Genomic DNA, 230,686 nt, shown 5'->3' on the forward strand with positions numbered 1-230,686 from the left:
GTACAGCTTCTTCCTATAATGTTATAAGCGGAAAAGGAAGGCTTAACAATTATCTGCAATTAAACATTCAAAATACCAGTGCTGGTGGAAACGCAAGTTCTGATATTGTAGCAAGTAATAATACAGCAACCGAATCCGTCAATTATGTAGATTTAGGCATTAACTCGAGTGGAAACACCAGTACAGGTGTAATAGGGGGCGCAAGTACGGCTTATTTATATGGCACAGGCAATGATTTTGCAATAGGTAATGGCACATCGGGTAAAAACCTTCTTTTTTTTACCGGAGGTACGGGGTCTAATGAAAGAATGCGCATTGATGGCAGTGGCAATGTAGGTATCGGTACTACCCCTTCCCAAAAGTTAGATGTTAACGGAAATATCAACGCAGCCAGTTCAATATTTCTTGATGGCACCAATAGCAATACTGGAACTAAAACGCCCGGATTGTATTTTGGAGGATCGGGCAGCGGTGAAGTTATTGCTTCAAAACGTACTACAGGAACTGATCAATATGGCATTGACTTTTATACATCAAGTAACTTGCGCATGTCGGTTACTAATAATGGCAATGTTGGTATAGGTACTATTACGCCTGGTTCTAAATTAACCGTTGCCGGTGATATTGCCCCTGCCACTGATGCTGGTAGTAATTTAGGTACTTCTTCAGCACGTTGGAGTAACATTTATGCAGCAAATGGCACTATAAATACTTCTGACAAAAGGTTAAAAACCAATATTAAAAACCTGAATTATGGGTTGAAAGAAATTTTAGCACTACAACCTGTAAGCTATAATTGGAAGAAAACGCCTCAAACAGATAAACAACTTGGTTTAATAGCACAGGATGTTAGAAAAATAGTACCGGAAGTAGTAGTTGGTGATGAGGCTAAAGAGAACCTGGGAATGAAGTATGCTGAATTAGTACCTGTTTTAATCAATGCAATAAAAGAGCAGCAAAAGGAGATTGATGATTTAAAGAAGGCCGTTCAAAAACTTCAGAAGTAACAATTTTATCTTTTGATATCCTAATATTATGAGAATTGGTAAACTGGTAAATCGTGGAAATATATTACTCTTCCTCTGCATCATGCTTCTTTTATCAACCTTTTCTTCCGCTCAGGGTTTGATTAATAATGGCGCAAATATTGTCATGAACGGTACTTCTACCACTACCGCTAATGTTTATATGAATATTTCCGGAGGTACAACCGGAAATTACACCAGTACCGGAACCGGAATCATCAGCTGTACAAATATCGGTTATGATAGTAATGCCGACGGAAGTGCCAGCAGCAGTATCACTTTAAGCGGCAACTGGTATAACAACGCTGCAACCGCAGGTATAACCGGTAATGGGTTAACGGTAGTTTTTAACAATGCTTCAACTACACAAAGTATCGGCGGAAGTTCCGTCACTTCATTTTTCAACCTTTACTGCTCTGGTTCAGCCAAAACGTTTAACGCATCTTCTCCAGTTGCATTAATATTCCGCTTAAATTATAGTGTAAACTGCCCTGTAAACTATAGTAATATTACCTCCATTAACATCAATAAGTTATTTTTGGGTAGTAATCCTATTAATTCCGGAAGTATGCCGGTAACTATTGGTGATGACTATAACAACACTTCATCCGGTTATGCCGTAACTGGTGATTGGACTTATAACGGGTTAAACGGCGGCACTTTATCACTGGGTGCCTTAAATTATAATAACTTAATAATTTCATCTATCGATGGGGGTAATAAAACAGCACCTTTTAACGGAACCGCAACTGTTGCCGGCACTTTAACGGTAAATAATAAATGTACTATGCAAACGAACGGAAACCTAACCTTGCTTTCTACCGCAAGCGCAACCGCAAGTGTGGCAGCCTTAACCGGAACGGCCAGCATAACGGGCAACGTAAATGTACAGCGTTTTGTAGTTGGAAGTTACGGCCGGAGTTACCGGTTGATCTCCTCCCCTGTTTATAACAGTACTGGTTTTTATAACATTGCATCACTAATAGGTTATACGCCGATTACCGGTCCGAATCCCGGAACAGGGAATTTTGATGCTTCCAATACCAATAATGCTTCGGTTTGGATGTACCGCGAAGGCGATCCTTTTCCGGCAAACACGGTTATTAAGGACAGTGATTATAAAGGCATTTATTCCTTGTCAGAAAACATACCTGTTGGCACTGGTTTGCTTTTTTTTAATCGCGGCAGCCGCACCAATTTAAATACTAAATTAAGAGGGCCGGTTTTTCCCACACCTGATGATAATGCTATCGTTTTTACGGGTACACTTAATCAGGGAAATATCAGTGTAAAAGTACCTCAAAACAATATCAACAACTTCACTGTCAGCAGCCCTTATGCCAAAGAAAGCCCTGGCTCTTCCCTGCAAAGTGCTTATTACTACAAATACAACGCTTCCTATGCACCAGCTGCTAGTTTACAGCGCACCAATTGGTACGGTACAACCGGAGCGGCGGGCGACCAGGCCACAGATGGTTTTAACCTGATCGGGAACCCTTATGCCTCAACAATTGATTTGGATGCGGTAACTTTTGGCAGCGATGTAAACAACCTGGTTTATGTTTATAACCCGATAAACAAGCAATTTTCGTATTATACCAAAGGCAGTGCCACCAGCGGTCCTGTAGTTACAGATGGCAATGGTGCCAGCCGATATATTGCCAGCGGACAAGGTTTTTTTGCCAGATGCAACACGGTTGGTTCTGTTAATGCCGGGGTTACATTTTCAGAATCCAACAAAGTTTCTACCCAACTTACTGCGTCAACTTCTCCTGTATTGCTGATGAACGCGCGGCCAAAAGGCGGTTTAGAACTGCCGGTAAACATTATGGGCGCACCAACTGCTGGCATTTTCAGCACAAACCAGTCGTCTGGCATCAGCTCTGCCTTAATGCTGCAACTCAAAACAGACAGCAATAATTACGACGGGATTGGCTTGTTTTTCAACAAAAACTGGTCGGCAAAATTTGATCAGGAAGATGGTTCTGATATGGATGGCCTGTCTCCAAATGTTTATCTATCCAGTTATGGTACGGACAAAACCCGGTTGGCCATCAATAAAATGCCAAACATCAGCCCAAACATGCGTATTAAACTTTATGTTGATGCCGCCACAACTGCCAGCCAGCAATTGCTTGTTGCCAGCATGGCCAATGTTGCACCTAAATATACGATTTACGTTATTGATCATTATAAAAAAGATTCAGTGCAAATCGGTTTAAACAACGGTTATAATTTTAACATAAACCGTGCAGATACTTCTTCGCTTGGCGGAAACCGTTTAGAATTGGTGTTTAAGTTAAATCCGCAGGGAGCATATAAACTGCTCAGCTTTAGCGGCAAAATCAGCAGCAGGAACATCAGCTTAAACTGGACAACTAAAAACGAAGCTGCCTATACTGTTTTTACCATACAAAAAAGCACCGATGTCGGCAAAACGTTTACTAATATCGGCACGTTAAATGCCGATGGCAGCGGAAACTATAGTTTTACAGATACCGGTGCTGATAACGGCCTGATTTATTATCGCTTAAAACAAACCGTATTAGAAAACGAGGTAAATTATTCTGATCTGGTGACTTTTAGTTTTAAAGCTGTAAATGCCAATAGTTTTTATGTTTATCCTAACCCGGCAATCAACAGCATCCGGATAAATTTGCCCAAAAATTATAAAGGTAAATCAGATATCCGGATCATCAACCTGGCAGGCATAACTTTGCAAAAAGCTTCCGTAAGCAACAACTCACCGCAGTTTGATATCAGTGCTTTAAAGCCGGGCATTTATGTTATTGAGGCAAAAGATGCCAATCAGAATGTGATCGGACAGACAAAATTTATCAAATTATGATTCTGAAGATCAATAAAATCACTAAAATTTATCCCCTAAAAGAAGCATTAAAAACGAGTTTATTTTTAGATTTGTGCAGATGAAGTTAAAAAAGATGTCCCTGCTATGTTTACCGGTAATATTTTTATTGCTGATAAACGCAGCACCTTTAAAAGCCCAGGGTTTACCTTGCGGAGACCCGGACGTGGATTGCCCGATAGACGGACCGATCATTGTTTTTGCAATTGTAATGCTGTTTTTATCGGTAAAAAAACTGACTGCGGTTTACAAAACCAATGACAGGAAATTAAAACCGGGTAAAATCAGCCTCGTTTGAGGAGAAAATCCGTCAAATCATGTATCGGATGATTCATCATTTTCCCTATTTTAACCTGATACTGACCGCAAACTTCCTGCAGTTCTTCCTTAAAATTCCAGGCAATAGACCCTACAAAATGACATTTCAGGTTTTTATAATCCGGATAACTGATCACGTTGGTTTTTACAAATTCTGTAAGCCCGTTTTTAATCAGGTTTTTACCGTAATCGCTGCTTTTGACATCGCTTAAAAACATGGCAAAAGAAGCCAGGTAATAGTTAGCGCGCAGTTTGTGATATACATTTCCGATTACCGTTTCCTTATCAACCATAAACTTTTGTGCAAACAAGTTACTTTCGGTTTCAGGCATGTTGCCGTACAAATAATCGGTGATCAGCATTTTCCCGAAAAAACTTCCGGAGCCTTCATCGCCCAGGATATAACCTAAACCGTGTTTGCCGTCCCGGATGTTCTCCCCGTCAAAATAAGAAACGTTAGACCCAGTGCCCAAAATACAGCACAAACCAGACTCTTTGCCACAGGTGGCATAAGCAGAGCCCAACAAATCACTATCTACGCTGATATAAGCTTTTTTAAATACCTGACTAAGCACATTGGAAACCATTTCGCGCTTATCCGGACTGGAGCAACCGGCACCAAAATAATATATTTCTGTAGCGTCTTCTGCCTGGGCTGTCAAATCTTCCTGTTTGGTAATCAGCCGGAAGATTTCTTTTTCTGATAAAAAAAACGGGTTGATGCCGGCAGTTTTAAATTCTAAAACAGGCTTTCCGGGTGTAGTTAATATCCAGTCTGTTTTGGTAGAGCCGCTATCTGCAACTAAAATCATAAATTAATTTCTTCCAGCTTTCTGTGCGTAAGGGGTTTATATAAAAACTGGGTCACATACGGGCTTTCCATCACTTTACGATGATCAAAAGGATCAAGCGAGGAAGTTAAAATATAAATCATCGGTTTAAATTGAATGTCCAGCTTCAACTTTTCGTATTCCTTTAAAAATTCAAAAGCGTTCATTTGAGGCATCCGCACGTCTAAAAAAATCACATCCGGCTGATACTGGCCATTTTTTAATTCCATCAAAGCTTCTTCCGCAGACTCTTTTACAACCACTTTATCAGCAAAAAATTCATTTTCGATGATTTTTCGGTTAATCATGTTATCAATGTAATTATCATCGATTAATAAACACAATTGATATTTTGCATTTGACATAAGGTTACTTCAATTTAATACACGTTTACTATCATGCAATAACAATTCCAAATATCCTACAAACTCAGTTCAGAGAAATTGTACCGGTAATTTCTTTCAAACCTACCTCTGCAAGTTTGGTTTGGTATTGATTATTAAAAAAGCGGGTTTGCGCATCCAGATAGTTTCTCTGCGCCTCCCGTACTTCTAAAGGTGTTATATTGCCCAGCCGGTATTTTTCTAAAGAAATATCCAGGTTTTGTTTGGCTATTTCTACATTTGATTTTTCCAACCGGATCAAATCCAAACCTGATAAATAATCAATATACAACGAGTTAATCTGGGCTTCTACCTGCTGCTTTACACGCTCAAGCTGTATATCGGCACCGCTGACCTGCAATTTGGCCACGCGTTCCCGGCGTGTTTGGTTAAACCCGTCAAATATATTCACACTTGCGGTCAATCCATAATTTAAACCTTTAGTATTTTGAGTTCTGGTAAAACCGGCCGGGGTTTTACTGTTGCTGAAATTATAACCCGAGTTTACGCCCAGTACCGGATACCGTGTAGAACGTACCTGCCGCAGGGATATTTCAGATAGCCGTTTATTTATTTGTGAAATCAGGATGGCGGGGTTTTCCGTTTGCGCTTTGCTTAAAATATCGCCCAAAACTAATTGATCCTGGTTCCGAATAGTATCCGGAACAGAAAAATCGGTGGTTAAAGTGCGCACCAGCAAACGGTTCAGGCTGATTTTTGTGGTTTTGAAGGATTGTACCTGAACCAGGAAATTGGCCGTATCGGTATTAAAATTAACCTGCGCATTTAACACATCCAATTTTGAAGCACGGCCAACGCCGTATTTATCAGAAGCATAACGCAACTGCAGGCGCGAAATAGCTATTGCTTCTTTTAGCGATATAATTTGCTGATTTTGATTGACCAGATTGTAATAAGTGGTAATTACCGAAGCCAGCGTGCTTTGTACGGTGTCCCGCTCCTGCACCTGGCCTAATCTGTTCAGGGTTTTAAGCTGATCGTAATTGGCAAACATGGCAAAACCGTCAAAAAGCGTCCAGTTGATCACCGGCCCGTAACTGTTGCTGGAGTTGTGCAGGTTGTTCAGTTTATTCACTGTGCCATCTGATCTGGTTTGGTCAATATTCAAAACACTGTTTGTTGCAGAAACATTTGCGCTCAAAACAGGCAAATATCCGGCATTGCCTATTGTAACATTGGTGGCCGAGATTACGCTGTTGTTTTTGGCCAGCAGGATGTTGTAATTATTTTTAAGGGCGATGCTTACCGCTTCTTCCAAAGTAAGCAAAGGCGGTTTTTGTGCGAAGTTGTTTTCAGCCCAAAAAAACATCGATAAAAGAAGCATCAGGATAAATTTCATCAATTGCATCAGTATTAAAGTTGGTGCTCGGGCAGCAGTAATTGTTGGTGTTTTCCTTCGGGCTGAGCGGTTTCCGGTTCATCGTCCGGGTTGCGTTTTACTTTTGCAGAGAACACTACAAACATCACCGGGATAATATACAACGTAAGCACCAGCGAAAACAGCATCCCGCCCATAATCACAATCCCCAGTGAAACACGGCTTTTTGCACCGGCACCCAGCGCAAAAGCAATAGGCACGGCACCCAAAACCACCGCCAGACTGGTCATTAAAATGGGGCGCAAACGGGCAGTTGCTGCCTCAACCACAGCATCAAATTTGTTCAGTTTGGCATGTTCCATGCGCTGGTTGGCAAATTCTACAATTAAAATGCCGTTTTTGGTCACCAGGCCAACTAAAGTAATCATCCCGATTTCGCTGAAAATATTTAAGGTTTGGTTGAACAGCCAAAGTGACAAAAATGCACCGGCAATGGCCAGCGGAACGGTCAGCATTACCACAAAAGGATCAATAAAACTTTCAAATTGTGCTGCCAGAACCATATAAATCAGCAATAACGCAAATGCAAAAGCATATAAAATATTGGATGAACCTTCGGCAAAATCCCTTGACGGGCCAGCCAGATCAGAACTGAAACTGTCATCCAGCTTACTGGCTTTGGCAATACGCTGCATCTCTGCAATACCCTCACCGATAGTATAGCCAGGGGCCAAACCGGCTTGTACCGTAGCTGATTTGAACCGGTTATAATGATATATTGATGGCGGCGTAGAACTTTCTGTAACTTTAACCACATTATCCAACTGGATTAAAGCACCGTTGCTGCTGCGTACATAAATAGATTTTAAATCCAGCGGCTGGTCTCGGTTTGCACGATCTACCTGCGCAATAACCTGATATTGTTTACCGCTCATTAAAAAATAATCCAACCTGCCGGCACTATAATAAAGCTGGAGTGTTTGGGCAATATCGGCAACAGAAACACCTAAATCACGCGCGCGGTCGCGGTCTGTAGTGATTGAAAGCTGCGGTTTAGTAAATTTGAGGTTAACATCTACTATTTGAAAAACCTGGCTTTTGTTTGCTTCTGCCATAAAATCCGGAAGCACTTTCCTAAGCTTTTCAAAATCCTGGTTCTGTATCACATATTGCACAGGCAAAGAAGTCCTGGAACCGCTGCCGCCGCCGCTAATGGTTTGTTCCTGAATTACAAAAGCACGTGCATCCGGAAAACGCGCCAGGTTTTTGGTCATGTAATCTGCAATTTCCTGCTGGGAACGTACCCGCTTGTCTGGGTTGACCAAAGCAATCCTTCCATATCCGCCATTGATGGAAGAACCCGGCGAAACGATCGATAAATTGATTATTCTTTCAGGAATAGAATCTTCTACAAACTGGGAAACTTTGTTCATGTAACGCTCCATGAACTCATAAGATGCGCCCTCCGGGCCAGTTACGGTATAACGCAACATGCTACGGTCGTCCAGCGGTGCCAATTCCGAAGGCAGGGTTTTATAAATAATACCTACAATAATTATTGAAGCAACTAAAATTACGCCTGATATCCATTTATGCTTCATAAAGTTGAGCAATGAACTGGTGTAAGAGCTGGTCATGTTCTGAAAAAAAGGCTCCGTTTGCTCATAAAATTTAGATTTCTTTTGATTTTTACGGATCAGTTTTACATTGAGCATCGGTGTAAGCGACAAGGAAACGAAGGCAGAAATCAGTACCGCACCGGCAACCACAACTGCAAATTCCCTGAACAACCTTCCTGTAAACCCGGGCAAAAAAACAATCGGTAAAAACACTGCCGCCAATGTAACTGATGTAGAAATCACGGCAAAAAATATCTCTTCAGAACCTTCAAAAGCGGCTTTGCGGATATCCATTCCTTCCTCTACTTTTTTATAAATATTTTCGGTTACTACAATGCCATCATCCACCACTAAACCTGTGGCCAGCACAATCCCCAGCAGGGTGAGGATATTGATGGAAAACCCAAAAAGGTACATTAGAAAGAATGCACCGATCAGCGATACCGGAATATCTATCAATGGGCGAAAAGCAATAAGCCAATCGCGGAAAAACAAATAAATAATAATAACAACCAATACAAAAGAAATGAGCAAAGTTTCCTCCACTTCTTCTATCGATTGATCGATAAAACGGGTACTGTCCTGCCCGATTTCTACTTTTATATCTGCCGGCAAATCTTTTTTGACCTGTTCAAGTCTTTTATAAAAACTTTTGGCGATCTGTACATAATTGGCACCCGGTTGCGGCACAATACCCAGCCCTACTTCCGGAATGCCGGATTCACGGAGTGAAGTTTCTTCGTTTGCCGCACCCAAAATAGCATAACCTACATCGCTTAAATGGATCACGCGGTTACTGTCCGAACGAATAATAAGGTCGTTAAAATCTTTCTCCGTAGATAACTTTCCCAATGCACGTACCACGAGTTCTGTATTATTACCTTCAATTTTACCGGCAGGTAATTCTATGTTTTCTTTGGCTAAAGCAGCTTGTATATCAGTAGCCGCAAGGTGGTAGGCCGTAAGTTTATTGGGGTCAATCCACAGGCGCATGGCGTATTGGTGCGAACCGAGTACGTTTACCGCACTTACGCCCGGGATGGTTTGCAAAGCCTCCAGTAACACATTTTCGGCATAATCATCAATCTGCAAAATATTCCGCTTGGTACTGCTTACCGTAAGGATGATAATGTTATCAGCATTGGCATCAGCCTTGGTTACCACCGGCGGCGCATCGATATCCTGCGGCAGCTGGCGTTGTGCCTGCGAAACTTTATCGCGCACATCATTGGCGGCAGTTTCCAAGTCAGCGTCCAGATCAAACTCTACAGTGATATTACTTTGCCCAACAGAACTGGTGGAAGAGATATTACGGATGCCTTGAATACCATTGATTACTTTTTCCAATGGTTCGGTAATCTGCGATTCAATCACGTCAGAATTAGCACCGGAATAACTTGTACGTACAGAGATTATCGGCGGATCAACGGAAGGAAAATCCCGCGTCCCCAGAAATTTATAGCCGATAACCCCGAACACGACAATGGCAACAGACAGCACTGTGGTCAAAACCGGCCGTTTTATACTCGTTGAGGATAAACTCATATAAGTTTTTACTTAATAATCTTCACTATTTTCAATGGTACTTTCGGCTTCAACTGGATAATGCCGGAAACAATCACGCTGTCGCCGGGTTTTAAGCCATCGGTAATTTGGATACCTGTTGCCGTACGTACATCCGTTTTTACCTCACGCGGCTCTGCAACTCCGTTGGAAACCACAAAAACTTTATTTGATTTAATATCTGGTATCACAGATTCGGTTGGTACAAATATGGTTTTTGGGATTTGTTCCAGTGTTAAATTAATTTTGGCAAAACTGCCCGCCCTTAACAAACCTTTCGGATTTGCCGATTTTGCCCGCACGGTAATCGTGCGCGAAGTTTGATTGATGTTTGGCTCGATTGCATAAACCGTTCCGACAAAGTTTTGCGGAGAACTTTCGATATTGAAATGGATTTTACTGCCGGTTTTTATCAGCGGAAGATAACGCTCGGGCACAGAAAACGTAATTTTTGCCGGATCCATATTCACCAATGTGGCAATAGAACTGCTTGGCGAAAGATATCCGCCCGGACTTATGTTCCGCAAACCGATAATGCCCGAAAACGGCGCACGCACTTCGGTTTTTGCTATTTGTGCGCGGATCAGGTCGGCCTGTGATTTCAGCACATTTAAGGATGAAAGTGAAGTATCATATTCCTCCTTGCTTACCGCTTCTTTTTGCAGCAAAACCCGGTTGCGGTATTCTACTATTTCCGCCAGTTTTATCTGCACCTGAACCGATCTCAGCGAAGCATATTGATCCTGGTTATAAACTTTTACCAGCAGCTGCCCTTTGTTCACGTGCGTTCCTTCCTTAAAATAAATCCCGGTAATGTTGCCTGCCGTTTCGCTGCGCAGGTCCACCTGCTCGTTGGCATCAATCGTCCCGGTTATATCAATGGCGTTGCTAAAAGCAGTGTCTTTTACCAGCATCACATTTACCGGAACAGTTTTGTCCGGTTTTTTTCCGCCTTTGCGTGAAGCCGGTTCTATCTTTTTTTCTTTCGCACCGGCACCATAAAATTTATTGTAAACGAGGTAGGCAATCAGTAAAACAAGCAGTGGATAAACAATATATTTTAATTTCATTGATCGGTTTTGTCCCTTTTTTTCAAAAGGAAGGTTTAGGTGTAAATGTAATAAGCCGACAGTTTACGCTTTAAACCAAAATGCTATTTTTATACGATAAAAACAGTATCGCAACAGCAAACACTGATAATCTGTTTTCCGGCCGATCTTCACACTTTCAGGTTAACAAAACTATCAGATTCATGCACAATAGCTTTGCCTGTATCAACCATTTTACAACTTTGCCGCTTAATAATTTAAGTTGATCGAGCTTATTTAAAAACCGGATACTGTTTTTAGCATTATAATTATTTATACAGTTATGAGCCAGCCCAACATTCACTTCGATGTTTCTTTTACCGAGCCACAAGCACATTATATTGATGTGCGGATGGAAATTTCGGGCTTAAACCAGCATGAAATTGAACTGATCATGCCCGTTTGGACGCCCGGCTCATACCTTGTCCGGGAGTTTTCTAAAAACATGGAAGCGTTTAAAGTTACTTCCAACGGAAAACAAATTGCGTATCAGAAACTACGAAAAAACAGTTGGCTTATCTCTACCCAAAACCTGGAAAACCTGTTGGTATTTTATCGCATTTATGCTTTTGAAGTTTCGGTAAGAACCTGTTTTGCAGATCGTTCGCACGCGTTTTTATCACCAACGGGTTTGTTTTTGTATCCCGAAGGAATGCTGGGTTTGCCTTCCACCATCCGCATAAACCTGCCGGATTACTGGCAAAAAATATCTACCGGATTGGAAAATCATCAAAACGATCCATGCTGTTTTTATGCACCAAATTTCGACACGCTGTACGATTCGCCGATTGAAGCAGGCAACCAGCATGTATTTTCTTTCACCGCTTCCGGCGTTTTGCACGAGGTGGCCATGTACGGCGGCGGCATGTATCACGAAGAAAAACTGATTGCTGATTTTACGCGGATCATTGAAGAAGAAACCGGTATTTTTGGCGAAAACCCAAACAAGCGTTACGTTTTCATCATTCATAATTTTAATGCGGGCGGCGGCGGCCTGGAGCATTGCAATTCTACAGTTTTAGCAGTGCCGAGGGCGGCTTATGCGGCCGAAAAAACATATCAGGATTTTTTAGGGTTGGTTTCGCACGAGTATTTCCATTTATGGAACGTAAAGCGTTTGCGCCCCGAAGCTTTAGGCCCGTTTGATTATCAGCAGGAAAACTACACCACCAGTTTGTGGATTGCCGAAGGTTTTACCGCTTATTACGATAACCTGGTTTTGCGCCGCTCGGGTTTGATTTCCGCAGAAAACTATTTAAAACTATTGGCCGCGGATATTTCCAACGTGGAAAACTTGCCCGGCCGGAAAATCCAGACCGTTACCGAAGCCAGTTTTGACACCTGGATCAAGTTTTACCGCCCCAATGAAAACACGCCGAACGCTACCATTTCTTATTACGTAAAAGGCTCATTGATTGCACTTTGCATTGATTTGCTGATTATCCGCCAAACCAATTGCCAGTTTTCTCTGGATGAAGTGATGAAGCGCATGTACCAGCAGTTTTACAAGACCGAAAACCGCGGTTATACCGAACATGAATTTCGGGCTGCGCTGGAACAAATTGCCGGTTGCGGCCTAAACCACATTTATGAGCAATACATTAACGGTTTGGAAGATATGGACTACAATCATTACCTCGGTTACGCCGGTTTGCGGTTGCGCGTTTGTGCGCCGGAAACAAAGGTTTTGCCCGCAACAGGTCTTACAGCAGCGATAAACAACGGCAAACTGATGGTTACATTTGTAGAGCGCAACGCGGCTGCCTGGCACGCCGGCATCAGCGTAAATGATGAATTGCTGGCCATTAACGGCAACCGGATTGCAGATTTAGAAAAACCGTTACAGTTTTTGTTGCCCGGGGATACAATTGAATGCACTTTGGTGCGCGACGGGCGGTTGCTGCAGATACCTTTAACACTGCAACATCAGCATAAAATAAAATATGCGATAGAAGAAGCACCAGAAGCGGAAGAATGGCAAATGGCCGTACGCAACAAATGGTTAAAACTGTAAATCAAAAGTTTAACTTTGCTGATGCTTCTTTTACAAGGTAATTTTTGCACAAATAAAACTTTTTTGCCATTCTGTACTTTATGTGATGTTATAATTTAATCCTTAAATCAATTTAAAAATTATCATTATGAGATCATTATTGTACATCGTGGCCGTTATCCTGGTTATTGGCTGGGCTTTAGGCGTTTTTGCTTTCCACGTAACCGGCGGCATTATCCACATATTATTGGTGATTGCGGTTATCGCTTTAATTTTAGGCGTGATCAGAAGGGCTTAGGCAAGGCAAACCATATTTAGCGGTATAAAAGAAGCATTAACTACTTCTTTTATACCGCTTTTTTTGTGCATTCAAATTTTAAAAATAACGTTAAGCTTCGAAACTGTAAAGTTTGTACCAGCAAATGTACAATGCTTCTTTTAGCACTATAAATTTGCTGCTTTATATCACATTTTAACAAACAGCAAATTATGCTTCAGCATTTTTTAGGTGATAAAAGAAGCATTGTAAACCCGTTGAACAAAACTTATAATTGCCTATATTTCAACCTCTTGCCAATCATTAAACTTGATAATGAAACAATTTGGTTTTAAAGTACAGCTTAAAGGTTATATTATTGCACGATGAAAAACTATTTTTTAACTGTTGTTTTAGTATCGATATCTGCAATAGCTGCCGCACAAAACAAACCGATGAAGTGGCTTAACGAGCCAAAAAAATGGTCGGGCAATCCGCAAAAATTAACCATGACGGTTGACCCGAACACTGATTTCTGGCGCATCACCCATTATGGTTTCATCCGTGATTCCGGCCCGTTTTACTATCAGGAAGCACAGGGAAATTTTGAAGCAACCGTAAAAATGACAGGCAGTTATCAGGAACTTTTCCACCAGGCTGGACTAATGATCCGCACGGACAACAAAAACTGGATTAAAACCGGTATTGAGTTTGTAGATGGCGTACAAAATGTAAGTGCGGTTGTTACCCGGGAAGTTTCGGACTGGTCTGTTGTGCCGCGCAACGACAGCCCTAAATCCATCTGGCTAAAGTTGCTGCGCAAAGGTGATTATGTGCAGATAGAATATTCTTTTGACGATAAAGATTTCAAGGTACTTCGCCTGGCATATTTTCCGCCAAAAGCAAAAGTAGTGCAAATCGGCATGGTGGCCGCCGCGCCGGGCAAAAAAAGCTTCCCGGTGGTTTTTGAGGGTTTTGCCGTAAAAGCTGTTAAATAAAGTTATCGTGCAGCAAAAACCTGAAAAGGAATATTTTTAGCCGATCGTAAAAAGCCGGAAACACGCAATTACTTCTTTTCCGAATGGCCTAAATTTTTCTGCGGATCAACCTGGTCCCGAACCAGTTGCTTCAGCTCTTTAATTTCCGGGAAACGGCCTTCCCGCTTGCGGTCAAATAGAATATTTTGGTTGATAAAAACAGTATATCGGCCGGCAATTTCACTTGGCTGCAGCAATACGCCGTGCAATTCATCTTCAAAAGTAGTGAGTAGTTCCTGCGCCATGTAAGCAGCGCGCAACAGCCAGCGGCATTTCGGGCAATATTCTATAGTTATGGTTGGTTTTTGTGTAATAAAAAAAGCATCGGTTTCCATAAACAAAACTTACTTTTTATATTCCGTCCACTCGTAAACATGCTTGTTGGCATCGCCGGTAATTTTCTGGCAGTTGCAGTTTCCGCCCCATTCTTTGGTTCCATCTTTAAAATATTCGCATTTCCAGATCGGTGATTCGTGTTTGATCCGGTCAATAATATATCGGTTGGCCGAATAAGCTTCTGCCCGGTGCGGCGAAGCGGTAATCACCACTACGGCAGATTCCATCACGCCAACTTTCCCGGTGCGATGCTGCGCCAATGCTATTTTTAGCGGGAATTTTTTGCAGGCATCCTCCAAAATCTGTTTGATGGATTTGGCGGCCATGGCTTCCTGCGCTTCGTATTCCAGGTAATCCACATCCGTTTGCGGGTCATTATCACGTACTTCCCCGCTGAAAAGCACTACGGCACCGGCTTCCGGATGATGTGATTTTGTCAGCAATCCAACCAAATCCAAAGGCTCGACAGACAAAAAAGGAAAATCATCCGCCACTGCTGGGCGGGATAACGGAGATGCTATCATTTGGATTGATGGTAAAGTTTTGGTCAACAAATTCGTCGTGCACGGCAAAACGGCAGAGTTCCAACACGTTTTTGGCTTCCGGGTTTTGCAAAACCAGTTGTTGTTTCAGTTCAGAAATATTTTTCGCGCTGCTTAGGAGTTGAAATTCTTTATCAAAATAATCTTTCAACACAGCAAAAACTTCAATAGTCATAATTTTAGGTGATAAAAACAGCATTAGCCGCCAATTTGCAACATACTCAGTTCGCTGCCCACAAAATGATGCAACTGTTTCTGGCTCATGGCCAGTTGTAATTTTTCCTTTAAAGTAAAATCGTTATCAGCCGGGTTAAGTTTGATCGGATGGTTACTGCTCAAACAACCGTACATATTTCCCTCGGCATCCAAACGCAAACGGCTGCAATCGCTGCAAAAAGGTTCGCTGTTGTTGGCAATAATGCCGAAAGTATTCCCTTCGGTTGTTTGCCAGTAATTTGATGTTGCAGAAGCGGCCCGCGGCAATCTTTTAAACTGATATTTTCTGGCAATCGTATCCAATAATTGCTGCTGAGAGAATAAATACCGATCAGCATCTTGATGCAAATGGCCCATCGACATGACTTCCAGAAACCGTATCGGGATGTTTTTACCAAACGCATAATGCACCAGCGGAAGGATCTGGTCTTGGTTCATTCCCTTCATAATCACGGCATTGAGTTTTACTTCGATACCGCAATCTAAAGCAGCATCAATTCCGCTTAAAATCCGATCTAAATGCTTTCGCTTGGCCATTTTATAAAACGAAACTTCATCCATCGCATCCAAAGAAATATTGATAGATTTTAAACCGGCTTGTTGCAAAGCAACTGCCTGACGACCAAGCAAATAACCATTACTGGTCATACTGATTTTAGAAATTCCAATTGCTTTTAAGTTTCGGATCAGTTCCGGAAGTTCCCGGTAAAGCAATGGTTCGCCGCCGGTTAAACGAATGGTTTCCAAATCCAAATTCTCGTGCAACCGGGAAATAATCTGCGAGAAAAAAGCTGCCGGTTTTTGCGGACGATGGTCAAAATTGATGTCTTCTTCGGATCCCATCGTGCAATAAAAACAGTTGAGGTTGCATGTGTTCAACAGGCTCACCCGCAGCGTTTTAAATTTTCTTCCGTATGGATCGTTTAATTTCATCAATTTTTACCCGGTAAAAGAAGCATCGGTTTTTTAATAGTTTTAAGCCGGTGCATCTTTTATTATATAATCAAATATACAACGAAATGTTGGTTTACATCCGCAGAAAAGCGATCGGGTCTCCGGCCTTCAAATCCTGAGTTTCTGCCGGATGGAGGGCAATCGCGTTGGCTTTTAAAGCGGCTTTTACATCTCCGGAAGTATTGAACAAAATTGGCTTAACCTGCTGATTTACAATTGCTGGGAAGAATTCATCAAAAGGTGTTGTCTTCGGTTTTTCTGCCGATAAAAGAAGCATCGGCCATTCGGTTTCCGGCAAACCAAAACAGGTTTTCAGATAAGGTTCGATAAACAATTTGAAGGTAACATGACAGGAAAACGGGTTTCCAGGCAACGCAAAGACCAGTCCGCCGGAAGGAAGTTGTCCGCACCAGATCGGTTTTCCCGGTTTGATTTTCACTTTATAAAACAGCTTTTTAACGCCCAGATTTTCCAGAATTTCCGGCACAAAATCCGCATCACCGGCAGAAACACCTCCGCATAAAATAATCATGTCCGAATTTAGAGCAGCACTAATTTCCTGCTTTAAAGCTGCTTTATCATCTAAAATATGTTTGCAAATTGTTGGTTTGATTTGCCATTCCTGCAACAAACTATTCAGCAAATACTGATTACTGTTCCGGATTTGGATATTAGAAATCGGTTCAGTTATTTCTACCAACTCGTCGCCAGTGGTAAACAAAGCAACATTTGGCAATTTTTCAACGTTAATTTCTGCTTTTCCAACCGAAGCGAGCAGCGCAATTACGGGAGGTGTGCAATTCGTGTTTTGATCGATAATGCAAGCATCAGCCTGAATATCTTCACCTTTTCGGGCAATGTTCAAATAAGGTTTTACGCTTTCGATTTCAAAAGAAACCTGTCCGTTTTCTTCGATTGCTTTTTCCCGCTGGACCACCGCATTGGCATTTGGCGGAACAGCAGCGCCGGTCATAATCTTATAACATTCGCCCGAAGAAACTTCCTGCTGATAATGCTGCCCCGCGAACACTACTTCTTTTACCGTATAATTTTTGGTGCCGCTTTGCCAATCTTTTAGGTTGATGGCATAACCATCCATTGTGGCGCGGTTAAAAGGCGGATAATCACGGTCAGCGTAAATTTTTTCGGCTAGAATCCGTTCAAATGCTTCGTTTAAATTTACCATTTCAGTGCCGAAAGATTTGGCCTGGGCAGTAATTATTTGTTGTGCTTCTTTATAATTGAGCATGGAAAATGTAGCTTATATCGATAAGCAAATATGAATGATTAACGTGGGAAAGCTTTAGCTAATCCATAATAAAACGCGATTTATGCTTATAAATAGCGTTAATTAGAATTAATTTTTACAAGTGAAGGAATTTCTTTATTATCCTACCCATAAAAAATAATTGATTGAAAACAATCGGTTTAAGTTTTATTCCTTAAAAGACAGTTTTTTATTAGATTACTTAGTGTATTGTAACTTAGTTGCCCGGGAAGGTTAACCATGCAGTTTATAAAAATTGTTATTAAAAAACGTTCCTTTTTTGACAAATTGGACACTATCGCTCTGGTTATTAAATCTCTCGTAATTTGGAGAGTTTCCCTTAACTCAATTTTTGTTTATTCCACTGGCGTTTATTGTCTTTTACTTGTAGTCATTGGCTTATATTGAATATGGTAATATTTCAGGTAATCTTCCAGCGGTTGTAAACCAACTACGGCTCTTCGTTTATTAACATTGGGTTCGTCTTCAATTGGGAAAAGAATGTTTTTTTGGATTTTCAGATCGTAACGCAACTGGGAGCCATAAATTTGTTTCTGCCCTTTCCTGATAGCGATCCTATCTTCCAAAATGGCAAGATCTTCTGGTGCCAGATTTTGTTTTTCCACAGCATCTTTTACCATCGGCAAATATTTCTCCTGTATATTCAGGTTAGCATGCTGGATGACTAAAAAAATAGCCATAATGGCTTTATTCCCAACTGTGGCATAATCAGGCCACCCATATTTATCTAAAATTCGCGTTACTTTTATAACATTTATGGAATCAGTTTGATTTGTTTTAGCAGTCAATGCCGCGAATTCATGTGATTTTATCCCGTACATCTTAATAGTTGTATCAATTAAAACGCGATATTTTTGATCATCGACCAGTATACTGTCCAAGGTCGCCTGTAAGGGAAGGTTAAGTTGCGATTGATATTTTTCTTTACAATTCTCAATAAAAGGCTTCCATCTTTTATCCGAGTGAATATTATTGAAATCAATATCTCCTACTAAATGGTCATAAGGGAGTACGCGAAAAAAACGTTGCCCAGCATTTTTCGCCCAGGTTTCGAGTTCCAAGAATGCTGAATCTGCATTATTTGCCAACGACCAGGAACAAGCTGCGTTATATCGATCCCAACCCTTCACAAGTTGAGGGAAATTTTTGAATGCAGAATTATAGGTTAAAGCAGATTTTGTGAATTGCTTGTTCTTATAAAGATCATGCGCATGAAAGACCAGTGTATCATACAAAGTTTGCGCAGAAGCTTTCATAACAGATAATTGTAACATTACTAATAGAAGATACTTTATTTTCGGTTTCATCTCGTTTCGGTTTTAATCAGCTCCAGACGTGCATATATTATGAATCATAGTTACATTTTAAAGGTTTCGCAGATAAATATATCAAAAAAAAGCCTACAATCAGTGCATACATCATTAACATGCAATCCTTGCAAAAATTAATTTTATCTACATGTGTAAGTTTCACTTTTTTTCATACGGGCCATAAGTAGGCTTTTCTACTTTTTAAGCCAATATGCTGTCATAACTTGCCCTTCCGAGAAACGACCGTTAAACGATAATTTTTACTTATCCCAGCTTTAAGGGAGTTACATTAATTGTCAAGATAGAATTGAGGTGTTACTACATTAATCATTAAAAGCTTCCTGTGTTTGTAGAATAGATTTTTCCACCAAAAATCATGAGTTCTGGGATAAATTATCTTATCCATATATTCTCTTTTGCAAAGTCCTTCTAATGCAAGTAATTTCAACATTACAGTTCTGGAATGGTCAACTATTTTATGTGAACGCAGCGTATATCCATATCGTTCGTTGAGCACACGGTTAGTTTTTCCGGAATCAATAACCTGTTCAAATATTTCTATATGTAAAGTTGAAAACTTTCTGGTTTTCAAGTGCGGACGAGTGCTGCTCGTTGGTTTAGGATTATTCATCTTACAGAATAGTAGTAACAGTTAAATGTTTAAAATACGGAGCGCATTAATTTTTATTTTCATTTAATGTTTAATACAAATAACTACATGTAATTAAACTATATTTTCACTTGATTTAATGTTTGGATAATCAATTGAATCTCGTATCATCTACTGCTACTAAGTTTGTATTTGAATCAAGACCTTAATTTTACAATTGGTATTTTATACCAATTTCATCTTTGAATTTATATAGCATAGTTGTTTTTTTGGTAATACTAAGTAGCAGCTATTAGTAAATAACCTCAAAGGACTTATGATGCGTTACTATTGCTTTATTAAACAATAATCAAACCATTAGTACAAACTAATTTACCTTAATGTTGAATTATGATCTGCTTTTTCGTAACCTCTTTTCCTTCTGTAATATGAAGAAAGTAGTTGCCATTTGGAATATCAGCTGTGACTAACTTAACGGCTTCTCCTTTTTTGCTTTTTGCAGATCTTAAGATTTTTCCTTTGTCATTGTACAATACGACATCATAGCTATTAACAACAGACTTTTCAGAGCCAGCATCTGAACTGAAACTCTGCTCGTTATTCGACGATTTTGCCGAATCATCTGCCTGATACTGCACGTTCATTTCTTTGTCCGCTGGGTTGGGGTAAGAAACTATTCTGCTTCCAGTACCACAAGGGCTGTAAATTGTAACACCATTTTGGGTAGAAGTAGTACCACATTGATCTGTATAGGTTACATATATACCTCCACCACCATGCACCGTAACATATGTACTTGGAGAATTCGGATTCTGGAAAGTAAAGGTATTGCCGGATGAAGTATTGTAAGCAGCCCAGTGCCAGTTAGTTGCATTTTGAGCACTTGGTGTCGCTTGTACATACCAATCTTGGTAGCCCCCACTCCGGCAAGAACCACTCATAGTGGCTGTGATGTTAGTTACGGTTGGCTGTGTACCAACACCTACAGGCATTGTAACCACCGTAGCACTGCAGTTGCTGATTGTTACTGTGGCTGAAAGGGTAATTGAACCGTTGCCTGTAGGTGTTAGAGTTGCAACATTATTAGATACGCTTATGCTTACAATATTGAGTGGACTTGCTGTCCAGGTTACTGTTGCACCAGAAGGTAAATTATTGACAGTATAGCCACCTTGTGCGCTACAAATATTAGAGTAGCCGGAAATAGAATATGTAGTATTGCGTACAGGTGGTGGTTGAGGCGAACCATCAATAATTTCCTTTTTGAGCCAGGTAACTGCATCTGGCCATAATGCCACATGATCTCGGTTTAGGTTAAAATCACCATAATAACTATCAAAAGGAGTTTCACCCGTACATACCAGGCTTCTCGTACTGATGTCTTCAGCAAGATCTAAATTGTTTCCGGTAAAGGCTAATGCACTTTTCGTACTGATAAAGCTATGGCTGGGAACTACCGAATAAAATTTGTTTTCAACATTGAAAATACCTGATGTTATAGCGTTAAATAATTTTCCAAGAACTGTATAATTATTCGCTGTTCCGACTATTCCAGACCCCTCATTTTTTAAAATCTGTTGGGTAGGATAAGTGCCACCAGGAGCAGTATCAAATCCGGTTGTATAACTGGGAGAATAAGCCCTTTTAATCGTGTAATTCCATAATGGCTTATTTGCTGTCAAGACATTGATCGTGTTGCCATAAGCCGGTGTAAAATACATTTCAGCGGATGCAACGGTGAGGGTTTTAATTTTTACTTTGAAGAAAAATAACCTTTGTATAAAAGCCTGGCGACTATCAAATGTAAATCCTTTTTGAGCGGGGGAATTAACTTGTATTCCTCCTAAACTTCCATCTACTAAAGCTATTTTTCTAAATGGTTGTCCGGCATCACCAGTAGGAAACCCCATATTATTTAATACACCAGCGAACCTGTCCCTGAAACCAGGTGCTCCACCCGGAATTATTGAATTACTGAGATAATGGTGGACAAGCATTTGCTTGGCAGCAACAGAGGAGATTTTCTCATCCCTATTTTTCTTTGCGGCATCAGTTAGTGAAGCGTAAAAATCTAAGAACCATTGATCGCCAATTGCAATATTAGCTCCCTTGTGCGGAGAATCAAACGATATCCATAACTTTGTTTGATGCGGTTCGTTACGCTGCTCCATAAATTTAAGACCATAACGGCTTATCAAACCTCCCATACTTGGCCCTATCACAATTAACTTTTCGGTTCCCTGTTTATTCGCATTTACATAGTTAATTAATTCTCTAAAAACTAAAGCGTTTCTCTCAATGTAATCAGCACCGCCATCCCGCATTACAGGAACTGAAATTCCACGAATAATGTTACCTCTTACCGGATAAGTTGGAAAATTTAAAATTACAATGTCAAATCCTCGTGCCCGCAAGTCATCTGCTAATAGACCTCCACTCTGAGGATTATTTAAATAAAGATCATAGACATCGTCTCGTTTAGTTTGGTCTCCCGGATCAAAGCCATCCAGAACGATAATTGGTTTCCGAAGTATGTGATCGCAAGCTCCGTTTGTGGCATAAAAAATTTTAACATTCCCTTTACCTGAAGTCGCAGTAGTTTCATCATATCCCTGAAAAGTTAAACTACTCGTAATGTTAAGAGTATCTGTCGGGTTACAAGTGTTAACGCCTTGAGTTGAAACACCTCTCGATTTATCAGCATTATCAACCTTAACCAAAACGGCAGCATAAGTTATCTTTGTGCTGCCATTACTAAATCCGGCACTGAATTTTAAAATTTTATAACCGGAAACGGAATAGTTTATAGAGACATCAGTTGCAGAGCTTATACCAACCGGTTGGTCAGAACCTCCATCACCAAAATTAACACTTAAAGAAGTGATTGGAACATTGGATTTATTGAAGGTAAGTTCCGGGCTGAAATTAAATACAACATTATTGCTGGAAGAACTAATACTATCGATTAATGGGCTGGCAATAAAAGTCTGACGTATGATGTAAGGATTTGAAGTGGAACTGGCATCATAATACATACTGTCGATTTGAAGAATCTGACCGTTACCAATAGCGTTAGTATCAATCAGATTATATTTGTAGTTCGCCAATCCTATGGGTACTTTAGGATTTGCATCTAAATATTTTCCCAGTGCAATGTTCTTGACATCATCTGCCGAAAACCAATTAGACTGGTCATAAGATGCACGGTACATTTCGCTATACGCTTGGATAAAATGTTTATTCGCACTTGTATCTGCTCTAAAAGCGTTAAACTCATGTACGTGAGCCATAGGCATGACACGGTCATATAAAATTCCTGTTGCTATACGGCTTTTATCTAAATGCTGTATAAGCTGTCAATCACATAAGTATAACCAGGATCAGGGCCATTATTTACAACCTGATCAGGGTTGAGAGAAATATCAGTGGTAATATTACCATAATTTGATCCGTACCCTTCTGAAACTATATAATAGGTGCCTGCCGCTACGTGCATAGTAAGGCCAGCTTGCAATGTACCTGCACATACGTTATTATCATCATTGGATGCAATGATATTGCCGGAATTATCTAGTAAATAGATATAGGTATCGAAAGAGGAGGAACATGTCGATAAAGTTAAATTACCTGCGGCGTTTACGGTAACCCTGTAATAAATATCATCACTGGCGTTTCCTATATCGTTGCCGAACCCATTTGAAGGAGCATTATTTTGGGTATTTGAAAAAGATGAACCGGGAAATGCACCTGCACTAATCGGGTTATACATATTTGCACCGGCGCGTTGGCCAAAGGAAATCAAAGTTGAAAACAAAAAAATTAGCAAAAGAGTTACTCGTCTAAAAATATAGAAATGTTTCATAATTTATAAGATTGAGGTAATCGAAATACAAATAAATTTGGTTGAATTGAGCATCAGCTCAATGACAAACTTAGATTAGAATTATAGCTTTTTACTACGTTCGGAAGTTGGTACTATCTTATTAAATTGCTGTTCAGAAAGTAATGGGAACAATTGCTTGTTTTTTTCTTCTATTAATTTGTCCAGTCTTGCCTTTTTGTCTTCTGGTGTTAGGGCTTTATCACTGATAACTATTTTGGCACTTTGCTTGTATTTGTCCATAATAGTTACTACTTGTGCTGCAGAGGTCTCTGACAACGACAAATCTTTACTCAAGTATTTAACTTGTGCTTTTTTTGAGCTATCTAACTGTTGTGAATAAACTTGCGCGCTGAATAAAAAAGCAATTACAAGAATGAAGGAGTAGGTAAAGTTTTTTTTCATAAACAGAATATTTTGAAAAGTGATTGATTTGAAGGTATTAACTCTGTTGTAAGAGTATAGAAGGTTGTTTTTACTTACAAAAATTTAACGTCAAACCTGCCATCTGTAACTTTAATTGTATTGGCCGGGTTGTTTTCATCTTCCGCAGTAAAATCAAATGTGCCTGAAATGATTTTGTTGGTTAGATCTAATTTTGTTATAGTAACCTGTCCTGTGTTTTTTGTTGATGTATAATAGTATGGCCCAGAACCAATCTTAAACAGTCTCCCATAATTTAAATTTTTACTGCTTAAATTATAGGTTCCTACACTTTTTACTGATGAAATAGATAAGGCTATTCTCGATCCAGAATCATGGTCTTCACCTGTTACACCAAAAAAATTTCGATCTTCATAAGAAACTATTAGACCAGTGCCTCCCCCGGTACAGCTTACACAAGCTTTCTTCTGCCACAGCTTTCCATCCACCTTTGCCACCATTGTATTTTCCCCAGTCTGGGTCGCTTTTGGTAAACCGTCTTTTTTGCAGGATGCAGCTAGTAGCAAAGAAAGAAATGGCAGCATTAATAAAATTTTTGCTCTATTTTTCATAATAAGATAGATTCAAAACCATTACACAGTATCGTTCTCGTAAACATTTTTGGATAACTTCAGGTAACAGAAAAAATTAATAAATGGTAGAAGTAGTATAGGCTTCCGGAAGTATCTAAAATTGTCGAACGCTTTATTATAGAATAACTGGTTATTGTAAATGTACAAGCTTACTTTTAAAAAACAAAATTATTTTAGATTATTTGTTGGTTAATATCCTGCCTGAAATTTGATTGGACATAGATGAAAAACTTGACGGGGATGTCATTCCGAGAAACGACCGTTTTTTAAGAAAAATATTGGATACGCAACTACAAAAATCTAAAAACCCGCAAATCCAATTTTACTGGCTTAAAATCGACTTTTCTTTGCTTGATTCTTATAAACTCATTCCATTAATCAAGGGATGTTTTGCAAAATCTGATGATGGGTATTTGATAAAAATGCAACGAAAAAACTGATAAAAATTGGATGTGCTTGGTGAATATTTATGATCAGAATTTTACGTTTCTGGCCGGTTGAAAATATTATGCCTAACTGTTGTTTTACTGAAAATTCAATGTCCGCCGCCTAAAATCATTTTCCTCGCATGAAAAACGGCTGGTAAAATTGCCTGCAAACTTTCGCGTGCGCCGTTTGCGCTTCCGGGCAAAGTAACAATCAAAGTATTGCCGATTGTTCCGGCAACACCGCGGCTCATCATGGCCAAAGGTGTGCGCTGCTGCCCGAAGACGCGCATCGCCTCGGCAATGCCTTCAGCTTTGTTTTCCAGCAATTCTTCCACGGCTGCAACAGTATTATCGCGCGGGCCTAAACCTGTGCCGCCGGTTGTAAAAATAAACGGAACATCTTCCTTCACCCAAGCTAATATTTGCTGCTGAATTTGCTGCTTATCGTCCGGCAAAATTTTAAAATCGCTTACTTCTGCATTAAAACTTTCCAGCATTTCTTTGATGCTCTTTCCGCTTTGATCCACCCGTGTCCCGGCTGCGGTAGAATCGGAACAAACCAAAACCGCGCAAACCGAAACATCTTCATACAATAATTGCCTGTCGCTTTTGCCGCCGCGTTTCTCCAGCAATTTAATGTGGCCGATTTCCAGTTGTTTGTCCACCGGTTTCAGCATGTCGTAAATTTCGAGCGCGGCAACAGAAACTGCGGTCAGCATTTCCATTTCAATTCCGGTTCGGCCGATGGATTTTGCTTCACCTAAAATGATAATCCCGGTGCGGTTTAAAGCTGCTTCTTCTACAAATTCGGCGTGTTTTTCTTTGTCGAGGTAGTCAAATTTGATGCTCATGCCATCAATCGCCACCGGATGGCAATGTGGTAATAATTGCGGCGTTAACTTCGCACCCAAAAAACCTGCCGCCTGTGCCACATCAAATAAATTGCCTTTCGGAAGCTGGTTATTTTTGATTAATTCGATGGTTGCTTCGGTACAAAAAATCACGCTGACTGCCCTTGCCGTGCGCAGCGTAATTTGTTTATGGGTAACGTTTTGCATACTGTTTTTATCGGTGTAAAATTGGTGTCAGACGATAAACTTTTCTGACCTTAAATCTTTGATGATAATTTCATCGCCCAGGCTAATGCTGCCTTCGCCCTGGTGGAGCAGGTTTTGGCCGAAATAAATTTTGTTGTTTTTCTTCCGAAACCCCGCCAGCGTTTTGATGGGTTCTTTATCAGAAACGCCGCTTTCCTGGTCGATATTGATAACCGGGCAGCGCGCACACGGTTTTACACCATAAAACTGCAGCTCATGGATTTGAAAATGCGCCAGCTGATCTTCCTGAAAAGCTTCCCCGCCGGAAAAAACAATGTTCGGCCGGAAACGGTCCATCGGCACCGGTTTTTGCAAACGGTTGTTCAAATCTTGCAGCGATGCATCCCCTACTATCAAAAACGGGTAAGCATCTGCAAAAGAAGTGATCTGCCCCGGGCCTGCATACCGCTGATCTACCAGGCGTTTGCTGTTTTTAGGCATGTAAACCAAGCGGCATTTCAGCTTTAAAACGCGCGAAAACCATTTATCAATTTCGGTATCCACAAATTCGGCCTGACATTCATCATCCCAAATGGTACAAACGGCTTCTTCGTTGGCATCAAACAAAAACGGGACGGAAATAAATTCTTCGGGCATTTTTTTGTGCATCACCAGCAAACCGTTCGGCGTTAATTCTACATAAAGCAAGGCCATTTCCGGGATTTCACGCTGGGATAAAAAGCGGTTATGTTCATCAACCAGCATCCATCGCCTGTCGTGCTCCAAACCGCGGCTGGTTACCTGTGCTTTGTTCAACGAAATACCACCCAAAGATTTGATGGGATAAACAAAAAGTCCGCTGATTTTTAACATGCAATAAAGGTATAAGCAATTTTAGTTTTTAGGGAAATTTTGCCCAAATAACCAAAAATGATTTTTATAGGCCGATAAGCCGCCTTGCAAACTGAAGGAATTTGGGAAGCCCGCCTTCCGGAAAAACCCGGCCGCCTGATGACTGCGCAAACCTTGCTGACAGTAAAAAACCAGGTTTTCATCTGTAGAAAAAGCATCTGAATTAAACCTCGGAATTTTGGAAAGCGGAATATTGATGCCGCCAATGTTAAACGCTTCGTGGTCGTCATCGCTGCGCACATCAATTAGTTTAAAGGTTTTATGCTGAAATTGTTGCTGAAAATTTGCCGGGGCGATGGCAACCGGAGCTTCGGTTTTGCGGAAACGGTTGAAGCTGATCGCTCTGGACGCAGGGTTTTCGTGATAAGCCAAACGTGTGTTTTTCCCGGCCAAAACATCAACATAAATTAATTTACCGGTAAAAACAGCATCCGATTTTAAAATAATCTTGACAACTTCTCCGGCCATCATCGTTCCGATAATCCCGGTTGTGATATTGTAAGCTCCGATTTCTGCACAACTTTGGATGGATTTTCCGGCGGCGGTTCCGGGAACAAACAACGCAGCGTGGGCGAATTTTGGTAGTTAAAAACAGTAACCTGGCCTTCGGTTTGGTAAATGGCACCGTAAACCAGCGGCTTGTGGAGGTAAACGCAGGCATCGTTGAGCAGATAGCGGACCAAAAAGTTATCGGTGCCATCTACAATCACATCATAATTTTGGATGAGTTGCAGCACGTTGGTTTCATCTACCAAAAAATTGTGTTCTATAATTTGGATGTTTGGATTGTGCGCCTGTAACTTATGCGATGCTGTTTTTACCTTACTTTTTTCGAGATCATCAAAAGTATAGAGCGTTTGGCGGTGCAGGTTGGATAAACTTACGGTGTCAAAATCTGCAATTCCGATGGTGCCCACACCGCAAGTGGCCAACTGCAATAAACACGGGCAGCCTAAGCCGCCCGCACCAACCATCAAAACTTTGGCCGTGTTGATTTGCTGCTGGCCGGTTGGCCCGATAAAACTTAATTGCCGGTGGCTTTGATAATAATCTGGCATAATTTGTACTTCGGCCAAAATTATAAAAGTTTTGGCCGGGCAACAAAGCAAATAACTGGCCGTGCTAAAGGTTCAGGCTAAAATTTTACCGGTAAAAACAGTATGTGCATCAGCGTAAACTTTTTTATGCAGCAAATACATTTTGCGTAAAGCAGAAAGTAAAATCCTGCTACATTACGCTATCAATCAACAGGAGATAAAAACCCTAAAAAATATTTTATTAAACAAAACTTAAATCATTACTTTAAACCACAATTAACCCTTTAAAATATGAAATTAAATTACCTGATCCTGGCTTTTGCGGCCTGCATTTTATCTTTTTCGGCTTGTAAAAAAGACAAAACCAACAACATTAACAATTCCGGTTCGGCAGATTTTTCGCGCTACATCGCGGTTGGCAATTCTATAACTTCCGGTTTTGCAGATGGCGGTTTGTACCTGGCCGGGCAACAAATGTCGTTTCCAACTTTGCTGGCCGGACAAATGAAACTGGCAGGAGGCGGTACTTTTACGTCCCCTTATTTTTCTGCGGATCAGGCAAATGGATCTGGTTACCTCAAATTAACCGGTTATAATGCAGACGGAACGCCTGTTATTGTGCCAGTAAGTGATAAACTGGCGGTACGCGGACAAACTTCAGTAGCTGGCGTAAACGTAACTTTGTACACCAAATACACTGGCGAAATAAATAATTATGGTGTGCCGGGGATTAAAATGGCAGACGTTACCAACCCGCTTTATGGCAACTTTAACGGATATTTTGAACGATTGCTATCCGGAAACGCAGGCACAAATACCACTGCTTATCTGGATTTTGTAACCGCAAAACCTTTCACTTTTTTTACCTGCTGGCTGGGCAACAATGATGTTTTGGGTTATGCCACCTCGGATGGTACATCGGCAGCAAATGCATTGACCCCTACAACAAACTTTACAGATATTTACAATACAGCAATTGCAGCCCTTACAAAAAACGGTGCAAAAGGTGTTGTTGCCACCATTCCGGATGTTACGGTTATTCCGTTTTTCCATTATATTACTGTGCCGCTTTTGGTTGCAGCGGCACAAAAAGCCAGCCCTGCTTTTACCAATATCTATATACAAGCCTTGGATGCAAGCGGTGCTTATGTTACGCGTGCCGCAACAACTGCTGATTATATTATGCTTACGTTTGATGCCAAGCAATTGGGCGCAACTGTAAACGGTATGCCTTTATACGGTTTATCTCCTGCAAACCCGTTATTAAGCAAAGAAGTGCTGGATGCTAATGAAGTATCAAAAGTTCAGAATTTCGTAAACAACTATAACGGCATCATCAAAGCTGCTGCAGCTAAGTACAATTTGCCGGTTTTTGATGCTTATACACTGCTCAACCAGCTTAAAGTTGGCATAACACAAAACGGCGTAAACTTAAACACCAACTTTATAACCGGTGGGTTCTTTTCGTTAGATGGCACACATTTTACCCCGCGCGGCAATGCTTATACGGCTGATGAAATCATTAAAGTAATCAATGCCAAGTACCAATCCAAAATCCCGGCACTTGATATTTCGGCTTACAATGGGGTTAAAGTAAATTAAAGTTTTAGCACCTTTTTAAAATCTGTTCAATCGGTTTCAGATGCTTCTTTTATCACCTAAAAAATGGTAAGCGTTTTATTTAAAATTGATGCGGGCACCAAATTTTATAGGGTAAAAGAAGCAGTGTTTTTGCAGATATAAACTTTAAACAGGCAATAAATTTTCCTCAATTTTAACGTTTTGGGCTGATGATTTTACCATCTGCCCAAACCGTTTTTATTTAGATGGAATGCTTCTTTTAGCACCAAAATTTCGGGCTGACAAAAGAAGTATTGAAATTTTTACAAGATAAATCCGGTTTTCGCCCTCGGAAGTGATCTTTTTAAAATCAAATTCAATAATTTTCGTCAATAATTAATTGTTGATGAAAAAGTTTTACTTCTCTTTGCTTTTGCCGATGTTTTGTCTCCCGGTCAAAGCACAAATTTCGGCCTCAAATCCGGCCCCAACAAAAGGAAATTATTTGCTGGCGGCACGTTTCTCCCCCAAAAAACTTCAAAAAATGGTTTTTTCTACTTCGGTAGATGCGCATTGGCTAAAAAACTCCGACCGTTTCTGGTATATGTTTGAAACCAGCGCGGGCAAAAAATGGTTTCTGGTTGATCCGATGGCGCGCAGCAAAAAGCCGTTGTTTGATAATGCCAAAGTTGCGGCGGCGGTTACGCTGATTGTGAAAGACCCGTTTGATGCGCAACATCTGCCCATCGAAAACCTGAAGTTTACCAAAGATGAAAAAAGTATCCAATTCGATTTAAAAAGTACAATCGACATCGTAAAAAAAGATCGGAAAGATAAAAAAGCTGCTGATTCATTGGAGAAAAAAACCTTTTACTTTCAATACAATCTGCAAACCGGCCAAACCAAAGAACTGGCCAATTACGAAAAAGTAAAACCAAAACCAATCTGGGCTTCGATTGCGCCGGATAGTTCGGCCATCATTTTTGCACGTAACTATAATTTATATTGGATGGACAAAGCCAACTATAAAAAAGCGTTGAAAAATGAAGAAGACAGCACGATTACAGAGCATCAGCTAACCAAAGATGGCGTAAAAGATAATGCGTACGGCGGCAGTTTTACAAATGAAACCAACATTGACGAAGAAAAAAACAAGAAGAAACGCAAGCCAACACAGGTTCTATGGTCGCCGGACGCCAAACATTTTGCCCTGATCCGAAGTGATAACCGCAAGCTGAAAGATTTTTGGGTGATCAACAGTATTGCAGAGCCGCGGCCAACTTTAGAAACTTACAAGTATCAGCTTCCGGGCGAAAAAGAAAACCCGATCAAGGAAATGCTGCTGTTTGATTTCCCGGCCAAAACATCTAAAAAGTTAAACGTGGCTTTGTTTAAAGATCAGGAACTTTCGATGTGGCCGGCCCCAACTTTGCAAAAAAACCGCGACGATGAATTCAGGCCAAACCTGTGGCTGGGCAACAACAATCAGTTTTACTTTTACCGCACGGGCCGGGATTTAAAAAAGATCGATGTATGCAAAGTTGACATCCAAACCAGCAAAGTTGATTTGCTGATCCAGGAAAGATTAAACACTTATATCGAAATAAACCGGCCGGGTTTGGTAAATGACGGCAAAGAAATTATTGAATGGAGCGAGCGCGATGGATGGGCACATTTTTACTTGTATGACGGAAACGGAAAGCTAAAAAACCAGATCACTTCCGGCTCTTTTCATTGCGATGAGATTGTAAATATTGACGCCAAAACACGCACGTTGTATTTTACAGCTTCCGGGCGCGAAGCCAACGAAAACCCGTATTACACACATTTATACAGCATAAAATTAGACGGCAGCAAAATGCAATTGCTGGATCCCGGAAACTTTGACCATGCCTCGAGTTTGAATGACGACAGCAGGTTTTTTGTCAATACTTTTTCTCGTGTAAATACCATTCCAAAAGCTGTTTTGTATGATTTTACCGGACGCAAGCTGATGGATTTGGAAACGGCAGATTTATCTAACTTAATGGCTGCAGGTTACAAGTTTCCAGAACCGATCAAATTAAAAGCGGACGATGGCATTACCGATTTGTACGGCGTGATGTACAAACCTTATGATTTTGATGCACAAAAGAAGTATCCGCTGATTGAATATGTGTATCCCGGCCCGCAAACAGAAGCAGTAAATACGACCTTCAGCAAAAGCATGGATTACAATGAAAGACTGGCGCAATTCGGGTTTATTGTAGTTACCGTTGGCAACCGCGGCGGCAATCCGGCACGTTCAAAATGGTATCATAATTATGGCTACGGCAACCTGCGCGATTATGGTTTGGCAGATAAAAAAGCGGCCGCAGAACAACTGGCCGATAAATATCCGTTTATTGATATTAACAAAGTTGGTATTACCGGGCACTCGGGCGGCGGTTTTATGAGTGCGGCGGCGATGCTGGTTTATCCTGATTTTTTTAAAGTTGCAGTTTCAGAATCCGGCAACCACGACAACAGTATTTACAACCGCTGGTGGAGCGAAAAACACAATGGTTTAAAAGAAACCATTACCCCGAAAGGCGATACAACTTTCCAATATTCGATTGATAAAAACCAGGACCTGGCCAAAAATCTAAAAGGACATTTGCTGCTTTCCACCGGGGATATCGACAACAATGTCAGCCCGTCAAACACGATCCGTTTGGTCAATGCTTTGATCCGGGCCAACAAAAGGTTTGATTATGTTTTGCTGCCCGGCCAGCGACATGCTTATGGCGATATGACCGAATATTTTTTCTGGCAGAAAGGGGATTACTTTTGCAAATACCTGCTGGGTGATTTTTCGCAGCCGGTAGATATGATGGAAATGGACAGGGATGTGGAAATGAACGGCAAAAAAACAACTTCCAACTAAATTATACCGGTAAAAGAAGCATCCAAGTTAATAAGGGGTTTTGGGCAGGCTATACAAGCGCATCTTTGAGTTAGAAATATTATTTAAATTTATTTTTTTGTTAACAGAAACAAAGTCAATCACTTGCCGTTACCTTAACAAAAACAAAACAGAATTATTTAATTATCCAATTCAAAGCAAAACCCTTTTTTAATCCAAAATCTAAACTACATTTGTATATGGCAAACATAACCGAAAAAGACATCATTGTTTATCTTAAAGAAAAGATAAAAAGTATTCAAGCTGAAGCAAAAAAGTATGAAGACATGCTTAATGCATTTAACGGCGCATCTGCTGCATCCAAACCGGCTAAGCAGAGTAAAGACAATTTAATGGAAGCCGTTTTGGAACAGGCAGAAGAAACCTCCGCGGCAAAATTTTCAAAAAAGAAAGCTGAACCAAAATCAGCAAAAGCACAAAAAACAACAACTAAAATGTTGGAAGTCCCGGCAGAATATACGCCCGAATTAGGCCTGAGTTCTAAAATTGCATTTGCGATCAAAGAAATTGGCGGTTCAGGTTTCGGCCAGGATATTGCCAATGCAATGGCACAATACGAACCGCAAAGCGATGCCGATAAACTTTTTAAACAGATTGCAAGTGTGCTTTCCAACTTAAAAGCAAAAGGTGCTTTAACCACCGTAAAAGAAGGCCGTAAAGACAAGTATTCTTTGGCTAAGTAATTGTTTCAAAGCGTTTTAGAGGCTTTGTTAAAAGTTTTTATATGCTTCTTTTATCACCTAAAATTTGGTGGTTTTGGATAATTTTTTTTCATCAGCAACAATTACAAAAGCAAAAAATTAGGTGATAAAAGAAGCATCAGAAATTTATCAACAGAAACTTTAATTACGCTTTTACTGTTTTTACCTGCTTAAAAACAGTATCTGTTATAAAAGCCCGGCCTCAATATTGCAGCCGGGCTTTTTTGGTTTTCACAAAACTATAATGATAATTTTTAAAAGTTTTGATGGTTTGTTTAGAAGTTGAAATCAAAACTTAAACCAAAAGCCTGCAAGTATTAAACCTGCAGGCTTTTGGTTTTTGCAACTCTTGGCTTCTTTCAAAGATGGAGTTTTAACCCAACTTCAAAATCACCGTTGGTATAAGTTTTCAGCGGCGTATTTTCGGTGGTATAAAAAAGCATCAGTTGTACAGCTTTGCTAATGTTGGCACCAAAACCAAAACTTTCACTCTGCGAGCTGTGGTACATGGTATAAAAATGCATCAAATTATTTTTAATATTGAAATTGATGCCGGCGTCCAGCACGCTTTTGTAACCATCTACACCCCGGTAAACTAATTTTGGCTCGATCACAGAACCATCCAGAACACTGACCGGAAACTTGTAACTTACCGAAGCCAGGAACACCGAACGATCCACGCCCAGAATGGTATTGGCACTTTTAAAAAGATGGTTTAGGTTTGGCAGTGCGCCTTGCACCGTCAGGCTGTTGCTGGTGTAGGAAATCCCGAAATCACCATCCGGATAAGCACGGTTTTGATTATTGTACCGATCTACCTGCACATCGCCCTCGTCGCCGTTTACTTCATTGTAGTTGATGTGCTGGCTGCTTACGCCGGCCGAAAGCCCGAAGTTTAACCGCTGGTTATCTCCGCCCAAAATCACATGGTAGGCGTATGTTGCCACGGCACGCGTTTGGCGCAGCAGGCCGGTTTGGTCATTGCTGATGCTTAAACCCAAACCCACGTGTTTGCCCGCATTGTAATCGCCGGAAATAAATTGTGCTTTCGGACTGCCGGGCAACGTTGCCCATTGCTGGCGTATGGCCAGGTTCAGGTTTAAACCTTCATCCAAACCTGCCATTGCCGGGTTAGATAGGTATTGGTTTTGGAAGTACATCGATGCAAAAGGGTTAAGCTGCGCCGATACTGTTTTTACCTGCATAAAAACAGCAAGTAAAGCCATGGCCAGTTTTATATTGAAATTTACCGTTGCGGCTATAAATTTATATGTTGATGTTTTCATTGTTTTTGTTTTTGGGGATCTTTCAGTTTGGGTTTCTGTCCGGGTGATTATCTGTTTCTCAAAATCGTAATGAAACCTTTTAATGGAGCTAAGCCCGGTCCAAAATCAATCACATAATAATAAGTACCCTCGGCCAGCGGCGAACCGCGATAAGAACCGTCCCAATCATTATTATAGCCTTTTACTTCCATCAGTTTTCTTCCGCCTTTATCAAAAACAGAAACAGTATTGTTGGGGTACAGGTCTATATTTTTAATTACCCATGTATCGTTCTTACCATCACCATTGGGCGTTAAAATATTGGCCGGATGAAGAGCGGCATAATCATCCGCAACGTTGATGGTAATACTTGCGGTGCTGCTGCAGCCTGAAGCATTATTTGTGGTAACGTGATAAGTGGTGGTTTGGGCGGGGCGGACACTAATGACAGCCGAATTGCTTGTGCCGCTAACGTTTGGCGTGATATCCCAACGGTAATTACTGCCCCCGGCTGCTGTTAAAGTTACGGTTTGGCCTTTGGATATTTGTGTGCCTTTGTCTGATGAAACTGCTGCTACGGGAAGTTCATTTGCCGTAATTGTAAAGGTTTGGTTAAAACTGTTGATTCCGCCATTAGCAGTTCCTCCGTTGTCTTTTACGGTTACAGTAACTACGGCTGTTCCTGTTCCTGCTAATTGGTAGGATAAAGTAGCCGCACTGCCCGATACGGAAGAAACGTTTAAATTGCTGAACAAAGCCGGGTTAGAAGAACTGACGTTTAAATCAGTGGTTTGTGCTGTTTCCGGGCCGGGTGTAATTCCGCTTAAAGCAATAGCTTGGTTTGCAGGTGCAGCACAAACCTGTTGATCTGCTACAGCTGCCAATGTTGGTGCTTCGTTTACATCATTAATTTGGAGGGTTAAAGTTTGATCAAGATACAACCCATACTGGTTGGTTGCACGGATGGCAACAGAATAAGTGGCTTTTTGCTCGTAATCTAAGCTCTTCGCGGTAAGCAGTTGGTTTCCCCGGATACTGAATGATGCATTATCGGTGCTTCCGGCACCTGCCACTAAGGTATAGGTATAAATTTCATTCGGATCAGCAGAGGCGGCACTTAACGTTCCCGCAAGTGTTCCTGCCGGTTGGTTTTCAAAAATAGTTGCCTGGGCCAGGCTAACACTGCTAACTGCTGAGTTGGTTACCGTAAAAGTGCCGGAAACGTAAGTAATGTTATAATTAGCTGATGCCGCCCCGCTTACATTAATTGTATAAGTGCCTGTGGCCGAAGTGCTGGTAGCCGTAGTGCTTACGGTAGGCGGTGTAGCAAGGCCAGAAGCATTATCGCCGTTTATAAAACCACTGTAACTTACGGTAAACACTGGGTTTGCCAGTCCATAAACTCGGGTTTGGTCGTCGGCAGTAATAGTTAAGGTAGCTGGTGTTATGGTTAAAGTCCCGGCAGAATAAGCAATGTTATAATTAGGTGCTGTGGCGGCTGTTATAGTAATCGGATAAGTACCGGCCGGAGATGCAGCAGTTGCCGTGGTGGTTACGGTTGGCTGTGCGGATAATACAGCTGCAGTCTCTCCATTTACAAAACCGGTGTAATTAAGGGTTAAAGTTGGATTTACTGATCCGTAAGTTTTTGTTTGGTTAACTGCTGTAAGTGTTAAAAGTACCTGATTAACGGTTAGCATTTGCTGCACATCTGCCGCTGGTTGATAGTTGCTGTTTCCTGCTTGCGAAACTGTGATCATTGTTGTTCCGACAGCAAGGATATGTACCCTTCCTGCAGCATCTACCGTTGCTATCGTTGGATCGCTGCTGCTGTAAACAACAGCCGAACCGGATGAAGCTGATGCGGATAAATTAAAATCTGCATCACCATAAGTTTTGGCAGGTATGGACGCGAGCGTTAACGTCTGATTGTTTGGTGCAATTGTAAAGGTGCCTGGCTGATAAGTAAAGATATAACTTGAACTTACAGCACCTGCTACCGTTATCGGGTAAGTGCCAGCCGCTGAAGCAACAGTTGCCGTAGTGCCTGCCGTAGCTGGTATGGTTAAACTGGTTTCGGTATCACCATTAACAAATCCAGTGTAACTTACCGTTAAGGCAGGAATGGCCGATCCGTAAGCATTGGTTTGGTTATCTGCCGTAATGGTAAGGACAGCTTTGTTAATGGTTAATTGCTGACTAATGTTGGTTGTGGCAATATAATTACCATTCCCTGGCTGCGAAGCGGTAATGGTTACATTTCCGGCGGAAACAATATGGACTATACCTTGTGCATCCACCGTTGCAATGGCTGTGTTACTGCTACTGTAGGTAACAGGTAACCCGGATGAAGCACTTGCACTTAACGCAAAATCAGTATCGCCATAAGTTTTAGGCGGAACATTAAAAGAAATAGTCTGGATACCGGGATAAACTGAAAATGTTCCGCTTACATAAGCAATGGTATAATTGGCAGACGCTGCACCTGATGCCGTAATTGGATAAGTGCCAACTGGTGAAGAAGCTGTTGCCGTGGTGCTTACAGTAGGTGCTGTGGTTAAACTGGACTGGGTATCACCGTTAACAAAACCACTGTAACTTACTGTTAACACAGGGTTAGCAGTTCCGTAAGTTTTAGTTTGATTATTTGTCGCTATGGTTAAAGCTGTCTGGTTTACGGTTAAAGTTTGCTGAACAGGTGTAGCAGCATTGTAATTGGCGTTGCCTGCCTGTGAAGCTGTGATAACAACAGTACCTGCACCAACAATATGGATATTACCGTTTACAATGGTGACAACACTGGTATTGTTGCTTGCATAAGTAACCGGAACAGTACCATTGCTGCTGGTTGCATTCAGATTAAAATCGGCATTGCCATAAGTAGTTGTTGCTAAAGTATTAAAAGTGATTATTGATGATGCTTTGTTTACCGATAAAATTCTTACAACCGGAGCAGCAGCAGCATAATTTCCGTTGCCTGGTTGTGTAGCCGTGATATTAGTTGTGCCAACGGTCAGGATATGGATTAGCCCGGCAGCATCAACTGTTGCAACCGCAGGATTGCTGCTGGTATAAGCAACGGCCAAACCGGATGAAGCAGTAGCACTGACATTAAAATCGGCATCGCCGTAAGCTTTTGCAGGTAAAGCAGCAAAGGTAATGATTTGTGTCCCTGTTATGGTTACGTTTACATCGCTTGTTAAAGTTGTGCAACTATTAGTAATCGCCCAACGGAAAACATAAGTACCTGGATTGAGATTACTTACGCTATTATTAAAAAGCGAAGCATTAGTAAATGTAGCCGTTGAAGGGCCGGATACCTGAGACCAAACGCCCGTTCCAACTGTAGGCAAATTGCCATTTAAAGTTGCGGTTGCGGGCGTAGCAGCAGTTATGCTTTGATTAGTCCCTGCATTGGCTGTTGTGGGCTGCGGGTTGATTGTAACAGTTACCGGATTAATAACTGAACAACCGTTTGCACCAACTGCTTTAATATAATACGTACCGGAAGTTGCGATTGCAACTGGATTACTTAACACTGTTGTTGCAGCCGAATTTGTATAATAAGAAAATGTAAGGTTTGCATCGCTTCCGGCCGTAACAGCAGCAGCCGTAAGATCGACCGTTGCAGGTGCACATAACGCAGCAGGATTGGTAATTACCAAATTTGGTGCAGCATTAATTGTTGCCGTTACGGTTGCGGTATTGGAAGTGGCGCCATAATTATCGGCAACAGTAAAATTGCAGGAAGCAGTACCACTGACCGTATTATTTAAAGGGGCAAAAGTAATATTTCCGCTGCCGTTAGAAGTAAATGTCCCTTTTGAAGCAACGGTATAAGTAGTCTGAATGCCGGTTGTAGCCGGGTCTAAATCCACACTTGCCGTATTGATGGCACCATTTGGAGAATTGGTTGTACTGAAACCACCGGAAATATTTACACTTCCGGTAGCGTTGGAACAGGTTGTAATGGTTTGGTTAGTTTGTATTGGCGTGGTTAAAGCAGTACCGGCCGGGAGGCTAACACCTGTGTTACGTATTTCATGATAATTATTAGAGCCTCCGGTAGAAGCGGCATAGCCAAATTTTAAATTTGCGGGGGAAGCGTAATTGTAATAATAGTTATTAATAACCGTAACCGGAGTTGAAACGGCATCATGCTGAATTTTTACGGTTATATCAAAACCACCACCCGCATGAGGAATTATATCAATATATGCTTTTCTATAACCTGTTGTCCCGGCAGCGGCACGTGCAGTTCCGCTTCCGATTGGAAAACCATAATTGGTTTGCACGGGAACTGTTGTAAGCATGTAATAAGCACCACGTGAATCGTTATAAGCACCTCTTATCGTTACAGAATTTTGAACCCTGCCTGTTCCTCCGCTGCCGCCTGCACTTCCGTCAGAAAAATTTCCGAATTCATCCAGCCCGATACCTAAATAAGCCCTTGAAAGGCCGGTAGCGGTAACATTTGTGTAGCCTAAGCCACCGCCAAAAGACCCAACGTTAAAATTTCCATCAGCTACGGCGGCATCAAAAAGAAAAAAACAAATACCGTCAGCACCGTTTCCTCCATAAGTATAGTACTCAAAATTTACTGAAATACCTTTAGATGCAGGGAAGCTGTTGGAACTAAAAGCATAGCCTCTTTGTCCTCCTGCATTCGATGTAAGCCGCAGGTAACCGTTGCCGCTTGGATCTGGATTACCGCTGGTAAGGTAGGCTGCAGGCGTTCCTCCAAAGTTCAATCCCGGTGCGGTTGAATTCATAAAGCTTTCACTATATGGAAATTGGGCAAATACTTTAATCGGGAAAACTGCTGCTAAAAACAGCATCAGCATAAAAATTTGTAATTGTTTTAACATAAAAAGAATCTGGGTAAATATTTTAAAAAGCAGGCGCACAATGTTTTAATCCGGGCAGGTAGATTTTTAATCTGGAGTTATACGACTTGTACAGGAACAGGTTTCAAAAGGCAGTAGCTAAATACATGTATTTCTTTAACAGAAATTCTTGGCTAAAAGAAGCATATTGCCGTAACTTCCGTAGAAACCGCTGTTCGCTTTTTCAATCTGCATTTTTATTTTTTAGCTTTATTTCATGATAGACCCCGCCCCTCGTTCCAACTTAAAAAAGTTAGGGATACTGCCTTTGATCGCCATTATCTTTCTCACTGTTTCCGGCGGCCCGTATGGTTTGGAGCCACTGCTGGCTTATGGCGGCAAAAACGGCGCGCTGCTGCTGCTCATCGTTACGCCCATTTTGTGGGACATCCCAACCATTTTTACTGTGCTCGAACTCAACAGCATGATGCCAATCACCGGCGGCTATTATCAATGGGTAAAAAAAGCATTAGGCCTGCGCTGGGCTTTGTACGAAGGCTGGTGGACCTGGCTTTACACTTTTGTGGATTTGGCCATTTATCCGGTACTGTTTACAGAATATGCCGCTTTCTTTTTCCCAGAGGTTACAGCCTTTAAAATCCCCATTTGTTTGTTCATCATCTGGTCGTCAGCGGGGTTAAACATTCTGGGGATTGTGCCCGTTGGCAAGGTTTCCGTTTTTCTGGGCGCGCTGGTGCTTGCTCCTTTTATCATACTTTTTTTGGTGTATTTCGGCAAACATGCGGGCAGTTTCAGCTTTCCGCATTTGTCTTTGAAAGGTATTGGCTTTTCGTCTTTAGGACTGGGTTTATATACGGTTATGTGGAATTTTATTGGCTGGGACAACGTAACCACTTACGCAGAAGAAGTAGAAAAGCCCGTTCGCACATACCTTATTTCGGTTTTTACTGCTTTTGTCCTGATATTTTCGGTGTATTTTCTGGCCGTTTTGGTGGCGCAGCAATCCGGCATTGATCCGGAGAAACTGCAAAAAGAAGGTTTCCCGGTCCTGGGCGTTCTGCTTGGCGGCCACTGGCTGGGCGCGCTGCTTAGTTTTGGCGGCATGGCCAGTGCTTTGGGTTTGTATTCGGCCGTGCTGCTTTCGGTTTCGCGCGTGCCCAAAGTGATGGCCGACGACGGTTTGCTTCCGCAGAAACTCAACCAGCTTCACCCCAGATTTAAAACGCCTTGTGTTTCGATATTGATCTGTTCGGCCGTTGTCAGTTTGATGATTTTATGGAGTTTTGGCGATCTGCTCATCATCGACGTAACGGTTTACGGTGCCGCTCTATTTTTAGAATTTGTTGCGCTGATTGTTTTCAGGTTAAAATCGCCAAACCTGCACCGGCCCTTCAAAATCCCGTTAAACGTTTATGGTTTAGGGTTGATGGCCATGCTGCCATTACTGGTTTACGTTGTTGCCCTGGCCGGTGCGTTTTCAGCTTCGGGCGAAACCTGGCGGCCCGCAGCTTTTGCCATCGGCACTTTGCTTTCCGGCGAATTGCTTTGGCAGGTGATCAAGTGGCGGAGAAAAGCCAACGCATTATAAACACTTTCAGAGCCTGTTCAAAATTGTGTATGATAACTTTTGATGCTTCTTTTACGCCCATAAATTTGTATTGTGGTTTTTGCCGATAGAAAACTTTATAAAAATCCACCAAATTTAGGTGGTAAAAGAAGTATGGAAAAATACTTTGAATCAACTTTTAACATGCTTTTATATGTTTAATTTCTTGCTGCAAAACCGAAAAAATATCTTAAAATTCAGCTTAAGTTTTTTACTAATTGTTGGGATATTTGAGTATTTGGGAAGTTTGATCAACGGCACTGATTTCAAAAATCATTCAATCCATACAGAAACTTCTTCAGAAATGGTTGTAACCATTTCTTTTAATCTGTTTGGGACAATTTTGGCAATCTGGCTACTTTCAAGTTCAGTGCGCAAATCTTTTAAATCCAGGTTAGGTCTTTATCCGCCGCAATCCAAATCATTATTGATCGGATTTATGACGGGTTTTTTGGTTATGGCTTCTGGCCTGTTGATTTTGCTTTCCGGGCACCAGATTTATATTCGCAGCCTGCAGTTTAGTTTTTATGATCTGTTGCTAAGCATTTACATCTTTTTTGTTATTGCGCTGACAGAAGAATTGTTGATGAGAGGTTTTATATTGATAAAACTTCTGGCAAATGTTGATCGCTGGCCTGCGTTAATTTTTTCTGCTTTGATATTTAGTGCCCTGCATTTATTTAATGCACATATCGGTGCTGTTGCAATATTAAATTTGTTTTTGGCCGGTTTGCTGCTGGGGCTGCCGGTTATATACACCGGTAATATTTGGTATTCGGTAGCATTACATTTCAGTTGGAATTTTTTTCAAAGCCTGTTAGGGTTTAACGTTAGCGGAAAAGATTTATATTCTGTAATCATTCAATACCAACCATCTTTAAACATATGGAACGGCGGTTTATTTGGTTACGAGGCATCAATTTATTGCTTAATATCACAAATAATTGCAATTCTATTTTTTTGTAAGATATTCAGAGCCTGTTTAAATTTTGTTCAATAATAATTTTATAGCTGATATTTTGACCATTTTTTCGGAGGTTTCCAACAATAGTTCATAGTTTCTGCACAACCTTCTGTCGTTCTCGGACCAGGAAAAAGCCCGTTCGACTATCCATCTTTTGTGTGTTGGTTCAAACCCTGTCCTTTTATCGTCTGAACGCATCACTATTTGTAAAATATATCCGAAACGTTTTTTACCTGTTCTATGATTTCCCCACGGTAACCGCCATCCCAGGCAATTGTCCTGATGCCGCACAGCAGTTGTTTTAAAACCCGGGTCAGCAGCAAGGCGGCCTTACTGTGGTGTACATGGGCAGCCGTTACAACCGCATGCTTTTAGAAGTGTGTGAACTGGCCAGGAGTGGCAGGAGTAAGATTTGTAAAGAGGCGGCATACGCACAGCCCGACAGAGGTTATTGTGCTTCCCAAAAGTTGCATTATTACGGTTATAAACTGCATGCCGTATGTACGGCTAAAGGTATTTTCCAAAGTTTGGACTTCAGTCCTGCATCTGTGCATGATGTCCAGTACCTAAAGGATATCAAAACACAGCTTCGGCACTGTGTGCTTTTAGGGGACAAGGGCTATCTATCAGCCGCTTATCAACTGGATTTATTTAAAAGCGGGCAAATTAAACTTGAAGTACCTATGCGTAAAAATCAGGACAACTATAAAAAACAACCTTTTATATTCCAAAAATCACGAAAACGGATTGAAACTTTATTCTCCCAGTTATGCGACCAGTTTATGATCAGAAGAAATTATGCAAAAAGCTTTGCCGGTTATAAAACAAGAATCCTATCGAAAATAACCACACTTACCATTATTCAATTCATTAACAACAGCTTAGACCGTAATATTAATAACCTCAAAATTAATATCACCTAAATGCACTACGGGTGCAGTTAGTGTTATTCAATAAGTTTGGCAATTTGGATCACATACAACAATAATAATATTCCTATAAGCATAAAATAGATCGTAATATACCAGTAAAAACCTTGAAGCGAAATAAACCAGTTCGCAAATACCAATAAGAGCAAACTCCCGATTACAAATACCAACGAAAGCGCAAAACTTCGGATTGTCATTGCCTTGATGGTGTCGTAACTTTTTTGGTTGCTCCGAAGGTTACTGAGATCGTATTTATTTAAGATTTCATTTAGATTATTATTCAAAATCGATTGCTCCAGCAAATCAATACCCGCCTCGTTGCGATCATAGATTTTTTCTAACCGATGATAATTTTCATCGGCAATAAATTCGCTTAAAGACGTGAGTCCATCCATTTTTCTGTTCAAAACAAGATCCTTAAGCATTGTTATTTCAACATCAATATTTTGCAGTCGAAAAGTTGAGAAAACGCCAAGCAATCCCGTCAGTGTTGCTATGATGGTTGCCGTGGCAGAAAAGAGAAAATATAGAATATCGGCGGTAGGCATACTATAGTTTTTTTGGCATAACAAAATGAGATTTGTAACGATAAAACTTATCGCCACAAATCTCATTAATAATCATACTTTGAAAAAGTAAAAAAAAGTTTTTAAAGGATTTTACCGATAAAACCTGTCGGCCCGTTATTGTTCAACAGTTTTGAAGCAAGTTTTATTTTATCGTCATTATTGTACTTCGATAAAACTGCTTCCGCCTTTTTTTGATCATCCCAAAGCGTATTCACCATCAAATGGTTTGGATCTTTTACATCCTGCACAACCTCGTGAGATACGTAACCATCAAGCGGCGGCATATCGTTGCCGATACCTTTTGCAAGAGTTAGTCCCTCCTCAATAGTGTCATCAGAAAACTTGAATTCGAACAAAGATTTAACTTTCATAATACATATTTTTAGTTAAAACAATATTACAAAACTCGTTAGCTATTATATACGGTCATTTTATCACTTTTAGGGTACGATTCAAGGTTCTTTGCACGAAACGCTGATGGTGTAATTTCAATATGCTTTTTAAACAACTTCGAAAAATAGGCAGCATCATCAAAGCCGATCGATTGTGCAATTTCATTAACGTTTAAATCGGTGTGATTGAGCAACCGCTTTGCTTCCATTAAAATTTCACTCGTGATCCAATAACTTACCGAAAAACCGGTATGCTTTTTCACCCTTTCGTTAAGATAATTTGGCGTAATATTCAATTTTTGAGCATAATCAGACGTGGTTTTAAGGGTCCGAAAGTCTTTCGACACCAAGGTTTTGAAATCATTGATAATCTGTGAAGTATTTTGATTTTTGGTAATAAAATTATCCTGTTCGCTGTAAGCACCGGCAACAATTGCGATAAAAGATTGCAAAAGCGCATTGGTAGCCTGCACATCAAAATAATTTTTTCCTCCGCACTTGGTTCGAATATTTATTAAATTTAAAATAGAAAGGCACTGACGCAAAATATCTTTATCTAAATTTAAAGGAATTTGTGAGCCGACAGGCGAATTAAAAACATTTCTGTATTGCGCAGAAACTAACGAACTGTCAACTGCCAAATACCAACCCGCCATACAATTTTCATAAATCGGGTGGGCAATCTGTCCCGGAATGGAAAAATAAACAGTGCCTGAAAATAAACTGTGATTTTTATAATCAACCTTCAAGTTTGCATTTCCTTCTTCACAAAGAAGAAATACATAATGATCGTTGCGCTGGATGTTTGCCTCATCATAATAACACGGTGCATCCTGCAATGAAAACCGCATAATGTCAATCTTCAAATCGGCCTGTTCCGGTAATTTATCTATTGGGATGTGGTTCATCTGCTCAAAATGCTCTTCAAATTGAGGTTAACGCTTAATCTCTTTTTCTGCTTGTGAAGATACCATTTTATTGAACATGTTTAATGGCAGCAACCAGCGGAAAAAGAAGGCAGATTTTGCCTGCGAAGTTGCTGGATACCGCAGTTTAGAACTGTTGTCCGTTGCGGCTTTGTAAACCACTTTCGCCACAGATTCGGGTGTTGCCGCATCTTTGTAACTGTCCAAAGTATTTTGTTGAACTTTCTGCGCATAGTGGTCATAATCTACATTTGAAACAAAAGAAATATTGTTTACAAACTCACTTTTCACGGTGCCGGGCTCAATGTTTTTAATCACGATTTTAAACTGTCTTACTTCATATTGCAGTGCTTCCATAAATCCTTCCAGTGCCCATTTTGAACTATTGTAAACGCTGTAAAGTGGAAACGTAAGCACGCCGCCGGAAGATGTGGTATTTAAAATTATTCCCGCTTTTCTTTCCCGAAAATGTGGCAAAACTGCCCGCGTTACATTCATTACGCCAAACAGGTTGGTGTCAAACTGTTTTCTGATCTGCTCATCCGTAGAGGCTTCAAATGCGCCGGCCAGCGAATAACCTGCGTTATTGAACAAGACATCAATCCCTGAAAATTTCTGAATTACGTCTGAAACTGCTTTTTTGATGCTTTCATTATCCTTCACATCAAGATTGAAAATGCTGATTGACGGATATTTTTCAAAATCCGGCATAGCGGTATCTTCTTTCAATCGCATTGTTGCGGCAACATTCCAGCCTTTTTGGGCAAAATAAATTGCCGTTGCTTTTCCGATTCCTGAAGATGCTCCTGTGATAAGAATTGTTTTCTTTGCCATAATTTCTATTTTTTTATTGAACAAATTTCGTCATTAAAACAGTCGCGGAAAAGGACATTTGTCCGAAAATGAGATTAATGAAATTACACTTTGAATTTTCTTCGTAGCCGGCTCAAGTGTCGTGGTGTAATTCCTAACATTGAGGCCGTGTACATTACCGCCACTTTTTGGATAAAGTGCAGTTGATTTTTCGCCATCCATTCAAAACGTTCCTCTGCCGATTTTTCTATCAAACTAAAGACCCGGTCTTCTATGGTGATGTAATTATATTCCAGGGCTTTGATGTAAAAATCTTTGAATCCGATATTTTTTTCAATTAAAATGTCAAAGGCTTTTCTGTCAATTACCACCAGTTCGCAATCGGTAAGCACCTGCAAATTTTCGATGCTTGGGATCTGCAGGATAAAACTGCGCAAGGAAGTTACAAAATCGTTTTCAAAAGAAATCCAACGGGTGACGTCATTTTCTTTTGCTCTATAAAAATGTCTTATCTCTCCTGAATTTAAAAAGCCGATATTTTTGCAAACTTGTCCTTCTTTGAGGAAAAAACCATCTTTTTTAAGAGGAATAATTTTGAAGTAAGACGCGATTTCTTCCATTTCCTTCCCGCTTGGTTTGCAGAAATTGTTGATGGCGCCGATTATTCCGCTGAATGCATCGCTGTTCATTGTATTTTAGTTAAAGATTTCTTTACCTAACAAAGGTCAGAATTTCTAATTGCCTGAAATTTGTTCGCACATCGTCCACAACCTTTTCCCTATTGCAGCATCAAATTTTTCGTGAAAAGGTACAATTTCCCTGTCTTTATCAAAGAATCTACCCGAAACATTTTGCACTTCATCGGATGTAGAAAGCCAGGTTGATACATCACAAATGTCTTTTTCAAATGGTTTATACAGTACACCCAAAAGTTTGAGATACCACGCGGATCCGGCCAAAAGTTTAGATTTAATAACACCCGGATTAAATGCATTGGCGGTGACTTTAGTTTCCTCCAATCTTCTCGCCAACTCAAAAGTAAAGAACAAGCGGGCAAACATCGCATTTGAGGTTGCCGTTAATCCGTTAAACTTCTCTACGCTCTGTAAATCATCAAAATTCAATTTTGCGTTTTTAAAAAAGTGGGATTGCCAGCAACCGTAATGATTCTTGATTCTCCACTTTTCCTTCAAAATATCGAGCAGGTTTGTTGTCAGCCAGAAATTGCTCATATAATTCACGGTGAAAGTCCGCTCTATTCCTTCCGCGGTCATTTTTTTCTCACCAAAAATTGTTCCCGCACAGTTTGCCAAAACGTGCAGGTTGTCGTATTTTTCTCTTAAATTCCTCCGCCAGTTTTTTAACGGATGATTGAAGGGAAAGGTCTGCTATTAGGTATTCACCTTTGTCATTTCCTGTGCGTTGCGCTATTTCTTGCAACGTCTTCGTACTCGCTTCTGCATCACGACTGACAATTATGATCTTAGCCCCTTTTTGAGCCAGCCCGATTGCGGTTGCTTTTCCCACGCCCGAACTTCCGCCGGTGATCAGAAATTTTTTTTCTTTAAGTTGGTTCACCATATTTATTTTATGCCGCCAATTTTGCTTTTTATATATTGCCAACTTCACTATTCTTATCCATAAAAGTTCTGATTTTTTCTATGATTTTAACGCCATCTTCTTCTAATGCAAAGTGTCCGGTATCAAAAATATTGTAGTCAATTTCTTTAAGGTCTTTTTTAAATGCCTGTGCGCCACTCTCAGGAAAATATTCATCATTTTTCCCCCATACAATAAGCATTGGTGGTTGGTTTTCTCTAAGATACTTTTGCCATACAGGATATTGTTTGATATTATTTTGGTAGTCAAACCACAAATCTAAATTAACCTTTTGCGCATTGGGTCTGCACATATTCAGGTAATCCAAATGCCAGGAATCGGGGTTGATGTTTTCTTCATTCCTCGTTCCATGCGTATATTGCCATTTTAAACCTTCCAAGGTAAAAGCGGGTAACAACGAAGTTTCTGTTTGTTCATTTCTATTGGCCCACAACGCTCTGATTGGCTCCCACCCTTTTCCAAGCCCTTCCTCATAAGCATTCCCATTTTGCGTGATGATGGCAGTTACTCTTTCAGGATGTGCAACAGCAATTCTAAAACCAATAGGCGCCCCGTAATCCTGCATCATAATGGCGTATGATTTTAATTCTTTTTTCTCCAGAAAGGAATCCATTGTTTTAGCCAGATTATCAAAAGTATACTCATATTCGTCAGGCGAAGGGAAATCGCTGTTTCCAAAACCCGGATAATCAGGCGCAATCAGATAATAATCATCAGACAATCCCTCCAGCACATTCCGGTATTGATGAGAGGAAGCGGGGTATCCGTGTAACAGAACGATGGCAGGATTTTGCGGATTTCCAGCCTCCCTGTACGCTATGTTTACACCATCTGCGTTAAGTATTTTAAATTTTGTTGCTTTCATTTTAGATATTTTTGTGATTTGCTATGCGATTAAATTGTAATTATTTTATTCATTATGATGATTGAAACCATCAAAAAATAAGTAGTTGATTAATTGTATATATTTAATTTTAAGTCAATTAAAAGGGCAAAACTATGGCACCCTATTACCGAACATTCGGTGCCGATTTTTCATAATTTTTTATGAATACCTATTTTCTATTTTTTTCAATGTGCTTTCAAAAATTGTAGCATTGTCTAAAGTCTTACTTAAAATAAGACTTCCCTGTATATCGATGAGTGTTTGTATTGCTTTTTCTTCTGCCATTTGTTTCGTAAATTCCATCGATAAACCAAGATTTATAAAAGCCGCAACCCATTCTTTCATCCCTTTGCTAATACTCTGATGAAATAATTCCATTCCATTTTGTGTAGATAAAGCCTTAAGAATACAAGGATTTTTTCCACCCTCATACAATTTTCTTATTTGAAACATCCCGTTTTTAAGTCTTGTCTTATAAGTGTCTGCTTCGTTCGTAAATGCGTGGAAAATATTGTCCGCCACCCATTTACCAATGTATTCAAGGACAGATGCGGCCATTTCCTGCTTTCCATTTGGAAATCTATGATAGAGGCTTGCTTTTTTTAAACCGGTTAAGTCAGACAATTCTTTTATGCTTGTACCTTCATAACCTCGTTCCCTGAATACTTTAGTTAGGGAAATCAATAATTCTTCGTCATTTACTTTTTGAGGTCTCATTCGTCAAAGATAGGAAAATTTGTTTACCGAACGATTGGTAAGATTGCCGTGAGTTTCTATTTCTTTATTTTATGTGCAAGTTAAATAAGTTCCCGCTAACTATTCGCCAACTCAAAAGTAAAGAACAAGCGGGCAAACATCGCATTTGACGTTGCCGTTAATCCATTAAATTTATTTGTTGTCTGCAAGTCTTCAAAATTCAGTTTTGAATTTTTTAAAAAAAGTCGGATTGCCAGCAACCGTTGTAATTCTTGACGTTCCGCTTTCCTCTAAAATATCGAACAGGTTTGTTGTCAGCCCGAAAATATCGGACTTATCCAAACGATCATTTATACCAAACTGAAAAGAATAAAAGATATAAAATCATTTATTTATATTTCGCGGTAGGATTTCAGCACCATTATTTTTTTATCAGATTTAATAACAATGTGTGGCCGGGCGTAAAATCTAAACGGTCTTTTGGGGTTAACTTCCGCTTTCATTTTTCACATCATCCATAGTAATTGTCTTTCCGCTAACGCCCCAATTGCAGAAATCTACATCCCGGAAAATAATGTAAACCGGCACTTCGTCATCATTTACATTGGTCGCATAAAACCGGATTCTTTCCGTAAATTTTTGAATGAATTCTAATTTTTGTTCCTCGTCAAGTCCACCTTTAAACGCATTTACTTCCAAACTTAAAATATTTTCATTAATAATTTTCCCACCCCGAAAAACATTGGTTTTAGGAAATTCATTGAAATAGATCCAGCATTTATTTTTTGCTTCTTCTGTATGCGGTATTCCTTCTATTCGGTGCGCGAGTTCTGTAAGTTCCATTGCCATGGTATTTTTGGCTTTTTCGGTAAATGTTTTTTCGGGACAATTAAAATAGATTAAAGGCATATTTTTATTTTTTAGTTTAAAAAAGGCAGATTGAAAAATTTCGTACCCGCCTGTGATTATTTCATTTTTAATCGTTTCTACAGATCAACAATAGCGGTTATTTCCTGTTAAGGCGATCAAATAAAAACTGCGATCCGCTTTGTTGAATTAACGAAAATTATTTTTCTTCCTTGTAAAAAATATATCCACCGTGATGCAATGTTTTTTCATCTGCAAATTCCCCATCTGCTGAAAATCCGGTGTCATCCACGTATTCGATATGATTGCCCGAAACCTTAAATTTTCCCTGATAAGCACTTTTGCGGTTTCCACGTGCTTCATCGTAACGATTATTTGGTAATAATTCCTGACGAATATGGCCGTCTTTTGTAACCCACATTCCTAAATAGCCTTTAGTTTGTTCTATTGTTTCCTGCATTGCTGTTTCCTTTTGTTTTAAGTTGAGAAGTGAAGCCAATTCATACGTATCTAAAAAGGCAACTCCTGCGATTATTTTTCTATTCTTAAATTCCATCTTCCAGAGATAGGTGTTTTCATAGGAATTGCCATTTTTTGCAAATGCTTTTGCTTTAAAATGTAACCATACATATTGACGATCTGAAGTAAGACTTATGAGTTGTGGCTGCAGAGGCGAAGCGAGTTGTGCTAAAACAGGCTGCACGGCTCTTTTCATAAAATCATCTTTTCCATAATATATACCGGAAACGGGCGATCGTCCGGCTACGGTCCAAATTGCATTTTCATCCAAAAGATCAAAAAAACTCTTACCTTCATTTTTCCATCTGTCAAAATATCGGGCGGTTAGTTCTTTTGATTCGTCAGAATATTGATCGTCTTTTTCATTTTTTCCCGTCGCTGCACAGGAAAGAAGAAGAATCGACAAACAAATTAGCGCATAATTACCAAGTGGTTTAATTTCCATAGCAAAATAGTTTTTGGGCCCGTTAATCGAACATTGATTTATTCTTATAGGTTAAAGCTTAAAACAAAATTGGATAAAAATGATGTGTACAATCTATCGTTAGTTCTTTTGTACTCGTTTCGTAAATTGAATTTCGCTGCCAAATTTTAGGTTTTTCCCCGTCTAATTAAACGACTGCCTAAACGCCAACGGACTTTGATTCGTCTTGGTTTTAAACAATTTACTGAAAGATTGTGGATGCTCAAATCCTAGTTCGTAGGCTATTTCGCTTACAGACAGATTTGTGGCGGATAGTTTTTCCTTTGCTTTTTCAATTAATTTTTCGTGGATGTGTTGCTGCGTGGTTTGTCCGGTCAAAGATTTAAGTAAACTTCCCAAATAATTTGGTGATATGTTTAGTGTTAGTGCAATGTGCTGTGCAGTGGGCAAACCTTTGCTAATGATATCTTCACTGTTGAAATATTGATTGAGGATATTTTCCAGTCTGTCCAGTATTTGATGACTTCCCTTTTTTCGGGTAATGAATTGCCGTTGATAAAATCGTTCGCAATAATTTAAAACTACCTCGATCTGTGAAATGATGATGTTTTGTGTAAATTGGTCAATGCCAACTTGATATTCTTTTTCAATTCCTTTAAAAATTCCTAAAAGCGTTTCCTCTTCTTTTTCCGAAAGAAACAGGGCTTCATTTACATCATAACCAAAAAATTTGTAGTTGTTTATTGTTTTCGCCAAAACTGTATTCCAGATAAAATCGGGGTGAATGATTAACAGAAATCCGGAAGGTTTTTTTTCAGATTTGCTGATGTTCAATTTTACAACCTGATTAGGCGCAACAAAAGACATCAGGCCTTCATCAAAGTCATACTTACTTTGCCCATAATTGAGTTTTCCCTGCATATCCCGTTTTAATCCAATGCAATAAAGATCCTGAACCCAACTAATTTCGGATTCTTCAATTTGATATTCTACCAAACCATAATCAACCAGGCTTATCAGCGGATGTTGTGGTTTTGGCAATCCTGCAATTCGGTGGAACTCTGAAACTGTATTTATGGTATATAATTTCCTGTTATTCATAAGCTAAAAATTAAGGGCAACAGCTAAAAACCATTGCCCTTGTAAATTAATAATCAGTAGATATACTTAAACTTTCGTTGGCAGAAAATTCATCCTGAAGTGCGGTCAACTTTTCGCCAGCGATACGGAAAGCATCAGAACCTAAAGTCAAATGTACAGGCGGCTTTTCCATTTTTGCCAATTCTATCAACGCTGAGGCGGCTTTTTCGGGATTTCCCGGTTGGTTTCCGTCAATGTCTTTTTGGTGTGTCGCCTGAATTTCTCTTGCTACGGTATAGGAATCAAGTTCGATTTTTGACGCCCGAAGTGAACTACCTTTAAGAAAATCAGTTCTAAAATATCCCGGGTAAACAACGGTGGCGTTCACTCCGAATTCTTTAATTTCAGCGGCTAAAGCTTCTGTAAAACCCACAACAGCAAATTTTGTTGCGCAGTAAATTCCCCAACCCGCAAAATCTCCTGCCAGTCCACCAATGGATGCGATGTTGATGATGGAACCACTTTTTTGCGCTCTTAAATAAGGCATTACTTTTCGGATGACATTTAAGGAACCGAAAACGTTGGTGTCGAAATTCTGACGGCTTTCCAGATCAGTAACTTCTTCCAAAGTACCCATCTGTCCGTAACCGGCATTGTTTACTATAACATCTAATTTTCCGAATTTTTCAAGTGTTTTTGAAACAGCGTTTTCAACTGAATTTTCATCGGTCAAATCTACTTCCAAAGGCAGAAATGTTGCAGAATTTTGGTCAACAGCTGTTTGCAGGTCAGCAAAATTCCGTGAAGTTGCTGCTACCGGATAACCTTCGGCCAATAATTTTTTTACCAAGGCCAAACCTAAACCCTTTGAAGCACCTGTGACAAACCATACTTTTTTTGTATCCATTTTTCTGTTTTTTTAATTAATTGTTTTTTGATACTGCAAAGATGGCGAGCTCAAAGTTTGCTTACCTAATCAAATCAAGGCTTGTTGTAGGCAAATCAATGATGGGCAAATTGGATTAAAAAATTCAGCGAGGTGGGTTTTTAACAAACCTTAATTCTTCTCCGCCAACTCTTTCAGCACTTCGTTCATCAGTTCAAAACCTTTTTTGGTATTGACTTCCAGTTTAGTTTTTAATAATGGAACCAACATTCCTGTGAAATTTTCGTATTGTTTAAAAGCAGTAGTTCCATTTCCATTATCATTTAGGACAAGGTGATGTTCACCATTAAAAATATCGTTGAAAAGCAAAATACCCAACCAACTGATCTGTTCGTCTTTGTCAACTATTAAAACTTTTGGGTTAAAACTGTTCTTACTTGAGTTGGGTGGTGAGATGGTAACTGCCAGACATTTGCCCACCTCTAGGTCGCCTGAAATACTCGTAATAAAGGGATTCCAATTTGGAAAATCCTTGAAATTCTTCAGGATTGAATAAATTTTTTGAGGTGTTGCATTGATGAGAATTTCACTTAAAACTTTGATTGCGATAGTTTTTTTAATTAATTTTTTAAGAATTTTAGTTGATCAGATCAAAGATAAAGTTTAATTAAGCATTTCCTTTTCTATCAATTTAAAATCTTTTTCGCCCATTTCAAAAAATCCATATCTAAAATTGAATCCCATTTTTCTTTATTTTTAATAGACTCTAAATTTGGAATGAGTAGTAAAATCGAAACATCTCTCTGATCCATCAATTTTACCCTTTTGCGGAAGGGTTTAAAGTTCTCGGAAACGGTTTGCTGATAAATTTCTCCATCCGTTACTTCGCTCAATGCCGTAAACTCCTGACATTTTTCCTGTCCTTCCAATGTTTTTTTACCGGAATAATAAATGACAAAATCTCCTTTGTGCATTCTTTTTAGGGGTGCTTCCTTTCCGTGCCCTACCTGTGCAATGCTTCAGAAATTCAATTTTTTTACGTAGTCTTTCGAGGCAACGATGATTCAGTACTTGGTTTCTCTATTTTTCATCAAAGTATTTTGTGATGGTAAAATCTTTTTTTAAGTTTTCATTTTTGGTAAATACAACTGCTTGTTATTATTTGCAACATGGGTTATACCTTTGTCTAGATAATAATTATTGTTTACTTTGAATTTTAGTCAGACGAGATTAAATATTCCGAAGTATCATTCCTGAGCGTATGGACAGCCTTTTGATCTCAACCACTATTGCTGTCAATTAGTTGCAGCATATTTTTATTAAACGACGGCAGTTTGTTGTTCAACGCGGAAAAAAATCCAGGTCAGCATTTTCAATCTCAATGAGTGCTTTTTTGTAAAATCTTTTTGCCATTCGAAGTCATTGTAATTGTTTTTGCCCTGGTATCTGTTTCGTGTTCTTGTCTGGTTATAAAACTTTTTTCTTCCAAGTTCCGCAATACTTTAGATACCATCATTCTACCCGCATTGCTTTGATTGGCAATGTCAACCTGCATTACAGATTTACTTTTTTTTGAAAGCCAACCTAATGCCGCAAGCAATACAAATTGCGTTTGTGTCAAATTTAAAGGATCTAAAACCTTTTTCTGTTTGCGTTGCCACAACATGGTTAGTTGTCCAAGCAAATAACCTGGGCTATCCGTTGGATATTTAAAATGAAATTCAATTTCTTTAGGCATAATCTTGTTGAAGCATTTGTGACGAAATTAATTCAAAATCGTGTTGGTTGATTTCAAAGAAGCCAAACCGAAACGGATAACCCCAACTTTTTTTGTTTGGAATAAAATCTAAATCATTAATCAAAGGAAGAATGAATAGGTCTTTACACTTAAAAAATTCAATATTTCGTCTTGAAGGACAAAAATCTTCCGAAACATGAAATTCATAGGTTTCATCGTCAATTACCTTTCCTAATGCAGTAAATTCTTGACATTTTTCAGGTTTATCCATCGTTTGCTTTCCCGAATAATAAACAACAAAGTCTCCTTTTTTCATTCTTTTTAGTGGCGATGATTTTCCATGTCAGGCTTGCGCAATTTCTGCTTCGATGACATTTTTTACGTGGTCTTTTGATGCCACAATTACCCAATATTTTGTTTCTCTGTTAATCATTGTTGATAATCGTATTTTGTTTCCAAAAATGTAATGATATAACCGTCTGGGTCTTTTACCATCAATGTTTTTCCAAAAGGCGTATTGTTGATTGTTCCTAAAATTGTAACTCCTTTTTCTGAAAGTTGGCTTTGTAATTCTTCAATATTTTCATCAATAGCAAACCAATGCGAAGCACCAACGCCTAACTCTTTTCCGTCTAAATTTTCAATCGGTTTTCTAATGGCAAAACTTGCCTCGCCTTTGTTGTATTTTAAAATACAGGCTTCAGGATTGCTAATTTCTGATAACTCAAATCCTAATTTGTCTCTGTAAAAGGCTTTGATACTTTTAAATCTCTTACTTGTATAGATGCAAAATCTAATTTTCTCATTTTTAATTAATATGTTGTCAAAAACATAATATACACAACAACAATAATCTAATTTTTTTAGAAATTTATTTAGTTCAATAAAAAATAATAATTCTTTTTGTTGTTAGGGTACGTTTTGTGTAGCATTACAGGCAACGGAAAAGGCTTGGCGAAGGACTGGTATTTGAAGCCCGTCGGCCAAAACCAAAGTTAAATTAATAAACAAATGCTGATGCTTCTTTTACCGGCTAAATTTTATTTCTTCTGCCGAAACTGAAGCAAAATAGCAAATAAAAGTTCAATAACTTCCTTCGGCCAGTTTTTTGCCAAACCAATGTTGTGCGTTCGCCTTATTCTATTAAACTTAATCCGTCAATCCGTTCGAAATGCTTTTTGTTTAATGTTGATAGTGTCAAATTGTGAGAAATAGATGTTGCTGCAATAAATAAGTCTGCCATTCCAATTTGCTTCCGTTTACTTTTTAAAGCCGAGTTGAGGTTTATGGCAATTTGCGAAACGGCCTCGTCAAATGGCAGAACTTTTGTCCTATTCAATAAACCAGTCCAAAACGGCATTTGATGGACGGTTGCACCCGAATAGATTTCGTAATGTGTTATTGCGGAAATAGAAAAATCGTAACCTTGGTCAAATAAAGCGATAAGTACCGAATTTGATTTATCACTTTTTCGAAAATAGTCTATCAAGATAGAAGTATCTGCTAAAATTAGATTGTCCGCCATTCATCAATTTTTTTTCGTGTATCTGCAATTGTATCCAACTGCTTTTTTGAAAATGTAGGGCCATTCAACAAGAAATTCCTAAAATCCTCCCTTTCCTGGTCAACAACGGGTGGCATTTCCACTTCTTGTTTAAGTTTTGTCCACTGTGTTTGTGGAAGTCTTTTAACCAATTGAACTAATTGATCAAAACCGATTTCTACCTGTGCTTGCATGTACCAAATTTAAGAAGTTTTTGTCGAACGGCGAGTGGTCGGTAGGTGACGCACAACGGAAAGGGCTTGGCGAAGAACTGGAATTTGAAACCCGTCAGCCCCAAAACCAAAGTTAAATTTATAATTAAATGTTGATGCTTCTTTTATCGGCTAAATTTATGTTCCTTCTGCTGAAACTGAAGCAAAATAACAAAATAAAAGTTGATGTTTAATCCGTCGGCCAGTTTTTTGCCAAACCAATGTTAGGTGTAGTGGTTTTAGTTCGCAATTCTATTAATTATTGTTGTAAATTTTACTGGAAAGTCATTCATAATGAAAGCATAATCATCTGCAGGTTGTCCATAATTTTTAAATTGTGATTCTTTGAATAATAAATTTTTTCTCTTATTCCTGCAAATTAGAATCCCATCTTTATATACATAATAATCAACAATAGAATTTATTGATAATTCTTCCGAAATGTTTTTCTGTTTTCCAACAAATATTATTCTCTTATTTGTAATGAATAATCTTCCAAAATCTTGCGGAAGCCAATCTTTGATGTCATTTGTTGAATATGTTACATTTCCCATTCGTAAAGGTCCATTATTCCATCTTACACCTGAATAATTGACATTTCTCTTGATGGTTTTTTCTTGAAACATATAAATGTTGTTAAATTGATAATGTAATATTTCATTGTCTTTCAAAGCAACCTTGAATTTTGAAAAAGCATCTTTAATTGTTGGAAGCTCACTTGTTGCAAGTCTATTTCTTTCAGAAATATCTAAACTCATAACGTTGAATAAATCTTTTGAAATATCTTTTTTAAACCCTAAATATGAATTTATCAAATTTGAATTTTTTGAATAAGCAATCTCGTGTGGAACTCCACTTTTGTATAATAAATCTAAATAGTTATAACTTTCTCCATCGTCAAAAACTTTCTTTATATTGATTAAGGATTTCTTTCCATTTTCAGAAGTTTCATTTTGAATAACTGAACTAAAGAAACTTTCATTCTTTGATCTTTCATTTTGTTCAAGAGTTGAAATTTCGTCAGTTTTAGATTTTTGTCTTGAAAGGAAATAACCAATTATGATTATTACAACAAATAAAATTGCATAAGTCATTTTTCAAAGCTTTTAATTTTTCGGTATTCGTTTTCCACCATTACAGCCAACTCTCTTATTGGCGCACTTTATCCATTTGCAAACGGTTACAAACGATAATACGCATTTATAACCGCTTATTATCCGACTAAGATAACCAACCTGCCGCATCTTTGTACCATCAGTTCAAAACAAAAAATAAAACGATGAGCACTTTAAAAAACAGCGTACGCCTGGTAGGAAACCTGGGCACTAACCCGGAAGTGAAAAACTTTGACCAAAACAAAAAGATGGCAAAACTGGCCCTGGCCACCAACGAAACGTACCACAACCAAAAAGGCGAAAAAGTGACCGAAACGCAATGGCACAACCTTGTGCTGTGGGGCAAGCAAGCCGAAATTGCGGAAAGCTACCTGAAAAAAGGCGACGAGATCAGCATTGAAGGTAAACTCGCTTCCCGAAATTATACCGATAAACAAGGCACCAAACGCTACATAACCGAAATTGTGGTGAACGAAATTTTGATGCTGGGCGGCAAAAAGTCAGCATAATTTTAAGGCGGTAAAAGAAGCATCTGGGGTTTGCAGATGCTTCTTTTATGCACTAAAATTTAGGGTGTGCTCAACGCAACGGGCAACACTTTTCCGTTAAAAAATTGATGGCCGGACAGTGCAAAATCGGCTACGTATTTTCCCATTTCAAAAGCCGGAACCGGCGATTCGTAGCCCGGAAAAGCGCGTTCCAGCATTTCGGTTTGTGCTGATCCTAAAGCCAAACAGTTTACTTTGATTTGCTGTGGGGCGAGTTCTTGGGCCAAACATTCGGTCAAGGTGTGCAGGGCAGATTTGCTGGCCGAATAAGCCGATAAGCCTACAAACTTTGCGCTTCCCTGGAAGCCGCCCATGCTGCCGATATTTAAAATATGCGAGTTTTTTGCCAGTAAAAACAGCATCGCCCGGATGATGCGCACATGGCCGAGGTAATTGCTTTGCAGCATTTCCACAAAATCGGCCTCGCCCAGCTCTGCAAAAGGTTTGTTGATGAGTGCGCCGGCGTTATTGATCAAAATATCAATTTTTCCGTCCAGCCGGCTTTGCACAAAAGCCTGCAAATCCTGGTAGTCATCGTGCACAATATCAAACGCAACAGGGTACAAAACGCAATCCGGGTTGAGGCTTTGGGCAATTTCGTGCAGGTGTGCCAGCTTGTCTTCGGACCGGGCCAGGGCGATAATTTTGTGCCCGCTTTGCTGTGCCAGTTCAATCACGGCTTCAAAGCCAATGCCGCTGCTGGCCCCGCTGATGATAATGTTCATGGTTGATCGATGCTGTTTTTATCGGGTAAAATTTCAGTTTCTACTGGTTTGGGCAAGCCTTCGTTTAAGCGTTTGGTGTTGAAAACGTAATAAATCCCCAGCAAAGAAACCACCGCCGAAGTAAGATAAAACAGCAAACTAACCACTACGGCCAAATTTGGGTCCATATTGAAAAATGGCGCAAAGTGCACAAATATGTATTCCCTCAACCCCAAACCGCCAACCGAAAATGGCACAACTGCCGACAGCGAAGCCACCAGAAAAGTAAATAAATAAGGCGAAAACTTGCCGTTGTAATGCAATGCCAGCAGCACAAAAAGTACCGTGATTACCTGCATGGACTGCACCACAATAGCTTTGGCGTGTGCTTCAAAAAAGAAGTGTGTGTATTCTTTAAAAAAATATTTCGCCACAAAATAATAAGCTGTGGTACCAACTAAAAAAACACTGAGCGGAATGGCCAGGTGAATCTGGATTTGGGGCAGAAAACCGATCAGTGCGACCACAATCAACCCAATGGCCCAAAGCCCGCTTAACCGGTCGAAAAATATCGCCCAAAAAACGCTTTTTGCGGGCAATTTATAGTTTTTGTTGAGCAGCCAGATTTTGTAACCATCGCCGCCAATACCGCCCGGCAAAAATAAATTGTAAAACAAACCAAGCATGTACAAACGCAGGTTGAACACGTAGCCCAGCCGCAAATGGATCGACTTAAAAAAACTAAGCAGCCGCGATGAGGCAACCATTTGCGATGCAAAAAACGTAAGAACGGCCAGCAGCAAATACAGCGGATTGGCTGCAGAAAGCGTGTATTTTACTTTTTGAAAATCAATTTTGCTCAACACTAAATAAAGCAGCAGACTTGTAAAACCCACTTTCAGGATTGTTTTTACAACATCCCAGAAAACCTGTTTGCTGGTTTTTGGTGTGAGTACTTCCGTTTCGGCCATCAACGGCAAAAATAACAAAATAGAGAATTAGTTGAAAGTGAATAGTTGCTGGTTGAATATCGGGTAATTTTAGGTTGATAAAAACAGTATGCGGTTAATGGTTGATGGTTCATAGCTGATAGTTCACACCTCAAACCTCTATTGCGCCGCTTTGATCTTAATCTTATTTTTGTGGCCGGATAAAACAAGTTATGGCGAAAGTTAATGTTGGATTAGTGCAGATGACCTGCACGGCAGATAAAGAAGCGAATCTGCAAAAAGCAATTGGAAAGGTGCGTGAAGCGGCCGGAAAAGGCGCGCAGATTGTGTGTTTGCAGGAACTTTTTACGTCGCTTTATTTTTGTGACGAGGAAAATTATGAAAATTTTAAGTTGGCAGAACCCATTCCCGGCCCGTCAACCGACGGACTTTCCAAAGTTGCCGCCGAGTTGAATGTGGTGATTATTGCTTCTTTGTTTGAAAAACGTGCGCAGGGTTTGTACCATAATACAACCGCTGTAATTGATGCCGACGGAAAATATCTGGGCAAATACCGCAAAATGCACATCCCGGACGATCCTGGTTTTTACGAAAAATTCTACTTTACGCCAGGCGATTTGGGCTATAAAGTCTGGAAAACCAAATATGCAACTTTTGGCGTGTTGATTTGCTGGGATCAATGGTATCCGGAAGCTGCGCGGATTACGGCTTTGATGGGCGCGGAAATTTTGTTTTATCCAACAGCAATCGGTTGGTCAATCGAGCAGGACCTGCCAACAAATACTGAACAATACAATGCCTGGCAAACCATCCAGCGATCGCACGGCGTAGCCAACGGCGTGCATGTGGTAAGTGTGAACCGCGTAGGAGAGGAAGCCGGTGTAAAATTTTGGGGCGGATCGTTCGTCTCCAATCCGTTCGGAACGGTGATTTACCAGGCTTCGCACGATGACGAGGAAGTGATTGTGCAAGAACTGGATTTAGCAGAAACGGATCGTTACCGTACACATTGGCCGTTTTTGCGTGATCGCCGGATCGATTCTTATCAACCAATAACTAAAAGATTGATTGATGAAGACTAATTTGCAAGAACAAGGCTATTACTTCCCCGCCGAATGGAAAAAACACGAAGCAACCTGGTTAAGCTGGCCGCATAAAAACGATTCCTGGCCGGGGAAAATAGAGTTGATATATAAACCATATTGCGAATTTATAAAGATCATTGCAGCGGGAGAATTGGTTAGGATTAATGTTGCCAATGCCGAAATGGAAGCTTTTGCAAAAGCGGAATTACAGAAAGTTGGGGCTGATTTAAGTCAGGTCGAATTCTATCATTTCCCTACCAACGACGCATGGTGCCGCGATCATGGCCCGGCGTTTTTGGTAAACCGCGATGCTTCTTTTATGCCACAAAAATTGGTGTTGGATTGGAATTATAATGCTTGGGGAAATAAATATCCGCCTTTTAATCTGGATGATATTATTCCAACTCGAATTGCGGAATGCTTTGATCTTCCTCTTTACGAACCTGGAATTATCATGGAAGGCGGTTCTGTGGAGTTTAACGGAAAAGGCACGGTTTTGACTACCACGGCCTGTCTGCTCAACAAAAACCGTAACCCGCACCTCGACCAAAATCAAATTGAAGATTACCTCAAAAAATATTATGGCGTACAGCAGGTTTTGTGGCTCGGCGACGGTATTGTGGGCGATGATACCGACGGCCATATTGACGACATCACGCGTTTTGTAAATGAAGACACGGTGGTAACGGTTGTGGAGGAAAACCCGGAAGACGAAAACTATCACATCTTACAGCAAAATCTCCAAAAACTGAAAGAAATGAAACTTTTGGATGGCCGTAAACTCCAAGTTATCGAACTGCCGATGCCATCACCTGTAATTTGGGAAGGTACAAGGTTACCAGCAAGTTACGCCAACTTTTATATTGCAAACAAAGCAGTCATCGTGCCAACTTATCGCGATAAAAACGACGAAAAAGCTTTGCAGATTTTACAAGAATGCTTTCCTGGCCGTAAAGTTGCAGGCATAGATTCCACGGATATTATCTGGGGCTTGGGCAGCTTCCATTGTTTGAGCCAGCAGGAACCGGCGGTCTGATTTATGACCGATGCTGTTTTTATCGATTAAAAAACTGAAAGTTTCCATGCTTCTTTTATCGGTATAAATAACGAAAACGTCTTTTTAACTAAACAAAAAAGCATTTTGGCTAAATACTTCTTTAACTTGTTACCGAACTTCGATTCATCAAAAAAATGATAAACATTTTATTATGAAAGCAATAAGAGTTCATGAATTCGGCGGACCGGAAGTAATGCAATTAGAGGACGTGGAACGGCCCGTTCCTAAAGCCGATGAAATTTTGGTAAAAGTTTATGCCAGCAGCGTCAATCCTGCCGATTATATTGTCCGCCAGGGCGGAAACGAGATTTTACGATCTTACCTAAAACTTCCCCTGGGCCTGGGTTTGGATGCAGCAGGCATTGTGGAAGAAACCGGGCTTGAAGTGACTAATTTTAAGAAAGGTGACAAGGTTTATGGCGTTCCGAATTTTCCTGGCAATGGCAGTTATGCCGAATATATTGCAGCAAAGGCAAGTCAGTTTTCTTCAATGCCGCAGCATATCACTTTTAATGAAGCAGGTGCTCTTCCCTCATGCGCACTTATTGCCTGGAATGGCATTGTCGATTTGGGCAAGGTAAAACCGGGGCAGCGTGTGCTGATTCATGGGGCGGCAGGCGGCGTTGGCAATTTGGCTGTGCAATTTGCCAAAGCTAAAGGCGCTTATGTAATCGGGACGGCATCTGCCTACAACTTTGATTTTTTGAAAGATCTGGGTGCCGATGAGGTGATCGATTACAACAACCAGCATTTTGAAGAACTGCTGAAAGATATAGATTTAGTATTCAATGCTTCGCCCGTTCGGGATAAAAGTATCAGGATGAAGTCTGTTGACGTGATTAAAGAAGGCGGTATTTTTGTATGCACACATCTGGATCAACCCCTTCCGGATGATTTCCTGAAAGCACTCGCAAAAAAGAACGCCACCGGAACCTTGGTTGGAGGAGGTGCAGTAACCACTTATACTTCATCACTAACTGGTACAACCCAATTGATTAATGAGGGCAAAGTAAGAGCTGTAGTGAGCAAAGTGTACCCGCTGGAACAGGTGGCAGACGCGCACCGGGAAAGTGAAACCAAACACGTACGCGGCAAGATTGTATTGGAAATAAGAAAGGAAGACTAACAATTGCAGCGTTTTAAAACCATTAGCGAGTTTCTGCGGTTCAGAGGACTGCCTAAATCAGAACATCCATTAATCAATGTATTTAAGGTTGAGTCCGTTGAAAGTTTAAAATTGACCGAGCCTGCTTCCTGGTGTTATGATTTTTATTGTATTGGTTTGAAAAGGGTAGTCAACTCCAATGAAGTAAAATTAAAGTATGGGCAGCAAATGTATGACCATAATGAAGGCATCCTGTCATTTGTATCGCCCAGCCAGATTTTAAGCCTGGCAATCGATAAAAACGTAGTACAACTTAAGCAATCAGGGTGGATGCTGCTCATTCATCCTGATTTTTTGTGGAACACATCTTTGGCCAAGACCATAAAACGATATGATTTTTGGGATTACTCGGTAAACGAAGCCTTGTTTCTTTCAGAAAAAGAAGAGGCAACCATCAATAACATCATTCAAAACATCCAGCAGGAATATCAGTCCAACATTGACAAGTTCAGCAAACAAATCATTATTTCACAAATTGAAAGTTTGCTCAATTATGCCGAAAGGTTTTACAACCGGCAGTTCATCACCCGGGAAAAAGCTAACCATCAGATACTTGACCGTTTGGAAAAATTACTCAGCGATTATTTTAATAGTGATGATTTAATTAAAAGAGGACTGCCAACAGTTGGACATATTGCAGGACAACTCCATCTTTCGCCTCAATATTTAAGTGGTTTATTACGGACGGTAACCGGACAAAACACGCAGCAGCACATTCACGACAAACTGATCGAAAAGGCCAAAGAAAAATTATCGACCACCAACTTGTCTGTAAGTGAAATTGCTTACGATTTGGGTTTCGGGCATCTGCAGTCGTTCAGCAAACTGTTCAAAACAAAAACAAGCCTTTCACCGGTAGAATTCAGACAGTCTTTTAACTGACAACAACTGGTTTACATAATCAACATGCTGTTTTTATCGACTAAAAATTGGAAAAGTTTCCATACTTCTTTTATCGTTATAAAATAGTTGATTCAGGCTTTTATTTTTTAGTTTTAAAGTGATGCCTACACTTACTTACAATCAGCAGGTTCCGGTTTATGAAGAGTTTTTGTCTTTTCAGGGAAACGCTTCGTTACATTATTTGAAACACTAATCTTACAAAGCTTTATGTTGATTTATTTCGTCGGCCAAAACCGCTTATAGGTTTTGGCTGACGGAATTTATACCGGTAAAAACAGTATGCCCGGTTTTATTTAAACTTTATCCTGAGTTTTAAATATACTTCTTTGCCACCTAAAATTTGGTGGTTTTGTGGATTTTTCACATCGGCATTAATTAAAAAAAAGCAAAATTTTAGGTGGTAAAAGAAGCATTATAATTTGTTGCCATAAATTTAAACTGGCCCTTATAAGAAATTTATCAATCAGCAGGATTTAACAGCGTTAAATTTTTTTATTGAGAGCCTGTTTAAAAATTAAAAAAGGGAAATGTTATAGGTTTAGATAAACCGGTCTGGGTTGTTTTTTTGTGGTGGCTAAACAACAAAAAGATGTACCCTACCGATCTATCAGAAACCCAGTGGCAATTTATAAAGAAAACCTTACAGAGTTAGGTGAAAGAAAACGTAAACATAGCCTCCGCTCTGTTTGGAATGCCTTGTTGTACGTTGTAAAGACGGGCTGCCAATGGCGGATGCTCCCTGTAAACTTTGCCAAATGGCAATTGGTTTATTACTATTACAAGAAATGGTCAGGGCTGGACTGCTTTGATTTGTTGTTGGCGAAACTGAGGGAAAAAGTACGGTCCGGGATGGGGCAAAACAGGCAGGCAAGCCTGGGCATTATGGACAGCCAAAGTGTACGTTGGGGGAACAACCGGGCATTAAGCGGTTATGACGGCAACAAAAAGGTAAAAGGCATTAAGCGGCATGTGGCAACAGACAAGAACGGTTTTCTGTTGGCTGTAATGGTAACGGCCGCCCATGTACACCACAGTAAGGCCGCCTTGCTGCTGGCCCGGGTTTTAAAACAACTGCTGTGCGGCATCAGGACAATTGCCTGCGATGGCGGTTACCGTGGGGAAATCATAGAACAGGTAAAAAACGTTTCGGATATATTTTACAAATAGTGATGCGTTCAGACGATAAAAGGACAGGGTTTGAACCAACACACAAAAGATGGATAGTCGAACGGACTTTTTCCTGGTCCGACAACGACAGAAGGTTGTGCAGAAACTATGAACTATTGTTGGAAACCTCCGAAAAAATGGTCAAAATCTCAGCTATAAAATTATTGGTTGTGTTCTCAAATGTATGATAGTTACAATAGTCAGTAATATTTCTTCAAAGTAGCAGCTCAGTTTAACTGTAAAAATCGAAATCATTTGTTCGAAGTTATCTGTTTTCTTAACCAAAAGAAATCCATCATACATTTGAGAACACAACCAAATTATTATTGAACAAAATTTAAACAGGCTCTTACATAATTTGTTTAATAATTATCATAAAAAAATAATATGAAAAAGATATTGATTACCGGAGCCAACAAAAGTATTGGCTTTGAAGCTGCAAAGCAACTCTTACAAAAAGGCTATTACGTTTATTTGGGAAGCCGAAATTTAGAAAATGGTCTGGAAGCCGTAAAAAAGCTCAAAGCCGAAGGGCTGACAAACGTAGAAGCCATTCAAATTGATGTGACTGATGATGATTCTGTAAAAACAGCAAGAACCGAAATCGGAAAGAAAACAGATACATTGGACGTTTTGATAAACAACGCAGGAATCAGCGGCATAAAATTTGACACCAACGGAAATCCTATTTTGCAAACCATCACAGCAATAGATGGAAGCATTGACACATTTAAAGAAGTGTATGAAACCAATGTTTACGGCGTTATAAGGGTTACACAGGCGTTTTTGGATTTATTAAAAAAAGCGCCGGAGCCAAGAATTGTGATGGTAAGTTCCACGGTTGGCTCTCTTTCGCTTCAGAGTGACCCGGACTGGCCCTTTTACAACTATGCAAAATTCGCGGTGTATGGTTCTTCAAAATCAGCTTTGAATATGTACACGGTTCATTTGGCGTATGAACTCCGTGATACCGCTTTCAAGGTAAATGCTATAGACCCTGGCTATACAAAATCCGATTTTAATTACCATCAGGGAACGGGCACGGTTGAAGAGGCTGCAAGCCGTGTAATAAAGTATGCTTTGATTGGTAATGACGGACCAACCGGGAAATTTTTTAGTGAAGAAACAAATCCTGAAACAGGAGAGATTCCCTGGTAATGATCAACTTTGTATAAAATTAACCAATTTAAAGAAGTTGGGAAATTGTAAACTAAAATTTTGTAATTAAACTTAAACGATTATGGAACGAGACAGTTCAAACCCTCAAAACAGCGACAATCATTCATCTTCAGGCAATAATCAGGACAAGACATTTTTATCTGCTCCTACAGCTTCAGAAAGTCCGGAATTTAATATTGCTTTGCGCAATGTAGTCCGCTATCACCCCGCCGACATTAAGGCGCCTAACCACAACGACGTCATATCTTTCATTCATTCCTGGTTCGCTGGCTTTGACCACATTGAATCTGCCGAATTTTTCCTTGCTCATTTTGATGATGCAGATATGACTTTCAATTTGGATGGGCAGGTGCTTGCAAGTGATCATCAGTCATTTAAAAACTGGTTTGCCGAGGCGCTCAAACATATTCCCTGGGATTATCATAATATTATAGACATTACGGTGACCGGTACTTTTAAAACCAGTTGGACGACAGAGTTTTTTATACATCACGTTGGCGAATGGCACGATATACCTCTAAATGAAAGCAATACAGGACCCGGCCGTCCCTTTAGTAGAATTATACAGGCCAACTGGCAAATAGAACATACCGGCGAAAAATTTATCATACGACGATATGAACTATCTATGGTACAGAATATTATTCCGCAATAAATGATGATCCGAAAGTTTTGGCCGTAACATTTTTGAAAGCGGAAAATGTAATGAAGGGCCAAAACAAAAATATAGTAAACCCATAGTTACAATAATTTGCAGCACATCGATGTTTTGTGGCTGCATATTTACCCATCTTAATTAAATAAAAATTTATGACTACAATCAACCCAAACAAAAAAATGTGCACACTGATCAACGTATTCACGGCAGAACCTTCAAAACAAAAGGAATTGTTTGACAGTCTCGTGCAGGCGAGCGAAAAACTAATGAGCAAAATGGAAGGCTATATCTCGGCGAAAATCCATCTTGGCAACGATGGAAAAACCGTAACCAACTATGCGCAGTTGGCTTCACAGGAGCATTATCAGAAAGTCCTCAAATTGCCCGAAATTATGGAGCATTTAAAAACATCTGCTGCACTAGCAATTAATTTTAAGCCGGTTACGTACACTACTATCTGGACGGATGGCGAATAATTTGTGCTCGTAAACTTATAAAGCGAAAACATTGCAGATAAGATCTAATTAGCATGCAGTTAAAACCAATCACCTTATTTGTGAACTTGCAACAAATAAGTGGACAATGAGTTAAGCTGCGATAATTTGTTTGTTTAGTTGTTTTTCAAAGTCCTGCGGGGACATGTAACCAAGGGCAGAATGTAACCGTTTACGGTTGTACCAGATTTCGATGTATTCAAAAATCATCAGTGCTGCCTGTTCTTTGCAAGTAAATTTGTGCTGATAAACGCATTCTGCTTTTAAGGTTTTGAAGAAGCTTTCTGCCACTGCGTTGTCCCAGCAGTTTCCTTTTCTGCTCATACTTCTGGTAATTAAGGCATTCTTTCCCAACAAATCCCTGAATTCGTTACAGGCATACTGCACGCCACGGTCAGAATGAAAAAGTAGGTCATTCGTGATGGGCCTGTTCTTTTGTGCCATTTTAAAAGTCGGAATCACTGTTTCTGTTGCCTTCATACCAGAACTCAATGCCCAGCCGATTACTTTACGGTCACCCAGATCAATTACGGTAGTCAGATACAGCCAGCCTTGCCCCGTTTTGATGTAAGTAATGTCCGATACCCAAACCGTACCGGTCGTGCCGGGCTTGAAATTCCGCTCCAACATGTTTTCCGGTATAGTATACTGGTGTTCAGAATCCGTAGTGGCCTTAAACTTTTTCTTAATAAGGCTCCTGATGTTTTCTTTTTTCATCAGCCGGGCCACCTTTTGCCTGGATAATATAATATTGCGTTGACCAAGTGCGCGGGATATTCTTGGGCCTCCATATGTTCGTTTGCTCTAGTGATAAACCAGCTTGATTTCTGACAGTAATTTCATATCCGACTGTGACCTTTTAGATTGAGTGCACTTTAACCAGCTATAAAAACCACTTCTGCTCACTTTAAACATTTTACACATCTTCCCGATATTAAATATTGTCCTGTTGTCTTTTAGGAACCGGAATATTTGCCATCGCCCCTGGAGAAGATGCCATGGCCTTTTTTAAGATGTCGCGCCCCTGTTGCATGTCGAGCAGCTCTTTTTTTAGCCGGTGTATTTCCGCCTGCTCCGGTGTATAAAGTACTTTGCCCTGTCCCGGAAAACTCGTTCCTGCCTTCGTTTCCAGTTCCTTGCGCCAACGGTACAACAAAGACGGTTTAATTTCCAGTTCTTTTGATAGCACGCCCAGGTCGGAACGCCCCTTGCTCAATTCTACAGCCATCACCTTAAATTCACGGTCATATCGTTTTCTCGTTTTTGACATATCTTAAAGTTAAGTTTTTCCCTTAACCTTTTGTCCACTTATTTGTTGCAAGTCCAGTTTGGCAAAAAACTGGCGGAAGGAAGTTATTGAACTTTTGTTTTGTTATTAGCTTCAGTTTCAGCGGACGGAACAAAATTTAGCTGGTAAAAGAAGCATCAACAATTGAACTTTTATTTAACTTTGGTTTCAGCAGAAGGATTTCAAATTCCAGTTCTTCGCCAAGCCCCGAACGTTGGTGACAATTTCGGACACTCCAAAAATTTAAAATGTTTTAAATAATTCATCATATGAAATATCTATTGACAATATTTTTTGTAATTATGTTTGCACTTAATTCTTTTAGTCAAATTAAAGATAAAGATGAGTTAAAAAAAGTATCTAATGAGATACTGACATACATTAACAAATACTCAATAGTAACTGACTCTATAAATTGGAAAGAATTCAATGAGGACATTTTAACGAAAATTGCACAATTGAATGACATAGATTCAAATAGAATTATTTTTTCTTCAATTTTTAATAAGTTACGACATTATGGGGATTTTCATTCATTTTATTATGATAAGTCTAAATCAAAAAAATTGGTATTAAACGATACAACTTTAAAATACCCATCATCAAAAATTATTGACAATTCAATTGGTTACCTTTTTTTACCTACACATCTGTCAATGAATGAAAAAGATAATTTTATTTATACCGATACATTAAGAAAACAAATTGAATTATTAGATGAAAGCTATTCCATAAAAGGCTGGGTTGTAGATTTAAGAGAAAATAGAGGTGGAAATATGTGGCCAATGTTAGCAGGATTAAACCCAATTATTGAAGATGGAACTGTTGGGTATTTTATATCTAAAGGTAAAGCAATAAAATGGACAAGCAATTCTAAAAATACTTATAAATGTAAAAACTCAAATAACAAGATAGCAATATTAATTGATACATTAACTGCAAGTAGTGGCGAAATGACAGCAATATCATTATTAGGCAGGAAAAATTCAAAATCTTTTGGTAAAAGAACAAGTGGTTATACTACAGCAAACCAAAACTTTAAATTATCAAACGGAGCAATGCTTTTTCAGCGACTGCCTATTGTGAAGATAGAACAAAGAAAAAATATATAGGAAAAATAATTCCTGACGTTGAAGTTTTAGATAATGCAGAAACCATAATTGAATCTAAAAAATGGTTACTTGAAAAAGAATAAACTGCCACCAACATTGGTTTGGCAAAAAACTCGCTAACGAATTAAACATCAAATTTTGTTTTGCTATTTTGCTTCAGTTTCGGCTGACGGAGCATTTTTTAGCTGGTAAAAGAAGCATCAGAATTTGAATATTAATTTAACTTTGGTTCTGGCGGAAGGGTTTCAAATTCCCCCACTTCGCCAAGCCTTTTCTGTTAGCGGCAACCTTAACAGACATGAACTCAGACATCGTTTCATATTATAAAGACAGAGCAAAAGAGTATGAAAAAATTTACAGTAAGCCTGAACGACAAAATGATTTATTACTTGCTGGACAAATTTTAAAAGACATACTTGCCGACAAAGATGTTTTTGAAATTGCTTGCGGTACTGGTTATTGGACACAAAAAATATCTGCAACTGCTAAAAATATTTTAGCTACTGATATTAATGACACAGTCATTGAAGTCGCAAAATCTAAAAATTATTCGCCAGCAAAAGTTGTCTTTCAGACAGCAGACATCTTTGACCTGATAAACACCAATAAACATGAAAGTTTGTTTGGTGGTTTTATTTGGAGCCATATTAAATTACAGGACTTAAATAATTTTATAGACACAGTTAATAATCTTGTGAGCGATTGCGGGACAATTGTTTTTATGGACAATAATTATGTTGAAGGAAGTAATATTGCTGTAACTGATAAAGATGACTTTGGCAATACTTATCAAACAAGAGTACTTGAAAATGGAACAACACATAAAGTTTTAAAAAACTTTCCGGCAGAAATATTTGTGCGGCAACTATTGACAGATAGAGCGACCGAGATAGACTTTATAAACTTGCAGTACTACTGGATTTTGAAATACAAAAAGATTTGAGCGACAAAAGATATGCTGCTAACATGCGGTTTGGCGTTATGGCGGGCGACGAACAAGTCATCAACATTTGTTCATTATTTAGCAGCAGTTCCAACGTGACCAGCATCGCTCAACAATAGAATTTGTTTTGTACTTTATTTCTTTATTCGGCTTCAGTTGTCGGCTGACGTTTTTTAAGTATCCCAACAACGCCAGCCTTTTCCGTTAGCGGCAATAACAAAGAACCACCACACAACAAACATAGTAAACTATGACAAGTATCGGAGAAGATATAACAAGAAAACTAATTGAAATTGCTGACATTAGGCCAGGATCAAAAGTGCTGGACTTAGGTTGCGGAGACGGGAATGTGACATTTCTACTTTCTGATTATATTGGTGCTGACGGAATAGTTGTTGGCATAGACAGCAACGAAAATGCAATTGACCGTGCAAAAAAGAAATCAAAAGAACTTGGATTGTCTAACATATATTTCTATGTTGTAGATTTAACAAAAGATGTTAAAATCAAACACTTCAATTTTGACGCAATTATTGTAAGAAGGGTTTTAATGTATTTGCCAAACCCTCAAAAGACGATTGCCACTGCAATAGAACTTTTAGTACCTGGCGGATTGTTTTTAGTACAGGAAAATAATATTTCATCAACACCAATTGGTTTGAAATCATTGCCTCTGCATAGAAAAGTAAATAACCTGATAAAGAAAACACTCGAAAAAGAAAATGTAAATTTCAATATAGGATTTGAGTTAAACACAATTCTGATAAATACTGGATTGAATGTAGAAACAGCATGGGCAGAAGCTGTATTAAGTACAGTAAACCAGCAAACATCTTGGGCTTTTTTAGCGCATGTTATGAAAGAAAGAATGTTGGTTCACAAGGTAATAAACAATGTTTCTGAATTAGAACTTGAAACTTTAGGAGAAAGACTGACTAAGGAAAGAATGGAAAATAATACAACATTTATTACTGATCTGGTTTTTTGTGCGGTTGCAAGAAAAGTCTGAACCAAAGGAGGAAATTCTTATTTTTATCTGGAAAAAAGCCATTAAAGCTATAATATTGGTTTGGCAATCAACGGCAGCAGTAAGTGCTTTTACGAAACAGTTATAACAACTTCAATATTAATAATTTTAATGAGTTTTAGTACTAAAAATTTCGCCAAACTTAAAAGCCGCAATAATTACCTTCAAATTCAAAAAATAGCCCTAAAAACAGCATGGCCAACAAAATTGAACTTAAGGAACCAAAAATCAACATAAAAAAATACCTACAAGCATCAACTTTGGAATTGGCAGGGATTTGCATCTTATTTAAAGTAAAATTTATCGCTATATTTGGTTTTAACAAGCCATTTTAAACCTAAATGCCCACAACACTACGCCAATGCCTTGATTGCGGCGAAACCATACACGGCCGCGCCGATAAAAAGTTTTGCAACGATCAGTGCCGCAGTAATTTTAACAATCAGCTAAACAGCGACAGTCATAACCTGGTGCGCAACATCAACAATACTTTGCGGCGCAACCGGCGCATTTTGCAACAGCTTAGTCCAACCGGAAAAATCAAAACTTCCCGCAAAAAGCTGAACATGCTGGGTTTTAACTTTGATCATTTTACAGGGGTTTATCAAACCCAAACCGGCAATGTTTATAATTTTTGTTACGATTACGGCTACCTGGTTTTAAACGAAGAAGAAGTTTTGATCGTAAAACGCGAAAATCCGTAATCCGCCAAAATTTCCCGCCGAAAATTAAAGGCCGTTTACCGAATATTTGCAAAGCTTTGCCCACAAGCAGTTTTTCCTGTTGATCCGTTCCGATACATTTGTGCCTATAATCACAACTCAAAAAATGAACGTCCATCATAATCCTTCTAAATATTCCGGCAAAATCATCGCCGGTTTTATTCTTACCGCCATTGGTTTGGGTTTACTGTTCCAGCAGTTAAACTGGTTCTTTTTTCCGGGGTGGCTGTTCAGCTGGCCCATGATTTTAATTATCTTCGGCCTCGTAAAACGGGCAAATAACCCAAACAACAGTTCCTGGCTGGTTTTGATCGTAATCGGCTGTTTGTTTTTGGTAGAAAAGATTTTCCCCGGCGAAAACGTGATCCGTTTGGGCTGGCCAGTTATCATCATTGCTGCCGGTTTATGGATAATTTTCCGCAGGAATTATGACTTTGGCACCAAAAATACACCGCCAAAAGAAGCATTTGCAAATGATGGTTTCCTGAACCCGGAACCTGCTGAACCGCAACCCATCAACCAAAGCCAAAACTCAACAGGTGAGGATTATCTCAATTCTTTTTCCGTGTTTGGCGATGTGAAAAAAAACATCTTTTCCAAAACATTTAAAGGCGGCGAAGTAGTAAATATTTTTGCCGGCACACATCTCGATTTCAGTCATGCTGATATTAGCGGACGCGTAGTTATCGATATCATACAACTGTTTGGCGGCACCAAACTTATCGTTCCGCCGCACTGGCAAGTGGTTTCTGATATTGCACCGATTTTTGGCGGCGTTAGTGATAAACGTACGCCCAATGCCGAACTGGCCGCCAGCGGAAAAGTGCTGGTTTTAAAAGGGGTTTCCATGTTCGGCGGCGTGGATATTAAAAGTTTTTGATGCTTTTTTTAGCATACATTTTTGAAAGCCATGCCCCAGCCCTCTCCAAAGTAGAGGGAGTTAGCTGCGCAGGTTCTTTAAGTCCCTCTCTTTTAGAGGGATTTAGTTTGAAGCGAAAAAAACACCGGTAAAAACAGTATCGACCAAAAGCAAAAAATAAAAAATTGGAAACTTCCGCTTCGTTGTTCAACAGGTTCCGTTTTATTGTGGGCGGCGGTTTGCTGGCCTGGTTTGCGCTGCAAAGTTACCTGCTGTTTGATTTTGGTTTTAGCTGGAAAATTGCCAGTACCGATGCCGCTGCCACCAGCACATTGCTTGCCGGTGCCTGTTTCCTGATCAGCAACAACCTTAAATATTACCAGCCCGAAAAAGGCCGTTCGATGTTTATTCTGGTGCTGTGTTTGGTGTTGAGCGCGGGCTGGCTCGGTGCCTGCCGCTGGCTGTTGCCGCAACTGATCCCGGATGCGGCTTACAAAGTTTTCCTGATCCAGTCTTTGCCCGTCCGTTTTTGCGTTTCGTTTTTGATTATTGGTTCGATGGCCATGCTGAGTGCCTTGCGCTACATGCAAAAAGACCAGAAAGCTTATGAAGCCCGGAAACTGGCCGCCGAAAACCTGGCCCGCGATGCCGAATTGTACAAGCTGCGCCAGCAGTTGCAGCCGCATTTTCTGTTCAACAGTTTAAATTCTATTGCTGCGCTGATTGGTTTTAAGCCGGACGAAGCGCGGAAAATGATCCATCAACTGTCCGATTTTTTGCGCGGAACTTTAAAAGAAGAGCAGCAATGGGTTTTATTACAAGCGGAACTGCAGCATCTGCAACTCTATCTTGATATTGAAAAAGTGCGTTTCGGCCACCGCCTGTCAACCGTTTTGCGTCATAACGATCAAGCTGATGCCATGATGATCCCGCCGATGCTGCTGCAGCCGCTGGTAGAAAACGCCATCAAATTTGGCTTGTACGATACCATTGGCGATGTCATCATCAGTTTGGAGGCTTTGGTGGTAAACCGGCAATTGCAAATCACGATCACTAACCCTTACGACCCGGAAACGGCACACCCGCAGCACGGCACCGGTTTTGGGCTGAGCGGTGTAAAACGGCGGTTATATCTGCTTTTTGCGCGTCACGATCTGGTGGAGGTCCAAACCCGAAACGAGATTTTCAGTATCACTTTAAAAATCCCGCAAACGGCTGATCTGCAGCAACATTTAAAACCAGTACCCTAAATTTATGTCGATAAAAACAGTATTGATTATTGATGACGAACCGCTGGCACGCTCCATCGTGCAGGAATATCTGATGCAATATCCGCAGATAACCGTTGTGCAGGAATGTGGCGATGGTTTTGAAGGCGTTAAAGCGATTATACAGCACAAACCTGATCTGATTTTTCTGGATGTACAGATGCCCAAAATCAATGGTTTTGAAATGCTGGAACTGGTGGATCAATCTCCTTCCGTAATTTTTACCACTGCTTTCGATGAATATGCCCTGAAAGCTTTTGAAGCGCACGCCGTGGATTATCTGCTGAAACCTTTCAGCAAAGAGCGGTTTAACAAAGCGGTGGACAAGTTTCTGGAAAATCAACCAAAAAAACCGGAAACAACAACCGCTTTGCTGGAAACGGCGGCAAGTTCGCCGGCACAGCATGACCGGATTGTGGTGAAAACCGGAACGAAAATTAAAGTTATCCCGATCCAGGAAGTGATTTATCTGGAAGCGGCGGACGATTACGTAAACATCCACACGGCTGGCGGCGCATTCCTCAAAAATAAAACGATGAGTTTTTTTGAGCAGATATTGGACTCAAAATTGTTTACGCGCGTGCACCGCTCCTACATCGTGCGCGTGGAGCAGATTGTGCGGATCGATCCGTACGAAAAAGAAACGCATATTCTGATCCTGAAATCCGGTGCAAAAATCCCGGTGAGCAAAGCCGGTTATGCCAAATTGAAGCTGGTTTTGGGGATTTGAGTTTTCTGTCATGCCGAATTTGTTTCGGCATCTCTCACGATTTTAAGCTTTTCACGAAGGATCCTGAAACAAGTTCAGGATGACAGCTTCTAATTTTTACCCGATAAAAACAGCATCTAAACATTGCCATTTCAGCTCAAAGGAGAAATTTTTATCGCATAATAAAAATCAAATCGCTGTAAAGAAGATTCCTCTCTCCGTTTGGAATGACAACACCAATTTTACCCGATAAAAACAGCATCTAAAATCAGTTTGAAATGGCGAGTCGGCTAAATCACAAAAAACCGTTTCTATTTGCACAGCTTACTTGGTTGTGGTACTTTAGCCAATACTGTTTTTAGGTCGGTAAAAACAGCATCATCCTAAAAAAAATGAAAAAAAACATACTCTTTTTAGCCCTGTTTTTTTGTGCAACGCCGCTTTTTGCGCAGCCGGACCGCTGGCAGCAGCACGTTAATTATACCATGGATGTGGACATGAACGTGCAAACCAACCGTTTCAGCGGTACGCAAAAACTGGAATACACCAACAACTCGCCGGATACGCTGAAGCGCGTTTTTTATCATTTGTACTGGAACGCTTTTCAGCCGAACAGCATGATGGACACGCGCAGCCGCGAACTGGGCAAAACCATCATCAACAAAAGGCAGGATTGGGACGCAAGGGTAAAAGACCGTATCCAAAAGCTTTCTGCGGAGGAAATTGGCTATCAAAAAGTGCTTTCGCTAAAAATGAACGGTATCGCCCAAAAATATAAAGCCGAAGAAACGATTCTGGTGGTGGAACTGGGCAAACCAATTTTACCGCACAGCAAAGTAGTTTTTGAGATGAATTTTGAAGCGCAGGTTCCGCTGCAAATCCGCCGCAGCGGCCGCGATAACCCGCAAACCGGCGTGCGTTATTCCATGAGCCAGTGGTACCCGAAAATGTGCGAATATGACTACGAAGGCTGGCACCCGACACCTTATGTGGCGCGTGAATTTTATGGTGTTTGGGGCGATTACGATGTTAAAATCAGGATCGACAAGAGTTATCTGATCGGCGGAACGGGTTATCTGCAAAACCCGCAGCAAATTGGTTTTGGTTACGAAGCACCGGGCATAAAAGTAACACAGCCGGCCGGCAACACTTTAACTTGGCATTTTCTGGCCCCGAACGTGCACGATTTTATGTGGGCGGCCGATCCGGATTATCGGCATTTATCGGCTTTAACTACGGATGGAAAAACCATCAACGTAATTTATAACCGCGATTTGAAGAAATTGCAGCAGGAATACGACGTGCTGAAACCGGCTCAAAAAGCCAATTATCCAACAGCTGAAAATTATATTAAAAACTGGGATGCCCGCTGGCAGGAGGTTTTAACGGCCGCCGTGCAGGAATTTCCTTATATCCAGAAAACTTTTGGCCCGTACGGCTGGAAACAATATTCTTTTGTGCAGGGTGGCGATGGCGGCATGGAATATCCGATGGCTACGCTGATTAACGGACCGAGTTTGGGCACGGTTTTCCATGAGTGGATGCATAGCTGGTACCAGGGCATGATGGCCACCAACGAGAGCGAGTATCCGTGGATGGACGAGGGTTTTACCAGTTATGCTGAGGATTTGGTCAACCGTGATTATACTGCATTTAGGTATAAAAAAATGCTGGCCGAAAACCCGGACGAGCCCAGATTAAAAGTCCTGGATTCTGTTTTGAAATCGCAGCCACATGCCGCAGCTTATAATGGTTATTACAATCTGGTGAAACTGGGTTTGCAGGAACCGCTGACCACACACGCCGATCATTACGAAACCAATGCCGCGTACAGCACTTCTTCCTATTCAAAAGGGGAAATTTTTATGGAGCAGCTGGGTTACATCACCGGCGCAAAAACACGCGATCAGATTTTGCTGCAATATTACCGCGAGTGGCATTTTAAACATCCAAACGCAAATGATTTTATGGTGGTAGCGCAAAAAGTGAGCGGAATGCAGCTGGATTGGTATAAAGAATACTGGATCAATACTACCAAAACGATTGATTACGGCATTGACAGCGTCTGGCAGGAAGGCAGCAAAACTAAAATCCGGCTGATTAATCATGGTAAAATGCCTATGCCGATTGATTTGCAGCTGACTTTTCAAAATGGCAGAAAAGTAAATTATTATGTGCCGATGTATTTGATGTTTGGCGAAAAACCGGCAGAAGCCAACCAGGAAAACCGTGTGGTAGAACAACCCTGGAAGTGGACGCACCCAACTTACACGATTGAATTTAACGGCAAATTAACAGATTTGGCTTGGATGGAAATCGATCCGACGCACCGTTTAGCGGATATAAACTGGGAAGATAATGTTTGGCGGGCAAGGTGATAATCCTTTTTAATTTTAGTATTCAGGCTGATGACCGGATGAGCTTGTTAAAGTTTGGGTAACCTGAAATGCTTCTTTTATCAGCCAAAAATCAAAAATAAATGAACTAAATTTAAGTAAGTTTTAACCGGCAAACTAACTGGCATTCTGGCTGTTTAACCTCAAATTAAAACCATGAACAACAAGAAAATCATTGCAAAGGCAATCGGGATGGGCGCAGCAGCCGGATTACGCGGTGTGGTTGCCCCAACATTGATTGGCTATTTTTTAGATAAAGGACCGGAAAGCTTTTTAAACAAGCCAAAAGTCAGTGGCAAAAAATCTTTGGCAAACACGGTCATCACCAAAGTTTTGTCTCCTTCCGGTGCTAAAAACCCTAAATTGCCGCTCAACCCAAACGGCAGGTTACTTTCGAGGAATTCTTTCGGCAAAATTGCTTCCGGGGCGATGGCCGGTGCCGGGATTTACCGTGCCAACAAAGGCGGTGCTTTTAAAGGTTTGATTTTAGGCGGGGCTTCTGCCCTTGCAGTTACCGTTGCCGGCCATTATCTGCAAAAATATCTGCATAAAAAAAGCACACCCGGCGATCGGATGCTAAAAACGGTTGGATTATTGGTTACGGTGGGCCAGCATTTATTGAAGAAAAAGTAGAAACAGGTAAGCCTCACCCTAAATCCTTCTCTTTTGAAGATGGATTTATGGTGAGGCTTTTTTAAGAATTATAATTGACTAAAAAATACCCTGTAAAAGAAGCGTGCTTCTTTTACAGGGTAAAACTTAACAATCAGCTTATTTCCACAAATTGCTTGGATAAGTGCCGTTTTGTACCAGTTCTGATATTTTTTGCTGAACGACCGGTTTATCTTCTTTGTAAGTTACGCCAAACCATTGTGCCGAAGTGGGGATCACTTTAAAAGATGCCTGTCCGGATTTGATCAATTCATCTGCTGCTTTTGGCAACAAAAATTCTGATTTCGGATCAGCCGAATTAGCTTCCACAAACTTTTTGAACAGGGGTTCCATCAAACCGTAAATCGCCGGAGAAAATCCCCAGAAATTCATCGAAGCGCGCGGATCTTCATGCAAAGGCGTTTCTACACCATTTTCTTCATACACGATCTGGCCGTCTTTTTCGTAAACTTTCAAACGCTCATTAATTTCGATCAGGTTATTATTTTCGTCAACCTTACAAACACCGCGGGAAACCGAACCGTTTTCTGATAAAGTTTTGTCCATCCGGTAACCCATCAGCGAAAAATGATTATCGGAAACTTCGCCGGTCAAAAACGCAGCCATTTTTTCAAAAGCTTCGGCGCCATAAAAATCATCCGCATTGATCACACAAAAAGGCTCCTGAACCTGGTTTTTCGCTTCTAAAACCGCATGTGCCGTTCCCCATGGTTTTGCACGTTCAATTTCCTGATCGATGCCATAAGGTTTTAGGTTGAAAGTTTGAAAAACGTATTCGGTTTCGATTTTACCGTTCAGTTTAGGTTCAAATTTCGATTTAAAACTGTCCAAAAATTCTTCGCGGATGATGAAACTGATCTTGCCAAAACCGGCCTTGATCGCATCATAAATAGAATAATCGATAATGGTTTCGCCGTTCGGGCCAAAGCCGTCCACTTGTTTCATGCTGCCGTAACGGCTGGCCATTCCGGCTGCCAGTATTAAGAGTGTAGGTTTCATTTTTTTATGTTGAATTGAATTTTTTAGTTTGAAATTTATAGGGATAAAAACAGCATCATACTGTTTTTATCCCCTAAAAGTTATGGTTTTATGTTGAAATATTTAAAATCCTGACCGTCCTGAATGTTCAGTAAAGTTTGATAGATCAGGCTGATCACGTTGTCCACATCTTCTTTATGTACCATTTCCACCGTAGTGTGCATGTAGCGCAGCGGCAACGAAATCAAAGCCGAAGGAACGCCCGTGTTGGAGTACGCAAACGCATCGGTATCCGTGCCGGTTGACCGCGAAGAAGCCTGCCGCTGGAACGGAATATTGTTTTTTTCGGCAGTTTCGACCAGTAATTTATTTACGTTCCGCTGCACCGCAGGCGCGTACGAAACCACCGGGCCGCGGCCGCAAGCCAGATCGCCTTGCGTAACTTTGTTGATCATCGGCGTTTGTGTATCGTGCGTAACATCAGTGATGATGGCCACGTCCGGCTCAATATATTCGGCAATCATGGCGGCACCTTCCAGCCCGATTTCTTCCTGAACGGCGTTTACGATGTACAATCCGAAAGGCAATTTTACGTTGTTTTCTTTTAATAAACGGGCAACTTCTGCAATCATAAAACCACCGATGCGGTTATCCAGCGCACGGCCAACATAGTAGCGATCGTTCAGTACCATAAACTCATCTTCATACGTGATCACACAGCCAACGTGTACGCCCAGTTTTTCCACTTCTTCTTTGGAAGTGCAACCGCAATCCAGCGAAATATTTTTTAGTGTCGGTGCTTCTTCCTTTTCACCGCCGCGCGTATGGATCGCCGGCCAGCCGAATACTGCTTTTACCACACCTTTTTCGGTATAAATATTTACACGTTTGGATGGCGCAATCTGATGATCGGAACCACCATTGCGGATCACGTAGATCAAACCATCACTGGTGATATAATTTACAAACCACGAAATTTCATCTGCATGTGCCTCAATTACAACACGATACGCTGCATCCGGGTTGATGATGCCCACCGCTGTACCGTAATTATCCACGTATTGTGTATCAATATAAGGCTTTAAATATTCCAGCCAAATTTGCTGCCCTTCTGCTTCAAAACCGGTTGGCGATGAGTTGTTAATGTATTTTTCTAAAAAAGTAAGTGATTCTGGCGTAACCACCGGAACGTGTACTTTTTCGGGCTTTTCTGTATTTTCAGACATATAATTTATAAAATCCTTTTTATGCTTTGTGTTGAAAAGCAAATATAGCAATCCAATCAAAAAACGGGGAATATGTTTGAAAGCGGTGGGATCAGAGGCTTGATTTAAAAAAAACTTTAGGTAGGGCTTAAACCAAATGCTTCTTTTATCTAACTAAAATTTGCTTTCACTATTATAAACTGGTGTGAGTTGTGCTGGCGGGTTTTATGTTAAATTTTTAATTCGAGGTTTCCTTCCCACAAAAAACCGAAACGACAAAAACCAATTTTATACCGGTAAAAACAGCATCCGTTTTTAGGCCGAATATCCTTTTAACAACTCGCGGTACTGGTTTAAAACAGTGGATTTGGAGATAAAACCGATAAACTTTTCATCCTGCAAAACCGGCAAATTCCAGGTATTGGTATCATCAAACTTGCGGATCACGTTGCGCATATCTTCCGCAATTTCTACGGTGGCGGGCGGTGCTTTCATTACGTGCTGCACATCCATTTCGCTGTACAATTCGTGGTTGAACATCACTGGGCGAATATCGTCCAAAGTGATGATCCCTACCAGTTCTTCCTTATTTTCGAGTACGCCGATGATGTTGCGGTGGCCTTTTTTGATCAGTTCCAGCAGTTCTTCAAAAGAAGCATTTACATCGATGGTCTGGATATCGGTTTCAATCAAATCAGGCGCATGAAGCAGCGAAAGCAGGTTGCGGTCATGCTCGGTCGTAAAAATCTCACCATCATCTGCCAGTTGTTTTAAATCCGGGGAAATAGGTGAAAAATACTTGGCAATTACAAAAGCGATCACCGAGACCAGCATCAGCGGGATAAACAAATCATAGCCGGAACTGGATTCGGCAATTAAAAAAATGGCGGTCAGCGGTGCGTACATCACGCCGCTCATTACACCGGCCATCCCCACCAGCAGCAAATTATTGACCGGTACATTCGGGAAACCCAGCTGCACATAAACCGAAGCAATAAAAAAGCCCAGCGTACCGCCGCAAACTAATGAAGGCGCAAAGTTTCCGCCTGTACCGCCGCTATAAATGGTAATTGAAGTGGCAAACGCTTTGAACACACAAATACAGCCCAGAAACAACAGTACAAACCATTGATGATAAGCAAAATACTGCAAAAAGCTGGTAGAAACCACCGCCTCAACCCGGCCGCTTGCCAGATTTTTGACAGACTGATAACCTTCGCCAAAAAGCGGCGGCAGCAAAATACAAAGCAGGGAGAGCATTAAACCACCCAGGATTGCTTTTTGAAGCCGGCTTCGTTGCAGATGCTTAAAGAAATGCTCTACCCACTGCGAAACGATTACAAAATAACGGGCATATAAACCGCAAATAATGCCTAAAATAATGTAGTAAGCAATATTGGTATAATCAAAAGCATGGCGCGCGCGAAACTGAAAAAGTATAGCTTCGTTCAAAATGATCTTGGAGAGCAAACTCCCGATCACAGCGGCCACTACCAGCGGTACGAAATCTGTAAAAACCACACCGGTAAGCAAGATTTCAAAAGCAAACATAATACCGGCTATCGGTGCATTAAAAGCTGACGCAATACCGGCCGAAGCACCGGCGGCCAGCAGCAAGGTACGTTCGCGGTAATCTAATTTATAAGTGCGCGCAAAGTTTGAACCAATGGCCGCACCGGTTACAGCAATCGGGCTTTCTAATCCGGCCGAACCGCCAAAACCTACCGTAAGCGCGCTTTGCACAATCTGCGAATACATTTTAGTGCCGGAAACTACGCTGGAATTCTGGGCAATTTCGTACAAAATAGCCGGTACACCTTTCCTTTTTTCGGTACTAAAAAAAACAATCGAACTTAACGTGGCCAGGAAAATACCCAGCACCGGCAAAACCAGGTAGTAAATAATCTGTACTTCAAAATGCACCTTATCATGCACCAGATATTCGATATAATGCACCAGCAGTTTGAGGAAAACGCCTGCCAGACCGGATGTTAAGCCAACCAAAATACCCGAGAGTAACAAAAACTGGCTCCGGGTTACGTTGTTGCGTATCCAGAGCAAAATTATTTCGTAGCTTTTGGCTTTAAGAATGCTGCTTTTTCTGAAACCTTTTAGCAGTTGAATGAATTGAGCATACTTCTTTTTCCGACTAAATTCTGTCATTCAATTAGTTTACGTTGGCAAATGGAGTTTGCACCGAAGGAATTATCATTATTATTTTACAAAAGTAATAATTGTTGCAATCTTAAAAAATCTATTCAGAACCAACAGCTATAAAAACCCGGTTAAATATCACCATATAATAGTTAAGCAGGGGAAATACTGTTTTTATCCTACTTTTTTTTGCCGGGAACCATTCTTCGAAACAGAAATTATGAAAACATAATTATATTTGTGGCAGTTAAAACATGATTATGAAAATTTTAGGTCTTCTTATTGCGTTGGGTGGTATTGTGATACTGGGTTGTACTTTAGTTTTAACGCCTTCCCATTCTTATAATGCTGTTGATTCTACTAATGGTATCTCGGCTAATGCAGCAATATTTTTTGGGGGATTGATTGTTTTCGGTGCAGGTATTGTGATCTATGCCAATAACATTGCTAAAAACCCTAATAATACGAAGTAATATCTGGCCGAATAATCTTTTGGCCGATCATTCAAGTGCCCCAACAAATTTTATTAATTGAGATTGATCTCAGCAATCAATCAAAACTATTTTTTTCCGGTTGCCGCCCAAAATATTCCGGCATACAAATGATTTAGAAAAGCAGGTTCGCTAAAATTGGTTGGCAAATGGCCCAAAGCGGTGTAAAACGCGCGGCCGCCATCGTAATTGTGGTACCAAGCCAGCGGATGCAACGCGCCCATTCCCTGCCCTTTTCCTCTGGCGCCCCAATCTGTTTTCGGGTTGTAGGTGGTTTCATCTACGCCTAAAATGTAATTTAAGCCGGTTGTTTTTTCCGGACCAAATTCATACCATTCTTCGGTCCATAATTTACCGTTTGCAAAACCTTGTAAACCTGGAAACTTCGCATCCAAAACTTTCATTTTTGCCGTTTGCACAGTTGGATGAATATGGAACATGCGGCCAACCAGTTTGGTGTACCAATCCCAATCGTATTCTGTATCCGAAGCACTGTGGATGCCTACAAAACCTTTCCCGGATTGAATAAAACGCTCCATTACTTTTTGTTGTTTTTCGTCGAAAATATCACCCGTTGTATTCAAAAAAATCACCGCCTGAAACTGCTCCAGATATTTATCTGTAAAACCGTTCGGATCTTCCCACAAAACCACATCAAAAAAATTGCGCACGCCCATTTGCTGCAAAGCCAGCACGCCGGCATGGATAGATTCGTGGTGCCAGCCGCGCGTAGTGGTAACCAGCAACACTTTAAACTGCTTTTGTGCATTGGCTGCCGTAAAACAGCATTGCAGGCTTATAAAAATCAAAAATATTTTGAGGTTTTTCATCAGGATCAGGTTTAGGTTGATGAATTTATGCCGATAAAAACAGCATCGGTTTTACAGTTTTTTCAGAAAATCAAAATCATACTGCATGGCTTGCAAGGCCGGGACCGTATATTCTTCCTGCTCTACAAAGTAATTTTTCATGCCGGCTGCTTTGGCCTGGGCAAGCAATGCTTTCAAATCAATATCTCCTTTGCCAAACTCGGTGCTGTGCCTGGCCGTTTTGCTCATGTCTTTTAAATGCCACAGCGGGAAACGGCCCGGATATTTCTTAAAATACACCGCCGGATCACTTCCCGCCAAAATCAGCCAGCCCAGATCCATCTCAAATTTCACTTTTGCCGGGTCGGTTTCGTTCAGCAAAACATCGTACAAAACCTGTCCATTTTCTTTTTCAAATTCTGATTCGTGGTTGTGATAACCAAAAACCAGGTTGGATTTGGCCGCAATTTCTGCAGATTTATTAAAAACTGCTGCCGCCCGTTTGTAATTGCTTACCGTTTGGCCTTCGCTCGGCATTACCGAGCAGATCAGATAAGTCTGACCGGATTCTGCAGCTTCGTCCACTGTTTTCTGCCAGTTTTTTGGGTCGATGTGTACATGTCCGCTCAGTAATTTCATCCCCAAATCCGAAGCAATTTTTTTAAATTCTTTTGGCTGTAAACCATAATAACTGCCTTTTTCGCTTCCGGCAGATTCCAGGTTTTTAAACCCAATGGCCGCCAGTTTTTTCAGCGTTCCGGGCGCGTCGGCCAGCATATCGTTACGAACAGAATAGAGTTGGATGCCCACATTTTGTACCGGCGCGGCAGTTAAAAAACCAGGCATAAAAGCAGCACCGGCGGTTAGCGCAGCGGCATTTCTGATAAAATCTTTTCTGGTTTGCAGCTTCATCATCGTTTAATTGGTAGGCTAAGATGCTGTTTTTATGCCGATAAAAACAGCATCGGCCTTTTTATTTTGCATTAATTTTTCCAGGATTTATACGGATGCAAAACCAGGTTAGAATTGTAATAACGGGCATCATCGCTGATTTCCTGCAATAAAAAACCCGGTTTTTCAAAAGTGTCGTTTTCGTTTTCCAGTTCGATTTCGGCCACCAGCAAACCTTCGTTTTCGCCCGAAAAAACATCAATTTCCCAAACTTTTCCGCCCAGCGGAACGCGGTATCGTGTTTTTTCAATCCCTTTCAAACCAAAACTTTCCAGCAGTTCCAGGGCATCTTCCTGCGGGATTTCGTACTCAAATTCCTTCCGCGTAAAACCTTTTGTTGCACCTTTTATGGTGATAAATGCCTGATTTCCAGCCGTCCGGATTCTCACCGTTTTATCTTTTTCGTTTACCAGATAACCCTGGCGATAAGGCTTTCCTTCCGGTTTTTCAAATTTTTCCCATTGCTGCGGATCAACCAAAAACTTTCTTTCTGTTTCTACACCCATTTTGCCGGTTTATTTGCGATGAACAAACCAAAAGCCGGTTTTGATTTGATGAAATTATACCGATAAAAGAAGCATTGCGGCAAATCCAAACAAACAACCTGCAAAAATAAGTTTTTGAAATCCCGGCAGATCGTTTTACCTTCCGCCAACCTTTTCGCCTCATGGTTTTCTTCATCCTATTCCTCAGCATTGCCGGCCTGATCGTGCTCATCAGCATCGCAAAAGTGCATCCGTTCCTGGCTTTTTTGCTGATCTCGATTTTTGCCGGGATTTCCCTCGGCCTGCCTTTAAATAAAATCGCCGCCTCGATGGAAAAAGGCATCGGCGATATTTTGTCTTCTCTCGTAATCCTGATTACATTGGGCGCGATGTTTGGCAAACTGGTGGCCGTAAGCGGTGCAGCGCAGCGCATTGCCACAATTATTGTAAACGCGGCCGGACAAAAAAACATTCCCTGGGCCATGATGACGATCGGATTCATCATCGGTATCCCGCTTTTTTACGGTATCGGTTTTGTGCTGATGGTGCCGCTGATCTTCTCGGTGGTTTACAAATATAAATTGCCCGCAGTGGCCGTTGGTTTGCCCATGCTGGCCGCGCTTTCGGTTACGCACGGTTTTTTGCCGCCGCACCCTTCGCCCTCCGCGCTGGTTACGCAGTTTCATGCCAATATGGGTTTAACACTGCTGTATGGCGTTGCACTGGCGGTCCCGTCAATCATTATAGCCGGGCCGGTTTTTTCTTCAACTTTAAAAAAAATCCCTTCCAGTCCGCTTAAGTCTTTTGTGGCCGAAGAACTGCCCGAAAGCCAGCTGCCCGGCACGTTCAACGCTTTTTTTACCGCTGTTTTACCGGTTTTATTGCTGATCGGAACCACCGTTGCCACGCTGTTTTTACCGCAGCAATCTCCGTTTCATCCTTTGGTCAGCTTTTTGGCTGCACCTTCTGTTGTACTGATCATCGCCCTAAGTTACGCTACGTTTTCGCTGGGTATTTTTCAGCATAATAGCATGACCAAAGTGATGGGTTTTTACACGGATGCCGTAAAAGATATTGCTTCTATCCTGCTTATTATTGCCGGTTCGGGCGCGCTGAAACAGGTTTTAACGGATACGGGCATCAACAACCAATTTGCCGCCGTTTTGCAAAACCTGCACATCCAGCCGCTTATTTTAGGCTGGATTATTGCCGCCACCATTCGCGCTTGCATTGGTTCGGCCACAATTGCAGGCTTAACCACGGTTGGTTTTATTTTGCCGATCATGCTTAGTTCGCACACCAACCCCAACCTGATGGTGCTTTCTGTTGGTGCAGGAAGTCTGGCTTTTTCGCACGTTAACGATTCCGGTTTCTGGCTTTTTAAAGAATATTTTAACCTCAGCATCAAAAACACTTTTTTGTCCTGGTCGCTCATGGAAATTATTGTTTCCGTGGTTGGCTTAATGGGCGTAATCATTTTAAACAGCATTTTATAACGATAAAAACAGCATGGAAAATTTAACTGCCGACGAGCGTTTTGCACCTCTCAACTTAACTTTGCCACCGGCACCAAAACCTCTGGGCGTGTACAAACCTTTTTTAATCGATGGAAAATATTTATATCTCTCCGGCCATGGCCCGGTTCGGGAAGATAAAAGTCTGATCATTGGCCGCATCGGAGACACGATCAGCATGGAAGATGGCAAACTGGCCGCTCGGCAGGTTGGTTTAACGATGCTTTCAACCATTAAAACAAATTTAGGAAGTTTGGATAAAGTTAAGCGCGTTATCAAGGTTTTGGGCATGGTCAACTGTACGCCGGATTTTGAAAAACATCCGTACATTATCAACGGCTGCAGCGAACTTTTTGCGCAGGTTTGGGGCGATGAAAACGGCATCGGCACACGCAGCGCAGTAGGTTTTGGTTCGCTTCCAGATAACATTCCGGTGGAAATTGAAGCGCTGATGGAATTATGGTGATTCTGAATATTGATGATTTTTACCTGATAAAAACAGTATCAGCCAGCAACAATATTTTATTAAATTTGAGATATGGAAAAGCTCATCATCAACGTACCAGAAGAAAAAAGTCAATTGGTAAAGCAATTGTTAAAAGAATTAGGCGTAACCATCGAACAGGAAAAAATGGACATGGAAGCTTATCGAAAAGATTTAGCTCAAGTTTCAACCTGGAGTGAGGAAGAAGTGAAAATCTTTGAAGAAACAATCGAGCATTTAAACAAGACTGAGCTACAAGAATGATAATTGATACCAGTATCATTATTCAATATATAAGAACTAAAAATAAGTCTGCAACGATATTATATAATATTCCAAATCAAGAGAAATTATTTATTTCTACGGTTTCTTTGTATGAGCTATACATAGGTGCAAACTCAATAGACAAAAAGCTTGACATACAATTAGTTACGCGTAATTTAGTTGTTCTTCCATTTACTTATCCGGCTTCACTTAAAGCAGCTGAAATTTATCTTCAGCTAAAAGCCAAAAACCAACTCATTGAATTTAGAGATATTTTTATTGCAGCTACTTGCATCACACATAATTTGCCCATCTCAACTTTAAACAAAAAGCATTTTGAGCGGATTGAAGGATTAAAAGTTGCTTAGACAAAAGATGATTTTATACCGATAAAAACAGCATGTCCGAATCTTCCTGGTACCAAATCAGCCACACCGAAAACCTGCAAACGCCCGCATTGGCAATCTACCCAAACCGCGTTCGGCAAAACATTGATTTATTGATTAGCAAAATCGACCATGTCAGCCGTTTGCGGCCGCACATCAAAACCTGCAAAGCCATTGAGCCTGTTTTGATGATGCTTTCTGCCGGAATCCGTAAGTTTAAATGTGCCACAATTGCCGAAGCGGAAATGCTGGGCATGGCGAAAGTGCCGGACGTTTTATTGGCATATCAGCCGGTTGGTGCCAATGTGGAACGGTTTTTAAACTTGATGCAAAAGTTTCCCGAAACCAGTTTTTCCTGTTTGGCGGACAATCAATTTTCCGCAGAAAAACTGAACGAAGCGGCGCGGCAAAGTTCAACCCAAATCAAGGTTTATGTTGATCTGAACGTTGGCATGGACCGCACTGGCATCGACCCAAAACACGCCGCCGCATTTTACGGTTTTTGTGCCATAAAAGAAGCATTGATCCCGGTTGGTTTGCACGCTTACGATGGCCACATCCATGAACCGGACGTTGAAATCCGCAGAAAAGAATGGCATACTGTTTTTATGCAGGTAAAAACAGTATCGGCAGAAATTATGGAAAAAGGTTTTGACAAGCCCAAAATTATCGCCGGAGGAACGCCAACTTTCCCGTTTTATGCTGAAGAAACTGATGTAGAATGCAGCCCGGGGACGTTTGTTTACTGGGACGATGGCTATCAGTCCCACTTCGCCGAACAGCCTTTTTTGCCGGCCGCTTTGGTGGTTTGCCGGGTGATTTCGCTGCCGGACGAAACAAAAATTTGCCTGGATCTTGGTCACAAATCCATCTCCGCAGAAAACGGCCTGCAGCAACGTGTCCGTTTTTTGAACGCGCCGGAATTGAAACTTATTTCCCAAAGCGAAGAACATTTGGTGGCCGAAGCAGGTGAAAACCATCGATATCAAATCGGCGATGTTTTGTACGGCCTGCCTTACCACATTTGCCCAACGGTCGCGCTGCATCAGTTTGGCGTAACGATCGAAAACCATGAAATAACCGGAAGCTGGGAAACTTTGGCCCGGAACCGAAAAATTACCTTATAAAAACAGCATGTTTATTGTTGATGCACACCTCGATTTGAGTATGAACGCGATGGAATGGAACCGCGATCTCACAAAATCTGTAGCCGAAATCAATGCGCGCGAACAAGGTTTGACCGATAAACCTGATCGCGGAAAAGCCACCGTTTCGCTGCCGGAACTGCGCAAAGGGAACGTTGGTTTGGTTGTGGCCACGCAAATTGCGCGTTATGTTGCGTCGGGCAATCCGCTTCCGGGCTGGCACTCGCCGGAGCAGGCCTGGGCGCAAACGCAAGGGCAGTTGGCATTTTACAAAGCCATGGAATTTGCGGGCGAAATGGTGCAGATCAATGATTTGGAAACGCTGGACAGGCATTTGGTTTTGTGGGAAAATGCATCCCTCTCCGCAGAAAAGAAACCAATTGGTTATATTTTGAGTTTGGAAGGCGCGGATTCCATCATTTCCATGGCGCATTTGGAAAAGGCTTATGTTGATGGTTTGCGCGCGGTCGGCCCGGCGCATTACGGGCCCGGCAGATACGCGCAAGGTACGGATGCAACCGGTTTTATGGGCGAAAAAGGCCATGAACTGTTGCGGAAAATGGAAGAACTGAACATCATTTTGGATGCCACGCATTTGTGCGATGACAGTTTTTGGGAAGCTTTAGACCATTTTAACGGCCCGGTTTGGGCGAGCCACAACAATGTCCGCGCACTGGTGGACCACAACCGGCAATTCAGCGATGAACAAATTAAAGCGTTGATCGATCGTGGTGCCGTGATTGGCGGCGCGCTGGATGCGTGGATGATGGTGCCCGGCTGGGTCCGCGGGCAATCAGACCCAAAAGCGATGAACTGTAATTTGGAGGTGATGATCGATCATCTGGACCATATTTGCCAACTTGCGGGAAATTGTTTGCATGTGGGCATCGGGTCTGATCTTGACGGCGCTTTTGGCCGCGAACAATGCCCGTACGATTTGGAAACGATTGCCGATCTGCAGAAAATGGAGGATTTATTGATCAAAAGAGGCTTTTCCACAGAAGATGTCAAAAATATTTTATCTGGTAATTGGATCCGGTTTTTGAGGAAGGCTTGGGGATGAATTGATATGAAAGGTCTTAGGATTTTTAGGTTACTGCCCGGGGGTTTGCAAACCTGGACAGCAAGTGTAACTGCCTTAAAGCCTCTTCAAAAGTTATATCAGAAAAAATGTAATGCTTCTTTTATCGCCTAAAAACTGGAAATCCACATGCTTCTTTTATCGGCCTAAATTTGGAAAACAAACTTTACGGGCATAAAAGAAGCACAATGCTTTTTTCAAAATGAATTGAAACAGGCTATTAAAGTTTAAATCAATTTTTAAATAAAATACACACCATTTTTTAGGTGATAAAAGAAGCTTATCAAACAGGTTGTTGAAATATTTTATAAAAGGACTATCCTGAGCATAGTGTTTGATAAAATTCCCGGCCCGTTGTTTTAAAGCATTATTTTGTATAAATATCCAGTCCTTTACCTTTACGCATATCATCGTAATCAACAAACCATCCTTTAAGGGGAGCTCCGCCGATCGTGATTTTGTCAATATTTTTGCCTCCTCCTTTTTTGGTGATGGTAAATTTCTTATCACCGCCAAGCTGCATTTCAATTTTATCAAAAACGGGTACCGACACAATATATTCCGGGTCTGCAGGCGAATACGGATATATTCCCATGGCAGCAAATACATAAAATCCTGTAAGCGAGCCGTGGTCGTCCATTCCAGCCAGTGCCAGGCCTTCAGGGCCCATGCCAAAGTATTTTGACATCAGCGTGTTGAGCACGGCTTGTGATTTTGCTGGTTTGTTCACGAAATAATAAAGGTATGGGTAGTTGATATCAGGTTGATTGCCCATACAGAACTGCCCAAGGAAGCAGGAAAGATTATCCTTTGCATATCCGCCCCAAGGAATAGAAAAAAGCGAATCTACTTTAAGCTCGAAATCTTTAGGGCTTTTGTACAATGCTATAAGTCCGTGCGGATCCTGCGGTACAAAGAATGATGCCTGCCAGGCATTTGCCTCTCGGTACATAAATTCATAGTAAGGATACTGAGGGTCGAATGGTGCGTACCATTTTCCATCCGCCAGGCGGCCCCGCATCAATTCGGTTTGAGGGTCAAATACGTTTTTGTAGTTCTTGCTACGCTTCATCATCGTGTTGTAGGTGCCTTTGTCGCCCAGGGCTTTAGCCATTAGTGCTATTGAATAATCTGAGTAAGCGAATTCAAGCGTTTTTGTGGTCCCTGCGGTAGATACGGTTTCGGTAGTAGGATGCGGAATATTTGCTTCGGGAACATAACCTAATCGGAGGTATTCACCGTTGTGCGGCCTTGCACCTCTTACACTGCTGCTGGTAGGTGTATTAGCGTTGTTAAGCATCAAATGGTATGCTTTCTGCACATCGTAGCCCCTTATGCCACGCAGATAGGAACCAGCTATGTAAGATGAAGCGAAATCGCCATGGAAAGAAGTGGGCAAAAATCCGCCGGAATGCTCTCCGGTAAAAATAAGAGACTTAATGATATTGTTGCTTACTTCGGGCTGCAGCATATCTACAACAACAAGTTGCGTACGGAAAACGTCCCAAAACCCCGGGCTTTGATAAGTTTCAAACCCAGGTATCGTATCCTTTAAGGTATGCGTGGCTGCCGGAGACACAATTTCGCCCGGAACGTGCTTCCTTCTTTCATAAATAGCTACTTTACCATCCACATCGCTGGTGACACACGGGTACCAGAACTGCCTGTACAGGCAGGAATAGAACATTACTTTTTGCTTTTGTGTCCCGCCGGTAACTTTAACCTGGTTAAGGAGCTTTTCCCAGCTTTCGTCAGCTTCTTTATAAACCTGATTAAAGTTCTTGTTGGCTATTTCTGTAGTACAGTTAAGTTTTGCACCATCGGGACTAACGCTTGACAGGCCAATTTTAACTTCCAATGGCTTGTCAGATTTTTCAAAACTGATAACAGGCATATCTATGTTGCCGGTAAGCTTTCGCTGGCCACCTGCACCCTGGCCACTGCGCGGTATATCAGGTTGGTTTGGATTGCGTTTGCTGATGTCGATACTTTTGATCTTATGGTTCATCACGGCATAGAAATAAAGGCTGCCTTGTCTTCCCACAACAATATTGTCGCCTGCCTTGTTTATTTCCCAGGTACTGCTACCGCCGCCTGCATGTACAAGGTCAAATGCAAGTTTTTTGTCTTGACCACCTTTATAGGTAAATTTATAGTACGCAGCCCTCTTGGTCGCGGTAAGTTCTGCGTTGATGTTGTAGCGGTCCAACAGCACCTGGTAGTATCCGGGGCGTGCAGTTTCTTTTGCGTGCGTGTATGTTGAGGCAAAATCATCGGCCGTAAAATTTTTACCTTCCAGAGGCATAATTGGGATGTTCTCTCCTTCCCAATCGGTACCGCTGGTTTGAGCGAAAGCTTTGATTGTGTTTACTTCGTACTCATAGCCGCTACCGCTGCCATAGGTAGTGATCGGGACCGCCTCTACCATGCCGAACGGTACACAGGCCGCCGGGCCCACAAGGCCATTCCAGGTGCGCCAGGGCGGATTATAGCCAAGCTCGGCAGAATCCGTCAAAACTGTCGTACCGATCAATGGGTTTACGTAATTCGTGAGACGGACCTTAGCTTGCCCAAGTGTTAGGGCAGGCAAAATGACCCCAGCCAAAACAAGCCTCGTTATTTTTTTCATTATATGATTTAACTAAAGATTTAATATTTATAAGCCTGTTAAATTTATATTAAAAAAATCTATGATGCTTCTTTTATCCTATAAATTTTGTATTTCAATTTTATACCGATAAAAGAAGCATGGTTTTTCCTCATTTTTTTATGTGGTAAAAGAAGCATGGAAAATAGATTGGATAAATTTAAACAGGCTCTAAAACTAATAAAAAGAAAAGACAGGCAATAATGCAGTAACAGGATTACTACGCAGCCAACAATGTGCAAATAATGCCTTTGTCCCGAAAACAAACAAATTAATTTTAAACTGACTCTTATATTTGTAACGTTAGTTATAATACTTATGCCCAAATTTGAATTGTTTAACAAAGAAACAGCCCTGGAAAATGCCCTGAACCTGTTTTGGGAAAAAGGGTACAACGGCACGTCTATCCGCGACCTGGAAAAAGTGATGGGGCTGGGCAAATCCAGTATCTATAATTCCTTTGGGGATAAGGAAACATTGTTTTTTGCCGCGCTTAAACATTATATGAACTTCGAACAAGCGCGCATCAGCGAAAGTATCATCGGAGCCGGTAATGCCCTGGCCGCGATCCGTGCATTATTTGGTTGTGTAATGCAGCCGCCACAGTTCCAGGAAAAAAAACTATCGGGTTGCCTGCTCGTCGATTCATTTACCGAACTGGCACAAACTAACCCCGCTGTCCGTCAGTTTGCAGATGATGCCAAAACATCCACCTTGCAGCTATTAAAAGTGCTGGTAATCAAAGGGCAGCAGCAGGGCGATATCCCTTCTGAAAAAAACCCGGCAGAACTGGCCTTATACCTGTTTTCCAACATGCAGGGTTTAAAAGTAACCAATATACTGGTCAAAAACCCAAAAGAACTGGTGCCGATTGTAGAAACTATCCTGAAAAGCCTGACCGCTATTTGACAATTATTATTTGTAACAGTTGTATCAAATGATTTGCTTTGACAAAATGTAATTCAGATGAAAAAATTAGAAAACAAGGTAGCGGTTATTACCGGGGCTACTTCAGGTATGGCTTTGGCCACAGCAAAATTATTTGTACAGGAAGGTGCTTATGTGTTTATCACCGGACGCAGGCAAAAAGAACTCGACGAAGCGGTTGCAGCTATCGGTAGCAATGTAAGCGGCGTATTAGGCGACTCGGCTGTCATGAGCGACCTTGACCGATTATTCGAGACGATTAAAAATGAAAAGGGTCACATTGATGTCCTGTTTGCCAGTGCCGGAACAGCGGAATATGCGCCGCTTGGGTCTGTAACAGAAGAATCATTTGACAACACGTTTAACCTTAACGCCAAAGGAACTTTCTTCACGGTGCAAAAAGCATTGCCTTTATTAAGTAACAATGCTTCTATCATCATGACGGGCACTATTGCTACAATTAAGGGCATGGAAAACCTCAGCGTTTATGGTGCGAGCAAAGCCGGTTTGCTAACCTTTGCAAAAGTTTGGACAAATGAACTAAAGTCAAGGGGTATCCGTGTAAATGTATTGAGCCCCGGTCCGATAGACACGTCGGTATTTCAAGGACGTGGAGATATGAAGGCACAAATGGCTTCAATGGTCCCGATGGGCAGGATTGGAAAACCGGAGGAAATTGCCACTACAGCATTATTCCTGGCTTCTGCTGATTCAGGCTTTATTACCGGCAGTGAGATTTGTGTTGACGGAGGACTGGCACAGGTATAGCAAAAGAACACCAAAAATACGATAAAAAGAATGTCGGGCCTTTGTTGGGTCCGCTTCTTTGCTATTTCTGCCAAATGGCCGGGAATGAAAAATTTACCGGATAAAAGAAGATTTTCTTAGGAAGATGTCAGGAATGTTTTGTCTGGTAATTGTTGAGGTTTAATTAAAGGCTTAAAAGTTTTCAACCCTATAATTTGATTTGCAAATCCGGATTATAAAGTTTGCTTTGGCAATTCCCGCCGACGCGCTCAATCGAAGGATCAACATTTCAAAATATTTTTTTTGTGTTACCTTCGATGCGACGAAACGTTTTTAGCCAGTTAGTTTTCTAAGTTTCAATTTTAATGAAAAAGTACATTTTCCTGATTTTTATCGCGCTGTCTTGTAAAATTTCCTTTGCGCAAAGTGAGTCGCCTTTGGCAACTTTTAAAAGCTTAAAAAACCAAGTAAAATCAAGCGGGGAAGAGTTGCTAAAAAACGGTTTTAGGGCCGGAGACGGCTATGGGGAAGTATGGATCAGGGATTTTAACACCTTCATGGAACTATCCTGTAAGGTAAACGACAAAGCCGTCATCAAACAACACCTGATCACCTTTTTCCAATTTCAACAGCCCGATGGCGACATTTTAGATGGATATGTTCCCAAACCTAAAGGAGGCGCGTCCGATTATTACCGATATCAGACCGCTTTGGCCCCAGCGTATGTTGGGTACAAAAACACCGTAGAAACCGATCAGGAAAGCTCGCTTGTTCAGGCAGTTTCAAAATACATTGAATACACTGGCGATACATCTATATTGATGGATACAGTAGGCAGCATTACCATCTTAAAAGGGATGGAAAACGCCATGCAATTTCTTCTGAATAAACGCTTTAGCAAAAAATATGGTTTGCTTTGGGGCGCAACCACGGCCGATTGGGGCGATGTACAACCGGAACATACTTGGGGCGTAGAGATGAACGGCAATACCCATAAGGCAATAGATATTTACGACAATGCCATGTTTGTGATCGCCCTTAACAATCTATTGGATTTCGCGGGTTTGCCAAAAAATGCTGTTAAACGCTGGTCGGTCATCAGGGATCAGTTTAAACGAAATATCAGAAAATACCTTTGGGACGAAGTTCACCAGAAGTTTGTCCCGCATATTTACTTAGATGGATCGCCTTTTCCAGCGTCCTTTGACGAAGCTAAAATTTACTATCATGGCGGCACGTCCGTGGCCATCGAAGCCGGACTACTAAGCAAAGCTGAAGTTTTGGCCGCTTATTTAAAGATGCAGGATGATGTGAAAAAAGCACATGCAGCAAGCATTGGCTTAACGCTGTATCCTACTTATCCCGCAGGCTATTTCGAGAATAAAGGCATGGGGCCATATTCCTATCAAAATGGCGGCGATTGGACATGGTTTGGGGCGCGCATGGTTACGCAACTGGTAGATTACGGCTTTACTGACGAAGCCTTAGCTGCGATACAGCCCATGCTGCAGCGTGTAGTTAAAAACAAGGGGTTCTTTGAATGGTACACGCCAGACAATCAGCCAAAAGGCTCTTCAAGTTTTCGGGGTTCTGCTGGTGTGCTGTGGACCGCAATAACTAAATTAGAGGATAAATTGAAGCAATAGCCTTGAGCCTGTTTAAATTTTCTTCTAAAGTTTTTATATGCTTCTTTTACCACCTGAAATCTGGCGGTTTTTTATGGGTTTTTTCTATCGGCAGCAAACATAAAAGCTAAATTTATACGCATAAAAGAAGCATTGTAAACTGATCAAAAACAGTTTAAACAGGCTCTTAATCCCAATCAATCTTAATTTATAATCCGCACTGCTAAACATAGGATTTACAAATTTTAATCTCCATTTAAACAGAAAGGATTAAAACCCTTAACTAAAAGGTTAGGTTTTCCTGACCCCGACCAGCATATAAGTGATTATTAAACCAACAAGGTTTTAGAAACCTAGTTGGTTTTTTTGTACCTCTATTTTAAAGAAACTGAAAACGGCTCATCTTCCTGCTTAATACCACGATTTTTATTCGGCTGTGCAGACATGTTGAAATTAATAGTTTCCCCCTGCATCAAAGCCGAATGACTTAACCAGTTTTTATCATATGGTTTGCCGTTTACCGTCATTGTATTGATGTATTTATTTTCTGCGGAATTGGATGCTGCGTTTATCAATACTTTTTTGCCGTTCTCCAGGTTCAGCGTGATCTTTTTAAACAGCGGCGCGCCCAAAGCATACTGATCTGAAGCGGGCGTAACCGGATAAAAACCCATCGCCGAAAACAAATACCAGGCCGAAGTTTGTCCGTTGTCTTCATCTCCGCAATAACCGTCTGGTGTGGCTTTGTACAATTTGTTCATTGTTTCGCGCACCCAATATTGCGTTTTCCAAGGCTGATCGGCATAATCGTACAGATAGATCATGTGCTGGATCGGTTGGTTGCCATGCGCATATTGCCCCATATCGGCAATTTGCATTTCACGGATTTCGTGGATCACGCCGCCGTAATAACTATCATCAAAAATTGGTGGCAGCGTAAATACAGAATCCAGCTTGGCTGCAAACCGTTTTTTTCCGCCCATCAAATTCATCAAACCGTTGATGTCATGAAAAACAGACCATGTATAATGCCAGCTGTTGCCTTCCGTAAAAGCATCGCCCCATTTAAAAGGGTTGAAAGGTGACTGAAACTTGCCGTCCTGGTTTTTGCCGCGCATCATGTTGGTTTCCTTGTCGAACAGGTTTTTATAGTTCATGCTTCTTTTAGCGTATAAATCTGTTTCTGCTTTCGGTCTGCCCAACGCTTTTCCTAATTGTGAAATCGCAAAGTCATCATAAGCATATTCCAGCGTGCGGGCCGCGTTTTCGTTGATTTTTACATCATAAGGTACATAACCCAGCGCGTTGTAATATTTTACGCCGGTGCGGCCGGTGCCTTCCGGGCCTTCGCCGTTTGCACCATGGAGCAATGCTTCATACAAAGTGTTGATGTCGTATCCGCGCAAACCTTTTAAATAAGCTTCTGCCACAACCGAAGCAGAATTATTGCCTACCATTACATTAGAATATCCCGGACTGCTCCACTCCGGCAGCCAGCCGCCTTCTTTGTAATCGCTGATCAAACCCTGCTGCATTTCTTTGCTGATGGATGGATAAACTAAGTTCAAAAATGGATATAAAGCGCGAAAAGTGTCCCAGAAACCGGTTCCGGCAAACATATACCCAGGCATAATTTTACCGTTGTAAGGGCTCCAGTGCACAATTTTGTTATTGGCATCCAGCTCATATAATTTGTTCGGGAAGAACAGCGCGCGGTAAAAACAAGAATAAAAAGTCCGCATCTGATCTACCGTTCCGCCTTCTACCTGGATATGGTTTAAGGTTTTGTTCCAAACTGCTTTGGCTTTTGCTTTGGTTTGATCGAAGCTGTCATCGGCAAGTTCGCGTTTCAGGTTCAGTTCGGCCTGATCGAAACTGATAAAAGACGATGCTACTTTTAGCCCTACTTTTTCGCCTTTCTGCGTTTTAAAACCGATGACCGCACCTGCATGATCGGCCGTAATCTCCAACGAATCCTGCGCCAGTGTTTTGCCGTGCCAGGCTTTGGCAACAGTAAAAGGTTTATCAAAAATCAGCACAAAATAATTTTTAAAATTTTGCAGTTTACCGCTGGCGTAGCGTTTGGTATAACCGATTACCTTGTTTTCCTTCGGGATGATTTTAATGTACGAACCTTTGTCCAGCGCATCAATAACCACAAAAGAACTGTCGTTTTTTGGGAAAGTAAACCGGAATTGCGCGGCGCGTTCTGTGGGCGTAATTTCCGTTGTTACATCATGATCGGCCAGATAAACGCTGTAATAATAAGGTTTGGAGATTTCTGCTTTGTGCGAAAACCAGCTGGCGCGTTCGTCTTGCGTAAATTTTAAATGACCGGTAACCGGCATGATCGCAAATTGCCCGTAATCGTTCATCCAGGGCGAAGGCTGATGTGTTTGCTTAAAATCACGGATTTTATCAGCAGCATATTGGTATTGCCAGCCGCTGCCCATCGGTCCGGTTTGCGGCGTCCAGAAATTCATCCCCCAGGGCACTGCAATAGCCGGATAAGTATTTCCGTTAGATAAACTCGGCTTAGAATCAGTGCCCATTAAAGGGTTGATCCATTCTACCGGATCTGAAATCTGGTTGACCTGCTGGGCAAAAACCGACAAGTGGAAACCTGCAAAAAATATAATTAAAAACTTTTTCATGGTGGTGTATTTGCTATGGATCAATAACAGAAACCGGTCTTCTGCCGCGGCCTAAGTTATTAAAAATACAGAACTTGAACCTTGATTATTTTTTACAGATTGACATTGAAACTTGACGAAAACCATTGCGGCTTATTCTGATCGTTTCCCGTTAGATTTCCATATTTTACCAATTAGATTTAGCAGTTTTATGCTGAAAAAACCCTGATAAAAACAGCATTATAATACAAGAGACAAAAATTTACCAGATAAAAACAGCATTAGGCAGATTATAACCTAATGCTGTTTTTGATTGAATTTTACGGACGGTCAGCCATCGAAACGCCCCAGGTTGCACTTGGTTTGCTGCCCATTTCCAGCACCAGATCCCCACCGTTAACCAGCTCCTGATAAGTAATGTAGGAATGGCTGAATTTTTTGCCATTAAAAGAAGCACTCTGGATATACATATTTTGTGCACTGTTGTTTTTAGCGATAACATGCAGCTTTTTGCCGGCCGCCAATTGTAAGGTGGCTTCGTTAAAGAGCGGACTGCCGAACACGAAAACCCCGCTGAACGGATTTACCTGATAAAAACCTATCGACGATAAAATATACCAGGACGACATTTGGCCAACATCTTCATTTCCAATAATCCCGTCCGGCTTGTCCGTATAAAAATTATTCATGATGTAGCGTACTATTTTGGCTGTTTTCCAGGGCTGGCCAACATACGGATACAAATAAGCGATGTGGTGCGAAGGTTCGTTCCCGTGCGCATATTGCCCGATCAAACCGGAAATATCCGGTGATTTTTCTTTGCCCATATCACCTTTTACAACAAAAAGCGAATCTAATTTTCGGATAAACGGTTTATCGCCGCCTTGCAAGGCAATCATGCCTTTCACATCCTGCGGCACCAACCATGTGTACTGCCAGGCGTTTCCTTCGGTATAATCACCAACGGCGTGGCGTGATTGAAACGGACTAAAAGGCATACGAAACTGGTCTTTGTTTAATCTTGCACGCATAAAATGCGTTTTTGAATCAAAGTAGTTCCTGTAATTCTGTCCTCTCTTTTCAAAATAATCATAATCGGCCGTTTTGCCCATTTTTTTAGCCATCGCTGCAATTGCAGCATCAGAAATGGCATATTCCAAACCCATTGACACAGATTCTACCGTGCTGTCTGCAGGGATGTAACCCAGTTTTTGCACATAATGCAGGCCGCGGGCGGTGTCCATTGCGCTGGCTTTTACGGCTTTGTACGCCAGTGCTGCATCAAAGCCTTTATACCCTTTTAAATAAGCGTCAACAATAACAGGCACAGCACTATAGCCAACCATGGTATTGGTTTCGTTGCCCATTAAATGCCAAACCGGCAATTTGCCCTGCTGCTGATAAATGGCCAGCATCGTGTTTACAATATCGCTGATTTTTTCGGGCTGGATTAAAGTATAAAGCGGGTTTAAAGCGCGGTAAGTGTCCCACAAAGAAAACGTGGTCAGATTGGTAAATGCTGCTTTTGGATATACTTTTTTGTCTGTGCCGAGGTAATCGCCGTTATGATCGTTAAAAATTGAGGGCGCGATCATGCTGTGGAACATGGCCGTGTAAAAAATCTTTTTTTGCTGCTCATCAGGGGTTTTGATGATTACTTTTTCCAAAGCTTTGTTCCATTTATGATCGGCTTCGGCCACTGCCTGGTTAAAGTTCCATCCAGGGATTTCTGCCCGGATATTCATCAAAGCATTTTCTTCGCTCACCGGCGAAATACCTACTTTTATCAGTACTTTTTCGCCAGCGGTTGTAGCAAATGTTAGAACACCTTTTGCTTTTACAGCGGTTAAAGCTGTGCCGGTTTTCAGCGTTAAATTATCGTAAACAGAGAAATTTTTGATCGGTTTGGAAAACACTGCGGCAAAGTAAATCCGCTGATCTTTGGCCCACCCGGTAGAAAAACGATAACCAGTTATGGTGTTTGCATTGATTTGCCGGATAGACGTTTTTGTTGACCGGTCCCAGTTTAAACCTTCGTGCAAATCGATAATGATATGCGATTGATCGTCTTTTGGGAAGGTATATTCGTGAAAACCAACCCGTTCGCTGGCCGTTAGCCGCACTCCGATGTTGTAACGCTTTAATTTAACGGCGTAATAACCCGGACGAACGGTTTCATCTTTGTGACTGAAAAGCGAAGTATAACCGCTGTAAATATCTTTCTGCGTGCCTTTGGTCAGTTTGATCGGTCCGGTTGTGGGCATAAAAGTCAGATCACCCAGATCACCAATTCCGGTTCCGCTTAAATGCGTGTGCTGAAAGCCAATAATGGTAGAATCTGCAATGTTATAACCCGAGCACCAATCCCAGCCCTGCGCAATATTGGTAGGCCCCAATTGTACTGCCCCGAAAGGAACATTTGCCCCAACAAAAACGTGGCCGTGGCCGCCCGAGCCAATGTATTGATCTACATATTTGGTAAGGTTCTGGTTTTGCTGCGCCACGGCGGCCCGACAAAAAAATATCGATAAAAGAAGCATGCACACTTTAACCCCCTGAAGGGCTGAAAAACCCAAATTGTACAACTTAGTTTTGTTAATGTATTTTCTGTAATTCATGGTTAATCTTATTTTTGAATGCTTGTTTTTATTAATTTTAAAAGTTCAACTTACTTTTTCTAAGGCTCAGGGAGTTTAAACCGCAAAATTTCAACAGATTCTTTTTGTCTGGAAACAACCACATACATCCGGCCATCTTTGATCATCGTGTCGGGATAACCATATTGGCCTTCTTTATACAAACCCTCGTGCTTTAAACGGTATATTTCATCTGCAATGATATAATTGTGGTTAAATAGTTTGGCATCGTCGGAAATGCTCAAAACCAGCGGGTTGCGGTTGTTACGGTGCAGTGTATCCGGGATGCCGACGTAGTAAACGCGCCCATCCGGCAAATGCCCGAAATGAAACTTGCTGTCGTTATCGCTAAACAATGTTTCTTGTGGTTTGCTCCAGGTTTGGGCATTATCGGCACTTTCCGTGAGCCACAAACGTCCTTTCCATTCTTTACCGGTTACCCGTAACAGCATGTGGATTACGTTGTTTTTTGTCTGATAAAAAGAGCCTTCGCAAAGTGCTGGAAAGCCATTTTTTGCTGCCGGGGCGTAAAAAGCGGAAGAATTATCCTGTGTGTACAAAGAATCTGCATAAAAACTACTGGTTTTCCAGCCGGAAATCCCATAAGGGTCATCGGTATAAGGAAACAAAAAATTACCTGAAATCAGCAGGCGGCCACTATTTAATTGCTGCGGGCCATAGTTTGGGATCAGCGGTACGTTTAAATCAATTTCCTGCCCCCAATGTTCGCCGTCTTCTGTAACAACCGCGTACAATCTGGTGTTTTGCCGGTGCTTGGTATATTCACCAAAATAAGCAACCAAAGTGCCTTTATACTGATAAAAACCCGCTGCCGTAAGTATGTTTAAAGTATCGTTGGTTTTGGTAGGATTAGCCAGCACTTTAGGTTCACTCCAATGAAAAAAATCCGAAGAAACCGCATAAACCACCCGCTGGCCGGGCGAATCTTCATCCTTAATTCCGTTAGACCACATCGCATAAAACTTGTTTTTAAAGCTGATGATGGCCGGATGATGGTTGTACAAACCCGTATTTCCGGGCGTAAAAACCATACTGCGCTCAATTATGAGGTGGGGCAATCCTGTTGAATCTGCATAGTTGTTGCGGATTTCCGAAGCCTGAGCCCAAATTTTAGTCGATAAAAACAGTATCAAAATTAAAACACCTGCTTTCATGCTTTCTGAAACGGGATTTTTGCAGAAGCTGTTTTCAACGCTTCCAAATGCCCGTCCGTAACATTACCAAACAACGAAACCCCGGCCGCACCGTTGGACAAAGCGTTGACCACACCTTGTTCTACTTCCGTATCATTCTTAAAATCAGGCATATACAAACCGGCATACAACGGAAATTTGCCGTGTAAAGCGGTTACGCCTTCGTTTACTGCCGAACCGATCCAGGAAACATTTTCCTTATAAAAACCATGGTAGATCATCGGGCAAACGCCGCTGATGTTCCAGTTCGCCCAATCCTGTTTCACGTTTCGGTGCGCAATATCAGGCGTAGGGAAAACGGCTGCAGTGATTGACTTTTTGTAAGAATCGGCCACCTTTGTCAACCGTTCAACCACTTGGTTTACACGCTGATACCGAAACAAACGCCACGACGGGCTTGCCTCCGGATACTGCACCAAATCTATATCTTCACCGGTTTCTTTTTTGTAGGCCGCTTTACAAACCGGGCAATAGCAGTAATCATATTCGGGCAGTTCGCTGGTTTGTACAATATTGTAGTTCTTCCACAGGTTCACCGGCAAAATCACGTCGCAAAAACGCACATAATCCAGGTGGATACCATCTACATAATCTTTTTTTAACGCTGTTTCATAATCCCTGGCCAGGTAATCTTTTACTTCCTCGCGGGAAGGACAAAGCCAGCGGTAATAATTTACATAAGGCGGATGCGTGGCGCAGGATTCGCCTTTTCGGTTCCAGGCGTACCATTCGGGATGCGATTCCAGTAACGATTTTTCGCCGCGGTTCATCGTCCAGATCCAGCGGTGCGCTTCAATTTTATGCGCTTTTGCCACGCGGAAATGCTTTTCGCTGTCGTTTTCAAAAAATATCCCACGGATACCGGCCTCATAATATTTTCGGTAGCGTTCGGCCAGCTGCGCATCGGTATCTTTCAAATCAGGGTTCGTCCAAACCCAGTGTTTCCAGCCTTTTTGTTTTTTGCTGAAGTTATTTTCCGCTTCGGAAACTGCGGGCAAAAGTGTTGCAGATAAACCTGCAACCAAACTGCTTTTTACAAATTTTCTGCGATTTGTCATGATTTTGATTTTAATATTTGGATTAGTCCTTCGTCGTTTATGCTGATGGCCGCACTGCCTTCCGCTTTAATGGTGGCCGTAAACTGTTTGGCCGAGGCATCCATTTGCAAAATATTTTCCCGTTCCCCAACCCTTGCCCCCCGCTCCATTTTCAACTCAGCCAGGTTTTGTGCATACGTTCCGTTTTTTTGCAGATACTGTTTTTGCCGGTAATAAATCAGCCATAAATATTTTTTCTGTTCTTCCGAAAAAGGCATGGTAAAAACAGCATCGGTTTTACGTGTAAACTGCAGATAGCCAAAGCGTTCGGGGTAGTGCATGTTGATTACGCCCTGCGGAGACCAAACCCAGTTATGTTCCGGCAAATCCCGGCCTGATGCATCTTTTAGCTTGATGTTTTTATCACCTGCAACCCTGGTGCCCCACTCCACCCGCGAAAAATTGATACGCCAGATTGCACCTTCTTCCGGTACTTTTACCGGAAAACCCATGCGCAAGTCTTTCAGCGGAATGGCCATTTCTACCGTCCAGCCTTTGTCTGTATCTTTTGGGTTGTTCAGCGTGCCGATGATTTCCACACCGCTTTTTAAACCTGCCGCATCCCAGCTTATCAGCGCATCGCCACCGTTTCGGTAAGGTTTTGGCATAAAAAGGTCGAATATTTTGTTGATCGCATTAATTTCGATTTCAAAATACTGGTGCGTGTTGTTGTCGGGATCGATAAAAATCTCAAAATCATTATCCTTATAAATAATATCATCGTGGTGCATTTGCGTTGCCCAGATTTGCGGTTCCTTCAGCTCCGCGGCAATAAACAATGTCGAATCGTTCCACAACATTTTTACGCGGGTCTGCAGCTTTGGCAGCGGTTTTAAACTGCCTTCAATATCCACAAAATCAGTTGTCCACGCAGCTTTTTGCCAGGCGTTTTCTGTTAAATTTCCGTTGATTTTGAGAACCTGATCTGTATGATGCACCACATAATTTTTTGGGATGGAAAACAAGTTTTCAAAACCCTCAAAACTGTTTTGGGCTTTCAGTTTTAAACCGTTGGCCATCAGCAGGAAAAGTAAAATGAAAATGCTTCTTTTAGGCACTAAAATTTGGTGTTTAATGTTGATTATAAACTTAATTCAATTATTTTTTGGGGCGATGCTGCTGATTTCTTGCACTGTAATTCCGTTGCCGCTTTTTTCGGCTGACCGTGCAATGCGTTGTTCCTGTTCCGGGGAAAGCAAAACAAACCCAGCCGCTTTTTCATAGCTCAATGTTTGAGCCAGGCTGAGGGCACATCTGCAATTGGCGAACCGTTTACACTGTATTTTAACTTCAGCGTATAACCGCCGCCGCCTTCCACAAAATCCAGCGCAATGGGCTGCAAACCGGCTTTCAGGGCAACTTGTCCGGATTTTTCAACCGGTGCGTGCCAGCCGTCGTTGTTTACCACTTCATGGCCGGCAATGTTTAAAATCCCACCATCATCACAAGTCAGGTAAAAGCTGTAAATCCCATCTGCGGGTATCTGCAAAAAGCCAAAATACTTCAACCCAAAAGCTGGTGCCGATGCTTCTTTTGGCACCATAATTTCATCCGCTTTTACGGCCAGTTTTGGTTGTCCGGCCATCAGCTTTGAACTTTTGTATATCCCCGGATAATAATTGCAGATCAAACCGCTGGCAATTCCGGCCGGTTTTGCAGGTTCGGCCAGGATTTGCTTCGTATAATGTAAATTGTAAATATCGCCGCGGATGCCGCTTTGTGTAAATGCGGCCAGGCGGATGTACATCGGGTTTTTAATGGTAAAAGAAGCATTCAATGGTGTAGAATTTTCGCTGGGCAGGCTGCCATCGGTAGTGTAGCGCAGCGTTAAATCCGGCAATGGTTTCTGCGGATTGAAAACGGCAGAATCCAGAAAAACATTTTGCTCTACCAAACCGGTAATATCAGGCAAACGGTAATGTACGTGCAGCGCATCCAACCGCGGATAGTTCATGATCAAACGTTGCTGATAGCTATTGTATTCGTCTTTATTTGTCCATAAACGTTCTGCCAAAGCCGTCATCCGCGGAAAAACCATGTAGTCGGCGCGGTTTTCTGTCGGGATTTTTTCCGACCACACATTGGCCTGTGCACCGATGATATTTTTGGCTTCTTTGTCTGTTAAGCCTTTTGGTATCGGGTTGAAATGATATACATTTGAGACTGAATTCTGATCCGGTTCGGCATCAAAATAAAGCGGGTTCCCCGGCGACATAATCACCAGGTTTCCATTTTTTGCAGCTTTGACCGGCGCACTTGGCACCCAGGTTCTCCAGTACATTACCATCGCTGTCGGGCTGATGCCGTCTTCCAGGATCTCGTCCCAGCCAATCAGTTTTCTGCCTTTGGAATTGAAGAATTTTTCCATCCGGTTGATAAAATAACTTTGCAGTTCGCCCGAAGTTTTCAAACCGTTTTTAGCCATGAAAGCTTTAGCCGATTCGGATTGTTCCCAGCTTGTACGGTCCACTTCATCACCTCCGATATGGATATATTCGCTCGGGAAAATCTGCATAATTTCCGTAAAAACATTCTCGGCAAATGTGTAAGTGCTTTCGTTGCTCGGGCAAATTGGCGTGGTAAAATCTTTGCCAAATTTGCTTTCGCCGGTGCAACTTAAAAACGGATAGCTGGTAATTGCCGCCATCATGTGGCCGGGCATATCAATTTCGGGGATCATATCAATGTGGCGCGCCAGTGCGTAGGCCACCACATCTTTCATCTGTTCCTGTGTGTAAAAACCGCCATAAAGTGTTTTGCCGTTGCGCCGGACGATGTGTTTCGGGTCCAAAGCAAAATCCGGGTTGTCTTTGGATTTGGCAATTACCGCCGAATCCTGATTATTGAACGTACGCCAGGCACCTTCTTCCGTTAGTTTCGGGTATTTTTTGATTTCGATGCGCCAGCCCTGATCGTCTGTTAAATGGATATGAAATTTGTTGAACTTATATAAAGCCAGCAGATCAATGTATTTTTTGAGATAATCCACCGAAAAAAAATGCCGCGAAACATCCAAATGCATTCCGCGCCAGGCATACGCCGGATAATCAGCAATAATCACGGCCGGAACTTCCAGTTTTTTAAGCTGATTTTCGGGCTTTTCGTCCGCCGGCAACAGTTGACGGATGGTTTCTACCGCCCTGAACATGCCTGCAGGTTCACGCGCTACCAAAATCAAGGCATTTTGCGTGATGTTGAGTTGATAACCTTCCGGTTCTTTAACCGCATCGTCATAACGCAGGGAAATATTGCGTGCCGAACTGCCGCTGCCCATATTTAACGGTTTGCCCAGATATTGCCCGATCAGGTTATTAAGCTGTTCCGCTTCGTTTTGAAAGCGCGGATCTGTAGAAATTATTTTCGTACCTGCAGTGATATTGAACGTACCTTTACCGGCCGTTAACGCTGTCGGGTATGGGATTAATGGAAATTTAGGGTTAACCTCCTGCGCTTTTACATCACCATAAAAAATAGTGCATAAAAACAGTATCCTGCTGATTTTCAAGATTTTATTTTTTTTCATAAAGGATTATTTTGTTGCAGCCAACTGATCCAGGACCGGATGATTTAATGCTGATAGTTGTGTATGACCGGATTTCAGTTCATCAAAAATTACTACTACGTTTTGTCCTTTTTTTAACCAAACCGAAGGCACATAAATGGTTTGCTGCGGCCCGATCTGCCAGTATTTACCTAAATTATGTCCGTTCAAAAACACAAAGCCTTTACCAAAATTGTGCATGTCCAGATAGGTATCGCCGGTGTCGTCCAAATTAAAAGTACCTTTATAAAGTGCCGGTTTGCCGATACTGTTTTTAGCGGTAAATTTCCATCCTGCCAGATTTTCAAACGGAAACCGGTACATTTTCCAATTCTGCAGTTCGGTTCCGTTCAGTGTAACGCTTTCGGTAATGCCCTGGCGGTTATCGTTCAAAAACGGACCATAATTGATGCGGCCGTTATTTTCCACTAAAATATCCAAAACCGAATTTGGGGCGACATTTTGCAACATCAGCGAATCTTGTTTCAACCTTCTGTCCAACGTGTTCACCATTTTTCCATTGATAAAAACAGTAGCATAATCACGCATTTCCTTAATTTTCAGCAAACCGTCAGCTTTATTTTTCAATATCGTTCGATACAAAACAAAGCCGTAACCCTGGTTTAGATCTTCAAAACAAACCGGCATTTTCGCTTCAATCGGTTTTGGCAACTGAGCAAACAACCCTGCAAAAGCATTTAACTTAATAGTTGGGATGGAGATTGTTTTTTGTTTCTGCGGAATTTCCGGCAATTTTTCTCCTGCGGGAAGATGTTTGGCGATCACCCCGCGAAACTGCATAAACTTTTCGGTCGGGTTTCCGGCTTCGTCCAGCGGTGCGTCGTAATCATAACTGGAAACCTGCGGCGAATAGGGGTTTTGCCTATTCATGTTTGCGCCGTTCATAAAACCGCGCGTGGTGCCGCCATGAAACATGTACATATTGATGGAAATACCTGCCGAAAGGATTTTGTCCAGCTTTTCCGCCGCTTCTTTTCCGGAAACATCGGCGTGTTTTTTGCCCCAGTCATCAAACCAGCCGGGATACCATTCGGCCACATAATACGGGCCTTTTCCGTTGTGGTATTTATTGATCAAGGCTTTCACTTCGGCCGGGTTTTCCAGTCCGTTTACCGCAGGCAAAAAGCCGGGCAGATAACCGCGCGGCATTTGCCCGGGGCCATCGCAGGTAAACAAAATGCCATCAAAACCGGCATCACGAAATAGTTTGGCATTGGTAGCGAGGTAAGCCTTGTCATCACCGTAAGAACCGTATTCATTTTCAAACTGAACCATCAGAATATTGCCGCCATGCGTTACCTGCAGCGGTGCCAACTGTTTGGCCACCTGATCGATATAGTTTTTATAAGCGGTTAAAAACTTAGGGTCTTCGCTGCGCACTTTCATGGTTTTATCTTTTAAAAGCCACCACGGATAGCCGCCAAATTCCCACTCGGCGCACACGTACGGACTTGGCCGAAGCACCACAAACAAACCTTCTTCACCGGCAATTTTTACAAATTCGGCAATATCGTTATTTCCTTTAAAATCGTATTTGCCCGGCATTGGCTCGTGCGCATTCCAGAAAACGTAAGTTCCAATGGTATTCAAGCCCATTGCTTTAGCCATTTTCATGCGCGCGCGCCAGTATTCGCGCGGGATACGCGGCGCGTGCATCTCACCCGAAATCATTTGGAAAGGTTTGCCATCGAGCAGGAAAACGCTGTCGGCAAGCGCAAAAGTATGGGTTTGAGGTTTGAGTGATGAGGCTTGAGCGGAGAGCGGGGAACGATCGGCAATCAGCAAGAAAACAGTCGATAAAAACAGTATCAAAATCTTTTTCATCTTTGATTTATCCATTTAACAAAGCCGGGTTTTTTTGATAGGTTTCCCACAAAAACTCGCCAAAAATGGTGTTGGCCCAGGCAAACCAGCTGCGGGTAAAATCGGCCGGGTTGTCCTTGTTAAAAGATTCGTGCATGAAACCGGTTCCGGCATGGGTGGTTTTAAGCATCTGAACACAATGCTTGATCTCTGCATCATTGTTACTGGTCAGTCCGCGGGCGATAATGCTGAGCGGCCAAATCATGCCGTCTTTGCCAACGTGCGGGCCGCCGATACCTTCTGCTGCTTTTCCTTTGTAGAAATAAGGATTGCTACCGGACAAAACAAACTTCCTGGTGTTTTGATAGATTGGGTCAGAAACCGAAACGGCATCCAGATAAGGCAACGCCAGCAAACTTGGGATGTTGGCATCGTCCATCAGGTTGTGGTTGCCAAAACCATCTACTTCAAAAGCGTAAATTTTGCCAAATTCCGGGTGTTGTACGATAGCATGTTTTTGTAAAGCCTGCCCCACTTCGGTTGCCAGCGCAGTTAATTCCGACGCTAATTTTTGATCGGTAAAAACAGCATTCACCATTTCGGCGGCTTGTTTTAAACTGATGACGGCAAAAAAGTTGGACGGCACCAGGTACGGATAAATGGTTGCGTCATCACTCGGGCGGAACATTGAACAGATCAGCCCGTTGGGTTTTACCGGAAAACCGTAACCGCCCATCGGCAGCGTATCGGTAGGCGAAGTGGTGCGCCGCTGGAAATGGTACGGACCGCGGTCGGTTTTGCGCTGCTGCTGTTTAAAAGTTTGCAGGATCAGTTCGATGGATTTCTTCCACTGCGCATCAAAAGGGGATTTGTCGCCGGTTTCTTTCCAGTAACGGTGCGCCAGACGGATCGGGTAACAAAGCGAATCAATTTCGTATTTGCGCTCGTGGATACCCGGCTTCATGTCCGTATGGTCGGTTTTCCATTCGCTCACTTTGTTGTCATCTTTATAAAACGCATTGGCATACGGGTCTTCCAGCACGCAATGCGCCTGGCGGTTAATCACACCGGCGATCAGGTGCCGCAGCTTTTCGTCTTTTTTCAAGAAAGGCAAATAAGGCCAAACCTGCGCGCAGCTATCGCGGAGCCACATGGCATCAATATCGCCCGTGATCACGTATGTATCAGGCCGTGCTTCTTTTAGGGCATAAAAAACAGTGGTGTCCAGCGTGTTGGGGAAACAGTTTTCAAAAAGCCAGGCCAACTCCGGGTCTTTCACTTTAGCTTTAAATTGCGTGATCGCATCTTCTACCGCTTTGCTTGTGAAGTTGCGTTTGGCCAAAGGCGGACGATGGCTTTCATAGGGTACAAAATCTGCAAAAACAGATTTATTGATCAGTAAACCGGCAGAAAGTAAACCGGTTTGTTGTAAAAATGTGCTTCTTTTCATAAAAGTTAAAATAATAGGTAATCAGCTTTGGGCAATCAGCCAAAAACCCTGGACAATTTATTAAACTACTCTGCTATTGGAAAAGTATTTTTAACTTTTAAATTTCCGTTTAAGCCAATGGTATGGCCTTTTATCCCGTAATATAAGATAAAAAGATAACATGGCACCAGCAGCCAGTATGCATGCGTTGGTGTAAAAGCATCTGCCAAACGGCCGTAAGCAAGCGGGATGAGTGCACCGCCGCCAATCGCCATAATCATAAATGAGGAACCGATTTTGGTAAACCTGCCCAAACCTGCAATTGCCAGCGGCCAGATGGCCGGCCACAATAACGAGTTGGCCAAACCCAGCAAAGCGATAAACAGGACGGAAACATATCCGCTGGTAAAAACAGCACCGAGCGAGAAAACCACCCCTAAAACTGCGGATACTTTTAACGCCTGCTCCTGTTTAAAATATTTGGGGATACAGATGATGCCGGTGATGTAACCGATAATCATCCCCAACAAAGTACAAGTTGTGAAAAATTTTGCGGTAGATAAAGGAATGCCCTGACTTGCGCCATAACTAATGATCGAATCTCCGGCCAAAACCTCTACCCCAACGTATAAAAATAAAGTAAAAACGCCCAGCAGCAAATGCGGGAACTGGAAAATACTGGTTTTGTTGGTGTTGGCGGCGGCAACGGTCTCGTCTTCGTGGTCGGTATCAATCTCGGGCAAAGTGGAAAAAGAGACCAGGATGGCCAAAATCATCAAAATAACAACAATAACAATATAAGGCGTGATTACACGGTGCGCAAGCTGGTTCAGTTCGTTTACTTTTTCTGCGGATGGCATGGTTGTTAACCGGGCTTTTAAACCGTCGGCATCTTTCAAAGCAATAGCACCTAAAATAATTGGCGCAATGGCACCGGCCACTTTATTGCAGATGCCCATAATGCTGATGCGTTTGGCCGCACTTTCTGCCGGCCCCAAAATGGTAATGTACGGGTTGGAGGCCGTTTGCAAAACCGCCAAACCGGTGCCCTGCACAAATAAACCTAGTAAAAACAGTACGTAAGTCCTGCTTAACGCTGCCGGGATAAAAATGAGCGCGCCAACTGCCATAATGCCCAGCCCGACCGACATGCCGTTTTTAAAACCCGTTTTTTTGAGCAGCCAGGCTGACGGAATGGCCATTACCAGATAGGAAATGTAAAAGGCAAAAGCTACCAGATAGGATTCAAAATTATTCAGTTCGCAGGCCAGTTTTAAATACGGGATCAATACCGAATTCATCCAAGTTACAAAACCGAAAATGAAGAACAGGGCACCAATAATCAGGATTGCTTTGGAACTTTTGTCCGAATTTGGATTGCCTGATGAAGTTGCCGTACCGGGGATATTTGCCATTTGAATTAAGGTTTAAGGTTCACTGATTTTTAGGTGTTAAAAGAAGCATCAATTAAATTTATATCTGACAAAAGCTTCCATCGCTTCATATTCTGCCATACCAAGTTTATCATAAGCAGCAGCAGTTTCGCGGTTGCGGTCTTCTGCCCTCACCCAAAATTCGCGCGCATCATCACCCGGGAAAACCGGTAAATCTTTTTGCGACTGGTGCTTGTAGATGGCCAAACGTTTGCGGATCACTTCCTGCGGCGAAAGCGGTACGGCCATCTCGATCTCATGCGTTTCAAATTCGTGCCACGCGCCGCGGTACAGCCAAACCCAGCAATCTTTTGTCCATGCTTCGTTTGCCAGTCTTTTTAAAGCTTCAACTATAATGTCAAAACAAATTTTATGTGTGCCATGCGGATCGGCAAAATCCCCGGCAGCAAAAACCTGATGCGGCCGCACGGCTTGCAGTAATTTCATGGTTTGCTGTATGTCATCCTCAAAATTCACGTTTTTCTGCACTTTGGCGCGGTCGTAAAACGGTAAATCCATAAAGTGGATATGATCGTCTGGCACGCCTGCAAAACGGGCACCGGCAATCGCTTCGCCTTTTCGGATCAAACCTTTTACCGTTTTCATTTCCTGCGGATCTTCCTGGTTGGGGTGTTTGTCATGGGAAAAATCACGCATCGAGTTATATAACGAATCCAGTTGGGAGACATCCTGGTGCTGGCTTTTTGCAAAATCAATGGCAAATTCTAAATAACGCAGTGCGTCATCGTCCCAAACAGCATTGTTGCCGGATGTTTGATAGGCCACATGCACATCATGGCCCTGATCTACCAAACGGATAAACGTGCCGCCAACGGAAATCACGTCGTCGTCCGGGTGCGGCGAAAACACGATCACACGCTTTTTGGCAGGCTCGGCGCGCTCCGGCCGCTGGCTGTCGTCTGCATTTGGTTTGCCGCCCGGCCAGCCGGTAATGGTGTGCTGCACCTGGTTAAAAATATCAATGTTGATGTTGTAAACCGGGCCTTTTTCGGTGGCCAGCTGCGCCATACCGTGGTTGTTGTAATCTTCTTCGGTTAGTTTTAAAACCGGTTTATTTAGGGTTGAAGCCAGCCAGATCACTGCTTTTTTAATCAGTTTTTCTGTCCACACACAATCCTTCACCAGCCAGGGCGTGTTAAAACGGGTCAACTGCTCCGCTGCACCTTCATCCAGTACAAACTCTACATTATCAGACAATTGCAGATAAGTTGCCGGCACATCCGAAGAAATCTCGCCTTCAACCGCTTTTTTAATGATGGAAGCTTTTTTAGAGTTCCAGGCCATCAAAATAATTTCGCGTGCTTTAAAAATCGTTCCGATGCCCATCGTAATGGCTTTTACGGGCACGTTTTCTTTCCCGCCAAAATCGTGGGAAGCATCACGGCGCGTCAGGTCATCCAAAGTAACCAAACGTGTGCCCGAATTTGGTGCCGAACCCGGCTCGTTAAAACCGATGTGGCCCGTACGGCCGATGCCCAGAATTTGCAAATCCAAACCGCCGTAACCGCTGATTTTTTTCTCATATTCCAGGCAAAAAGCGGCTACTTCTTCCTGCTCCAGCGTACCGTCCGGAATGTGGATATTTTCCTTCGGGACATCAATATGGTCAAACAGGTTTTCGTTCATGAAGGTAACATAGCTTTGCGGCGCAGTTGGTTTCATCGGGAAATATTCGTCCAGGTTAAACGTAATTACACTGGCAAAGCTCAACCCTTCTTCCCGGTGCATCCGTACCAGTTCGGCATATACTTTTACCGGCGTGGCACCGGTGGCCAAACCTAAAATCGTTTTTTCGCCTTTTTCGTTTTTGGCTTTAATGAGGTTTGCGATTCTTTTTGCCACTTTTTTAGCGGCAAAAGAAGCATCAGGATATACCGTGACCGGCAACTTTTCGTAACGGGTTTCTTCCAGCAAATTTAAACGGGCCATAGTTTTTGTATTTTGGTTTATGGTGAAAAAAATTATTTAAGGTTGATAAATTGTTCGGCCAAGTTCCAGCCGCTTACCGCAAGCTGCAGATTGCTTGTTTTGGATGCGTTTTCTATCGTTACTTTTTTGGTTTCACCAGGAAGTACCGAAACGTAATTATCATCATAAAAAACCGGCAGAACGCGTTTGCGGGTTGAAGCATCCACCAAAGATAAACGGTTAAAAAACGCCAGCGGTGCTTTTGCCGGATTGCTCAGCGTAACTTCGATTTTGCCGTTGCTTAATTTTTGTGCAGAAGTTTGCAGCTGCGATCTGGCCATTTGCTGCAAGCCCGAGTAATTGCCCAATGCATCTTTTATCCAGTAAATATTTTCGCTGAGTTTATTTTTGTTTTTATCAAAAATCTGCAGGCATAAAAAAACGCCTTTGCTTTGCGCGCGCCTTTCAACTACTGTTTTTACCGGCAAAAAACCTTTGACTGATGATGGCTGCACTTCTCCAAAAACCTGCGTGATCAAACCTTCTTCACCATTCATGCCAATGGTTTTGACCGTAAGCATCAGGTCGCGTTTTGTTTCAAAGGTATTGTTCACCACCGAAACCATGCCCGTAACCGGATTGTACATGGCGTGCAAAGGCTCACTTCCGTTGTGCAAACCGTACAAACAGGCGTTCGGGTCGAGGTAATAATCGTACATCTGCCCGCGCATCGCTGTCCATGGGTTTTGCGTTTTCCAGATGATCGTGCCCGTGTACCAGCTCCACATGTGCGAACTGAAACCTTCCATCAAAGCGCGGTACTGATCGTAGTTGACCAATTGTGCTTTGGCAGCAAAATCTTCGGCATCTTTCACTTTTCCGTAAGGCTCGATAAACGCATCGTAGGCAATATATTTATGGTAATCCCAAACGGAATCAACGGTGCTTTTTTTGGTTTCCGGATTGTATTTAGGGGCGATCAGGTTCTTTTCGGGGATGAACCGCTGCAAGGATTCGTAATCACCTACGCCAACAGACCCGATTTCAGAATTGAAAGGGTACGTGCGCTCTTCCCAGAAAGCGGAAAGCGGCTGGATGCCATAAGGGCCATCGCCGTTGCCGCCCAGCGTGTTTAACGACATTTTATCTGAGTTGGAGTAATCCACAAACCAGCGCGTGCCATCCAGTTTTGGCATGATCGTATCGCGAACGGCCAGCAAAATATCTTCCGGCGGCGTGATTTCGTTTCCGCCGCACCAAATGGCCAGCGAAGCATGGTTTCTGACTAATTTTATCTGATCTGCAACTGATTTCAGGTACAACGCATGATCGTCCGGGTATTTGCGGCGCGTCCACTGGTCGTCCGCTTTTGCCGGGTCCTGCCATTTACCGTTTGCATCGCCGGAAATCCAGAAATCCTGAAAAACCAGCAAACCATATTTATCGCAGGCTGCATAAAATTCCGGCCGTTCTACCAGCGCGCCGCCCCAAACCCGGATCAGGTTCAGGTTCATATCGCGGTGAAAACGGACTTCGGCATCATAACGCGCGTCCGAAAACCGCAGCATTGCATCAGAAATAATCCAGTTGCCGCCTTTGATAAATACTTTTTGTCCGTTGATATTGATTTGCCTGCTGTGCGTTTCTGCGTTCCATTCCGAAGAAATCTGCCGCACGCCAACCGAAACATTTTCCTGATCAGAAACGGTTCCGTTCACCGTAAAACTCATTTTTAAGTTATATAGGTTTTGCGGGCCATATCCGTTTGGCCACCAGAGTTTTGGGTTTTTCAAGCTGAAATCCTGCAACGACACTTCTGTGGTTTTGTTAGGCTGAAGGGTTACTGGTTTAGAAACCGTATTTCCGTCCAGCACATATTGCAATACTCCTTTTACGGCATGATTTGTTGGATTTTCAAGTTCTGCGGAAGCTTTGACAATCGCGGGCTGCTGCATTCCCGCAACATTTCTTACGCCCGGCACAACCGTAATTATGTGCGGGTTTTTTAAGTTGATTTCGCCGGTTTTTTCGATCGTAACTTTGTCCCAGATGCCGGTATTCCGGTCGCGCATGGGCACAATCCAATCCCAGCCAGCCGTGTATTGCAGGCCAACGCCTTTGGCAATCCGGCCGTCGCCGCCCTGGCCGCCGTTCGGGTTGCCCACCGGGTCTGGCGGATAAACCAGCACGGCCAACCGGTTTTTTCCGTTTTTGTTCAGCAGGGAAGTAATGTTGTATGATTCCCGCAAAAACATGCCCACATGGGTTTTCGGGTTTACTTTTTTGCCATTCAGGTAGATTTCTGCGGAGTAATTGATCCCGCGGAAATTCAGGTAAACCTGGTGGCCGCCGGTTGGTGCCGCTTCCTCAAAATCCTTTACAAACCAATACGTATAATAATCCCGGCCGGTGTTATAAATATCTTTAATGTGCTCGTTGTTCATCCCGTAAAAAGGGTCGGGCACTTTTTTATTGTTTAAAAGTGAAGTCAAAACCGTGCCCGGAACAGTTGCCGGAAGCCAATTTTGCGTGGATGAACTGGCTTGAGAAAGCGTATTTCCATCAGCTTTAACTTCGGAAACCGGCGCACATTTCCAACCGGAATTTAACTGGTAAACCGTTTGCGCTTTGGCCATCGGCACCAAAAAAACACCTATAAAAACAGCATATAAAATTGTTTTGAAAAACTTATCAAAAGGTTTTTCTGCGGAAGGAGTATTAGTTTGATTTTGCAAAATAAGCTGTTAAAAAATTAATATTCGGTTTTTGGGCCTGTTTAAATTGATGTCGAAAAATACACCGTGCTTCTTTTATGCCCATAAATTTTGTTTTTCAATTTTATGCCGGTAAAAGAAGCATGGATATTTCTGTTTTTTATAGGATAAAAGAAGCATTGAATATAGATTGGATAAAATTTAAAACAAACCCTTAAAACACAATGCTTCTTTTATCGGTATATTTTTGGTCAGTAACCGCGGAAATCACCGCAATATCATCAGCATTCATTTTCCGTTCCGGCTTTTCCTTGCTTCCTTGTAAAGTTACGTTTTTAAGTTTTTCAAACTGATTTAAAATGCTTCCCGGCAAAAGCAGTAAAAACCAAGTTGCTGTTTTGTTGAGCTGTTCAAAACCGATCTTATTCATGCGTAAGGGTTCAATCATTTAAGCGGATATTTTTTCTTCAATTTCATTTAGTTTACTTTCCAGGATTTTACCAAAATGCTCCACCACCAAAGCTGCACCGCCAAGCAGCTGCGCTTTAACGTTGAGGTCGGAGATAATAAATTCGGTATAATGGGTAAGCCTCGGGATGCAATGCTCGTTGATGGCCTGCTGGATTGGTGCCAGCCAGAGCTTGCCCACAATGCTTCCTTTACCGCTTAAAACGATGGCTGCCGGGTTCATCAAATGGATCAGGATTGCCAAACCTTCGCCCACGTGATAAGCTGCTTCGGATATCAGTTTGACCGAGAACACATCACCTTTAATAGCTTCTGCAATGATCGTGTCTGCGTCGAGCTCTTTATAAGCAGATAAACTGGTGGTTTCGCCTTTGCGGATGCCTTCTTTGGCGGTTGCGGTCACGGCAATCAGCGAAGCTTCGGTTTCCAGACAACCATGTTTGCCGCAGTTGCACAATTTCCCGTTTTTAAATAGCGGGATATGACTGAACTCTCCTGCCAGACCATTGTTGCCCCGGAAAATTTGCCCGTTTAAAATCATGCCCAAACCAATCCCCCAGCCTAAATTGAGCACCATTACGTTTTTGACAGCTTCGGCCAAACCAAACTTTTGCTCGGCCAGGGCAATGGCGGTAGAATCGTTATCCAAAAAAACAGGGATAAAAACAGCATTTTGTATATACTCGACGAGCGTTTGGCCGGCAATTTTTAAGTAACTGTGGTTAATGCCTTTCAGGGTATCCACAAAACCGGGCATGGTTATACCAACGCCAATAATTGCGTTTTTTGATATGCCGGAACTGTCTATAAAATCGTTTAGCTGTTTAACAAAAATCTGAGGTTGTAAGAAATGCAGATCAGATTCGTAATGCTTGGTTTCTGTTACAAAGCTATTGTTCATATCAACAATAACCATCCGTACCGAAAACTGATCCATTGCTACCGATACAATAAAATGCGTATCGGGCACCAGCGAATAGTTTAAAGGTTTGCGCCCGCCGCTGGAAATGGCAAAACCTTTTTCGGCCACATAACCTGCCTTGATCAGCTCGTTCAATACTTTTATCACATGCGGGATGCTCCTGCCGGTATAGCTGCTGATGTCTGCACTGGTCAACACCTTATTATAGTACAGGCATTTAACGGTTTCGCTATGACCAACTAAAAATCCGATCTTATCAATAAACATTATTTAGGTTGAATATTTTACATATTTAGAAATTTTATCTGAAAAATAAAAAACTTTTTAAAAATTTAAAAAAGAAGTTGGAAGTTTTAAATTTGATCTATTATTTAGGAAAAAGTTTATTAAAATATAATTTTATATTTATAAATCAGTTACATAAACATTAAAAAGTATCAGTATAAAAACTGGTATTTTAAGCCCAGATGGCAAGCTGAATAGTTGTAAATTTATACCGATAAAAACAGTATAAATTATATATAAAAACAGTTAGCCAGATAAGCTTTAAATCAAACAAATCAATTATTGATATATCCTTTACTTAAATTATTTTATGAAAAAAGAAAAATACTCAAAAACCCTTTAAGCCACAATTAGTTGTCCGGCTTTGTAAAAATCATCCTGAATATTAAACAAGGTTTGCGTTTTCAGTGCAAATCCGATCGTTAAACTTTAACCCTGTACAAGTATGAAAATTAGTAAACACCTCTCAGGTGGATCGGTTAAACGTAGTTTGCCAAAGCTATCTTTAACAGCAAAACTTGCATTTGCGTCTGTGCTGCTCCTTAACCTGGAAGCTTCCGCCGGAACCAATGCAAACAAAACCATTTTAAGTTCGGCTGTGTTCAAATCAGCCCATTTATCCAACAATAATTTTGTGGATATTAGCATCAGCGGTAAAGTTTTGGATGAGAAAGGCCAGCCGTTGATTGGTGTTTCTGTGAAGGTAAAAGGCGGAAATACCGGCATATCAACAGATGTTAATGGCAGGTTTGCTATTACTGCGCCAGAAAATGCGGTACTGGTTTTGTCCTATATCGGTTATCAAACCCAGGAAGTACCGGTTGCAGGAAAAACCACGCTTACCATCAGCCTTGTACCTGCTGCAAATAGCCTGAACGAAGTTGTGGTAACAGCTTTGGGTATCAAAAGGGAATCAAGATCATTAACGTATGGCGTACAAACAGTTAGCGGCAGCGAACTGACCAACGTACCGGATGCCAGTTTGGTCAACAGCCTGTCGGGCAAAGTGGCCGGTGCCCAGATTACCCGGAGTTCTTCCGGTGTTGGCGGTTCGACCAAGGTTGTTTTGCGTGGTAATAAATCCATTGCCGGTGATAATAACGCGCTTTATGTAATTGACGGTATCCCGATGCCGCGCAACAACAGCGGACAGATTGGAGGGGTTTTTGGCGGACAGGACAGAGGTGATGGTATTGAAAATCTTAACCCGGATGACGTTGAAAGTATTACCATACTTCCCGGATCGTCTTCGGCAGCATTATACGGCAGCCAGGGCGCAAATGGTGTAATTTTGATTACTACGAAAAAAGGGCTGGCAGGTAAAACAACAGTTAACTTTTCGTCCAATACAACTTTTGAAAACCCGTTTCTGCTCCCTAAGCAGCAAAATACTTATGGCGAAACAACAGTAGATGAAAATGGCAAGCCTGTGGTCAATTCCCCTTTTAGCTGGGGCAGTAAGCTGGCTTCGCCAAGCACGTTCGACCCTAAATCGTTTTATAATACCGGCAGGACTTTGATCAATGCTTTATCGGTACAAACCGGTACAGAAACCAATCAAACCTACTTTTCTTTTGAAAACACCAACTCTACCGGTGTTATCCCTAACAATAAACTTGATAAATATAATTTTACTGTACGCAACTCGAGCCAGTTTTTTAAAAATAAACTGTCCCTGGACGTTTCTGCCAACTACATTTCACAAAATGTAAACAACAGGCCGTATCAGGGTTTTTACTACAACCCAATTGTTCCTTTGTATCTTTTTCCAAGAGGGGTTGATTTTGACCAGTACAAAAACAACTACGAGGTTTATAATCCTGCAAGACAATTAAATACACAAAACTGGCCATATGCAATCAGCGATATTGCCACCCAAAACCCTTATTGGATTGTAAACCGCAACAATAATCAGGACCGATTGAACCGCTTGCTTGGAACCATCAGTGCAAAATACACCATTACAGACTGGCTCAACATACAGGGAAGGTTGAAAGTTGACCGTACCAATGATGTTTATGAAGCCGAACGCTATGCTTCAACTATTACTACACTTACCGGAGCCAAAGGCGGTTATACTTTTAACCCGAGCAGTATAACGCAAACGTATGCTGACGTAATCGCGAGTTTAGATAAAAAGCTGTCTGATAAATTTACACTGACTGCCAATTTAGGCGGAAGTTTCCAGAATAACCAATCGGAAGGCTCTGTTACAGATGGTAATTTATTAAACTTTGCCAATGTGTTTTCTATATCCAATATTGATTATACACGCGTGCATCCCACCCAATACGCAGACAGGCGTCAGATACAATCTGCATTTGGTACAGCTACCTTAGGCTATGACAATAAAATATTTTTGGATATTACCGGCCGTAATGATTGGGATTCGAGCTTAGCGTTTACAAGCAAAGATCATTTCTTCTATCCTGCTGTTGGATTGAACGTTGTATTAAGCCAGCTGTTAAAATTACCGGAATTGATATCATTCGCTAAAATCAGGGCAAACATTACCAATGTGGGCAACGGTAGTTCAATTCCTTATGCCACAAACCCTACTTATGGCATTAACAACGGAACAACCAATGCTATAGGCGCCGCACCGTTTGCTACATTAAAACCAGAAAAAACGAGATCTTACGAAATTGGGTTAGACAGCCGTTTTTTGAATGACAATTTAAACCTGACCGTAAACTTGTACAAGTCTTTTAGTACCAATCAGATTTATCAAATCAGCGTAAGTCCTTCAACCGGTTACAGCAGTTACTATTTTAATGGTGGCAGTTTAATGAACAAAGGTATTGAAGCCACTTTGGGTTATAACGCCAAATTTGGTGCCTTTAGCTGGAAGCCAAGTATCAATTTCTCTCTCAACAGAAACAAAGTTTTGGATGTATTGGAGTACACCGATCCTTATACTGGTGCTAATACTTCTTTAGATTATGTAAACCTATCTTCGGATGTGTTTAACCTGCGTGTACAAAAAGGTGGTTCTTTCGGTGATATGTATGCCAATGCTGCACAAAAAGACGCTAACGGAAATTATATTACTGATGCCAACGGTTTACCTGTTAAGTCATCAAACTTTACTAAAATAGGAAATTACAACCCTAACTTTTTGGCCGGTTTCCAAAACGAGTTTAATTACAAAAGTTTCAGGTTGAGCTTTTTGGTAGATGGCCGTTTTGGTGGCCAGGTAGTTTCTTTAACCCAGGCAGTGCTTGATCAGTACGGCGTTTCTGAAGCTTCCGGTAAAGCACGCGATAATGGTGGCGTTGTGGTTAACGGTAAAAAAGTAGATTCGCAATTGTATTATACAACTGTTGGCGGCCGTAATGCCATTGCATCAGAATATGTTTACAGTGCTACCAATATCCGTTTGCGCGAACTGGTTTTTGGCTATACTTTGCCGGCGACCTATTTAAACAATAAAATTAAAAACGTTGGCCTTTCTGTAATCGGCAGGAATTTGTGGATGATTAAGAACAATGCTCCTTTTGACCCGGATGTTGCCTTATCTACCGCCAATGGCTTGCAAGGGCTTGATGTGTTTAATCTTCCTACTATCAGGAGTATTGGTTTTAAAATAAGTGCCCGTTTTTAACCTTCAAATTAAAATAACATGAAAACAAAAAAAACACCCATAAAACACTGGTTATTGTTATCAGTAATTGGTATTGTTTTATTTCAAACATCCTGCACCAAGGATTTTGAAAAATACAACACCAACAGGTATAATGCTACAGATTCTTTGCTTAAAATTGATGGTGAGGGCTTAGGAACATTTATGCTGCCCATGCAGCTTTCTATTTTCAGCACAACTAACTATTTGTACCAGTTACAGCAGAATTTGAATGCAGATATTTATTCCGGTTATATGATGTCCGGCGATCCGTTTAATGGCGGGGTAAACAATACCAATTACGGACTTGTGACCGGGTGGAACACTGCACCTTTCAACATTGGCTTTCAAAATATTATGGCTAACTGGCTGCAAGTAAGCAAAAGGGCGGCCGTTAGCTCACCGGATTATCTGGCAATTGCCAACATCTTAAAAGTTGAAGCCATGCACCGTGTTACAGATGTTTATGGCCCAATGCCTTATACCTCTTTTGGAAAAGGCGGGTTTACAACACCTTACGACAGCCAGGAAGTAATTTACAATACTTTTTTTACCGAACTTGATTTTGCCATAAAAACCTTGACGCAATACATTAAAACCAATCCCGGGGCAAAACCATTTCAACCTTATGATTTAGTTTACAATGGTGATTACAGGCAATGGCTTAAATTTGCCAATTCTTTGAAACTCCGTTTGGCTATCCGTATTGCCATGGTTAACCCAACGCTGGCAAAAACCAAAGCAGAAGAAGCCGTGAACGACCCGAATGGTTTATTTACAACAAATGGCGATAACGCCTTCGTTCACGCAGTTAACGGGGTTACTTTCACCAATTCCCTATGGTCAATCACTTATGAATACGGAGACATTAATATGGGCGCACCGATGGAATGCTACCTCAAAGGTTTTAATGACCCAAGGCTTCCGGTTTATTTCAAACCTAATAGTGCCAACCAGTATCGGGGTATCCGTAACGGTGTTGCCATTACTTCTACCAAACAATACGCAGATGCCAGTTTATTAAATTTCGGCACAACCAACGCAACTACCCCAATCCAGTTGATGGCAGCTTCTGAAGTGTCTTTTTTAAAGGCTGAAGGTGCCCTGCGCGGCTGGAATATGGGTGGTGGCACGCCTTCCAGTTTTTATAACGACGGAATAGCCCTTTCATTTGATCTTAACGGGGTTAGCGGCAACTTAAGCAATTATGCAAATGATGCAACCAGCACAGAGGCACCTTATACCGACCTTGCCAGCGCAACCAACAACCTGCCTGCCGGTTCTCCTTATTTAAGCACAATTACCATAAAATGGGACGAAGGTGCCACTTATCAGAAAAAACTGGAGCGTATCATCACCCAAAAATGGCTGGGGTTGTGGCCAGATGGCGAAGAAGCTTGGGCCGAATTCAGAAGGACTAACTACCCTGTTTTGATGCCGGTTGTAGTTAACAATAGCCAGGGCACCATCAGTACCACCGATTTTATCCGCAGGATTCCTTTCTCTCAGGATGAATACAACAACAACAAAGCTGAAGTTACAAAAGCCGTTACTTTATTAAACGGCCCGGACAATGGCGGAACCAGGTTATGGTGGGATTTAAAAGTGAAAAATTAAAATCAAAATACAGAAAAGCAAAAAGCTCCCGGTGTAAAATCCGGGAGCTTTTTGCTTTTTTAACCGTTTTGATCATGTGCTTATCCGCAATAATCCAATGCTTCTTTTACCGGGTAAAAATTGGTGTAAACTTTAACGGCGTACTGTTTTTATACCGGTAAAAACAGTATCTAAGTTATACTTCCCGCAATCTTGACCAATGCTTTAACCACAGCAATATCGGTTTGCTCCAAAAAAAATTCTTCTTCAAAAGTTCCGGTTTTAATTTCCCGAAAAAGCATTTTACTTTTAATTTTACCTTTCGCGGTAGAATGAAATTCTGTCGCACCGGTTTGATTGATAAGTTCTTTCAGGTTTTCCGGGCGGATACCGGCACCGGGCATAATCGAAATCCTTCCGGCGGCCTGTTTGGTCAATTCTGAAATCAGCGATGCTCCTTTTACCGCAGTATTTTCCATGCCGGAAGTCAGTATCCGTTCAAAACCCATTTCAATGATTTCTTCCAACGCTTTAAAAGGGTTTTTGCAGCGGTCAAAAGCTCGATGAAAAGTGGTTTCCATATTTCCGGCAATTTTTTTTAGTTCGAGGCAACGTTCGATGTCAATTTCGCCATCAGATTTTAAAATGCCGAAAACTACGCCATCGCAGCCCAATTCCCGGCATTGGATAACATCTGCTTTCATCACTTCAAATTCCAAATCAGAGTACAAAAAATCACCGCCGCGCGGCCGGATAATCGGGAAAAGGTTTATACTGAGGTTTTTACGTGCTAAAAGAAGCATTCCGTAGGATGGCGTGGTGCCGCCTTCTTTCAAATTATCACACAATTCTATACGGTATGCGCCGCCTTGCTCAGCTACCAAAGCCGATGTGACGGAACCGGCGCAAATTTCAATTTTAATCATTTTGGGCGATTAAAAAATGCTTTTCCCTTTAATCAGCAAATCCTGCTTTTCGGCATTGCAAACCGCAAACGAAAAGCCTTTTTGAATGGCGTAAGCACCATATTCGCCTTTTTTGTTGATCGCCAGAAAACCAACCTGCAGTGTTTTGGCCAGTTCGGGTTTCTTTTTGATGATCCGGTTTACCGCTTCTTTGCAAGCATCTTCCGGTTTGTAGCCTTGGCGCATTAATTCTACTACCAAAAAACTGCCCACATTACGGATTACTTCCTCGCCTACACCCGTAGAAGTTGCGCCGCCAACTTCATTGTCCACAAACAAACCGGCACCAATAATCGGACTGTCGCCCACGCGGCCGTGCATTTTCCAGGCCATGCCGCTGGTGGTGCAGGCTCCGGAAATATTTCCCGCAACATCCAGGGCCAACATGCCAATTGTATCATGGTTGTACTGATTTCCGGGCAGTTTTTTGGGCGAATAAAGTTTGTTTTCGATATTGATTTCCGGTTTATAATCTGCCGTTTTCAACCATTCTTTCCAGGCTTTTTCAGATGCTGCCGTAAGTAAAATCTTCTTTTTGAAACCGTTTTCTACCGCAAACTGCGTGGCACCTTCGCCAACCAGCAGCACGTGCGGGGTTTTTTCCATCACCATCCGGGCCACCGAAATCGGGTGATCGATGTATTCCATCGCTGCCACCGCGCCGCAATTGCCTTTTTCATCCATAATGCAGGCATCCAAACTAACATGCCCGTCGCGGTCGGGATAACCGGCGGCACCAACCGTATGGTTATTTGGGTCGGCTTCCGGGATTTTTACGCCAGCTTCCACTGCGTCCAGCGCGCGGCCGCCTTTGGAAAGCGTTTTCCAGGCTTCCTGATTGGCCGGGATACCAAAATCCCAGGTAGAAATAACGATGGGAAAGTTTGGGGCCGATGCTTCTTTTACCACACTTTTTCCGAAAACTTTTGAACCCAGGACCAGGCCCGAAGCACCCAAAGTACCGGTGGCCAAAAATTTGCGGCGGTTAAGTTTATTCAAATCTATCTTCATAACAAAAAACCTAAAATTGAAGCTGGAAGGTAGTGTTTTTGCGGAGAAATTAAAGCAACAGGCAAATTTATACCGATAAAAGAAGCATCCCTGCAACAGCTTATTTTAAATGCTTCTTTTAGCAGCATAAATTACAAATGGCGACGTTAAAAATTACTAACGGCAATCTTTTGTTAAATTTGCTGTTTGTGCTATTGTTCAACTTAAATATCAAATATGTTCAATTCTTCGTTTAAAACCCGCTTTTTGATGATTGCTGCTTTTACCACTGTGATTTCTGCCTGCAACGCAAAACCGGTCATCCGCACAACAAACCCTGCGGATACCGGCAATGCACCGGTAGAAACCCGGAAACCCAACAGTGATTACAAACCTGCTTTTGCCGGACAAACACGTGCACCGGGCGTAAAAACAGTTGTGCCACTGGCAGTTACGGTAATCAACAAAGACTTGCAATCTCCCTGGGGGATTTGTGTTTTGCCGGATGGCCGTTTCCTGATCAGTGAAAAAACCGGTGTTTTGAAAATCCTGAAAAAGGACGGCAGCGCGGATAAAACAATCATCAATCTGCCTGAAGTTTTGGCGGCCGGACAAGGCGGTTTGCTGGACGTGAACATCGACCCGGATTTTAAAACCAACCGTATGGTTTTTTGGGATTATGCAGAAAAAACTTCCGGCGGTTCTTGGCTGGCCATTGCCAAAGGAAAGCTGTCTGCAGATGAAACCAAGCTTGAAAACATCCAGGTAATTTATCGTGCCAAACCCGCCTACAACGGCACATTGCAATATGGCTCGCGGATTTTGTTTGATAAACAAGGCAACCTGTTTGTAAGTACCGGCGAGCGTGCCGGCAACGATATACGTCAAAAAGCGCAGGATTTAAGTGCGGCCATTGGCAAAATTTTGCACCTTACGAAAGAAGGAAAAGCCGTTGCTGGCGGTCCGTTTGCAAATACGCCAAACGCCCTGCCGGAAATTTATGCCTACGGTTTCCGCAACCCCGAAGGCATGGCCTGGAACCCCGAAACCGGTGATTTATGGGAAGACGAATTTGGCCCGCGCGGCGGCGACGAGATCAACCTCATCAAACCTGGTAAAAATTATGGCTGGCCGGTGGTTACCTACGGCATTGAGTACAGCGGTCAGCAGGTGGGCGATGCCATCCAGCAAAAAGAGGGCACAGAGCAACCGGTTTATTACTGGGACCCAAGCATATCCCCTTCTGGCATAACGTTTTACAATAGCAATGTGATACCCGAATGGAAAGGTAATTTATTTGTGGGCGCTTTGGGCGGATCGCATATTGCCAGGCTCGTTATCAAAAACAATAAAGTGGTAGGCGAAGAACGCCTGCTGAAAGAAAAAGGCGAACGTTTCCGCGCACTGACCGAAGGCAAAGACGGCGCACTTTATTCGATTACGGACAACGGGAAATTGTACCGGATCGGGCTGAAATAAATGATGCTTTTTTAAAATTCATTTTAAAATTTGGAATAAATTAAGTTCCGATTAATTTTTACCACCTAAAAGAAGCTGCCTTTTCAATAAGTCAGCTTCTTTTATTTTTATGGAAAGTTTCAGGGCTTGTTTAAACTGTATCCAATCTATCTTCTATGCTTCTTTTATCGGCATAAAATCGAAAAAGTAAAATTTAAGGGCATAAAAGAAGCATTGTCGATTAAAAATCAACCAAAAGTTGTTTCAATTTTAATGTTTTCCTGCTTGTTGCTGCGGAGAAAAAATCATTAAAAATCTAAAAAACCCGGCATTCTGGTTTTCAGGCTTTTTGGCCGGAAATATTAAATGTTTTATCCGGAGAACTGTTCGGTTCGCTTAGCAACAGGTTTTCCAATTTTTAATTTAAAGTATTGACGGACAGGTTCATCAACCCAGATTAAAATGGCATAAGCAAACGCAACCAACAACGGGATACTAATTATGATAACAACAGTCATCTGGTTTAAGGTTGGCTTTGCTGATTCTGCCCAGCTCATAAACAGCCAGATAAAAGGATAATGAACCATGTAAAGCGGGTACGAAACAGCACCGGAAAACCTGCAAACAGATTTAAAAGCCGGTTTAAGCTGCGCACCTGCACCAAACCCAACCAACAACGGAAAAACCAGGATAACGATCAGCGGATCTACAAACGGGCTTGTTTTTTCTGAAAAAGGGACAATAAATGTTAGCAGCAGGAAGCAGCCAATCGTTAAAAAACCAAGTTTTGAGGTAAAAATCCAGTTGGAACGGTAAATCAATATCCCCATCAAAAATGAAAACCCAACCCTGATGGCACCCCCGATAAATGTATTGCCACCCCAGCCAACAGCCAGGTAACCAGCCCTGTATGCTTCTAAACATAAGGCAATTGCCGCAAGAATGGTCAAAATCCATAATATTTTTTTACGCAGCTTTACTAAAACCAGCGCATAACCAATATTTGCGATATACTCCCAAAACAGAGACCATGCAGGCGGATTGAGATGGAAAAGATTAAAATAACGTTCGTGCACCAGCGGGTAAGGAACCATCAGGCAGGATGCCAAAAACATCAGGAACGTTTTGCCGGAATATACCTCGAAAAGGTTACTATAAGGATCGAACACAAAGGCCAGCAAACCGATGACCGAACCGATGATCACCAGCGGATGCAAACGGATAAGGCGAAGCTTGAAAAATTTAATTATACCGATTTTTTCCAGTTTCTGATCGTACGCATAGGCAATAACAAAGCCCGACAGGCAAAAAAAGAAATCAACAGCAAGATAGGCGTGCGCAATAAAGCTTTTGCCATAATCCGGAACAGCGATTTCCATAAAGTGAAACAGCACAACGGCTACCGCTGCAATACCTCTAAGGCCATCTAAAATTTCATAATGCTGTTTGGTTTTCAGCAGGTTTGGGGAAATGCTTTTTTCGGCCATGTTACAAAATTGATACAGTTTGCCAAAAGCACAGGTGTTTAATCATAACTGTTTTTAAAAGTATAAATACCAAATAAAAACTTTCCTGTCGTTAAAATTAACTTTCTTGAATAATTTATCTTGTTAGTTACAAATTTTTAAAACAACTCCTGCTGAATAAGCTACTGCGATTTATCTTTGATTTACTTACCAATACAAAACTTGCTGAAAATATTCTCCAGCAGATCATCCGTTGTAACGGCACCGGTAATTTCGCCCAGATAATACAAAGCCTGTTTGATGTCCATCGCCAAAAAATCAGAAGTAACGGGATTTTCCATGCCGTAAAGCACGCGTTTCAAAGCCTCGTTGGTTCGTTTTAATGCTTCCAAATGGCGGATATTGGTGATAACGGTTTCTTCGCCGGTTAGCCTGCCTTGTATGGCGGTATTGTAAATCAGCGTTTTAAGTTCATCGATATGCTGTTTTTCTTTGGCAGAAATTTCTAAAAATTTTATTTCATCCGAAGAATTAAAATGAATACTGTTTTTACCGGCTAAATCTACTTTATTGGCTGCCGCAATAATCGGCATACCTTCGCGCTGCAGTTTTTCCAGATCGGTTTGCAGGTCAGTTTCAGAAAGTTCATTCACATCAAAAACATAAACCAGCAAAGCGGAAGTGCTGATTTTATCCATTGTTTTTTGTACGCCAATCGCTTCAATCGTATCGGTTGCTTCACGGATGCCGGCTGTATCAATCAAACGGAAATTAACGCCGCTGATGTTCAAAATTTCTTCAATCGTATCGCGCGTGGTTCCGGGGATTTCGCTGATGATGGCGCGGTCTTCATTTAGCAAAGCATTTAATAAAGTAGATTTTCCGGCGTTCGGCCTTCCGGCGATGACCGTGTTAACGCCTTGTTTAATTACGTTGCCCAACTCAAAAGAACGGATCAGTTCAAAAATAACTTTGTTGATTTCCAGGATCAAGTTTTTTAGCTGATCGCGGTTGGCAAATTCTACATCTTCTTCCCCGAAATCCAGTTCCAGTTCTATCAGCGAAGCAAAATTGACCAGCTTCTCGCGCAAAACCTGCAACTGACTGCTAAAACCGCCGCGCAATTGCTGCATCGCAATCTGGTGCGAAGCTTTAGAATCCGAAGCAATCAAATCCGCAACTGCTTCAGCCTGAGAAAGATCCAATTGTCCGTTTAAAAAAGCGCGCAGCGTAAACTCGCCGGGTTTGGCCGCGCGTGCCCCAGTTTGCAGCAATAATTTGATAATGGCCTGCACAATATACGGCGAACCATGACAACTTATTTCCACCACATCTTCTTTGGTGTAAGATTTTGGGGCGATAAACAAAGCAACCACTACGTCATCCAAAACTATTTCCCCATCCGCAATTTGTCCGAAATGAAGCGTGTGCGATGCCTGCTTTTCCAAATTTTTACCCCTAAAAACAGCATTGGCAATTTCGATGGCTTGCAGACCGGAAAGCCGGATGACTGCAATGGCACCAAATCCGTTGGCGGTGGACAAGGCAACAATGGTATCTTCGGTTTGGGTTGATGTTGAAATTGATTCGTTTGTCATTGCCGCAAATTTCGCGAAATGATTTGGTTTGCCGTTTTAAAGATCAGGTAAAATCAATATGTGTAGTTTTCTTACCTATGCCCTTTTTATTATATATTCGTGCCAAATGAATTCAAGTTCGCTTTTAAAAGGCACGCTGCAAACCATCATCCTGAAACTGCTGGAAAACAAAGCAGAAATGTACGGCTACGAAATCACCCAAAAAGTAAAAGAAATCACCGGCGATAAAATTGTGCTCACGCAAGGTGCTTTGTACCCGGCTTTACATAAACTGGAGGCAGAAGGTTTGCTGGAAACGCACACGCAAACGGTTGACAATCGTATCAGAAAATATTACCGCTTAACTACAGAAGGCCAAAACGGCGCAAAAACACAGCTAAAAGAAGCACAGGATTTTATCAATCAGCTGCAAATGATTTTAAACTTAAAACCAAATTTCTCATGAAACCAACTTTACAGCAAGGGGAAATTTTAAAAGAGTATCTATCAGATATTTTAAAATACCGGGAAACGATTGACGAGGTTTATGATCATATTTTAAGTGCAGTGGAAGAAAAACCTGAAAAGGAACGGTTTCAAAATACTGTGAATAATATTTTAAATCATGATTTTGGTGGAGGAAAAGGTTTGATGGAATTGGAAAGATCACATCAGAAAAACTCACTTAGCGAACTGTCACATCAACTTTTAAACTATATAAAAGCAAATTTTAAATTTCCAAATATCCTTTCTACCTTCCTGATATTTTTTGCTTGTTACTATTTTACAATACATGTAAATATTATTGGTAACCCAACATTAATCTTAGCATTTCCGCTTGCGGCAACACTATTATTTGCAATAAACTGGGTAAGGACATTTTTCATTGGATTTTATACCGGCGACAAGAGAAAGTCGTTGCGCGATATTAATATCGTGAAAATAATTTCCCCTTGTTATCGGATGGTATTTATATTTTGCTGCTTAATACCTTTGAAACTGAAATTTTATGAAATTATCATTGTAGAATACCCAGTCATTTTTACAACTTTGTTAACAGGATATTTGCTCTACTTTTTAGCAGTAATCAAAATTATTATTGATGAGTTTAAGCTTTACGTAGCCAAGTAAAATTTTTACCACTTACCTTTTCATCGCCCTGATCATTTCGCCATAACTCATTTTTTGGTTGGCGGCATCCAAAGTTGCGGCAATCCTTTTGGCTCGGGTAAAATCTGTTTTGGCTTCGTTTATCCACTTAAAATAATAATGCTGGTGCGATTTGGGCAAGGTTTCAAAATATTGCAAAGATGCCGGTTCGTCGGCGAAACATTCGGCCAGATCATCGGGCATTTCTATTTTAAAATCCGTATCGAGCTCTAATTGCATTTTCACTATTGCGCCTTTTTCTTTTCGGATGGCTTTGCGCAATGCTGTTTTTACAGGCAAAATAAAGTTGCCTTCGCCCATTGGCACTAAAGCTAAACCGCTGATGGCAACCTCGTCCAAAAAGCCTTTCACCCTAAAACTTACTTTGGTATCCGGTTTGATTTCGCGGGCAATTGCAGCAGGAATTTTAAGATAAGTCCAGCCGGTTTTTTCGCCTTTTTCTGCAAACTGTTGTAATGTTGCGGTTAGTTCGACCATATAATTGATGCTTCTTTTACCACATAAATTTAGTTAACGACAGCTTATTTCTTTTCTATTAAAATTATTACATAAACATCAGAAAAAAATTATAATTTTTAGGGCAGGGAAATCAAACAAAAAAATGAAAAGAACGATACTCAATTTATTGCTGCTGCTGGCCGTTTGCAGTGCCAAAGCACAAGACGCAGTTACCTACCAAATGCCGCCAAAAGCCATGGCCGATTTACTTTTGGCCAAACCAACGCCAACGGTAAGTGTAGACAGCAAGGCCGATTGGATGCTGCTGATCGACCGCAACTCCTACCCTTCTGTGGAAGAACTGGCGCGGCCAGAACTGCGCATTGCCGGTTTGCGCATCAACCCAAACAACTTTGCACCAAGCCGACAGTTTTTGGTAGCCAATAATTTTACGCTCAAAAACATTAAAACCGGACAAACTTTCCCGGTTAGCGGCTTGCCTTCGCCCATGCTGGCAAGCGGCCCGGTTTGGAGCCCGGACGAGAAAAAGATTGTTTTTACCCAAACCAATGCGAACGGCGTTGACCTGTATGAAATTGATGTAGCCACGCATAAGGCGGCAAAAATCAACAAAAAACCGCTGAACATCGTTTTAGGCAGCGGCATCACCTGGGAAGACAATAACACCGTAGTTTACCGCACCACGGTTAAACCGGCAAGCGCGGCACCGGCAAAACCGCTGATGCCAAAAGGGCCGACCGTACAACAAAGCCTTGGCAAAACCGCGCCAAGTGCTACGTATGAAGATTTGATCAAATCGCCGTACGATGAGCAACTGTTCGAGTTTTACGCCACCACACAATTGGTGCGCAATAGAAACGGACTGGAAACAACTATTGGCAAACCGGCAATTTATACGTCGGTCAGTATTTCCCCCGATAAAAAGTATTTGATGGAACGCAGCATCCGCAAACCTTTTTCTTATTTAGTTACGGCTGCCGGTTTTCCTTCCACAATAACCATAGCAGATTTGAGCGGAAAAACGTTGAAAGTATTAGCAGAACTGCCTTCCCGGGAAGCAACGCCTTCCGGTTATGACAACACGCAAAACGTGCCGCGCGGTTTTGACTGGCGTGATGACGAACCCGCAACCATCACTTGGGCGCAACCTTTAGACAGCGGTTTGATCAAAAGAAAAGTTGATTTTCATGATGCGGTTTATGCCTTGGATGCACCTTTTACAGGTTCTCCAAAAGAGTTGTTCAAAACACAATTGCGCTTTCGCGGCGTTACCTGGGGCAATGCTACGGTGGCTTTGGTTTCCGAAGGTTTGCGTTCGAAACAAACTGAAAGGATCAGCCGATACAACAGCAGCACGGGAAGCTTGGAAAAACTATTGGAACGCAACCAAACCGATGCCTACAGCGATCCCGGAGACCCGGTTACCGAAAAAAACAAGTTTGGCCGCCAGGTTATCCAAACTATAGACAACGGGACTAAGATTTTGATGAACAATACCATCGGTTCCTCAGCCAAAGGCGATTTGCCTTTTCTGGCCAAATTTGATTTAACAACCAGGCAAAATGAGATTATCTGGCGTTGCGCAGAAGGGACGTACGAGTTTGTGGTAGATGTGATCGACCCCAATAAATTAACTTTGATCACCCGAAAAGAATCGCAAAAAGAAGTACCGAATTATTTTTTGAAAGATTTAATGCTGAGAATTGCCGACCGCCCAATCACCAATTTTACCAACCCATACCCGCAATTGGCTGGCGTGAGCAAGCAAAAAATCACCTATAAAAGAAGCGATGGCGTGGATTTGACCGGCGATCTGTACCTGCCAGCCGGTTATGACAAAGCCAAAGACGGGCCGCTGCCGGTTTTGATCTGGGCTTATCCGCGCGAGTTTAATTCTGCCGCCGATGCGGCCCAGGTCCGCGGTTCTGCCAATCGGTTTACAACGATTGGTGGCGGCAGTCCGGTTTTCTTTGTGACCAATGGTTACGCTGTTTTAGACAACGCAGAAATGCCAATTGTAGCCAAAGACGGCAAAAAGCCGAACGACACTTTTGTACAACAGTTGCAGTTGAATGCCGAAGCAGCGATCAACAAATTAGCCGAAATGGGCGTTGGCGACCGGAACCGCATAGCTGTCGGCGGCCATAGTTACGGTGCATTTATGACGGCCAACTTACTGGCCCACACCAATTTATTTAAAGCCGGACTGGCTGAAAGCGGTGCTTACAACCGCACGTTAACGCCGTTTGGTTTCCAGAATGAAGAACGGACTTACTGGGACGACCCGAAGCTGTATTACGATATGAGCCCGTTTAGTTTTGCAGATAAAATCAAAACGCCGATACTGCTGATCCATGGTGATGCGGATGACAATCCGGGCACTTTCCCTATCAACAGCGAACGCTTGTTTGCGGCCATAAAAGGTTTAGGCGGAACAGTCCGTTTTGTGTATCTGCCTTACGAAGCGCACGGTTATCGCGGCAAAGAAAACCTGCTGCACAAACTTTGGGAGCAAAACCAGTGGCTGGATAAATATGTGAAAAACGCCAAACCGGTATCTGCCGCCATAGCAAAACCAGTTGTAGGCAGCAAATAATTTTCATTAAAAAGGTTGATAAAAGAAGCATTGCTAATTGCAATATGCTTCTTTTATCAACCTTTTTTTAGTTTATCTACTTAAATTTAGCGTGCTGTCATTCCAATGAAAGAGGGATCTTCTTTAAAGGATTACTGGTGTTGGTGAAAGAATATTTTTTCCTGCGGATCGATATGACAAAACGACCAATACTTCTTTTATCAGCCTAAATTTTGAATCCACTTGTTTGTTTTCCCGCTCTTCGCTCCTTCATCTTCCTCTAAAATCGGTCCGTATTCACTTCGATCCAGTTATTGTCCGGGTCTTGGAAATAAATTTGTTTTACGCCGTCCGGCCGCAATTCCGGCGATTTGCTGGTTCCTTTCCAATTGCCGTATTTAATGTTCATTTTATCCAGGTGCGCAGCAAAATCCTCGATCACCGGCACGGTAAAAGCCAGGTGAACATTGATGTCATGCTTCATGATTTCTTTGGCACCTTTTACAATATGCAATTGCGTATGCGGACCGATGCGCAGCCATACATGCCGCTGATCGTGGAAAGGCTCGGGGATTTCTTTCAGCAGCATTACATTTTTGTAGAAATCACTGCTTTTCTGCAAATCCACCACATAAACGGTAATATGGTCAACCGTTGGGCTAACTTGTGCCGAAGCCGGGTTTTTCAACATAAACAAAGAAGCAAACAACAAAAAAACAGGGATAAAAGAAGTATATTTCATCGGTTAAAAATTAGTTGGTTAAAGATAAAAGGAAAATCCGCATCAATCAAAGTCCATTTTTGTAAGGTCGAAACCTTCGCCCCAGCGTTCTTCAATTCCTAAACCAAACAAAGCGAAATCGTATTTTGCCGGATCTTGCGGATCAAATCCACGTAGTTTTGCGGTCAATTCCAAAGCGGTTTGCCAGTCGGTTTGTTTTCGTGTAATCAATTTCAACTTTCGAGCCACGCGGTCCACATGCAAATCGCAGGGACAAATTAAATTTGCTGGTTTTATTTTTTGCCAGATTCCAAAATCAACGCCATTTTGATCTTTCCGAACCATCCAACGCAAAAACATATTTAAGCGTTTGCAAGTCGATTTTTGCTGCGGGGAAGAAACATGTTTGACCGTGCGCCGCGGAAAATCCGGCAACGAAAAAAAATAATTCCGGAAATGGTTCAGCATTTCTTCAGTTGATGAATTTATACCGATAAAAAAAGCATCCTCCAAAGAATTATAGTGTTGATAATGCTGCCGGAAAAACGAAATAAAATATAGTAGATCGGTATCGTTAAATGTCCGGTGCTTAAAACCCAGCAATGCTTTCAAATCGATTTCCTGATGGTTTTGGATGAAATCGAAAGGCGAATTGTCCATCCGTTCGATCAGTTCCTGGCATTTATGGATGATCGTTTTCCGTTGTCCCCAAGCTAAAACCGCTGCAAAAAAACCCATAATTTCAATGTCTTGTCTTTTTTGAAATTGATGCGGAATGACGATTGGATCGTTTTCAATAAAATTTGGTTGGTTGTATTGAATTACTTTGGCATCGAGGAAGAGCTGGAGGTTAGAGAGCATCGAACAAAAGTAGATTTACGTTTTGATTTTAAAAGAAGCGTTTGGCTAATTACTCAATTATTCAAATTGTTTATATTTGAATTTAAACTTTTCAAATATGAGCAAACAAGCGATTATCGAAGAAACCGTAAAAGCTATTAATCAGCTTCCGGAAGACAAAGCCGAGGAAATATCTTCCTTTGCAGCATTTGTTATAAAACGTTATGAAGAACAACAATTAACAGCTGGAATTCAACAACTTACAGCCGGAAGTAAAACTTTTGATTTTTTAAATACGGAAGAAGAACTTTATTCCGCATCAGATTTAAAAGAAATTTATAGCAATGATTAAAGGTGATATTGTATTGATCACCTTTCCATTTACTGATTTAAGCGGAAGTAAATTACGTCCGGCTGTAATTTTAGCAAATACCTATCTTGATTTAATGGTTTGCTTTATCACAACACAAATTCAATGGCAGGAAATTACAGATGTATTGCTATTGCCCAATTTTGCAAATGGGCTCAAAAAACAATCGCTCATTCGGACAAGTAAAATTGCTACGATAGACAAAACATTAGCAAAAGGACTTTTAGAAAGGCTAACCCAACCTGAACTTTTTGATTTGAACAATAAACTGAAAGTATTATTTAAATTAGCCTGAATGACGAAAAACATGCGATAAAAGAAGCATTCATCAACTCAAAACCTGCTTCAAATCCTCCAATAAATCTTCAATATCTTCCACACCAACGCTTAAACGCAGCAAATTATCGGTTACGCCAACTTTGTCCCGCTCTGCTTTTGGAATGGAAGCGTGCGTCATCGTAACCGGATGATTGACCAACGATTCTACACCGCCCAGTGATTCGGCCAAAGTAAAAACTTTAAAAGAAGATGCCACGCGAAAAGTTTCCTGCAGCGATGCTTCTTTTAGGGTGAAAGAAATCATGCCGCCGAAATCGCGCATTTGTTTTTTAGCGATTTCGTGGTTTGGATGATCCGGGAAACCGGGCCAGTAAACTTTATCAACTTTTGGATGATCTTTTAGGAAAGCTGCAATCTGCCTTCCGTTTTCGCAATGCGCTTTCATGCGCAAATGCAGTGTTTTGATGCCGCGTAAAACCAAGAAACTATCCTGCGGACCAGGCGTTGCGCCGGTTGCATTATAGATAAAAAACAAATCTTTATACAGCTTTTCATCGTTCATAATCAGCGCGCCCATCACCACGTCTGAATGGCCGCCCAGATATTTAGTGACCGAATGCATTACGATATCGGCACCTAAATCCAGCGGGTTTTGTAAATATGGTGAAGCAAAAGTATTATCTACCGCTAAAAGCAGTTTATTTTCTTTGGATATTTTGGCAACCGCTGATAGATCAACAATTTGCATTGTTGGATTAGTTGGCGTTTCTACCCAGATCAGTTTTGTATTTTGGTTGATATATGGTTTGATATTTTCCGGATTACCCAAATCAATAAAATGAAATTTGATACCATAAGGCGCGTATAGTTTGGTGAACATGCGGTACGATCCGCCGTAAAGATCGTTCCCGGTAATCACCTCATCGCCCGGACGAAGGATTTTCATAACCGCATCCGTTGCACCCATTCCGCTGGAAAAAGCTAAGCCAAATTTGCCATTTTCCAGCGCAGCCAAACAATCTTCCAAAGCTTTGCGGGTTGGGTTTGTTCCGCGCGAATACTCGTAACCCTTATTATCGCCCGGCGATTTTTGCCAGTAGGTAGAAGTCTGGTAAATCGGCGTCATCACGGCACCGGTTGTTGGGTCAGGTTCCTGGCCTGCATGTATGGCTTTTGTTGCGAATTTCATAATTTTTAAGAGCCTCACCCCAACCCCTCTCCGGTGGAGAGGGGCTTAATGAAGGTTATTTTTTAAATTGATGATTTTATATTGATAAAAGAAGCATTGACTTATGTCAGCTTTGAGTTGTTAGTTGCGGGTTCTGTTACCAATTTTATGCCGATAAAAGAAGCATTGACTGACAACCGGCAACCCACAACCGATCTAATATGCCCTTGCAAATAAAACCCTTTCTTTAGAAGGTTTCCCGCTGAGGATGCAAGCGCCGTCTTCCTGCGGATTATTTAACGGGATGCAGCGGATCGTTGCTTTGGTTTCCTCTTTAATGCGTTGCTCTGTTTCGCTGGTTCCGTCCCAATGCGCTGATAAAAAGCCCGGTTTTTCATCCAGCAAACGTTTAAATTCTTCGTAAGTATCTACTTTGGTGATGTTTTCATCGCGGAATTTCAATGCTTTCTGGTAGATGTTTTGCTGGATTTCTTCCAGTAAAGTTTCAATCCGATCTGCTAAACCTTCCTGCGGAACGGTTTCTTTGATTTTAGTATCGCGGCGGGCCAGTTCAACTGTTCCATTGTTCATATCCCGGCTGCCAATAGCTACACGCAATGGCACACCTTTTAACTCATATTCGGCAAATTTAAAACCAGGACGTTGCGTGTCGCGGTTATCAAATTTGATGCTGATGCTTCTTTTACGCAGGTTTTTTGTGAGTTCTGCCACAAAGGCAGATATATTTTCCAATTCTTCCTGATGTTTATAAATCGGCACAACTACAACCTGTATCGGAGCTAATTTGGGTGGCAAAACCAATCCAGCATCATCAGAATGTGCCATTACCAGCGCGCCCATCAAACGGGTAGAAACGCCCCAGGAAGTTGCCCAAACATAATCCAGTTTGTTTTCTCTGTCCGAAAATTTCACATCAAAAGCTTTAGCAAAATTTTGTCCGAGAAAATGCGATGTTCCGGCTTGCAAGGCTTTCCCATCCTGCATTAACGCTTCGATACAATACGTGTCTAAAGCTCCGGCAAAACGCTCATTTGCTGTTTTTCTTCCTTTTATAACCGGCAAAGCAAGCCAGTTTTCGGCAAAATCAGCATATACATTTAACATTTGTTCGGTTTCGGCAATGGCTTCTTCGGCGGTTGCGTGTGCCGTGTGCCCTTCCTGCCACAAAAATTCTGTGGTGCGTAAAAATAAACGGGTGCGCATTTCCCAACGGACAACGTTTGCCCACTGGTTGATCAGCAGCGGCAGGTCACGATAGGATTGGATCCAGCCGCGATAAGTGTTCCAGATAATTGTTTCGGATGTAGGCCGTACAATCAGCTCTTCTTCCAGCTTGGCATCTTCATCAACCACCACGTTTCCGTCTGCATCGTTTTTAAGACGGTAATGCGTTACAACGGCACATTCTTTGGCAAAACCTTCTACATGACTGGCTTCTTTAGAAAAAAAAGATTTTGGGATAAACAACGGAAAATAAGCGTTACTGTGGCCTGTATCTTTAAACATCTGATCCAGGGCAGCTTGCATTTTTTCCCAGATAGAATAGCCGTAAGGTTTGATCACCATACAGCCCCGAACGGCAGAATGTTCGGCTAAATCAGATTTTATTACTAATTCATTAAACCATTGCGAATAATCTTCGTCTTTACTAATAATACTTTTACTCATAAAATGGAACGAATTTTGACATAAATATTTTGCTTGATTTTGAATCCAAATTTATAAATTTATAGCTATTATAAACTTTTACACTTTAACAAATTGATATAATGAAAACGAAGATCTTAAAAGGGATTGCAATGGCGAGCATGGTGGTGTTAGGAGCTTGTTCAACTAATAAATTTGCCGCTCAGCAGAAAGATTACAATGACGATGTGTATTTCTCAAAAGCGAAAGCAGGTGATGCGGTAGAATATGCCAGCAATGACCGCTCTTACCGTAATGATGGCTATTATGACAATTATGCTTCACGTATCAACCGCTTTGGCAGTTATTCCCCGTTTGCTTACGATGGTTTCTATAACTCGTATTATGGTACAGGTTTAGGCTTGGGATTAGGTTATGGCTTGGGTTCTTTGTATGGTTATTCTCCATATTCAATTTATTCACCATACTCTTATTACTCGCCTTATTCTTATTATGGTGGCGGTTATGGCTACGGTCTTGGCGGTTATGGGTATGGAGGTTTGTATTCTTCTTATGGAACGGTAACCACTAACGGCAGACCTTCCCGAGGAACTGGCAACCCGAATGCTGCTTATGGCAATGTTATGAGAAACGGTAGTTCTGTAACTAATAGAAGGAGTTATATTCCTGGTGTTAGTACTGGCCGCGCCGGAAATATCTATAATAATAACAGTAACCGGACTTATAATCCACAAAACCAGCAACCTACTAGACAAGTTGCCCCCCAAACAGAACGTTCTTTTCCTACTTACAATGCACCTTCATCTATGGGTGGTGGCTTTGGAGGAGGCGGTGGTGGCCGTGTTAGCAGTGGCCGTCCAGGTAGGGGATAAAAATCTCACTCTTCTCTTTTCTAAAAAATAATATGAATTTAAAATATGCCTTAACAGGGGTCGCTATAGTAGCGGCCTCTCAGGTTTCCTATGGCCAATCTGTTTTTAGCAGTGACGCTTTTCGTTTTTCACAAACACAAACTGGTGCTACTTCTCGTATTAAAGCCATTGGTGGTGCTTCTACTGCAGTTGGTGGTGATTTAAGTTCGGTAAGCGGTAACCCGGCTGGTATTGGTTTTTTTACTAAATCAGAATTAAGTGTTACTCCGGAATTTGACAATTCTAAGGTTAATTCGTCCTATTTTGGCCAAAGTAATTACAGTGGTAAAAATCAGGTTAATCTAAATAATGCTTCTGTAGTCTTTTACAACCGTTTGAGCACGCCTCGTGGCCGCGATAAAACACAAGGCTGGCTAAGTTTTAACTTGGGTGCTTCTTATAGCCGTACCAATAACTTTTATAGAAATGAATATTACTCAGGAATAAACCCAAATGGTTCTATCTCTGATTATTATTTGCAGGAAGATATTAGAGAATATAATAAATACGGTAATAGTGCAAGCGGAACATTACAAGATTGGGCAAACACGCAAAAATTAATTGGCACCCCTACTGGTGGTTTCCAGTCTAATGTAACATCTAAAAATAACAACCAAATTAACAATGCAATTTCAAGCGGAGGTCAATCTGAATTTAGTTTAGCTGGTGGTGCTAATTATAGCAATAAATTATATCTTGGTTTTGGTATCGGTATTACAAGTTTAAGGTATAACACCACAAGAACTTTTGGTGAAACAGGCACGGCATTGATTCCAATCAACGGAACAAATACTTACACTGGGTTTGCATCTCAGTTTTATCAAGATCAGGCTACCATAGGCACTGGTTTTAATGCAAAAGTCGGTTTCATTTATAAACCTGTTGAAGCCGTTCGTATCGGTGCTACTTTTACTAGCCCAACATGGATGACAATTCAAGATAATTATGTAGAAGGTCTGCAAACAGCATATGCGCAAGAAAAGACCTACTCAAATGGCAATGATCAACCTTATCAAACAAATTATAATTTACGCACACCATTAAAAGCAAGCGGTGGTGTAGCTGTATTTGTTGGTAAATATGGTTTTATTTCAGGTGATGTAGAATACGTAGATTATAAGGGTATGCACTTAGGCGGAGATTATGATGGTAAAGATCAGGATAATTTCAACCTATCAACCCTTTATAAATCAACTGTAAATGCGCGTGTTGGTGCTGAAGCTAAGTTGGAGGATTTCTTTATCAGAGGTGGTTTCAATTATCAGGGAAACCCACAAGTTGGGATTGGTAGCCCTGTAAAAATTAGTAGTGCAGGTATTGGTTATCGTTTTGGTAAATATTATGTTGATGCTACTTATCAATATGTTACCCATAACACAACGGTTTATCCTTATGAGTTTGATCCGAAAATTGTCAATGAAGTTAGCCCGGCTGCAAATTTGAAAAACACTTACAATAATGCTTTCCTAACTTTGGGGATGCGTTTTTAAGCACTATAAAATTTGAATGTAAAGTCGCTGTAAAAAACAGCGGCTTTTTTTATGCCATAAAAGAAGTATCAGCAATAAACTTCAACTTAGCTGTAAGTACAAAATCATGGCATATAAAAACCTTCAGCACTTTATAGAAACACTTGAAAAAGCCGGGGAATTAATTCGGATCAAAGAAAAAGTTGACCCAAAATTGGAAATCACAGAGATAACAGACCGTGTTTCCAAGCAATACGGCCCGGCTTTACTGTTTGAAAATACAGGGTATGATTTTCCGGTTTTGATCAATTCAATGGGCAACTACAAACGGATGTGCATGGCTCTGGGCGTGGAGTCGATGGATGATATTTCCAAAGAAATTGAAGGTTTGTTTAAAACCCTGACTGGCCCGAAAGACAGTATTTTGGATAAGCTGAAAATGCTGCCAAAGTTAGGTCAGATTTCTTCCTGGATGCCTAAAACCATTTCCGGCAAAGGTGCTTGTCAGGAAGTGGTGATGCAAAACCCGGACATTACCAAACTGCCGGTTTTAACCTGCTGGCCGGAAGATGGCGGTCCGTTTATCACGCTGCCAGTTATTCATACTAAAGATCCGCTCACCGGAATTAGAAATGTGGGCATGTACCGGATGCAGGTTTTTGAGCCAAAATTAACCGGTATGCACTGGCATAAACACAAAGTTTCTGCGCGCCACTTCCAGGAATATAAAAAATTAGGGCAAAAAATGCCGGTTGCTGTGGCTTTAGGCGGCGATCCGGTTTATACTTATGCTGCAACTGCTCCACTTCCGGATGGGATAGACGAATATATGCTGGCCGGTTTTCTGCGGAAGAAAAAAGTAGAACTGGTGCAATGTTTAACACAAGACGTGCAAGTACCGGCGGATGCGGATTTTATCATCGAAGGTTATGTTGACCCGGAAGAAGATTACATTTGGGAAGGCCCTTTCGGCGACCATACCGGTTATTATTCGCTGGCCGACTGGTATCCGAAATTCCATATTACCGCTATTACGCACCGAAAAAACGCGGTCTATCCGGCAACGATTGTGGGCATTCCGCCGCAGGAAGATGCCTGGATTGGTAAAGCTACGGAACGCATTTTCCTCGCCCCGATAAAAATGACCATGGTGCCCGAAATTGTAGATATGGTGCTGCCGATGGAAGGCGTGTTCCATAACCTGGCCATTGTAAAAATCAAAAAAGATTATCCCGGACAAGCCATGAAAGTAATGAACTCGCTTTGGGGTGCCGGGCAAATGATGTTTACCAAAATGATTGTGATTGTGGATGAAGACGTAAATATCCACAACAATGCCGAAGTTGCACGTTACATTTCTGAAAATGTTGACCCGCAGCAGGATTTTATATTCACTTCCGGGCCGATGGATGTGCTCGATCATTCCTGCTCCAAAGCTTCTTTTGGCGGGAAAATGGGCATCGATGCGACTAAAAAATTACCTGAAGAACTGAGGACTGAAGAAAAAGTATCGATAAAAACAGCATCGGCATTAAACAAAGAAGCGATAAAAATTCAAAATCCGGCCATTGCGGATATTAACGATACGCTGTTGCAACTGGGTATTTCGCTGGTATTTATTTCCGTAGAAAAAACTGAACCGGAACAAATAGAAAACCTCAACCGAAACCTGTTTAAACAAGGCTTGCTGGACGAAGTTAAAGTGGTGATTTATTTAGATCATACTATCGATATTTCGGATACCGGAGATGCTGTTTGGCGTTTTTCAAACAACATCGACCCGAAACGTGATGCTTTTATAATCAAATCCAAGAACAACCAAAGCCTTTCCCACATCGGTTTTGATGGCACACGGAAAACCAAGGAACTGGACGGTTTTGAACGTGACTGGCCAAATATCCTGACAAACACTACCGAAGTTATTGAAAAAGTGGACGAAATGTGGCCGCGTCTCGGTTTAGGCGAATTCATCAAATCGCCTTCGCTCAAATACCAAAAACAACTTTATAAAGGCGGCGCAGTGGTTACAGAGTGATACTGTTTTTATCGGTGTAAAATCAAAAACCTCGTTTGCTTATCACAAACGAGGTTTTTTAAAATTGATTTGTTGTAAGATCAGGCCAAAACCTGATGCTTTTAACCTAATACCTGATTAATCCTGATTCAAAAACGAACGCAGCATCCAGGTATTTTTTTCCAGATATTGCATAAACCGGTTTACCATGTCATTGGTCCCGTCATCATTGGCATCATCTGTAACATCTAAAATTTCACGTTCCAATTCAATCAAAATCGCCATATCATCCACCAAAGCTTTCACCATATCGTTGTCGTTCATGCCAATGGTTTGCACTTCTTTGATGCGGGAAGTTTCAATATAATCATGAAAAGTGCTGAACGGCGGTTTGCCCAAAGTCAATATGCGTTCCGCCAATTCGTCAATTGTAGTCAAGGCAACGGTGTAAAGTTCTTCAAATTTTACGTGTAAAGTAAAAAACTGGCGGCCTTTTACGTTCCAGTGGCAACCGCGGATTTTTTGGTAATGGATATGATAATTGGCCAGCAGATCATTCAAATGATCTACGACCGGACGGATTTCTTTTTCTTCTAAACTTATTGCTTCTGCTTTCATAATTTAATTTTTACCATAAACCCGCCGCTTTTAAGATTGTTTTTAAGGCAGGGGAAATCAAAATTTATCAGCTATTTTGCGGTTATGCCAATGGATTTTGTACCGGTTGTCAACCATCAGTTTTCCGGCCTGGTCTGGAAGCTGGAGGTTGATGCAGCGCGGGAACTTATTTTTGTTGAAACCAGGGATCAGGAAAACCAAACGGCCGCATTTTCTTCCTTCAGCCTAAAAACTGGCGAAAATTATTTTACGGATTTGGTTTTGGAGGAAAAATGGCTGATCGGGATGGAAGGCGCACGCAGCGGAATGCTGTTTTTACATGGTTATTTTTCGGCACAAAGCCCGGAACATAAAGCGCTGATTGCGTTAGATGCTTTTTCAGGGAAGCAGGTTTGGGCGGATTATAATTTATCGGCAGAAGCATTTACCAAAGCCGGTTTGCTGGCTGCCGATCAGCGGTTTCAAACCAAAAAAACGGTTTTGCTGGATTATCAAACCGGCCGGGTTTTGCAAAAACCAGATCAGTTGCAGAAAGATATCCAGCAAATACAAAATCCGCTAATGCTTCTTTTAGCACCTAAAATTTTGTCTGAAATAATTTTGGGTGAAATTGCAGGGGAAATTAGCTGTTTAAACCATAACCCGTACTTAATTATATCTTTGCACACGCAAAAAAACGGCGTTTTGCAACAGCTGCTTTTCATCCTGGAAAACGAAGAAATTGTTTATCAGGATTTATTGAACGGGCAGATACAAAAGTTGCAGCCCGAAGCGTTTATGATAGTCAATAATTATTTGATCTACCTGAAAAACAAAAATATCCTGAAAGTTTTAACCCTCAATTAGGAATTAAAAAATGATAAAAATCAAATATCTGTGTGTTGTGCTTGTTTTTACGGTTTCAACATCAGTTTTTGCAAAACCGCTGGCAGATTCTGTAGGCATAGAAAACCAGAACGGCAAGATGATCATCCTGCACAAACTCGACCCAAAAGACAATTATTACTCGATCGCGAGGCGTTATAATGTGCGGCCGAAAGACATTATTGACTTTAACAACAATGCCAAAATGCAAATCGGTGCGATCATAAAAGTGCCGACCGATCGTCCGTTCAACACCAATTCTTCACCGGTAAAAACAGCATCAACACCAAACCCTTCTCCGCAAAAAACCAGTACAACGGTTGCAGATAATTTGCCAGCAAACAGCACTTCGCCGGAATATACACAGTACAAGGTTTCGGCCGGGGAAACGCTTTATGCCATTTCGCGCCGTTTTCAGGTTAAGGTGGATGATATCATCAGCTACAATAATTTAAAAAGCAGCAACCTTTCTGCCGGACAGATTCTACGCATCAAACGGGAAGAACCCCCGGCACCTGCACCGGTAATTGCGTCGCCCCCGATAGAAAACACTACTGTGGCACGGGACAATACGTTGCGGAAAGATTCTGTGCGTATGACTAATTCATCTGACAGTTCTAACCGCCGCTTGCCTAATAACCGTTACGGCCTTACCGAAAAAAACGAAAAAGGGGCTGCTGTTTGGGTTGACGACCCGAATTTAGACCCGAAAAAGAAGTATGTGCTGCACCGCACGGCCCCGATTGGTACAATTATCCGCATTACCAACCCAAACACCAATAAAACTACTTTTGCCAAAGTGGTGGGCAGTTTTACCGAGAACGAGACCAACAAAGATGCAATTGTGGTGATGACGAAAGACGTAGCGCAATCGTTAGGGGCGATAGACAAACGGTTTTATGTAACAATGAGTTACGGCAGCCCGAACCCAAATGAATAAACCTTATGTAATTGGTATTGCGGGCGGAAGCGGATCTGGCAAAACCTTTTTTTTGAACTGTTTTTTAAAGCATTTTTCTGCGGAGGAGGTCTGTTTGATTTCGCAGGATGATTATTATATCCCGGTTGCAGAAGGGATGACGGCCGAAGAAAATAAACTGTACAATTTTGATCTGCCAAAAACCATTGATGCCGAAGCATTTATGGCCGATGCGCAAAAGCTTTTGAACCATCAAACCGTTTACAAAAAGGAATATACATTTAACAATGCGGCTGCTGTGCCCAAGATGCTGGAGATCAAATCTGCCCCGGTGATTATTATCGAAGGTTTGTTTATCTTACATTTTAGGGAGCTGGCCGAAATACTGGACATGAGGATTTTCATCGACAGTGAAGAAGAAATTGCACTGCACCGCCGTTTAAAACGCGATTTGCTGGAACGCGGATATTCTGAAGAAGATGTGCGCTACAAATGGAGCAACCACGTAATGCCTGCTTACAAGGAATATTTGCTGCCATATAAACTGGTTTGCGATAAGGTTGTAGTCAACAATACGCAAATTGCAGAAGACATTGTTAAAGTTACGCAGGAAATTTCTAAAGAAGTCCGGGGCAGGGTTTTAATTTAGACAGATGCTTCTTTTACCGCTATAAAACCGGCAAACCAGGCTCTCAAAACAAACTTTGCGGATAAATAGCTGCTTCTTCATTACATCAGCATAAGCACAAACAGATAAAAATTAGTGTGGCCCGGGCTGCGCTTAATGCTGTTTATGGCAAAACTGCTTTAGGATTTAACCTTTCGTTTTAAAAGCTAAAGGATTGGCATATTTTGCACAACCGGCATTTTTTTGGCAAACTGGTTTTACTGGTTTTTTATGGAAAGAACATAAAATATCCTTCAGTTTAATAACAAAATTTAGGGCATAAAAGAAGCATTTGGATAACTTTGCGGCTTGCTGCTGCGCCATCTTCCGGGATGATTTATGTGTGATCAAATCATCGGTTTTTTGTTTTTATGACTAAAAAATACACCTTTCTTCTTGTTGGTTTATTAAGCTTCCGGTTCGTTTCGGCACAAAAAACCGATACTTTAAAAAATCTGCCAGAAGTAACCATCAAAGCTTATCTCAGTCAGCAGCCTTTGCTAACCGTGCCGGCGGCAGTTGGCACCATAAATTTTCAGCAACTACAAATGCAGCCCGATTTTTCACTCGTTCCGGCCGTCAATACCATTCCGGGTGTGCGGATGGAAGAGCGTTCGCCGGGCAGTTACCGCCTGTCAATCCGTGGCAGTTTGCTGCGTTCGCCGTTTGGGGTGAGGAATGTAAAGGTTTATATGGATGAATTTCCGCTCACGGATGCTGGTGGAAACACCTATTTGAACTTGCTGGTCCTGAATTCGATCCAAAACATCAACATTTTGCGCGGGCCGGACGGAAGTTTGTACGGTGCCAATTCCAACGGTGTGGTTTTGATTGACCCTTTTGGCAACCGGCAGCAGCAAAGTTCGGCTTCGGTTGGTTTTGATGCCGGTTCGTACAACAGTTACCACGAAAATATAGCGGTAAAAGAAGTATCGAAAAACAACCAGCTTAATATCAACCAAAGCTGGCAACAGGCAGACGGTTATCGGCAAAACAGTGCTTTAAAACGAAATTTTGTACAAGCTTCCGACAGCTGGACGTACGCGCCGAACGGACAGTTGAAAGCTTTGTTTTTTTATTCAGATCTGAAATACCAGACGCCGGGCGGTTTAACGCTGGCGCAATATCTGGCCAACCCAAAATCTGCACGACCGGCAACGGCCACTTTGCCCGGCGCGGCAGATCAGCAGGCAGCCGTTTATAACAAAACGATTTTTGGCGGGATTTCCAACGAAACCTATTATCTGCCAAACTTAAAACATGTTTTTGCAGTTTACGGAACGCACACCAACTTTGATAACCCTTTTATCACCAATGAGGAAGTCCGGCTGGAAAACACCATCGGTTTGCGCACTTATTTTGAATTGAGCAGCAGGGAAAAACAAGCGGATAATTTTAGCTGGAATTTGGATTTAGGCACGGAAATGCAGCAAACCCGGTCCAACATCAACAATTACGACAACAATCGTGGTAACCGCGGTAACTTGCAGGCAGCCAGCAATATCCTGACGAAACAATCTTTTTATTTTACACGTTTTGCTGCTACTTTAATCAAAAAAATACACATAGAAACAGCATTAAGTTTGAACAATTATCAATATGATTTTACGGATGTAAGTTCTGCAGCCGGAAACAATCGCTTTAAACCGGTGCTGATGCCGCGTGTGGCTTTATCTTATCAGTTAACCCGGGATTTTGCCTGGCGTGCAACCATTAGTCGCGGTTATTCTACACCGGCCACTGCAGAAGTTCGGCCGAGTAGTAACATCATCAACACCAGTTTGCAGGCAGAAAAAGGTTGGAATTACGAAATCGGCCTGCGCAAACAAAGTGCAAATGCCCGTTTTAACCTGGATGCGGCATTATTTTATTACCGTTTGAACCAAGCAATTGTGCGAAGATTGAATGATGACGGAACCGAATTTTACCTGAATGCCGGCGGCACCAATCAGGCCGGATTAGAAACTTCGGCCAGTTTAAAAATCATCCAAAACAATACTACTGGTTTTTTAAGAAGCTTAACTGTTAGCAACAGCCTGACTTTAAGCAAGTTCCGTTTCCGGGATTATTTTAATGCCGCTTCAAATTATTCGGGCAATAAACTTACAGGCGTTCCGGCAACGGTTTCTGTAAGCCAGTTAAACGTGACTTTCCCGGCACGCTTGTACTTCTTTTTGCAGCATAATTATACTTCCAAAATTCCGCTTGATGATGGCAACAGGGCTTTTGCAAAGACTTACAACCTTGTTCAAACCAAAATTGGCTGGAACAAAAAACTCGGCAGAAAAACTATTTTAAATGTTTTTACCGGAATTGATAACCTGCTGAACCAGCATTACAGTTTAGGAAATGATTTGAACGCGGTTGGCTTGCGTTACTATAATGCCGCACCGTTGCGTAATTGGTTTGCGGGCGTGCGGGTTCAGTTTTAAACAAAAAAGCGATACTGTTTTTATCGGTATAAAAACAGTATCGCCCTCAAAAAAAAATATTTTAACTTATTGCTTCGCGAAATTATAAACCACGTAACCCGTTTTGCCGCCATAGTTAACAGGCGATTTTAACGTCATGGTGTTGCCGGTTTGTGCTGTAACCAACAAGCGGTAACCTTCTTCTACATTCTTCGGTTTATCTTTGTCGTACAGCTTTTTAAACTGAAATTCCGGTCCGCTTGTACCATTTAAAAACGACCAGTAAATATTTTGCGTAGTGCCAACCGGGCAGCCAGAACCAGGATTATTGATCGTAAAAGAACCATTTCCGCTGTTGGTTAGTTTCCAGATACTGTTTTCAAAGCATGTGTACGGAGCCGTGTTAAAAACTGATTGCACGCTGCCATCAAGCAAACCTTCCAAACTGACTTTTGTAATGCCCCAGTTACCAGAAATTTTTCCGCGTGAAATGGTTGAACCGCCTTTCATGGACGAACAAGCAGAAAATAATGCTGCGATCATCAGTACAGCTACTGTTTTTAAGATTGTTTTTTTCATATTGATTTAAGTTTATTGTTTAAGATGAATTATTTTTTTAGTTCAGAAATTAAACGGACAAACCAATTTTTTGTTGGTAAAAGAAGCATCCCGCTTTTTCTCAAGTTTTGTTCCGCTCGATCCAGGATTGATAAATTTCCTGAAAAACAGTTTCCAATGGTTTGGTAATTTGCCAGTTGGGATAATGCGCTTTCATTTTCCGCAAGTCACTGTAATAGCAAATATGATCACCAATGCGGTTGATTTCGCTGTAACTATACTTCATTTCTTTTCCGCTGATGTTGGAAATCAGGTCAAAAGCTTCCCAAATTGAGCAGGTGTTATCTTTTCCACCGCCCAGATTATAAACTTCTGCCACACGCGGCGCGGCAATAAATTCTTCAATAAAACGTGCCACGTCGTAAGAATGGATATTGTCGCGGACTTGTTTCCCTTTGTAACCAAAAACGGTATATGGTTTTTCTTCCAGATTACATTTGATGAGATAACTTAAAAAGCCATGCAATTCTACGCCAGTATGGTTTGGCCCGGTGAGGCAACCACCGCGCAAACAAGCAGTTGGCATATTAAAATACCGGCCGTATTCTTGCACAGAAATATCCGCAGAAACTTTGGAAGCCCCAAAAAGCGAATGTTTGGTTTGATCGATGCGGAAGTTTTCGGGGATGCCATATTCAAATTTCGGATCAGCATAATCCCAGCGTTTTTCCAGTTCTTTCATTTCGATTTCGTTTGGCGCATCACCATAAACTTTATTGGTTGACATGTGAACGAACGGAATTTCGGTACTGTATTGCCGCGTCGCCTGCAGCAGATTAAACGTGCCAACCGCATTCGTATCAAAATCATCAAAAGGAATATCGGCCGCGCGATCATGGCTTGGTTGCGCCGCTGTATGCACGATGGCGTTTGGTTGGATTTGGGCCACCAGATCGATCACGCCTTTGCGGTCGCGAATATCCAGTTCGTGATGGAAAAAAGATTTAATGCGGGATTTTAACCGGCTTTCGTTCCAGCGCGTATCACCATTCGCCCCAAAAAAAACCGCACGCTGGTTATTATCGATTCCGTGGATTTCCCAGCCCAGATCAGCAAAATGAATGCAAACTTCGGAACCGATCAAACCGGATGAGCCGGTTACCAATAATTTTTTCATATATGAAGTATCATCAGTTTTTATGCAATTAAAACTAAAAAGTTTCAGCAAAAACGTTGTATTTACAATCTGCCATCGGTTAAACCGGCAGGCAATACTCCTTTTACATCATAAATTACGGCATTGTTACTTTTTAAATTTTTCAAATCCCAATCTTTAAATTCCTGATGTGCAACAGCAAGCACAATGGCATCATAATTATTTTTTAATTGTTCAGGCTGATTAAAAGTGGCAAAACCATATTCCTGTTGCACTTCTTCCGGATCGGCCCAAGGATCATAAACCGCTAAATCAGTTTCAAACTCTTGGAAAACACGGATAATATCGATCACGCGCGTATTGCGTACATCAGGGCAATTTTCCTTAAAAGTGAAACCCAAAATCAGGATTTTAGCACGTTTAACGGCAATATCTTTTTTCACCATCAGCTTGATCACTTCCGAAGCAATGTACGCGCCCATGCCATCGTTTAAGCGGCGGCCGGCCAATATAATTTCCGGATGATAACCAACTTCCTGCGCTTTTTGTGCCAGATAATACGGGTCGATACCAGTACAATGGCCGCCGACCAAACCGGGCTTAAATTTCAAAAAATTCCATTTGGTACTGGCCGCTTCCAAAACTTGGCCGGTATCAATGCCCATCAAATTAAAAATTTTGGCCAGTTCGTTCACAAAAGCAATGTTGATATCGCGCTGCGAATTTTCAATCACTTTTGCCGCTTCCGCCACTTTAATACTTGGCGCGAGGTGTGTTCCGGCTACAACAATTGATCGATATAACTCATCTACAAAAACCGCAGTTTCAATGGTAGAACCGGAAGTTATTTTTTTGATGTTGGTTAAAGTATGTTCTTTATCGCCTGGATTAATTCTTTCGGGAGAATATCCTGCAAAAAAATCTTTGTTGAAGATCAAGCCGGAAGTTTTGGCCAGGATCGGCACACATTCATCTTCGGTAACGCCGGGATAAACAGTGGATTCATAAATCACCAAACCGCCTGGTTTCAACGCCTCACCAACCAGCACAGATGCTTCTTTTATCAGCCTTAAATCAGGGCGATTGTGCTTATCTGTCGGCGTAGGCACGGCCACGATAAAAACGTTACAATCTTTTAATTTTTCTGCTTCTGAAGTGCACAAAAGTTTTCCATGCGGAAGCAAAACTTCCTGTAAATGTGCAGGTTCCACTTCCCGGGTGCGATCAAAACCGGTCAATAAACCATCAATTCTTTTGCTGCTGATATCAAACCCGATTACTTCAAATTTTTCCGCAAAAGCAACGGCCAGCGGCAAACCAACGTAACCCAAACCAATTATGGCAATTTTAATTTGCACAGGTTTTTGATAGATAAAAGAAGTATCGTTTTCGCTTGAACCGGGCATTTTAGAGTCGGATTTGGCAAATATATTAATTTTAGGTAAGCAAAAAATTACCTGCTAAAAACAGTATTGGTTTGCAGCCATCAGGAATTATAAATTTGATATACTCCTTTTACGATATTTTTTTCGGCATCGCCCACCAAAACCGTTGCTATTTTTTTCTGGATCATCAGGGTTTCGGCTTCACTAATAAACTCATTATCAGCAATAATAATGGGTTTGGGGTTGAAAATATCCTGAATTTTTATTTGTGAAGTATCCGGGAACCGAACCAATCCGCGCCGCAAATCGCCATCGGTAACAATTCCTTCCGCATGGTTTTCATCGCCCACAATCACCAAACCCAAACGCCCTGCCGACATGGTCAAAATTAGGTCGGTAAAAGAAGCATCAGGTTTGATAAAAGGCAGATTGTCTGTCCGCATCAAATCTTTTACGCGCGTGATCAACTTCCGGCCCAAACTTCCGCCGGGATGAAAGCGGGCAAAATCCTCCTGTAAAAAATTCCGGGCTTCCATCAAAGCAATGGCCAGCGCATCGCCCAAAACCAGCATCGCCGTGGTAGAAGAAGTTGGTGCCAGTTGCAGCGGACAAGCTTCCTGCGTAATCATCAGTTTTAAACAACAATCCGCGTTTTTGGCCAATGTTGATGCGGGGTTTCCGGTGATGGCAATCAACTTATTTTGATGCCATTTTAAAAACGGGACCAGTTTCAGCACTTCATCGGTTTCTCCGGAGAAAGAAATTAAAATCAATACATCCGAATGGCTGATGATGCCCAGATCGCCATGGAAAGCTTCGCTTGGGTGCAAAAAATAAGCAGGCGTACCGGTACTATTTAAGGTGGCCACAATTTTTTTGCCGATCAAACCGGATTTGCCGATCCCGGAAACGATTATTTTGCCTGCGGAATTTAAAATGAGTTCTGTTGCGTAGTCAAATTGTTCATCCAGCTGATGGGCAACCTGTTGCAACGATTCTATTTCGACCTGAAAAACCCTACGGGCAATGCTCAACCGGCTATTTTCCATGCGCAAGTTCGCTGATCAAATCTTCCAAATCACTTAAATACAACATGTTTGGCCCATCACTTAAAGCATGGTCAGGATCAGGATGCGTTTCGATAAAATAACCGTTTGCGCCAAAAGCTTTGGCCGCCCGCGCCATCAAAGGCACAAATTTGCGGTCGCCGCCGGTTTTGTCGCCCGCGCCGCCCGGCCGCTGTACAGAATGCGTGCAATCCATACAAACCGGATAGCCAAACGCTTTCATATCATCCAAATTCCGGAAATCTACCGCCAAGTTGTTGTAACCAAAACTGTTACCGCGTTCGGTCAAAATCACCTGGTTGTTGCCTGCTTCGGCTACTTTTTGAGCCGGATAAAACATATCATGACCGGACAAAAACTGCGCTTTTTTGATGTTGACAATTTTACCGGTTTCGGCAGCAGCCACCAACAAATCGGTTTGCCGGCACAAAAAAGCCGGGATTTGCAAAACATCAACAACTTCAGCAGCAATTTTGGCCTGAAAAGGTTCATGAATATCGGTAGTAACCGGCAAACCAAAAGTATCTTTTACAGCTTGCAGCATTTCCATTCCTTTTTCCAGACCCGGCCCGCGGTAAGATTTAATTGAAGTACGGTTAGCTTTATCAAAAGAAGATTTAAAAATAATGGTTACACCTAACTTTTCGCGGATTTCAACCAGTTTTTCTGCCACTAAAAACAGTAGTTCGCGGTTTTCCATCACGCAGGGGCCGACAATGAAAAAGGGTTTGGTTTGGAGGAGGTTGTAATCCATCAGCTTAAATTAATAAAAACCAAAGATAGATTAATGAGTGAAATTATGTCCGGAAAAATCTATTATGATGTTTCAACAATACTTCTTTTACCGGTTAAATTATCTGCTGTACGGATATTCGTTAACCCAATGAAAACCACGGCTCATTAATGGAAAAGAAGCAGTGTTATTTTTGCGCAAGTTAACAAGCAGCAATTTATGGCTGGAAAGATTTATGCTGGACAAAACAAGCTGATCGGGCATTTTATATTCATAAGTAAATTCGTATTGAAGATTATTATTACCGGAACTAAACAGAATTATCTTTTTATTAACACGATCAACATTGCATAAAAATATTAAAGTTTTGTTGTTGGACAACTCAACTTTTACAGAATCAAATAGGATATCAACCTTCTTCCAAGTTACAGAATCAGTATTGTTGATTTGGGTATTTAAGTCAGTTTGTTTAATACTTTCTACCTGAAACTTGCCATAAATTTTGAAATCGTTTCTATGGGTAAAGTAATTGGCACATACCGGGATTACGAGATAGATGATCAGCCCATATTTGCAAATAGTTAGCCAAATACTGTGTTTTTTGCCATTGAACGAACCAAGATTGACCGGTTGGGTTGCTTTGTTGAGCAGAAAAAAATTGAGAAAACGTTTTGCATCTTTCAAAATCAGAAAGAAGCTCATTGACAATAATATAGTAGAAAATATTTTCACCGGCACATCAAAAAAATAATTGACTGCCACAATGTTTGCTGTTACCGTAAGCGTAATTATCGCACCTAAAGCAACCGTTCTACGAAAAAGCAATAACAAACCGCCCAAAGCTTCTGCCATTCCCATAAAATACTTATAACCAGTTGAATAGGAAAAAAATGCCCAGGCAAGTCCCATTGGGGAAGATTCGCCGTAAGTTTTTTTTAAACTGTACTCTGAAAGATCGCCAAATTGCATGTTGAAAAGCTTCATTAAGCCGTAAGAGATCATCCAAAAACCCAGATAAAACCGGATTAACACACTTAAAAAATAAAAGAGCTTTTGATAATTTGATCGGTTTCTATCCAATACCGACCAGATAATTGCACCGATCACAGCCGCCAAAACAACACCAAACAGTGTGATATAATTGAATGTTGTATCTCCACTTCCGGTACTGAGTGGTTGGGCTACTTCTTTTCCGTTTAATAATAATTTTCCCAACCACAATACAGAAAAGTTTAGTGGTTTTAGGAGAATACCATAGATAGAATTTACTAAAGGCATTGAACCGTTCCGGAAAACAAAGATTATCAAAACGTATAATAGGAAAAATAACCTGAACAGTATTTTTTGAAAAAACGACCAATCAGAAACTGCTAAATTTTCTTCTTTCATCATACTGATGTTTACAAATTTATCTTTGTAATATTACAAATTAACGTCAATAAAAAGCCCTCCGGAATAAATCCGGAAGGCTGAAACCTGTACGATAAAAACAGCATTTATATTACCCAAAAAACAAGTAATTGCGTGTAAAAAACCTGAATCGTTTGCTCAGTTTTTTTGAATTTAAAAGCTTTTTATTTTTACTACATCTGTTTTACAATGCTTCTTTTACCACCTATAAATTGGTGAAGTATAATTTGCTTTTGTAAGCAGGTAGCACAACGCACCAAATTTATAGTGCTAAAAGAAGCATCAGTTTTTTTTCAGAAACAAATTTGGACAGGCTCTTAAAAATCGAACTTAAAAACATCGTTCATATTGTTGCTGGAGGTGGTGCTCACCTTTAAATCGGTGATAAAACCGGTGCTCAGTTCGTAAACCCAGCCGTGCACGCTTAGTGTTTTGTTGTTTTCCCAGGCATTCTGGATGATGGAGGTTTTGCACAGGTTGTTTACGCCTTCCATTACATTGTATTCTACCAATCGGTTGGCGCGCTCTTTTTCATCGCTGATCAAATCCAGCTCGAAGGCGTGCAAACGGTAAATATCTTTGATATGCCGAAGCCAGCTGTAAATAATACCATAAGTCAACACTATTTCGTTCAAACATTCCAACTAACTCAAGGAAAGGGAACTGTTTAATATACCCACTAATCAGTCGGAGCACTAAAGGCTCATCATCTATGGTTATGCATTTAATCCTCATACTTTATTGTTTAGTGTTAGTTCAACAGTAAAAAAATTACCAGTACGGTCAATATTCAGTTTGTAATTTTTGCAATAAAGCTGATCAAGCCGCTGTATCGTATTTTGAATACCGATACCATTACGTACTTCAATCCGGATGTTATTGTAAACAGGGTTACTGCAAAATAACTTGATATGATCGGCAGCAATGGTAATTTTGATGATCAACTTGCTGTTTTCCTGTTTACTGATGCCATATTTGAAAATATTCTCGATAAAAGTCATGAATATAAGCGGCGTGATTTCTTTTCCATTGGCATCTCCGCTAAAGATGTAATCAATTTTAGTCATTTCACCTATTCGAAACCGTTGCAGGTCAATGTAGTTATCGATACATTCAAGTCCGTTTTCTAAAGGGACGAAATCTGCTAAGACCTCATCGGTTACATACCGCATAATATTCAATAGTTTCATTATGCTTTCAGCCGTGTTGATGTCGCCCTCGACTGCAAGTGAGTAGATATTATTTAGCGGGTTGAGTAAAAAGTGCGGGTTGATTTGCGCTTTTAAAAAAGATAGTTCCGCATTTGCTTTCCCAATTTCAGCATAAGCCGCTCGCCGTTCGGATGTTTGCCATTCCTTAGTTATGGCCAGGGAAGTACTTAAACCTATAATAACGACAAATAGGAAAAGGCTTGTCGTATTCCCGCCCTGTTTCGATGGAGGTAATACTAAATTGCCAGTATGTGGTAGCCCGCCAGGCTTGCCAAAATTTGAAGGATGATTTTGAAAGGGTGGCGGTTCATTACCCGGTGGTAGTTGTTTTTCGTCGAATTTTTGATCAGTGCCGCCAAATTCAATGAATGAGATACTGGTTTGGTTAATTGAAGAACTCTTTGATAACAGTCCCTGAAAAGATTTCAAGTAAAATGTACCTGCAAGGAGTAACAAAATAACAAGGATATACCAAACACGTTTATTCTTGAACATCAACTGTGGAACAAGAATTAAACTGTTGAAATAGAATATTAGCAAATAGTACGTTCTGAATAACAGATATTGCTGGCTTAAAAGCAGTGAAAGGTTATTGTTAGTACTTTTTTGGCACTAATAAATATAAATGGGAACGCAACAAATACAAGCCATCCCGCAAAATGAGCAGCAAGGCCGGACACTCTGGTCTTTTTCATTTTGCAAATGAAAGTCTTCAAATACTTTAATTTTTAATTGTATATATGATCGGCCAAATTGTATTGATGAAGTACAGGTTAAAGACGAAAATATAATCATTGTTGGAAAACAATTCAAATATCAGTTTATTAGCGGGTGTAAAATAAACTGTGTCACGAGTTAGAATATTAACTTAGTAACACAGTTTAGAAATGAAGAAAGAAGAATCGCTCGATTACGGGCAAATGAAACAGAAAGTCCTTGAGCAACTCCGCTCGGGCAAATCACTCTATGGTAAGGATGGTGCTTTTGCACCCTTGTTAAAAAGTTTCCTGGATGCTGCCTTAGAGGCAGAGATGGAAACTCATTTGGACGAGGCTGAACGCAGCACCGGCAATCGCAGAAATGGCAAAACAAGCAAAGATGTCCGCACCTCATCAGTTACCATTTCGGTCGAGACCCCACGTGACCGTGCTTCCAGTTTTGAGCCTGAGTTAATTAGAAAACGGGAAACGATTCTATCTGAAAGCCTTGAAAGTAAGATTTTGGGGATGTATGGCTTGGGGATGAGCCTCCGTGATATATCCAAACACATCAAGGACATGTACTACACGGACATCAGTCACGCTACCTTATCGGCCATTACAGACAAGATCATTCCCGAAGTCAAAGAATGGCAATCACGTCCCTTAGAAGAGATTTATACGATTGTATGGTTAGATGCCATGCATTACAAAGTAAAAGAAGATCACCGCATGGTGTCGCAGGCGGTTTATAATATTTTAGGTATTGACCGTCATGTCCGTAAAGAACTCATCGGGATGTATGTATCTCAAAGTGAAGGAGCCAACTTTTGGCTGTCGGTACTGACCGATTTGCAAAATCTTGGGGTACAAGATATCCTGATTGCCTGCATCGATAATTTGAACGGCTTTCAGCAGGCTGTCAACACGGTATTCCCCCAAACTGAAGTCCAGAGCTGTATTGTCCCCCAAATCCACAACAGCTTAAAGTATGTGGCCTCTAAGGATCAGAAGGCGTTTATGAGCGATCTCAAACCTGTATACCGGGCTGATAACCTTGATCTGGCTGAACTGCGTCTGGATGAGATGGAGAAGAAATGGGGGACCAAATATGAAAAAGTTATAGAATCTTGGCGAAATAACTGGGCCAAGCTAACCACGTATTTCCGGTATGATGCCTTCATCCGAAAACTGATTTACACCACTAACACGATTGAAGGGTTTCATCGTCAGATCAGGAAAGTGACCAAGACCAAAGGGGCATTTACTCCAGACATGGCCTTATTAAAACTCATGTACCTGGCTCACAACAACATTAAACGAAAATGAACAATGCCACTGGCAAATTGGGGACAGACGGCCCAGAAACTAGCCATTTGGTTTCCCCAAAGAATGAAGTTAGATTTGAATTGAGATAATCAAGATTTAATCTGGCAGTTACGAAAAAGAGTAGTAACTTAAAATTAGATTAAAGCAATGACGGCACAAGAGAAAATCCTCAAAAACAAGCTGGGCATCTTGGAACTTGCCCCGCATTTGGGGAATGTATCGCAGGCCTGCAAAGTAATGGGCTACAGCAGGGACAGCTTTTACCGTTTTAAAGAGCCTGTATGAACAGGACGGCGAACTGGCTTTACAGGAAATCAGCCGGAGAAAACCAGTAATAAAGAACCGGGCTGAGGAATATATTGAAAAAGCAGTCCTGGAAATGGCCATCGAGCAGCCCGCTTTAGGCCAGTTCCGGGTATCAAATGAACTGAGAAAGAAAGGTATTACGATCTCTCCGGCATGGTAAGAAGCAACTGGCTACGCCATGACCTGCAAACTTTTCATCTTCGGTTAAAAGCACTGGAGGCCAAATAGGTTCGGGAAGGCATAGTGTTGACCGAAGCGGAGATAGTGCCACTTGAAAAAGCTAAAGAAGAAAAGAAAGCACACAGCGAGATTGAGACCCACCATCCCTGTTACCTTGGTGCCCAGGACACTTATTATGTTGGCAACATCAAAGGTGCAGGCCATATTTACCAGCAGACTTTCATTGATACCTATGCCAAGGTTGCCTTTACCAAGTTGTACGACCGCAAGAATGCACTGGTTGCAGCAGAAATGCTTAACGATAAAGTTGTGCCGTTCTTTGAACAGCATGATCTGCGGTTGCTCCGCATCCTGACTGATTGGGGAACTGAATATTGTGGCATTAAAGAACAGCATGAACACCAACTGTACCTGGCCATAGAAGACGTCGACCATACCAAGACGAAAGCAAAAAGTCCGCAGACCGATGGCATTTGTGAACGCTTTCACCGCACCATTCAGGACGAGTTTTACGCCATTACTTTCCGCAAAAAAGTGTACCGGGGTATCATCGAGTTACAGGCTGACCTGGACAGGCGGATGGACTACTACAATCACGAGCGAACACACAGTGGCAAATACTGCTTCGGAAAAACACCGATGCAAACCTTTCAGGACAGCATCCCGCTTGCCAAAACAAAACTGCCGGAGTATTTGGCCGAAAACCAGTTCTTTCAAACACTCCCAAAAAGGGTTTGGAAGAACCTGGTCTGGTGCATTTAGAAAACAAATCACTATATTCACAAATCAAATCGGACAACTAACAAAAACAGACAACTGTCAGATCAAATCGTGACTATTACAAGTTAAGCTGCGATAATTTGTTTGTTTAGTTGTTTTTCAAAGTCCTGCGGGGACATGTAACCAAGGGCAGAATGTAACCGTTTACGGTTGTACCAGATTTCGATGTATTCAAAAATCATCAGTGCTGCCTGTTCTTTGCAAGTAAATTTGTGCTGATAAACGCATTCTGCTTTTAAGGTTTTGAAGAAGCTTTCTGCCACTGCGTTGTCCCAGCAGTTTCCTTTTCTGCTCATACTTCTGGTAATTAAGGCATTCTTTCCCAACAAATCCCTGAATTCGTTACAGGCATACTGCACGCCACGGTCAGAATGAAAAAGTAGGTCATTCGTGATGGGCCTGTTCTTTTGTGCCATTTTAAAAGTCGGAATCACTGTTTCTGTTGCCTTCATACCAGAACTCAATGCCCAGCCGATTACTTTACGGTCACCCAGATCAATTACGGTAGTCAGATACAGCCAGCCTTGCCCCGTTTTGATGTAAGTAATGTCCGATACCCAAACCGTACCGGTCGTGCCGGGCTTGAAATTCCGCTCCAACATGTTTTCCGGTATAGTATACTGGTGTTCAGAATCCGTAGTGGCCTTAAACTTTTTCTTAATAAGGCTCCTGATGTTTTCTTTTTTCATCAGCCGGGCCACCTTTTGCCTGGATAATATAATATTGCGTTGACCAAGTGCGCGGGATATTCTTGGGCCTCCATATGTTCGTTTGCTCTAGTGATAAACCAGCTTGATTTCTGACAGTAATTTCATATCCGACTGTGACCTTTTAGATTGAGTGCACTTTAACCAGCTATAAAAACCACTTCTGCTCACTTTAAACATTTTACACATCTTCCCGATATTAAATATTGTCCTGTTGTCTTTTAGGAACCGGAATATTTGCCATCGCCCCTGGAGAAGATGCCATGGCCTTTTTTAAGATGTCGCGCCCCTGTTGCATGTCGAGCAGCTCTTTTTTTAGCCGGTGTATTTCCGCCTGCTCCGGTGTATAAAGTACTTTGCCCTGTCCCGGAAAACTCGTTCCTGCCTTCGTTTCCAGTTCCTTGCGCCAACGGTACAACAAAGACGGTTTAATTTCCAGTTCTTTTGATAGCACGCCCAGGTCGGAACGCCCCTTGCTCAATTCTACAGCCATCACCTTAAATTCACGGTCATATCGTTTTCTCGTTTTTGACATATCTTAAAGTTAAGTTTTTCCCTTAACCTTTTGTCCAGTCAAAGGTAGCAACTCCACCCTTCGATTACCCGCTTATAGATATTGTCCACAGCTTCCTCTTTCAGCTGGTTAAAGTAGCCGATCAGCATAATACCGTTTAAAACAGCTACGCCAAACAAAGTGATGTAATAGCACAGCACCTTGATTAGCCAAGGCACTGCTATTTTTTATTTCTTTCACTTTTGCCCTCTTCTTAAAGTAGTAGAAATGTCCGTTCCCATAGCATTAAATGCAATGTTCATGCTATCTCCTTTAACGCATCCCTTTACAGCGAAGTCCTGGCCCATTTGTGACGGCATCTTGAAAAATAAGGAGTCTCCTTTAATGACGCCGTTTGATATCGGTTGTGGCTTTCCATCTTGCGTTCCACCAGTAACCGTTCCGGTAAGCTTATTTCCATTGGTCTTAAAGTCGTAAGCGATTTCATAAGTGTCCATTATCTTGCCAACCCAATGGCCTGAAATGAGATCCTGAGCAAAACAAACGGTTACGATAACAAGTAAAGCAATTGCTGATAATAGAATTTTTTTTTGCATAGTTTGATGATTTTAATGATTATGTAATTTAATAGTTGTTTATTTTAAGGCTTCGGTAACAGCAAAAGATGCAAGCGGCTCCATTAATTTATAACCGTTAAGCGTGGGATGGACACCATCTTTTGCCAAACATTCCGGCAAGCCGCCCCTGTTATCTACCATTGATGAATAGTAGTCAAGATAAGCAAGATGGTGCTTTTTAGCATATGTTTTAATCATAGCGTTTATTGCCAATACTTTGGGCACAGGATTGATCGAGGGACGCCAAAAGAAATGATAGGCAGGTAATATAGAGCAAAGTATAACTTTGATGTGATTGGTTTCAGCAAGTTCTGCCATGGAAACGATATTTCCCATTATATCTTCCGTTTTTGTTGGACCGTTGTTTTCAGCAATATCATTGATGCCGCCAAGAATGACAACTGCCGTAGGTTTAAGGTTGATGACGTCCTCACGAAATCGTAATAGCATTTGGCCGGTTGTTTGACCGCCAATCCCACGTCCGACATAATTATTACTTTTGAAAAACAGCGAATCGCTGAAAAACCAGAGATCGGTAATAGAGTCTCCCATGTATACTACCCTGTGAACACCAGGAGATGGGTCTGGTAGGTTATTGTTGGCACTTTCATACCTTTTAAGATTAGCCCAGTCTTTATGTAACTGCTCATCAGCAGTTTGTGCCATTAGTCTAAAACTTAAAACTGTTAGCACTATACAATAAAAGTATTTTGACATATCGAATTTATTATAGCTTTTGATTTAAACCGGTTACAAACACATTTTTCTCTTGGTCTCGTAGTGTATCTACTACTCTTAGCAGCTACTTTTTAATAGCTTAGCCCAAAACCGAATTTGTACAGAGGATCTTTAGAATCATATGGGACATCTTCCTTTTGATTGCGCACAGCTTCCATTGATGAAGGCAATTCGATCGGAAGTCGGCCTCCCGGTTTGAATTTGCCAAAAACCACATCCAGTACCGCGGCATTACTTGCCCCAAAATCCAATAGCAGGCCTTTGGCTGCCTGGCTAATTTCAGTTATAACCGGAGGGCGGTCTACATTCATAATAACTATAGTTGGCACAGTATGCAGCAATTGTAAAATTTCGTCTTTCTTCTTTCCTTTAAAATCCAAATCGCCATGATGGAACATCGCCGAGATAGGTATAGAAGATGGAACGGGATAATATGGCGTATTTAAACGGATCAATGCAATGTCTGCTGATTCAGGTTTATTAACTATTGTACCATAATGGGCCGCTTCGGAAGAATCAATATTCTGAACGTAAATTTTTAATTTTCCGATTGCCAGCGGCAGAATTTTATGATCGTTTTTTAGCAGTGTCATAGCCCTGCGCTGAGCAGCATCAGCTGCTTTTTTAAACTTCGCATTGCCAACAGTTTTCATGGCTTTATCAACATCAACGAACGGATTATCAAACAAACCCAGCTCAAATTTTTGACGAAGCAAGCGGGTTACCGACTGATTGATTCGCTTTTCACTGATTTTTCCATCTTTGACCAGCTTGACTATCACTTCAGGTATGTTTTCGCCACCAAGTTGATCGCAGCCGGCATCTATGATTTTTTGGACGCGCTGTTCTGCGTCTAAGTTTTCTACGCCCCACGCCCTTGCCGGGAATATAAAGTTACCAATGGGTACGTCGGTAACCAAACTCCAATCGGTGCATACTATGCCATCGTAATGGTATTTGTTTCGAAGCAGCCCCGTAATCATATCTTTATTATAGCCAAACCCTACATTTTCGCTGGATTGCCCGATTGGAACGCCATAATAAGGCATAATCCCTGCCGTATTTGCTTTGAACGCCGCCTCAAATGGAATAAGATGATAACTGAAATTTTTCCCTGGATAAACTTGCCCTTTTTGAAACGAAAAGTGTGGGTCCAAGCCTTCTTTTTGGGGGCCGCCGCCCGCAAAATGTTTGGTTATGCAAGCAACGCTGTTTGAATCGAGTTTGATACCTTGAAAACCATATATGTAAGCGGTTGCCATACGAGCGCTAAGGTGAGCATCTTCACCAAAAGTACCTGAAATACGAGACCAGCGCGGCTCAGTGGCCAAGTCAACCTGCGGGTGCAAAGCTTCTCTTATTCCTACGGCTAAATACTCCTGACGGGCATCGTCTGCAAATTCCCGCGTCAGCTTTTCGTCTCCGATTGCTGCAAATCCAAGTGGTTCCGGCCATTGGGTAAAACCTTTAGCGGAAGAGGCGAAAATATTTGCACCAAAATGATGGCGAGGATCGGAAGCTATAGTAACAGGTATTCCAAGATGTGTTTTTTCGGCATACTTCTGCACATTGTTATACCACAACGCCAGTTTATCCGGTTCTGGAACCAGAAACAAGTTAAAATGGCTCATGTGCAATTTATCTATTGCTGGTTTGATGTTAAGCGCATAGGCAACCGTTGCTTCTGGCCTTGTATCAATACTTCCATTGCCATTAACCAGGCAACCATTGATAAACATCGTTCCTGCCTTCTCTTCCAACGTCATTTGGCTTAGCAGGTCTTTCACTCTATCTGCTATTGGCTGACGATTGTCTTCATAAATGTCGAGCTTACCATTTTTGTTGAGATCCCTGAAAGTTACGCCCTCAATTGTCTTAAGAAGGGAGGAATTTTGGATCACTTGGCTTGGCAGAGCGTTAACATCCTTTTGCTTGAATGCAATCAATACAGTGACAAACATCACGGAAAGACCGCCGGTAAAAATAATTTTTTTTATAGATAACATATAATGATATAAAAAGCCAAAATCTTTTCGTAAAAGTAACTAAAAGCTTTTTGCTTTCAAATTATTTCGTAAAATTTACTAAAAAGCTTATTTTTGAAGTTAGTAGATTTGTATAATGGTTATTAGTGCTGAACTAAAAGAATTTTTTAATAGTGGTTATTTGACGTACATACCACACATTTATATTGATTGTGTAATTTTTGGGTATCATAATCGAAAACTAAAAATTCTCCTTACTAAAAATGGCTTTCTAAGCGAATGGTGTTTGCCCGGGGGTTACATGAAAAGAAGCGAAAGCTTGCAACAGGCAGCAGATCGAACGATAGTTGATCGAACTGGAATAGAAAATCTTTACCTTCAGCAATTCCGTGCATTTGGTGACCCCAACCGTACCCGCTATCAAAATTTTGATGAAGAACAGTGGTATTCTTTGACAGGGTTACGCCTATTGAAAAATAATTGGCTTTTTGATCAGACAGTATCTATTGGTTTTTTTGCCATCACCGATTTTTTAAAGTCAATACCTTCCATTGACATAGAATCAATCGAATCCGCCTGGTTTAATATTAATGAATTACCAGAATTGGCAATGGACCATGCGGAAATTGTTGCAATGGCCTTAAAAACACTAAAAATACAGCTATACCATTCACCTATAGGTTATAATTTACTCCCAGAAAAATTTACGCTGGCTGAAATACAAGCCTTGTATGAGACACTATTAGAAAAAAAGCTTGATGTAAGTAATTTCTCTAAGAAATTACTTACGCTTGGAATTTTAGAAAAAGCTAATGAGAAGCGTAATACAAGTGGCCATCGCTCCCCATATTTTTATAATTTTGTTAGGAGCAACTATGAAGAGGCTTTAAATGAGGGTATTGTTTTGGTTTAAAAATAAACCTGTAAGATACTAAGATGATTTTACTATTGATAGGCGACCATTTAAATGATATTAGAACGAATCACACTTACAGAAACAGGATAAGAAATAAATTGTGTGAAGTTGCCGCCTCATTTGTTTAAAAATGTCGGTTTTGATAGCACCCGGTGCAACTGCATTTACCCGGATACCTTGCGTTGCATAATCAAGAGCTGCACCTTTTGTTAAACCAACAACCGCATGTTTGGAAGCATTGTATTGGGCAGTGCTTTCCAAACCGTTCAAACCTGCGATTGATGCAAGGTTTACAATTGTTCCGCCTCCGGTTTTCAACATTGCCTTGATTGCATGTTTCATACCATAATAAACCCCCATTACATTAGTTTCCAGCATTTGTTTTAAATCGTCAGATTCTGTCTCTGCGAATAAAGCATTGCCTAAAGAAATACCTGAATTGTTAACAATAGAATCAAGTTTTCCGAATTTTTCAACTTTTTTTACAATTACAGTTTTTACTTGTTCTTCGTTGGTTACGTCCAAAGGGAAAAATGTTATAGAAGTGCCATTCTTTTCAAAGTCTTTCAGTACTTCTGCTTCTTTGTTTGCATTTCTACTTGTTACGACAACATTGTATCCGTTTTTAGCAAAGTGTAATGCTGTTGCTTTACCAATACCTGTTGTTCCATCTGTAATAATTACTGTCTTTTTTCATTTTCTGTTATTTTAATTTTTAGGGTTATGTATTTAGTTCGCAAGCCCTTGGTTTTTACTGGTTTATTTAATATATTTAAGCTAAATACATTAGCATTTTTAAGGGGGTAAGTATTTTTGAATTTAGGGAAAAGTTTAAAACGGAACAAGACTGCCTGGAATATTTATCAGAGAAAAAGGCATCAAAAAACCCTACACCTGTTTGCATTGTGGGCATGGCCAATATTACAAAGGCAAAGGCTGGCATTACCGCAGGTGCAAAAAGTGCGGATATGACGAATCGGCCACGGCCGGGACAATGTTCCATAAGTGCAAATTAGGATTGTTAAAAGCGTTCGAGAAGTGTTTTAGGGTCTCGGGCTGTAAAAAAGGGATGTCGGGCTGTGAACAGTCCCGGGAGTTTGGCTGCCAACAGCGCAGTGCCTGGTTATGGAAGGCGAAAATACAGGAAGCTATGAAAAGCAGTTGCAGGCATGAACTGATGGGCGATGTGGAGGTTGACGAGTTCCTGGTGGGCGGGTTTTCACCGGAAAAGCTGGGCAGAAGTACCGACGGCAAGAAACTGGTGGTGCTTGCCGTAGAAAAAGTAGTGGACAAAAAAGCGCAGGTTAAATTAGGGCGGGAATATTGCCGCACAATTGACAATGCTTCTGCCGATAGCCTTAAAGCTATCTTTGAGGAACATATTTCTAAACAGGCTTCGGTAAAAACAGATGGCTGGCTCGGCTATTGGCCATTGCAAAAAGATTGGGCATCAGGCAGGAAAAAAGCAACAAAGGGGCTAATTTCCCTTTACTGCATACCCATATCATGAATGTAAAAGGATGGCTGAGGGCCATCCATCATAAGTGTGCGCCACACCGCCTACAAAAATACCTGGACGAGTACCACTTCCGTTTTTAACAGAAGGGGTTTCATAGGTTCTATTTTTGATAAACTGATCGCCAGGATGGTTGAGAATGAACTCGTTACTTACAAAATGATCAAATGCGAACTAAATACATAACCCTAAAAATTTTATATAGGAAAAGTAAAAAGAGCATTAATTAAGCGCTTTTTTGTAAGGCTCAGTTTGTTGTCCTATAAAAGTTGTGTAGAGTGTCGCTAAAATCGCAGCTAACGGAAATGGCTGGGCGAAGAACTGGAGTTAGAAACCCGTCAGCCAAAACCAATGTTAAATTAATATTCAAGACGTTGATACTTCTTTTAGCACTAAAATTTTATCATTGCAATAGCTACAAAACCCAATGATTTTTATGCGGTAAAAGAAGCATTAGAAATTAACCCAACAAAATATTTGTCTTACCGGTCTGGCTTTTTCAGCTTCTTGTCCTTTTGCTGCCGGTAATAGTCTTTGCGCTCGGAGTCTTCATCGTCCATCTCCGAGCCTTTTTCTACTTTGCGCCAATCAATATTTTTGTTGTAACGCGCCATCGCTTTTTACGGATCAAAAATCCGCGTATCACTTTTAACCAAAGTATAAGGCGTAAAATCCGGTTTATCCATAAAAAAACCCTGTAGTAAAGTTGCCGTAAAATCGTATTGGCTTACACAAGGCACATCCAAAATATTACAAATAGTTTTCAGGATGGCGCGAAAGTTGGCGTGTGTATGGCTCAATAACCTTTTTTAACATAAGAGCCGGCCAGCATCAAAATAGAACGGGGCGCATCCAAATGGTCAACGCCGCCCTGCGGTTAATGGCCTAGGTGTTGTCTATCAGTTTGATTCTTGCATCCGTCTTTGTCAAAACAGTTGGCCGTACGTTGCTTACATAAAAATAGACTTTACCCGTAGTGCATTTAGGCAATATTGATTTTGAGGTTGTTGATGTTTCGGTTTAGACTGTTGTTAATGTACTGAATGATTGTCAGGGTTGTTATTTTTGATAGAATTCTGGTTTTAAAACCGGCAAAGCTTTTCGCATAATTTCTTCTGATCATAAACTGGTCGCATAGCTGGGAAAATAGTGTTTCGATACGTTTTCTTGATTTTCGGAACACAAAAGGATGTGTTTTGTAATCAGCCTGGTTTTCGCGCATGGGGACTTCAAGTTTAATCATAATAATGCAGCTTTTGAGATGCACAATAGCCTTTATTCGGCTGGGCATAATCTGTTTCCTTACAAATCCTGCTCCTGCCACTCCTGGACAGTTTGCATATTTCTAAAGGCATACTATCCACAATAAAACAGTTTTCACCTTTTCCTAAAATCTCCTCCAGTTTTTTCCTTACCAATTCAATTTGAAAAAACAACTTCCTTTTCCGCCTGTTATAAACACTCCGTTCAATCAAGAAATGCAAATCAAAAGGTAATATCCTAAACAATTGATGTTCGCTATCTATGCTCATATATTCAGCAGTAAATGTCAAAGCGATTACCCCTAAATCTGACAACTTGGGCTTTCTGATCTGATGCAGAAAACTTTCGCTTGGAAAACCTAAACCCTTTAATACTTCCAAAATTTTACCGTAATTCACCCTAAAGTTGGGCATCTAAATCGTTGTGTCGTAACTCCAATTTACTGCTTTTTAGCAGTTTGCACAACTTTTACTAAATGCACTACGGGTTGACTTTAATTTTTATTTGTAAAACAGGCATATCGATTTTACCTGATAAAGTTCGTCTAACAAGGTTTCAGATGCTGCTTTTACCACTTAAAAACTTGTAACGTTTCGTTTAGGTTTTATTTAAATTGATTGCAGGCACTAATCCTTATAGGGCAAGGGGAGCATTATTATTTTTTCTTTTATAAGTTTAAGCAGTTATTAACAACAAGCTATTATCACAGATTCCATGCACCGCTCGTTTGCTAATTTCATTTCCAACAGCGTAGCTGCCTTGATCGCTTACTCTTTTCTTCCTAAAAAGCCTGCTATTGCCTACCAACAAAACCGATCCAAGCAAACTGTTGCTTTCTAATTAATCGAACTCAGGTTACTAGAGTTTTTAGAGGCTATAGAACCAATTTAAAAGATGAAAACAAGGCTTCATAAATTTAAGATTGAAAATTACGACCTGACATTTCGTTAAGTTTTTTCATGGTAAAGAAAGGTTTTTTCTTTTTGCTGTTTGCAAATATTTGCCGTATAATTAGATTTATGTTAAGTAGGAAGGTTGGTACTGTTTTCAAATGTATGATGATCATAAAAGCACATAATGTTTCCTCACAACAGCAACTCTTTCTATCTATAAAACACTGAAACAATTTATTCAAAATTCTCTATTTTCTTAGCTCAAATAAACTCATCATACATTTCAGAACACAACCGGAAGGTTATACTCCTTTCTATCTGTTGGTAATGTCGATTATTTGATCAAATGAAGCTTTACCTGATTCAATCGAAAGAATCAAAATTAAGTCATAGGTTATTTTTTAGTGATGTTTCTGTTTAATCAGTAAGCAATAGTCGATAATAAATACCGCTTTCGAATCTGGTCTTTGATATTGACAGTGCTATTCGCCGTTGCGTAACAGTAAATGCTACATTCTTACCCATCAATTATAGCAGACAATTTAATTTTTACACGGTTCCAGTATTAAATGAGATTAAATCAGCTGAGCTACGGATATGTTGAGTAATTTGATAATGCTTTAAAAGGCCACTACTAATGCATGTGTTATCATATTGTATATTGATGTAAAAGACCCTTCGGCACGCTACTCCCTCATTTTCAAGAACATAAGTAATTTAGAACTGATAGAACGTTTTCAGCCATTGGCTTTAAATAATAGCTAACTTATAATAAATTGATAATGCCCGGAAGCGACCCGAAATTGGTTAGATACAACTTTACCATTTAAATAAGCTTTTTGCCCATTTGAAACAGGAAAAAAAATGGTTGCGCCAGAATTAGCAGGAACAGTAACATTATAAATAATAGATTTGCCAGACCTGGTCCAGGAAGAAAAAATAGTTCCATAAGGGCCTTCATGACTTGCCGTAAAGCTATTGAGGCCCGAAACAAAGCCCGGCTTCAATAAAACATTTTTAAATCCAGGGTTTTGTTCATCTGCCTGTATTCCACCAAGCCCACTGAAGAACCATCCTCCGATTTCGCCAAACATCATATGGTTAAGAGATATATCCCTTTTGGCCTGAATATTCCAGTTTTCGTACAAGGTTGTGGCACCGTTAACAATCCACCACCCCCAAGAGGGATAGGTATCTTGGGCTGCCAGTTTATACGCTGTTTCTGCCTGTCCGTTATCACTTAAGGCACTTAAAATAGCCCTTGCACCAAGTACGCCAACATCAAGGTGCATTCCGTCAGCCGCAACTCTTTTTGCAAGATTGGCAGCTACTTTACTTTTATATTCATCAGGTACAATTCCCCAAAGTAAAGCAACGCTTAATTCTGTTTGAAGGCCGCTACCATAAATCGCAGTTCCTTTATCAAAATATTTGTTATTAATAGCGGTTTTTATCTTTTCGGCCAGGGCATTGTAATAAGTAAAGTCTGACGTATTGCAAAAAAGCTTCGCCACTTTCGACATGATGGTTGCATCAACAAAATAATAGATAGAGGAAGTATATTCTAACGGAGAATTGGATTTTACCGGGACCCAATCCCCTCTGCCAAAAGTAGTCAGCCCTAAAGGGCTGATGCTCTCCACATATTTTAGATATTTTTTGATATTGATATAATTATCTTCCAGCGGCTTTTTGTCTCCGTAAAAAAGGTACAGGTTCCATGGGATGATGGCTATCGTGCTTGTCCAGTCCGTGCCATTGGCGGTGCCATAGCCCCAGCCTCCTGTTGGTATAATATCGGGCAGCACACCGTTTGGCTGTTGCTCGTCCCGGTGGTCGGCCATCCATTTTTCATAAATTGTAATGCCGTCAAAATTGTACAGCCCTGTTTCTACGGCAAAATGCCCGTCACCTGTCCACCCGTTTTTCTCACGCTGCGGGCAGTCGGTAGGATATCCAAACAGGTTGGATAAGTAGGAATTGTTTGTGGCCCGCCACAGTTTGTTGATCAATTCGTTTGAAGAATTGACCCTGCCTGCTTCTGCTACATCGCTGTGCATAAAATAGCCCGTTAAATCGCCTTTGCTTAATTTAATGGGCTTGCTGCTCGTTACTTCCACATACTGAAAACCTTTATAATTAAACTTGGGCATAAAATCAACGGTGCCTTTACCGTTTAAGGTAACTACATCTGTTGCAAAAAGGTCTTTGTTGTCATCCGGCCGATAATAAACATCAATATTAGAGATATCTACATGGCCATTTTTGTATACCCTTTCACCGTGCTTTAGCTTTACAATTGTCCCGTCATCTCCTGCCAGCCTAACCTCAGTTACACCCGCTATATTTCGGCCTAAGTCAAATACATAAGTTGTGTCATTAAATTTTTTTACGGATTTAGCTGGGATTTTTTCAACATTTCTTATAGGCTGCATCAGTTGGCTCACAATATTTTGTGAAGGGGTTGCACGCAGTTTGATGCCTTTCCAATCCTTGTCATCAAAACCAACAGTGTTCCAGCCGGGCATTTCAAAATGGGCATCATATTGTTCCCCTGTATAAATACTGTTTAGGACGATTGGCCCGGTATGTGTTTTCCAGGTATTGTCAGAGGTGATAATTTCGGTAGTACCATTTGTATAAGTTACCCTGATATCTAAACAAAAAGCCGGCCTTTCCCTCCAGGGTGCTTTATCAAAGTTCCATACTGCTTTTGACTGATGGTTGTACCAGCCATTGCCCAGCAAAACCCCAACTGCGTTTTTGCCTTGTTTTAATTGTGCGGTGATATCATAGCTTACGTACAGGTTACGCCTGTCAAACCTTGTAAACATGGGGTCAAGCCGGTGGTTGCCAACTTTTGACCCGTTCAGGTATAGTTCATATAATCCGCCAACTGCTATGTATGCCCTGGCTGATTTAATTTGTTTTTTGGCCTCAAATTCCTTTCTAAAATAGGGCGCTGGTTTAAAGTTGATGTCGTTGCGGTCGCTGATCCAAGTTCCATTCCAGTTTCCAGTATTTATCATGCCGGTTTCGATAGAACTAACAGTGCTTTTGAGCAGCGCATTATGGTTATTCCAGAGTAAAACTCTCCAGTAATATTTAGTAAAGGGATCAAGCTTTTTACCTTGGTAAGTGACAAGGTTAGCCGAAGAATAGATTTTACCGGAATTCCACACACGGGCAACTTTATTCAACAAAGCACTGGAATCTTTATCAAAAAGAATTTGATAAGCTGACTGTGCCGCATTAGCCCGGCTATCCTCCATCTTCCATGTTAATCGAGGATGTTCAGAATCCATACCGATTGGATTTTGCAAATATTCACATTGCATTTTTATCACCATAGCAGCTTGCCCAGCACTTTTTCTATCAGAATTGGCCTTTTGTTTTTTTGTGAAACAGGACGTCAATAAAAAACAGGTTATCATCATGAAAAAACAGACCCGAAATAAAAACTTGTTCGATAACATTTTTAATATTTTTAATATTTTTAATTCCGCTTAATTTGATTGCGGCAGTTACGATGCTTCTTTTACACCAGTAAATTTTGTGCTTCCCTAATCATGCTAATGCGAAGCAGATTAAATACTGATTTTTAGGTGATAAAAGAAGCATGGAAAATAACCTAAAAGGTTAGGAAAAAAATCAGCAAACCTGTACAGTAGTTATCTTTAATATCTGCCCAAGCTTTTTAATTTTTGATGCAATATTCCCTTGTCCTATGGCACAATGATGTGCTGGGCCTTCCTTATTCCAGGCTTCAACAAAATTTCGAGCACCAATTGAAAACCTATACCGGCTGTTGGTGTTGCCTATTTCCAGGATTGCGCCCGGCACAGATTCGCCTTCGGCAACAAGAAGCTTAAGTGAACCGTTACCTGTTTCTACCACCGAAAGTAGCGTAACAGGGCCATAACTAACAGACATTTCAACAGACAAACCGCTGCCTACTTTACCATGATATACCTGTAATGGCTTTACCTTGATTTTACCTTCGGCTATGCCCGGATGGCATGGGCCGTCGTGCCCCATTAATACTACATCATCATTATAATCCATTGCATAATATTCAGTAAAAGACCCTCCGGAGCCAAAGCTGTCCATGATTTTCATAGCCTGGGCGTTTTTTATTTCATACTCGCCCGCTACAGGAATATTTTTACCTGTTAAAAGTGAGTTGCCCAGTATAATTGATGTAGCTGTATTCTCGTTGGCATCATTACCTGTTCCTTTATGATAGTAAGCAAGTGAGCCAAGTTGATATTTAAGCACCAGCTTATCCAGGGCTACCGCTGTCTGCGCAGCCCGGTTTAGCTCAGTAGGTGAACAATCCGCTTGTACTTCAAAAGCATTTTCAATTTCCAGTATTTTATTGGCAATTTCATTACTGGTTACCTGTTCTCTTAAATGCGATAGCTCATCAATTTCTATCACTTCCATATGGCCGCCAAAGGTAGCGCACTGCAAGGTAAGATCTGTATAAATATCCATCATACCACCATAATAGTTACCCATAATACCCAATCTGTTGTGGTACATAATTCGAACTACCCTTGCAGCATCTATCCAATCTTTCATCTCCTGCCACACATGCGGATCATTGTTAAGCATACCAGTTATCTGGAAGAAAGGGATTTTACTACGGTTAAACACATTAGCAATTTCGGGTATGGAGCAAGATGAACAATTTGCCAGCCACTCGCCTGTCATAGCTGTTCTATTATTTAACTGGTTAAAGTTTACATAATCTATAGCTGCTTCAGGCGAGAGATTTAATACAATAACCGGAACATTTGCTTTTTTTACCACGGGCAAAACCGTAGCGGATAAAGCGTAGGTGGAAACATAAAGAAACAGTATATCCACATCTTCGCATTTAAATTTAGTTCCGGCTTCAAACGCTTTTTCCGGTGTATCGATTAAACCAAGGTTAACAATTTCAGCATCAAAGTTTTCTATACTTTTTGCCACTATATTAATATAACCGGTTAACCGTTCTTTTAGTCCGCTAAACTGATCCCAGTAAGCTTGCAAACCAATACCGAACAAGCCAACTTTTACCTTTGTTTGTTTAGTCATTATTTGTAGTGTTCTTTAGCGCCTGTTTAAAATTTGTTCAATATATTTTCTATGCTTCTTTTATCACCTAAAAATTGGTAAGCATTTACTTCTTTGGTCTATTTAAATTGAGGTAAATATCAATTTTTATAGGATAAAAGAAGCATTGATATTCTTTGTTATATAAATTTAAACAAGCTCTTTATTGTTTCTGATGTGTTATTGTTACCGGCCCGATCAACCCCGATTCCAATAAGGGCGAATCCGCGTTGTACTGCCTGGTAGTTGTAAAAGTATATCTGCCACTTGTACGCGGCAAACCTTTCAGCAACCATTCCGGCCATTTATCATCTACAATTCCATCATAAGGCTTTTTCTCATCCCCAATCAGCCGGTTGGCCCATAAATTAATTACCTGGATAGCTAATTTATTATTTCCTGCTTTAACCGCACCGGATATATCTACCCGCCATGGTGCAGCCCAAACTACGCCGAGATCTTTCCCGTTCAGGATTATCCGTGCCATATTTTTAACCTTTCCAAGTTCGAGAAACAAAGAACCTTTAACATTTTTTACCCAGTTAAATTCCTTATGGTAAACCGCTGATCCGGAGTAATAACGGATACCTTCATTGCTGCTTGTACGCCAGTCGGTAAGGTTATCAAATACCGTGTTTGCAGGGCCACCCCATTTGGGATCAAAGTTTACTCTCCATTTTCCGTTCAATGTTAGCAGGGTTTGCGTATCAGATGCCGCATTTATTCCGGTTGATTTCCATTTGTTCTCTGCTGCAAATACGATAAAAGCACTCTCAAAAGCATCCAGTTGTATAGCTGCTGAGGTAATCCCTTTTTCTGTTTTGAAGGCTTTGATCTTGCTAAGTTTACCGGTGTTGGCATCCCATCTTTCGGGCGACCCCTTTACATTGCGAAACTGGCCTATGGTTTTAACTGCTTTATCTGTTTTGTTGGATACAAAATAGATATCCCAATCGGCCGAAGTACGATGGGTATATCTTAAACTGCCGTCTGATTTAAAGTCTTCATTTATTCCGTTTTCTTTAAGAATGGCAGATGTGAAAGCATACTGAGGATAAAGATGATCGGGATTGCTGCCTACGGGTTTGCCCCAAATAATCAGTCCGTCTCCATATTGCCGACGGACGACATTGCCGGGTAAAACAGTATCTCCCCAAATCATTTTACTTAATGTTTTAATTTGATCATCACAAGCCGGGTAACCTTCAAGGCTTGGCGAGCGCAAAGGCGGATTACCAACTATAGTTGCACCTTGTTTTATTAAATCACCTATTTTAATAAGTAATTTCGGTGTCATTGATTCATAAATAGGCAATACCAGTAACCTATAACTGGCACCTCCGGGAAATACAACCTGATGATCTTTTACAGTTGTGTGCATGAGCTGGCCGGGTGAACAACCATCAAAATTATAACCTCGTCTGTCTCCTATGGTATCACCAATAATTGCTGAGGAAGGCGGTACAAATACCTGTGGTGAACCCTCGGGCGTAAGATAAAGCACATCGGCTACCGTACGGCCTTGTTGTAAAACGTATTGATTTCGGGTAATGTAATCATGGTAAGCGTTAACCATAGGCCACCACGTTTGGTTGCGATCCCAGTGGACACCAAATGGCCCCATGGTTGCACCGGGCTTTAATGAATCTGCCAGAAACTGATTTTGAAACGTATGATATGCAAACTGGTTGATACCTGATGCGAAAGCCCAGTCGCCCTGGTTTTTCATCGAAGCAGGATGCTGTTTCCAGCCTTCGTTATTTTGAGCGGTAAAAGCTTCTGCCGGAATCAATGATTTTCCCATAACATGGCCAACAGAGGTAGCTTCAATAACACTGTAAGCTGAATTGAAACCAAACCCTTTACTCCAAAACTCTGCCATAGGTACATCTGCAACAGAACCGAGTTCAAGATCTGCTGTCGGGTTCATGTCATAAGGCTCAATGGACAATGACAGGTGGTGACGCTTTGCATATTTTTTAACCTGATTCGCATGATTTTCTAAAACGAGTTCTTGAGAAGTTTGCCTTAAATCCCACAAAAAGCGTTCACTTTCTTCTAAACTGCCTACAATTTGGCCGGCATAAACCGGATAATATTTTAGCGGATCATATTTTCGTCTTTTTATAAATTCTTCTCTAAATTGAGATGTCCAGTTTTGCGCGCCCATTTCCCAACTATCCATGTGAAGACGTTTTAAACCGCCTGTGGCTTTTTGATCTACCTGACCAATCTTATTAAGCAGGTTTCCAACATATTTATCAAGATGTGCGTTTAGGGCAAGTGTATCAAATTTATCAACTTCAAAACCTAAACCAGGAACGGGAGCAGGGCGTGTAATGGCTCCGTTATTACGGCTTACAAAGCGCATAATGACCCACTTACCAGAAGGTGGCGACCAGTTCAGTATGCCATTAGCTTGCATTTTATCTGTTAAATCAAGTATCCTATTTTTTAGTATTGCATCTTTGTTGCTACTGATATTTGCCGGTGGTGGCAAATATGGTTTAACAGTATCGGAGCTATATGGTGCCCGATAATACAAGGCTTTTTCCTCAAAATCTGTTATCGGCTTATCCTGTTCTGTTGCAGGGAAAGCCAGAACTGCAACGTCTTGATAATATTTTAACCATTCTTTTTTAACTTCAGGCGTTAGGCTGCCCTCTCCAAAAAAAGGTTTTTTAGGCGGTGGAACAGGCAATACAATTGCCTTTTTATCACCTGCAACTACTGTAATCTGGCTCGATACCAAGTGCTGCATAGATTGGCCGGCTTTTACCCAGGGGCCGCCGCTGCCCGTCCAACCAGGGCCGATGCCAAGCGTCATTTCAATCCCTAACCGCCGGGCTTCTTTTTCGGCATGTACAAAAAGTGCTGTCCATTTGTCACTCAAGAACGTTACGTTGCCCCTTGGCACGCCAACATTAACCTCCAGAAATATAAGATTACCAAGGCCTGCTTTGTGCATTGATTCAAGATCTTTAGTGATCGTTTCTGCAGACATATTACCGTCCATGAAATACCAGTACACGCCGGGTTTGTACTGGTTTGGCGGATGAAGAAAATTTGCTTTAAGTTTTGCTAACTGCGCATAACTGTTTATTGAAGCACAAAAAATGCAGTATAAAAGAAGTATTTTTTTGGCAGGCATTTATATAAATTGTTTTAGTTTTCCATAGATCAAAAACACATCGGAAATTGAATTTTAGCTGATACGAAAAACTTATACATAAACTCATTTTTATAAGAGCCTGTTTAAATTTACACAACAAAAAATGCCAATGCTTCTTTTACCCTATAAAAAATTGTGTTTGCATCAATTTAAATAAATCAAAAATCAAATGCTTACCATTTTTTATGCGATAAAAGAAGCATAGAAAACAAATTGACGAAATTTAGAAAGTCTCCAAACATATTTCATTAGTACCCCGGATTTTGTGTCAATTTATTGTTAATCAGCAATTCCCTGTTTGGGATTGCATAGATAAATTTATTTGGCGTTATAATGAAAGTATTAGGCAGTAAAAAACCGTACAGCGCTTTCATCCGGATTCCTTTGGCAGTTAATACATCTATGGCCATATTATTTCTAATAAGATCTGTCCATCTGTGGTTTTCAAATGCCAGCTCATGCCTCATTTCGTCTGATACGTTTTGTTTGGTAGCGACAACAAGTGTAGGCAAGCCGGCCCTAATCCGTACTTTGTTTAAATAGGGCAAAGCATCAGCGGGCTTCCCTTCTGCAACCAGGCATTCGGCCAACAAAAGTAATGCCCCTGAATACCGGAACACAGGCCAGTTATCATTTGTGTTAAACTGAACCTGGTAAGGTGGATGAAGATATTTTTTAATAAAATAATAATAGCTGAGGCCCGGGGTTGGTACATAATTTACCGGGCTTTTTACGGCCTTTGTGTTTAGCACTTCTGTTGTTACTGTCCCTTCAGCTACGCCAATTGAAGCAGGTAGGCGGAGATCGCCTTTTTCATAGGAATCAACCATTTCCTGAGTAGGGACGTTCCAGCCGCCTGAGCCTAAGCCTCCTCCGGCATTGGTTCCAATTACTCCGAGTATTGCTTCTGGATTTATAGTTTTAGGTATAAACCTCCAGATAAAGTCGCTCTGCTGGCCATCGTTGCCAATTTTATACTGAACCTCAAATATTGACTCTTTATTGTTCTTATTGTTTGGGTCAAAAACGTCAGCATAATTACCCAACAAGTCATAATTCATTTTCGTAACATCCAGCAAAGCGGCTTCAGCATTTGCCAGTTCTTTTGTTGGTTTTGACATATAGGTATAAGCCAGCAAGACTTTAGCTGCACCTTTGGTTGCCCTGCCGGTTTGCGGAAATACCGTAGCAACGGGTAGTATCGGTATGGCGGCATTCAAGTCCAATATGATCTGTGCATACACTTGGTCAGCTGTGCTCCGTGGCAGGAACGCGCCGTCAACATTTGTCACTTCTTCCAGTTGAAGCGGTACACCGCCATAATGCTGAACAAGGTCATAGTAATAAAATGCACGCAGAAATAATGCCTCGCCGGAAACCTGGTCCTTATCGGCCTGCGCGAGTACAGAACCCTTAATCCTGGTAAGTATTGTGTTCACCCTTGCAATACCGGAATAGTCATTTCCATAACGGTTTCCGGGTGAATTGAGGTTTTGACTACTGAAGCTATCGTCAGTAAATTCTGCAAATGGCTCCGTACTTGTCCCCGTACCCCGGTCAGCCGAATAATAAGTGAAGAATGTGTTGTCTGACCGCATTTCGTCCATATAAATGCCAGTAAATGCAACACCCCGTAAATTAGTATATGCCCCGGCAAGTGCCTGATTATATTGTGCTGCATTTTTATAAAAAGAGGCGGAGCTTAACTGTGTCTGTGGAATCAAGTTTAAATCTTCCTTTTTTTTACACGATAACAAACAGGTAAGCGACAATGATATGTATAGTAACTTTTTCATTTCAAAATATTTATATTAATTAAAAACCAGCGTTTAAACCAATGGATACTACTCTGGGGATTGGATAACCTGTAAAATCGCGCCCCTGGTTCAAACCATTCAAGCCTGATATACCAGCTTCGGGATTAAGGCCCGGATATTTGGTCAGGATCAATGCATTTTGAGAACTTAAGTATGCCCTTAAGTTTTTGAGATACTTTGTTTTCCCGATGGGGATTGTATAACCAAATGTAATATTCTTTATAGCGATGTAATCAGCCCTAAACACCTGCCTTGATGTAAAATTCCTGAAATCTGCTGTTGTACCGGATCTTGTCCTCGGATAAACTCCATCGCCCGGATTATCTTCTGACCTCCAGCGATTGGCAACTCCCTTGCGGACGTTGAAAACGCCGTCAAGGTTTTCTGTAGACTGAAATGCATCATCTGCGATATCATTTCCTACAGAACCAGCCATTACTACACTTAGATCGAAATTTTTGTAAGAAAAACTATTAGTAATCCCGTAAGTAAAGGTTGGGTTAGGGTTTCCGATAAAAGTCCTGTCGAAACCATCAATTTTACCGTCAGGTACACCGTTTGGACCGCTTACATCTTTAAAACGTGCCGTACCCACCATTGCGGTAGCATCATGTGGCTGCGTGTCAAACTCTTTTTGGGTCATGTAAACGCCGGTATTGATATAGCCGTAAAAAAGGCCGATCGGATGTCCGACTGCTGTTCTGTTATCATCCCAATACTCACCGTACCCACCTATCGGTGCATTGTTGGTACCTAAACTTTTAACTATGTTTCTATCAAAAGTGATATTAAAATTTGTGTTCCACTTAAAGGTTCCAACAAGGTTTCGGGAATTGATTGAAAACTCATGTCCCCAAAAGTCAAACCTGCCCACGTTCGAGGTAATATTAGAAAACCCTGATTGAACGGGTATATCGATCCCATAAAGTAAACCATCTGTTTTTTTACGATAGTAATCGTAAGTAAATCCAATCCTGCCTTTTAAGACCTCAAGGTCCAAACCTGCATCAAATTCTGTAGTCGTCTCCCAGGTCAGGTTATTATTTCCTATTCCGCTTAATGTTTTTCCCGGGATCACCTGATTACCAAATACGTAATTATTCGTGTTTACATTTGCGAGGTAAGTAAAGTCACCGATGTTATTGTTGCCCACTTTACCGTAGCTTGCACGAAGTTTGAGCAGGGAAATCGCACTTACTTTTTTAAGGAACGCTTCATCCGAGGCTACCCATCCGGCAGAAACCGATGGAAAATTACCGAATTTTGTATTTGCTCCAAATTTTGACGAACCGTCCCTGCGGAAATTGAATTCAACCAAATATTTACGGTCATAATTGTAAGTAAAGCGGCCTAAATAAGACAAAAGCGAATTTTGTGTAGCCCCAACGTTTCCTAAGCGCGTGGTTGCCGCACTAACATAATGAATGTTGTCATCCGGAAATTGGGTACCGGCTATACTGCTACTTTCATAATTATATTTCTGATAAGTATAACCGGCCAGCAGGTTAATGTTGTGTTTATCAAAAAGTGTTTTTTGATAGTTTAGTGTATTTTCATTCAACCAGGTTAGAAAATTGCTTGTTGAATACGATCCGGTGGCGAGTTGGGGAGGTGCGCTGCCCAGTCCACCTTGAGAAGTTGATGGATTAAATGCTTTATTTACAGAGTTGTCGGTGTTTACATTTATGGTAGTTCTCGCTTTCAGGCCATTGATTATCTGAACTTCGGCAAATGCATTTGCCAACACCCTTGCCAATTTGGTTTTGTTTTCACGTTGCGTTGCAACCAGATAATAGTTAGGGTTACGGAACATGCCCGGCTGGTTAAAAGCGATCGGATAAGTGCCATCATCATTTTTATATTTTAAAGTAGGGTCCATCAGATAAGCAAGCTGAACTATATTTCTGCCATTATCCAAACCTGAAATTACCTGGATGTTGCCATAAGACAATTCGACGTTAGACCCAAGAGTGATCCCTTTAAAGCCGGTATAAGTGTTATTACTTCGAAAAGTATATCGTTCGGCAGAAGAATTGATTATAACACCCTCCTGTTTATTGTAGTTAAAGTTCACTAATGACTTAAAATCTTTAGTGCCGGAACTGTAGGTTAGGTTATAATTTTGACTATACGCTTTTCTAAGTAAAATGTCGAACCAATTTGTTCCCGGATTGGACGCGTACTGGCTTGGATTTTGGTACACGGCTGGCACACCGCCTTTGTAACCTTCATATTTGGCAGCGTCTTCATACCATTCTTTTTTATATTGCGCAAACTCCTGGCCGTTCATCAAATCAGGTTTGCCCCTGTCAGGTACTGTTTGGATACCGAAATAATTACTGAATTCCAAGCTTTTCTGTCCGATTTTTGCCTGTTTGGTTGTTACAAGGATCACACCATTAGCAGCCCTTGAACCATAGAGTGCTGCTGAGGATGCGTCTTTTAAAACAGTAATGGATTCTATTTCATCCGGGCTAAGTGATTGCAACCCGCTTGAAGAAGGAAAGCCATCAATAACAATCAGAGGATTATTACCGGCATTTATGGATGCAGATCCGCGAATCCTGAAGCTCATTTCCGCGCCCGGCGTGCCAGTGTTTTCATTGATTTGCACCCCTGCAAATTTGCCCTGCAGTTTTTGACCGATATTAGGCACCGGCATATCTTTCACCTCCGAAGCATTTAGCTGGCTAACAGCACCAGTTACTTCCGCCCTTTTTTGCGTGCCATAACTAACCACCACAACTTCATTCAAACTTCTTGAAGAGGAACCAAGACGAATATTAACAGGCCCATTATTCCTGACGGTTATTTGCTGTTCTGTGTAACCAATGTACCGAATGACAAGCACTGATCCATTGGCCGCATTGATTCTAAAATTACCATTGGCGTCGGTTTGTGTCCCAACGGTTGTGCCTTTAACAATAATCGAAGCTCCGATTACAGGTTCGGCAGTAACAGAATCCTTAACGCTGCCGGTAACAGGGGCTTGCGCCTGTAACTTTGAAGGAAGCTGCAGCAGCAATATCAACAATGATAAGGCTCCGATCTTCCAGGCTTTAAAAAGTAAAAACTTTATTTTCATAATTCAATGTTTAAGATTTGGCTTTTTGTTTAATAATAGTTTAAGATTGGGCTAAAAACACGCCCGGCAACACTAGATTTAACATACGCGTGTTAAGGTCCATGATATCTGATACTCATAATTGGCAAATGGAAAGTGCATTCAATAATAAGCTTTGATAGGTAAATCGTTTCTCCTGAAAAAACCCCGTTAAATTGTATGTTTTTCGGCATGTATTTCATATTCTTTAAAAAATCAGGTTTTATTTTTCAACTGTATGATGTTCTTGTGTTTAGTTTATAGATGGCAGTTTTGATAATGAATACAGGTCATATTTTGCTTGTTTCCCACATTAGGCCAAATTCATTAATCTGTACTTATATAATAAGGATCACGCTTTGACCCTTAGCCCCGAAAATTTCCCTGTAATTAAAATCCTTTTAAGCATGCGGCACGTACTAATACCTAACACTAAAAACACAAGCCCTCACACCGCTGCCGCATCTTATCCTGATCGTACTATTTATGAAAACAACTTAAGTAATTGGTTGAACCAAAACTATTTGATAATCAATTTATAAAAATGTAACTTTTGATAAATAAAATACATTTTTTGATCCGGGCCTAAACAGTAAAAAAGCTGTTTGCACTTTTGGGTTTGAACCTGTTTAAATTCAGGGGGATAAATATTCAAAATACTTCTTTTATGCTTGCAAATTTTGTTTTCTGCAACGGAACATAATGCCCGTGGGTTTTTAGGCGGTAAAAGAAGCATGGAAATAAGTTGAACGAAATCCGGATATACTCTGTACAGGCTTAAACCAAGAGCCTGTTTAAAGTTTATATCAAAAAAAATGCAATGCTTTTTTTACCCTGTAAAATTTAGTGTCCGCATCAGTTTTAAATAAAAAACCCTACCATTTTTTAGGTGATAAAAGAAGTATATAAAACCGATTGAATAAATTTTAAACAGGCCCTCAAGCTTAAACAGCTTTAAAAACAGTGTGTCCTGTTGAACTGATTATTTGATAAATCCAATGTGTTTTTTGATTTATTTACAATTTTTCCGAAAAACATCTTTAAATTTATCAATGATGAGCAACTAAGGCTGCCCCCTTGTAACCTATATCCTTACTTTTAAACATTAAGCAAACCGCTGTTGGTTAGGCTATATTGATTTGCCATGATTAACTTTTATAAATACTTACCGGTTAGTAAAGAAGATGAAAGCTGGGGCCTGACAGTATTGAATGCCGGCTGTACGCATATTGGGGCAACTAAAGATTATCCGTTTAAAAACCATCCGTCGCACCATAACTTCAACTGGAACACCTGGCGGATTTTACAGGAATACCAGATTATTTACATCACGAACGGGCAAGGTGTTTTTGAATCGGAAAGTTTTAAACAGACCGTAATCAAAGCCGGTACTGTAATTGTCTTATTCCCTAATGAACGGCATCGGTACAAGCCCGACAGCCATACCGGATGGGACGAATATTGGGTAGGCGTTAAAGGTGCCATTATAGATAACTTACTAACTTCGGGCTATTTAAGGCCGGAAAACCCATGTCTCCGCATTGGTTTTAAAGACAATGTTTTTAACATTTATAACTGTATAATTGAAAAAACCAAACAAGAAAAACCCGGATATCAGCCTTTGATATCTGGTGCGGTTTTACATTTAATCGGGTCGTGTTATGCTGCTGCCAAACAAAGTGTTGCCGAGAACAAAGAAGAAGAAAATATCATCAATAAATCGAGGCTGCTGTTTCGTTCTAATATCAGTAATGCCTATTCGCCCGAGCAGGCGGCACAGGAGCTTAACGTTGGTTATTCATGGTTCAGGAAATTGTTTAAAAACTATACTGGTTTATCGCCTGGCCAATACTATTTGCAACTTAAGATAGAAAAAGCAAAAGAATTGTTAAACAACAGCAATGTATCAATTAAAGAGATTTCAATAGAACTCAACTTCGAATCAAATTTTTACTTCTCTAAAATATTTAAAGATAAAACAGGGCTTAGACCAACCGAATACCGGCAACGAAGTTTTGATCCGGTAAAATAACTTAGCAACCGTTTAAACTATTTATACATGCTTTTTTTATCACCTAAAAAATGGCAAGTAGTTGATTTTGATTAAGTTAAATTGATACAGGCACTAATTATTACAGGGTAAAAGAAGCATAGGCATCAATCCTGAGTTTATCGAGGATCAATGTATAAATTTAAACACTTCCTAAGCTTTTGGTTTATATTTTTAGGTGATAAAAGAAGTATCGTGCAATCTTTTATATAAACAGTATCAATATCTACAAATGTTATATCAAATTGTATATTTGCAAGTTTCCGATGTTAAATAGCTTTGTATGATAGCTACGAATAAAACACCCAACAATCCTAATTTTATGAAGCTGATTTTTACTTTGTTATCTGCTTTAATATATTTTCAGCAGTCTTTTTCACAAATTAAAAATTTTGATAAAGATGGACGGCAAATTACACGCTTTAGTACAGCAGGTGATGCAATTGATGCGCACGATGGTGAAATTGCCAACTTTAACGGCGTATATTATTTATACGGCACCAGTTATGATTGTGGCTTTCAGTGGGGAAATAAAGGGGCACCTTTTTGCGGTTTTAAGGTATATTCTTCAAAAGATCTGAATAACTGGACAGACAGAGGTTATTTATTTGATGCTAAAACGCCAATATGGCAATCGCGCTGCGATGGGAAAACTTACGGTTGTTTCAGGCCACATGTTATTTACAACAAAACAACCAAACGCTATGTATTATGGATCAACGTTTATGATAATGTAATAGGGTACCGGGTTTTTACCAGTAAAACCCCTGTAGGGCCTTTTATTGAAACGGCCGAACCCCAGCTGGCAGTTAACAATAATATGCCTGCGGCAGGTTTAAATAACGGCGACCATGATACCTTTGTGGATGATGACGGCACCGCATACCTTGCATACACCGATTGGCGTACTAAAGGTACTATTGTTATTGAACAACTAAGCCCGGATTATCTGACCGGCACAGGAAAATTTGTAAAATCGGTCACATCAGGAGAAACAGAGGCTCCCGGGCTTTTCAAGCGCAATGGTATCTATTATGTCGTTTATTCTGATCCAAATTGTGGGTATTGTTCTGGTACAGGCACATCTTATCGTACAGCCCCTTCTCCGCTTGGCCCCTGGTCTGCAAGCAAAAAGATTAGCGATAATTCTTGTGGCGGGCAACCATCATTCGTGTCAACTATTAAAATAAATTCGGAGACTGTTTATTTATACGGTAGTGATTTATGGAACAACGCAGCCAAAAACGAAGCCCTTGCCAATTATTACTGGGCACCTTTAACCTTTGCTGCAGACGGTTCCATCAATCCTTTAAAATGTATGGAAAATTATCAGGTTCCAAAAGCAGTACAATTGTCAAAACCTGCTGATTTAGATAATTCTTCGGTTAATAATAGTTATAACATTAAATGCCTGATTACGTCAGGGTTACAAATTTCTCAGCCATTTACCACGACCCGTTCTGGTATTTTATCAAAGGTGAGCGTTACCGCTTTTAAAAATAATAACCCAGATAAAGATCTAACCATCAGTATTTATGCAGCCGACGACAAAAATTCACCTATAGGAAACGCCTTATTTGTAAAATCTATCGCTGAACAAAATATTGGCTGGTCGGCAAAAAACATTAATTTGATACCAAATTTTAAGGTAAAAAAAGGTAGTAATTATATTCTTGTTTTACAATCTGAAGCCACATCCGGCTGCTATGGTGTGGCATTTACCAAAAAACTTAATGTTGTAAATAAATCATCTATGATTAGCCTTGATAAGGGAAAAACCTTTAAATCAGAAGAAAAGCAGGCTTTAAAATTTGAAAGCTTTATAAGCAAGGGTATAAACCAATAAAAATAGTAATCTCTTTTAAAACAATTAGGTAGTGTAAAGTGAACTATGTCAGTGTAATTAGGGCCTGCCGCAGGAAGGGAAACACAATTACTTCAGCCTATGTCTGCACTAACGCGTAATTGAGAAGCTATCGTTCAGCCCTTCTCCTCCAGCCTCGCTTGCTCCAAGTTTCCATGTTGGCGTTAGTATTTATTTCTGTTCAACCAAGTCTTTCAATTTTTTATTCATTGCCTCAAATCCTGCTGCTGTATTGCTGTCAAGCTGCTTTTTGAATAGGGGCACAAGTATTCCGCTGAATTTTTCACTTTGCCTGAATGTTGTTGTTCCATTTCGGTTGTCAGTAAATTCAAGTTTATGCTCCCCGTTAAAAATTCCTGCCATCAGTAAAAGGCCAAGCCGGCTTAATTCCTTTTTAGCTTTAAATGTTAGGACTGCAATCCTACTCTGTTTTAAACTTTTCCTTAAATTCGTTGATACTTATTCCGATAAACATATTGACTTATTTAGCTTAAATATACTAAATGAATTATTGACTATCAATAGGTTAATACCAAATAAACGATTTGCGAACTAAATACATAATCCTAACGTGTTGTGCGATTAAAAAGCCAAATCATATTTTAGATGATTTAGCGGTTTGTTATTTTGTTTATTAATGAATTGCAGACAGGTTACAGCAGTAAGTTTAGTCAATATCCGTACTGATAAACCAGCAAGCGATTTTGCATAATTGCGTTTGAGCATAAACTGATCGCAGAGTTGGGCAAATAAGGTCTCCATACGCTTTCTGAACCGCCTGAAGATAGGTTGGAAACGTTCTTTATTTTGCTGATTGTTACGCATAGGCGTTTTTAGATCAACTTTAACGGAGTGAAAAAGGTCAGACTGCCAGGTTTTGGATAGATAACCTTTATCTCCAATAAGGGTGCAATTATTTAATCCTGAATGCTTTACCTCGTTGAGGTAATGAATATCATGGACGCTTGCCTTACTTAAATCCATCGAATGAAATATACCCCTGACAGATGTTACAAGGTGTAGTTTGTAGCCGAAATACCAGGCTTTGTTCACGGATGAATAGCCTTTGTCGGGCGCAGTCTCAAAATTTTCCCGACAAATTTTTCCCGACTTTTCCCGGGCGGTCTTGCAAATAGGAACTGGAATGGAGTCTATAAGAAATGTACTTTCAGATTGGTTCATGCCATCGGCAAGCAACTGATTTAACTGCTGAAGATATGGGCCAAGTATTTTCCTGCGCCGGTTAAAATTACAGCGGTGGATGAGGTTAGGAAAATCGGCTTTATAATCCTTGTTAAGTTTGCCAAAAAGGTAGCTTTCGGAATCGATGCCTACTGATTCAGCCATGATACTCAAAGCAATGATCTGACAATCAGACAATTTCGGCTGTCTTGGATAGAACTTAAAGTTACCATCGGCATTGATAGAGGATTTAAAAAACAGATTTGGTAATATCTAAAAATAAATAGAAATTGCTCGAAAGGTTGTGCATAAAGAAACATTTAATTGGAGTTAAATATTCTTTAATATATTGATTATTAATATAATGCACAACTTTTTCTTTCATTCCATTATCCTTTTTTAATCGCACAACACGTTAGCATGTTAGTAAATCGGAAGAATATATACACCAATAATTTATATAAGTCCGATCCTACAGTAATGACTTGGGAACTGGCTAATGAACCTCGTCCATCTAATGCGGGAAACGTGGAAGAAAAAGTTAAAATTTTTGCAAAATAGGTGGATGAAACTGCAGGTTTTATCCATTCTATTGCGCCTAAACAATTGGTTACCACAGGCAGCGAGGGCAGCAAAGGGACGCTCAACAATTTAGATTATACCTTACAAGCACATCAAAGTAAATATATTGATTATATGACTTTCCACATGTGGCCAAAAAACTGGGGTTGGTATAAAGCCGATAATCCTGAAATGGAAAAAACAAAAGAAAAAACGGCCCAATACTTTGCTGAACATTTAGATCTCGCACAAAAGTTGAATAAATCCATCGTGATGGAAGAATTTGGTTTTGTTAGAGACGGCGAAAAATATGCGCCAGGCACTCCTACTACTGCCAGAGATGAGTATTATAAATTTGTTTTTCAGCTTTTAAAAGATGCTATGCAAGAAGGTAAACCTTTGGGCGGAATAAATTTCTGGGGCTGGGGCGGCGAAGGCAGGGCGCAGCAAAAAGACGCCATGTGGAAGCCAGGTGATATTATTTATACCGCCGATCCGTATAGCGAAGCACAAGGTCTGAATTCCATATTTGACACCGATAAAAGCACTTTACAAATCATCGCTCAGTATGCACATGAGGCAGCTAAAAAATGAATTCAAGCATTGGCTTTTTATCCAACATTCAGCACCTGTTTAAATCTCATTGAAAAATTCTATATGCTTCTTTTACCACCTAAAAATTGGTGGATATTTTTATTAGCAACAATTTCAAAAGCAAAATTTACGGGCATAAAAGAAGCATGGCAAAGCGATCAACAGAAATTTAAACAGGCATTAATTTGCAATCTGTAACAATGAAAAATATTAACTTTTCATTATCTATAGTTTTGATAATGGCTTGCTCTTTTTCTTTATCTGCACAAGATGAAAACAAGACGGAGCAACTCACCAAAAAAGAATTTAATGTTATCAAATATGGTGCAATTGCAGATGGGAAAACCTTAAACACAAAAGCCATTCAAAAAGCTATTGATGCCGCAAATAAACTCAAATCGGGCGGGACAGTTGTTTTTCCGAAAGGAAAATTTTTATCCGGAAGTATTGAGTTAAAAAGCAATGTTGGCCTTTACTTTTCAGCCGGAGCAGTTTTATTAGGAAGCACCAATCCAAATGATTACCGTAGCGTAAGTTCAGAAGGCAGGCCAAAATCCCCCAAAACTGATGACAATACGCATTTGGGGTTGATTTTGGCGCATAACGCTGTTGATATTATGCTTTATGGAAAAGGTGAAATTGATGGACAAGGCCTGGAATTAGCACTAAACATTGATAGTTTGTATCATACCGGAATTAAAATCGACCCAAATTATAGCGTTAAAAATATTCGTCCAAGTGAAAAGGTCCGGCCAAAACTATTCAGTTTTTCTCAATGCAAAAAAATCCAAGTTAAAGACTTAGCTATTCAAAGCAGCGCAGGCTGGGGACTTTCTTTTGAATTGTGCACCGATCTAACTATAGATAAAATCAAATTAAAAAACCGGGCTTTTTGGAACAATGATGGCATGGACATTACCGATTGCAGCAATGTAAAAATCACCAATTGTGATATTAATTCTGCAGATGATGGCATTTGTTTAAAATCCTATTATCCGGGCTATTTTAACGATAAAGTTTACATCGCTAATTGTACCATTCAGTCAAGTGCAAGTGCCGTTAAGTTTGGCACGGCTTCTTACGGAGGTTTTAAAAATGTAACAATTGAAAACATCAATATTTTTGATACATTCCGTTCTGCAATAGCTATTGAATGTGTGGACGGCGGCGTTATTGAAAATATTAAAGTGCAAAATATCGTCGCAAAAAACACGGGTAACGGCATTTTTATCCGTTTGGGCCATCGTGATGGTGAAAAGCCCGGCGTTATTAAAAATATATTGATAAAAGATGTTAAGGTGCAAATCCCTTTTGGACGGCCTGATCTGAATTATGATATGCGCGGCCCCGAAGTACCGTATTTTCACAATGCTTTCCCGGCTTCTATAACAGGAATTCCCGAAAATTTTATTGAAAATGTGGTGATCGAAAACCTCGAAATAACCTATCCCGGCAGGGCATCTAAAGGAATGGCGTATGTACCGCTAAGCCGTTTAAAACAAGTACCTGAAAATATAAAAAGTTACCCGGAGTTTGATATGTTTGGAGAGTTGCCAGCCTGGGGATTTTATGTTCGGCACGTTAAAGGATTAGAATTCAAAGACATCACTCTTAAATTAGAAAATGAGGATTTTCGTCCGGCATTTGTTTTTGATGATGTAAAAAGTTTAAAAATGGAAACCATTAACTTGCCAGCTTCCGATAAAAAACAAATCATTTTAAATCAATGTGAAAATGTTCAATTAGACAATAGTTTAAACTTAGTTAAAAAAGAATTGTAAAAACATATTCCGCAAGAATCCAATTTTGGATTTAAACTATTAGCGTTTGTTTAAATTAATATTGAAACAATTTATAGTGCTTCTTTTACCACAATAAATCTTGTTTCCGAAATTTATACCGATAAAAGAAGCATGGAAACTTCCTGTTTTTTAGGTGGTAAAAGAAGTATCAGCATAAAAAAATCTGACCTAAAAAGTTTAACAACTTAAAAGATAAAACGATTAAAAAGTACACGCATACCAAATAAAAAGATATGATTTTAAAAACTACTAAAACCTGTCTGCTAATAGCCATTGTTTTTTTAATTGGATTCAAGGTTTCGGCACAAAACCCAGATCAATCGGTTATCCAATTATGGACGAAAAAAGACCTAAAGTTTGATAGTCCAAAAACAGGAAACCCCTTACTTCCGGGCTATTATGCCGACCCTACGATTTTGGAAGATAACAGTACTTTTTACATTTACGCCACCACCGATATGCCCAATTGGAACGATATTACAAAGTTAGCGGTTTGGACATCCAAAGATTTCGTAAATTGGAAATGTGATTATTTGAATTGGCCAACCAAAGAACAATGTAAAAGCAATACCGGCACAGCTTCGGGGGTTTGGGCACCAAGCGTAATCAAAGCACCAAACGGAAAGTTTTATATGTACGTTACCATCGGTCAGGAAATTTGGGTTGGCATTGCCGATCATCCAACCGGGCCATGGAAAAATTTGAAGAAAGACAACACACCACTTGTACGGCATAAAGAATATTATTATGTGGAAACCATTGATGCTGAATGTTTTGTGGATGACGATGGGCAAGCTTATCTTTATTGGGGTTCATCTGATAGTGGCCGTGACATTGAAGGCAGATGCTTGGCGGCAAAACTAAATCCGGATATGGTTTCGTTTGCCGAAATGCCAAAAGATGTAACGCCGCCGCATTATTTTGAAGCACCGTATATGTTTAAAAAGAACGGTCAATATTATTTCTCCTATTCCTGGGGAAAAACCTGGGACGAAACTTATCAAATCCGATATTCTACCGGGCCAACGCCTTTTGGTCCATGGAAAGAAGGAATGGTCCGCCCGATATTAAGTACAGACGATAACGATAATAAAATCAAATCAACCGGGCACCACACAATTTTAAAGTTTAAGGATAAATATTACATCGTTTATCACCGTTTTAATACGTTGGATAAATATAATATTTCGCAGAAATTAAGGCAGGTTGCGGTTGATGTCTTAAATTTTAATCCGGATGGTTCTTTGCAACGAGTGGTAACTACACACAAAGGAGTTGGCGCATTGCAACCCGTAAAAATGAAACTAAACCTGGCTTTTGAAGCAAAAACTACAAGTTCGAGCGATTTGGATTCTATGGTAACTAAATCAAAATTTGCGGTTGATGAAAATAATGGAACACTTTGGATTGGCAAAAAATATGCACAAGAATGGCTTCAGTTGGATTTGGGCATTGTAAAATCATTTAATGAAATCCAAATTTTTCCTGAATTTCCAATCAAAGCTTATCAATATAAAATACAAGTTTCGGATGATGATAAAAACTGGAAGCTGGCAGAAGATCAATGGAAAAACACCAAAATCGGTGCGCCTTTGGTCAGTCAATCAAAGTTTAAAACGAGGTATATCCGTATCATTTTAAGAAACGAAAAACAAAACCCAAGACCGGGAATTTGGGAAGTGAAAATTTATTGACAAAACCAGGTAAAAGCCTGTTTAGCTTTGCATTAAAGTGATCTAAGATGCTTCTTTTATCACCTAAAAAACAGAAACTTTGTATGCTTCTTTTATTAATACTATTTTGAAAAACAAAATTTAGGGGCATAAAAGAAGCATGGTAAATTTTGTTTTTTGTAGATTAGAACGGCCTTGAAATATCGTTCGGTTATTGTTGTTTTTGAAAGATGAACAATCCGAAAAACTTTGTAAGAAGCGGTATCGTATCGGTTAATTTAAAGGTTTACGTTTTTTTAATGAGCGGCAGGAAATCCAGAACTTGCATTGTTGTTCCACACTTCTTCAATTTCTTCTAATGATTTGCCTTTGGTTTCGGGCAGTAAAAAATACATCGACAAAAAGCCGCCAAAGCAAAAGGCCGAGAAGAAGTAAAATGTTAAAGCATTGCCAAAATTATTTAATAAGATTGGCGTTAAAAATCCTACCAAAGTATCTGCAATCCACATCGTCATAATGCTGATTGATAACGCCTTAGCGCGAAGTTGGCCCGGAAATATTTCTGATGCTATCACAAATTTTAAAGGCCCGATTGAGCAGGCAAAACTGGCAATAAAAATCAAAACTGAAATGAGCAACAATGGGCTTGAAACAATTTTGAAATAAAAGCAAAGCCCGGTTGCAACCAAACTCAGAAAAGCCAGGAATGAACCGGCAAGATATAGTTTTCTTCTACCCAAACGGTCAACAGTTAAAATTGCGATTATGGTAAAACCAAGGTTGGCAAGCCCGAAGACCAACTGACTGATAAAAGAATTATTTAAAGACAATCCGGCGTTGTTTAAAATAGTTGGCCCGAAATAAATAATTGCATTTATACCGCAAAACTGCGAAAATAAAGGCAGCAGCAAACCAATTAATAAAGGTTTTCGATATTTAATTGACCATAGTTGTTTATTTGCAGTTAATAAACGGCTTGCTGGTTTTAAATTGGTTGGTGTTTTGGCAACTAAAATTGGTTCATTTAAAGTTGTTAAAATTGCGTTTGCTTCTGACAACCTGCCTTGCCCTTTTAACCATCTTGGGCTTTCGGGGATTAAAAAAAGTCCGGCTAAAAACAGTATTGAAGGAACAGAACCGACCAGAAACATCAATCGCCAAACATTCCGAAAAATTGCTTTTCCAAACAAGGCAGAAAAGAAGTTATGATCTTTTACAACCGTGTTCAACAACCAATAGTTGGATAAATAAGCTACCACAATCCCCAAAGTGATAGCAAGTTGATAATAAGTTACGATGCGCCCTCTTTTGTTTGCGGGTGCAATTTCGGAAAGGTACAGCGGCACAATGTTGGAAGCAAAACCAACACCAAAACCGCTTAATACCCTGAAAATAATTAAAACCGTAAAACCATGTGAAAATGCACAACCAATTATTGAAAGCAGAAAAAAAACACTTGAAGTAAACAGAAGTTTCCAGCGGCCAAAACGATCGCTGAGAAAGCCGGAAACCGCAACGCCGAAAACGCAGCCCAACAATGCGCTTGAAACAAACCAGCCTTCCTGAAAAGTAGAAAAAGACAATTGCTTTTTGATCAATGGCAAAACACCCGAAACTACGGCCATGTCAAAACCAAAAAGCAGCCCTCCTAAAGCGGCAACAATTACGATAAGGACCAAAAGATTGTTGTTTCTTTTTTGCATAGAAATGTTGGATTTTAAAATGGATTGTTTGGATGCTTCTTTTATCGGGTAAAAATCATTGAACTTTTATATTCTTGTAAAGGAAACTCCCAATCTAATTTAATTTGTGTTGATTGTTTGGATGCTTCTTTTATCGGGTAAAAATCATTGAACTTTTATAATTTTTATCAAGATCATAACCTGATACAAGTTTTACCGGCATAAAAAAAAGCATAGTATTTTTTTATACCAGAAAATTAAACAGGTATAAATATCAGTTATTTAATAAATGCTTTTATAATTTTCAACGGCTGTTCTCCTGTGTTTGTCAGCTTATATTGTTTGGCGGCAGCAGGTATTACAAATGTTTCGGCGTAATGATAAGTTGTGTTTGTCCCATCCATCGTGGTTAAGGCCACACTTGAACCTTCCACCAGCATTAAAATATGGCATTGATTGTTGGTTTTAATGGTGATGGACGTTTTAAATTCCAAGCGGTGCACATCATAAAAATGTTCTTGGTGTGTAGGAAGATGAATGATCTGCCAGTCAATCCCTTCTTCAATGCAAACTGGTTTTGAAATCAGTTCTTGCTGAACCACAGCACCTTTACGGTCAAAATTTAAGTTGTTGAAAGCATGGTCAATATTAAGCGGACGTAATTTTCCGTCAAGGCCCGGCCGCAGCCAGTCGTACATTTTAAAGGTGAAAATATAAGGCGTGGCACTGATCTCCAGCACCAGATTTCCGGCTGCGGCACTGTGCACCGTGCCATTTGGTATTAAAAACAAATCGTGTTTTTTGGCAGGATGATACTGGACGTATTGCTCAATATCCAGCGGAACATTATTTTTATGGCTTTCCGATAAAACTTCTTTAAGTAACTGAGCGTCAATATTTTGCTGAAAACCGAGATAAACGCCTGCATCTTTTTCGCAATCTAAAATGTAGTAAGTTTCGTCCTGGGTGATCTTTTCGCCAAAATTATTTTGAATGTACGAGAGCGAAGGATGACATTGGATGGAAAGATTACCGCCTTTTATGGTATCTAAAAAGTCAAACCTGATCGGAAATTCAGTTCCGAAACGTTCTGCGTCTTTTCCTAATACATTTCCGGAAAAAAGGAACATCAAAAAATCAAAGGAAACTTCCAGGAGGTTTCCGTTACTTGCAAACACAAGGCCATTTTCCGGAACGATCAGTTCAAAAGACCAGGCATAATTTACTTCATCTGCCACCAAACCTTTCAGGTTGTTTTTCATCCACTGCCCGCCCCAGGCACCGGCTTCAAACCATGGACGGACCCGAAACACGGATTTGCTCATTTGTTCCAATCCGCTGTAAATCATATCCGTTGTTGCCCAGTTGATGCTGTTTTTCCACTGGCAATCTGCAATAATGTTGATATTGCGGCAAATTTTTTGTTTGTGTTTGTTCAATACTGTCCAATCCACAAAATACATCCGTTTGTAGGTGTTTTGATAGGATTTTTGGGCGTTTGTCCCCAAATTATTTATCGCATTTGCACGTGCCCGGTACTGGATTTCATTTTTGGGGATTTCAAAGTAGATGACTGGCGCGTCCCAACCAACCGCCGACGCACAAGGGCCAATTACAATATTTATATCAAAATTGGAATCGCTGTTGGTTTCCTTTAAATCCGTAATCCGGTAAAAATCTTCGAGTCCTAAAGTGCATTTTGTGCCCCAAATATCTTCTTCTCCGTTTAAAAATGGCTGTACTTTTGCTTCGATTTCATGTTCGGGTAATAGATAATCATCTGTATGATACCACTTTACTGAAAGCCCCAGGTTTTTTAGTTCCTCCGTAATTGCAGCTATTTGATCCTGCCAAAACACACCATGATAACCCTCAATAATAACGTTTTTAAAAGCCTTGATATAGTTTGCCAAAGAAAGATAACCCTGTTTAACCGACCCGTTTCCCAACTCAAAATAAGGATAAATGGTGTAATCATCGTTGGCTTCACTTTTTAACTGATCAGGCAACAGCGGCTGGCTGGTATTTCTCCAAGGCATTATATAAAAAATTAGGTTTTTACTTTTGATTGCTGTACAAACAAAGCTATCATGTTTTGTTCATCAATCACCACTTATCCGGGCTGATAACAAAAAGTTGTGAGCGTTATTTTTTTATCCGATTAAAACGGAAATATCGATGCTTCTTTTATCGGTATAAAATTTGAAAAGCAAAATTTACGGCATAAAAGAAGTATGATAATTTTTCGGTGTAAATTTATTCCCCATGCTTCTTTTATCGGTATAAAATCACAATACAATATTTTTAGATGATAAAAGAAGCATCGGGAATTTTTTCGACGTAAATTTAAACAGGCTCTAAATTTTATAGGGTAAAAGAAGCATTAATACTTTTAAGCTTTAGATGAAGCGTTGTTGATTATAAGGTGCAACTATTTAGTTTGGGTTTGATAAATTGCACTTTGAAATTTTACAGTTTGTTCCCTTTTTATAAAATGAATTTCACACGGTCAATTTTTACAAGATAAAAATTAAGGTTTTGAAGTTGCTGTAGAATTTGGCTGGTTTACACATCTATCCTATAAAATTGCTAAATCCCTTCCTACCTCGGTAAATGCCTGAATTGCTTTATCCAAATGCGCCATTGTATGTGCAGCAGAAAGTTGTACACGTATCCTCGCTTTACCGTGGGGAACAACCGGATAATAAAAACCTATTACATATATTCCCTTTTCCATTAATCTGGCGGCAAATTCTTGAGAAAGCTTGGCATCGTACAACATAATCGGAACGATCGGGTGATCGCCGGGCGTAATATCAAAGCCAGCCTCAGTCATTTTTTTGCGAAAATATTGTGTGTTATATTCCAATTTGTCACGTAGTTCTGTTGTTTCTGACAGCATGTTCAATACCGCAACAGAAGCACCAACAATAGCCGGAGCCAGCGAATTGGAGAACAGATAAGGCCGTGAACGTTGGCGCAGCAGTTCAATAATCTCTTTTCTGCCCGAGGTAAAACCACCCATTGCCCCGCCTAAAGCTTTACCAAAAGTACCGGTAATAATATCTATCCTTCCCATAACATTGCGGTATTCGTGTGTCCCACGCCCTGTTTTCCCGATAAATCCGGAAGAATGGCTTTCGTCAACCATTACCAATGCCCGGTATTGATCTGCCAAATCACAAATTTTATCCAATTGGGCGATGGTGCCATCCATAGAAAAAGAACCATCGGTAACAATTATGCGATGCTTTAACCCTTGTGCTAATTTCAGTTTTTCTTCTAAATCCAACATGTTGTTATGATCGTAGCGGAAGCGTTGGGCTTTGCATAAACGTACGCCATCAATAATAGAGGCATGATTTAAGACATCGGAAATAATGGCCGAATCTTCCCCAAGCAAAGGTTCAAAAACACCACCGTTGGCATCAAATGCCGCTGCATACAAAATGGTGTCTTCAGTACCTAAAAACCGGGCTACTTTTTGCTCTAATTCTTTGTGGATATCTTGTGTGCCACATATAAAACGGACAGAAGACATACCAAAACCATAACTATCCATGGTTTTTTTTGCTGCTTCTACTACTGTTGGGTGCGAGGATAAGCCCAGGTAATTATTGGCGCAAAAGTTTAATACCGGTTTGCCTTCGGTTGTATTGATTTCTGCTCCCTGCGGAGTAGTGATTATGCGTTCTTTTTTAAAAAGCCCGGCTTCCTGTAAGTCAGATAATTGCTTTTCAATTTCTGATTTTATAGTATCGTACATATTTTGGATTGTTAAAATTTAGTGTCCCTCTTATTATTCTCAAAAATACTGTTTTTAATAAATTACTGCTGATTTAAGTACCGGTTTAAATTTTTTCAGGTTTAGTTAGATGCAATACCATTTCCGCTGTCATTTCAGGCAGGTTGTATTTATGTTCCCATCCCCAATCTGTTCTTGCAGCAACATCATCAATGGTGCCCGGCCAGGAATCAGCAATATCCTGACGGAAATCAGGCAGGTAATCACATTTAAAATCAGGAGAATGAGCTTTGATCGACTCCGCTAATTCTGCCGGTGTAAAACTCATCCCGGCAAGATTATAGGAAGATCTCACGTTTATTTTATCAGCTGATGATTCCATCAGTTCTACCGTTGCACGCAAAGCATCATCAATATAAATCATCGGAAGCATCGTTTCCGGCTTTAAAAAACAAGTATAGTTTTCTCCTTTACTTGCTTTGTGATACATATCAACGGCATAATCTGTAGTGCCGCCGCCCGGCATAGATTGGTAACTGATTACGCCCGGATAACGCAATGACCTGATATCAAGCCCGTAGCGTTTATAATAATAATAAGACCAGTTTTCTGTGGCAACTTTGCTAACGCCATATATGGAGGACGGATTTAAACATATATCTTGCGGCGTGCCATTCTCATTTGTGCCCTTACCAAAAACTGCAATAGAGCTGGGGATAAAAAGTTTCTTTATTGCATAAACCCTTCCTGCTTCAAGCACGTTCAAAAGGGTTTGTATGTTTAAATTCCATGCCCAAATAGGGTTAGCTTCTGCTTTTGCAGACAATACTGCCGCTAAATGATAAATTTGAGAAACATTGTATTTTTTGATTACTTCAGCAATTGCATCCGGATCGGTAGCATCAAGCTTTACGAAGTTTCCATCGTAATGATCAGGCGTATGTAAGTCGGACGCAACAACAGAACCAAACCCATAAACAGCCTGCAATTTCGGGATTAAAGCTGTTCCGATCTGGCCGCTTGCCCCTATTATTAAAATCGTTTCTTTTTTCATCTCGGTAAGCTCTTTAACAAGTTATTTTGAAGCAAAAGTATATTTTTAAATTTCTTATTTATTTAAGGATACTATTACAGGAAAATTCCTGTTCAGTTGTGTTATTTAACATTATTTTTTTTACCTTCTTCTTTAATCAGGAATTTTGACTTTCATTCTGTTGATTTATTTGATGAATACAATTGTTTAGATGTTTATCAGCCGGATTATTATTAAGTATTTTTTCTGTTTCAAAAAGATCAATAATAACCGCTTATACTAAAAGCCTGTTTAAATTTCTATCGAATGGTTTCGATGCTTCTTTTATCCTATAAAAAATGGTAAGTTTCGATGCTTCTTTTATCGGCATAAAATCAGAAAAGCAATATTTATGGGCATAAAAGAAGCACGGTTGTTTTTTTCGGCATAATTTAAACAGGCTTTGATAAGTTTTGTGATTTTGCCCTTATTTGTCTGAACTTTAATGACAGTTAAATTGTGGGTAAAACAAAAAAACCTTATAAACTTTTGATTTATAGGGGAACATATAATTTTAAAGTAGCCCTCAGGGAAATTCTCTGAACATTTATCAGCGTTTTCAGAGGCTGGTTGTGATTTTAAATGTATGATGTTTTCATATTTCGTTCTCATATAGCTTAAAATCAAATTAATGCTTTTTGCTTTAGTTATCCCAAAAATTGAATGCATTTCCAATGCTTCTTTTATCACCTAAAAAACAGTAATTGTTCAGGCCGTTGTTCATCCAATGCAACTCGGTATCTAATATTTTGGTCTCAAATTCGGTAATCGGATACTTGCTTTTGATTAACTTTAATAACATTTCAATAGCAACCTGACCCATTTTAAAGGCTTTTTGCCTGATATAAGAAATAGAAGGTTGTAAAAGATCGACAATATCAGAATTTGAGAAACCAACGATCGCAATTTCCTCAGGATCAAACTTCATTTTTTTTAAAGCCCTTATGCAGGAAATACTGATCCGGTCGCTACTGATAAATATTGCATTTTGTTTATCTGCCAACCCCAATAATCCCTTAACGGCATCTTCCACCTCTTGATAATCGCTGCCGCCTTTATAGCAATTCCTCACCAATTCCGGCCGGAAAGGGATTTGATGATCGGCCAAAACTTTTTTATAGCCAGATAAACGTTCATTTGTGATGGATAGCTGCGGTGCGTTGGTCAAAAGCGCAATCTTTTTGTGGCCGGATTTGATCAATAGTTCAGTTGCCTGAAAAGCACCGGTAAAATTATCAGAAGTAACTTTAAAAGTTTCGATATCATCAATTATCCGGTCAAAAAAAACGATAGGCAACCCATTATCATGCAAAGTTTTTAAAAAACTATAATCAGTAGTGCCAGACGACATCGAAATCAGTAAGCCATCCACAGAACGTTGCGCCAGGTGGTTAACATTAATTAATTCTCTTGATATCAGGCCTGTTTAAATTGATAAAAGAAAAAGCAATGCTTCTTTTATCAGGTAAAAGTTGGTGTTTACATGGATATCGATCTGTTCAAAAAATCAACTAGTTTACTGTTTTTTAGGTGATAAAAGAAGCATCAAAAATAAGTCAGCTCAAATTCAACCAGTCCTCAACCGGTTTCCGATACAAGTTACACCAAACGGAAACCATGTTTTTTGATCGGCAGTTCCCTCACCCTAAACCCTGTTGCGGCATAGATGGCATTGCATAAAGCTGGTGCCACAGAAGGTACAGACGGTTCTCCGCCGCCGTCGGGTTTTTCTTCGCCGGCAATAAGCAGGATTTCGAAAGGCGGCATTTCGTTCATCCGTAATACCCGGTAATCATTATACGATTGCTGATCTACCATTCCGTTTTTGACCGTTATTTCATTGTTGAACATTCCGCTCAGCGCCCAAACCAAACTGCCTTCTATTTGCGCCTTTAAACCGTCGGGGTCCACAACTAAACCGCAATCAACTGCCGCAACGCAACGGTGGATTTTCACAAGCTTGTCTTTACTAACGGATATTTCCATGGCATGTGCCGCAACTGCGCCGGAGCGGCCATAAGGGCAAACAGCTATGCCACGGAAGTGCCCGTTGGCAGGTTTTTCGTCCCATCCAATTTTTTCGGCACATTGCAGCATCACGTTTTTTAAACGCGCGTTATCTTTAACATCGCCATTGTTGAACAGGTTGAGCCTGTATTTTATCGGATCTATTTGATAATGGACGGCCAGTTCATCAATAAAACTTTCGACCACAAATACATTCTGGCTAAACGATATCGAACGCCATGACCCTATTGGTATCGGCGATTCGACCGGATAAAAAGCACTTTGATAATCACTTACCGGATAGCATAAGTCATTGGTCACGCCGCCGAAGCTGTCCCAGGGGCCGGATATTTCTTTACCGGGGAAAGTAGTGATCCCATACTGATCGCGCCATTTTGTAATTTCATTTTTTGTGCCGGTTGCGGCTAAATGATGATGGCTTGCCGGCCGATAAAAATCAGCCTGGATATCATCTGTACGGTCAAACATATTTTGTACCGGTACGCCCAACGCTTTGGTAAGCACCATTGCTTCGGCCACATTGTCGATTTTTTCTTTCCGCCCAAAACTACCTCCCATTGGCATTAAATTAACGCTGATGGCAGAACTGTCTATCCCAAAAACTTTTGGTAAAACATTGTTGATGAACATTGGTGCCTGGAAACCGCCCCAGATTTCAAATTTTCCATCTTTATACCTTGCCGTACAATTAACAGGTTCCAGCGTGGTATGTGCAAGATAAGGCGCTTCGTAAGTTGCCTCATAAACCCCCGGACCGTCAATCGTTTTAAACGGCGCATTTTTGTCTTTACCATAAACCCTGGCCGGTTTAGCGGTTGCAAACTCGGTTTTAAATTGCTCTGTAAGCGATTGATTGTCATGCACTTTGCCCAGCTCGTAACTCCATTTTACCTTTAGCAAACGCTTGCCTTCCAAAGCCGCCCAGGTATTGGTTGCGATTACTGCGACCGCATTCCGGTTAAGTGCTTCCGGTATTTGATCAACCTGTATCACTTTTACAATTCCTGCCAATCCTTTTAGCGCGCTATCGTCCCAACTCTTTACTTTACCGCTATAAACCGGGCAGCGCACCAAAGAAGCATACAGCATATCAGGCAGTTTAACGTCCATCGTATAACTGTACTTACCAGTTATGATCGGTGTAATATTCGTTTTGGTAATTTGGCTGCCGATATATTTAAAATCTTTGATATTCTTGAGCGGCGGCTTTTCCGGAGGAGTTAAAGCACTGGCCTCTTTTAGCAGGTCTTTATAATTGAGGACTTTGTTATTTTTGATGTTGATTACGGTGCCATCCTGGGCTTTGCAATCTTCAACGGGCACTTTCCATTGGTCTGCGGCAGCTTTTATCAGCATAAATTTCGCAGTGGCGCCAACATAGCGCATTTGCATCCACGTACCTTTTATACTTCCGCTTGCCCAGGTAGTGTAATTGCCTGCGTTTGATGCTTTATATGGCAATGTTTCAACGGTTATTTCTTTTAAGTCGATCTCCAGTTCTTCTGCAACAAGCAGCGGCAAGGCAGTAATCACGTTTTGGCCCATTTCCTATTTGATCACGCTGATGACCACTTTACCGTTGTCAAATATTTTTAAAAGCGGGTTAGGTGAGAAAGTTACACCTTCTGGCGCAGTTACCGCGGATAAAGAGGACACAGGCATAACATCCGTCAGAAGCCAAGCCCCTGCGGTAAATGTTGATAAACGGATGAAATTTCTTCTTTTCACTGTTATAAAATTAAGGGCTTACAGCACCTTTACTGATCCATTCGTTAAATGCTTTTACAAATTCGCGGTGCGACAACGGCGGCATGGCCAAACCCTGCGCCGGATGCCAGCCAGCTAAAACCAAAGTATCGTTTGTGATATGGTCGATCAACGCTTTGATCGATTTCTTTCCATTTCGTTTTTTATCCAACAACTGTGCGGCCAACTGATGAGGAGATCTCCCCTGGAAAACCATTTTCATATTGGCAGGCGGCAAGCTCCATTTTGGGTTTCCGGGCGGCATGTGCAATCCCGGCAGGTTATGCGGTTGGTGGCAATTTGCGCATTTTAAAGCGTACAAACCTTTGCCGTCTGGCCCGCGTTTAACGCCTTGTAAATGCAAATGACTGTCGTCGCCTTGCAAAGGTATATCTCCAGCGGGATGACAATTCATACAGCGCGGGCTCATTAAAACCGCATAAACCTTTAGGAATGCTTTTTGGGATGCTAAACTATCTTTTCGGGTGAAATGAGGCTTTGCATTGTTGGCCAACCGGCTTTCTGCCCGGAAAGAGAACACAACAGTCATGCTCAACAAAGCAACAATGGCCAATATCACACAAATACCTTTTTTGGGGTAATAAAACTTGTTGTTTAAATTATGATTGATATCCATCGATTTGTTAAGCCTTAACAGAAGATTTTTGAATACCGGCCGCGATATGTATTGCCTTGCGTATCCGCAGGTAAGTGCCGCAGCGGCAAATGTTGCCAGACATGGCGTTGTCGATATCGCCATCTGTCGGGTCCGGGTTTTCGCGGAGCAAAACCGCTGCCGACATGATTTGGCCTGACTGGCAATAACCGCATTGCGGCACATTTATTTCGGCCCAGGCTTGTTGCAGCGGATGATCTGCGTTTTCAGACAAGCCTTCGATCGTCACAATTTCTTTTCCCAATGCGCGCGAAACCGGCGTAACGCAGGAACGTACCGCTTCGCCATCCAAATGAACGGTACAAGCACCGCATTGCGCCATGCCGCAACCAAATTTTGTGCCCGTTAACCCAACAACATCACGAAGAAACCATAACAATGGCATCTCCGGAGAAGCATTTGCTGCGTCAACACGCTTTCTATTTATAATGATAGATTGATTATTACCAGTTTGGAAAGACATACAATAACAATGGCTAATTGGAAATCAAATATCGTAAACTATTGTGCAAGATAGAACAACCGATACGGTATATGCACGATAGTTCTAAATTTATGTACGATTATACAAGTGTTAGTTCTTTGATACCCATACTTTGGTCAAATCAATTTAAAAGCTTTTCAATGTGTTTGATGCTTCTTTTATCGATATAAAATTGATGTTGAAATTGTATGCATAAAAGAAGCATGCGATCAATCAAAAATTTATCGGTGGCAACATCAAAAAACAAATAGGCTTTTAACCATAATATTTTTTATCATTATTTTATTGAAATGACAGACTTAACCAAAGCCAGATTTGGCAGCTTTTATCGTTTTTCGTTGAGATTAGGAATCCTGTTTTTGCTTTTGCCGGGAATAAGTGAGCGCAGCCTGGCGCAACAAGTTGCACAAGCAGAAGCAAAACCGGCATCACCGCAGCAATTTATAAAGAAAACCTTACAGAGTTAGGTGAAAGAAAACGTAAACATAGCCTCCGCTCTGTTTGGAATGCCTTGTTGTACGTTGTAAAGACGGGCTGCCAATGGCGGATGCTCCCTGTAAACTTTGCCAAATGGCAATTGGTTTATTACTATTACAAGAAATGGTCAGGGCTGGACTGCTTTGATTTGTTGTTGGCGAAACTGAGGGAAAAAGTACGGTCCGGGATGGGGCAAAACAGGCAGGCAAGCCTGGGCATTATGGACAGCCAAAGTGTACGTTGGGGGAACAACCGGGCATTAAGCGGTTATGACGGCAACAAAAAGGTAAAAGGCATTAAGCGGCATGTGGCAACAGACAAGAACGGTTTTCTGTTGGCTGTAATGGTAACGGCTGCCCATGTACACCACAGTAAGGCCGCCTTGCTGCTGGCCCGGGTTTTAAAACAACTGCTGTGCGGCATCAGGACAATTGCCTGCGATGGCGGTTACCGTGGGGAAATCATAGAACAGGTAAAAAACGTTTCGGATATATTTTACAAATAGTGATGCGTTCAGACGATAAAAGGACAGGGTTTGAACCAACACACAAAAGATGGATAGTCGAACGGACTTTTTCCTGGTCCGACAACGACAGAAGGTTGTGCAGAAACTATGAACTATTGTTGGAAACCTCCGAAAAAATGGTCAAAATCTCAGCTATAAAATTATTATTGAACAAAATTTAAACAGGCTCTGAAATTATAAAAATTATAATAGTTGTTAATCTTTTAAAAATCAAGAGATAAATTTATTAAATTCGATTTCAAGAATATAGCTAATTATGAAACTTTTACTTTTTATTTTCTCGTTATTAATCACTATTAAAGGTTTTTCTCAAAATCAAATCAACTTAAAAACGACTGAAAAACTAAATTATTCTGCTGAAGATTCTATTGTAAGAGATGATCGGAATAAAATTCTGACACTGTATGGAAATGCAACTTTTCAGGTCGATCAGTTTGGTGTGAAAGCCGATAAAGTTGTTTTTAATCAGGTAAGCCAGGAAGTTATGGTAACTGGTTTAAAGGAAATTCTTTATGCTAAAAAACTTCAATATAAAAAGAGTTTAGGAAAAGGAATGCTGCGGTATAAACTTGGCGACGATACTGTTTTTATCCCCTAAAATCCCTTCAAAAACCCAACACAAACTTCGCAAACCTGTGCTAAACTTGCAGGCAGCACATCTTCCAAGTATGGATGATTGGAATTAAAAGTATGGTTAGCTCCGGGTGCAACCACCAGATCAGATTTCGGTTGTTTGCGGTTCAGTTCCAACGCATGGCTGATGTTTACCGTTGAGTCCTGATCGCCGTGAACAATCAGCCAGGGTTGCTTGATTTCGGCAGCAGCAAGTAAAATATTCAGGCGTTTTTGGTTCTGGTCCAAATCGTCCAGCAGCGTAGCTTTTACGGGCATTTGCTGGTTGGTGCGCGAATTCGGGAAATAAATTACATTGGTGAGCCGCCATTGCGCTTCTGCTTCTTTTGGCCAAAGGTTGTGGAAATCTGCCACGGAAGCCCAGGTGATGAGTTTTTCTACGCGCTCATCTTCTGCTGTTTTGATAATACTGATGCCGCCGCCCATACTGTGCCCAATCAGCGATACTGTTTTTACCGGCAAAAAATTGGCACCACCGGCCGCAAAATCGATTACGGATTTTAAATCTTCCAGCTCGATGGAAAAAGTGTTATCGCTAAAAGCTTCCAAATCCACAAAATCCATCGGATGATCCGGCGTGGTGCCGTTGTGCGAAAAGTTGAATTTTAAGAACCGGAAGCCGCTTTCTGCAAAAGATTGTGCCACCAGGTTGTGCGTGCCCCAATCTTTAAACCCTTTAAAACCATGTGCAAAAATAACCAATGGAGCCTGCTTATCGCGGTCATCAAAAGTAAGGTCGGCCAGCATGTTGCGGCCGTTTGCACCTGGGATCAAAAAGGTTTGCTGCTGGATGTGTTTGTTCATGGCGATGCTGTTTTTACCGGTATAAAAATAGTGTTGATTTTCGTTCCGTCATAATAATTGCAGCGGAGATGCTTACAGCTGAAAGCAATGCTGTTTTTACCGGTATAAATTTGTTTTCTGCTTAGTTTGTAAGATGCTTCTTTTATCACCTATTTTTTGATTTTGCAATTATGAAGTTTGCAAGGCCGCAGGACAGGTAACCACCCAGGTGCGTAGGGTTGAAAGGACGCCCGGAGGCGATCGGGTTTGCCTTGATTTTTTGTTTCTTTTTCATCAAGGAAAAAGAAAAAGAAAGAGAAAAGGGAACGCAGTTCCTGATCAAAAAATGTATCGTAAAAGAAGCATGATTGATAAAAGCAACCCTTCGGTTGCTTGAGCTTTCGTTCTTTTGTCTTGAAACAAAAGAACCAAAAGTTCAAGAATGCCGGATCGCCTCCGGGCGGCATTCGGCCCACCGCTCCTGGGTGGCGATCTTGCAAACGGCTCTTTATGGCGGTTATTTATGGTGGTTAATCCCTTTTGTTTAATGCTTCTTTTACCGCCAATTTTTTAGCTTTTAAAGTTATGAAGTTTGCAAGGCCGCGGGACAGGTATCCACCCAGGCGCGGCTGCCCGGCAAAACGCCCGGAGGCGATCGGGTTTGCCTTGATTTTTTGTTTCTTTTTCATCAAGGAAAAAGAAAGAGAAAAAGGAACGCAGTTCCTGATCAAACACAAAAAAATAGGTGGTAAAAAAAGCATTTTTTTTAAAAAAACCTGCGGCTGCCTTTCGGTAAGACAACAGTTTTGAAACCTCAATCTTCCCGGTGCCAGTATGCCCAGGCCATCAGCACCAATTGCAGCGGCAACCTGATCCAGGCAACGGCTCTGCTCACCATAAAACCACTTAATTTAAAAGGTGCAAGCCGGATCATGTAGATATGTACGGTTGTAAAAACGATCAGCATCAAAATAATCCCGTAAACGGCGTAAGTCCTGGTTTTTTTGAAGATCAGCATCAACCCAAAAAATATTTCAAAACAACCGGCCAAAGTATTGAGCAGCTTTGGGTAAGGAAAATATGGCGGAATAACGCTGATATAAGCTGCCGCGCTCCTGAAATGGTTCACACCGGCCGCCAAATACAGCAGTACAAGCAAGATCAAACTTATTTTTTTCAGATTTGACATAAGGTGTATCATTTGCCGCAAAAATTCAGTATTTAGCTAAATGTCAGTGCTTTTGCCTTCAATTTAAACACATTCTAAATAAAAGTGTTTGACAAAGTGCTGACAGTCGGGCTATCTGCTGTGCTTACTTTTGTGATTCTATATAGCACAACGGCCTTGAAGTATCTAAAAGTTATTGCCTTTACACACAAGCAGATTGAACTGAAGGAACTGGGCAAACTGGTGATCTGCCAGGATAATTTAGCCAAGAAACTGCAAGATGCTAAAGTTCATTTTCAAATACCGGAGATTTTTTACCTGGCCACCTGCAACCGTGTAGAGTTTATAATGGCCACCGATCTGGAAGTTGATAAGGATTTTGCCCGGAAGTTTATTGGTTTTATGGAGATCGGCCTTTGTTCGCACTTTTTAGAAACTTTTATTCAGGGCGCTTCCATTTATGAAGAAAAAGAAGCGCTGACCCATTTGCTGCGTACTTCCTGCTCGATGGAAAGTTTGGTAGTTGGCGAAAAAGAAATCCTGGCGCAAATCCGTAAAGCTTATGAAACCTGCCGCGCGGCCAACCTAACCGGCGATTACCTGCGCATGGTGATGAACCGCGTTGTAAAAGCGGCCAAAGAGGTTTATACCGATACAAATATCTCCCGGAACCCGATTTCGGTGGTTTCTTTGGCTTACCGAAAGCTGCGGGAACTGGCTTTAACACCAAACTCGCGTATCCTGATTATCGGTGCCGGGGAGACCAATAAAAATATCTCCAAATATCTGCAAAAACACAAATACTCTAACTTTGCTGTTTTTAACCGTACAAAGTCCAAAGCCGAAGAACTGGCCGCCGAACTGAAAGGCAAAGCTTTTGATTTGGCCGAACTGGCCAATTATCACGAAGGTTTTGATGTGATTATCACCTGCACATCTGCTACCGATCCAATCATCACCAAAACCATTTACCAAAGTTTGCTGAATGGGGAAACAGGCCGCAAAACAATCGTGGATTTGGCGGTGCCGAATGATACGGCTGCAGAAGTGGTTGAGCAGTTTCCGATCAATTATATTGAAGTGCACACGCTGAACGAGCTTTCAAAAAGTAATTTGCAGGAGCGTTATCAGGAGCTGGCCCATGCGGAAAAGATCATTGCGCAAAATGTCAATGATTTTATCCCGGTTTTAAAGCAGCGCCGCATCGAAATCGCCATGCGCGAAGTGCCCGAAAAAATCAAAGAAATCCGGAAACGTGCAGATTCTGTTTTTGCGGATGAAATCCAATCTATGGATGGCCAATCCCGTGAAGTGCTGGAAAAAATCATCAACTACATGGAAAAAAAATACATCAGCGTACCGATGATTATGGCCAAAGAAATTATGCTGAACGATAATTAATTTCATTTTTGGCAATGCTTCTTTTATCGTCAGAAAAATCCCATATCTGAATTTTTATCCTGCTAAACTTTCTTAAACAGCTACCTTTACGCTGTACTCAAACAGCAGAAATTGGACAGAAAAATTACGATCGGAACACGTGGAAGCGACCTGGCCTTGTGGCAAGCCAACTTTGTGAAAGACCGTTTGGCTGCAATTAACGTTTCGGCCGAACTAAAAATCATTAAAACGCAGGGCGACCGGATTTTAAACCTCAGCTTTGATAAACTTGAAGGCAAAGGTTTTTTCACTAAAGAACTGGAAGAGGAACTGCTGGCCGGAACAATTGACCTGGCCGTACATTCGCACAAAGATTTGCCTACCGAAAACCCACCCGGACTGATTGTAGCGGCTGTTTCTGAACGGGAAGACCCTTCGGAATTGTTGATGATGCTGAAAGATGTGGTGGACGTAAAACAAAAGTTTTCGGTAAAATTTGGTGGTTTGGTAGGCACATCCTCCAACCGGCGTAAAGCGCAATTACTGGCTGTGCGGCCGGATTTGGAAATTATAGATTTACGCGGAAACGTGCCAACACGTATCAACAAATTGCGCAACGAGGAGTACGATGCCATTATGCTGGCAAAAGCTGGTGTAAGCCGTTTAGGTTTGGATTTGAGCGAATTTTATGTAGAAGATATCGGTCCGACAGAATTTATCCCGGCCCCGGCGCAGGGTGTTCTGGCGATACAAATCCGGGAGAACGACCATGAACTGTTTGCTGTTTTGCAAGCTTTAAACCATCCGGAAGTTGCCGAAGAACTGGCCGTAGAACGAAAAATATTGCGCTTGTTTGGCGGCGGCTGCCATTTGCCTTTGGGTTGTTACTGCCGGAGGGAAGACGGTGAATTTCAGGTATTTACTTCAAAAGCTACAGAAGGTGATGTAGTGCCTGACCGTTATTTTACCCAGGTAAAAACAGCATCCGGTTTGGCAGAAAAAGTGGTGGCCAAGTTTGATCCGGCCAGAAAATTTCCGGCCAATGTATTTATTTCCCGGGATTTATCTGCACACAGTTACTTCCGGAGGGCGGTAGAAAAAAACAATATTTCGATAGAAGCACGTTCGCTGATCCGTACCGTACCGATAATTACCAAGCTTGACCCTTATATTTTAAGAAATGTGGACTGGATATTTTTCACCAGTAAAAACGGTGTCGAGTATTTTTTCAACCTGCAGCCTCAACTGACTAAAAAAGTAAAATTTGGGGTGATGGGAACCGGTTCTGAAAACGCTTTGCGCGCGCTTGGTTACCGTGCAGATTATGTTGGCGAAAGTGTGGACAGTACCGATGTTGGGTCCGAATTTGCTAAGCTGGCCAACGGTTCTACCATTTTATTTCCGGCGGCAGAAGACCCGATGCGCAACATTCATCAGGCACTATCCGCAGAAACCAAAAAAATTGATTTGCCGGTTTACGAAACGGTTTTAGAAGAAAACGCCGAGCCGTCTGCCGCCGAAGTGCTGATTTTTACCAGCCCATCTAATGTTGAAGCTTATTTTGTCGAAAATCTGCTGGATGTTGGCCAGCAGGTGATCGCCATTGGCAAATCTACCGGAAAAAAACTGGATGCAATTGGTGTGAAATACACGCTGCCTTTTTCGCCCGATGAAATTGGTTTGGCAGAAGCACTGTTTGGGTTGAGTTTTTAGCAGGAAGCTTTCAGTAGTCAGCTATCGGCTTTCCGTCCTGACACCTCAACATAAAAAAAACATAGCTGCAAACGATATTCAGCTAATTGCCGACAGCTAAAAAACATAGATAAAAACAGCATTCAGCTAATTACTGAAGGCTAAAAGCTTATAGTAAAAATGATACTTCAACGACCAAGAAGAAACCGGAAATCAGAAGTCATCCGCCAAATGGTGCAGGAAACGGTTTTGCAACCGGCCAATCTGATTTTTCCGCTGTTTATTGTGGATGGAAATGTGCAGCAAACGGAAGTGAACTCGATGCCGGGCATTTACCGCTATTCCGTTGATAATTTGCTGCGCGAAGTGGAAAGCTGCATGAAGCTGGGGTTAAAAGCTTTTGATCTTTTTCCGAACATCGAAGAATCGCTGAAAGACAAATTTGCCACAGAAAGTTACCGGGAAAACAGCCTGTATTTAAGGGCGATAAAAGAAGTAAAACAAAACTTCCCGGAAGCCTGCGTAATTACCGATGTGGCAATGGACCCATACAGTTCTGACGGGCATGACGGGATTGTTGAAAACGGCGAAATCCTGAACGATGAAACGCTGGAAGTTTTGGGCAAGATGGCTCTGGCCCATGCACACGCCGGTGCCGATATTATTGCACCTTCGGATATGATGGACGGACGGGTGGGCTATATCCGTAAAGTGCTGGACGACAATAAGTTTACCAATGTTTCCATTATGTCTTATGCGGCCAAGTACGCCAGTGCATTTTATGGGCCGTTCCGGGATGCACTGCAATCTGCCCCAAAATATGGCGATAAAAAAAGCTATCAGATGAACCCGGCTAACCAGCGCGAAGCATTACTGGAAGCACGGATGGACGAGGAAGAAGGCGCAGATTTTTTGATGGTTAAACCTGCTTTGCCTTATCTCGACATAATTAAATTGCTGCACGAAAACACCGAATTGCCAATTGCGGCTTATAACGTAAGCGGCGAATATGCCATGCTAAAAGCAGCCGTACAAAAAGGCTGGCTAAATGAAGAGCGTTCTGTTATGGAAGTTTTGCTGAGCATCCGCCGGGCAGGGGCAACTGCAATTTTAACTTATCATGCAAAAGAAGTTTTGGAAAAAAAGTGGTTGTAAGAGGCTTTCGGCTGTCAGCAATCAGCTTTCAGCAATCAAGTTAGATAAATAGAAAGACGAAGAATGGAATCAGTAAAAAGTATAGAAACAGCTACAACAGCGTTGGCCACACATCCAACCGGCAAACTGGATATCAGTCGGGAAAAATCTGCTGCATTATATGAAAAGGCCAAAACCTATTTTCCGGGCGGCGTCAATTCGCCGGTCCGGGCGTTCAGATCGGTTTATGGCACACCGCTTTTTATTGTAAAAGGTGATGGCTGCCACATTTGGGACGCGGACGGCAATAAGTTTATTGATTTTTGCTGTTCCTGGGGGCCGCTGATCCTGGGCCATAACAATACGCAAATCCGTGAAAAAGTAACGGAAACCATGCAAAACGGCATGTCTTTCGGTGCGCCAACGGCTTTGGAAAACGAACTGGCCGAACTGATTTTATCCCACAATAAATACATTGAAAAACTGCGCTTTGTAAGTTCAGGAACTGAAGCAGTAATGTCGGCCATCCGCCTGGCGCGCGGTTATACCAAACGTGATAAAATCCTGAAATTTGAAGGTTGTTACCACGGCCATGTGGATTCTTTGCTGGTAAAAGCAGGTTCGGGTTTGGTTACTTTTGGCGAAACTTCCTCTGCCGGCGTACCAAAATCCTTTGCAGATGAGACGATTGTGGTGCCGCTGAATGATCTGAAAGCTGTAAAATTAGCTTTCGAGGAATTTAAAGATCAAATTGCAGCGGTGATCATCGAGCCGGTGCCGGCCAATAACGGTTTGCTTTTGCAGGAAAAGGAATTTCTACAACAACTCCGCGAAATTTGTACGGTAAAAGAAGCATTACTCATTTTTGATGAAGTGATTTCCGGCTTTCGTTTGGGTTTTGAAGGCGCGGCCGGCTATTATCAAATCCAGCCGGACATCATTACTTACGGCAAAATTATTGGCGGCGGTTTGCCGGTTGGCGCCTATGGTTCATCGGCAGAAATCATGAGCAACATTTCTCCGGAAGGTGCTGTTTACCAGGCTGGTACATTGTCTGGTAATCCGGTTGCCATGTCTGCCGGGATTGCGCAATTGAGTGAGTTGGCCAAACCGGGTTTTTATATCGGCTTAAACCAAAAAACAAAAAAATTTACGGATGAAATTGAGCAATATTCCGAAGAAAAAAACTATGGAATGAAAGTTTTCCGGATCGGTTCAATCTTTTGGTTTGCTTTTACCGGGCTGGAAAATATCCGCCGGGCAGATGAGATCGACCCAAAAAGTATGGAAAAATTCAAGCTTTTTCACCGCAAATTGCTGAACCGGGGCGTTTACATTGGCCCGTCTGGTTACGAAGTGGGATTTATTTCATCGGCACATACCGAAAATGATCTGGAAAAAGCAAAAAAAGCGATATTTGAAAGTCTGGATTTTGTGTTTCACCAACAAACCGATGCTTCTTTTACAGGGTAAAATTTGGGCTGATCAATTTTAACAACCGATGCGAAAACCATTTTTAATTTTCTACTTCCTGTTTTCTTATACGCTGGCCGAATTGGTTTGGTGGAGTGTTCTGCTGGTGCGTGCCGAGCCGAAACGTATCGGCATGATCGCTGGCGAATTGGCTGTTTTTATCGCTATTTTTTCTATCGGTGCATATTTTCTGCACAAATCCATCAACTCGGAGCGCAGGTTGCACCAGCAGCAAAAAAACTTTTTACTATCGGTTACGCATGAGTTGAAATCGCCGCTGGCTTCCATTAAATTATATTTGCAAACCATCCAAAAACGGGATTTGGACCGCGTACAACAGATGAATTTTATCGGTAAAAGTTTGGTTGATATTGAGCGGCTGAACGATCTGGTGGAAAATATGCTGATCGCTTCGCGGATTGACAACAGTTCGTACACTTTCCCAAAAGAAACTTTTAACCTGTCAGATCTGGTGCAAAACATCGTTAACCGCCTCCAAATCAATAAATGCGATTGTAACCAGCAGATTATTTCTGCCCATGTTGAGCCGGATATTGAAATTGTGGGCGATAAATTTGCACTTTCCTCCATGATCAATAATCTGGTAGAGAACGCCATTAAATATTCCGGCCCTTGTGAAGTGGTGGAAGTAAAGCTGAAACGCAAAGAACAATCGGTGCATTTGATGGTTGCAGATCATGGAATCGGTATTTCCGACGCAGAAAAACCGCGTATTTTTGATAAGTTTTACCGCGTTGGCAACGAAGATACCCGGAATACAAAAGGCACTGGCTTGGGTTTATTTATTGTAAAACACGTTTTGGACAAGCATGAAGCCACCATTAAAGTGCGCGATAACAAACCTTCGGGCAGTATTTTTGAAGTTGTATTTGCCTAACCTAACCTACAAATCATGAGTAAAAAAAGAATTTTATTGGTTGAAGATGAAGAGCATTTGCTCGAAGCCATCAAACTAAACCTGGAACTAGAAGGCTATAAAGTCTCTACCGCGGTAAACGGTAAAAAAGCCTTGCAAATATTTAAGGAAGAGCGTTTTAACCTGATTGTGCTGGACGTGATGCTGCCGGAAATTGATGGTTTCCAGGTGGCAGAAACCATTCGTTTGGAAAACTCGGAAGTGCCGATCATGTTTTTAACGGCCAAAAACACCAATGAAGACCGCGTGAACGGTTTAAAAAAAGGTGCCGATGATTACCTGACGAAGCCTTTTAACCTGGAAGAACTGATCCTCCGCGTAAATAATCTGGTTAAAAGAGGCTTGAAAGGAGATGACCTGAAAGAGTTCAACAGTTATAAAATTGGTGATAAAACCATTCATTTCAATTCGTTTGAGCTGATAAATGACAATGGTTCGGTCACGCCGCTCACCAAAAAAGAAACCATGCTGCTGAAACTGCTGATTGAACGCCGCAATGATGCCGTTTCCCGTGAGCAGATTTTGGAAACGGTTTGGAATTACGACGTTTACCCATCAACCAGAACCATTGATAATTTTATTTTGACGTTCCGAAAATATTTTGAGCCTGATCCGAAGAATCCGGTTTTTTTCCATTCTATCCGTGGTGTTGGTTATAAATTCACCGATAATCACTAAAAATGTTTACTAACCGGGCGCGCCAACTGGTTATTTTTGTTTTTATTTTGGTGATGCTTTTCAGCATTTACGAACAGGCTTACGAAATTGCCGGTGTAGCTTTATTGGCCATCGGGATGCTGGTTTGGGGTTATTTTAAGGAAGGGACCGTGGTTTTAGCGGCCAAAGATTTCCACGACAAAAACTTCGGTAAAACAGAAAACCTGCTTCGGCAAATAGCCCGGCCGGATTGGCTCAGCAGAAAACGCCGTGGTTATTACGAATATATGATGGGCGGAATTGCCCTTCAAAAACAGGATTTTGAAGCCGCTGAAAATCATTATGAAATTGCGGCACAGTTTCCATTACGTTCTGTGAATGATCATGTTGCAGCATTGGTGCATGTGGCCAATATCAACGTAAGACAACATCGTTTTGATAAAGCAGAAGCTTACTTAGGTCTTGCCTTAAAACAGGGCCAAAACCTAACCGGCCGTATGCGCGACGTGATCGCCAAGCTTGAACAAGAAATAAAACAGCGAAAAAGATAGCCGATGCTTCTTTTATCACCCTAAATTTATGATGAACAATTTACTGCTCGATGCAGCTTTTTCTAAACCCACACCTCGTCCGCCGGTTTGGATGATGCGCCAGGCAGGCCGTTTTATGCCGCAATACTGGGAAATCAAAAACAAATATTCTTTCCTGGAGATGTGCAAAACGCCGGAAATTGCGGCTGATGTAACGATGCTGCCGGTGGATTTGCTGGATGTTGATGCGGCCATTTTGTTTTCCGATATTTTGGTTACGGCGGAAGCCATGGGCGGCGACCTGAGTTTTACACAAGGCGTTGGGCCACGATTTGCCAACCCGGTTCGGACGGCTGCAGACGTTGATAATTTAGAAACCGAAGTAAGCGGTAAATTACAATACGTTGCCGATGCGATCAAGGTGATCCAGCAGCGTTTAAACGGTAAAATCCCGCTGATTGGTTTTGCCGGTGCGCCTTTTACGGTGATGAGCTATCTGGTGGAAGGCGGCTCTTCCAAAGATTTTAAACTGACTAAATTAATGCTGCACAACCAGCCCGAACTGGCACATCGTTTACTGGCAAAAATTGCAGCCGTTACCGCTGATTACCTCAACCTGCAAATTGCTGCCGGTGTAAATTCCGTACAGATTTTTGACAGCTGGGCGCAGGCTTTGAGCTGGGCAGATTACACCGAGTTTTCGCACCGATATATTGCTGAGATCATTGGTAATTTGAACCGGAAAGATATTCCCGTGATTTCTTTTTGTAAGGGAAGTTCTGTTTTTGCGCCGCTGATGGCCGAAGCCAATCCGGATGTAATTTCGATCGACTGGAACGCGGATTTGCTCGACATGAAAAAAAAGCTGCCAAAAACAGTAGCCGTGCAGGGCAACCTGGACCCGCATATTTTGTATGCTGAAAAAAGCGTGATCAAACAACGTATCCATCAGCTTTTTGAGCGGATGCGTGGTGAAAATGGTTTTATTTTCAATCTCGGTCATGGCATTATGCCGGATATTCCGTTTGAGAATGTAAAATACGCGGTGGAAGTTATCAAGGAATTTCGATATTGATTTCGTGTTGCGCTATCAGTAGGGGGATACCTTCATCAAAGCGGTGAATTTATACCGGTAAAAGAAGCATTTACAGATTTTTCCTTTGTTTAAAACCACGAAGTTCACCCAAAAAACAGGCATAAAAACAGCATCCGATGTACTTGTACCTTAAAGCCGTCCATATTATTTTTGTAGTCAGTTGGATGGCTGGGCTGTTTTATGTGGTCCGTTTGTTTATTTATCATACCGAGGCGCAGGACAAGCCGGAAATTGAAAAAAAAGTGCTTTCCGATCAGTTTGAAATCATCGAAAAAAAGCTGTTCAACATCATCACCACGCCAGCCATGATCCTGACTTTACTGGCTGGGATCGCCATGGTTTGCATCAACCCAAATTTATTAAAACAAAGCTGGCTGCAGGTAAAATTAGGTTTTGTTCTGGGCTTGATGGTGTATCATTTTATCTGCCAAAACATGATGCTGCAAATGCGGAAAGGCATTTACAAATTTACTTCCACCCAACTGCGCATTTGGAACGAAGTGGCCACGATACTGCTTTTTGCCATTGTTTTTCTGGCCGTTTTAAAAAATGCTTTAAGCTGGGTTTTTGGGGTGATCGGCCTGCTGGTGTTTTCGCTGATCATCATGTCGGCAGTTAAAATTTATAAATATTACCGGTTGAAAAATCAGGGATAAAACTTTAAATCGGTACTTGTCTTTAAAAATCATTTTTAGTTTTCTTCGTTTTATCCTGATACTTTAAAAAAACATTCAGGATTTGTAGCCGGATTGTTTTAAAAAACTGTTGCTCCGGTTATCCGGGAAGTGAACATCTGTTTGTTAAAACCAGTTTTTCATTCTTAAAACCAGATTAAATCTGCGCCAACAAGTTTGCAATGCTTCTTTTATCGCCTAAATTTTTGTTTTTATAATTGCTGCTGATAAAAAATCTATAAAAAACCACCATATTTTTAGGTGATAAAAGAAGCATGATCTGTACTTTGTCGCATTTGCCCCCTTAAATTGTCATGGCTCCGCCTGCCTTTATTAGTTTCTGTACCGTAAATTTGTTTGATAACTGGTAGAAATATGAAAACCATATTCAATGAAACAACAAGGGATGAATTGATCAACAGGATCAATACGCTTGATGAAAGCAGCACAGCGCAATGGGGCAAAATGAATGTTTATCAGATGCTGAAACATTGTACGCTGTGGGAAGAAATGGTTTTAGGCAATAAAAAGTACAAACGTGCATTGCTTGGCCGCCTGTTTGGTAAAATGGCTTTAAAAATTGTTCTAAAAGATGAAAAACCATTACAGCGAAATACACCCACAATTGCTGAACTTAAAATAAACGGAAACGGAAATGTTTCAACCCAAAAAATAAAATGGCTTGCCAGGATTGATGAATATCAGCATTTTTCAAACCTTGACTTCGTACATCCTTTTTTCGGAAGCATGACAAAAGAACAGATTGGATATATGGTTTATAAGCATATCGACCATCATCTCCGGCAATTTAATAGTTAGCGGTAATTGAATAGCGATACTGTACTGAAACATTTCAAATAAGAAAAAAAAACCTAAAAAATAAAAATCATGGCACTCATCAATCCTTACCTTAACTTCAACGGAAATGCCGAAGAAGCATTTAATTTTTACAAATCAGTTTTTGGCGGCGAGTTCGCAAAAGTGATGCGTTTTAAAGACCTGTCAAGCCCTGAGTTTCCAGTAACAGAAAATGAGGCAAATAAAATAATGCACATCGCTTTGCCCATCGGAAAAAATATTTTAATGGCCAATGACGTTCCGGAAAGTATGGGAAAAACAAATGAAAACGAAAACAGGTCTAAAATATCGATTAGTGCAGAAAGCCGTGATGAAGCGGATAAATTGTACAATGGGCTTTCGGCAGGCGGACAAATTGAAATGCCAATTGGAGACAGTCCCTGGGGTTCCTATTTTGGTTGTTTCAGAGACAAATATGGAATTGAATGGATGGTAGATTTTGATCCGAAGTACAAAGGGCAAATTTAACAGAAGAAAAACAAAGAACGATTAACATCGTATTGGCAATAGGCGGGCTGAATAGTTTGCCAGGCCAATTGGTATAACAGAATTTATTTATACCTTTTGAACTTTTCTTTGCACTTTAGATATATGATCTTATTTCAAAAATTCTATTTATAAAAACTTCTATCCAAAAATCACAAGTCCAAAAAACAATGATAAAAGAAGCATTTAATTTCAGCGGATTGAAGATCTATAGTTCAAAGGACGGAGTTACAAACCCCAACCAGTAGAGTTTTAACCCTGAAAAACATTTGCAAGATTTACATAGCAAACTAATTTTATAATGGTAAAAGAAGCACTATAGGATTGAAAATTCATAAACTTAAAGATTGTTTGAAAGTCTCGATTAACAAATAAAATAATGAATGTAAAAACTCTTTTGTTAGAAGAACAAGATATATTAAATAATCTTTACTTAAAATTAGAGAAAATAGAAGAATGTTTTGCATTGATTCAACCAGATAACTTTGATTGGAATACAGCTTCTGATGAATTGCGACTAATGCTTTCAATAGAGTACAATTCATTATCTAAACTAAAAGTTGATCATACCCAAGAAATATTCACCTATAGAAAAACAATTGTCGAAGAATATCTGAACGAACGAATAAACGAAACTCAAAATCATTTACTTAAAGCAAAGTATAACCACTTTTTATATTGTCTTACAACACATAATAAATTTGGAAATCAAGCTATTGAAGAATATCAAAAAAATCTTGAATTATATCTTGGCAATCCAAATCAAGAAGATGTAAGTTTAAACTTTCAAGAGGCGTTAGATATTATCATTCATTTAACAAAATCAACTAACCATAAAAAGGAGGAGTTTAAAAAACAAATTCATAATTATCTCAAAGATCATCAGATCTGTAACAGAATAAAAACGTACATAATAAGTTCAATTTTAAAATCTGACCTTTTTAAAGGTACTATTATTGAACTTGATTATATTTCTAAATTGTGCATTGATTTAGCAAAAAATGAAATTAAACATCGATTCGTAGAAATGAATTTGCAATTAGGGCTTGATATAGCAAAAAAGCTACAACAAAACTCTGAAATACAAAAAGCTATTAATGAACTTTTAGGAGATAATGAATACAAAAACATTAGACAATATGATGGCAAGCCAGAAAGCATAATTATTCCTCACCAGAATAGGAAAACTTATAAAAATATTATTCAGTATTACAAAAACGCAACTAATATAGTTAAGCACGATAAAGCAGTTTTAGAATATAATGAGAATAAAAAAAACTGTAAATTATTAAAGTTTTCTGCTAAAATTGGAAATAGCGATGAAAAGAAAAGAATATATGAAGAATTGTTTTTCTCAATTATAAACTCTTCTACAAAAAATATTCTTTACCAGCTTATACTTGGTAATAATTTAATGTTTATTCCTGATGAATATTTGGAAAAATATGCTGAAGAGAATAAAAACAATTTCATGTACCAATATTTCAAGCTAAATCGAATAGATATAAATAATAATGAAAAAGATGTAGAAATAAAAGAGCATTTAAAATTTGAGGCATATTCACTTTATCTCTCAAACACACTATACTTTTACTATGATGTCATTATGACAAGTTTTGAGTGTAAAAAACTTTCATACAATAAAGTAGCAAAGGAACTATCTATTAATTTGTTCTTTGGACAAGAATTGATAATTACTCGCAATGACCAAAATTTGTCATATACTTGGTTTTCAATGTTAGATATAGGACTGAAAAGCTTTTTTGAACAACTCAAATTAGTACTTAGGAATAAACAACCAGATTGGAGATTTTCAATAGATTTTTTATCCCTAAAATTTGAAGGTGTTTTACGAGATATAGTTGACTTGACTGGTGGTATTATTACAAAAACCGACAAAAATGGAAACACAACTGAATTGATTTTAGAAGATTTACTAAGAAGTGATTCATTAAAGGAAGTTTTCAATAAGGACGATTTAAACTTATTTCAACATACACTTACAAACAAAGGATATAATATTAGGAATAACGTAGCTCACTCGTTTTATATACCACAAGATTATACTTGGTGTAAAGCAGTTTTAGTTTTTTTATGTGTTTTACGCTTGGCAAAGTATAATTACATGATCAACAAAGTTTCTCCTTAAATCAACAACATAAAAAAGTCCAGCCTCACAGCCGGACTTTTTTCAAACCCTACAATTCCTTCTCCAAAAAAGGATACTTATAATCTTTCGGCGGATCAAAAGTTTCTTTGATCGTTCTTGGCGAAACCCATCGCAATAAATTAATCATGGAACCGGCTTTATCGTTCGTGCCCGAACCTCTGGCACCGCCAAAGGGCTGCTGGCCAACAACTGCTCCGGTACATTTATCGTTTACGTAAAAATTCCCGGCTGCATTCCGCAGTTCGTATGTTGCTTTTTCAATAGCATAACGATCGGTAGAAATAATTGAACCGGTTAAAGCATAGGGCGAAGTTTGGTCAATAATTTCCATAATTTCCTCAAACTCCTCATCTTCATACACATAAACTGTTAAAACCGGCCCGAACAATTCTTCGCACATCGTTATATATTTCGGATCATCGGTTTTAATAATCGTTGGTTCGATAAAATAGCCAACAGATTTATCATAATTGCCGCCAGCAATAATTTCCACGCCGGATGCTGTTTTTGCGGCATCAATATAGTTGGCCAGTTTATCAAAAGATTGTTCGGTAATTACGGCATTTACAAAGTTTTCAAAATCCTCAACCGGTCCCATTTTGATACTTTGCAGATCGGTCAAAACTTTTTCCAGGATGGCAGGCCATAAAGATTTGGGCAGATAAACGCGTGAAGCAGCAGAACATTTTTGTCCCTGATATTCAAACGCACCACGCACAATGGCTGTAGCTGCAATATCCGGATCTGCACTTTTATGCACTAAAATAAAGTCTTTCCCGCCGGTTTCGCCCACAATGCGCGGATAAGTTTTGTATTTATGGATGTTGGTGCCGATGGTTTGCCAGATGTTTTGGAAAACTTTGGTAGAACCTGTAAAATGGATCCCGGCAAAATCAGGATGGTTAAAAATAATATCTCCGGCAACCGGCCCGTCAACATAAATTAAGTTGATCACGCCGTCGGGCAAACCTGCTTCTTTAAAAACCTGCATAATTACATTGGCGGCATAAACCTGCGGATAAGCCGGTTTCCAAACCACCACATTGCCCATCATGGCCGCAGATGCTGGCAGGTTTCCCGCTATTGCTGTAAAATTGAAAGGCGTTAACGCGAATACAAAACCTTCCAGCGGACGCTGTTCCATACGGTTCCATACGCCTTTGCCGGAAGCGGGCTGCTGCGCATAAATTTCGGACATATACGCTACGTTAAAGCGCAGAAAATCAATAAATTCGCAAGCCGCATCAATCTCGGCCTGAAAAGCATTTTTAGATTGCCCCAACATCGTGGCGGCATTGATTTTATATCGATACGGTCCGGCAATCAGCTCGGCAGCTTTCAAAAATATTGCGGCACGCTGCTCCCAGGCCAGGTTTTCCCAGGCTTTTTTTGCGGCCAATGCTTCTTTTATCGCCTCTTTTACGTGGCTTGCATCGCCTTCGGAAAAATAACCTAAAACATGTTTATGATCGTGCGGCGGACGAATGGCCAGTTTATTTTCGGTACGCACTTCTTCGCCGCCAATATACATCGGGATATCCAGTTCCTGACTGCGGGCATCCTGTAACGCTTTTTTCAGCATCGCCCGTTCTATGCTGTGCAAACCGTAATTTAGGCCCGGTTCATTTACGGGTTCCGGTATCGTGAAAAATCCTTTGAGCATGTTTTTTGTGTTGTTTGAAAATGCAAATATAAGGGTTTGGATGAGCTGTGGGCTACGAGGTTTGAGGTAAGAACTGTCGGCTTACCGATGCTGTTTTTATCGGTATAAAAACCTAAAGTTCATCTTTTGCCCTTCCGCCGTTTATCATATCGGAAACAATGCCCTGGCTGCGGTTCCGTTCGGCCAAAACCACGCCTGTTATATGTACTAAAATAAAAGCCAAAACCAGGTACATGCAAAATCCATGTACGTCCTTGATGGAATGGCTGATATTTGGAGGAATGCCCAGTTTTTCGTCAAATGCCAGCGAAAGGCCGGTCAGCACCATGATGACAAGCAAAATGTAAAAACCCAGATAAATGACCTTTACCGCAAAATCATGCAGCGGATTGTCACCGTTTTTTCTCCGTTTAAAATAGTTGCGGTATGCTTCTTTTAGCTGTGTAAAATAGCGCTGTTGTTTTGGCCGGGAAAATATCAGGATCAGCCTGAAAACAAAAAAAGCGGCCAGCGCATAACCGAAATAAATATGGACTGACCAAACTTCGTCACTTTGTGCATGGGCGATGGCACGCGCCTGGTTTTGGGTCAAAACCAAACCATTTTTTTGGGATTCATTTTGGATGAAAGCTGCGTTGCCACGGGTTTTTAGCAGCGTAGAATTAATCAATACAGTGAGTAATGACCCGCTGATGATCAGCACGTTCATCCAATGCCAAAACCGCAACCCTGCCGGATAGCGTTTGTGCCGGGCAAGGTTTGCGGGGTCTTGTTTTACAGGTTCTATAAAGGCCATTTTATGTATTTTACAGGTTGATGAATGCTTAGTTTTTATAAGTTTGTTAAACAGAAAGCAGAAAAAAACCTGATGCTTCTTTTATGCCCATAAAATTGCTTTCGTATTTTATGCCGATAAAAGAAGCATTAGGGACAAACCGGGCAAAATTTAAATAGCTTTAAGTGCCTACCCCTATTTTCCCGAGCAAAATCCCGATAATAAGCACTATTCCGCCACCCACTATCACCTGCAAGATAGTTGATACAAGTGGTGTTTTCATAAATTTATACCGGATAAATGCGATCATCAGCAACTCAAAAACCACAACTACATAAGCTACGTGCAGAGCGGTATTGATGTTTTGTATCAGAAATGGTAAGGTATGCAGCATTCCGCCCAGTGCCGTTGCAAAAGCCGTAATGGCTCCGCGCGAAACAGGTGTGCCGCGGCCGGTAACCGTTCCGTCGTCTGACAAAGCTTCGGCCAGACCCATGCTGATGCCTGCGCCCAGCGAAGCCGCCAAACCAACGTAAAAAGCCTTGATCGGTTGTCCCGTCAGTTCCGCGGCGGCAAAAATTGGTGCCAACGTAGAAACCGAGCCGTCCATCAAACCCAATAAAGCCGGCTGCACTTTCTGGATTACATACTGCCGCTCGGCATTGTGGTCTATATTTTTTATTTCGTTCATTTTTATTTTTTTAGATTAAAGTAATCCCGTCCCAAAGCTGATTGCTGAAAGCCAGCTGCCTTCACCTCACAACCCAAACCTCCTGACCTTATTCCTCCTCGCCTGTATTTTTCATGGCCGATAAAATGGAAAATGCCCCTTTTAGCACAAATATTTGGTTGTGTAGTTCGGGTTTGTTCAGGTTGATCTCGTTCCAGCCGCCTTCCTGCACACCGATATTTACCGGCACCATGCTAAACAACATTTTATGCTGAGGTTTTAACTGCGCCGTAAAAATATAAGGTTTGCCTTCAAAATTAACCAAAGCACCATCCGGAACGGCAAGTGTGTTTTGTGGTTTTGTTTCGATGACAGCCTGCAGGAACATATTGGGCAGCAGGCGCGGATCAGTTTTGAGGAAGTGGCAATGCACCAATACACTCCGCGAGCTGTCGAGCATCCGGCCGATCAAAATCACCTTTCCGGGATAGGTTTTGCCTGCGATACTTGGCAAGGTTATTTTAACGGCGTTCCCAATTTTGATCTTCGGGATGTCCTGCTCAAAAACAGTTAAGGTCGCGTGGATATCGCTGGTGTTTACCAATTCCATCAGTACGTCTGTCGGGTTTATGTATTTCCCGATGTTTACATTAACATTTGATACATAGCCGTTTATAGGCGAAGTAATATAGATATAAGGCCGGATTGAAGAAGCGGTCAGTTTCTGTGAATTAATACCGAGCATAATTAACTTTTGTGCCAAACCTGCTGCTTGTGCCTGTTCACTGTTGTAATCTGCCTGCGATTGCTGGTACATTTTTAGCGGGCTGGCCTGCTGTGCGCTCAATTCGCGCTGACGTGTCATTTCCTGCTTCAAAAACACCATTCGGCTGGTTGTAGTCAGGTAATCCTGCTGTATAGTAATGTAGTCCTGGTTTTCTATTGTGGCCAAAACCTGCCCTTTGCGCACCGGCTGGCCAGGCAGCATGTCCGTCTGTTTTAAAAATCCGCCTAAAGGCACATTAATGGAAATCAGGTCCTCAGGCGGTACATCTACCTGGCCGTTTACATGCACATAGCCCGAAAGCTTGTGCATGGCCAGATGACCGGTGTCCACATTGCCGTTTTTGATCTGTGCCGCATCAAAAACAATGGTGTTGCCTTTCTCTTTTGGTTGCTGTGATTGTGGTTCCGACTGGTCTTTTTTGTTGTCGTCCCCTCCGTTGCCACAACCAAAAAACAACAGCGAAAGGATAATGATATAGCTAATTTTCATGGTTTTTCTGTTTGCGCCTGGTAATACCAGATCGTGTTGATGGTTTGGTCTAATTGCAGCAAAGCGTCCAGCCGGTCGGTTTGTAGTTGTACGGCCTGATTGTAGAGCGTTACATACTCGATATAACCGATTCCACCGCTTTTGAAAGACAACGATGCCGTACGCAGCAGTTCGGCCGCTTGCTTGAGTGCGAGCGTTTCGTAGTAAGTGACGGACTGCAGTTGCTGCTGATACCGATCTACCGTTTGCCGCCACTGGCCGAGCCATTCGCTTTGTTTGGCCGTAAGCGTAAATTCTGCGGCTTTTTTTTGAAAAACCGCATATTTGACCGCCGAACGGTAAGGCCCGAAAAAAAGCGGGATACTGAGGCCGGCCTGATACGAAGAAAAACGGTTTCCACGTGTCAGCAAATCGTTGGTATTTTTCAGGTCCGGCCCAACAAAACTCTGATTATTGTACCCTAAAAGAAGCTCCGGCAAACGCCTCGCCTGGCTTACCCTGATCCGCGTTTCGCTAATGGCGAGCTGCTGTTTCGCTTGCCTCACTTCTGGGTTATCCAAAGCCGCAGCAGAATCTGCCAGCAAAAGCTTTTGCCAGGCGGGAGGTGATTGGTCTTCGGGCAGCAACAGTTTTTCTGTCCCCAGTAAATATCGCCAGCGGCTTTGCAAAACGTTTACATCGGCAACCAATTGCAAACGCTGGTTCCGAAGCATCCCGGCCTTTGCTTCGGCACTGGTTAGGTTGATGCGCGAGGTCTCCCCTAAATCAAACCTCAACTTTTCCAAACGGATTACCTCGGCATAAACGGAATCCTGCAGATTAAGCAACTTGATTTTGGCCAAATCCGTTGCCATCTGCACATAAACGTCCCGCACCTGATAAGCAATTTGGTTGCGCAATGTTTCCTCTTGCAGGGCTGTCAATTTCGTTTCCGCGTTTAAAAAACCCTTTTGTGCAGAAAAAACGCTTGGAAAAGGCAGGTTTTGCGTGATGGAAAACCGGTTGTCAATATATGGACTGTTAATTTTTCCGGCATCTGCCAGCAGTTGTGTTTTTGGCAGCTCGTAAGCCGTCCCAACATTTGCACTCGCCGCAAGTACCTGGTTTTGTGCCGATTTAATAGATGCGTTGTTGGCCAATGCTGTTTTTACCGCATCATTTATGTTGATCGATTGTCCGTGCGGTTGTTGCGTGGCCACCGGAAGCAGCTGCGCCCGGGAAGGAAGCGATAATGCCAGCAAAATTATTATGGCGGTAATGACTTTTTCAGGCTGTTTTTTTTTCTTTTTTTCCGAGGCAAAAAGTTTATACAAAGCAGGTAAAACCAGCAGCGTAAGCAAGGTTGCTGTGATCAGGCCACCGATCACGACGGTGGCCAGCGGACGCTGGACTTCTGCACCGGCATGCGTGGAAATGGCCATCGGGAAAAACCCAAGGGAAGCTACCGTTGCCGTCATCAAAACGGGCCGTAACCGGTTGCCCGTGCCCTTTCGGATGCATTCATCGGTATCTTCCATGCCTTCCGCGCGCAACCGGTTGAATTCGCTGATCAGCACAATCCCGTTCAAAACCGCTACGCCAAACAAAGCGATAAAACCCACCCCGGCAGAAATACTAAAGTTCATCCCGCGGGCCCAAAGCGCAAAAACGCCCCCGATTGCGGCCAGCGGTATCGCCGAAAATACCAGCAAAGCTTCCTTAAATTGCCGGAAAGCAAAATACAGGAGCACCAAAATAAACAACAACGAAGCCGGGACCGCGATACTCAACCGTTTTTTGGCCGATTTCAGGTTCTCAAACTGACCACCGTATTCAATGTAATAACCGGGCGGCAGTTTTACCTTTTGTTTGATCTGCTGTTGCAGGTCGTTCACCACGCTTTGCACGTCGCGGCCGCGTACATTGAAGGATACCGAAACCCGCCGCTCGCCGTTTTCGCGCTGAATCTGGTTTGGCCCGTCTTTTACGCTGATATTGGCTACCTGGCTCAACGGTATCTGTTGTCCGCCGGGCGTATTTATCTGTAACTGTTCCAGGTTGTTGAAATCAGCCCTTGCCGTGTCGGACATGCGGAGCATCAGATCAAACTGCCGCTCGCCCTCATAAACGCTCCCCGCTTTTTCACCTGCAAAAACAGCATTGATGATATGGTTTACCTGGCTGATACTGAGGTTATACTGTGCCAATGCCGCACGGTTGTAGTGGACAACCAACTGCGGCAACCCGATGATTTTCTCGCCATAAACGTCGGCAGCCCCATTCACCTTCCTGGTAATGTTGCTTACTTTTTGGGCGAGGTCTGATAACTGGTTCAGGTCATCGCCAAAAATCTTGACCACAACGTCCTGCTTGGCACCGGAAATCAGCTCGTTGAAACGCATTTGCACCGGATACTCAAACCCAACGCTCAAGCCCGGGATTTGCGCCAGCGCATTGCCAAAAGCTTTTTCCAGGCCGTCATAATCTTTTGCAGTGGTCCATTTGGTTTTGTCTTTCAGGATGATGAACATATCGCATTGCTCGAGGGACATGGGGTCCGTCGGGATTTCTGCCGATCCGATCCTGCACGTCACCTGTTCCACTTCGGGATATTTTTTAAGGGCGTCCGCTGCCTGTTTCATCCCTTCAATGGTTTTGGTAAGGGAAGTTCCGGGCAGAAAACGGGCATCAAGTGCATAGTCGCCTTCTTCCAGCTGCGGTATAAACTCCCCGCCCAAAGATTTGAACACGAAAAAGGCACCAACCAGCATCAGTATGCCAATGGCAAGCACGATTTTGGTATGTTGCAGGGTTTTGTCCAGCAACGGCGAATAATGTTTTTGCAGAAAAGCCATGATTTTATCCGCAAAATTCGGCTTCCCTGCATTTTTTCCAACCGTGAGTGCAGTCATCATTGGCACATAAGTAAGCGAAAGCAAAAAAGCACCGATCAAAGCAAAGGCCACGGTTTCTGCCATCGGGCGGAACATTTTCCCTTCAATCCCCTGCAAACTCAGGATCGGCAGATAAACTACCAGGATGATGAACTGGCCGAAAATAGCAGAATTCATCAATCGTGAAGCGGCACTTTTGACTTCGTTGTCCACCTCTTCCCGCGTGACCGCTTCATTTGGCTGATCATTGGCCTTGTCGCGGAAACGGTGCATCACGCCTTCAACAATGATAACGGCACCATCTACAATCAGCCCGAAATCTAATGCGCCGAGGCTCATCAGGTTGGCCGAAACGTGGAACAAATCCATCATGATCAGTGCAAAAAGCATGGAAAGCGGAATTACCGAAGCCACCACCAGACCGGAGCGCAGGTTTCCCAAAAAAAACACCAGCACAAAGATGACGATCAGCGCGCCTTCGATCAGGTTTCTTTTAACAGTGTCCATAGAGTTGCCCACCATTTTGCTGCGTTCATAATAAGGCATAATGGTAACACCTTCGGGCAGGCGTTTTTTGATTTCTTCCACTTTTGCCTTCACGTCTTTCACCACCTGCACGGCGTTCGCGCCTTTCAACATCAGCACAACGGCACCGGAAACCTCACCATATTTATCGTTGTACATCGCCCCAAAGCGCAAAGCATTGCCGATGCGCACACCGGCCACATCGCCCAGTTTTAAGGGCAAGCCGCGTACGTTTTTTACCGGTATATTTCGCAAATCGTCAAGCGAAGCCGCCAGGCCTTCGGTACGGATATAGTATGCGTTCGGGCCTTTTTCGATATAAGCACCGCCTGTATTTTCGTTGTTTTGCTGTACAGCGTTGTACAATTCATTCAACGTGATGCCCAGACTTTTTAAACGGTCTGTATTCACCACCACCTGATATTCTTTCAGCTTGCCGCCCAAACTGCTCACGTCTGCAACGCCCTGCACGCCAAGCAGTTGCCGCCGTACAATCCATTCCTGTATCGTCCGTAGTTCTGTAAGCGTATAACGGTTTTCATATCCGGCCTTTGGCACTACATAATATTGGTAAACTTCGCCCAAACCTGTGGAAACCGGGCCCATATCGGTTTCGCCAATGCCCGGCGGGATCACGTTTTTGAGTTGGCTGATGCGCTCGCTCACCTCTTGCCGGGCGCGATAAATGTCTACATTGTCGTTAAACACAACCGTTACGTTGGACAGCCCGAAGCGGGAAATGGAACGCATTTCCTTTAGTTCCGGCAGCGAAGCCATTACGCGTTCTATGGGCATGGAAATCAGGCGTTCTACTTCCGGCGCAGCCAAAGAGGGCGAAACGGTGATCAGCAGCACTTGGTTGTTGGTAATGTCAGGAACGGCGTCAACAGGTAGCTTAGACGCAGAATAGACGCCAAAAGCGGCCATCAGCAGCACGAGCAAGCCCACGATGAGTTTGTTCCTGACCGAGAATTCTATAATTCGATCGATCATTTTTTTTTGAACTTAGTTTGAAATAGGATGAAGCCCTGCCAAAACAAGCAGGGCAGGATGCGGTCACACGGTTTTTGGAGGCTGGAAAACCTTATCTGTAAACCGAAACGCAACAGGGGAAGGCAAATATCCAATTTTGGGTAGAAGGTGAAAGGTGCGAAAATGTGCCACTTGTGCCACAATCGGCGGCATAGACAATTGGATGGCCAGATTATGGTTATCCAACGTTTTGAACGGCAGTTGCATGTCCTGCGCATAATCTTCGTCAACCACGGTTTTGTCGAGATAGTGCATTTTCAAAAAACCGGCAATCGTAGTGCCCGGATGCAAACGCACATGCTGATTGTAGTGCTGCACCAACAGTGGGAGCTTCAGCATTTCGCCCAACACCGTGCTTTGCAGCAAAAACAAGAGCAGAAGAAACCGGGCTATTCGGGCACGCATAATATTTTAACAAAGATTGAATATCAGGTTGTTCCAAAAAACAAAGAGACCTTCAAATATAACACGCAAAAACAAGCTTTGTCGGATTTTATCGCAAAATAGAAACATTCAAGATAAGACTTTCAACTGTTTGGGAAATGTATCGGTTGTCCCATTGCCATGCTGTTTTTATCGATATAAAAGTAGTGAGGGTAGTCGTCCCGGTTTTTAATCGGCACAAAACCCATTTTGGCTCCTATAGAAGACGATCATGCAGATGCCTTTCGACATAAAAATCCATGGCAATCATATACAATATTTTTTCCTGTGGGAGAATAAACTCCTGATGCTTCTTTTATGGCCATAAATATTGTTTTTTTAACAACGCTGTCAAAAGCATCAAAACCGGGTTTTTGTATGATAAAAGAAGCATCACAAAACTTATAGGCATAAAAGAAGCATTGGCCGCCAAAAATTCAATCACTGTAGCGGTCGTTCCGCCACGGATAAGCCGTGTTGGAATAGCCGCGGTCTTCCCAGAAACCCGGTTTGTCTTCTGTTAGAAACTCGATGCGTTTGATCCATTTGCTGCCTTTCCAGGCGTAAAGTTGCGGCGTGATCATGCGTGCCGGTCCGCCATGTTCTTTGGCCAAAGGCTGCCCGTCAAAAGTATGCACGATCAAAACATCGGGTTTCAGTGCTTCTTCCAGCGAAAGGTTGGTGCTGTAAGTATCATATCCATAGCACATTACATGCGTGGCGGTTTCTTTTGGACGGACGAGCGCCGCCAGATCGAGCAAACTCACGCCTTTCCAGTGCATGTTCAGCTTAGACCAGGTGGTCACGCAATGAAAATCAGACGTGTCTTTGGTTTGCGGCATGTCCATAAACTGTTTCCAGGTAAGGCGGAGCGGGGTTTTCACGGCACCGTCAATGGTCAGCCGCCAGCGTTCTAAAGGGATATTTGGCTGATAACCAAGATCCAGCACCGGCCATTTCACGGTTTTGGTCTGCCCGACCGGTATTTCCGGCATTCCGTGCCGGTTGGCCGGGCCGCTTCCTTTTGGCCCGTCATCGGCTACAGAAGGTGTTTGCTTCATTTTTTCTTCAAAACGCGCTTTTAGTTTCATGCGCGCTTCAACAATGCGTTCTGTTTTTTCCGATTCTTCCATAAACCTTGTGCTTCTTTTGCCAGCTTGACGATGTATTTTCCGGTAACGATTTTATTGGGCGAATGTTGTTTGCTTAGATAAGGCATCGATTTTCCTGCTTCTTTAAAATATAAAAAATCGACAAGGCAGAAGCTGTTGACAAATCGCCCTGGTTTTATTCTGATATGTGCTTTTGTATTGAACAATGCTGTTTTTATCGGTCTTTTTTATAGATGGGGAAGTTACCACTAAACTGATTTTTATTTCATCCTTAAAAAAAAGGAACGGCTGTTTGCATGCGATGAAAAACTTAAATAATTATTTTTGGAATACGTTGACCGCCTGAATTTAACCAAAAACCAAAATGACGGACCATGCTGATTTGAGTTCTGATATCATCACCCTTAACCTGAAAGTAAAATAATTACTGTTGAGCAATCAGTGAAACAGAACCCAGGATATTGTGATCAATGCTTCTTTTATCGGTATAAAATCATTGTCAGAGTTTGCGAAGCGGCACTGTTTTTATGCCGATAAAAACAGTATGGTTTTTTTTTGCGGATAAGCTACCTGCAATAAATCCTTTGTTTTTCTTCAGCTTTCCTTCAGCTTTGTTGGTTAATTTTACCTGAAAAAGCAAA

At 41.3% G+C, this 230,686-nt stretch carries 198 protein-coding genes and 9 pseudogenes (1 of these 207 running past the window's edge); 84 read left to right on the plus strand and 123 right to left on the minus strand.

All coding sequences use genetic code 11. The features are described from left to right. The 3 genes from ACOFKR_RS13940 to ACOFKR_RS13950 all read left to right on the plus strand — a co-directional run. Nucleotides 1–1,007: the 3' portion of a tail fiber domain-containing protein gene (locus tag ACOFKR_RS13940; protein ID WP_419801414.1), read on the plus strand. The gene continues 1,711 nt to the left of window position 1, outside the view; 1,007 of the gene's 2,718 nt are visible here — the last part of the coding sequence; the start codon falls outside the window, past its left edge; its stop codon occupies nt 1,005–1,007. 82 nt (nt 1,008–1,089) lie between these two features. After that, nucleotides 1,090–3,873, plus strand: a complete 2,784-nt coding sequence (locus ACOFKR_RS13945) for a T9SS type A sorting domain-containing protein (RefSeq protein ID WP_419801415.1) — start codon at nt 1,090–1,092, stop codon at nt 3,871–3,873. A gap of 79 nt (nt 3,874–3,952) precedes the next feature. After that, complete coding sequence (locus ACOFKR_RS13950; protein ID WP_419801416.1) at nt 3,953–4,189, plus strand: hypothetical protein; 237 nt, start codon at nt 3,953–3,955, stop codon at nt 4,187–4,189. Here the strand turns inward: ACOFKR_RS13950 and ACOFKR_RS13955 are convergent. The 5 genes from ACOFKR_RS13955 to ACOFKR_RS13975 all read right to left on the minus strand — a co-directional run bounded on the left by ACOFKR_RS13955 (nt 4,176) and on the right by ACOFKR_RS13975 (nt 11,013). Then, the gene (locus ACOFKR_RS13955) at nt 4,176–5,021 is read right to left on the minus strand and encodes an N-acetylglucosamine kinase (protein ID WP_419801417.1); all 846 of its coding nucleotides are present in this window, start codon (nt 5,019–5,021) and stop codon (nt 4,176–4,178) included. The two genes, ACOFKR_RS13950 and ACOFKR_RS13955, sit on opposite strands and share 14 nt — an antisense overlap. Next, entirely contained in the window at nt 5,018–5,404 is a 387-nt protein-coding gene (locus ACOFKR_RS13960) for a response regulator (RefSeq protein ID WP_419801418.1), read from the minus strand. Before ACOFKR_RS13960 ends, ACOFKR_RS13955 begins: the two co-directional genes overlap by 4 nt. Nucleotides 5,405–5,468: 64 nt before the next feature. Continuing rightward, nucleotides 5,469–6,782: a TolC family protein gene (locus ACOFKR_RS13965; protein ID WP_419801419.1), complete on the minus strand. Its 1,314-nt coding sequence runs from the start codon at nt 6,780–6,782 to the stop codon at nt 5,469–5,471. 14 nt (nt 6,783–6,796) lie between these two features. Continuing rightward, complete coding sequence (locus ACOFKR_RS13970) at nt 6,797–9,925, minus strand: efflux RND transporter permease subunit (RefSeq protein WP_419801420.1); 3,129 nt, start codon at nt 9,923–9,925, stop codon at nt 6,797–6,799. 8 nt (nt 9,926–9,933) lie between these two features. Continuing rightward, entirely contained in the window at nt 9,934–11,013 is a 1,080-nt protein-coding gene (locus tag ACOFKR_RS13975) for an efflux RND transporter periplasmic adaptor subunit (protein ID WP_419801421.1), read from the minus strand. Nucleotides 11,014–11,314: 301 nt separating this feature from the next. Here ACOFKR_RS13975 and ACOFKR_RS13980 point away from each other — a divergent pair, with 301 nt between their 5' ends. The 3 genes from ACOFKR_RS13980 (at nt 11,315) to ACOFKR_RS13990 (ending at nt 14,278) form a co-directional block, all read left to right on the plus strand. Beyond that, nucleotides 11,315–13,045: a M61 family metallopeptidase gene (locus ACOFKR_RS13980; RefSeq protein ID WP_419801422.1), complete on the plus strand. Its 1,731-nt coding sequence runs from the start codon at nt 11,315–11,317 to the stop codon at nt 13,043–13,045. Between the two features lie 127 nt (nt 13,046–13,172). Continuing rightward, complete coding sequence (locus ACOFKR_RS13985) at nt 13,173–13,322, plus strand: lmo0937 family membrane protein (protein WP_419801423.1); 150 nt, start codon at nt 13,173–13,175, stop codon at nt 13,320–13,322. A gap of 344 nt (nt 13,323–13,666) precedes the next feature. Continuing rightward, complete coding sequence (locus tag ACOFKR_RS13990) at nt 13,667–14,278, plus strand: DUF1349 domain-containing protein (protein WP_419801424.1); 612 nt, start codon at nt 13,667–13,669, stop codon at nt 14,276–14,278. Between the two features lie 68 nt (nt 14,279–14,346). Here ACOFKR_RS13990 and ACOFKR_RS13995 read toward each other — a convergent pair whose 3' ends face one another. The 11 genes from ACOFKR_RS13995 to ACOFKR_RS14045 all read right to left on the minus strand — a co-directional run bounded on the left by ACOFKR_RS13995 (nt 14,347) and on the right by ACOFKR_RS14045 (nt 24,448). Further along, nucleotides 14,347–14,652, minus strand: a complete 306-nt coding sequence (locus tag ACOFKR_RS13995) for a SelT/SelW/SelH family protein (RefSeq protein WP_419801425.1) — start codon at nt 14,650–14,652, stop codon at nt 14,347–14,349. Nucleotides 14,653–14,661: 9 nt separating this feature from the next. Beyond that, nucleotides 14,662–15,177: a molybdenum cofactor biosynthesis protein MoaE gene (locus ACOFKR_RS14000; protein WP_419801426.1), complete on the minus strand. Its 516-nt coding sequence runs from the start codon at nt 15,175–15,177 to the stop codon at nt 14,662–14,664. Next, entirely contained in the window at nt 15,137–15,370 is a 234-nt protein-coding gene (locus tag ACOFKR_RS14005) for a MoaD/ThiS family protein (protein ID WP_419801427.1), read from the minus strand. The genes ACOFKR_RS14000 and ACOFKR_RS14005 overlap by 41 nt, the downstream gene beginning before the upstream one ends. A 23-nt stretch (nt 15,371–15,393) precedes the next feature. Then, complete coding sequence (locus tag ACOFKR_RS14010) at nt 15,394–16,344, minus strand: GTP 3',8-cyclase MoaA (RefSeq protein WP_419801428.1); 951 nt, start codon at nt 16,342–16,344, stop codon at nt 15,394–15,396. Between the two features lie 94 nt (nt 16,345–16,438). Then, on the minus strand, nt 16,439–17,614 hold the full coding sequence (locus tag ACOFKR_RS14015; protein WP_419801429.1) for a molybdopterin molybdotransferase MoeA: 1,176 nt from the start codon (nt 17,612–17,614) through the stop codon (nt 16,439–16,441). Between the two features lie 389 nt (nt 17,615–18,003). Beyond that, complete coding sequence (locus ACOFKR_RS14020) at nt 18,004–18,960, minus strand: DUF6624 domain-containing protein (RefSeq protein WP_419801430.1); 957 nt, start codon at nt 18,958–18,960, stop codon at nt 18,004–18,006. 292 nt (nt 18,961–19,252) lie between these two features. Beyond that, nucleotides 19,253–19,594 carry a hypothetical protein gene (locus ACOFKR_RS14025; protein ID WP_419801431.1) on the minus strand — a complete coding sequence of 114 codons (342 nt, stop codon included), beginning with the start codon at nt 19,592–19,594 and terminating at the stop codon, nt 19,253–19,255. 356 nt (nt 19,595–19,950) lie between these two features. Then, nucleotides 19,951–22,869 (minus strand): T9SS type A sorting domain-containing protein, encoded by a 2,919-nt coding sequence (locus ACOFKR_RS14030; RefSeq protein WP_419801432.1) that lies wholly within the window; start codon nt 22,867–22,869, stop codon nt 19,951–19,953. A gap of 41 nt (nt 22,870–22,910) precedes the next feature. Then, entirely contained in the window at nt 22,911–23,435 is a 525-nt protein-coding gene (locus ACOFKR_RS14035) for a PPC domain-containing protein (protein ID WP_419801433.1), read from the minus strand. 81 nt (nt 23,436–23,516) lie between these two features. Next, on the minus strand, nt 23,517–23,858 hold the full coding sequence (locus ACOFKR_RS14040; protein ID WP_419801434.1) for a hypothetical protein: 342 nt from the start codon (nt 23,856–23,858) through the stop codon (nt 23,517–23,519). Nucleotides 23,859–23,932: 74 nt separating this feature from the next. Beyond that, nucleotides 23,933–24,448: a DUF6252 family protein gene (locus ACOFKR_RS14045; protein WP_419801435.1), complete on the minus strand. Its 516-nt coding sequence runs from the start codon at nt 24,446–24,448 to the stop codon at nt 23,933–23,935. Between the two features lie 233 nt (nt 24,449–24,681). On the opposite strand from ACOFKR_RS14045, the gene ACOFKR_RS14050 reads away from it, so the two are divergent. After that, the gene (locus ACOFKR_RS14050) at nt 24,682–24,909 is read left to right on the plus strand and encodes a hypothetical protein (protein ID WP_419801436.1); all 228 of its coding nucleotides are present in this window, start codon (nt 24,682–24,684) and stop codon (nt 24,907–24,909) included. Nucleotides 24,910–25,004: 95 nt separating this feature from the next. On the opposite strand, the gene moaCB is transcribed toward ACOFKR_RS14050, so the two are convergent. The 4 genes from moaCB to ACOFKR_RS14070 are packed head-to-tail and all read right to left on the minus strand — an operon-like array spanning nt 25,005 to nt 27,922. Then, nucleotides 25,005–25,955, minus strand: a complete 951-nt coding sequence (gene moaCB / locus ACOFKR_RS14055; RefSeq protein ID WP_419801437.1) for a bifunctional molybdenum cofactor biosynthesis protein MoaC/MoaB — start codon at nt 25,953–25,955, stop codon at nt 25,005–25,007. Between the two features lie 27 nt (nt 25,956–25,982). After that, nucleotides 25,983–26,807: an MOSC domain-containing protein gene (locus ACOFKR_RS14060; RefSeq protein ID WP_419801438.1), complete on the minus strand. Its 825-nt coding sequence runs from the start codon at nt 26,805–26,807 to the stop codon at nt 25,983–25,985. Between the two features lie 21 nt (nt 26,808–26,828). Next, nucleotides 26,829–27,317, minus strand: a complete 489-nt coding sequence (locus tag ACOFKR_RS14065; protein WP_419801439.1) for a rhodanese-like domain-containing protein — start codon at nt 27,315–27,317, stop codon at nt 26,829–26,831. Beyond that, on the minus strand, nt 27,314–27,922 hold the full coding sequence (locus ACOFKR_RS14070) for a HesA/MoeB/ThiF family protein (protein WP_419801440.1): 609 nt from the start codon (nt 27,920–27,922) through the stop codon (nt 27,314–27,316). Before ACOFKR_RS14070 ends, ACOFKR_RS14065 begins: the two co-directional genes overlap by 4 nt. Before the next feature lie 252 nt (nt 27,923–28,174). Between ACOFKR_RS14070 and ACOFKR_RS14075 the strand changes: the two genes are divergently transcribed. From ACOFKR_RS14075 to ACOFKR_RS14085, 3 genes are all read left to right on the plus strand, one after another. Further along, complete coding sequence (locus ACOFKR_RS14075) at nt 28,175–29,485, plus strand: SGNH/GDSL hydrolase family protein (RefSeq protein ID WP_419801441.1); 1,311 nt, start codon at nt 28,175–28,177, stop codon at nt 29,483–29,485. Nucleotides 29,486–29,849: 364 nt separating this feature from the next. Beyond that, nucleotides 29,850–32,348: a DPP IV N-terminal domain-containing protein gene (locus ACOFKR_RS14080; RefSeq protein WP_419801442.1), complete on the plus strand. Its 2,499-nt coding sequence runs from the start codon at nt 29,850–29,852 to the stop codon at nt 32,346–32,348. A gap of 218 nt (nt 32,349–32,566) precedes the next feature. Next, nucleotides 32,567–33,070: a hypothetical protein gene (locus tag ACOFKR_RS14085; RefSeq protein ID WP_419801443.1), complete on the plus strand. Its 504-nt coding sequence runs from the start codon at nt 32,567–32,569 to the stop codon at nt 33,068–33,070. A 377-nt stretch (nt 33,071–33,447) separates the two neighbouring features. Here the strand turns inward: ACOFKR_RS14085 and ACOFKR_RS14090 are convergent, their stop codons facing one another. After that, nucleotides 33,448–34,374, minus strand: coding sequence for a type IX secretion system membrane protein PorP/SprF (locus tag ACOFKR_RS14090; protein ID WP_419801444.1), 927 nt, complete (start codon nt 34,372–34,374; stop codon nt 33,448–33,450). 47 nt (nt 34,375–34,421) lie between these two features. Further along, a complete protein-coding gene (locus ACOFKR_RS14095; RefSeq protein WP_419801445.1) occupies nt 34,422–39,221 on the minus strand; it encodes an MBG domain-containing protein in 4,800 nt (1,599 codons plus the stop codon). 235 nt (nt 39,222–39,456) lie between these two features. Here ACOFKR_RS14095 and ACOFKR_RS14100 point away from each other — a divergent pair, with 235 nt between their 5' ends. From ACOFKR_RS14100 to ACOFKR_RS14110, 3 genes and pseudogenes are all read left to right on the plus strand, one after another. Beyond that, nucleotides 39,457–40,788, plus strand: coding sequence for an APC family permease (locus ACOFKR_RS14100; RefSeq protein ID WP_419801446.1), 1,332 nt, complete (start codon nt 39,457–39,459; stop codon nt 40,786–40,788). Between the two features lie 553 nt (nt 40,789–41,341). Beyond that, a complete protein-coding gene (locus tag ACOFKR_RS14105) occupies nt 41,342–41,806 on the plus strand; it encodes a CPBP family intramembrane glutamic endopeptidase (RefSeq protein ID WP_419801447.1) in 465 nt (154 codons plus the stop codon). A gap of 329 nt (nt 41,807–42,135) precedes the next feature. Continuing rightward, nucleotides 42,136–42,693 (plus strand): annotated as a pseudogene (locus ACOFKR_RS14110) (IS982 family transposase); the annotation flags it as partial. A gap of 23 nt (nt 42,694–42,716) precedes the next feature. On the opposite strand, the gene ACOFKR_RS14115 reads toward ACOFKR_RS14110, so the two are convergent. From ACOFKR_RS14115 to ACOFKR_RS14210, 20 genes and pseudogenes are all read right to left on the minus strand, one after another. Continuing rightward, complete coding sequence (locus tag ACOFKR_RS14115) at nt 42,717–43,247, minus strand: hypothetical protein (RefSeq protein WP_419801448.1); 531 nt, start codon at nt 43,245–43,247, stop codon at nt 42,717–42,719. 101 nt (nt 43,248–43,348) lie between these two features. Next, nucleotides 43,349–43,639: a hypothetical protein gene (locus ACOFKR_RS14120; RefSeq protein WP_419801449.1), complete on the minus strand. Its 291-nt coding sequence runs from the start codon at nt 43,637–43,639 to the stop codon at nt 43,349–43,351. Nucleotides 43,640–43,677: 38 nt separating this feature from the next. Beyond that, nucleotides 43,678–44,409: a helix-turn-helix domain-containing protein gene (locus tag ACOFKR_RS14125; RefSeq protein WP_419801450.1), complete on the minus strand. Its 732-nt coding sequence runs from the start codon at nt 44,407–44,409 to the stop codon at nt 43,678–43,680. 186 nt (nt 44,410–44,595) lie between these two features. Further along, a complete protein-coding gene (locus ACOFKR_RS14130; RefSeq protein ID WP_419801451.1) occupies nt 44,596–45,420 on the minus strand; it encodes an SDR family oxidoreductase in 825 nt (274 codons plus the stop codon). Nucleotides 45,421–45,503: 83 nt separating this feature from the next. Next, nucleotides 45,504–46,088, minus strand: a complete 585-nt coding sequence (locus ACOFKR_RS14135; RefSeq protein ID WP_419801452.1) for a Crp/Fnr family transcriptional regulator — start codon at nt 46,086–46,088, stop codon at nt 45,504–45,506. Between the two features lie 45 nt (nt 46,089–46,133). Next, the gene (locus ACOFKR_RS14140) at nt 46,134–46,712 is read right to left on the minus strand and encodes a hypothetical protein (RefSeq protein ID WP_419801453.1); all 579 of its coding nucleotides are present in this window, start codon (nt 46,710–46,712) and stop codon (nt 46,134–46,136) included. After that, a complete protein-coding gene (locus ACOFKR_RS14145; protein WP_419801454.1) occupies nt 46,681–47,022 on the minus strand; it encodes an SDR family NAD(P)-dependent oxidoreductase in 342 nt (113 codons plus the stop codon). Before ACOFKR_RS14145 ends, ACOFKR_RS14140 begins: the two co-directional genes overlap by 32 nt. Beyond that, a complete protein-coding gene (locus ACOFKR_RS14150) occupies nt 47,009–47,884 on the minus strand; it encodes an alpha/beta fold hydrolase (protein WP_419801455.1) in 876 nt (291 codons plus the stop codon). Before ACOFKR_RS14150 ends, ACOFKR_RS14145 begins: the two co-directional genes overlap by 14 nt. Before the next feature lie 180 nt (nt 47,885–48,064). Continuing rightward, a complete protein-coding gene (locus ACOFKR_RS14155) occupies nt 48,065–48,622 on the minus strand; it encodes a TetR/AcrR family transcriptional regulator (RefSeq protein WP_419801456.1) in 558 nt (185 codons plus the stop codon). Between the two features lie 465 nt (nt 48,623–49,087). Further along, a complete protein-coding gene (locus ACOFKR_RS14160; RefSeq protein WP_419801457.1) occupies nt 49,088–49,510 on the minus strand; it encodes a tautomerase family protein in 423 nt (140 codons plus the stop codon). A 157-nt stretch (nt 49,511–49,667) separates the two neighbouring features. Next, nucleotides 49,668–50,432, minus strand: coding sequence for an Atu4866 domain-containing protein (locus ACOFKR_RS14165; RefSeq protein ID WP_419801458.1), 765 nt, complete (start codon nt 50,430–50,432; stop codon nt 49,668–49,670). 162 nt (nt 50,433–50,594) lie between these two features. Further along, the gene (locus ACOFKR_RS14170; RefSeq protein WP_419801459.1) at nt 50,595–51,512 is read right to left on the minus strand and encodes a helix-turn-helix domain-containing protein; all 918 of its coding nucleotides are present in this window, start codon (nt 51,510–51,512) and stop codon (nt 50,595–50,597) included. Between the two features lie 46 nt (nt 51,513–51,558). Then, entirely contained in the window at nt 51,559–52,398 is an 840-nt protein-coding gene (locus ACOFKR_RS14175; protein WP_419801460.1) for an SDR family NAD(P)-dependent oxidoreductase, read from the minus strand. A gap of 150 nt (nt 52,399–52,548) precedes the next feature. After that, nucleotides 52,549–52,857 carry a hypothetical protein gene (locus ACOFKR_RS14180; RefSeq protein ID WP_419801461.1) on the minus strand — a complete coding sequence of 103 codons (309 nt, stop codon included), beginning with the start codon at nt 52,855–52,857 and terminating at the stop codon, nt 52,549–52,551. A 206-nt stretch (nt 52,858–53,063) separates the two neighbouring features. Beyond that, a complete protein-coding gene (locus ACOFKR_RS14185) occupies nt 53,064–53,351 on the minus strand; it encodes an EVE domain-containing protein (protein WP_419801462.1) in 288 nt (95 codons plus the stop codon). A 404-nt stretch (nt 53,352–53,755) separates the two neighbouring features. Further along, nucleotides 53,756–54,115 (minus strand): MarR family winged helix-turn-helix transcriptional regulator, encoded by a 360-nt coding sequence (locus ACOFKR_RS14190; RefSeq protein WP_419801463.1) that lies wholly within the window; start codon nt 54,113–54,115, stop codon nt 53,756–53,758. Beyond that, a pseudogene (locus tag ACOFKR_RS14195) lies at nt 54,108–54,437 on the minus strand (EVE domain-containing protein); the annotation flags it as partial. The gene ACOFKR_RS14190 and the pseudogene ACOFKR_RS14195, both read right to left, overlap by 8 nt. Before the next feature lie 107 nt (nt 54,438–54,544). Next, nucleotides 54,545–55,000, minus strand: coding sequence for a VOC family protein (locus tag ACOFKR_RS14200; RefSeq protein ID WP_419803644.1), 456 nt, complete (start codon nt 54,998–55,000; stop codon nt 54,545–54,547). 250 nt (nt 55,001–55,250) lie between these two features. Beyond that, nucleotides 55,251–55,640: a type II toxin-antitoxin system VapC family toxin gene (locus tag ACOFKR_RS14205; RefSeq protein ID WP_419801464.1), complete on the minus strand. Its 390-nt coding sequence runs from the start codon at nt 55,638–55,640 to the stop codon at nt 55,251–55,253. Next, nucleotides 55,625–55,852 (minus strand): hypothetical protein, encoded by a 228-nt coding sequence (locus ACOFKR_RS14210; RefSeq protein ID WP_419801465.1) that lies wholly within the window; start codon nt 55,850–55,852, stop codon nt 55,625–55,627. The genes ACOFKR_RS14205 and ACOFKR_RS14210 overlap by 16 nt, the downstream gene beginning before the upstream one ends. Here ACOFKR_RS14210 and ACOFKR_RS14215 point away from each other — a divergent pair. Continuing rightward, nucleotides 55,843–55,968 (plus strand): hypothetical protein, encoded by a 126-nt coding sequence (locus tag ACOFKR_RS14215; RefSeq protein ID WP_419801466.1) that lies wholly within the window; start codon nt 55,843–55,845, stop codon nt 55,966–55,968. The genes ACOFKR_RS14210 and ACOFKR_RS14215 overlap by 10 nt on opposite strands. 141 nt (nt 55,969–56,109) lie before the next feature. Here the strand turns inward: ACOFKR_RS14215 and ACOFKR_RS14220 are convergent, their stop codons facing one another. Then, nucleotides 56,110–56,964 carry a hypothetical protein gene (locus tag ACOFKR_RS14220; RefSeq protein ID WP_419801467.1) on the minus strand — a complete coding sequence of 285 codons (855 nt, stop codon included), beginning with the start codon at nt 56,962–56,964 and terminating at the stop codon, nt 56,110–56,112. 185 nt (nt 56,965–57,149) lie between these two features. On the opposite strand from ACOFKR_RS14220, the gene ACOFKR_RS14225 reads away from it, so the two are divergent. Next, the gene (locus tag ACOFKR_RS14225; RefSeq protein WP_419801468.1) at nt 57,150–57,494 is read left to right on the plus strand and encodes a single-stranded DNA-binding protein; all 345 of its coding nucleotides are present in this window, start codon (nt 57,150–57,152) and stop codon (nt 57,492–57,494) included. 59 nt (nt 57,495–57,553) lie between these two features. Here the strand turns inward: ACOFKR_RS14225 and ACOFKR_RS14230 are convergent, their stop codons facing one another. Beyond that, nucleotides 57,554–58,258 (minus strand): SDR family NAD(P)-dependent oxidoreductase, encoded by a 705-nt coding sequence (locus ACOFKR_RS14230; RefSeq protein ID WP_419801469.1) that lies wholly within the window; start codon nt 58,256–58,258, stop codon nt 57,554–57,556. Continuing rightward, entirely contained in the window at nt 58,255–59,208 is a 954-nt protein-coding gene (locus ACOFKR_RS14235) for a lysylphosphatidylglycerol synthase transmembrane domain-containing protein (protein WP_419801470.1), read from the minus strand. The genes ACOFKR_RS14230 and ACOFKR_RS14235 overlap by 4 nt, the downstream gene beginning before the upstream one ends. A gap of 191 nt (nt 59,209–59,399) precedes the next feature. On the opposite strand from ACOFKR_RS14235, the gene ACOFKR_RS14240 reads away from it, so the two are divergent. The 8 genes from ACOFKR_RS14240 (at nt 59,400) to ACOFKR_RS14275 (ending at nt 66,877) form a co-directional block, all read left to right on the plus strand. Next, the gene (locus tag ACOFKR_RS14240; protein WP_419801471.1) at nt 59,400–60,269 is read left to right on the plus strand and encodes a carbon-nitrogen hydrolase; all 870 of its coding nucleotides are present in this window, start codon (nt 59,400–59,402) and stop codon (nt 60,267–60,269) included. After that, nucleotides 60,259–61,308 carry an agmatine deiminase family protein gene (locus tag ACOFKR_RS14245; protein ID WP_419801472.1) on the plus strand — a complete coding sequence of 350 codons (1,050 nt, stop codon included), beginning with the start codon at nt 60,259–60,261 and terminating at the stop codon, nt 61,306–61,308. The genes ACOFKR_RS14240 and ACOFKR_RS14245 overlap by 11 nt, the downstream gene beginning before the upstream one ends. A 172-nt stretch (nt 61,309–61,480) precedes the next feature. Further along, nucleotides 61,481–62,455, plus strand: a complete 975-nt coding sequence (locus tag ACOFKR_RS14250) for an NADP-dependent oxidoreductase (RefSeq protein WP_419801473.1) — start codon at nt 61,481–61,483, stop codon at nt 62,453–62,455. Between the two features lie 111 nt (nt 62,456–62,566). Continuing rightward, on the plus strand, nt 62,567–63,376 hold the full coding sequence (locus ACOFKR_RS14255) for a helix-turn-helix domain-containing protein (protein ID WP_419801474.1): 810 nt from the start codon (nt 62,567–62,569) through the stop codon (nt 63,374–63,376). A gap of 639 nt (nt 63,377–64,015) precedes the next feature. Beyond that, complete coding sequence (locus tag ACOFKR_RS14260) at nt 64,016–64,564, plus strand: IS5 family transposase (protein ID WP_419801475.1); 549 nt, start codon at nt 64,016–64,018, stop codon at nt 64,562–64,564. A gap of 387 nt (nt 64,565–64,951) precedes the next feature. Next, nucleotides 64,952–65,722 carry an SDR family oxidoreductase gene (locus ACOFKR_RS14265; RefSeq protein ID WP_419801476.1) on the plus strand — a complete coding sequence of 257 codons (771 nt, stop codon included), beginning with the start codon at nt 64,952–64,954 and terminating at the stop codon, nt 65,720–65,722. 82 nt (nt 65,723–65,804) lie between these two features. After that, nucleotides 65,805–66,398 carry a hypothetical protein gene (locus tag ACOFKR_RS14270; protein ID WP_419801477.1) on the plus strand — a complete coding sequence of 198 codons (594 nt, stop codon included), beginning with the start codon at nt 65,805–65,807 and terminating at the stop codon, nt 66,396–66,398. Between the two features lie 155 nt (nt 66,399–66,553). Then, on the plus strand, nt 66,554–66,877 hold the full coding sequence (locus ACOFKR_RS14275) for an antibiotic biosynthesis monooxygenase (protein ID WP_419801478.1): 324 nt from the start codon (nt 66,554–66,556) through the stop codon (nt 66,875–66,877). 111 nt (nt 66,878–66,988) lie between these two features. Here ACOFKR_RS14275 and ACOFKR_RS14280 read toward each other — a convergent pair. Together ACOFKR_RS14280 and ACOFKR_RS14285 are read right to left on the minus strand one after the other, a co-directional pair. Further along, nucleotides 66,989–67,687: pseudogene (locus ACOFKR_RS14280) on the minus strand (IS3 family transposase); the annotation flags it as partial. Between the two features lie 142 nt (nt 67,688–67,829). Beyond that, a complete protein-coding gene (locus tag ACOFKR_RS14285; protein ID WP_419801479.1) occupies nt 67,830–68,165 on the minus strand; it encodes a transposase in 336 nt (111 codons plus the stop codon). A gap of 287 nt (nt 68,166–68,452) precedes the next feature. Here ACOFKR_RS14285 and ACOFKR_RS14290 point away from each other — a divergent pair, with 287 nt between their 5' ends. The 11 genes from ACOFKR_RS14290 (at nt 68,453) to ACOFKR_RS14340 (ending at nt 77,852) form a co-directional block, all read left to right on the plus strand. Continuing rightward, a complete protein-coding gene (locus ACOFKR_RS14290) occupies nt 68,453–69,295 on the plus strand; it encodes a S41 family peptidase (RefSeq protein ID WP_419801480.1) in 843 nt (280 codons plus the stop codon). A gap of 298 nt (nt 69,296–69,593) precedes the next feature. After that, nucleotides 69,594–70,238: a methyltransferase domain-containing protein gene (locus tag ACOFKR_RS14295; protein ID WP_419801481.1), complete on the plus strand. Its 645-nt coding sequence runs from the start codon at nt 69,594–69,596 to the stop codon at nt 70,236–70,238. Continuing rightward, nucleotides 70,235–70,357 (plus strand): hypothetical protein, encoded by a 123-nt coding sequence (locus tag ACOFKR_RS14300; RefSeq protein ID WP_419801482.1) that lies wholly within the window; start codon nt 70,235–70,237, stop codon nt 70,355–70,357. The genes ACOFKR_RS14295 and ACOFKR_RS14300 overlap by 4 nt, the downstream gene beginning before the upstream one ends. 131 nt (nt 70,358–70,488) lie before the next feature. Further along, complete coding sequence (locus ACOFKR_RS14305) at nt 70,489–71,247, plus strand: class I SAM-dependent methyltransferase (RefSeq protein ID WP_419801483.1); 759 nt, start codon at nt 70,489–70,491, stop codon at nt 71,245–71,247. A gap of 212 nt (nt 71,248–71,459) precedes the next feature. Then, nucleotides 71,460–71,600, plus strand: coding sequence for a hypothetical protein (locus ACOFKR_RS14310; RefSeq protein WP_419801484.1), 141 nt, complete (start codon nt 71,460–71,462; stop codon nt 71,598–71,600). A gap of 6 nt (nt 71,601–71,606) precedes the next feature. Further along, complete coding sequence (locus ACOFKR_RS14315) at nt 71,607–71,969, plus strand: hypothetical protein (protein WP_419801485.1); 363 nt, start codon at nt 71,607–71,609, stop codon at nt 71,967–71,969. A 124-nt stretch (nt 71,970–72,093) separates the two neighbouring features. Then, entirely contained in the window at nt 72,094–72,867 is a 774-nt protein-coding gene (locus ACOFKR_RS14320; protein ID WP_419801486.1) for a LiaF transmembrane domain-containing protein, read from the plus strand. Between the two features lie 164 nt (nt 72,868–73,031). Beyond that, a complete protein-coding gene (locus ACOFKR_RS14325; protein WP_419801487.1) occupies nt 73,032–74,096 on the plus strand; it encodes a sensor histidine kinase in 1,065 nt (354 codons plus the stop codon). Between the two features lie 4 nt (nt 74,097–74,100). Further along, nucleotides 74,101–74,844, plus strand: a complete 744-nt coding sequence (locus tag ACOFKR_RS14330) for a LytR/AlgR family response regulator transcription factor (protein ID WP_419801488.1) — start codon at nt 74,101–74,103, stop codon at nt 74,842–74,844. A gap of 371 nt (nt 74,845–75,215) precedes the next feature. Beyond that, nucleotides 75,216–77,201 (plus strand): M1 family metallopeptidase, encoded by a 1,986-nt coding sequence (locus ACOFKR_RS14335; protein ID WP_419801489.1) that lies wholly within the window; start codon nt 75,216–75,218, stop codon nt 77,199–77,201. A 174-nt stretch (nt 77,202–77,375) separates the two neighbouring features. Next, the gene (locus ACOFKR_RS14340; RefSeq protein WP_419801490.1) at nt 77,376–77,852 is read left to right on the plus strand and encodes a hypothetical protein; all 477 of its coding nucleotides are present in this window, start codon (nt 77,376–77,378) and stop codon (nt 77,850–77,852) included. A 138-nt stretch (nt 77,853–77,990) separates the two neighbouring features. Here the strand turns inward: ACOFKR_RS14340 and ACOFKR_RS14345 are convergent, their stop codons facing one another. From ACOFKR_RS14345 to ACOFKR_RS14355, 3 genes are all read right to left on the minus strand, one after another. Beyond that, nucleotides 77,991–78,890, minus strand: a complete 900-nt coding sequence (locus tag ACOFKR_RS14345) for a nucleotidyltransferase family protein (protein WP_419801491.1) — start codon at nt 78,888–78,890, stop codon at nt 77,991–77,993. A gap of 80 nt (nt 78,891–78,970) precedes the next feature. Next, nucleotides 78,971–80,095, minus strand: a complete 1,125-nt coding sequence (locus tag ACOFKR_RS14350; RefSeq protein WP_419801492.1) for a M42 family metallopeptidase — start codon at nt 80,093–80,095, stop codon at nt 78,971–78,973. A gap of 294 nt (nt 80,096–80,389) precedes the next feature. Beyond that, nucleotides 80,390–82,237, minus strand: coding sequence for a chloride channel protein (locus ACOFKR_RS14355; RefSeq protein WP_419801493.1), 1,848 nt, complete (start codon nt 82,235–82,237; stop codon nt 80,390–80,392). A gap of 251 nt (nt 82,238–82,488) precedes the next feature. On the opposite strand from ACOFKR_RS14355, the gene ACOFKR_RS14360 reads away from it, so the two are divergent. Next, nucleotides 82,489–82,701 carry a hypothetical protein gene (locus ACOFKR_RS14360; protein ID WP_419801494.1) on the plus strand — a complete coding sequence of 71 codons (213 nt, stop codon included), beginning with the start codon at nt 82,489–82,491 and terminating at the stop codon, nt 82,699–82,701. 86 nt (nt 82,702–82,787) lie between these two features. Here ACOFKR_RS14360 and ACOFKR_RS14365 read toward each other — a convergent pair whose 3' ends face one another. From ACOFKR_RS14365 to ACOFKR_RS14375, 3 genes are all read right to left on the minus strand, one after another. Beyond that, nucleotides 82,788–83,549, minus strand: coding sequence for a ThuA domain-containing protein (locus ACOFKR_RS14365; RefSeq protein ID WP_419801495.1), 762 nt, complete (start codon nt 83,547–83,549; stop codon nt 82,788–82,790). A 51-nt stretch (nt 83,550–83,600) separates the two neighbouring features. Further along, nucleotides 83,601–84,443: a sugar phosphate isomerase/epimerase family protein gene (locus tag ACOFKR_RS14370; protein ID WP_419801496.1), complete on the minus strand. Its 843-nt coding sequence runs from the start codon at nt 84,441–84,443 to the stop codon at nt 83,601–83,603. A 68-nt stretch (nt 84,444–84,511) separates the two neighbouring features. Beyond that, the gene (locus ACOFKR_RS14375; protein ID WP_419801497.1) at nt 84,512–84,985 is read right to left on the minus strand and encodes a CYTH domain-containing protein; all 474 of its coding nucleotides are present in this window, start codon (nt 84,983–84,985) and stop codon (nt 84,512–84,514) included. A gap of 161 nt (nt 84,986–85,146) precedes the next feature. On the opposite strand from ACOFKR_RS14375, the gene ACOFKR_RS14380 reads away from it, so the two are divergent. From ACOFKR_RS14380 to ACOFKR_RS14405, 6 genes are all read left to right on the plus strand, one after another. Next, nucleotides 85,147–86,460, plus strand: coding sequence for a gluconate:H+ symporter (locus ACOFKR_RS14380; protein WP_419801498.1), 1,314 nt, complete (start codon nt 85,147–85,149; stop codon nt 86,458–86,460). A gap of 13 nt (nt 86,461–86,473) precedes the next feature. Beyond that, entirely contained in the window at nt 86,474–86,944 is a 471-nt protein-coding gene (locus ACOFKR_RS14385; protein ID WP_419801499.1) for a RidA family protein, read from the plus strand. A 72-nt stretch (nt 86,945–87,016) separates the two neighbouring features. Further along, on the plus strand, nt 87,017–87,226 hold the full coding sequence (locus tag ACOFKR_RS14390) for a hypothetical protein (RefSeq protein ID WP_419801500.1): 210 nt from the start codon (nt 87,017–87,019) through the stop codon (nt 87,224–87,226). Next, a complete protein-coding gene (locus ACOFKR_RS14395) occupies nt 87,223–87,594 on the plus strand; it encodes a type II toxin-antitoxin system VapC family toxin (RefSeq protein WP_419801501.1) in 372 nt (123 codons plus the stop codon). Before ACOFKR_RS14390 ends, ACOFKR_RS14395 begins: the two co-directional genes overlap by 4 nt. Before the next feature lie 32 nt (nt 87,595–87,626). Continuing rightward, nucleotides 87,627–88,739: a D-TA family PLP-dependent enzyme gene (locus ACOFKR_RS14400; protein ID WP_419801502.1), complete on the plus strand. Its 1,113-nt coding sequence runs from the start codon at nt 87,627–87,629 to the stop codon at nt 88,737–88,739. Between the two features lie 7 nt (nt 88,740–88,746). Continuing rightward, entirely contained in the window at nt 88,747–89,820 is a 1,074-nt protein-coding gene (locus tag ACOFKR_RS14405; RefSeq protein WP_419801503.1) for a dipeptidase, read from the plus strand. A gap of 385 nt (nt 89,821–90,205) precedes the next feature. Here ACOFKR_RS14405 and ACOFKR_RS14410 read toward each other — a convergent pair whose 3' ends face one another. Beyond that, nucleotides 90,206–92,467: a GH92 family glycosyl hydrolase gene (locus tag ACOFKR_RS14410; protein WP_419801504.1), complete on the minus strand. Its 2,262-nt coding sequence runs from the start codon at nt 92,465–92,467 to the stop codon at nt 90,206–90,208. 336 nt (nt 92,468–92,803) lie between these two features. On the opposite strand from ACOFKR_RS14410, the gene ACOFKR_RS14415 reads away from it, so the two are divergent. The 3 genes from ACOFKR_RS14415 to ACOFKR_RS14425 all read left to right on the plus strand — a co-directional run bounded on the left by ACOFKR_RS14415 (nt 92,804) and on the right by ACOFKR_RS14425 (nt 95,805). Further along, complete coding sequence (locus tag ACOFKR_RS14415; protein ID WP_419801505.1) at nt 92,804–93,394, plus strand: TetR/AcrR family transcriptional regulator; 591 nt, start codon at nt 92,804–92,806, stop codon at nt 93,392–93,394. Nucleotides 93,395–93,451: 57 nt separating this feature from the next. Beyond that, nucleotides 93,452–94,180 carry an SDR family oxidoreductase gene (locus tag ACOFKR_RS14420; RefSeq protein ID WP_419801506.1) on the plus strand — a complete coding sequence of 243 codons (729 nt, stop codon included), beginning with the start codon at nt 93,452–93,454 and terminating at the stop codon, nt 94,178–94,180. 344 nt (nt 94,181–94,524) lie between these two features. Beyond that, on the plus strand, nt 94,525–95,805 hold the full coding sequence (locus tag ACOFKR_RS14425) for a hypothetical protein (RefSeq protein WP_419801507.1): 1,281 nt from the start codon (nt 94,525–94,527) through the stop codon (nt 95,803–95,805). A 353-nt stretch (nt 95,806–96,158) separates the two neighbouring features. On the opposite strand, the gene ACOFKR_RS14430 is transcribed toward ACOFKR_RS14425, so the two are convergent. From ACOFKR_RS14430 to ACOFKR_RS14495, 14 genes are all read right to left on the minus strand, one after another. Next, on the minus strand, nt 96,159–98,438 hold the full coding sequence (locus ACOFKR_RS14430; protein ID WP_419801508.1) for a GH92 family glycosyl hydrolase: 2,280 nt from the start codon (nt 98,436–98,438) through the stop codon (nt 96,159–96,161). 299 nt (nt 98,439–98,737) lie between these two features. Continuing rightward, nucleotides 98,738–101,035: a GH92 family glycosyl hydrolase gene (locus tag ACOFKR_RS14435; protein ID WP_419801509.1), complete on the minus strand. Its 2,298-nt coding sequence runs from the start codon at nt 101,033–101,035 to the stop codon at nt 98,738–98,740. A gap of 59 nt (nt 101,036–101,094) precedes the next feature. Beyond that, nucleotides 101,095–102,228, minus strand: coding sequence for an exo-alpha-sialidase (locus ACOFKR_RS14440; RefSeq protein ID WP_419801510.1), 1,134 nt, complete (start codon nt 102,226–102,228; stop codon nt 101,095–101,097). After that, on the minus strand, nt 102,225–103,325 hold the full coding sequence (locus ACOFKR_RS14445) for a Tat pathway signal protein (protein WP_419801511.1): 1,101 nt from the start codon (nt 103,323–103,325) through the stop codon (nt 102,225–102,227). The genes ACOFKR_RS14440 and ACOFKR_RS14445 overlap by 4 nt, the downstream gene beginning before the upstream one ends. After that, nucleotides 103,322–104,383 carry a carbohydrate-binding family 9-like protein gene (locus tag ACOFKR_RS14450; RefSeq protein ID WP_419801512.1) on the minus strand — a complete coding sequence of 354 codons (1,062 nt, stop codon included), beginning with the start codon at nt 104,381–104,383 and terminating at the stop codon, nt 103,322–103,324. The genes ACOFKR_RS14445 and ACOFKR_RS14450 overlap by 4 nt, the downstream gene beginning before the upstream one ends. A 75-nt stretch (nt 104,384–104,458) precedes the next feature. Further along, nucleotides 104,459–104,593, minus strand: coding sequence for a hypothetical protein (locus ACOFKR_RS14455; RefSeq protein WP_419801513.1), 135 nt, complete (start codon nt 104,591–104,593; stop codon nt 104,459–104,461). Further along, nucleotides 104,590–106,887: a family 20 glycosylhydrolase gene (locus ACOFKR_RS14460; protein WP_419801514.1), complete on the minus strand. Its 2,298-nt coding sequence runs from the start codon at nt 106,885–106,887 to the stop codon at nt 104,590–104,592. The genes ACOFKR_RS14455 and ACOFKR_RS14460 overlap by 4 nt, the downstream gene beginning before the upstream one ends. 6 nt (nt 106,888–106,893) lie before the next feature. Next, nucleotides 106,894–108,765 (minus strand): beta-galactosidase, encoded by a 1,872-nt coding sequence (locus ACOFKR_RS14465; protein WP_419801515.1) that lies wholly within the window; start codon nt 108,763–108,765, stop codon nt 106,894–106,896. Further along, entirely contained in the window at nt 108,758–110,179 is a 1,422-nt protein-coding gene (locus tag ACOFKR_RS14470; RefSeq protein WP_419801516.1) for a glycoside hydrolase family 125 protein, read from the minus strand. Before ACOFKR_RS14470 ends, ACOFKR_RS14465 begins: the two co-directional genes overlap by 8 nt. A gap of 65 nt (nt 110,180–110,244) precedes the next feature. After that, nucleotides 110,245–111,573 carry a sugar MFS transporter gene (locus tag ACOFKR_RS14475; RefSeq protein WP_419801517.1) on the minus strand — a complete coding sequence of 443 codons (1,329 nt, stop codon included), beginning with the start codon at nt 111,571–111,573 and terminating at the stop codon, nt 110,245–110,247. Nucleotides 111,574–111,621: 48 nt separating this feature from the next. After that, entirely contained in the window at nt 111,622–113,541 is a 1,920-nt protein-coding gene (gene nagB / locus ACOFKR_RS14480) for a glucosamine-6-phosphate deaminase (protein ID WP_419801518.1), read from the minus strand. A 32-nt stretch (nt 113,542–113,573) separates the two neighbouring features. Then, entirely contained in the window at nt 113,574–116,255 is a 2,682-nt protein-coding gene (locus ACOFKR_RS14485) for a glycoside hydrolase family 2 protein (protein WP_419801519.1), read from the minus strand. Between the two features lie 193 nt (nt 116,256–116,448). Further along, nucleotides 116,449–116,682, minus strand: coding sequence for a hypothetical protein (locus ACOFKR_RS14490; RefSeq protein WP_419801520.1), 234 nt, complete (start codon nt 116,680–116,682; stop codon nt 116,449–116,451). Further along, on the minus strand, nt 116,683–117,891 hold the full coding sequence (locus tag ACOFKR_RS14495; protein WP_419801521.1) for an ROK family protein: 1,209 nt from the start codon (nt 117,889–117,891) through the stop codon (nt 116,683–116,685). Nucleotides 117,892–118,354: 463 nt separating this feature from the next. Here ACOFKR_RS14495 and ACOFKR_RS14500 point away from each other — a divergent pair, with 463 nt between their 5' ends. After that, nucleotides 118,355–121,513, plus strand: a complete 3,159-nt coding sequence (locus ACOFKR_RS14500; RefSeq protein WP_419801522.1) for a SusC/RagA family TonB-linked outer membrane protein — start codon at nt 118,355–118,357, stop codon at nt 121,511–121,513. Nucleotides 121,514–121,531: 18 nt separating this feature from the next. Beyond that, nucleotides 121,532–123,148 carry a RagB/SusD family nutrient uptake outer membrane protein gene (locus ACOFKR_RS14505; protein WP_419801523.1) on the plus strand — a complete coding sequence of 539 codons (1,617 nt, stop codon included), beginning with the start codon at nt 121,532–121,534 and terminating at the stop codon, nt 123,146–123,148. 170 nt (nt 123,149–123,318) lie between these two features. On the opposite strand, the gene ACOFKR_RS14510 is transcribed toward ACOFKR_RS14505, so the two are convergent. Together ACOFKR_RS14510 and ACOFKR_RS14515 are read right to left on the minus strand one after the other, a co-directional pair. Continuing rightward, nucleotides 123,319–124,053 carry a copper homeostasis protein CutC gene (locus tag ACOFKR_RS14510; RefSeq protein WP_419801524.1) on the minus strand — a complete coding sequence of 245 codons (735 nt, stop codon included), beginning with the start codon at nt 124,051–124,053 and terminating at the stop codon, nt 123,319–123,321. 9 nt (nt 124,054–124,062) lie between these two features. Further along, on the minus strand, nt 124,063–125,103 hold the full coding sequence (locus ACOFKR_RS14515; RefSeq protein WP_419801525.1) for a N(4)-(beta-N-acetylglucosaminyl)-L-asparaginase: 1,041 nt from the start codon (nt 125,101–125,103) through the stop codon (nt 124,063–124,065). A gap of 216 nt (nt 125,104–125,319) precedes the next feature. On the opposite strand from ACOFKR_RS14515, the gene ACOFKR_RS14520 reads away from it, so the two are divergent. Beyond that, on the plus strand, nt 125,320–126,561 hold the full coding sequence (locus ACOFKR_RS14520) for a PQQ-dependent sugar dehydrogenase (RefSeq protein ID WP_419801526.1): 1,242 nt from the start codon (nt 125,320–125,322) through the stop codon (nt 126,559–126,561). A 350-nt stretch (nt 126,562–126,911) separates the two neighbouring features. Here ACOFKR_RS14520 and ACOFKR_RS14525 read toward each other — a convergent pair whose 3' ends face one another. Together ACOFKR_RS14525 and mnmE are read right to left on the minus strand one after the other, a co-directional pair. Then, a complete protein-coding gene (locus ACOFKR_RS14525) occupies nt 126,912–128,027 on the minus strand; it encodes an acyltransferase family protein (protein WP_419801527.1) in 1,116 nt (371 codons plus the stop codon). A gap of 182 nt (nt 128,028–128,209) precedes the next feature. Next, entirely contained in the window at nt 128,210–129,604 is a 1,395-nt protein-coding gene (gene mnmE / locus ACOFKR_RS14530) for a tRNA uridine-5-carboxymethylaminomethyl(34) synthesis GTPase MnmE (RefSeq protein WP_419801528.1), read from the minus strand. 106 nt (nt 129,605–129,710) lie between these two features. Between mnmE and ACOFKR_RS14535 the strand changes: the two genes are divergently transcribed. Both ACOFKR_RS14535 and ACOFKR_RS14540 read left to right on the plus strand, forming a co-directional pair. Further along, complete coding sequence (locus ACOFKR_RS14535) at nt 129,711–130,049, plus strand: PadR family transcriptional regulator (protein ID WP_419801529.1); 339 nt, start codon at nt 129,711–129,713, stop codon at nt 130,047–130,049. Beyond that, complete coding sequence (locus ACOFKR_RS14540; RefSeq protein WP_419801530.1) at nt 130,046–130,714, plus strand: hypothetical protein; 669 nt, start codon at nt 130,046–130,048, stop codon at nt 130,712–130,714. The genes ACOFKR_RS14535 and ACOFKR_RS14540 overlap by 4 nt, the downstream gene beginning before the upstream one ends. A 12-nt stretch (nt 130,715–130,726) precedes the next feature. Here ACOFKR_RS14540 and ACOFKR_RS14545 read toward each other — a convergent pair whose 3' ends face one another. Beyond that, entirely contained in the window at nt 130,727–131,230 is a 504-nt protein-coding gene (locus tag ACOFKR_RS14545; protein ID WP_419801531.1) for a YdeI/OmpD-associated family protein, read from the minus strand. 124 nt (nt 131,231–131,354) lie between these two features. On the opposite strand from ACOFKR_RS14545, the gene ACOFKR_RS14550 reads away from it, so the two are divergent. Beyond that, nucleotides 131,355–133,808, plus strand: coding sequence for a prolyl oligopeptidase family serine peptidase (locus ACOFKR_RS14550; protein ID WP_419801532.1), 2,454 nt, complete (start codon nt 131,355–131,357; stop codon nt 133,806–133,808). A 259-nt stretch (nt 133,809–134,067) separates the two neighbouring features. Here the strand turns inward: ACOFKR_RS14550 and ACOFKR_RS14555 are convergent, their stop codons facing one another. Together ACOFKR_RS14555 and ACOFKR_RS14560 are read right to left on the minus strand one after the other, a co-directional pair. Further along, nucleotides 134,068–134,529, minus strand: a complete 462-nt coding sequence (locus ACOFKR_RS14555; RefSeq protein ID WP_419801533.1) for a VOC family protein — start codon at nt 134,527–134,529, stop codon at nt 134,068–134,070. Between the two features lie 42 nt (nt 134,530–134,571). Beyond that, on the minus strand, nt 134,572–135,369 hold the full coding sequence (locus ACOFKR_RS14560) for a TIGR02757 family protein (RefSeq protein ID WP_419801534.1): 798 nt from the start codon (nt 135,367–135,369) through the stop codon (nt 134,572–134,574). Between the two features lie 97 nt (nt 135,370–135,466). Between ACOFKR_RS14560 and ACOFKR_RS14565 the strand changes: the two genes are divergently transcribed. Both ACOFKR_RS14565 and ACOFKR_RS14570 read left to right on the plus strand, forming a co-directional pair. Further along, complete coding sequence (locus ACOFKR_RS14565; RefSeq protein ID WP_419801535.1) at nt 135,467–135,700, plus strand: hypothetical protein; 234 nt, start codon at nt 135,467–135,469, stop codon at nt 135,698–135,700. Continuing rightward, nucleotides 135,693–136,013 (plus strand): type II toxin-antitoxin system PemK/MazF family toxin, encoded by a 321-nt coding sequence (locus ACOFKR_RS14570; protein WP_419801536.1) that lies wholly within the window; start codon nt 135,693–135,695, stop codon nt 136,011–136,013. The genes ACOFKR_RS14565 and ACOFKR_RS14570 overlap by 8 nt, the downstream gene beginning before the upstream one ends. A 33-nt stretch (nt 136,014–136,046) precedes the next feature. Here the strand turns inward: ACOFKR_RS14570 and ACOFKR_RS14575 are convergent, their stop codons facing one another. Together ACOFKR_RS14575 and proS are read right to left on the minus strand one after the other, a co-directional pair. Beyond that, entirely contained in the window at nt 136,047–137,186 is a 1,140-nt protein-coding gene (locus ACOFKR_RS14575; protein ID WP_419801537.1) for a cystathionine gamma-synthase, read from the minus strand. Between the two features lie 195 nt (nt 137,187–137,381). Further along, complete coding sequence (gene proS, locus ACOFKR_RS14580) at nt 137,382–138,854, minus strand: proline--tRNA ligase (RefSeq protein WP_419801538.1); 1,473 nt, start codon at nt 138,852–138,854, stop codon at nt 137,382–137,384. Between the two features lie 140 nt (nt 138,855–138,994). On the opposite strand from proS, the gene ACOFKR_RS14585 reads away from it, so the two are divergent. The 3 genes from ACOFKR_RS14585 to ACOFKR_RS14595 all read left to right on the plus strand — a co-directional run bounded on the left by ACOFKR_RS14585 (nt 138,995) and on the right by ACOFKR_RS14595 (nt 143,248). After that, on the plus strand, nt 138,995–139,705 hold the full coding sequence (locus ACOFKR_RS14585) for a hypothetical protein (protein ID WP_419801539.1): 711 nt from the start codon (nt 138,995–138,997) through the stop codon (nt 139,703–139,705). A 32-nt stretch (nt 139,706–139,737) separates the two neighbouring features. Continuing rightward, complete coding sequence (locus tag ACOFKR_RS14590; protein ID WP_419801540.1) at nt 139,738–141,234, plus strand: OmpP1/FadL family transporter; 1,497 nt, start codon at nt 139,738–139,740, stop codon at nt 141,232–141,234. Nucleotides 141,235–141,340: 106 nt separating this feature from the next. Continuing rightward, nucleotides 141,341–143,248, plus strand: a complete 1,908-nt coding sequence (locus tag ACOFKR_RS14595; RefSeq protein ID WP_419801541.1) for a menaquinone biosynthesis decarboxylase — start codon at nt 141,341–141,343, stop codon at nt 143,246–143,248. Nucleotides 143,249–143,365: 117 nt separating this feature from the next. Here ACOFKR_RS14595 and ACOFKR_RS14600 read toward each other — a convergent pair whose 3' ends face one another. Beyond that, nucleotides 143,366–143,845: a Dps family protein gene (locus tag ACOFKR_RS14600; protein ID WP_419801542.1), complete on the minus strand. Its 480-nt coding sequence runs from the start codon at nt 143,843–143,845 to the stop codon at nt 143,366–143,368. Nucleotides 143,846–143,929: 84 nt separating this feature from the next. On the opposite strand from ACOFKR_RS14600, the gene ACOFKR_RS14605 reads away from it, so the two are divergent. From ACOFKR_RS14605 to ACOFKR_RS14620, 4 genes are all read left to right on the plus strand, one after another. Further along, a complete protein-coding gene (locus tag ACOFKR_RS14605; protein ID WP_419801543.1) occupies nt 143,930–144,691 on the plus strand; it encodes a DUF4905 domain-containing protein in 762 nt (253 codons plus the stop codon). A gap of 10 nt (nt 144,692–144,701) precedes the next feature. Beyond that, the gene (locus ACOFKR_RS14610; RefSeq protein ID WP_419801544.1) at nt 144,702–145,649 is read left to right on the plus strand and encodes a DPBB and LysM peptidoglycan-binding domain-containing protein; all 948 of its coding nucleotides are present in this window, start codon (nt 144,702–144,704) and stop codon (nt 145,647–145,649) included. Beyond that, nucleotides 145,642–146,277, plus strand: coding sequence for a uridine kinase family protein (locus ACOFKR_RS14615; RefSeq protein WP_419801545.1), 636 nt, complete (start codon nt 145,642–145,644; stop codon nt 146,275–146,277). Before ACOFKR_RS14610 ends, ACOFKR_RS14615 begins: the two co-directional genes overlap by 8 nt. A gap of 389 nt (nt 146,278–146,666) precedes the next feature. Further along, the gene (locus ACOFKR_RS14620) at nt 146,667–148,727 is read left to right on the plus strand and encodes a TonB-dependent receptor (RefSeq protein WP_419801546.1); all 2,061 of its coding nucleotides are present in this window, start codon (nt 146,667–146,669) and stop codon (nt 148,725–148,727) included. A 66-nt stretch (nt 148,728–148,793) separates the two neighbouring features. Here the strand turns inward: ACOFKR_RS14620 and ACOFKR_RS14625 are convergent, their stop codons facing one another. The 8 genes from ACOFKR_RS14625 to ACOFKR_RS14660 form a co-directional block, all read right to left on the minus strand. Beyond that, on the minus strand, nt 148,794–149,285 hold the full coding sequence (locus tag ACOFKR_RS14625; RefSeq protein WP_419801547.1) for a hypothetical protein: 492 nt from the start codon (nt 149,283–149,285) through the stop codon (nt 148,794–148,796). Nucleotides 149,286–149,385: 100 nt separating this feature from the next. Then, a complete protein-coding gene (locus tag ACOFKR_RS14630; protein WP_419801548.1) occupies nt 149,386–150,441 on the minus strand; it encodes an NAD-dependent epimerase/dehydratase family protein in 1,056 nt (351 codons plus the stop codon). Nucleotides 150,442–150,503: 62 nt separating this feature from the next. Then, nucleotides 150,504–151,826 (minus strand): nucleotide sugar dehydrogenase, encoded by a 1,323-nt coding sequence (locus ACOFKR_RS14635; protein ID WP_419801549.1) that lies wholly within the window; start codon nt 151,824–151,826, stop codon nt 150,504–150,506. Nucleotides 151,827–151,906: 80 nt separating this feature from the next. Next, nucleotides 151,907–152,854: a KpsF/GutQ family sugar-phosphate isomerase gene (locus tag ACOFKR_RS14640; protein WP_419801550.1), complete on the minus strand. Its 948-nt coding sequence runs from the start codon at nt 152,852–152,854 to the stop codon at nt 151,907–151,909. Beyond that, nucleotides 152,844–153,626 carry a 3-deoxy-8-phosphooctulonate synthase gene (gene kdsA, locus ACOFKR_RS14645; RefSeq protein ID WP_419801551.1) on the minus strand — a complete coding sequence of 261 codons (783 nt, stop codon included), beginning with the start codon at nt 153,624–153,626 and terminating at the stop codon, nt 152,844–152,846. The genes ACOFKR_RS14640 and kdsA overlap by 11 nt, the downstream gene beginning before the upstream one ends. Nucleotides 153,627–153,725: 99 nt before the next feature. After that, nucleotides 153,726–154,820: a DoxX family membrane protein gene (locus ACOFKR_RS14650; RefSeq protein WP_419801552.1), complete on the minus strand. Its 1,095-nt coding sequence runs from the start codon at nt 154,818–154,820 to the stop codon at nt 153,726–153,728. A 512-nt stretch (nt 154,821–155,332) separates the two neighbouring features. Further along, nucleotides 155,333–155,650, minus strand: coding sequence for a carbonic anhydrase (locus ACOFKR_RS14655; RefSeq protein ID WP_419801553.1), 318 nt, complete (start codon nt 155,648–155,650; stop codon nt 155,333–155,335). 96 nt (nt 155,651–155,746) lie between these two features. Further along, on the minus strand, nt 155,747–156,721 hold the full coding sequence (locus tag ACOFKR_RS14660) for a sensor histidine kinase (protein ID WP_419801554.1): 975 nt from the start codon (nt 156,719–156,721) through the stop codon (nt 155,747–155,749). Nucleotides 156,722–157,113: 392 nt separating this feature from the next. Here ACOFKR_RS14660 and ACOFKR_RS14665 point away from each other — a divergent pair. Next, nucleotides 157,114–158,337: pseudogene (locus tag ACOFKR_RS14665) on the plus strand (IS256 family transposase). 63 nt (nt 158,338–158,400) lie between these two features. Next, a pseudogene (locus ACOFKR_RS14670) lies at nt 158,401–159,501 on the plus strand (IS481 family transposase). Between the two features lie 83 nt (nt 159,502–159,584). Here ACOFKR_RS14670 and ACOFKR_RS14675 read toward each other — a convergent pair. The 6 genes and pseudogenes from ACOFKR_RS14675 to ACOFKR_RS14700 form a co-directional block, all read right to left on the minus strand. Then, nucleotides 159,585–160,283, minus strand: a pseudogene (locus ACOFKR_RS14675) (IS3 family transposase); the annotation flags it as partial. A 142-nt stretch (nt 160,284–160,425) separates the two neighbouring features. Beyond that, on the minus strand, nt 160,426–160,761 hold the full coding sequence (locus tag ACOFKR_RS14680) for a transposase (protein WP_419801479.1): 336 nt from the start codon (nt 160,759–160,761) through the stop codon (nt 160,426–160,428). A gap of 38 nt (nt 160,762–160,799) precedes the next feature. Continuing rightward, nucleotides 160,800–160,958, minus strand: coding sequence for a hypothetical protein (locus tag ACOFKR_RS14685; RefSeq protein WP_419801555.1), 159 nt, complete (start codon nt 160,956–160,958; stop codon nt 160,800–160,802). An 18-nt stretch (nt 160,959–160,976) separates the two neighbouring features. Continuing rightward, nucleotides 160,977–161,336 carry a hypothetical protein gene (locus ACOFKR_RS14690; protein ID WP_419801556.1) on the minus strand — a complete coding sequence of 120 codons (360 nt, stop codon included), beginning with the start codon at nt 161,334–161,336 and terminating at the stop codon, nt 160,977–160,979. Between the two features lie 39 nt (nt 161,337–161,375). After that, nucleotides 161,376–162,023, minus strand: coding sequence for an SGNH/GDSL hydrolase family protein (locus tag ACOFKR_RS14695; RefSeq protein ID WP_419801557.1), 648 nt, complete (start codon nt 162,021–162,023; stop codon nt 161,376–161,378). Between the two features lie 143 nt (nt 162,024–162,166). Further along, entirely contained in the window at nt 162,167–164,101 is a 1,935-nt protein-coding gene (locus ACOFKR_RS14700; RefSeq protein WP_419801558.1) for a glycoside hydrolase family 3 N-terminal domain-containing protein, read from the minus strand. 115 nt (nt 164,102–164,216) lie between these two features. Here ACOFKR_RS14700 and ACOFKR_RS14705 point away from each other — a divergent pair, with 115 nt between their 5' ends. After that, on the plus strand, nt 164,217–164,993 hold the full coding sequence (locus tag ACOFKR_RS14705) for an NUDIX hydrolase (RefSeq protein ID WP_419801559.1): 777 nt from the start codon (nt 164,217–164,219) through the stop codon (nt 164,991–164,993). A gap of 60 nt (nt 164,994–165,053) precedes the next feature. On the opposite strand, the gene ACOFKR_RS14710 is transcribed toward ACOFKR_RS14705, so the two are convergent. Beyond that, a complete protein-coding gene (locus tag ACOFKR_RS14710) occupies nt 165,054–165,677 on the minus strand; it encodes an SDR family NAD(P)-dependent oxidoreductase (protein WP_419803645.1) in 624 nt (207 codons plus the stop codon). A 104-nt stretch (nt 165,678–165,781) separates the two neighbouring features. Between ACOFKR_RS14710 and ACOFKR_RS14715 the strand changes: the two are divergent. Continuing rightward, nucleotides 165,782–166,698: pseudogene (locus ACOFKR_RS14715) on the plus strand (IS1595 family transposase). Between the two features lie 296 nt (nt 166,699–166,994). On the opposite strand, the gene ACOFKR_RS14720 reads toward ACOFKR_RS14715, so the two are convergent. From ACOFKR_RS14720 to ACOFKR_RS14730, 3 genes and pseudogenes are all read right to left on the minus strand, one after another. Beyond that, entirely contained in the window at nt 166,995–167,126 is a 132-nt protein-coding gene (locus ACOFKR_RS14720) for a hypothetical protein (RefSeq protein WP_419801560.1), read from the minus strand. Nucleotides 167,127–167,132: 6 nt separating this feature from the next. Further along, a complete protein-coding gene (locus tag ACOFKR_RS14725) occupies nt 167,133–167,312 on the minus strand; it encodes a hypothetical protein (RefSeq protein WP_419801561.1) in 180 nt (59 codons plus the stop codon). Nucleotides 167,313–167,494: 182 nt separating this feature from the next. Then, a pseudogene (locus ACOFKR_RS14730) lies at nt 167,495–168,188 on the minus strand (IS982 family transposase). A gap of 301 nt (nt 168,189–168,489) precedes the next feature. Between ACOFKR_RS14730 and ACOFKR_RS14735 the strand changes: the two are divergent. After that, nucleotides 168,490–168,615 (plus strand): annotated as a pseudogene (locus ACOFKR_RS14735) (IS982 family transposase); the annotation flags it as partial. 814 nt (nt 168,616–169,429) lie between these two features. Here the strand turns inward: ACOFKR_RS14735 and ACOFKR_RS14740 are convergent. The 5 genes from ACOFKR_RS14740 to ACOFKR_RS14760 form a co-directional block, all read right to left on the minus strand. Further along, entirely contained in the window at nt 169,430–171,973 is a 2,544-nt protein-coding gene (locus ACOFKR_RS14740) for a family 78 glycoside hydrolase catalytic domain (protein WP_419801562.1), read from the minus strand. A 346-nt stretch (nt 171,974–172,319) separates the two neighbouring features. Then, complete coding sequence (locus tag ACOFKR_RS14745; RefSeq protein ID WP_419801563.1) at nt 172,320–173,753, minus strand: arabinose isomerase; 1,434 nt, start codon at nt 173,751–173,753, stop codon at nt 172,320–172,322. Nucleotides 173,754–173,934: 181 nt separating this feature from the next. Continuing rightward, nucleotides 173,935–176,922: a glycosyl hydrolase gene (locus ACOFKR_RS14750; RefSeq protein ID WP_419801564.1), complete on the minus strand. Its 2,988-nt coding sequence runs from the start codon at nt 176,920–176,922 to the stop codon at nt 173,935–173,937. 269 nt (nt 176,923–177,191) lie between these two features. Continuing rightward, the gene (locus tag ACOFKR_RS14755) at nt 177,192–178,667 is read right to left on the minus strand and encodes a RagB/SusD family nutrient uptake outer membrane protein (protein ID WP_419801565.1); all 1,476 of its coding nucleotides are present in this window, start codon (nt 178,665–178,667) and stop codon (nt 177,192–177,194) included. A 91-nt stretch (nt 178,668–178,758) separates the two neighbouring features. Beyond that, nucleotides 178,759–181,845, minus strand: a complete 3,087-nt coding sequence (locus ACOFKR_RS14760; protein WP_419801566.1) for a SusC/RagA family TonB-linked outer membrane protein — start codon at nt 181,843–181,845, stop codon at nt 178,759–178,761. A 1,162-nt stretch (nt 181,846–183,007) separates the two neighbouring features. On the opposite strand from ACOFKR_RS14760, the gene ACOFKR_RS14765 reads away from it, so the two are divergent. After that, complete coding sequence (locus ACOFKR_RS14765) at nt 183,008–183,895, plus strand: AraC family transcriptional regulator (RefSeq protein WP_419801567.1); 888 nt, start codon at nt 183,008–183,010, stop codon at nt 183,893–183,895. A 340-nt stretch (nt 183,896–184,235) separates the two neighbouring features. Further along, on the plus strand, nt 184,236–185,759 hold the full coding sequence (locus ACOFKR_RS14770) for a family 43 glycosylhydrolase (RefSeq protein ID WP_419801568.1): 1,524 nt from the start codon (nt 184,236–184,238) through the stop codon (nt 185,757–185,759). A 189-nt stretch (nt 185,760–185,948) separates the two neighbouring features. On the opposite strand, the gene ACOFKR_RS14775 is transcribed toward ACOFKR_RS14770, so the two are convergent. Then, complete coding sequence (locus tag ACOFKR_RS14775) at nt 185,949–186,140, minus strand: hypothetical protein (protein ID WP_419801569.1); 192 nt, start codon at nt 186,138–186,140, stop codon at nt 185,949–185,951. 219 nt (nt 186,141–186,359) lie between these two features. Further along, nucleotides 186,360–187,157: an IS982 family transposase gene (locus tag ACOFKR_RS14780; RefSeq protein WP_419801570.1), complete on the minus strand. Its 798-nt coding sequence runs from the start codon at nt 187,155–187,157 to the stop codon at nt 186,360–186,362. 363 nt (nt 187,158–187,520) lie between these two features. On the opposite strand from ACOFKR_RS14780, the gene ACOFKR_RS14785 reads away from it, so the two are divergent. The 3 genes from ACOFKR_RS14785 (at nt 187,521) to ACOFKR_RS14795 (ending at nt 191,610) form a co-directional block, all read left to right on the plus strand. Further along, entirely contained in the window at nt 187,521–188,114 is a 594-nt protein-coding gene (locus ACOFKR_RS14785) for a hypothetical protein (protein WP_419801571.1), read from the plus strand. 200 nt (nt 188,115–188,314) lie between these two features. After that, nucleotides 188,315–189,895: a glycoside hydrolase family 28 protein gene (locus ACOFKR_RS14790; RefSeq protein WP_419801572.1), complete on the plus strand. Its 1,581-nt coding sequence runs from the start codon at nt 188,315–188,317 to the stop codon at nt 189,893–189,895. Between the two features lie 254 nt (nt 189,896–190,149). Then, the gene (locus tag ACOFKR_RS14795) at nt 190,150–191,610 is read left to right on the plus strand and encodes a family 43 glycosylhydrolase (protein ID WP_419801573.1); all 1,461 of its coding nucleotides are present in this window, start codon (nt 190,150–190,152) and stop codon (nt 191,608–191,610) included. Between the two features lie 275 nt (nt 191,611–191,885). On the opposite strand, the gene ACOFKR_RS14800 is transcribed toward ACOFKR_RS14795, so the two are convergent. The 9 genes from ACOFKR_RS14800 to ACOFKR_RS14840 all read right to left on the minus strand — a co-directional run bounded on the left by ACOFKR_RS14800 (nt 191,886) and on the right by ACOFKR_RS14840 (nt 203,001). Beyond that, nucleotides 191,886–193,292 (minus strand): sugar porter family MFS transporter, encoded by a 1,407-nt coding sequence (locus tag ACOFKR_RS14800; RefSeq protein ID WP_419801574.1) that lies wholly within the window; start codon nt 193,290–193,292, stop codon nt 191,886–191,888. Between the two features lie 257 nt (nt 193,293–193,549). After that, nucleotides 193,550–195,310 carry a class I mannose-6-phosphate isomerase gene (locus ACOFKR_RS14805; protein WP_419801575.1) on the minus strand — a complete coding sequence of 587 codons (1,761 nt, stop codon included), beginning with the start codon at nt 195,308–195,310 and terminating at the stop codon, nt 193,550–193,552. Between the two features lie 539 nt (nt 195,311–195,849). Beyond that, a complete protein-coding gene (gene kbl, locus ACOFKR_RS14810) occupies nt 195,850–197,037 on the minus strand; it encodes a glycine C-acetyltransferase (RefSeq protein WP_419801576.1) in 1,188 nt (395 codons plus the stop codon). Between the two features lie 85 nt (nt 197,038–197,122). Then, nucleotides 197,123–198,070, minus strand: a complete 948-nt coding sequence (locus tag ACOFKR_RS14815; RefSeq protein ID WP_419801577.1) for an NAD-dependent epimerase/dehydratase family protein — start codon at nt 198,068–198,070, stop codon at nt 197,123–197,125. Nucleotides 198,071–198,731: 661 nt separating this feature from the next. Then, entirely contained in the window at nt 198,732–199,508 is a 777-nt protein-coding gene (locus tag ACOFKR_RS14820; protein ID WP_419803646.1) for a substrate-binding domain-containing protein, read from the minus strand. 179 nt (nt 199,509–199,687) lie between these two features. After that, on the minus strand, nt 199,688–201,661 hold the full coding sequence (locus ACOFKR_RS14825) for a molybdopterin cofactor-binding domain-containing protein (RefSeq protein ID WP_419801578.1): 1,974 nt from the start codon (nt 201,659–201,661) through the stop codon (nt 199,688–199,690). 3 nt (nt 201,662–201,664) lie between these two features. Further along, complete coding sequence (locus tag ACOFKR_RS14830; RefSeq protein WP_419801579.1) at nt 201,665–201,844, minus strand: hypothetical protein; 180 nt, start codon at nt 201,842–201,844, stop codon at nt 201,665–201,667. Between the two features lie 10 nt (nt 201,845–201,854). Then, nucleotides 201,855–202,499 (minus strand): hypothetical protein, encoded by a 645-nt coding sequence (locus ACOFKR_RS14835; RefSeq protein WP_419801580.1) that lies wholly within the window; start codon nt 202,497–202,499, stop codon nt 201,855–201,857. A gap of 7 nt (nt 202,500–202,506) precedes the next feature. Then, nucleotides 202,507–203,001, minus strand: a complete 495-nt coding sequence (locus tag ACOFKR_RS14840) for a (2Fe-2S)-binding protein (RefSeq protein ID WP_419801581.1) — start codon at nt 202,999–203,001, stop codon at nt 202,507–202,509. 311 nt (nt 203,002–203,312) lie between these two features. Here ACOFKR_RS14840 and ACOFKR_RS14845 point away from each other — a divergent pair, with 311 nt between their 5' ends. From ACOFKR_RS14845 to ACOFKR_RS14855, 3 genes are all read left to right on the plus strand, one after another. Then, nucleotides 203,313–203,489: a hypothetical protein gene (locus ACOFKR_RS14845; RefSeq protein WP_419801582.1), complete on the plus strand. Its 177-nt coding sequence runs from the start codon at nt 203,313–203,315 to the stop codon at nt 203,487–203,489. Next, complete coding sequence (locus tag ACOFKR_RS14850; protein ID WP_419803647.1) at nt 203,462–204,004, plus strand: IS5 family transposase; 543 nt, start codon at nt 203,462–203,464, stop codon at nt 204,002–204,004. The genes ACOFKR_RS14845 and ACOFKR_RS14850 overlap by 28 nt, the downstream gene beginning before the upstream one ends. A gap of 277 nt (nt 204,005–204,281) precedes the next feature. Then, the gene (locus ACOFKR_RS14855) at nt 204,282–204,623 is read left to right on the plus strand and encodes a hypothetical protein (protein ID WP_419801583.1); all 342 of its coding nucleotides are present in this window, start codon (nt 204,282–204,284) and stop codon (nt 204,621–204,623) included. On the opposite strand, the gene ACOFKR_RS14860 is transcribed toward ACOFKR_RS14855, so the two are convergent. The 4 genes from ACOFKR_RS14860 to ACOFKR_RS14875 form a co-directional block, all read right to left on the minus strand. Continuing rightward, the gene (locus ACOFKR_RS14860; RefSeq protein WP_419801584.1) at nt 204,620–205,462 is read right to left on the minus strand and encodes an alpha/beta hydrolase family protein; all 843 of its coding nucleotides are present in this window, start codon (nt 205,460–205,462) and stop codon (nt 204,620–204,622) included. The genes ACOFKR_RS14855 and ACOFKR_RS14860 overlap by 4 nt on opposite strands. After that, nucleotides 205,459–205,611 (minus strand): hypothetical protein, encoded by a 153-nt coding sequence (locus ACOFKR_RS14865; protein ID WP_419801585.1) that lies wholly within the window; start codon nt 205,609–205,611, stop codon nt 205,459–205,461. The genes ACOFKR_RS14860 and ACOFKR_RS14865 overlap by 4 nt, the downstream gene beginning before the upstream one ends. A gap of 360 nt (nt 205,612–205,971) precedes the next feature. Further along, complete coding sequence (locus ACOFKR_RS14870) at nt 205,972–206,130, minus strand: hypothetical protein (protein ID WP_419801586.1); 159 nt, start codon at nt 206,128–206,130, stop codon at nt 205,972–205,974. 125 nt (nt 206,131–206,255) lie between these two features. Beyond that, nucleotides 206,256–206,630: a MauE/DoxX family redox-associated membrane protein gene (locus ACOFKR_RS14875; protein ID WP_419801587.1), complete on the minus strand. Its 375-nt coding sequence runs from the start codon at nt 206,628–206,630 to the stop codon at nt 206,256–206,258. Between the two features lie 156 nt (nt 206,631–206,786). On the opposite strand from ACOFKR_RS14875, the gene hemA reads away from it, so the two are divergent. The 12 genes from hemA to ACOFKR_RS14935 all read left to right on the plus strand — a co-directional run bounded on the left by hemA (nt 206,787) and on the right by ACOFKR_RS14935 (nt 219,675). Next, nucleotides 206,787–208,010 (plus strand): glutamyl-tRNA reductase, encoded by a 1,224-nt coding sequence (gene hemA / locus ACOFKR_RS14880; protein WP_419801588.1) that lies wholly within the window; start codon nt 206,787–206,789, stop codon nt 208,008–208,010. 111 nt (nt 208,011–208,121) lie between these two features. Further along, nucleotides 208,122–209,702: a hydroxymethylbilane synthase gene (gene hemC, locus ACOFKR_RS14885; RefSeq protein ID WP_419801589.1), complete on the plus strand. Its 1,581-nt coding sequence runs from the start codon at nt 208,122–208,124 to the stop codon at nt 209,700–209,702. Nucleotides 209,703–209,864: 162 nt separating this feature from the next. Next, nucleotides 209,865–210,836: a porphobilinogen synthase gene (gene hemB, locus ACOFKR_RS14890; protein WP_419803648.1), complete on the plus strand. Its 972-nt coding sequence runs from the start codon at nt 209,865–209,867 to the stop codon at nt 210,834–210,836. 63 nt (nt 210,837–210,899) lie between these two features. After that, on the plus strand, nt 210,900–212,288 hold the full coding sequence (gene hemL, locus ACOFKR_RS14895) for a glutamate-1-semialdehyde 2,1-aminomutase (protein ID WP_419801590.1): 1,389 nt from the start codon (nt 210,900–210,902) through the stop codon (nt 212,286–212,288). A gap of 28 nt (nt 212,289–212,316) precedes the next feature. Continuing rightward, nucleotides 212,317–213,186 (plus strand): sensor histidine kinase, encoded by an 870-nt coding sequence (locus tag ACOFKR_RS14900; protein ID WP_419801591.1) that lies wholly within the window; start codon nt 212,317–212,319, stop codon nt 213,184–213,186. Between the two features lie 12 nt (nt 213,187–213,198). Further along, on the plus strand, nt 213,199–213,903 hold the full coding sequence (locus ACOFKR_RS14905) for a response regulator transcription factor (RefSeq protein ID WP_419803649.1): 705 nt from the start codon (nt 213,199–213,201) through the stop codon (nt 213,901–213,903). Nucleotides 213,904–213,905: 2 nt separating this feature from the next. Beyond that, nucleotides 213,906–214,433 (plus strand): tetratricopeptide repeat protein, encoded by a 528-nt coding sequence (locus tag ACOFKR_RS14910; RefSeq protein WP_419801592.1) that lies wholly within the window; start codon nt 213,906–213,908, stop codon nt 214,431–214,433. Between the two features lie 28 nt (nt 214,434–214,461). Beyond that, on the plus strand, nt 214,462–215,487 hold the full coding sequence (gene hemE, locus ACOFKR_RS14915; protein ID WP_419801593.1) for a uroporphyrinogen decarboxylase: 1,026 nt from the start codon (nt 214,462–214,464) through the stop codon (nt 215,485–215,487). A gap of 137 nt (nt 215,488–215,624) precedes the next feature. Next, nucleotides 215,625–216,164 (plus strand): protoporphyrinogen oxidase HemJ, encoded by a 540-nt coding sequence (gene hemJ / locus ACOFKR_RS14920; RefSeq protein ID WP_419801594.1) that lies wholly within the window; start codon nt 215,625–215,627, stop codon nt 216,162–216,164. Nucleotides 216,165–216,557: 393 nt separating this feature from the next. Next, entirely contained in the window at nt 216,558–217,001 is a 444-nt protein-coding gene (locus tag ACOFKR_RS14925; RefSeq protein WP_419801595.1) for a DUF1569 domain-containing protein, read from the plus strand. Between the two features lie 69 nt (nt 217,002–217,070). Next, nucleotides 217,071–217,508, plus strand: a complete 438-nt coding sequence (locus ACOFKR_RS14930) for a VOC family protein (RefSeq protein WP_419801596.1) — start codon at nt 217,071–217,073, stop codon at nt 217,506–217,508. Between the two features lie 397 nt (nt 217,509–217,905). Beyond that, complete coding sequence (locus ACOFKR_RS14935; RefSeq protein WP_419801597.1) at nt 217,906–219,675, plus strand: DUF4209 domain-containing protein; 1,770 nt, start codon at nt 217,906–217,908, stop codon at nt 219,673–219,675. 49 nt (nt 219,676–219,724) lie between these two features. Here the strand turns inward: ACOFKR_RS14935 and pruA are convergent, their stop codons facing one another. From pruA to ACOFKR_RS14970, 7 genes are all read right to left on the minus strand, one after another. Beyond that, nucleotides 219,725–221,359: an L-glutamate gamma-semialdehyde dehydrogenase gene (gene pruA / locus ACOFKR_RS14940; RefSeq protein ID WP_419801598.1), complete on the minus strand. Its 1,635-nt coding sequence runs from the start codon at nt 221,357–221,359 to the stop codon at nt 219,725–219,727. Nucleotides 221,360–221,471: 112 nt separating this feature from the next. Further along, nucleotides 221,472–222,155, minus strand: a complete 684-nt coding sequence (locus ACOFKR_RS14945) for a cytochrome b/b6 domain-containing protein (RefSeq protein WP_419801599.1) — start codon at nt 222,153–222,155, stop codon at nt 221,472–221,474. Between the two features lie 160 nt (nt 222,156–222,315). After that, nucleotides 222,316–222,825, minus strand: coding sequence for a hypothetical protein (locus ACOFKR_RS14950; RefSeq protein WP_419801600.1), 510 nt, complete (start codon nt 222,823–222,825; stop codon nt 222,316–222,318). Nucleotides 222,826–222,913: 88 nt separating this feature from the next. Continuing rightward, nucleotides 222,914–224,080, minus strand: coding sequence for an efflux RND transporter periplasmic adaptor subunit (locus ACOFKR_RS14955; RefSeq protein ID WP_419801601.1), 1,167 nt, complete (start codon nt 224,078–224,080; stop codon nt 222,914–222,916). Then, nucleotides 224,077–228,471: a CusA/CzcA family heavy metal efflux RND transporter gene (locus ACOFKR_RS14960; protein ID WP_419801602.1), complete on the minus strand. Its 4,395-nt coding sequence runs from the start codon at nt 228,469–228,471 to the stop codon at nt 224,077–224,079. The genes ACOFKR_RS14955 and ACOFKR_RS14960 overlap by 4 nt, the downstream gene beginning before the upstream one ends. Nucleotides 228,472–228,534: 63 nt before the next feature. Beyond that, nucleotides 228,535–228,915, minus strand: a complete 381-nt coding sequence (locus ACOFKR_RS14965) for a hypothetical protein (protein ID WP_419801603.1) — start codon at nt 228,913–228,915, stop codon at nt 228,535–228,537. A gap of 455 nt (nt 228,916–229,370) precedes the next feature. Next, entirely contained in the window at nt 229,371–230,066 is a 696-nt protein-coding gene (locus tag ACOFKR_RS14970) for a sulfite oxidase-like oxidoreductase (protein ID WP_419801604.1), read from the minus strand. Between the last annotated feature and the right edge of the window lie 620 nt (nt 230,067–230,686).

Origin of the sequence: Mucilaginibacter sp. (assembly GCF_965201005.1) — a bacterium.
Taxonomy (GTDB): Bacteria; Bacteroidota; Bacteroidia; order Sphingobacteriales; family Sphingobacteriaceae; genus Mucilaginibacter_A.

Bases quoted from the DNA above. Each gene is read 5' to 3' on its own strand.
- ACOFKR_RS14030 (WP_419801432.1), bottom strand. From the start codon at position 22,869: ATGCCTATGGCTCACGTACATGAGTTTAACGCTTTTAGAGCAGATACA.
- ACOFKR_RS14790 (WP_419801572.1), top strand. From the start codon at position 188,315: ATGAAAAATATTAACTTTTCATTATCTATAGTTTTGATAATGGCTTGC.
- ACOFKR_RS14705 (WP_419801559.1), top strand. From the start codon at position 164,217: ATGGTTATTAGTGCTGAACTAAAAGAATTTTTTAATAGTGGTTATTTG.
- ACOFKR_RS14205 (WP_419801464.1), bottom strand. From the start codon at position 55,640: ATGGCGGACAATCTAATTTTAGCAGATACTTCTATCTTGATAGACTAT.
- ACOFKR_RS13985 (WP_419801423.1), top strand. From the start codon at position 13,173: ATGAGATCATTATTGTACATCGTGGCCGTTATCCTGGTTATTGGCTGG.
- ACOFKR_RS14605 (WP_419801543.1), top strand. From the start codon at position 143,930: ATGCCAATGGATTTTGTACCGGTTGTCAACCATCAGTTTTCCGGCCTG.
- ACOFKR_RS14875 (WP_419801587.1), bottom strand. From the start codon at position 206,630: ATGTCAAATCTGAAAAAAATAAGTTTGATCTTGCTTGTACTGCTGTAT.
- ACOFKR_RS14040 (WP_419801434.1), bottom strand. From the start codon at position 23,858: ATGAAAAAAAACTTTACCTACTCCTTCATTCTTGTAATTGCTTTTTTA.
- ACOFKR_RS14405 (WP_419801503.1), top strand. From the start codon at position 88,747: ATGTTTATTGTTGATGCACACCTCGATTTGAGTATGAACGCGATGGAA.
- ACOFKR_RS14470 (WP_419801516.1), bottom strand. From the start codon at position 110,179: ATGAAAAGAAGCACATTTTTACAACAAACCGGTTTACTTTCTGCCGGT.
- ACOFKR_RS14845 (WP_419801582.1), top strand. From the start codon at position 203,313: ATGACAGACTTAACCAAAGCCAGATTTGGCAGCTTTTATCGTTTTTCG.
- ACOFKR_RS14490 (WP_419801520.1), bottom strand. From the start codon at position 116,682: ATGATTGAACCCTTACGCATGAATAAGATCGGTTTTGAACAGCTCAAC.
- ACOFKR_RS14365 (WP_419801495.1), bottom strand. From the start codon at position 83,549: ATGAAAAACCTCAAAATATTTTTGATTTTTATAAGCCTGCAATGCTGT.
- ACOFKR_RS14635 (WP_419801549.1), bottom strand. From the start codon at position 151,826: ATGCCCGGTTCAAGCGAAAACGATACTTCTTTTATCTATCAAAAACCT.
- ACOFKR_RS14620 (WP_419801546.1), top strand. From the start codon at position 146,667: ATGACTAAAAAATACACCTTTCTTCTTGTTGGTTTATTAAGCTTCCGG.
- ACOFKR_RS14100 (WP_419801446.1), top strand. From the start codon at position 39,457: ATGATAGACCCCGCCCCTCGTTCCAACTTAAAAAAGTTAGGGATACTG.
- ACOFKR_RS14175 (WP_419801460.1), bottom strand. From the start codon at position 52,398: ATGGATACAAAAAAAGTATGGTTTGTCACAGGTGCTTCAAAGGGTTTA.
- ACOFKR_RS14150 (WP_419801455.1), bottom strand. From the start codon at position 47,884: ATGAAAGCAACAAAATTTAAAATACTTAACGCAGATGGTGTAAACATA.
- ACOFKR_RS14680 (WP_419801479.1), bottom strand. From the start codon at position 160,761: ATGTCAAAAACGAGAAAACGATATGACCGTGAATTTAAGGTGATGGCT.
- ACOFKR_RS14170 (WP_419801459.1), bottom strand. From the start codon at position 51,512: ATGAATAACAGGAAATTATATACCATAAATACAGTTTCAGAGTTCCAC.
- ACOFKR_RS13945 (WP_419801415.1), top strand. From the start codon at position 1,090: ATGCTTCTTTTATCAACCTTTTCTTCCGCTCAGGGTTTGATTAATAAT.
- ACOFKR_RS14410 (WP_419801504.1), bottom strand. From the start codon at position 92,467: ATGAAAAAAATAACGAGGCTTGTTTTGGCTGGGGTCATTTTGCCTGCC.
- ACOFKR_RS14910 (WP_419801592.1), top strand. From the start codon at position 213,906: ATGTTTACTAACCGGGCGCGCCAACTGGTTATTTTTGTTTTTATTTTG.
- ACOFKR_RS14005 (WP_419801427.1), bottom strand. From the start codon at position 15,370: ATGACTATTGAAGTTTTTGCTGTGTTGAAAGATTATTTTGATAAAGAA.
- ACOFKR_RS14475 (WP_419801517.1), bottom strand. From the start codon at position 111,573: ATGGCAAATATCCCCGGTACGGCAACTTCATCAGGCAATCCAAATTCG.
- mnmE (WP_419801528.1), bottom strand. From the start codon at position 129,604: ATGACAAACGAATCAATTTCAACATCAACCCAAACCGAAGATACCATT.
- ACOFKR_RS14095 (WP_419801445.1), bottom strand. From the start codon at position 39,221: ATGTTAAAACAATTACAAATTTTTATGCTGATGCTGTTTTTAGCAGCA.
- ACOFKR_RS14250 (WP_419801473.1), top strand. From the start codon at position 61,481: ATGAAAGCAATAAGAGTTCATGAATTCGGCGGACCGGAAGTAATGCAA.
- ACOFKR_RS14870 (WP_419801586.1), bottom strand. From the start codon at position 206,130: ATGAAAAAGAAACAAAAAATCAAGGCAAACCCGATCGCCTCCGGGCGT.
- ACOFKR_RS14550 (WP_419801532.1), top strand. From the start codon at position 131,355: ATGAAAAGAACGATACTCAATTTATTGCTGCTGCTGGCCGTTTGCAGT.
- hemE (WP_419801593.1), top strand. From the start codon at position 214,462: ATGATGAACAATTTACTGCTCGATGCAGCTTTTTCTAAACCCACACCT.
- ACOFKR_RS14305 (WP_419801483.1), top strand. From the start codon at position 70,489: ATGACAAGTATCGGAGAAGATATAACAAGAAAACTAATTGAAATTGCT.
- ACOFKR_RS14570 (WP_419801536.1), top strand. From the start codon at position 135,693: ATGATTAAAGGTGATATTGTATTGATCACCTTTCCATTTACTGATTTA.
- ACOFKR_RS14400 (WP_419801502.1), top strand. From the start codon at position 87,627: ATGTCCGAATCTTCCTGGTACCAAATCAGCCACACCGAAAACCTGCAA.
- ACOFKR_RS14235 (WP_419801470.1), bottom strand. From the start codon at position 59,208: ATGGCCGAAACGGAAGTACTCACACCAAAAACCAGCAAACAGGTTTTC.
- ACOFKR_RS14615 (WP_419801545.1), top strand. From the start codon at position 145,642: ATGAATAAACCTTATGTAATTGGTATTGCGGGCGGAAGCGGATCTGGC.
- ACOFKR_RS14335 (WP_419801489.1), top strand. From the start codon at position 75,216: ATGAAAAAAAACATACTCTTTTTAGCCCTGTTTTTTTGTGCAACGCCG.
- ACOFKR_RS14430 (WP_419801508.1), bottom strand. From the start codon at position 98,438: ATGAAAAAGTTTTTAATTATATTTTTTGCAGGTTTCCACTTGTCGGTT.
- ACOFKR_RS14500 (WP_419801522.1), top strand. From the start codon at position 118,355: ATGAAAATTAGTAAACACCTCTCAGGTGGATCGGTTAAACGTAGTTTG.
- ACOFKR_RS14330 (WP_419801488.1), top strand. From the start codon at position 74,101: ATGTCGATAAAAACAGTATTGATTATTGATGACGAACCGCTGGCACGC.
- ACOFKR_RS14765 (WP_419801567.1), top strand. From the start codon at position 183,008: ATGATTAACTTTTATAAATACTTACCGGTTAGTAAAGAAGATGAAAGC.
- ACOFKR_RS14420 (WP_419801506.1), top strand. From the start codon at position 93,452: ATGAAAAAATTAGAAAACAAGGTAGCGGTTATTACCGGGGCTACTTCA.
- pruA (WP_419801598.1), bottom strand. From the start codon at position 221,359: ATGCTCAAAGGATTTTTCACGATACCGGAACCCGTAAATGAACCGGGC.
- ACOFKR_RS14515 (WP_419801525.1), bottom strand. From the start codon at position 125,103: ATGAAGATAGATTTGAATAAACTTAACCGCCGCAAATTTTTGGCCACC.
- ACOFKR_RS14275 (WP_419801478.1), top strand. From the start codon at position 66,554: ATGACTACAATCAACCCAAACAAAAAAATGTGCACACTGATCAACGTA.
- ACOFKR_RS14230 (WP_419801469.1), bottom strand. From the start codon at position 58,258: ATGAACATTATCATCAGCGGGGCCAGCAGCGGCATTGGCTTTGAAGCC.
- ACOFKR_RS14690 (WP_419801556.1), bottom strand. From the start codon at position 161,336: ATGCAAAAAAAAATTCTATTATCAGCAATTGCTTTACTTGTTATCGTA.
- ACOFKR_RS13995 (WP_419801425.1), bottom strand. From the start codon at position 14,652: ATGGAAACCGATGCTTTTTTTATTACACAAAAACCAACCATAACTATA.
- ACOFKR_RS13980 (WP_419801422.1), top strand. From the start codon at position 11,315: ATGAGCCAGCCCAACATTCACTTCGATGTTTCTTTTACCGAGCCACAA.
- ACOFKR_RS14035 (WP_419801433.1), bottom strand. From the start codon at position 23,435: ATGAAACATTTCTATATTTTTAGACGAGTAACTCTTTTGCTAATTTTT.
- ACOFKR_RS14695 (WP_419801557.1), bottom strand. From the start codon at position 162,023: ATGGCACAAACTGCTGATGAGCAGTTACATAAAGACTGGGCTAATCTT.
- ACOFKR_RS13955 (WP_419801417.1), bottom strand. From the start codon at position 5,021: ATGATTTTAGTTGCAGATAGCGGCTCTACCAAAACAGACTGGATATTA.
- ACOFKR_RS14840 (WP_419801581.1), bottom strand. From the start codon at position 203,001: ATGTCTTTCCAAACTGGTAATAATCAATCTATCATTATAAATAGAAAG.
- ACOFKR_RS14860 (WP_419801584.1), bottom strand. From the start codon at position 205,462: ATGAACAAACACATCCAGCAGCAAACCTTTTTGATCCCAGGTGCAAAC.
- ACOFKR_RS14435 (WP_419801509.1), bottom strand. From the start codon at position 101,035: ATGAATTACAGAAAATACATTAACAAAACTAAGTTGTACAATTTGGGT.
- ACOFKR_RS14745 (WP_419801563.1), bottom strand. From the start codon at position 173,753: ATGACTAAACAAACAAAGGTAAAAGTTGGCTTGTTCGGTATTGGTTTG.
- ACOFKR_RS14970 (WP_419801604.1), bottom strand. From the start codon at position 230,066: ATGGAAGAATCGGAAAAAACAGAACGCATTGTTGAAGCGCGCATGAAA.
- ACOFKR_RS14505 (WP_419801523.1), top strand. From the start codon at position 121,532: ATGAAAACAAAAAAAACACCCATAAAACACTGGTTATTGTTATCAGTA.
- moaCB (WP_419801437.1), bottom strand. From the start codon at position 25,955: ATGCAAAACGTTACCCATAAACAAATTACGCTGCGCACGGCAAGGGCA.
- hemL (WP_419801590.1), top strand. From the start codon at position 210,900: ATGGAATCAGTAAAAAGTATAGAAACAGCTACAACAGCGTTGGCCACA.
- ACOFKR_RS14945 (WP_419801599.1), bottom strand. From the start codon at position 222,155: ATGGCCTTTATAGAACCTGTAAAACAAGACCCCGCAAACCTTGCCCGG.
- ACOFKR_RS14225 (WP_419801468.1), top strand. From the start codon at position 57,150: ATGAGCACTTTAAAAAACAGCGTACGCCTGGTAGGAAACCTGGGCACT.
- ACOFKR_RS14600 (WP_419801542.1), bottom strand. From the start codon at position 143,845: ATGAAAGCAGAAGCAATAAGTTTAGAAGAAAAAGAAATCCGTCCGGTC.
- ACOFKR_RS14385 (WP_419801499.1), top strand. From the start codon at position 86,474: ATGGAAAATTTAACTGCCGACGAGCGTTTTGCACCTCTCAACTTAACT.
- ACOFKR_RS13975 (WP_419801421.1), bottom strand. From the start codon at position 11,013: ATGAAATTAAAATATATTGTTTATCCACTGCTTGTTTTACTGATTGCC.
- ACOFKR_RS14210 (WP_419801465.1), bottom strand. From the start codon at position 55,852: ATGCAAGCACAGGTAGAAATCGGTTTTGATCAATTAGTTCAATTGGTT.
- ACOFKR_RS14555 (WP_419801533.1), bottom strand. From the start codon at position 134,529: ATGAAATATACTTCTTTTATCCCTGTTTTTTTGTTGTTTGCTTCTTTG.
- ACOFKR_RS14220 (WP_419801467.1), bottom strand. From the start codon at position 56,964: ATGACTTATGCAATTTTATTTGTTGTAATAATCATAATTGGTTATTTC.
- ACOFKR_RS14965 (WP_419801603.1), bottom strand. From the start codon at position 228,915: ATGCGTGCCCGAATAGCCCGGTTTCTTCTGCTCTTGTTTTTGCTGCAA.
- ACOFKR_RS14930 (WP_419801596.1), top strand. From the start codon at position 217,071: ATGGCACTCATCAATCCTTACCTTAACTTCAACGGAAATGCCGAAGAA.
- ACOFKR_RS14415 (WP_419801505.1), top strand. From the start codon at position 92,804: ATGCCCAAATTTGAATTGTTTAACAAAGAAACAGCCCTGGAAAATGCC.
- ACOFKR_RS14085 (WP_419801443.1), top strand. From the start codon at position 32,567: ATGGCAAACATAACCGAAAAAGACATCATTGTTTATCTTAAAGAAAAG.
- ACOFKR_RS14795 (WP_419801573.1), top strand. From the start codon at position 190,150: ATGATTTTAAAAACTACTAAAACCTGTCTGCTAATAGCCATTGTTTTT.
- ACOFKR_RS14575 (WP_419801537.1), bottom strand. From the start codon at position 137,186: ATGAAATTCGCAACAAAAGCCATACATGCAGGCCAGGAACCTGACCCA.
- ACOFKR_RS14120 (WP_419801449.1), bottom strand. From the start codon at position 43,639: ATGAAAGTTAAATCTTTGTTCGAATTCAAGTTTTCTGATGACACTATT.
- kdsA (WP_419801551.1), bottom strand. From the start codon at position 153,626: ATGGATTACAACCTCCTCCAAACCAAACCCTTTTTCATTGTCGGCCCC.
- ACOFKR_RS14775 (WP_419801569.1), bottom strand. From the start codon at position 186,140: ATGGCAGGAATTTTTAACGGGGAGCATAAACTTGAATTTACTGACAAC.
- ACOFKR_RS14805 (WP_419801575.1), bottom strand. From the start codon at position 195,310: ATGCCTTGGAGAAATACCAGCCAGCCGCTGTTGCCTGATCAGTTAAAA.
- ACOFKR_RS14640 (WP_419801550.1), bottom strand. From the start codon at position 152,854: ATGGAAAATAGCCGGTTGAGCATTGCCCGTAGGGTTTTTCAGGTCGAA.
- ACOFKR_RS14700 (WP_419801558.1), bottom strand. From the start codon at position 164,101: ATGTTATCTATAAAAAAAATTATTTTTACCGGCGGTCTTTCCGTGATG.
- ACOFKR_RS14525 (WP_419801527.1), bottom strand. From the start codon at position 128,027: ATGGCCGAAAAAAGCATTTCCCCAAACCTGCTGAAAACCAAACAGCAT.
- ACOFKR_RS14740 (WP_419801562.1), bottom strand. From the start codon at position 171,973: ATGGATTCTGAACATCCTCGATTAACATGGAAGATGGAGGATAGCCGG.
- ACOFKR_RS14625 (WP_419801547.1), bottom strand. From the start codon at position 149,285: ATGAAAAAAACAATCTTAAAAACAGTAGCTGTACTGATGATCGCAGCA.
- ACOFKR_RS14565 (WP_419801535.1), top strand. From the start codon at position 135,467: ATGAGCAAACAAGCGATTATCGAAGAAACCGTAAAAGCTATTAATCAG.
- ACOFKR_RS14310 (WP_419801484.1), top strand. From the start codon at position 71,460: ATGGCCAACAAAATTGAACTTAAGGAACCAAAAATCAACATAAAAAAA.
- ACOFKR_RS14010 (WP_419801428.1), bottom strand. From the start codon at position 16,344: ATGAAATTAAACGATCCATACGGAAGAAAATTTAAAACGCTGCGGGTG.
- ACOFKR_RS14290 (WP_419801480.1), top strand. From the start codon at position 68,453: ATGAAATATCTATTGACAATATTTTTTGTAATTATGTTTGCACTTAAT.
- ACOFKR_RS14595 (WP_419801541.1), top strand. From the start codon at position 141,341: ATGGCATATAAAAACCTTCAGCACTTTATAGAAACACTTGAAAAAGCC.
- ACOFKR_RS14240 (WP_419801471.1), top strand. From the start codon at position 59,400: ATGGCGAAAGTTAATGTTGGATTAGTGCAGATGACCTGCACGGCAGAT.
- ACOFKR_RS14320 (WP_419801486.1), top strand. From the start codon at position 72,094: ATGAACGTCCATCATAATCCTTCTAAATATTCCGGCAAAATCATCGCC.
- ACOFKR_RS14770 (WP_419801568.1), top strand. From the start codon at position 184,236: ATGAAGCTGATTTTTACTTTGTTATCTGCTTTAATATATTTTCAGCAG.
- ACOFKR_RS14090 (WP_419801444.1), bottom strand. From the start codon at position 34,374: ATGAAAACATCAACATATAAATTTATAGCCGCAACGGTAAATTTCAAT.
- ACOFKR_RS14080 (WP_419801442.1), top strand. From the start codon at position 29,850: ATGAAAAAGTTTTACTTCTCTTTGCTTTTGCCGATGTTTTGTCTCCCG.
- ACOFKR_RS14065 (WP_419801439.1), bottom strand. From the start codon at position 27,317: ATGATGGCCGGAGAAGTTGTCAAGATTATTTTAAAATCGGATGCTGTT.
- ACOFKR_RS14720 (WP_419801560.1), bottom strand. From the start codon at position 167,126: ATGGCGCGTTACAACAAAAATATTGATTGGCGCAAAGTAGAAAAAGGC.
- ACOFKR_RS14520 (WP_419801526.1), top strand. From the start codon at position 125,320: ATGTTCAATTCTTCGTTTAAAACCCGCTTTTTGATGATTGCTGCTTTT.
- ACOFKR_RS14025 (WP_419801431.1), bottom strand. From the start codon at position 19,594: ATGAATAATCCTAAACCAACGAGCAGCACTCGTCCGCACTTGAAAACC.
- ACOFKR_RS14295 (WP_419801481.1), top strand. From the start codon at position 69,594: ATGAACTCAGACATCGTTTCATATTATAAAGACAGAGCAAAAGAGTAT.
- ACOFKR_RS14445 (WP_419801511.1), bottom strand. From the start codon at position 103,325: ATGACAAATCGCAGAAAATTTGTAAAAAGCAGTTTGGTTGCAGGTTTA.
- ACOFKR_RS14925 (WP_419801595.1), top strand. From the start codon at position 216,558: ATGAAAACCATATTCAATGAAACAACAAGGGATGAATTGATCAACAGG.
- ACOFKR_RS14540 (WP_419801530.1), top strand. From the start codon at position 130,046: ATGAAACCAACTTTACAGCAAGGGGAAATTTTAAAAGAGTATCTATCA.
- ACOFKR_RS14425 (WP_419801507.1), top strand. From the start codon at position 94,525: ATGAAAAAGTACATTTTCCTGATTTTTATCGCGCTGTCTTGTAAAATT.
- ACOFKR_RS14825 (WP_419801578.1), bottom strand. From the start codon at position 201,661: ATGGGCCAAAACGTGATTACTGCCTTGCCGCTGCTTGTTGCAGAAGAA.
- proS (WP_419801538.1), bottom strand. From the start codon at position 138,854: ATGAGTAAAAGTATTATTAGTAAAGACGAAGATTATTCGCAATGGTTT.
- ACOFKR_RS14450 (WP_419801512.1), bottom strand. From the start codon at position 104,383: ATGGCCAACGGTTTAAAACTGAAAGCCCAAAACAGTTTTGAGGGTTTT.
- ACOFKR_RS13960 (WP_419801418.1), bottom strand. From the start codon at position 5,404: ATGTCAAATGCAAAATATCAATTGTGTTTATTAATCGATGATAATTAC.
- ACOFKR_RS14585 (WP_419801539.1), top strand. From the start codon at position 138,995: ATGGTGGTGTTAGGAGCTTGTTCAACTAATAAATTTGCCGCTCAGCAG.
- ACOFKR_RS14535 (WP_419801529.1), top strand. From the start codon at position 129,711: ATGAATTCAAGTTCGCTTTTAAAAGGCACGCTGCAAACCATCATCCTG.
- ACOFKR_RS14495 (WP_419801521.1), bottom strand. From the start codon at position 117,891: ATGTTTATTGATAAGATCGGATTTTTAGTTGGTCATAGCGAAACCGTT.
- ACOFKR_RS14075 (WP_419801441.1), top strand. From the start codon at position 28,175: ATGAAATTAAATTACCTGATCCTGGCTTTTGCGGCCTGCATTTTATCT.
- ACOFKR_RS14190 (WP_419801463.1), bottom strand. From the start codon at position 54,115: ATGCCTAAAGAAATTGAATTTCATTTTAAATATCCAACGGATAGCCCA.
- ACOFKR_RS14345 (WP_419801491.1), bottom strand. From the start codon at position 78,890: ATGAAACCTACACTCTTAATACTGGCAGCCGGAATGGCCAGCCGTTAC.
- ACOFKR_RS14370 (WP_419801496.1), bottom strand. From the start codon at position 84,443: ATGATGAAGCTGCAAACCAGAAAAGATTTTATCAGAAATGCCGCTGCG.
- ACOFKR_RS14815 (WP_419801577.1), bottom strand. From the start codon at position 198,070: ATGAAAAAAGAAACGATTTTAATAATAGGGGCAAGCGGCCAGATCGGA.
- ACOFKR_RS14185 (WP_419801462.1), bottom strand. From the start codon at position 53,351: ATGCACAAAGGAGATTTTGTCATTTATTATTCCGGTAAAAAAACATTG.
- ACOFKR_RS14000 (WP_419801426.1), bottom strand. From the start codon at position 15,177: ATGATAGCATCTCCGTTATCCCGCCCAGCAGTGGCGGATGATTTTCCT.
- ACOFKR_RS14510 (WP_419801524.1), bottom strand. From the start codon at position 124,053: ATGATTAAAATTGAAATTTGCGCCGGTTCCGTCACATCGGCTTTGGTA.
- ACOFKR_RS14560 (WP_419801534.1), bottom strand. From the start codon at position 135,369: ATGCTCTCTAACCTCCAGCTCTTCCTCGATGCCAAAGTAATTCAATAC.
- ACOFKR_RS14950 (WP_419801600.1), bottom strand. From the start codon at position 222,825: ATGAACGAAATAAAAAATATAGACCACAATGCCGAGCGGCAGTATGTA.
- ACOFKR_RS14545 (WP_419801531.1), bottom strand. From the start codon at position 131,230: ATGGTCGAACTAACCGCAACATTACAACAGTTTGCAGAAAAAGGCGAA.
- ACOFKR_RS14800 (WP_419801574.1), bottom strand. From the start codon at position 193,292: ATGCAAAAAAGAAACAACAATCTTTTGGTCCTTATCGTAATTGTTGCC.
- nagB (WP_419801518.1), bottom strand. From the start codon at position 113,541: ATGGCCCGTTTAAATTTGCTGGAAGAAACCCGTTACGAAAAGTTGCCG.
- ACOFKR_RS14375 (WP_419801497.1), bottom strand. From the start codon at position 84,985: ATGGGTGTAGAAACAGAAAGAAAGTTTTTGGTTGATCCGCAGCAATGG.
- ACOFKR_RS14750 (WP_419801564.1), bottom strand. From the start codon at position 176,922: ATGCCTGCCAAAAAAATACTTCTTTTATACTGCATTTTTTGTGCTTCA.
- ACOFKR_RS14340 (WP_419801490.1), top strand. From the start codon at position 77,376: ATGAACAACAAGAAAATCATTGCAAAGGCAATCGGGATGGGCGCAGCA.
- ACOFKR_RS14955 (WP_419801601.1), bottom strand. From the start codon at position 224,080: ATGAAAATTAGCTATATCATTATCCTTTCGCTGTTGTTTTTTGGTTGT.
- ACOFKR_RS13990 (WP_419801424.1), top strand. From the start codon at position 13,667: ATGAAAAACTATTTTTTAACTGTTGTTTTAGTATCGATATCTGCAATA.
- ACOFKR_RS14265 (WP_419801476.1), top strand. From the start codon at position 64,952: ATGAAAAAGATATTGATTACCGGAGCCAACAAAAGTATTGGCTTTGAA.
- ACOFKR_RS14130 (WP_419801451.1), bottom strand. From the start codon at position 45,420: ATGGCAAAGAAAACAATTCTTATCACAGGAGCATCTTCAGGAATCGGA.
- ACOFKR_RS14900 (WP_419801591.1), top strand. From the start codon at position 212,317: ATGCGAAAACCATTTTTAATTTTCTACTTCCTGTTTTCTTATACGCTG.
- ACOFKR_RS14020 (WP_419801430.1), bottom strand. From the start codon at position 18,960: ATGAAACCGAAAATAAAGTATCTTCTATTAGTAATGTTACAATTATCT.
- ACOFKR_RS14135 (WP_419801452.1), bottom strand. From the start codon at position 46,088: ATGAACAGCGATGCATTCAGCGGAATAATCGGCGCCATCAACAATTTC.
- ACOFKR_RS14350 (WP_419801492.1), bottom strand. From the start codon at position 80,095: ATGTCTGAAAATACAGAAAAGCCCGAAAAAGTACACGTTCCGGTGGTT.
- ACOFKR_RS14015 (WP_419801429.1), bottom strand. From the start codon at position 17,614: ATGCTCAATTATAAAGAAGCACAACAAATAATTACTGCCCAGGCCAAA.
- ACOFKR_RS14465 (WP_419801515.1), bottom strand. From the start codon at position 108,765: ATGGATAAATCAAAGATGAAAAAGATTTTGATACTGTTTTTATCGACT.
- ACOFKR_RS14395 (WP_419801501.1), top strand. From the start codon at position 87,223: ATGATAATTGATACCAGTATCATTATTCAATATATAAGAACTAAAAAT.
- ACOFKR_RS14630 (WP_419801548.1), bottom strand. From the start codon at position 150,441: ATGAAAAAATTATTGGTAACCGGCTCATCCGGTTTGATCGGTTCCGAA.
- ACOFKR_RS14115 (WP_419801448.1), bottom strand. From the start codon at position 43,247: ATGCCTACCGCCGATATTCTATATTTTCTCTTTTCTGCCACGGCAACC.
- ACOFKR_RS14045 (WP_419801435.1), bottom strand. From the start codon at position 24,448: ATGAAAAATAGAGCAAAAATTTTATTAATGCTGCCATTTCTTTCTTTG.
- ACOFKR_RS13970 (WP_419801420.1), bottom strand. From the start codon at position 9,925: ATGAGTTTATCCTCAACGAGTATAAAACGGCCGGTTTTGACCACAGTG.
- ACOFKR_RS14165 (WP_419801458.1), bottom strand. From the start codon at position 50,432: ATGGAAATTAAACCACTTGGTAATTATGCGCTAATTTGTTTGTCGATT.
- ACOFKR_RS14590 (WP_419801540.1), top strand. From the start codon at position 139,738: ATGAATTTAAAATATGCCTTAACAGGGGTCGCTATAGTAGCGGCCTCT.
- kbl (WP_419801576.1), bottom strand. From the start codon at position 197,037: ATGTACGATACTATAAAATCAGAAATTGAAAAGCAATTATCTGACTTA.
- ACOFKR_RS14160 (WP_419801457.1), bottom strand. From the start codon at position 49,510: ATGCCTTTAATCTATTTTAATTGTCCCGAAAAAACATTTACCGAAAAA.
- ACOFKR_RS14285 (WP_419801479.1), bottom strand. From the start codon at position 68,165: ATGTCAAAAACGAGAAAACGATATGACCGTGAATTTAAGGTGATGGCT.
- ACOFKR_RS13950 (WP_419801416.1), top strand. From the start codon at position 3,953: ATGAAGTTAAAAAAGATGTCCCTGCTATGTTTACCGGTAATATTTTTA.
- ACOFKR_RS14835 (WP_419801580.1), bottom strand. From the start codon at position 202,499: ATGGATATCAATCATAATTTAAACAACAAGTTTTATTACCCCAAAAAA.
- hemJ (WP_419801594.1), top strand. From the start codon at position 215,625: ATGTACTTGTACCTTAAAGCCGTCCATATTATTTTTGTAGTCAGTTGG.
- ACOFKR_RS14660 (WP_419801554.1), bottom strand. From the start codon at position 156,721: ATGTTCAAGAATAAACGTGTTTGGTATATCCTTGTTATTTTGTTACTC.
- ACOFKR_RS14440 (WP_419801510.1), bottom strand. From the start codon at position 102,228: ATGAAAGCAGGTGTTTTAATTTTGATACTGTTTTTATCGACTAAAATT.
- ACOFKR_RS14060 (WP_419801438.1), bottom strand. From the start codon at position 26,807: ATGTTAAAAATCAGCGGACTTTTTGTTTATCCCATCAAATCTTTGGGT.
- ACOFKR_RS14855 (WP_419801583.1), top strand. From the start codon at position 204,282: ATGAAACTTTTACTTTTTATTTTCTCGTTATTAATCACTATTAAAGGT.
- ACOFKR_RS14390 (WP_419801500.1), top strand. From the start codon at position 87,017: ATGGAAAAGCTCATCATCAACGTACCAGAAGAAAAAAGTCAATTGGTA.
- ACOFKR_RS14360 (WP_419801494.1), top strand. From the start codon at position 82,489: ATGAAAATTTTAGGTCTTCTTATTGCGTTGGGTGGTATTGTGATACTG.
- ACOFKR_RS14380 (WP_419801498.1), top strand. From the start codon at position 85,147: ATGGTTTTCTTCATCCTATTCCTCAGCATTGCCGGCCTGATCGTGCTC.
- ACOFKR_RS14610 (WP_419801544.1), top strand. From the start codon at position 144,702: ATGATAAAAATCAAATATCTGTGTGTTGTGCTTGTTTTTACGGTTTCA.
- ACOFKR_RS14315 (WP_419801485.1), top strand. From the start codon at position 71,607: ATGCCCACAACACTACGCCAATGCCTTGATTGCGGCGAAACCATACAC.
- ACOFKR_RS14460 (WP_419801514.1), bottom strand. From the start codon at position 106,887: ATGAAAAAAAATAAAATCTTGAAAATCAGCAGGATACTGTTTTTATGC.
- ACOFKR_RS14960 (WP_419801602.1), bottom strand. From the start codon at position 228,471: ATGATCGATCGAATTATAGAATTCTCGGTCAGGAACAAACTCATCGTG.
- ACOFKR_RS14270 (WP_419801477.1), top strand. From the start codon at position 65,805: ATGGAACGAGACAGTTCAAACCCTCAAAACAGCGACAATCATTCATCT.
- ACOFKR_RS13965 (WP_419801419.1), bottom strand. From the start codon at position 6,782: ATGAAATTTATCCTGATGCTTCTTTTATCGATGTTTTTTTGGGCTGAA.
- ACOFKR_RS14245 (WP_419801472.1), top strand. From the start codon at position 60,259: ATGAAGACTAATTTGCAAGAACAAGGCTATTACTTCCCCGCCGAATGG.
- ACOFKR_RS14935 (WP_419801597.1), top strand. From the start codon at position 217,906: ATGAATGTAAAAACTCTTTTGTTAGAAGAACAAGATATATTAAATAAT.
- ACOFKR_RS14760 (WP_419801566.1), bottom strand. From the start codon at position 181,845: ATGAAAATAAAGTTTTTACTTTTTAAAGCCTGGAAGATCGGAGCCTTA.
- ACOFKR_RS14355 (WP_419801493.1), bottom strand. From the start codon at position 82,237: ATGACAGAATTTAGTCGGAAAAAGAAGTATGCTCAATTCATTCAACTG.
- ACOFKR_RS14155 (WP_419801456.1), bottom strand. From the start codon at position 48,622: ATGAGACCTCAAAAAGTAAATGACGAAGAATTATTGATTTCCCTAACT.